134 protein-coding genes, 1 tRNA gene, 1 pseudogene and 1 riboswitch are annotated in these 167,404 nt (G+C 73.2%); of the genes and pseudogenes, 59 read left to right on the top strand and 77 right to left on the bottom strand.

Annotated features, from left to right (window positions below; translation table 11 throughout):
• Window positions 1-228: 228 nt before the first annotated feature.
• The 3 genes from ACFSHS_RS07295 to metH all read right to left on the bottom strand — a co-directional run bounded on the left by ACFSHS_RS07295 (window position 229) and on the right by metH (window position 6,015).
• Window positions 229-957 carry an HAD family hydrolase gene (locus ACFSHS_RS07295; RefSeq protein ID WP_376873607.1) on the bottom strand — a complete coding sequence of 243 codons (729 nt, stop codon included), beginning with the start codon at window positions 955-957 and terminating at the stop codon, window positions 229-231.
• Window positions 954-1,931 carry a VldE C-terminal domain-containing protein gene (locus ACFSHS_RS07300; RefSeq protein WP_376873609.1) on the bottom strand — a complete coding sequence of 326 codons (978 nt, stop codon included), beginning with the start codon at window positions 1,929-1,931 and terminating at the stop codon, window positions 954-956. Before ACFSHS_RS07300 ends, ACFSHS_RS07295 begins: the two co-directional genes overlap by 4 nt.
• A 13-nt stretch (window positions 1,932-1,944) precedes the next feature.
• A riboswitch (cyclic di-AMP (ydaO/yuaA leader) is annotated at window positions 1,945-2,077 on the bottom strand.
• A gap of 134 nt (window positions 2,078-2,211) precedes the next feature.
• Window positions 2,212-6,015: a methionine synthase gene (metH, locus tag ACFSHS_RS07305; RefSeq protein ID WP_376873611.1), complete on the bottom strand. Its 3,804-nt coding sequence runs from the start codon at window positions 6,013-6,015 to the stop codon at window positions 2,212-2,214.
• 115 nt (window positions 6,016-6,130) lie between these two features.
• Here metH and ACFSHS_RS07310 point away from each other — a divergent pair, with 115 nt between their 5' ends.
• Window positions 6,131-6,994, top strand: a complete 864-nt coding sequence (locus ACFSHS_RS07310; protein WP_376873613.1) for a PAC2 family protein — start codon at window positions 6,131-6,133, stop codon at window positions 6,992-6,994.
• Window positions 6,995-7,115: 121 nt separating this feature from the next.
• Here the strand turns inward: ACFSHS_RS07310 and ACFSHS_RS07315 are convergent, their stop codons facing one another.
• Genes ACFSHS_RS07315 through ACFSHS_RS07330 form a run of 4 tightly spaced genes read right to left on the bottom strand, consistent with a single transcriptional unit; the run spans window position 7,116 to window position 10,277 of the window.
• A complete protein-coding gene (locus tag ACFSHS_RS07315; protein ID WP_376873615.1) occupies window positions 7,116-8,156 on the bottom strand; it encodes an HD domain-containing protein in 1,041 nt (346 codons plus the stop codon).
• A complete protein-coding gene (gene mshC, locus ACFSHS_RS07320) occupies window positions 8,156-9,406 on the bottom strand; it encodes a cysteine--1-D-myo-inosityl 2-amino-2-deoxy-alpha-D-glucopyranoside ligase (RefSeq protein WP_376873617.1) in 1,251 nt (416 codons plus the stop codon). The genes ACFSHS_RS07315 and mshC overlap by 1 nt, the downstream gene beginning before the upstream one ends.
• A 35-nt stretch (window positions 9,407-9,441) precedes the next feature.
• Window positions 9,442-9,933, bottom strand: a complete 492-nt coding sequence (locus ACFSHS_RS07325; RefSeq protein ID WP_376873619.1) for an alpha/beta fold hydrolase — start codon at window positions 9,931-9,933, stop codon at window positions 9,442-9,444.
• Window positions 9,930-10,277 (bottom strand): alpha/beta fold hydrolase, encoded by a 348-nt coding sequence (locus ACFSHS_RS07330; protein WP_376873621.1) that lies wholly within the window; start codon window positions 10,275-10,277, stop codon window positions 9,930-9,932. The genes ACFSHS_RS07325 and ACFSHS_RS07330 overlap by 4 nt, the downstream gene beginning before the upstream one ends.
• 70 nt (window positions 10,278-10,347) lie before the next feature.
• Here ACFSHS_RS07330 and ACFSHS_RS07335 point away from each other — a divergent pair, with 70 nt between their 5' ends.
• The gene (locus tag ACFSHS_RS07335) at window positions 10,348-11,109 is read left to right on the top strand and encodes a maleylpyruvate isomerase family mycothiol-dependent enzyme (RefSeq protein ID WP_376873623.1); all 762 of its coding nucleotides are present in this window, start codon (window positions 10,348-10,350) and stop codon (window positions 11,107-11,109) included.
• A 14-nt stretch (window positions 11,110-11,123) separates the two neighbouring features.
• Here ACFSHS_RS07335 and ACFSHS_RS07340 read toward each other — a convergent pair whose 3' ends face one another.
• The 5 genes from ACFSHS_RS07340 to ACFSHS_RS07360 all read right to left on the bottom strand — a co-directional run bounded on the left by ACFSHS_RS07340 (window position 11,124) and on the right by ACFSHS_RS07360 (window position 14,651).
• Window positions 11,124-11,510, bottom strand: coding sequence for a VOC family protein (locus ACFSHS_RS07340; protein ID WP_376873625.1), 387 nt, complete (start codon window positions 11,508-11,510; stop codon window positions 11,124-11,126).
• Between the two features lie 112 nt (window positions 11,511-11,622).
• Window positions 11,623-12,372 (bottom strand): SCO1664 family protein, encoded by a 750-nt coding sequence (locus tag ACFSHS_RS07345; RefSeq protein ID WP_376873627.1) that lies wholly within the window; start codon window positions 12,370-12,372, stop codon window positions 11,623-11,625.
• 14 nt (window positions 12,373-12,386) lie between these two features.
• Window positions 12,387-12,938 carry a DUF3090 family protein gene (locus ACFSHS_RS07350; RefSeq protein WP_376873629.1) on the bottom strand — a complete coding sequence of 184 codons (552 nt, stop codon included), beginning with the start codon at window positions 12,936-12,938 and terminating at the stop codon, window positions 12,387-12,389.
• Between the two features lie 50 nt (window positions 12,939-12,988).
• Window positions 12,989-13,687 (bottom strand): histidine phosphatase family protein, encoded by a 699-nt coding sequence (locus tag ACFSHS_RS07355; RefSeq protein ID WP_376873631.1) that lies wholly within the window; start codon window positions 13,685-13,687, stop codon window positions 12,989-12,991.
• A 133-nt stretch (window positions 13,688-13,820) separates the two neighbouring features.
• Window positions 13,821-14,651 (bottom strand): undecaprenyl-diphosphate phosphatase, encoded by an 831-nt coding sequence (locus tag ACFSHS_RS07360; protein ID WP_376873633.1) that lies wholly within the window; start codon window positions 14,649-14,651, stop codon window positions 13,821-13,823.
• Between the two features lie 159 nt (window positions 14,652-14,810).
• Between ACFSHS_RS07360 and ACFSHS_RS07365 the strand changes: the two genes are divergently transcribed.
• Window positions 14,811-15,791, top strand: a complete 981-nt coding sequence (locus tag ACFSHS_RS07365) for an aldo/keto reductase (protein ID WP_376873635.1) — start codon at window positions 14,811-14,813, stop codon at window positions 15,789-15,791.
• Window positions 15,788-17,752 (top strand): AAA family ATPase, encoded by a 1,965-nt coding sequence (locus tag ACFSHS_RS07370; protein ID WP_376873637.1) that lies wholly within the window; start codon window positions 15,788-15,790, stop codon window positions 17,750-17,752. Before ACFSHS_RS07365 ends, ACFSHS_RS07370 begins: the two co-directional genes overlap by 4 nt.
• 31 nt (window positions 17,753-17,783) lie before the next feature.
• On the opposite strand, the gene ACFSHS_RS07375 is transcribed toward ACFSHS_RS07370, so the two are convergent.
• The gene (locus tag ACFSHS_RS07375) at window positions 17,784-18,239 is read right to left on the bottom strand and encodes a DUF1707 SHOCT-like domain-containing protein (protein ID WP_376873639.1); all 456 of its coding nucleotides are present in this window, start codon (window positions 18,237-18,239) and stop codon (window positions 17,784-17,786) included.
• A gap of 117 nt (window positions 18,240-18,356) precedes the next feature.
• The gene (locus ACFSHS_RS07380; protein WP_376873641.1) at window positions 18,357-18,629 is read right to left on the bottom strand and encodes a hypothetical protein; all 273 of its coding nucleotides are present in this window, start codon (window positions 18,627-18,629) and stop codon (window positions 18,357-18,359) included.
• A 131-nt stretch (window positions 18,630-18,760) separates the two neighbouring features.
• On the opposite strand from ACFSHS_RS07380, the gene ACFSHS_RS07385 reads away from it, so the two are divergent.
• Window positions 18,761-18,964, top strand: a complete 204-nt coding sequence (locus tag ACFSHS_RS07385) for a DUF5703 family protein (RefSeq protein WP_376873643.1) — start codon at window positions 18,761-18,763, stop codon at window positions 18,962-18,964.
• Here the strand turns inward: ACFSHS_RS07385 and ACFSHS_RS07390 are convergent.
• Window positions 18,957-19,793, bottom strand: coding sequence for a pentapeptide repeat-containing protein (locus tag ACFSHS_RS07390; protein WP_376873645.1), 837 nt, complete (start codon window positions 19,791-19,793; stop codon window positions 18,957-18,959). The two genes, ACFSHS_RS07385 and ACFSHS_RS07390, sit on opposite strands and share 8 nt — an antisense overlap.
• Window positions 19,794-19,908: 115 nt before the next feature.
• On the opposite strand from ACFSHS_RS07390, the gene ACFSHS_RS07395 reads away from it, so the two are divergent.
• Genes ACFSHS_RS07395 through ACFSHS_RS07405 form a run of 3 tightly spaced genes read left to right on the top strand, consistent with a single transcriptional unit; the run spans window position 19,909 to window position 22,586 of the window.
• Complete coding sequence (locus tag ACFSHS_RS07395) at window positions 19,909-20,508, top strand: TetR/AcrR family transcriptional regulator (protein WP_376873647.1); 600 nt, start codon at window positions 19,909-19,911, stop codon at window positions 20,506-20,508.
• A gap of 11 nt (window positions 20,509-20,519) precedes the next feature.
• Complete coding sequence (locus ACFSHS_RS07400) at window positions 20,520-21,794, top strand: nucleotide disphospho-sugar-binding domain-containing protein (RefSeq protein WP_376873649.1); 1,275 nt, start codon at window positions 20,520-20,522, stop codon at window positions 21,792-21,794.
• A gap of 51 nt (window positions 21,795-21,845) precedes the next feature.
• On the top strand, window positions 21,846-22,586 hold the full coding sequence (locus ACFSHS_RS07405; protein WP_376873651.1) for a hemerythrin domain-containing protein: 741 nt from the start codon (window positions 21,846-21,848) through the stop codon (window positions 22,584-22,586).
• A gap of 46 nt (window positions 22,587-22,632) precedes the next feature.
• On the opposite strand, the gene ACFSHS_RS07410 is transcribed toward ACFSHS_RS07405, so the two are convergent.
• The 3 genes from ACFSHS_RS07410 to ACFSHS_RS07420 form a co-directional block, all read right to left on the bottom strand.
• Window positions 22,633-23,589 carry an NADPH:quinone oxidoreductase family protein gene (locus ACFSHS_RS07410; protein WP_376873653.1) on the bottom strand — a complete coding sequence of 319 codons (957 nt, stop codon included), beginning with the start codon at window positions 23,587-23,589 and terminating at the stop codon, window positions 22,633-22,635.
• Window positions 23,590-23,675: 86 nt separating this feature from the next.
• Entirely contained in the window at window positions 23,676-24,479 is an 804-nt protein-coding gene (locus ACFSHS_RS07415) for an SDR family oxidoreductase (protein ID WP_376873655.1), read from the bottom strand.
• Window positions 24,480-24,491: 12 nt separating this feature from the next.
• Window positions 24,492-25,820: a M20/M25/M40 family metallo-hydrolase gene (locus ACFSHS_RS07420; RefSeq protein ID WP_376873657.1), complete on the bottom strand. Its 1,329-nt coding sequence runs from the start codon at window positions 25,818-25,820 to the stop codon at window positions 24,492-24,494.
• An 87-nt stretch (window positions 25,821-25,907) separates the two neighbouring features.
• Between ACFSHS_RS07420 and ACFSHS_RS07425 the strand changes: the two genes are divergently transcribed.
• Together ACFSHS_RS07425 and ACFSHS_RS07430 are read left to right on the top strand one after the other, a co-directional pair.
• Window positions 25,908-26,945 (top strand): GGDEF domain-containing protein, encoded by a 1,038-nt coding sequence (locus ACFSHS_RS07425; protein WP_376873659.1) that lies wholly within the window; start codon window positions 25,908-25,910, stop codon window positions 26,943-26,945.
• A gap of 55 nt (window positions 26,946-27,000) precedes the next feature.
• Window positions 27,001-27,088 (top strand) — tRNA-Leu (locus ACFSHS_RS07430).
• Window positions 27,089-27,278: 190 nt separating this feature from the next.
• Here the strand turns inward: ACFSHS_RS07430 and ACFSHS_RS07435 are convergent.
• The 11 genes from ACFSHS_RS07435 to ACFSHS_RS07485 all read right to left on the bottom strand — a co-directional run bounded on the left by ACFSHS_RS07435 (window position 27,279) and on the right by ACFSHS_RS07485 (window position 42,025).
• The gene (locus tag ACFSHS_RS07435) at window positions 27,279-27,989 is read right to left on the bottom strand and encodes a hypothetical protein (RefSeq protein WP_376873661.1); all 711 of its coding nucleotides are present in this window, start codon (window positions 27,987-27,989) and stop codon (window positions 27,279-27,281) included.
• Between the two features lie 294 nt (window positions 27,990-28,283).
• The gene (locus tag ACFSHS_RS07440) at window positions 28,284-28,928 is read right to left on the bottom strand and encodes a response regulator (protein ID WP_376873663.1); all 645 of its coding nucleotides are present in this window, start codon (window positions 28,926-28,928) and stop codon (window positions 28,284-28,286) included.
• Entirely contained in the window at window positions 28,925-31,114 is a 2,190-nt protein-coding gene (locus ACFSHS_RS07445) for a sensor histidine kinase (RefSeq protein ID WP_376873665.1), read from the bottom strand. Before ACFSHS_RS07445 ends, ACFSHS_RS07440 begins: the two co-directional genes overlap by 4 nt.
• 34 nt (window positions 31,115-31,148) lie before the next feature.
• On the bottom strand, window positions 31,149-31,676 hold the full coding sequence (locus ACFSHS_RS07450; protein WP_376873667.1) for a hypothetical protein: 528 nt from the start codon (window positions 31,674-31,676) through the stop codon (window positions 31,149-31,151).
• A gap of 716 nt (window positions 31,677-32,392) precedes the next feature.
• Window positions 32,393-32,809, bottom strand: coding sequence for a PIN domain-containing protein (locus tag ACFSHS_RS07455; protein WP_376873669.1), 417 nt, complete (start codon window positions 32,807-32,809; stop codon window positions 32,393-32,395).
• A complete protein-coding gene (locus ACFSHS_RS07460) occupies window positions 32,806-33,012 on the bottom strand; it encodes a DUF2191 domain-containing protein (protein ID WP_376873671.1) in 207 nt (68 codons plus the stop codon). Before ACFSHS_RS07460 ends, ACFSHS_RS07455 begins: the two co-directional genes overlap by 4 nt.
• Before the next feature lie 863 nt (window positions 33,013-33,875).
• Window positions 33,876-35,162, bottom strand: a complete 1,287-nt coding sequence (locus tag ACFSHS_RS07465) for a cytochrome P450 (RefSeq protein ID WP_376873673.1) — start codon at window positions 35,160-35,162, stop codon at window positions 33,876-33,878.
• Between the two features lie 714 nt (window positions 35,163-35,876).
• On the bottom strand, window positions 35,877-38,015 hold the full coding sequence (ftsH, locus tag ACFSHS_RS07470) for an ATP-dependent zinc metalloprotease FtsH (RefSeq protein ID WP_376873675.1): 2,139 nt from the start codon (window positions 38,013-38,015) through the stop codon (window positions 35,877-35,879).
• A 594-nt stretch (window positions 38,016-38,609) separates the two neighbouring features.
• Window positions 38,610-39,410, bottom strand: coding sequence for an alpha/beta fold hydrolase (locus ACFSHS_RS07475; RefSeq protein WP_376873677.1), 801 nt, complete (start codon window positions 39,408-39,410; stop codon window positions 38,610-38,612).
• A 561-nt stretch (window positions 39,411-39,971) separates the two neighbouring features.
• Entirely contained in the window at window positions 39,972-40,646 is a 675-nt protein-coding gene (locus tag ACFSHS_RS07480) for a response regulator (protein WP_376873679.1), read from the bottom strand.
• Window positions 40,643-42,025 (bottom strand): sensor histidine kinase, encoded by a 1,383-nt coding sequence (locus tag ACFSHS_RS07485; protein WP_376873681.1) that lies wholly within the window; start codon window positions 42,023-42,025, stop codon window positions 40,643-40,645. The genes ACFSHS_RS07480 and ACFSHS_RS07485 overlap by 4 nt, the downstream gene beginning before the upstream one ends.
• A 133-nt stretch (window positions 42,026-42,158) precedes the next feature.
• Between ACFSHS_RS07485 and ACFSHS_RS07490 the strand changes: the two genes are divergently transcribed.
• The 5 genes from ACFSHS_RS07490 (at window position 42,159) to ACFSHS_RS07510 (ending at window position 47,241) form a co-directional block, all read left to right on the top strand.
• Window positions 42,159-42,857 (top strand): DedA family protein, encoded by a 699-nt coding sequence (locus ACFSHS_RS07490; RefSeq protein ID WP_376873683.1) that lies wholly within the window; start codon window positions 42,159-42,161, stop codon window positions 42,855-42,857.
• A 536-nt stretch (window positions 42,858-43,393) separates the two neighbouring features.
• The gene (locus ACFSHS_RS07495; protein WP_376873685.1) at window positions 43,394-43,945 is read left to right on the top strand and encodes a hypothetical protein; all 552 of its coding nucleotides are present in this window, start codon (window positions 43,394-43,396) and stop codon (window positions 43,943-43,945) included.
• Between the two features lie 387 nt (window positions 43,946-44,332).
• Window positions 44,333-45,361 (top strand): NAD(P)-dependent alcohol dehydrogenase, encoded by a 1,029-nt coding sequence (locus ACFSHS_RS07500; protein ID WP_376873687.1) that lies wholly within the window; start codon window positions 44,333-44,335, stop codon window positions 45,359-45,361.
• 43 nt (window positions 45,362-45,404) lie between these two features.
• Window positions 45,405-46,481: an amidohydrolase family protein gene (locus ACFSHS_RS07505; RefSeq protein ID WP_376873689.1), complete on the top strand. Its 1,077-nt coding sequence runs from the start codon at window positions 45,405-45,407 to the stop codon at window positions 46,479-46,481.
• 73 nt (window positions 46,482-46,554) lie between these two features.
• A complete protein-coding gene (locus ACFSHS_RS07510) occupies window positions 46,555-47,241 on the top strand; it encodes an iron-sulfur cluster assembly protein (RefSeq protein ID WP_376873691.1) in 687 nt (228 codons plus the stop codon).
• A gap of 58 nt (window positions 47,242-47,299) precedes the next feature.
• Here the strand turns inward: ACFSHS_RS07510 and ACFSHS_RS07515 are convergent, their stop codons facing one another.
• The 3 genes from ACFSHS_RS07515 to ACFSHS_RS07525 form a co-directional block, all read right to left on the bottom strand.
• Window positions 47,300-48,019: a class I SAM-dependent methyltransferase gene (locus ACFSHS_RS07515; RefSeq protein ID WP_376873693.1), complete on the bottom strand. Its 720-nt coding sequence runs from the start codon at window positions 48,017-48,019 to the stop codon at window positions 47,300-47,302.
• 406 nt (window positions 48,020-48,425) lie between these two features.
• Window positions 48,426-49,043 (bottom strand): hypothetical protein, encoded by a 618-nt coding sequence (locus tag ACFSHS_RS07520; protein WP_376873695.1) that lies wholly within the window; start codon window positions 49,041-49,043, stop codon window positions 48,426-48,428.
• A gap of 318 nt (window positions 49,044-49,361) precedes the next feature.
• Window positions 49,362-50,504, bottom strand: a complete 1,143-nt coding sequence (locus ACFSHS_RS07525) for a helix-turn-helix transcriptional regulator (RefSeq protein ID WP_376873697.1) — start codon at window positions 50,502-50,504, stop codon at window positions 49,362-49,364.
• A gap of 149 nt (window positions 50,505-50,653) precedes the next feature.
• Here ACFSHS_RS07525 and ACFSHS_RS07530 point away from each other — a divergent pair, with 149 nt between their 5' ends.
• The 3 genes from ACFSHS_RS07530 (at window position 50,654) to ACFSHS_RS07540 (ending at window position 54,370) form a co-directional block, all read left to right on the top strand.
• Window positions 50,654-51,493 (top strand): MBL fold metallo-hydrolase, encoded by an 840-nt coding sequence (locus ACFSHS_RS07530; RefSeq protein WP_376873699.1) that lies wholly within the window; start codon window positions 50,654-50,656, stop codon window positions 51,491-51,493.
• A 28-nt stretch (window positions 51,494-51,521) separates the two neighbouring features.
• Window positions 51,522-52,439 carry a GNAT family N-acetyltransferase gene (locus ACFSHS_RS07535; protein ID WP_376873701.1) on the top strand — a complete coding sequence of 306 codons (918 nt, stop codon included), beginning with the start codon at window positions 51,522-51,524 and terminating at the stop codon, window positions 52,437-52,439.
• 515 nt (window positions 52,440-52,954) lie between these two features.
• A complete protein-coding gene (locus ACFSHS_RS07540; protein WP_376873703.1) occupies window positions 52,955-54,370 on the top strand; it encodes a pyridoxal phosphate-dependent decarboxylase family protein in 1,416 nt (471 codons plus the stop codon).
• 425 nt (window positions 54,371-54,795) lie between these two features.
• Here the strand turns inward: ACFSHS_RS07540 and ACFSHS_RS07545 are convergent, their stop codons facing one another.
• A complete protein-coding gene (locus ACFSHS_RS07545; protein ID WP_376873705.1) occupies window positions 54,796-56,085 on the bottom strand; it encodes a vanadium-dependent haloperoxidase in 1,290 nt (429 codons plus the stop codon).
• A 200-nt stretch (window positions 56,086-56,285) separates the two neighbouring features.
• Between ACFSHS_RS07545 and ACFSHS_RS07550 the strand changes: the two genes are divergently transcribed.
• Window positions 56,286-59,489: an ATP-binding protein gene (locus tag ACFSHS_RS07550; protein ID WP_376873707.1), complete on the top strand. Its 3,204-nt coding sequence runs from the start codon at window positions 56,286-56,288 to the stop codon at window positions 59,487-59,489.
• Window positions 59,490-59,713: 224 nt separating this feature from the next.
• On the opposite strand, the gene ACFSHS_RS07555 is transcribed toward ACFSHS_RS07550, so the two are convergent.
• Entirely contained in the window at window positions 59,714-60,211 is a 498-nt protein-coding gene (locus ACFSHS_RS07555) for a hypothetical protein (protein WP_376873709.1), read from the bottom strand.
• A 617-nt stretch (window positions 60,212-60,828) separates the two neighbouring features.
• On the opposite strand from ACFSHS_RS07555, the gene ACFSHS_RS07560 reads away from it, so the two are divergent.
• From ACFSHS_RS07560 to ACFSHS_RS07570, 3 genes are read left to right on the top strand one after another with little or no spacing between them, the layout of a single operon-like run.
• Complete coding sequence (locus ACFSHS_RS07560; RefSeq protein WP_376873711.1) at window positions 60,829-62,574, top strand: PEP-utilizing enzyme; 1,746 nt, start codon at window positions 60,829-60,831, stop codon at window positions 62,572-62,574.
• Window positions 62,555-63,463: a PEP/pyruvate-binding domain-containing protein gene (locus ACFSHS_RS07565; protein WP_376873713.1), complete on the top strand. Its 909-nt coding sequence runs from the start codon at window positions 62,555-62,557 to the stop codon at window positions 63,461-63,463. Before ACFSHS_RS07560 ends, ACFSHS_RS07565 begins: the two co-directional genes overlap by 20 nt.
• Entirely contained in the window at window positions 63,460-64,968 is a 1,509-nt protein-coding gene (locus ACFSHS_RS07570) for an MFS transporter (protein ID WP_376873715.1), read from the top strand. Before ACFSHS_RS07565 ends, ACFSHS_RS07570 begins: the two co-directional genes overlap by 4 nt.
• Window positions 64,969-67,127: 2,159 nt before the next feature.
• On the opposite strand, the pseudogene ACFSHS_RS07575 reads toward ACFSHS_RS07570, so the two are convergent.
• Both ACFSHS_RS07575 and ACFSHS_RS07580 read right to left on the bottom strand, forming a co-directional pair.
• Window positions 67,128-68,447, bottom strand: a pseudogene (locus ACFSHS_RS07575) (BTAD domain-containing putative transcriptional regulator); the annotation flags it as partial.
• Window positions 68,448-68,529: 82 nt separating this feature from the next.
• Window positions 68,530-69,141: a TetR family transcriptional regulator gene (locus ACFSHS_RS07580; protein WP_376873717.1), complete on the bottom strand. Its 612-nt coding sequence runs from the start codon at window positions 69,139-69,141 to the stop codon at window positions 68,530-68,532.
• A gap of 70 nt (window positions 69,142-69,211) precedes the next feature.
• Here ACFSHS_RS07580 and ACFSHS_RS07585 point away from each other — a divergent pair, with 70 nt between their 5' ends.
• Complete coding sequence (locus tag ACFSHS_RS07585) at window positions 69,212-70,093, top strand: SDR family oxidoreductase (RefSeq protein WP_376873719.1); 882 nt, start codon at window positions 69,212-69,214, stop codon at window positions 70,091-70,093.
• 18 nt (window positions 70,094-70,111) lie between these two features.
• Entirely contained in the window at window positions 70,112-71,542 is a 1,431-nt protein-coding gene (locus tag ACFSHS_RS07590) for an MFS transporter (protein ID WP_376873721.1), read from the top strand.
• A gap of 312 nt (window positions 71,543-71,854) precedes the next feature.
• Here the strand turns inward: ACFSHS_RS07590 and ACFSHS_RS07595 are convergent, their stop codons facing one another.
• Window positions 71,855-76,699, bottom strand: a complete 4,845-nt coding sequence (locus ACFSHS_RS07595; protein ID WP_376873723.1) for an NAD-glutamate dehydrogenase — start codon at window positions 76,697-76,699, stop codon at window positions 71,855-71,857.
• A 343-nt stretch (window positions 76,700-77,042) separates the two neighbouring features.
• Here ACFSHS_RS07595 and ACFSHS_RS07600 point away from each other — a divergent pair, with 343 nt between their 5' ends.
• Window positions 77,043-77,846 (top strand): DUF4383 domain-containing protein, encoded by an 804-nt coding sequence (locus tag ACFSHS_RS07600; RefSeq protein ID WP_376873725.1) that lies wholly within the window; start codon window positions 77,043-77,045, stop codon window positions 77,844-77,846.
• A 454-nt stretch (window positions 77,847-78,300) separates the two neighbouring features.
• On the top strand, window positions 78,301-78,570 hold the full coding sequence (locus ACFSHS_RS07605; protein WP_376873727.1) for a DUF1876 domain-containing protein: 270 nt from the start codon (window positions 78,301-78,303) through the stop codon (window positions 78,568-78,570).
• A gap of 62 nt (window positions 78,571-78,632) precedes the next feature.
• Here the strand turns inward: ACFSHS_RS07605 and frdD are convergent, their stop codons facing one another.
• From frdD to ACFSHS_RS07630, 5 genes are read right to left on the bottom strand one after another with little or no spacing between them, the layout of a single operon-like run.
• Window positions 78,633-78,992 carry a fumarate reductase subunit FrdD gene (gene frdD, locus ACFSHS_RS07610; protein ID WP_376873729.1) on the bottom strand — a complete coding sequence of 120 codons (360 nt, stop codon included), beginning with the start codon at window positions 78,990-78,992 and terminating at the stop codon, window positions 78,633-78,635.
• The gene (locus ACFSHS_RS07615; protein WP_376873731.1) at window positions 78,989-79,399 is read right to left on the bottom strand and encodes a fumarate reductase subunit C; all 411 of its coding nucleotides are present in this window, start codon (window positions 79,397-79,399) and stop codon (window positions 78,989-78,991) included. The genes frdD and ACFSHS_RS07615 overlap by 4 nt, the downstream gene beginning before the upstream one ends.
• Entirely contained in the window at window positions 79,396-80,145 is a 750-nt protein-coding gene (locus ACFSHS_RS07620; protein ID WP_376873733.1) for a succinate dehydrogenase/fumarate reductase iron-sulfur subunit, read from the bottom strand. The genes ACFSHS_RS07615 and ACFSHS_RS07620 overlap by 4 nt, the downstream gene beginning before the upstream one ends.
• Window positions 80,146-80,147: 2 nt before the next feature.
• A complete protein-coding gene (frdA, locus tag ACFSHS_RS07625; RefSeq protein ID WP_376873735.1) occupies window positions 80,148-81,902 on the bottom strand; it encodes a fumarate reductase (quinol) flavoprotein subunit in 1,755 nt (584 codons plus the stop codon).
• Entirely contained in the window at window positions 81,895-82,122 is a 228-nt protein-coding gene (locus ACFSHS_RS07630) for a hypothetical protein (RefSeq protein WP_376873737.1), read from the bottom strand. Before ACFSHS_RS07630 ends, frdA begins: the two co-directional genes overlap by 8 nt.
• An 833-nt stretch (window positions 82,123-82,955) precedes the next feature.
• On the opposite strand from ACFSHS_RS07630, the gene ACFSHS_RS07635 reads away from it, so the two are divergent.
• Window positions 82,956-83,669 (top strand): polysaccharide deacetylase family protein, encoded by a 714-nt coding sequence (locus ACFSHS_RS07635; RefSeq protein WP_376873739.1) that lies wholly within the window; start codon window positions 82,956-82,958, stop codon window positions 83,667-83,669.
• Window positions 83,670-83,713: 44 nt separating this feature from the next.
• Window positions 83,714-86,056: a penicillin acylase family protein gene (locus tag ACFSHS_RS07640; protein WP_376873741.1), complete on the top strand. Its 2,343-nt coding sequence runs from the start codon at window positions 83,714-83,716 to the stop codon at window positions 86,054-86,056.
• Window positions 86,057-86,464: 408 nt separating this feature from the next.
• Here the strand turns inward: ACFSHS_RS07640 and ACFSHS_RS07645 are convergent, their stop codons facing one another.
• The 4 genes from ACFSHS_RS07645 to ACFSHS_RS07660 are packed head-to-tail and all read right to left on the bottom strand — an operon-like array spanning window position 86,465 to window position 90,690.
• A complete protein-coding gene (locus ACFSHS_RS07645; RefSeq protein ID WP_376873743.1) occupies window positions 86,465-87,811 on the bottom strand; it encodes an MFS transporter in 1,347 nt (448 codons plus the stop codon).
• Window positions 87,808-89,223 carry an MBL fold metallo-hydrolase gene (locus ACFSHS_RS07650; protein ID WP_376873745.1) on the bottom strand — a complete coding sequence of 472 codons (1,416 nt, stop codon included), beginning with the start codon at window positions 89,221-89,223 and terminating at the stop codon, window positions 87,808-87,810. The genes ACFSHS_RS07645 and ACFSHS_RS07650 overlap by 4 nt, the downstream gene beginning before the upstream one ends.
• Window positions 89,224-89,233: 10 nt before the next feature.
• Complete coding sequence (locus ACFSHS_RS07655; protein WP_376873747.1) at window positions 89,234-90,016, bottom strand: methyltransferase domain-containing protein; 783 nt, start codon at window positions 90,014-90,016, stop codon at window positions 89,234-89,236.
• An 11-nt stretch (window positions 90,017-90,027) separates the two neighbouring features.
• Complete coding sequence (locus ACFSHS_RS07660) at window positions 90,028-90,690, bottom strand: ArsR/SmtB family transcription factor (RefSeq protein WP_376873749.1); 663 nt, start codon at window positions 90,688-90,690, stop codon at window positions 90,028-90,030.
• 479 nt (window positions 90,691-91,169) lie between these two features.
• Between ACFSHS_RS07660 and ACFSHS_RS07665 the strand changes: the two genes are divergently transcribed.
• A complete protein-coding gene (locus ACFSHS_RS07665; RefSeq protein WP_376873751.1) occupies window positions 91,170-91,589 on the top strand; it encodes a nuclear transport factor 2 family protein in 420 nt (139 codons plus the stop codon).
• A 507-nt stretch (window positions 91,590-92,096) separates the two neighbouring features.
• Here the strand turns inward: ACFSHS_RS07665 and ACFSHS_RS07670 are convergent.
• The gene (locus tag ACFSHS_RS07670; RefSeq protein ID WP_376873753.1) at window positions 92,097-92,924 is read right to left on the bottom strand and encodes a class I SAM-dependent methyltransferase; all 828 of its coding nucleotides are present in this window, start codon (window positions 92,922-92,924) and stop codon (window positions 92,097-92,099) included.
• Window positions 92,925-93,062: 138 nt separating this feature from the next.
• Between ACFSHS_RS07670 and ACFSHS_RS07675 the strand changes: the two genes are divergently transcribed.
• The 3 genes from ACFSHS_RS07675 (at window position 93,063) to ACFSHS_RS07685 (ending at window position 97,791) form a co-directional block, all read left to right on the top strand.
• Window positions 93,063-94,778 (top strand): LuxR C-terminal-related transcriptional regulator, encoded by a 1,716-nt coding sequence (locus ACFSHS_RS07675; protein WP_376873755.1) that lies wholly within the window; start codon window positions 93,063-93,065, stop codon window positions 94,776-94,778.
• A gap of 62 nt (window positions 94,779-94,840) precedes the next feature.
• The gene (locus ACFSHS_RS07680; protein WP_376873757.1) at window positions 94,841-96,496 is read left to right on the top strand and encodes a LuxR C-terminal-related transcriptional regulator; all 1,656 of its coding nucleotides are present in this window, start codon (window positions 94,841-94,843) and stop codon (window positions 96,494-96,496) included.
• 89 nt (window positions 96,497-96,585) lie between these two features.
• Window positions 96,586-97,791 carry an NAD(P)/FAD-dependent oxidoreductase gene (locus ACFSHS_RS07685; protein WP_376873759.1) on the top strand — a complete coding sequence of 402 codons (1,206 nt, stop codon included), beginning with the start codon at window positions 96,586-96,588 and terminating at the stop codon, window positions 97,789-97,791.
• A gap of 352 nt (window positions 97,792-98,143) precedes the next feature.
• Here the strand turns inward: ACFSHS_RS07685 and ACFSHS_RS07690 are convergent, their stop codons facing one another.
• Window positions 98,144-98,953, bottom strand: coding sequence for a class I SAM-dependent methyltransferase (locus tag ACFSHS_RS07690; protein WP_376873761.1), 810 nt, complete (start codon window positions 98,951-98,953; stop codon window positions 98,144-98,146).
• A gap of 500 nt (window positions 98,954-99,453) precedes the next feature.
• Here ACFSHS_RS07690 and ACFSHS_RS07695 point away from each other — a divergent pair, with 500 nt between their 5' ends.
• Window positions 99,454-100,341, top strand: coding sequence for a helix-turn-helix domain-containing protein (locus tag ACFSHS_RS07695; protein WP_376873763.1), 888 nt, complete (start codon window positions 99,454-99,456; stop codon window positions 100,339-100,341).
• A gap of 102 nt (window positions 100,342-100,443) precedes the next feature.
• On the top strand, window positions 100,444-100,866 hold the full coding sequence (locus ACFSHS_RS07700) for a nuclear transport factor 2 family protein (RefSeq protein ID WP_376873765.1): 423 nt from the start codon (window positions 100,444-100,446) through the stop codon (window positions 100,864-100,866).
• Between the two features lie 107 nt (window positions 100,867-100,973).
• Here ACFSHS_RS07700 and ACFSHS_RS07705 read toward each other — a convergent pair whose 3' ends face one another.
• Window positions 100,974-101,909 (bottom strand): patatin-like phospholipase family protein, encoded by a 936-nt coding sequence (locus ACFSHS_RS07705; protein WP_376873767.1) that lies wholly within the window; start codon window positions 101,907-101,909, stop codon window positions 100,974-100,976.
• A gap of 480 nt (window positions 101,910-102,389) precedes the next feature.
• Between ACFSHS_RS07705 and ACFSHS_RS07710 the strand changes: the two genes are divergently transcribed.
• The gene (locus ACFSHS_RS07710; protein WP_376873769.1) at window positions 102,390-103,154 is read left to right on the top strand and encodes an esterase/lipase family protein; all 765 of its coding nucleotides are present in this window, start codon (window positions 102,390-102,392) and stop codon (window positions 103,152-103,154) included.
• 141 nt (window positions 103,155-103,295) lie between these two features.
• Here the strand turns inward: ACFSHS_RS07710 and ACFSHS_RS07715 are convergent, their stop codons facing one another.
• Together ACFSHS_RS07715 and ACFSHS_RS07720 are read right to left on the bottom strand one after the other, a co-directional pair.
• A complete protein-coding gene (locus tag ACFSHS_RS07715; RefSeq protein WP_376873771.1) occupies window positions 103,296-105,455 on the bottom strand; it encodes an FAD-binding protein in 2,160 nt (719 codons plus the stop codon).
• A gap of 40 nt (window positions 105,456-105,495) precedes the next feature.
• The gene (locus ACFSHS_RS07720) at window positions 105,496-106,452 is read right to left on the bottom strand and encodes a ketopantoate reductase family protein (protein WP_376873773.1); all 957 of its coding nucleotides are present in this window, start codon (window positions 106,450-106,452) and stop codon (window positions 105,496-105,498) included.
• 107 nt (window positions 106,453-106,559) lie between these two features.
• Here ACFSHS_RS07720 and ACFSHS_RS07725 point away from each other — a divergent pair, with 107 nt between their 5' ends.
• Together ACFSHS_RS07725 and ACFSHS_RS07730 are read left to right on the top strand one after the other, a co-directional pair.
• Entirely contained in the window at window positions 106,560-107,039 is a 480-nt protein-coding gene (locus tag ACFSHS_RS07725) for a hypothetical protein (RefSeq protein ID WP_376873775.1), read from the top strand.
• Between the two features lie 213 nt (window positions 107,040-107,252).
• Window positions 107,253-108,470, top strand: a complete 1,218-nt coding sequence (locus tag ACFSHS_RS07730; RefSeq protein WP_376873777.1) for an FAD-dependent oxidoreductase — start codon at window positions 107,253-107,255, stop codon at window positions 108,468-108,470.
• A 211-nt stretch (window positions 108,471-108,681) separates the two neighbouring features.
• Here ACFSHS_RS07730 and ACFSHS_RS07735 read toward each other — a convergent pair whose 3' ends face one another.
• The 5 genes from ACFSHS_RS07735 to ACFSHS_RS07755 all read right to left on the bottom strand — a co-directional run bounded on the left by ACFSHS_RS07735 (window position 108,682) and on the right by ACFSHS_RS07755 (window position 113,820).
• Window positions 108,682-109,662 (bottom strand): zinc-dependent alcohol dehydrogenase, encoded by a 981-nt coding sequence (locus ACFSHS_RS07735; protein ID WP_376873779.1) that lies wholly within the window; start codon window positions 109,660-109,662, stop codon window positions 108,682-108,684.
• Window positions 109,663-110,130: 468 nt separating this feature from the next.
• Entirely contained in the window at window positions 110,131-110,955 is an 825-nt protein-coding gene (locus ACFSHS_RS07740; RefSeq protein ID WP_376873882.1) for a sulfite exporter TauE/SafE family protein, read from the bottom strand.
• 123 nt (window positions 110,956-111,078) lie between these two features.
• The gene (locus tag ACFSHS_RS07745; protein WP_376873781.1) at window positions 111,079-112,104 is read right to left on the bottom strand and encodes a lysophospholipid acyltransferase family protein; all 1,026 of its coding nucleotides are present in this window, start codon (window positions 112,102-112,104) and stop codon (window positions 111,079-111,081) included.
• A 19-nt stretch (window positions 112,105-112,123) separates the two neighbouring features.
• Window positions 112,124-112,993 carry a patatin-like phospholipase family protein gene (locus ACFSHS_RS07750; protein WP_376873783.1) on the bottom strand — a complete coding sequence of 290 codons (870 nt, stop codon included), beginning with the start codon at window positions 112,991-112,993 and terminating at the stop codon, window positions 112,124-112,126.
• A 188-nt stretch (window positions 112,994-113,181) separates the two neighbouring features.
• Window positions 113,182-113,820 carry an IclR family transcriptional regulator gene (locus ACFSHS_RS07755; RefSeq protein ID WP_376873785.1) on the bottom strand — a complete coding sequence of 213 codons (639 nt, stop codon included), beginning with the start codon at window positions 113,818-113,820 and terminating at the stop codon, window positions 113,182-113,184.
• A 342-nt stretch (window positions 113,821-114,162) separates the two neighbouring features.
• Here ACFSHS_RS07755 and ACFSHS_RS07760 point away from each other — a divergent pair, with 342 nt between their 5' ends.
• From ACFSHS_RS07760 to ACFSHS_RS07795, 8 genes are all read left to right on the top strand, one after another.
• Window positions 114,163-115,353: a zinc-binding dehydrogenase gene (locus tag ACFSHS_RS07760; protein ID WP_376873787.1), complete on the top strand. Its 1,191-nt coding sequence runs from the start codon at window positions 114,163-114,165 to the stop codon at window positions 115,351-115,353.
• A complete protein-coding gene (locus ACFSHS_RS07765) occupies window positions 115,350-116,174 on the top strand; it encodes an HpcH/HpaI aldolase family protein (protein ID WP_376873789.1) in 825 nt (274 codons plus the stop codon). The genes ACFSHS_RS07760 and ACFSHS_RS07765 overlap by 4 nt, the downstream gene beginning before the upstream one ends.
• 357 nt (window positions 116,175-116,531) lie before the next feature.
• Complete coding sequence (locus ACFSHS_RS07770) at window positions 116,532-118,226, top strand: HD domain-containing phosphohydrolase (RefSeq protein ID WP_376873791.1); 1,695 nt, start codon at window positions 116,532-116,534, stop codon at window positions 118,224-118,226.
• Window positions 118,223-118,729 (top strand): ester cyclase, encoded by a 507-nt coding sequence (locus ACFSHS_RS07775; protein ID WP_376873793.1) that lies wholly within the window; start codon window positions 118,223-118,225, stop codon window positions 118,727-118,729. The genes ACFSHS_RS07770 and ACFSHS_RS07775 overlap by 4 nt, the downstream gene beginning before the upstream one ends.
• Before the next feature lie 705 nt (window positions 118,730-119,434).
• A complete protein-coding gene (locus ACFSHS_RS07780; protein WP_376873795.1) occupies window positions 119,435-119,818 on the top strand; it encodes a hypothetical protein in 384 nt (127 codons plus the stop codon).
• Window positions 119,815-120,744, top strand: a complete 930-nt coding sequence (locus ACFSHS_RS07785) for a tyrosinase family protein (RefSeq protein ID WP_376873797.1) — start codon at window positions 119,815-119,817, stop codon at window positions 120,742-120,744. The genes ACFSHS_RS07780 and ACFSHS_RS07785 overlap by 4 nt, the downstream gene beginning before the upstream one ends.
• 76 nt (window positions 120,745-120,820) lie before the next feature.
• Window positions 120,821-121,660 (top strand): DUF1326 domain-containing protein, encoded by an 840-nt coding sequence (locus ACFSHS_RS07790; RefSeq protein ID WP_376873800.1) that lies wholly within the window; start codon window positions 120,821-120,823, stop codon window positions 121,658-121,660.
• Between the two features lie 2 nt (window positions 121,661-121,662).
• Window positions 121,663-122,475 carry a DUF2182 domain-containing protein gene (locus tag ACFSHS_RS07795; RefSeq protein ID WP_376873802.1) on the top strand — a complete coding sequence of 271 codons (813 nt, stop codon included), beginning with the start codon at window positions 121,663-121,665 and terminating at the stop codon, window positions 122,473-122,475.
• A 56-nt stretch (window positions 122,476-122,531) separates the two neighbouring features.
• Here the strand turns inward: ACFSHS_RS07795 and ACFSHS_RS07800 are convergent, their stop codons facing one another.
• The 13 genes from ACFSHS_RS07800 to ACFSHS_RS07860 form a co-directional block, all read right to left on the bottom strand.
• A complete protein-coding gene (locus ACFSHS_RS07800; RefSeq protein WP_376873884.1) occupies window positions 122,532-123,305 on the bottom strand; it encodes a SagB/ThcOx family dehydrogenase in 774 nt (257 codons plus the stop codon).
• 2 nt (window positions 123,306-123,307) lie between these two features.
• The gene (locus ACFSHS_RS07805) at window positions 123,308-125,212 is read right to left on the bottom strand and encodes a YcaO-like family protein (RefSeq protein WP_376873804.1); all 1,905 of its coding nucleotides are present in this window, start codon (window positions 125,210-125,212) and stop codon (window positions 123,308-123,310) included.
• A 190-nt stretch (window positions 125,213-125,402) separates the two neighbouring features.
• A complete protein-coding gene (locus ACFSHS_RS07810; protein WP_376873806.1) occupies window positions 125,403-126,089 on the bottom strand; it encodes a hypothetical protein in 687 nt (228 codons plus the stop codon).
• An 85-nt stretch (window positions 126,090-126,174) separates the two neighbouring features.
• Window positions 126,175-127,449: a chymotrypsin family serine protease gene (locus tag ACFSHS_RS07815; protein WP_376873808.1), complete on the bottom strand. Its 1,275-nt coding sequence runs from the start codon at window positions 127,447-127,449 to the stop codon at window positions 126,175-126,177.
• A gap of 54 nt (window positions 127,450-127,503) precedes the next feature.
• Window positions 127,504-128,181, bottom strand: a complete 678-nt coding sequence (locus ACFSHS_RS07820; protein WP_376873810.1) for a hypothetical protein — start codon at window positions 128,179-128,181, stop codon at window positions 127,504-127,506.
• Window positions 128,182-128,234: 53 nt separating this feature from the next.
• A complete protein-coding gene (locus tag ACFSHS_RS07825) occupies window positions 128,235-129,383 on the bottom strand; it encodes a hypothetical protein (protein WP_376873812.1) in 1,149 nt (382 codons plus the stop codon).
• Entirely contained in the window at window positions 129,383-130,303 is a 921-nt protein-coding gene (locus tag ACFSHS_RS07830; protein WP_376873814.1) for a hypothetical protein, read from the bottom strand. Before ACFSHS_RS07830 ends, ACFSHS_RS07825 begins: the two co-directional genes overlap by 1 nt.
• A gap of 659 nt (window positions 130,304-130,962) precedes the next feature.
• Window positions 130,963-132,657: a phospholipase D-like domain-containing protein gene (locus ACFSHS_RS07835; RefSeq protein ID WP_376873816.1), complete on the bottom strand. Its 1,695-nt coding sequence runs from the start codon at window positions 132,655-132,657 to the stop codon at window positions 130,963-130,965.
• Window positions 132,658-133,050: 393 nt separating this feature from the next.
• Window positions 133,051-133,791, bottom strand: a complete 741-nt coding sequence (locus ACFSHS_RS07840) for an SDR family NAD(P)-dependent oxidoreductase (protein ID WP_376873818.1) — start codon at window positions 133,789-133,791, stop codon at window positions 133,051-133,053.
• Window positions 133,792-133,802: 11 nt separating this feature from the next.
• Window positions 133,803-134,834 (bottom strand): zinc-dependent alcohol dehydrogenase, encoded by a 1,032-nt coding sequence (locus ACFSHS_RS07845; protein WP_376873820.1) that lies wholly within the window; start codon window positions 134,832-134,834, stop codon window positions 133,803-133,805.
• Window positions 134,831-135,682 (bottom strand): fumarylacetoacetate hydrolase family protein, encoded by an 852-nt coding sequence (locus tag ACFSHS_RS07850; protein ID WP_376873886.1) that lies wholly within the window; start codon window positions 135,680-135,682, stop codon window positions 134,831-134,833. Before ACFSHS_RS07850 ends, ACFSHS_RS07845 begins: the two co-directional genes overlap by 4 nt.
• A 183-nt stretch (window positions 135,683-135,865) precedes the next feature.
• On the bottom strand, window positions 135,866-136,588 hold the full coding sequence (locus ACFSHS_RS07855; RefSeq protein ID WP_376873822.1) for an HpcH/HpaI aldolase family protein: 723 nt from the start codon (window positions 136,586-136,588) through the stop codon (window positions 135,866-135,868).
• A gap of 129 nt (window positions 136,589-136,717) precedes the next feature.
• Entirely contained in the window at window positions 136,718-137,245 is a 528-nt protein-coding gene (locus ACFSHS_RS07860) for a MarR family winged helix-turn-helix transcriptional regulator (RefSeq protein ID WP_376873824.1), read from the bottom strand.
• 95 nt (window positions 137,246-137,340) lie between these two features.
• Between ACFSHS_RS07860 and ACFSHS_RS07865 the strand changes: the two genes are divergently transcribed.
• From ACFSHS_RS07865 to ACFSHS_RS07880, 4 genes are all read left to right on the top strand, one after another.
• Window positions 137,341-137,919, top strand: a complete 579-nt coding sequence (locus ACFSHS_RS07865; RefSeq protein ID WP_376873826.1) for an NADPH-dependent F420 reductase — start codon at window positions 137,341-137,343, stop codon at window positions 137,917-137,919.
• Between the two features lie 118 nt (window positions 137,920-138,037).
• Window positions 138,038-138,475, top strand: coding sequence for a DoxX family protein (locus tag ACFSHS_RS07870; RefSeq protein ID WP_376873828.1), 438 nt, complete (start codon window positions 138,038-138,040; stop codon window positions 138,473-138,475).
• 123 nt (window positions 138,476-138,598) lie between these two features.
• Window positions 138,599-139,036 (top strand): DUF2218 domain-containing protein, encoded by a 438-nt coding sequence (locus tag ACFSHS_RS07875; RefSeq protein WP_376873830.1) that lies wholly within the window; start codon window positions 138,599-138,601, stop codon window positions 139,034-139,036.
• Complete coding sequence (locus ACFSHS_RS07880; protein WP_376873832.1) at window positions 139,033-139,944, top strand: dioxygenase family protein; 912 nt, start codon at window positions 139,033-139,035, stop codon at window positions 139,942-139,944. Before ACFSHS_RS07875 ends, ACFSHS_RS07880 begins: the two co-directional genes overlap by 4 nt.
• A gap of 117 nt (window positions 139,945-140,061) precedes the next feature.
• On the opposite strand, the gene ACFSHS_RS07885 is transcribed toward ACFSHS_RS07880, so the two are convergent.
• Entirely contained in the window at window positions 140,062-141,927 is a 1,866-nt protein-coding gene (locus ACFSHS_RS07885; RefSeq protein ID WP_376873834.1) for a hypothetical protein, read from the bottom strand.
• Window positions 141,924-143,351: a Dyp-type peroxidase gene (locus ACFSHS_RS07890; protein WP_376873836.1), complete on the bottom strand. Its 1,428-nt coding sequence runs from the start codon at window positions 143,349-143,351 to the stop codon at window positions 141,924-141,926. Before ACFSHS_RS07890 ends, ACFSHS_RS07885 begins: the two co-directional genes overlap by 4 nt.
• A gap of 236 nt (window positions 143,352-143,587) precedes the next feature.
• Between ACFSHS_RS07890 and ACFSHS_RS07895 the strand changes: the two genes are divergently transcribed.
• On the top strand, window positions 143,588-145,675 hold the full coding sequence (locus ACFSHS_RS07895; protein WP_376873838.1) for a ferritin-like domain-containing protein: 2,088 nt from the start codon (window positions 143,588-143,590) through the stop codon (window positions 145,673-145,675).
• Between the two features lie 19 nt (window positions 145,676-145,694).
• Here ACFSHS_RS07895 and ACFSHS_RS07900 read toward each other — a convergent pair whose 3' ends face one another.
• Window positions 145,695-146,951, bottom strand: a complete 1,257-nt coding sequence (locus ACFSHS_RS07900; RefSeq protein ID WP_376873840.1) for an MFS transporter — start codon at window positions 146,949-146,951, stop codon at window positions 145,695-145,697.
• A 48-nt stretch (window positions 146,952-146,999) separates the two neighbouring features.
• On the opposite strand from ACFSHS_RS07900, the gene ACFSHS_RS07905 reads away from it, so the two are divergent.
• Window positions 147,000-149,657 (top strand): outer membrane protein assembly factor BamB family protein, encoded by a 2,658-nt coding sequence (locus ACFSHS_RS07905; protein WP_376873842.1) that lies wholly within the window; start codon window positions 147,000-147,002, stop codon window positions 149,655-149,657.
• Window positions 149,654-150,175 carry a manganese efflux pump gene (locus ACFSHS_RS07910; RefSeq protein WP_376873844.1) on the top strand — a complete coding sequence of 174 codons (522 nt, stop codon included), beginning with the start codon at window positions 149,654-149,656 and terminating at the stop codon, window positions 150,173-150,175. The genes ACFSHS_RS07905 and ACFSHS_RS07910 overlap by 4 nt, the downstream gene beginning before the upstream one ends.
• Before the next feature lie 27 nt (window positions 150,176-150,202).
• On the opposite strand, the gene ACFSHS_RS07915 is transcribed toward ACFSHS_RS07910, so the two are convergent.
• Window positions 150,203-152,356 carry a DEAD/DEAH box helicase gene (locus tag ACFSHS_RS07915; protein ID WP_376873846.1) on the bottom strand — a complete coding sequence of 718 codons (2,154 nt, stop codon included), beginning with the start codon at window positions 152,354-152,356 and terminating at the stop codon, window positions 150,203-150,205.
• A 270-nt stretch (window positions 152,357-152,626) separates the two neighbouring features.
• On the bottom strand, window positions 152,627-153,445 hold the full coding sequence (locus tag ACFSHS_RS07920; protein WP_376873848.1) for an alpha/beta hydrolase family protein: 819 nt from the start codon (window positions 153,443-153,445) through the stop codon (window positions 152,627-152,629).
• Window positions 153,446-153,526: 81 nt separating this feature from the next.
• Between ACFSHS_RS07920 and ACFSHS_RS07925 the strand changes: the two genes are divergently transcribed.
• The 5 genes from ACFSHS_RS07925 to ACFSHS_RS07945 all read left to right on the top strand — a co-directional run bounded on the left by ACFSHS_RS07925 (window position 153,527) and on the right by ACFSHS_RS07945 (window position 160,528).
• On the top strand, window positions 153,527-154,375 hold the full coding sequence (locus ACFSHS_RS07925) for a tryptophan 2,3-dioxygenase (protein WP_376873850.1): 849 nt from the start codon (window positions 153,527-153,529) through the stop codon (window positions 154,373-154,375).
• Window positions 154,368-155,621 (top strand): kynureninase, encoded by a 1,254-nt coding sequence (locus ACFSHS_RS07930; protein ID WP_376873852.1) that lies wholly within the window; start codon window positions 154,368-154,370, stop codon window positions 155,619-155,621. Before ACFSHS_RS07925 ends, ACFSHS_RS07930 begins: the two co-directional genes overlap by 8 nt.
• A gap of 90 nt (window positions 155,622-155,711) precedes the next feature.
• Window positions 155,712-156,710, top strand: coding sequence for an MsnO8 family LLM class oxidoreductase (locus ACFSHS_RS07935; protein ID WP_376873854.1), 999 nt, complete (start codon window positions 155,712-155,714; stop codon window positions 156,708-156,710).
• 212 nt (window positions 156,711-156,922) lie between these two features.
• A complete protein-coding gene (locus ACFSHS_RS07940; RefSeq protein ID WP_376873856.1) occupies window positions 156,923-159,544 on the top strand; it encodes a LuxR C-terminal-related transcriptional regulator in 2,622 nt (873 codons plus the stop codon).
• 72 nt (window positions 159,545-159,616) lie between these two features.
• Window positions 159,617-160,528 (top strand): SDR family oxidoreductase, encoded by a 912-nt coding sequence (locus ACFSHS_RS07945; RefSeq protein WP_376873858.1) that lies wholly within the window; start codon window positions 159,617-159,619, stop codon window positions 160,526-160,528.
• 257 nt (window positions 160,529-160,785) lie between these two features.
• On the opposite strand, the gene ACFSHS_RS07950 is transcribed toward ACFSHS_RS07945, so the two are convergent.
• From ACFSHS_RS07950 to ACFSHS_RS07960, 3 genes are all read right to left on the bottom strand, one after another.
• Window positions 160,786-161,226 carry a rhodanese-like domain-containing protein gene (locus ACFSHS_RS07950; protein WP_376873860.1) on the bottom strand — a complete coding sequence of 147 codons (441 nt, stop codon included), beginning with the start codon at window positions 161,224-161,226 and terminating at the stop codon, window positions 160,786-160,788.
• Between the two features lie 50 nt (window positions 161,227-161,276).
• Window positions 161,277-164,078, bottom strand: a complete 2,802-nt coding sequence (locus ACFSHS_RS07955; RefSeq protein WP_376873862.1) for an ATP-binding protein — start codon at window positions 164,076-164,078, stop codon at window positions 161,277-161,279.
• A 101-nt stretch (window positions 164,079-164,179) separates the two neighbouring features.
• Window positions 164,180-165,214, bottom strand: coding sequence for an aldo/keto reductase (locus ACFSHS_RS07960; protein WP_376873864.1), 1,035 nt, complete (start codon window positions 165,212-165,214; stop codon window positions 164,180-164,182).
• A gap of 264 nt (window positions 165,215-165,478) precedes the next feature.
• Here ACFSHS_RS07960 and ACFSHS_RS07965 point away from each other — a divergent pair, with 264 nt between their 5' ends.
• A complete protein-coding gene (locus ACFSHS_RS07965) occupies window positions 165,479-165,952 on the top strand; it encodes a hypothetical protein (protein ID WP_376873866.1) in 474 nt (157 codons plus the stop codon).
• Window positions 165,953-165,955: 3 nt separating this feature from the next.
• Window positions 165,956-167,326: a Dyp-type peroxidase gene (locus tag ACFSHS_RS07970; RefSeq protein ID WP_376873868.1), complete on the top strand. Its 1,371-nt coding sequence runs from the start codon at window positions 165,956-165,958 to the stop codon at window positions 167,324-167,326.
• The last annotated feature ends 78 nt before the right edge of the window (window positions 167,327-167,404 follow it).

Consider the following 167,404-nt stretch of genomic DNA (forward strand, 5'->3'; position numbering starts at 1 on the left):
ACCGGCGACACCCTCTTCCACGGCGGACCAGGCGCCACCGGCCGCTCGTTCAGCGACCGGCCGACGATCGAGCACTCCATCCGCTCGGAGCTGTTCACGCTCCACCCCGACACGGTCGTCAGGACCGGCCACGGCGAGGACACCACCATCGCCGCGGAAGTGGGCACCATCGGCTGACGCCGCGATGCCCGCGCCGCGCTCCTGGTCACCGGCGGCGGGCCGCCCGGCTCACTCCGGCCGGTCGGCTCCGACGGGGGCCAGGAGCCCGGCGAGGACGGGCACGTCGACGTCGACGAGGCTCTTGCGCAGGGTCAGCCGGGCGGCCGGGGCGACGTCCTGGACGTTCGGGACGCCGAGAACGGCCGCACCGGCCGCCAGGCCGGCCGCGATCCCGGACTGGGAGTCCTCGATCACGACGCACTCCCCCGGCCCGACGTCCAGGGCGGCCATGGCCCGGCGGTAGGGCGCCGGGTCGGGCTTGCGGGCCGGGACCTCGTCGCCGCAGACGGTGACGTCGAACGGGTCCCCGCCCAGGTCGGCACGGATGGTCGCCAGCACGAACTCGGCCACCCGCCGGGGCGTCGTGGTGACCACCGCGGCCCGCAGCCCCGCCGCCCGGACCTCGGTCAGCAGCTCCCGCGCGCCCGGGCACCAGGAGATGCCGCCCGCCATGAGTTGCGCCGTCCGCTCCTCGACCCACCGGGCATCGGCCAGCAGCTGCTCCTCCGTCCGGACCACGCCGAGGTCGGCATGGAGGATGGCCATGGAGCGGCGCATGCTGGACCCCACGGTCGCCGCCCGGGCGCCGGGCGACATGCGGCCGCCGAGGGCGGCCGCGAGCTCGAACATGGCCTCGCCCCAGTACTGCTCGGTCTCGACCAGCGTGCCGTCCATGTCGAACAGGACGGCACGCAGGTCGCCCGGACCCGGTGCGGTGGCCGTGCCGATCGGGCTCATCCCCGGTAGTTCACGTGGGGGTGGTCGAAGTGGTTGGCCGTGGCGCTGCCGCGGTCCTCCATCCCCTTCCAGGAGCCGCCCGGCGAGGAGAGCATCCGCTGCTGCCAGATGATGTAGTCGACACCGAGCTCGTCCCAGTGGGCGATGTGGTACTCGACGATCGCATCACCGAGGGCACTGTCGGAGCCCACCATGTAGTCGAGGGCCAGGCCGGAGGGGTGTCCGCCCGGGTCGGCCGCGCTGGCCCGGGTGCCGCCGATGGTGATGCGGTCGGCGCCGGGCACGTTGCTCACGACCGCATTGGCCGCGGCCTGCACCTGCGGCTTCACGGGGCCGGCGCTGTTGCTGATCTTGGCGATGACGCTGGCGACCGTCGAGGCCGCGGCGGCGGTGACCTGCGAGGAGGCCTGCGCAGCGGCCTGCGCAGCGGCCTCGGCCGCCGCGCGCGCCTCGGCCTCGGCGCGGGCGGCTTCGGCCGCCGCGCGTGCCTCGGCCTCGGCGCGGGCGGCCGCTGCGGCCTGCTCGGCCTGGGCCTGGGAGGCGGCGGCCGCGGCCTGTTCCGCATCCCGCTCGGCACGGCTCGCCGCGAGCTGGTCCAGGAGGACCGGCTCCTCCATCGCCGGCTCGTCGATGCCGGAGCCGTCGATCCCGAGGGCGTCGGCGACGGCCACCGATGCCGACTGCTCCTGGGCCGACGTGGCGGAGGCAGCAGGCCCGCCGGTGACCAGGTTGGCGAGGGCGAGGGCGCACACGCTCGCGATGCCCGCGGCGTACGCCACGCGGGACCCTGGCGCCGTCATGCGGCGCCGACCGCCACCGCGGGACGCGTGGCGAGCCGATGACGGCGTCGCGGCGTCGTCCCGGGAGACGGTGTCGTGGGAGACGGTGTCGTGGGAGACGGTGTGGTCGAAGACGGTGTGGTCGGAGACGGTGTCGTCGAGACGAGGTGCGGTGTGCGAGTTCAGGGTCGCCACAGGGGGCGGCTCTCCGTTCTTCCTCAGCCGCCTACCGAGTTAGCTGACGGGTTCGGGCCGGAAGTTGCCCTACCTGCACGCACGCAGGATTCACCCCAGAGGATCCATGGGTCCCCGGTCGGCGCGACGCTCGGCCGCGCATCGTTCGGCGGTGCCCGGCCGAGGTCCTCGGTCGAGGAGCGGAGCCCGCCGGACAGGTAACGAAATTATCACGACGCGCCGACGCGAACGGGACGATTCCGTCACATTTCCCCGCCGGGGCCGCGCGTGGCGTCCGCCGTCACTCGTCCTCGGTGCGGTAGCCGAGATTCGGCGCCAGCCACTTCTCCGCCTCGTGGACCGTCCAGCCCTTGCGGCGCGCGTAGTCCTCGACCTGGTCGCGGCCGAGCCGCCCCAGCACGAAGTACCGCGACCGCGGGTGGGAGAAGTACAGCCCGCTCACCGCGGCGCCCGGCCACATGGCCATGCTCTCGGTCAGCTCGATGCCGGCGTTGGCCTCGACGTCCAGCAGGTCCCAGATCGTCCGCTTCTCGGTGTGCTCGGGGCAGGCCGGGTAGCCCGGTGCCGGGCGGATGCCCCGGTACTTCTCCGCGATGAGCGCGTCGTTGTCCAGGTGCTCGTCGGCGGCGTAGCCCCAGAACTCGGTGCGCACCCGCTGGTGCAGCCGCTCGGCGAACGCCTCCGCCAGCCGGTCGGCCAGCGCCTCCAGCAGGATCGCGCTGTAGTCGTCGTGGGCCTTCTTGAACGCGGCCACGCGCTCGGCCGAGCCCAGCCCCGCGGTCACCGCGAAGGCGCCCACGTAGTCGGTCAGCCCGGTCTCCTTCGGCGCCACGAAGTCGGCGAGCGACTTGCGCGGCGAGCCGTCGCGACCCTCGGTCTGCTGGCGCAGCTGGTGCAGGGTCGTGCGGACGGCGGTGCGCGACTCGTCGGTGTAGACCTCGATGTCCTCGCCGTCCACCCGGTTGGCCGGGAAGAGACCGAAGACGCCGTTGGCCCGCAGCCACTTCTCCTCGACGATGCGGTCGAGCATCGCCTGCGCGTCCTCGTACAGCCGGCGCGCCGCCTCGCCCGTCGCCGGGTTGTGCAGCAGGTCGGGAAACCGGCCACGCATCTCCCACGCGGAGAAGAACGGCTGCCAGTCGATGTACTCGCGCAGCTCCTCCAGCGGATAGTCCCGGAGCGTCTTCACGAACTGCGTGGCGTGGCCGTCGCGGTGGTCGCAGCCCGGCCCGTCGCACAGGTCCCTGGCCTGCTGGAGCAGCATCCGCGGGCGAGGAGGGCGGTAGCCGCTCCAGTCGAACTCCGGCGCGGCGGCGCGGGCTGCGGTCAGCGGCAGCATCGTGCGGGTGTCCTGACGGGCGGCGTGCCGCTCGCGCAGCGCCACGTAGTCGGCCTCGGTCTCCGCGAGCAGCCGCGGGCGCTGCTCGTCCGACAGGAGCGAGGCCACCACCGGAACCGACCGCGAGGCGTCCTTCACCCAGATGACCGGGCCGTGGTACCTCTTCGCCACCTTGACCGCCGTGTGCGCCCGCGACGTGGTCGCGCCGCCGATGAGGAGCGGGATGTCGAAGCCCTGCCGCTCCATCTCCGAGGCCACGGTGACCATCTCGTCGAGCGACGGGGTGATGAGGCCCGACAGCCCGATGATGTCGGCGCCCTCCTCCTTGGCGGCGTCGAGGATCCGCTGGCCGGGCACCATGACGCCGAGGTCGACCACGTCGTAGTTGTTGCACTGCAGGACGACGCCGACGATGTTCTTGCCGATGTCGTGGACGTCGCCCTTGACCGTGGCCATGACGACCTTGCCGTTGCTCCGGTCGGCGTCGCCGGGCTGCTTCTCGGCCTCGATGTAGGGAATCAGGTAGGCGACGGCCTTCTTCATGACCCGGGCGGACTTCACCACCTGCGGGAGGAACATCTTCCCGGCGCCGAACAGGTCGCCGACGACGTTCATGCCGTCCATCAGGGGCCCTTCGATCACCTCGATGGGCCGGCCGCCGCGGGCGCTGATCTCCTGGCGGAGCTCCTCGGTGTCCTCCTCGACGAACGCGTCGATGCCCTTGACCAGCGCGTGGGTGATCCGCTCCCCGACCGGCAGCGACCGCCACTCCTCCGAGGCGATCTCCTTCACCGAGCCGTCGCCGGCGAAGTCCCCGGCGATCTCCAGGAGGCGCTCGGTGCTGTCGGGACGGCGGTTGAGGATCACGTCCTCGATGCGCTCGCGCAGCAGCGGGTGCACCTCGTCGTAGACCTCGAGCGCCCCGGCGTTGACGATGCCCATGTCCATGCCGGCCGCGATCGCGTGGTACAGGAACACCGCGTGGATGGCCTCGCGCACGGGGTTGTTGCCGCGGAACGAGAAGGACACGTTGGAGACGCCGCCGGAGACGAGGGCGCCTGGCAGGTTCTGCTTGATCCAGCGGGTGGCCTCGATGAAGTCGACGCCGTAGTTCGCGTGCTCCTCGATGCCCGTGGCCACGGCGAAGATGTTCGGGTCGAAGATGATGTCCTCGGCCGGGAAGCCGACCTGCTCGGTGAGGATGTCGTAGGCGCGCCGGCAGATCTGCGTCCGCCGCTCGAGCGTGTCGGCCTGGCCCTGCTCGTCGAACGCCATGACGACGACGGCGGCGCCGTACTTGCGGCACAGGCGGGCCTCGCGGACGAACTTCTCCTCGCCCTCCTTCAGGGAGATGGAGTTGACGATGGACTTGCCCTGCACGCACTTGAGCCCGGCCTCGATGACCTCCCACTTCGAGGAGTCGATCATCACGGGGACGCGGCAGATGTCCGGTTCGGCGGCGATCAGCTTGGTGAAGCGGTCCATCGCCTCGACGCCGTCGATCATCCCCTCGTCCATGTTGACGTCGATGACCTGCGCGCCGGCCTCGACCTGCTGGCGGGCGACGGCGAGGGCGGCGGGGTAGTCGCCGGCCTTGATGAGGTTGCGGAAGCGGGCGGACCCGGTGATGTTGGTGCGCTCGCCGACGTTGACGAAGAGGGTGTCCGCGGTGACGGTGAGCGGCTCCAGCCCCGACAGCCGGAGCGCGGGCGCGGCCTGGGCCGGCGTGCGGGGCGCCTCGTCCTCGACCGCGGCGGCGATCGCCGCGATGTGGGCGGGCGTCGTGCCGCAGCAGCCGCCGACGAGATTGACGAAGCCGCTGCCGGCGAACTCCCCGAGCACGGCGGCGGTCTCCTCCGGCGACTCGTCGTACTCGCCGAAGGCGTTGGGCAGGCCGGCGTTGGGATAGCAGGAGACGAAGGTGTCGGCGACGCGGGAGAGCTCGGCGATGTAGGGCCGCATCTCCTTCGCCCCGAGCGCGCAGTTGAGGCCGACGAGCAGCGGGTGGACGTGCCGCACGGAGTGCCAGAAGGCCTCGGTCACCTGACCCGACAGCGTGCGGCCGGAGGCGTCGGTGATGGTCCCGGAGATCATCACCGGCCAGCGCCGCCCCCGCTGCTCGAACAGGGTTTCCAGCGCGAAGATGGCGGCCTTGGCGTTCAGCGTGTCGAAGATGGTCTCGACGAGCAGCACGTCCACGCCGCCGTCCACGAGCCCGTCGGCCTGCTCCAGGTAGGCCTCGACGAGCTCGTCGAAGGTGACGTTGCGAGCCCCGGGGTCGTTGACGTCGGGTGAGATGGACGCCGTCCGGCTGGTCGGGCCGATCGCCCCGACGACGTAGCGGGGCTTGCCCGGGGTTCGCTCGGTCATGGCGTCGCACGCCTCGCGGGCCAGCCGGGCCGAGGCGACGTTCAGCTCGTAGGCGAGGTCCTGCATGCCGTAGTCGGCCAGCGAGATCCGCGTCGCGTTGAAGGTGTTGGTCTCGATCAGGTCGGCGCCGGCGTCGAGGTACTCGCGGTGGATGCCGGCGATGATCTCGGGCGCGGTGACGCTGAGCAGGTCGTTGTTCCCCTGCACGTCGGTCGGCCAGTCGGCGAACCGCTCGCCGCGGTAGCCGGCCTCGTCGGGCCGCTTCCGCTGGATCGCGGTGCCCATCGCACCGTCGAGCACCAGGATGCGCTGCGCGAGCAGCGCGGTGAGCTCGGCCGTGACATCGGGACGGAGGGACGGGCCGTGGGCGGACACCGAACAAGACTAGACGCGCCCGACGGCGGATCGGTTCCCTCGTCGCGGGTGCCGGCCCACACGGAAGGGGTGTGAGAGCGCGGCACCCGCGGCGGATCGACGTAGGCTCGCAAAGGTGATCGATCCTCAGTCCACCGCAGACGACCTGCCCCAGCTGACCGACCCCGTCGTGGTCGTGGCCTTCGAGGGCTGGAACGACGCCGGGGACGCCGCGACCGGAGCGGTCGAGCACCTCGAGCTCATCTGGGACGCCAAACCGCTGGCCGCGCTGGACCCGGAGGACTACTACGACTTCCAGGTGAACCGCCCGACCGTGTCGCTGATCGGCGGCGTCAGCCGCCGCATCGAGTGGCCCACGACCCGGATCTCGGTGGCCCGTCCGCCCGGCAGCGAGCGCGACGTCATCCTCATCCGCGGCATCGAGCCCAACATGCGCTGGCGGGGCTTCTGCGAGGAGCTCATCGAGATCCTGCGCGAGCTGGACGCCTCGATCGTCGTCGCCCTCGGGGCGCTGCTGGCCGACACCCCGCACACCCGGCCCACCCCGGTGACCGGCTCGGCCTACGACGCCGAGTCGGCCCGGCTCTACGGGTTGGAGACCTCCCGCTACGAGGGGCCCACCGGCATCCTCGGCGTCTTCCAGGACGCCTGCGTCCAGGCCGGGCTGCCGGCGATCAGCTTCTGGGCCGCCGTGCCGCACTACGTGTCGCAGCCCCCGTCGCCGCGGGCGACCGTCGCGCTGCTGCAGCGGGTCGAGGAGGTCCTCGAGCTGACCGTTCCGCTCGGCGCCCTGCCGCAGCAGGCCGAGGACTGGGTGAAGACCGTCGACGAGATGGCCAACGAGGACGACGAGGTCGTCGAGTACGTCCGCTCGCTGGAGGAACGCGCCACCGAAGTGGACCTGTCGCAGGCCAACGGCGACACGATCGCCAAGGAGTTCGAGCGCTACCTGCGGCGCCGGGGTGCCTCCGGGGGCTGAGCGATCGCACTGCGGTCCTCCGGACCGCACCACGGCCAGGTGCCGTCCCGACCGCCGCTGAGCCGCTGCGTCGCCCGATCGCGGACAGCCTCCGGGGCCCCCCTCCTCGCGCCAGAACCGATCACCGCAACAGGGCAACCATCCTGGCGGCTGCGTCGGCGTCGAAGAGCCGGTCGTGCATCGACAGTGCGAAGCGGTCGGTCATGCCCGAGACGTAGTCGACGACCTGGGTGACGGCGTCGGCCTCCGTGTCGCGGTAGGACGCCGGGATCAGCTCGGGATGGGCCAGGTGGTGGTCGACCAGCCGGCGGATGACGTCGATGGCCACGTGCTTCTGGCCGGCCGCCGTCTCTGAGGCGTAGACCCGCTCGAACATGAACGCCCGCAGCTCGTGCATCGCCGCCAGGGGCCCCGGCGCCATGACGACGGCACCGGCGGGACCGTTCCCGGACAGGGACCCCTCGAGGACGGCGTCGATCATGGTGCCCACCATCTCGCTGCCCGGCTCGCCGAAGACCTCGCGGGCCCGGGCGGGCAGGTCCGCCGGCCGGATCACGCCGGCGCGGATGGCGTCGAGCGCGTCGTGGGACAGGTAGCCGATCCGGTCGGCGTAGCGGACGCACTCCCCCTCGCGGGTGGCGGGCGGCGGATCGATCTTCCAGCTGTGGGCTCGGACGCCGTCGCGCACCTCCCAGGTGAGGTTGAGGTCCTCGAGGGTCTCGACGATCCGCACGCCCTGCGCCGCGTGGTGCCAGCCGCCGGCGACGTAGGGGTCGAACGCCTCCTCGCCGATGTGCCCGAACGGTGAGTGCCCGACGTCATGGGCGAGGGCGATGGCCTCGGCGAGCGAGTCGTTGAGCCCCAGCGCCCGCGCGAGGGACCGGGCGACCTGGGTGACCTGCAGCGTGTGGGTGAGGCGGGTGACGAAGTGGTCGCCGTCGGGGTTGAGGAAGACCTGCGTCTTGTGCTTGAGCCGGCGGAACGCCTTGGCGTGCAGGATGCGGTCCCGGTCCCGCTCGAACGCCGTGCGCAGCGGGTCCTCCGGCTCCGGACGGGCCCGGCCCCGGCTGGCCGCCGCCCGCGTCGCCGCGGGGGCCAGCTGCTCCTCCGCACGCTCGCGCGCCGCCCGGTCGGTGAACCGGAAAGGCGGCTGCGCCGTCATCAGCAGTCCTGGAGGTCGACGCCGAGCAGCGCGTCGACGAGGTCGCAGACGACGGCCGGGGCCTGCTCCTCCTGGTCCCCCGCGCCGGACAGGGTGGCCTCCGCCCAGGCGTCGACCAGTGCGATGGCGCCCGGGCTGTCGAGGTCGTCGGTCAGCCGCTCGCGCACCCCGTGCAGGACCGGCCCGGCCGGCGCCCCAGCGTCCTGCGCCACGGCGCGGCGCCAGGTCTCCAGCCGCTGCTCGGCGGTGCGCAGCAGGTCCGTCGTCCAGGCGCGGTCGGTGCGGTAGTGGCCCGACAGCAGGGCCAGCCGGATCGCCATCGGATCGACACCGTCGCCCCGCAGCCGGGAGACGAAGACCAGGTTGCCGCGGCTCTTGCTCATCTTCTCGCCGTCGAGGCCGATCATCGCCGCGTGCACGTAGGCCCGGGCGAAGGGCTTGGTGGCGGTGAGCGCCTCGGCGTGCACGGCCGAGAACTCGTGGTGCGGGAAGATCAGGTCGCTGCCGCCGCCCTGCACGTCGAAGCCCATGCCGATGGTGTCGAGCGCGATCGTGGCGCACTCGATGTGCCAGCCGGGCCGGCCGGTGGTGCCACGCGGGCCCGGCCACGACGGCTCACCGGGCCGCTGGCCCCGCCAGAGCATCGGGTCGAGGGCCTGGCGCTTGCCCGGGCGGTCGGGGTCGCCCCCGCGCTCGGCGAAGAAGCCCAGCATCGTGGCCTCGTCGTAGCCGGACTCGCTGCCGAACCCGGGGGCCTGCGAGACGTCGTGGTAGACGTCGCCGGTGCCGTCGTCCAGGACGTAGGCGAGGCCCTCGGACAGGAGGTCCTCGATGTGGGCGACGATCCGCGGGATGGACTCGACGGCGCCGACGAAGTCCTCGGGCGGCAGCACGCGGAGGGCGGCCATGTCCTCGCGGAACAGAGCCGTCTCCCGCATGCCGAGCACGATCCAGTCCTCGTTGTCGCGGTGGGCGCGCTCGAGCAGCGGGTCGTCGATGTCGGTGACGTTCTGGACGTAGTGGACGGCGTGGCCGGCGTCCCGCCACACCCGGTTGACCAGGTCGAAGGCCAGGTAGGTCGCCGCGTGCCCGAGGTGGGTGGCGTCGTAGGGCGTGATGCCGCAGACGTACATCCGCGCGGTCGGGCCGGGGCTGGTGGCCACCACCTCGCCGCGAGCGGTGTCGTGGACCTTGAGCACGGGCCCGGTCCCGGGCAGGGTCGGCAGCAGGGGGGCGGGCCAGGAGAGCACGGCACGAGCCTAGATCGGAGCTCCGACGGGCCTGCTCAGCCCGGGGCCGGCCGTCCCTCCGGCGAGGGGAACCGGACGTCTGCCGCCGGCTCGACGAGGGCCGGTGGCAGGGGACGATCGGCCACCTGCGCCAACAGCACCTCGGCGAACAGCTCCGGCGCCTCCCCGTTCCAGGCGTGCCCGACGCCGGGGATCACCCGTGCCCGGCCGCGCGGGAACGCACCGGCCAGCACCGGGAGGGACCGGCGGACGAGGTCGTGCTCCCGCTCCCCCGCCACGGCGAGCAGCCGGCACGGGGAGGACCCCGCCTCCGCGGGGACGCCGTAGGTGGTGAGTTCGCTGCCGACGCGGAGGAACGTCCCCGGGGCGACGCTGCGCGCCTCGCGGACGTAGGCCTCCAGGTCCTCGGGCGGGACGCGCAGGGCACGCGCGTTGGCCCTCAGCATGGGGCCGGACGTCATGAAGGGGTTCAGGAGCCGTCCGCTGAGCCGCATCAGCCGGGGATGCGGGAAGGGGAGCACGTTCACCCCGCTGACAGCGCGCTCGGCACCAGGTCGGGCCGGGCGGCGGCCAGGGTGGCGGCCACGTAGCCGCCCAGTGACAGGCCCACCAGGTGCGCCGATCCCGCCGCGGCGTGCCTGGCCACGACGTCGGCGACGGCCGTGGCGGTGTCGTGCAGGGAGACCCACGGTCTGGTCCGGCTCCTGCCGTGCCCGGGCAGATCGACGACCACGAGGTGCAGGTCGTCGCCGAGAGCGCTCACCAGGCGATCCCACATCCATCCGCTGGTCCCCAGGCCGTGCAGCAGGACGACGGTGGGGGCGTCGCGGGATCCGGCCTCGAGGCACGCCAGGGCCGACTCGGGCGTCATGGCCGCATCCTGCCTCAGGAGCGGCTACCGGCCCTACTGTGTCGCGAGGAACCACCGGCGAGGAGGGGCCATGCGACGAGGGGTCGTGCGGCGAGGGGTCGTGCGGCGAGGGGTCATGGAGCTGGACGAGTACCTCCCTGTGCTGGAGAAGGCCAACGCCCGGTTCGCCGGCGCGGCCGCCGAGGCGGTGCTCGAGCACGGGTGGGCCGCGCCGGTGCCCGGCTGCCCGGGGTGGCGGCTCGCCGACCTGGTGTGGCACCTCTCGGAGGTCCAGCACTTCTGGTCATGGGTGGTGAAGACCCGCGCCCCGGACCCCTCGACCTACGTCGAGCCGCCCCGGCACCCCGACGACGAGCTGCTGGGTTTCCTCGCCGCGCAGAACGCCGAACTGGAGCTGGTGCTGGCCGGCGCCGATCCCGCCGAGCGGGTGTGGACCTGGGCACCGCAGCAGGACGTCGCCTTCGTGCTCCGGCGTCAGGCGCTGGAGGCCACCATCCACACCGTCGACGTCGAGCAGGTGCTCGGCGACGTCCGCCCGATCCCCACCGCCGTCGGCCTCGACGGCCTCGACGAGTGGCTGGACGTCATGGTCCCCGGCGCGCTGCCCGACGGCCCGCCCGAGAACGCCCACCCCGTCGTCTTCCACGCCGTCGACGCCGATGCCGAGCGGACGCTCTTCCCCGGGTCGAAGCCCTTCCCGATCGCGGCGCTGACGGGCACCGCGGGCGACCTGCTGCTCGCGGTCTGGCGGCGGGTGCCGCTCGAGGTGCTCACGGTGGACGGCGACGGGCTGCAGGCCGCCGCGATGATCGACCTGGTCCGGCTGGAGTAGGTCTCACGGCCGGTTCACGGCCAGCGCACGGCATAGCGCTCGAAGGCCTCGCCGGTCTGGATGCCGACGACGCAGAAGACGAGCCCGGCAGGGTCGAGCATCTGCCAGAACGAGCCCATGTCCCGGTGGCGGGTTGCCCCCAGGGCCTCGAGTCGCGCCACCTCGGCGGGGATGTCGTCGGTCTCGATGTCGACGTGCCACCGCGGCGGCGTCCCCTCGCCGGTCCGCTGGATCTCGATCTGCCACCCGTCGGCGAACGAGCCGAGCGACGCCCAGTCCTCGTCGGTGTGGTCGGGCTCGGCCGAGCGCCCGGTGGCGCCGGCCCAGAAGTCGGTGCCGGCGACGTGGTGCTCCGGCGGCAGGTCGAGCAGCAGGATGGACAGTCGGCTGCGGTGCGGCATGTGTCCACTGTCGCCCTACCAGGCTCCGACCGCGGCCAGGAGCCGTCCCGACCTGCGTCGAGCCCTTCCTCGCCACCCCTCGGGGAGCCTCCGGCCCCCGCTCGGCAGCGCGCTAGAACGGTGGCCAGGGAAGGGCGGGCCACTCGCCGCTGGGCTCGGGATGCCGGCCGGTGCGCAGGAGCTCGGCCACCCGTTGCTGGGTGCAGCGGACCTCGCGGCGGGTCAGGTGCTCGTGCAGCTGGTCACCGAGGTTGCCGCGCAGCTCGTCCCCCAGGTACTCGAGCACGGCCACCGTCTCCGGGGTCAGCGGCTTGTTCGCCCAGCGCCACAGCAGCGTGCGCAGCTTCGGGTCCACCGAGAAGCAGATGCCGTGGTCGACGCCGTACACGTGCCCGTCGCGGGTCGGGATGATGTGCCCGCCCTTGCGGTCGGCGTTGTTGACCACCGCGTCGAACACCGCCATGCGGCGCAGCGCCGGGTGGTCCCGCCGCACGAACGCCGGCAGGTCGACGTCGTCGTCGCCGTCGATCCACAGCTGCACCATCCCGGGGCCGAACGGGCCCTCCCGCAGCACGGTGGGGGGCACGACGCGCCAGCCGGTCGCCTGCGAGACGAGAAAGGCGGAGATCTCGCGACCGGCCAGGGTGCCGTCCGGGAAGTCCCAGAGGGGCCGCTCCCCCGCGACCGGCTTGTACACGCACTCCGCGGCCAGCTCCGCCGTCCGGATCGCGCCGACGAGGGTCACGTTGGACGCGTCCAGCATCCGGCCCTCGAGGTCGATCACGCCCTCGCGCAGCAGCGAGAGTGCCTCCTCGTCGTCCGCGGGCGGACGCAGTTCCGGCTCGATCGGTTGCTCGCTCATCGACGAGCCGCCGGTCAGCGGCGGTAGCCGTTCTGCCGCGGGCACACGTGCCCGGCCGGGTCGAGGGGCAGCGAGCACAGCGGGCACGGGGGCCGGCCGGCGGCGACCACCCGGCGGGCGCGGGTGATGAAGGCCCGCGCCGCCATGGGCGTGATCGTCACGCGGAGTGCGTCGGGGCCCTCGTCGCTGTCGGACAGGATGGCGTCCTCGTCGATGGGCTCCTCCCCCGCGGCGACGGCCTCCACCACGACCGCCCCGGCGGCGCCGTCCCACGCCAGGCCCATGGCCGCGACGCGGAACTCCTCGTCGACGGGTGCGGTGAGCGGTTCGAGGTCGTCGACGTCGGCCTCGGGCGGGATCACCGTGTTCAGCCGGCCGGCGACCTCGTCGAGGAGCTCGCTCATCCGGTCGGCGAGGACCTGCACCTGCGTCTTCTCCAGCGCGACGCTCACCGTGCGACCGGTCTCGTCGGACGCCTGCAGGTAGAAGGTGCGGTCCCCGGGCTGACCCACGGTGCCGGCCACGAACCGGGTCGGGCGGTCGAAGAGATGGACCTGACGGGGCACGCGCCCAGGTTACGCGGGCGACCGCGCCGGTCGCGCCGACGACACCGAGGTCAGACGGTCGTGCCCGCCCCGCCCCCGACAACGGCGTCGGACGACGCCTTGCGCCGCCGGCGCCTGCGCGGCGGCGGGATCAGCGCGGAGACGTCGCCACCGGTGTCGTTGACGCGGAGGACGAACGGCCGCGTGTCGGTGTAGGTGACCACCGAGATCGACGCCGGGTCGACCACGATCCGCTGGAACTGGTCCAGGTGCAGGCCCAGCGCGTCGGCGAGGACGGCCTTGATGACGTCGCCGTGGCTGCACGCCAGCCACACCGCGTCGGGGCCGAGCGCGGCGTTCCAGGCGCGGACGGCGGCGACCGCGCGGGCCTGGGTCTGGGCCAGCCCCTCCCCCTCCGGCCCGGGGAAGACGGCGGCCGACGGGTGTTGCTGGACCACCTTCCACAGCGGCTCCCTGGCCAGCTCCTTGATCGGCCGGCCGGTCCAGTCGCCGTACCGGGCCTCGCCCAGCCGGTCGTCGGTCTGCACCGTGACGTCCCGCCCGGCCACGACCGCCGCGGCGGTCTGCGCGCAGCGCTCGAGCGGGCTGCTGACCACGGCCGCGAGCGGCACCTGCGCCAGCCGCTTGCCCACCGCCGCGACCTGGGCCTCGCCGGTCTCGTCGAGCCGGACCCCCGGGGACCAGCCGGCCAGGACGCCTCCGGTGTTGGCCGTCGTGCGCCCGTGCCTGAGGAGGATCACCGTGGTCACGGGCAGGAGAGTATGTCGGCGGCCCCGTCAGGCCCGGTCCCGAGGCCCGCCCCGAGCGTGGTGACGTGCTGGAGCGGCCCCGTCCCGGGCCCCGCCCTGAGCGTGCGAAGGGTGGAGAGAGTGGGGTCCTTGCTCAGGTGGGGGACAGCACCCCGGCGCCGACCAGCGCGAGGACCAGCAGACCGAGCACGACGCGGTAGACGACGAACGGCGTGAAACTGCCGCGGTCCAGGTAGCGCAGCAGCCAGGCGATCACGGTGAGGCCCACGCCGAAGGCGATCACCGTCGCCAGGGCCGTCGGCCCCCAGGCGACGCCGGCGCCCGCGACGTCCCCGGTCAGCGCCTCGTAGACCTGGAAGAACCCCGATCCCAGCACCGCCGGGACGGCGAGCAGGAACGAGTAGCGGGCCGCGGCCGCCCGCGAGTAGCCCAGGAACAGCCCCATGGTGATCGTGCCACCCGAGCGGGACACGCCGGGGACCAGAGCCATCGCCTGGGCGAAGCCGAACGCGACGCCGTGCGCGACGGTGAGGTCGTGCAGCTCGCGCTTCTTGGCGCCCACGCGGTCGGCCCAGAACAGGATCAGCGAGAAGGCGACCAGCGCGATCGCGACGATGCGCAGATCGCGCAGCGTCGTCTCGATGTCGTCCTGGAACAGCAGACCGAGGACGACGATCGGGATGCTGCCGACGATGATCAGCCAGCCCGTGCGGGCGTCGGGGTCGCCCGTGCGCCGGCCGGCCAGCGACCCGAGCCACGCGACGACGATGCGGGCGATGTCCTTGCGGAAGTACAGCAGGACGGCGGCCTCGGTGCCGATCTGGGTGATCGCGGTGAACGCCGCCCCGGGGTCGTCCCAGCCGAACAGCTCGCCCACCAGGCGCAGGTGCGCACTGGAGGAGATCGGCAGGAACTCGGTCAGGCCCTGCACCAGACCCAGGACGACGGCCTCGATCCAGGTCATCGGGACCCTCCCGCCGGGCCGGGGCGGACAGGGCGGAGGGCGGGTCGGACGGGCACGACCGCTCACCCTAGGCGGGGTGCAGGGGCGACCCGCCGCGCCGCTCCGGGCGTCCGGGTGGTCGCCGGTGGTGCCGCCGCTGCGGCGGTAGGTTGGCCGGTCGTGGAGCAACGCGCACTGGGACGCAGTGGTCTGGTCGTGTCCCGGCTGGCGCTGGGCACGATGACGTGGGGCCGGGACACCGACGAGGCCGAGGCCGCCATGCAGCTCACCGCCTTCGTCGACGCGGGCGGCACGCTGGTGGACACCGCCGACGTCTACTGCGACGGCGACAGCGAGCGCACCCTCGGCCATCTGCTCGCCGACGTCGTCCCCCGGGCCGACCTGCTGGTCGCGACCAAGGCCGTCGGCCGCACCTCGCCGGGCCCCATGGGTCGGGGCGCCTCGCGCGGGCACCTGCTCGCCGCCCTGGACGCCTCCCTGGAACGGCTGGGCCTGGACTACGTGGACCTGTGGCAGCTGCACGCGTGGGACGAGACGACCCCGCTGGAGGAGACCCTCGCCGCCTGCGACCTCGCCGTCTCCTCCGGGCGGGCGCGCTACGTGGGCATCAGCAACTACACCGGCTGGCAGACCGCCCAGGCGGTCACCTGGCAGAGGGCCTGGCCGGGGCGCACCCCGATCGTCAGCACGCAGGTCGAGTACTCGCTGCTGCAGCGTGGGATCGAGCGGGAGGTCATCCCCGCCGCCGAGGCGCTGGGCCTCGGTGTCCTGCCCTGGTCGCCGCTCGGGCGCGGCCTGCTCACCGGCAAGTACCGGCACAGCACGCCGTCGGAGTCCCGGGGCGCCTCACCGCAGTGGCAGGTCTTCATCGACGGCCTGCGGTCGGCCGCGGCCGACCGGATCGTGGAGGCCGTGATCACCGCGGCCGACGGGCTGGGCACCACGCCTCTGGCGGTCGCCCTGGCGTGGGTGCGCGACCGGCCGGGCGTGGTGGCGCCGATCGTCGGGGCGCGCACCGCACAGCAGCTGCAGGCCAGCCTGGACGCCGACACGGTCCGGCTGCCGGCCGCCATCCGCACCGCCCTGGAGGACGTCTCGGCGCCGGCGTTCGGCTATCCCGAGCGGCGGTCGGAGGCATGACCGCGGCGGCGACCCCGGCGGCCGGGGGCGACCCCGTCTTCGCCGCCTTCTGCGCCGCGGGGCTCTGGCCGGGCCTGGGCCGGCGCACGGCGGCGGAGCTGCCGGCGGCCGGGATCACCTCGCCCGACGACGTCACCGCCGACCGGCTGCTCAGACTGCCCCGGGTGGGCCGGCAGCGGGCCGAGCGGCTGTTCTCCGGCTTCCTGGCCGCGCAGCCGACCTACGAGGTGGTGGAGTTGCTCGTCGGTGCCGGCCTGCAGGCCCGGCTGGCCGCGGGCGTGGCCGACACACTGGGGCCCGACGCCGCCCGCCGGCTGCGGGACGACCCCTGGGCACTGCTGGGCCTGCCCGGCGTCACCCTCGTGGACGCCGACCGGCTGGCCATCGCCGTTCTCAAGGGCGCCGACCGGCAGGACAGCCGCCGGGGCCGGGCCATCGTCGGCCTCACCCTCAGGACGGCGACCCGGGACGGGCACACGGTCCTGCCGGCCGACCTGGTCGTCGCGGCGCTGCAGGCCGAGGGGATCAGCGACCCCGCGGCAGCGATCGTGGCCGCGGTGGAGTCCGGCGAGGTGCTGGAGCACGAGCCGCCGGAGCCGGAGGCGATGGACGGGGAGGACGACGCAGCCGAACCGGACCCGGCGCTGCGGTCGCTGTCCCTGGCCCGCTACGGCATGGCCGAGGAGGCCGTGGCCGAGGGCGTGGCCCGGCTGACCGCCTCCGCGGAACGCATCGCCGACCCCGCCTCGGTGCGCACGGTGGCCAAGGGGCTGGACAAGGCCCAGCAGGCCGCCGTCGCCCAGGTCCTGGAGTCCGGCGTCAGCCTGCTGACCGGCGGGCCGGGCACCGGCAAGAGCCGCACGGTGGCGGCGGTCGTGAGACTGCTGCGGTCCAAGGGCACCGAGATCGCGCTCGCGGCCCCCACCGGCCGCGCGGCCAAGCGACTGGAGGAGCTCACCGACCATCCCGCGGTGACCGTGCACCGGCTGCTCGGCGCGCAGGGCACGACCGGCGGGTTCGCCCGCAACGAGGAGTGGCCGCTCGACGCCGACGTCGTCGTCGTCGACGAGGCCTCGATGCTGGACGTCGAGTTGACCGCCGCACTGCTGGAGGCCTGCCCCGACGGGACGCACCTGCTCCTCGTGGGCGATCCGGCGCAGCTGCCCTCGATCGGGCCCGGCCACGTGCTCGGCGACCTGATCGACTCGGGCGCGGTGCCGGTCACCGAGCTGACCACCCTCTACCGGCAAGCCGAGGGCGGCGCGATCGCCCGGCTGGCCACCGCGGTGCGCGGCGGCGAGCTGCCCCCGGTCGACTCCCCCGACCGGGAGGTGGTCGTCGTGCCGGCCGCCGGCAGCGCCGAGGCGGCGCGGCGGGTGGTGCAGCTGGTCACCGACTCCATCCCGCGGGCCCTCGGCATCGAACCGGGCGGGGTGCAGGTGGTGACGCCGGTGCACCGTGGGCCGGCCGGCACGATCGAGCTGAACAAGGCGCTCAAGGAGAAACTGAACCCCGGGGGCGGCACCGTCTTCGGTTTCGACCCCGGCGACCGCGTCGTCGCGACGGCCAACCATCTCGAGCTGGAGCCGACCGGCTTCGCCAACGGCGAGGTGGGCACGGTCACCGGCACCGGCGAGGGCTCGATCGACGTCTCGTTCTCCTCCGGTCCGGTCACGGTGACCGGGCAGGCACTGTCGGACCTGCGGCACGGCTGGGCGATCACCGTGCACCGGGCGCAGGGGTCGGAGTGGCCCGGCGTGGTGGTCGTGCTGCCGCCGGAGGCCGGCGGCATGCTGTCGCGGCCGCTGGTCTACACCGCGCTGACCCGAGCGCAGAAGCACCTGTCGATCGTGCACGCCAGCGGCGCCGCGCTGGCGCGGGCGGTGCGCGAGGTCGACGTCCGGCCCCGCCGCACCCGGCTGGCCACCCTGTTGGCCGAGCTGGGCGATCTCGCCGGCTGACCCCGGCGGTGAGTGTCGCCTTGCTGTCGTCTCAGCGCGCGGGAGACGACAGCAGGGCGACACTCGACGGCACCGCGGAACGGCGGCGCGCAGCCAGGATGCCCGCGGAGACGCCTGGAAGCGGAGCGCCTGCGGCCAGCACCCAGAGCGGCCAGAACGAGCCCGGCCCGCCGCCGAGACCGAACAGGCCCCACAGCACGAGACCGACCGTGGAGAGGGACAGCCATACCGCCCAAAGGACCGCGAGCGCGGCCGGCACGGTCGGGCGGACCGCCCAGGTTGCCGGCTCGGGGGTCGTCGGCCGGACCGGCGGAAGGTCCTCGAGCAGGTCGTCGAGGTCGCCGTAGGAGACGGCGCCGTAGGCACCGACGATCCGGCGGTCGTACTCCTGGAGGTCCAGGCGCCCCTCGTCGACGGCGGCGAGCAGGCGATCGACGACCGCCTGCCGCTCGGCGTCGGAGACCCGCATGTCACGTCGCTGCACCATGCTGCCCGCCTCGTCCGGTCGTGTGGGGCCGCGAACTCTAGTGCCCTCGGAGCGATCCGGCACAGGGCAGTTCAGCCAGATGTGCCGTCCGGCGTGCAGTCGGGCGACGTGACGGGTTCAGGCCAGGACGTCGTCGTCGTCCACCGGCACGTCGGCGTCCTGCTCCAGGACGTCGGCCTCGTTCGCCTCCCGGTCACCGACCCCCCGCAGCGGACTGCCCGCCTCGCCCGGCCGCGCCGACAGCTGCTGCTCCAGCGCGTCGGCCTCCGGCACGTCCTCCGGCGGGGGACTCGCGTCGCCGGCCGTGACCACGGCGGGCGGGTCCAGCAGCGCCTCCTGCTCCGCGCGGTCGGCGTCGGGCACCTCGCTCGGGATACCGGGTCCGGTCACGTCGTCCTCCCTCGTCGTGCGCTGGTGGGTCGCGTCCATCCTGCCGTCCGGGCCAGGCACCGGCAGACCCGGGATGGCAACCGCATCAGGATCGCGTGACCGATGGCCGTCGGCCATGCACAATCGGCGTGATGGAGGCGGCCGCGGATTACCAGTACGCGCCGCTGCGGATCCCACCGGGCACGTCCCGGTCCGCAGCGGCGACCATGCTGAGCCTTCAGGCCGACACCGGCGGCTGGGAACTGGCCCGCCTCCAGCTGCACCCCGACGGCACGCGCCAGGCGATCCTGCGCCGCCGTGCGCGACTGTCCTACCTGCCGCTGCCGGTCATCTAGGCGCCGCCGCCCAGTGCGGGGGCGCTGACACGGCGACAGGGAGCCGCGTCGACATGTCTCCCCGCGCGGCGGTCACCTGCGGTTGGGTGAGGAACAGGCACCGGCTGAGGTCCGCGCCCCGGAGGTCGGCCCCCCGGAGGTCGGCACCCAGCAGGTTCGCCGACCCGAGCACGACCCCGCGCAGGTCGGCGCCGATCAGGTAGGCACCGCGGAGGTCGGCGTTGCGGAGGTCCCGGCGCCGCAGGTCCTTACCCATCAGGTCGGCGTTGCGGCGGTCGGCGCCCGGGCGGTGGCCACGGACCAGCTCATCGACCCTGCCGAGCAGTTCGCCCACCTCGCGCCGGTGGGCGCCGACGTCGAGACCGGCCAGCTCCTCGGCGGAACCAGCGGCGAGCCGCTCGATCCCGTCCCGCGCCGCCCCTAGCTCTACTCGCAGCGGCCCGGCCGCCGGGAGCGTCTCCGCCTCCGTCAGGTACCACAGCGCCTCGTGTAGTTGCCGCACGACCGGCAGCACGGCGAACTGTGCGGCCGCGATCTCCGGCTCCTCCCGCCAGCTGCGGCCGCCGAAGGTCTCCTGCGTGATCCGCTGCCCGGCGCCGAAGCAGTCGAAAACCGTGCAGCCGGGAAAGCCCCGCTCGCGCAGCTCCGCGTGGATGCCGCAGCCGAAGTCCCGGCGCAGGTTCGGGCAAGGCACCCCCGCGGGCTTGTCGATGGCGAAGTCGGCGGAGGCGGCGAACGGCGGTGCCACGCAGCAGAGGCCGGCGCAACGGGAACAATCGGCGCGGAGTTCCGGGCGCTCGCCGGGAACCAGGCGTGAGGGGGAAGCCATGACGGCGTCCACGCTACGTCGCCCGCAGGCCGGTGAGCGGGAGGCATCTCATTTGGCTTGATGGCGACTCAAGTTTTCGCTTGACCGAAAGCCAAGCGAACGGCATGCTGGCTGTGTGACGGACACCACCCGCAGCTATCGGATGCAGGCGCGGGCCGAGGGTGTGCAGCGGACCCGTGAACGCATCCTGGCGGCGGCGCGCAGCCGGTTCCTAGAGATGGCCTACGACGAGGTCCGCCTCGTCGATGTCGCCGCCGACGCGGGCGTCACCCAGCAGACCCTCCTCAACCACTTCTCCTCGAAGGAGGGCCTCGCGCTCGCCGTGGTCGACGTCATGGGGCCGGAGATCGACGCGCTGCGCGGGCCCGTCGCGCCGGGCGACGTGGCCGGCTTCGTGCGCGGGATCATGCGCCAGTACGAGGCACTGGGCGATGCCAACGTGCGGCTCGCCGCCGTGGCGGAGCGGATCCCCGCGCTCGGCGAGGGGCTGCAGCTCGCCCGCTCCCGCCACACCGCCTGGCTGGAGAGGACGTTCGGCGAGCAGCTCCCCGACGACCCCCGGCAGCGGCGCCGGGTGCTCGCCGCGCTGTACGCCGTCACCGACGTCGGCACGTGGAAGCTGCTGCGCCGCGACCTCGGCCACTCGCGCGCCGAGACCACCACCGTTCTGCAGTCCCTGCTCCGGGCCGCCCTCGCGACGACCCCCACCCCCTGAGGAGGCACGCCGTGCAGTACCTGGTCGCGCTCTGGGACGGCGGAGGCACCGTTCCCGTGGAGGTCGGCGTCGTCCGCCGGCTGGTCGCCCGCGGGCACCGGGTGACGGTCCTCGGCGACCCCACCCTCGCGCCGGACGTCGCGGCCGCGGGCGCGGAGTTCCGCAGCTGGACCCGGGCCCCGCACCGGACGTCCCAGGCGCTCGAGGACGACGTCATCAAGGACTGGGAGTGCCGCACGCCCGTCGCCCTGCTCAACCGTCTCTGCGAGCGCATCATCACCGGGCCTGCGGCGGATTACGCCGCCGACGTCCGCGAGGCACTGTCGACAGCCCCGGCCGACGCCGTCGTCGCCAGCGGGCCCCTGCTCGGGGCACTGGTCGGGGCCGAGTCGATGGGCCTTCCCGCCGTGGCTCTCTGCGCCAACATCTACTCGCGTCCGGCACCGGGCATCCCGCCCTTCGGCAGCGGCCTGGCCCCCGCTCGCGGGCCGCTGGGCCGGGCCCGCGACCGGGCGATGAACGCGCTCGCCACCGCGCTGTGGAACAGGAACCTGCCGCCTCTCAACGCGGCCCGGACCGCGCTGGGGCTCGAGCCGCTCCGGGAGATCTGGGAGCAGTGGGACCGGGCCGCCCGGGTGCTGGTGCTCACCTCGCCCACGTTCGACCTGCCGGCCACGCTGCCGGACAACGTCCGCTACGTCGGACCGGTGCTCGACGACCCGGTCTGGTCCGAGCCGTTCGAGCCCCCTGCGGGCGTCGAGCCGCTGGTGGTCGTGGGCCTGTCGAGCACCTACATGCAGCAGGCCGCCGTGCTGCGCCGGATCGTCGCCGCTCTCGACACGCTGCCGGTGCGGGGCGTGGTCACGACGGGCCCGGCCGTGGACCCTGCGGAGGTCCCGGGGACGGCGAAGGTGCACGTCGTCCGCTCGGCGCCGCACGCCCGGCTGTTCCCCGACGCCGACGTCGTGATCACCCACGCCGGGCACGGCACCCTGATCAAGGCGCTGGCGGCCGGCGTGCCCACTCTGTGCCTGCCGATGGGCCGCGACCAGGGTGACAACGTCGTGCGGGCCGCCCGGCACGGGGCCGTGATCGGCCTCAAGCCCGCGGCCCGACCGGAGCGGATCGCGGCGGCCGTCCGACAGCTGCTCGACGACCCCTCCTACCGCCGGAACGCCCAGGCTCTCGGAGCGGTGTTCCGCGCCGACTCGGCGAGCACCGCGCTCGTCGACGAGGTGGAGAGCCTGGAGCGCAACGGCGCGCCCTCAGGCCGGCTGGCCTCCTGACGTCTGCCCCGACCCACCCCCCACCCCCACCCCCACCCCTGGAGATGCGACATGACCAGAACCCTCGTCGCCCGGACCGACGGCCGCGGGCAGTTGCTGCTCGAGGGCCAGGCCGCGGCCCCCGACGGCCCGGTCGACCTGACGATCATGTGGGCGATGCACCGCGGCTTCCGCCGCGACCTCGAGAACTTCGTCCGCGCCGCCGCGGCCACCCCGGTCGAGGACCGGGCCACCTGGCGGAGGCTCTACGCCCGCTGGGGGCTGTTCTCGACGATCCTCCACCACCACCACACCGGGGAGGACGCCGGGCTGTGGCCCCTGCTGCTGGCCAGGGTGGACGCGGCCGGCGACGCGGCCGGGCGGGCAACGCTGGAGGCGATGGCCGCTGAGCATGCCGGCATCGACCCGTTGCTCGCCGCCTGCTCCGTCGGTTTCGCCCGGCTCGCCGGCACGGCGGACGAGGCGGCCCGGTCGGCACTGGCGGCCGACCTCGCCGCCGCTCGCGACCACCTCGGCCGGCATCTGCAGCACGAGGAGCGCGACGCCATGGCGATCCTGCAGGAACACCTGCAGCACGCCGACTGGGAGCGGATCGGCGAGGAGTTCTTCGAGCCGGCCTACTCCCGGGGCGACCTGCTCACCCTGGCGGCGTGGGTGCTGCACGGCCTGCCGCCCGACGCACTGGCCCGGATGCGTGAGCAGCACCACGGGCGCGTGCTCGTGGCGGTGTGGAAGCTCGTCCTCCGCCGGCCGTTCGAGCGCGCCGAGCGGCGGGCGTTCCGCTACGCCTAGGAGGACCCGTCCCCCGCACGCTCGACGTTGGCCTCCGGACGGACCATCAGGGGACGAGCACCACCTTGCCGACGGTGCTGCGGTCGGCGAGCCTGGCCAGGGCCTGGGGCGCCTGGTCCAGGGGAAGGCTCTCCCCCACCAGCGGGTCGACCGCTCCGGACTCGACCAGCTTCACCAGCTCGTCGTGGATGTGGCCGATGAGGGACGGCTCCATCTTCCGGTAGAGCCCCCAGTGCAGGCCGACGACGCTGTAGTTCTTCACCAGCAGGTGGTTGGCCGGGGCCTCCGGGATGCGGCCGCTGGTGAAGCCCACCACGACGATCCGGCCCTCGAAGGCGATGCACTTGCGGGACTTGTCGAAGACGTCGCCGCCGACCGGGTCGTAGACGATGTCGGCGCCGTGCCCGCCGGTCACCTCCTTGACGATGGGGACGAAGTCCTCGGTCGTGTAGTCGATGACGTGGTCGGCGCCGAGCTGGCGGCAGACCTCCGTCTTCCGGGCTCCACCGGCGGTCGCGATCACCTTCGCGCCGGCGGCCTTGCCGAGCTGGATCGCCGCCGTCCCGACGCCCCCGGCCCCGGCGTGCACCAGCAGCCAGTCGCCGGCCTGGATGTTGGCGCGGCGGTGCAGGCCCGCGTAGCCGGTCTGGTAGGTGAGGTAGAGCGACGCGGCCTTCTCGTCGGTCATGCCGTCGGGCACCGGCCAGGCGTTGTCGGCGTCCATGAGGGCGTACTCGGCGAAGGCGCCCGGGCCGCCCGACGGCGAGCCGATCACCCGCTGACCGGTCCCGACGATCTCGCCGCACAGTTCGACGCCGGGCGTGTACGGCAGCGGCGGCTTCTCCTGGTACATGCCCATGGCCATCAGGACGTCGGGGAAGTTCAGTGCCGCCGCCCGGACCTCCACCAGCACCTGGCCCTCGCCCGGGGTGGGCTGCTCGACCTCGTCGAGGCTCATGACCTTCGAGGGATCGCCGAGCTCGTGTACCCGCCATGCACGCATGACCCCGACCCTGCCAGACCGCCCGAGGCCACCCTTCAGGGGCCCGCACCGAGCGTGCGAGGCGTGGGGCGACGGGTGGTCCTCCCTCAGCGCATCGACGGCGGGCGCAGGGCTTCGGGGACGACGGCGGTCTCGCCGCTCGCCGTCTTCGCCGACGGCACGCCCTTGAACTTGTAGGGCACCGTGCCCACCCCGGGCTGGATGACGTACGCGGCACCCGGCTGGCCCGAGGTCCACGCCATGACCATGGCGTCGGCCACCTCCTCGGCGGAGAGCACCGGGAAGCCGGCCTGCTGGAACTGGTCGCGGATACGGTCGATGATCGCGGTGTCGGCGAACCCCGGGCAGATGGCGGTGATCGTCGTCCCCTCGGCGGCCAGCCGCGGCGCCATCGAGCGCACGAAGGCGATCGCGCCGCCCTTGGCGACGCTGTAGCCGGGGTCGGTGGCCATCGGCGAGAGCCCGGCCAGCGACGCCGTCACCACGATGGCTCCTCCCCCGGCGCGCTTGATGGCCGGGCGGGCCGCCTCCACGCCGTAGACGACGCCGAACAGGTCGACGTTCACGACCTTCATGAACTCGTCCATGTCCAGGACGTCGTCGGACTTGGCCGCGGAGATGCCGGCGTTGAGGTAGGCGGCGTCGAGCCGGCCGTGCCGCTCCTCGATCTCCGCGACGACGGCCCGGTTGGCGGCGCGGTCGGTGACGTCGAGCGGGACGAACTCGCAGCCGAGGTCGTCGGCGACCTGCCGGTTGCGCTCGCCGTCGAGGTCGGTGAGGACGACGGTGACGCCCAGGGCCCGCAGCTTCCTCGCGAGGGCGCGGCCGAAGCCACCGGTCCCTCCGGTGATCAGGGCGACGGATCCGGGGGCGGGCGTGGTGTCGGTCACCCCGGCATCACATCACGCGTTCCGGAGGAACCGGTCGAGGACCCGGATGCCGAACCGCAGCGACTCCACCGGCACCCGCTCGTCGATGCCGTGGAACAGGGACGCGAAGTCGAGGTCGGCCGGCAGGCGGAGCGGGGAGAACCCGAAGCAGCGCATGCCGAGGCGCTCGAAGCTCTTCGCGTCGGTGCCGCCGCTCATCGTGAAGGGCACCGGGCGGGCACCGTCGTCCTCCGACTTCAGCGCGGCGACCATCTGGTCGACCAGCGGGCCGTCGAACGTCGTCTCGACGGCGTTGTCGAGCACGATCCACTCGCGCTGGATCCCCTCACCGATGAGGCCGGCCAGCTGGCGTTCGAACTCCTCCTGCTGGCCGTAGAGGAAACGGCCGTCGACCGTCGCGCTGGCCGTGCCCGGGATGACGTTGGCCTTGTAGCCGGCGTCGACCATGGTCGGGTTGGCCGTGTTGCGCAGCGCGGCGCCGATCATGCGGCTGATGCTGCCCAGGCGGGCCAGCGCCTCCTCGGGCTGGTCCGGGTCGATCTCGATGCCGTAGGCGTCCTCGACCGCGGCGAGGAACTGCCGCATGGGCGGGGTGAGCACGGTGGGCAGCCGGGCCGACCCCAGGCGGGCGACGGCCTGGCACAGCCGGGTGACGGCGTTGTCGTCGTGCACGAAGGAGCCGTGGCCGGGCTTGCCCGTGGCGGTCAGGCGCATCCACGCCAGGCCCTTCTCCGCCGTCTGCACCAGGTAGAGGCGCAGGTCGTCGCGCACGGTGATGCTGAAGCCGCCGACCTCGCTGATCGCCTCGGTGCAGCCCTCGAACAGGTCGGGGTGCTCGTCGACCAGCCAGCGGGCGCCGAGCCGGCCTCCGGCCTCCTCGTCGGCGACGTAGGCGAGCACGATGTCCCGCGGCGGCTGGACGCCGGTGCGGGCCCAGTCGCGGACGAGCGCCAGCACCATGGCGTCCATGTCCTTCATGTCCACCGCGCCGCGGCCCCAGACGTAGCCGTCGCGCTCCTCGCCGGAGAACGGGTGGACGCTCCACTCGGCGGGATCGGCGGGGACGACGTCGAGATGCCCGTGCACCAGCAGCGCCGGGCGGCTGCGGTCCGCGCCGGGGATGCGCGCGACGAGGTTCGCCCGGCCCCGCTCGGACTCGTGGATCTCCGAGTCGATCCCGACGTCGGCGAGCTTGCAAGCCACCCACTCCGCGGCCGCCCGCTCCCCCGCGCCGGTCGCCGTGTCGCCGGTGTTGGTGGTGTCGATCCGGATGAGGTCGGAGAGCAGCTCGGCGACCTCGTCCTGGGCTGCGGCGAGGGGCGGGGCGGTCGGCTCGGCCATGGCGTGATCGTGCCACCAACCGGGCGCATCGCCCGCCCGGGTGAATCGATACTCCTCCGTCCGCGGCCGGTCGCCGATGCTGGACCCGTGAGGATCGGACAGGCACTCCGGGCGCGGGACCCCCAGGTGGCGGGGCACAGTCTCCGGCTGATCTCACTGGTCTGCGCCGCCGTCGTCTCCGGCTGGACTTCCTTCCAGCCGCCGGGCACCGACCCCACCGTCCTGCTCGCCCACTGGCTGGTGGTCGCCGCCCTCGTTCTCACCGCGGTCCTGTGCACCGTGCTGCCCGCGGACGTGCTCGACCGGTTGGGCATCGGCGTGGTCGGGACCGTGCTGGGTGTCGTGCTGATCTGCGCCCTCAACCTGCTGACCCACGACACGTCGGCTGCGGCGCAGGCCTTCTTCGCCTTCCCGGTCCTGTGGGCCGCCTCGAACCTCCGAGCGACCGGGGTGGTGCTGGTGACCGCTACGGCGCTGGCCGCCGACTGCGCTTCGCTGTTCGTGCTCCTCCCGCCGGCTCTGGCGCTCACCGACTTCGTCTTCGTCGGCGCCGCGCTGACGACCATGGCGGTGATGCTCGCCCGCGCGAACGCCAAGCACGACCGCCTCGTGCGGGCGCTCGAGGCGCAGGTGACCGTCGATTCACTCACCGGTCTGGCCACCCGCCGCGCCTTCGACGGCGCTCTCGAGGCAGCGCTGAGCCGCTCGGTGCCGGGCGGTACCGCCCTCGTCCTCATCGACGTCGACTCGTTCAAGTCGATCAACGACAACCACGGCCACCCGGTCGGTGACGACGTCCTGGTCCACCTCGCGGGCGTCCTCCGCAGCCGGGTACGGGCCGAGGACGCCGTCCTGTCCCGGTTGGGCGGTGACGAGCTCGCCGTCCTTCTGCCGGGCTGCGGAAGAGACGTGGCGGCGCTGCGCGCGGAGCACCTGCTCCAGGCCGTGCGGTCGTCACCGATGACGCTGGCCGATGGAACCCTGCTGGCGCTGTCGATCAGCGTGGGCGTGGCGCACCTGCCGCAGCACTCCAATGACCGGCGCGGCCTCTACGTGGCCGCGGACAGCGCGCTGTACGAGGCCAAGCGCGCCGGCCGGGGCCGGGTCTCCGTCGCCGCGACGTGAGCGGCGGGGGGTGCTTCGGACCGCTCAGCGGTTCCGGTAGTCTGGTCGGGCACTCGTCCGGGTGGCGGAATGGCAGACGCGCTAGCTTGAGGTGCTAGTGCCCTTTATCGGGCGTGGGGGTTCAAGTCCCCCCTCGGACACCAAAGGTTGCACATCAGCTGCCGCCGGGACCGGGCGGCCTTTCACGCGGGCACGACTGGCCCTGGCCCAAGTTTTCGACGACCCGTTTCCGCGCGCTGGGCACGGTCCCCGGGTTTCGACACCCTGAGTCCCGGACTTGCCGGGCGGTTCCCCCCATCTCCGCGTTCAGGCTGGTCTCGATGCATGTGACCACTACCGTCCGGGTTTGACGCCCCGGGCGGAGGACCTGCTACGTGCGTTTGGCAGATCGGTGTACGCGCGGCGGAACGAGGTGGCCCCGGTCCACAGCGACGCGCCGATCAGTAGATAGCCGGCGGCGAGCGTCAGCGTCGCCAGCGGCCCGAGCACGGGCACCAGTGGCCCGGCGAACAGCACGAAGGCCACAGCGCCGCCCGCGAGGGTCAGACCGGCCGCCGTCGGCAGCACGCCTGACCGGGTGAGCGCGGCCCCGAGCAGTGCCAGCCCGACCAACCACAGCAGGGCCAGCCCGGCAGTCAGGCGGACCGCCCAGGAAGTGGTCACCGGCCCGTCCCAGTCGAACACCGCGGGGTTGTCCCGCGCCAAGACCGGCAACAGAATGGCCTCCGCATAGGCGACACAGCCGGTCATCACCAGGCCGGGAACGGCCAGAGCGAAGCCGACGGCACCGAGCCGCCCCAACAGATCCGCGCGCCGGGCGTAGAGGCCGGTCAGCCCCATCAGGGTGAGGACGACGGCGACGGTGCCGGCAGCATGCATCGGTACCCACAGTGTGGAGTTCAGCGCCGCGTCGGCGAGTGTCGTCTCGAAGATGTCCGGGTGCAGGACCCCGATCGGCAAGAGCATCCCGGCGGCAACCCAGCAGCCGCCGGACCAGCGGTCCAGCCCGGTACCCGAGGTCTCGCTCCGGTCCGTCGTGGTCATCGGGGCCCTCCCTGAAGTTGGTCTTCCGGCCTGCACGATCGCCGCGGAACGGTCCGCGACATTCAGCAGCCCCGCACCCGAGACCCTCGTTGCGACCCGCCCCCCCGGCACCCTCGGCGTCCCGCCGGATCCGGTGCAGCAAGGCGACCGACACGATCGATCCGGGGAAGTCGGCACTGCCAGACGTCCCCCGCACGGGCAAGGGCGACCCTCGCCGCTGCGCCGCAGCGGCGACGAGGTGGGTGCCGCGTCGGCCGGCAGCCCCGCTGACCGGATGCCCCCTGCCGGGCGCGCCTAGCCAAGGCCAGCCTCGCGCGCCCGGACGATCGCCTGCGACCGGTCGGCGACCTGCAGTTTCGCGAAGATGCTCGAGATGTGGTTCCGCACGGTCTTGGGACTCAGGAACAGCCGGGCGGTGATCTGCGGATTGCTGAGGCCCTGGGCGATCAGGTCGAGGATCTCCCGCTCCCGTGCGGTCAACTCGGGGAACGCGCGGGCCGGTGCTTCCGGAGTGTGACCTGCGAAGAAGGCCAGCACGCGGCGCGCGACCGCCGGACTGAAGATCGCCTCGCCTCGGCCGACCGCCCGGATCGCGTCCAGCACGTCTTCCTCGTCCGCGTCCTTGAGCACGTAGCCCTTCGCCCCGGCGCGCATCGCCGCGAACACCGAGTGGTCGTCCTCGTACATGGTCACGACCAGGACGCCGGCGTCCGGGGCGTGCTCGAGAATGCGCCGGGTGGCCTCGATCCCCGAGATACCCGGCATCTGCAGGTCCATGAGGACGACGTCCGGCCGCAGGGCGGCTGCCCGGTCAACCGCCTCCTGACCGGTCGTCGCCTCGCCGGCGACGGTGAGTCCGGGCACCGCGCCCAGCAGTGCGCGCAGGCCACTGCGGAAGACCGGGTGGTCGTCGGCGATCAGGACGCGCAGAGAGTTCACCTCGCCACCTCCCCGCACGGGAGCCGGGCCAGGACCCGGGTGCCGCCGTTGGTCGGAGCCTCGACCGTGAGCGTGCCTCCGAGCTCCTCGGCCCGTTCACGCATGGACTGCATCCCGACGCCGGGGAGTTGGCCCGGCGACAGCCCCGTCCCGTCGTCGGCCACCTCGATCGCCAGTTGCCGCCGTCCCGGAGGCCCGTCGAGCCGGAGCCGAACCCGGACGTGACGGGCCTCCGCATGACGAGCGGCATTTGTGAGCGCCTCCCGCGCGATGCTGTACGCGGCGACTTCCACGGCGGCGGCCAGGGGCGGCAGGGGGTCGGCGGCATCCACTTCGACGTGCATCCCCCAGCCCTCGGCGCCGCCTTCAGCGGCCCGGCTCCGCTCGACGTGATCGGAGATCGCCGGGACGAGACCGAGCTGATCGAGCGCGGGGGGCCGAAGGTCGTAGGCAAGACTGCGGACTTCGGCGACGGTCGCCCGCACGTCCTCGCGGACCTGGTGGAGCAGCTCGTGGGCGGAGGAGTCCCGGGGCAGCAGCCGACGGACGGCACCGAGCTTGAGCACCGTGCTCGAGAGCGCGGGCCCGACCCCGTCGTGCAGTGTCCGTCGCAGTCGGCGGCGTTCCTCCTCGCGCGCGCTGATCAGCCTCTCCCGGGATCGCTGGAGGTCCAGCGTGAGCCGCGCCGCCTGGACGGCTACACCTGCCTGGCGGGCGAGGTCGGCGAGCAGCTGGCGTTCGGCAGGGTCAAAGCACTCCCCGACCCGCCGGGGGCTGACGACCAGCCGGCCGAGCGACTCGCCGCCGTGGGTCAGCGGCAGCAGCAGGGGTTCTCCGACCGGAGCTCCGACCATGGCCCCGCCCTCGAAGCCGCTGTTCGCGGAAGCGTCGTGCCGACGTAGCTCGACGGCCACGTGCGGCAGCTCCAGGGTCCGGGCCACCGTGTCGGCGATTGCGAGCAGAACGGCGCGGGGCTCCAGGGCGGCCTCCACCTGCCGACCCAAGGTCGCCAGCACGGCGTACGGCTCGTGCCGTTGACCGTGCATGAGCCGGTCGACAGCCCGCTGGAGGCGGCTACGCAGCGGGGCGAACAGGACGGCGATGATCCCGGTGGCGACCAAGGACACGAAGAGTTCGTCCTCGGGCGACACCAACGCGCCCACTCCCGCCACGGCGAGCACGTAGCCGCCGGTGACGACGGCGACCAGGGTGCCGTAGACCAGGCTGCGGTTGAGCACCAGGTCGATGTCGTAGAGGCGGTATCCGAGCACGGCGATCGCCGTGGCAACCGGGATGGAGGGCACCGCCACCAGCCCGAGGACGGCCAGGACCGTGCCGAGGAGGCCGCCGTCGGACACCGGGAGTTTCTCGGACGCGACCACGAAGATCACGGTGAGGGTGACGGCCGCGAGCAAACAGGTGATCTGCCGGCGCTCTGTGCCTCGCGCCCGGTGGAAGCGGAGGCACAGTGAAGCCGCGGCGCACGAGGCGGCGACCAGCAGCAGCGGCACCGCCACGACGTCGACCAACCGGGCCCAGGTAGGGGCCACCAGATACTCGGCGGCACCTGCGGGGTCGAGCAGTGCCGTTCCTCGAGCGTTCCAGAGCGGCACAGCCAGCAGTGCGCTGCTCAGGCCGATGGCGAGGCCGCCCAGCCAGGCGACCGGCCACCAGCGGCGGGACGGGAGACGGCCGGTCGGGAACAGCAGGGGCAGGAAGACGACGAGAAGGCCGAACCCCGGGGCCCAGATCCACTCCTTCAACCAGGCTGCCTCCGCCCCGAGCGGCGGCACGCCGGGCCGGGTGCGCAGGCCATGGATGCCGTACTCCTCGGCGAGTACGAGCACCCCCTGGCACACGGCCGCAGCGCAGAACAGCCACCCGAGGGGATGCTCCGGCCGCCGAGCCGCGATGAGTCCGCCGACGGCGGCGCAGGCCAGGGAAAGCAGCACTAGCGCGGCGATCCCCTGGTCCACGACCATCGCCCCGGGAGTGCGGCCATTGAGGGAGGCCAGCCAGACCGTGGCCACGGCCAGGGCGCCGCTGAGCGTGGTCGTCGACCAGGCCAGCACGGTGGCGGCTGGGCGGTGCCGCCGCAGCGAGCCGTGGAGGCGGTTCCGGGTCGCCGCGGTACGGTCCGGACGGACCTCCGCGCCGGGCGGAGTGCCGTCCGTCCCAACCGTCATGGCGGGCCTCCTGCCGCTGACCCCAAGATGCAGGCTAGTCCGCGCGGGTGCTCGGCTCGGTGTCCGGCGACGCGACCGGAGCCGCCGACCCGGAACACTGCGCATTGGACAGGAGGGCGTAGGCCACCGCCCACCACGGGAGACCGAGGAGCACTCGTGCCTCACCGGCGAAGTCGACCAGGACGTAGGCCAGCGCCAGAACGGCGGGGTAGCTGGTGACCAGGACGCCGCACCAGCGAGGCAGCACCCGCGCCCGAAGCGTGGCGATGCCCAAGAACGGGAACCCCACGAGCCAGCCCACGAACGCCCCGTACTCGAGGAGGTCGAGCACGAGGACTCCGCCCACTCGCAGCACGTACAGCACGGCGGCCACCAACAGGCAAGCCGTGCCGGCGAAGGCGGCGGCGAAGCCGGCGGTTCCCAGGCGCCCGTGGCGAGGTGCCTGTGCGGCATGGAGCCCCACCAGGGCCGCGAGCACGCCGGCGAAGGCGACTGCATCGGACGACTCGATCAGATACCAGGACAGCGAGCCCTCGGGACCCATGTTGCGGCCCGGGAACACGAGGGCCAGGACAGCCGAAACGGAAAATCCACCCGCCGCCACGAAGGCTCCATGCGCACCCCGTTCTATCGCTGACGTCGACATGACGGATCCCTTCTGAAGACCGCCCCGCTGGAACGGGCCGCGTTGCCCGGGTGATCGCCCGGTAGCGGAAGCGTCGCCACCCAGGCCCTCCGGTGTCCTGGGACGACGGCCCTGTTTCCGGGCCCAGATCGGGGAGGACTGGCCTGCGTCTTCGCCGACTACCTCGACGCAGCCGCTCAGCGGGGGCCTGGAGGGGGAAACCTCTGATGTGCACCGGAGAACACCTGCTGGGCGGCTGAGGGCCCCAGTCACCAGCAGGCCGCAACCCGGATCAACAGCGTTTCGTGCTTGCTCACGCGAGCTACGGCTGGCCCGTCGTGGGCTGACGCGGCCGGGATCCGGGAGCGCCCTACCGGGCGGGCTCACCACATCCGCCGTGCGGATGCAGGACCGTCACACGTGCCGCACGAACTCCTCGATCGCCTGCGGGACCGGCATCGCGGTGGTGGGACAGCGGCTCACCGCTGCTCCGTCCCAGGTCGAGATTGCGAAACCCGACCGCATGCGCCGCAGAAGGCCTCTCGCGCGGCCATCTGATGTCCACCACTGGTCGGTCACCGGGATCAGAGGCGTGTGCGTATGTACCGTGTCGCCCCTCGGACACCAGTTGATGCACACCGCTCGGGCGCCTGCTACACGGTTCCTCGCGGCAGGACCCATCGGTGCTCGAGCTCGAGTACCTCGGCAGCGACCTCGAAGTCTGCGTCGTAGTGCAGGATCGTCAGCCCATGATCAGCAGCGAGTACGGCCGTTAGCAGATCGACGATGCCCACCGCTCGATGCCGCCCCGTGCGAGCCAGCACGCGCTGCGCGTCGAATGCCCGCTGCCAGTGGTCATCGTCGGTCGGCAGGTACTCGTACGCCTCGCGGCGGTCGGCCCGCACCTGCTCGTACTCCGCCGGGCTGCGGGTGCTGTAGAGGGCTTCGGCATCCAGGCCGGCGCAGGTGGCCACCAGGCCGCCGGTGATGAGCGGCTCGACGCGTTCGGTGACCGCGGGCAAGCGCATCCGGGCGGCCGCGCTGGTGTCGATGAGGAACCGCGCGATCACCGCCACACGTCAGCTCGCTGCTCTGGTTCTGCCATCGCCTCCAGGCCGCCATCGCGGAGCCATGCCACCTGGCGGGCACGTGCGGCCGCGTGCGCGGCTTGCTGCAGCGCCGCGCGGACCGTGTCCGATATACCGCTGGTGTTCAGCTCCCGCTGCGCTCGAGCCAACAACTCGTCGTCGAGATCGATCAACCGCTTCGTCACCGAACTGACCCATCGTCGGTGTATATACCTTGATGGATGGAAGTATAGACACGGAAGGTGTCAGCGGACCAGCGTCCCGATTCAGCTAGCGCGGGTTCATGACCCGCTGAGAAACCGCCCACGTGGTGTGCGTATCTAGCGTGTCGCCCCTCGGACACCGGATTGATCCCCCACGGTCCTGAGGCCGGTGGGGGTTGCGCTGGTCCTGACGTCGGCGCATCTGCTGGATGCATGACCCCAGTCAGACCGCGGCTGGCTCCCCAGCAGCGAGAGCCTCGACATCGGCCGTGGTGAGCGGCCTGCCGCCGATGCCCCGGATCGCGCCACCTCCTACCTGGTCACACTGTGGGCTGCCGCGCAACGTCGACGGCCGTAGCCGTGTGCGCATGTACCGTGTCGCCCCTCGGACCCCGGGTGGAACCCCCGCGGCTCTGCAGCCGTGGGGGTTTTCCCGTCGATCGGGTCATCGCCTCGGCTTCTTCTCGCTTGAGCTGATGCTGCCGTCGTCCCGCGCGGTGCCACGGCCCCGAGCGAGGGCGGCACCGACGATGCTCCAACGCGGTGTTCGCGTGGCCGCACCACTCCTCCTCCACGCCCGTCGCCTTGGGGACGACATCGCGGGCGAAGTAGGCCGTGGCTCGGCGCAGGATCTCGTTCCCCCGCTCCAGCGGCTTGTTGCGCCGGCGCAGCTCGCGAAACTCCGCCGCTACGTCCGGCCTGCCCGCACCACCCCCATCGTTCGAGGGCTGGGGCACGAGGGAGTCGTCTACGTCGGCGATCTTCAGCCAACGGCGCAGGCAGGACTCGGAGATCCGAAGTCGCGAGCGACCTGAGATCGACGCTGGGGTCGGCAGCTCGCAGACCTATGCGCGGACGTGGACGACCATCCCACTGCGGGGAGAGGTCGGCATCTGCGTCAGGTCGACCGTGAGGTCCTGCGGCGGGACGTCATGGGACAGCTCCGCGAGCAGGCCGACCGCGCGCTCCAGCAGCCGGACCGTCGGCCACTCGCCCGCGCAGCGGTGGGTCGCCGCGTGGTCCCCGCCGCCCTGCGGCACGAGGTCGAACGGCCCCGGGCTCCTCTCCCGGAACCGCTCCGGACGAAAGACCTCGGGGTCGCCCCAGATGCGCGCATCGTGGTTGGTTGCGTACAGGTCGAGCAGCAGCCACTCGCCACGCCGGAAACTGCGGTCCCGCCAGACGAACTCCTCCGCCACCCGGCCGCCCACCACAGGGAAAAAGGCATAGAAGCGACGCACCTCTTGCGCGAAGGCGCGCAGGGCGTCGTCGTCGGTCAGCCGCGCGCGCTGCTCCGGGTGCTCGTGCAGCGCCAGCGCGGCGAAGACGATGAACCTCCCGATGGCGACCGTCGGGCGGAGCACGTTGATGAGCTCGACCGCGGCGACGGCGGTGCTCAGTAGGTTGCCGTCCAGGCCGCGGTGCGTGGCGACCACACGCAGGGGCCGTTGATCGTCGACGTCCAGCCGGCCGCTGCGCACCTGGTCGACGAGCCCACGCACCCACTTCTCGGCCGAGTGCCGCAGCAGCTGGCCGCGCCAGTTGCGCGGGCCGAAGGCACCGGCGCCCTCGAACATCGATACGAGCTGCCGGGTCCGTTCGGGCACTTCCTCCTCGGCCAGCGGCACTCCGCTCCACGCGCACACCGTGCGGCACAGCACCTCGTGCACCGCGTCGAGCAGGACAACGTGCTCCTGCGCGGCCCAGCGCCGCTCGGCCTCGCCCCACTCCTGCTCGAACAAGGCAACCAGCTCGTCCAGCGCGGCCGGCGTCATCATCGACAGGAACATGGCCTTCCGGTGCCGGTGCTCCGCACCGTCCAGTACCTGCACGCTGCCGACGTCCTGCAGCAGGGCGAGGTTCGGGAGCGGCAGCGCACCCTTCCGGGTCAGCCGGTCAGGCGTGTAGAAGTGCCGCGCCGCCTCCTCCCCGTAGGTGAAGGTGGCACGGGTGAGCATCAGTCTGGTGTCGAACAGATCGGCGCCGGCCCGGGCGAACCGCCGTGAGCCGAATCGGTAGCCCTCCCACAGGAGGCTCACGCTGCTGTCGACGAGGTCCAGGACCGGGGCCGCCGCCTCCACGACCCGGCTCGTGGCCGACGACATCTGCCGTACCACACCGTTCAGGTCCATCCGTGCCCCCTCGAATCTCGCCTCGTCCTAGCCGATCGGCGGTGAGCCAAACCGGCTCCGCGACGTCAAGGGAGGGTGGTCACCCCTGCCGTTCCCCACCGGGCGTCGGCGTGTGCGGGCCCGCCGCCTCGGACGCGCGCTGCATCCCCGGCGGCCGACGCGGAGGGCGCCGCATCCATGGTGCTCGGCGAAGCGGTCGCAGCCCCCGGAGGTGGCGCTCGAGGTCCTGTGCGCCAGGGGCGTCGGGTGGACGTACCCGGGCGGTTGACCAGCTGTACAGCTCGGACAGGTTGGTGCAACCAGCCAGCCGGGAGCGCCTTGGACGTGCGCCTACCGCCGCGCCGCCCGGGACGGCACTGCAGCGGGGTCCACCGGCGGTGCCGGCGCCGTCTGGCCGGCCAGTTGGCCGCGAGCGCGACATGTGAGGCGGGCCGGACAAGCAAGTCCAGGTCCTCGCCTCCTCTCGAACCGGAAGGGTTGGACTGCGAGCAGGGAGTAGTCGCGGTGGCACTCGCGTGACGCTGCAGTCGTCGCTGCAGATTCCCGGTCGGTGTGCGGCCGTGCCGTGGGGGTGCGAACTGGTGCTGCCGCGCGCCCTGGCCCATGCCGGAGCGTTTCGGGACCGGCCGGACGGATCACACACGGGCGAACCTCCGCGGAGGGTGGGTCCGACGCGACGCCGGCCTGCCATGAGGACGGCCACGCACCACCGTGCTACCGCGCAGCGACCGCCTCCGGCTGGCCGGTCCGACCAGTGAGCGCATCGGACCCCGGTCGGTCTGCGCCAGCCGGCACCGCGACCTCCGCGGGGGCCTGCGGGGGCAGCCCCGCTGCCTTGTAGGCCTCGTCGGCGTCGAGGGTCTCGGCGGCGAGCAGAGTCCGGGCGAGGCTGTCGAGGCGGTCCCGGTGCCCGGTCAGGGTGGCGTAGGCCTGCGCGTAGCACTCTTCGAGAATGCGCCGCACCTCGGCGTCGACCAGCTCCCGGGTGGCCGGCGCTGGGCCGGTGCCGTCCAGAACCAGCGGCTGTTCGGTGCGGGGATCGGGCAGCACCGAGACCGGGCCGACGGCATCGGACATGCCCCACCGGCCGACCATCTGTCGGGCGATCTTGGTGGCCTGTTCCAGGTCGTTCTCCGCACCGGTGGTGATGTCGCCGTAGACGAGATCCTCGGCGGCCCGACCGCCGAGCGCGCCGACGATCCGGCCCTGCAGGTAGCGGCGGCTGTAGCCGTAGCGGTCGGTCTCGGGGCTCTGCAGGGTGACGCCAAGCGCCATGCCGCGCGGGATGATCGAGATCTTGCGGACCGGGTCCGCGCCCGGGGTGAGCATGCCGAGCAGCGCGTGACCGGACTCGTGATAGGCGGTGCGCTCCCGCTCCTCCGGTGTCAGCAGGATCTTGCGCTCCGCGCCGAGGACCATCTTCTCCAGGGCGTCGGTGAAATCGGCCATCTGCACCCGCTCGTGATCGCGCCGCGCGGCGAGCAGCGCGGCCTCGTTGACCAGGTTGCGCAGGTCGGCGCCGACCATCCCGGGGGTGGCGGAGGCGAGCACTGCCAGATCGACGTCGTCGCCGAGCGGGACACCGCGGGTGTGCACGGCCAGGATCTGCTGACGACCGGTGGTGTCGGGCGGATTGACCATGACGCGTCGGTCGAACCGGCCGGCCCGCAGCAGCGCCGGGTCGAGGATCTCCGGGCGGTTGGTCGCCGCCATGACGACGACCCCTTCGCTGCCGTCGAACCCGTCCATCTCGGTCAGGACCTGGTTGAGGGTCTGTTCACGCTCGTCGTGCCCGCTCACGGTGGCGCCGCTGCCGCGGGCCCGGCCGATGGCATCCAGCTCGTCGATGAAGATGATCGCCGGAGCATCTTTCTTCGCCTGCTCGAACAGGTCGCGCACCCGGCTTGCGCCGACGCCGACGATCATCTCGATGAACTCGGCGGCGGAGACGGAGAAGAACGGCACCCCGGCCTCGCCGGCGACGGCGCGGGCGAGCAGCGTCTTGCCGGTGCCCGGTGGCCCGCTCAGCAGCACGCCCTTGGGGACGCGGGCGCCGAGTCGGCGGTAGCGGTCGGGGTTGCGCAGGAAGTCGACGATCTCCCGGACCTCCTCCTCCACGTCGTCGATGCCCGCGACGTCGTCGAAGGTGGTCCGCGGTCCGCCTTCCGGGCTGTAGCGGCGAGCCTTGGACCTGCTCAGTCCCATCCCGGCGCTGAGCCCGGCGCCGGCTGCTGAGCGGCGGGCCAGCCACACCAGCAGGGCGACGAGCAGGATGGTCGGGCCGAACCCGAACACGAGCTGCTGCCAGACCGGCACTCGGTCGGGCGGTTCGGCGTTGACCGTCACGTTTTCCCGCAGCAGCAGGTTCATCAGCCCGTCGTCGGCGAACGACGGCCGCTCGGTGGTGAACAGCGTCGAACTCCGCGGCTGCCCGCTCAGCGGCGGCAGCGCATCCTCGCCCGGTCGTGAGTTCTGATCGCGGGGCGGATAGGTCACCTCTTCCTCGAAGCGTCCCTCGATGGTGTCCCCGACCGTGGTGACCTCGGCGACGTTGCCGGCCTCCACCTGTTCACGGAAGACGGTGTAGGGCACGTCGAGCCGTTGTGGCGGAGCCAGCAGCAGGCCGGACAGCAGCCAGTTCACGACCAGGAGTCCGGTCAGCACGAGCCAGAAGCGGCTGCCGCCGGGGCGACGCCAGCTGTCCGCCCACCGATCGGACTCGGTGTCCGGCCGTGCGCCCTCCACCCGCCACGGGGGACCCCACCGCAGGCCCTTGCCTGCATTCTGCTCACGCTGCTCGCGCCGGTTGATCCCGGAGCCACGATCGACGACCTCTTCCTGCCGGCCGGTCACCCGTGCGCCTCCCTTCGACGCTCCGACCACTGGACGGCTGCCCCCAGCCCGAGAGCTGGGTCCCGACGGACATCCACTGTCCGCAGACGTCGATGTGGATGTGTTTGCCCAGCGGAGGGCGCCTATAACGCCTCGTCCGCGACGCCGCAACCCGACTCTCGGTCGAGCATCTGCCCAGGGGGCGGTGGACAGCCGGTCACCTGACTGCTGGTCACCTGACTGCCGGTCACCTGACTGCCGGTCACCTGACCGGTCGTGCAGCGAGCCGGCAGGGGCGCGAGCGTCCGGATCCCGACGGACCTCGATGACGCCGGCGTTCCTGCCCACGAGCAGGATGACCACCTTGACGGCCAGCGAGCCAGTGTTCGCTGAGGCCGCGGAGTCCGGCGTGGCTCACCCAGCGACCCAGGGCGGCGAGCGGGATCGACTCCGTCGTCACCCGGCCTGCCGAGCGCGACGTCCCCGTGGAGGTGAACCCGGTTGCCGAACGGCAGGAGCACCTCGTCGGGGAGCTCGAGTCCGGCCGCTCGAGCGCCGGCCGCATGCCGTCCATCCCTCACCCATCACCGGAACCGGGCACGGCTGTCGGACCGATCACCCGTTCCGATCCAGCCACTCGACCAGCACCTTCGTCACGTGCTCCGGCTGGTCGGTCATCAACAGGTGGTTCGCGTTCGGGATCATCACCAACTCGGCGCCGGGGATGCGGCCGGCGATGATGCGGCCGTTCTCCGGCGGGACGAGCGCATCCAGCTCTCCGTGTACGACGAGCGTCGGCGCGGTGATGCCCTCCATGCGGTCGTAGCCGTCCCACCGCGACGACCCGACCACCTGCGCCAGGTACCCCTCGTTCGTGGCAGCGAGCGGGAACCGCGCCGCCCAGTCCTCCTCGATGCGCGCGCGAGGTGTCTCGGGCGCGTAGTTGAAGGGGATGGAGGCCTCGGCCGCCTCCTGAGGCGTCATCTGCCCGCGCTGCATCAGCATCGCCACCGCCTGGGGGTTCATGACGGCGTGCGCGATGCCCGGGTGTGTGGCGATCAGGCACAGCGAGCGGACCCGTTCCGGGGCGGTGAGCGCGATCTCCTGGGCGATCAGGCCGCCCATCGAGATGCCGACGATGTGGGCGGTGTCCACATTCGCTGCGTCCAGCACGGCCAGGGAGTCCGCCGCCATGGTCTCGACCGTGTACGGCGCCCCGGGAACGTCACCGGTGCGGCCGGCACCCCGGTTGTCGACTCGGATGACCCGGTGGCCCTCGGCGAACGCGGGCACCAACCGGAACCACATCGCGGCCGGGTAGGCGAGCCCCATGAGCAGCAGGACGGCGGGAGCGTCCTCCGGCCCGTCGGACTCCCAGGAGATGCGGGCCGTATCAGGACGCTCGATCACCGGCACGGGTCGCTCCCTTCATCGTGAGATCTGGCGGCCTGGACCGGAGTTGTAGCTGCTCACGTGCACCCCACCTCGAAAGTCACGGTCCAGCCCCCGGAACGGCACCTGATCTCGCGAGACAGCAATTCAGTCATTCTGTGGCAAGACTTCGGCGCCGTGTGCAGCCGTGTGCGTATGTAGCGTGTCGCCCCTCGGACACCGGCTGATGCACACCTCGCCACAGCAGGCGCCCTCGGCGGAGGGGCGACGCTGCCTGATCCTTGCGCTGGCCGAGGCTCGGGCCGCCGGACTGACCGACCTCTCCCCCGTCACCACGCAGCCCCATCGGGATCGGCTCGACCGGCAGAGTCCCCGGTATGAGTCCGATACGGATGGAGAGCTCGGCATCCGCGTCCTCGACCGGATCTGCGAATCATCGTCCAGGAGCAGGGGGGTGGCCACGGCCCTCGGTGCACCGACGTCTTCCAGCAGTACACGCAGGCCGGTCTCCACGGCCGGAGCGCCGCCGACGGTCGGGCGTCGTCGACCCGCTGCCCTCCGGATGTCGATGATGACGTGGCCGCATCAGCCCTGGCCGCCGGGCGTCACCAGGCCGGTCTCGTAGCCGAAGACCACGGCTTGGACGCGGTCGCGCAGGCCGAGTTTCTGCAGGATCCGGCTCACATGCGTCTTGGTGGTCTGCTCGGCGATGAACAGCGACGCGGCGATCTCGGCGTTCGACATGCCGAGCGCCATCAGGCGCAGCACCTCCCGCTCTCGGTCGGTGAGCCCGTTGAGCGCCGAATCGCCAGCCAGCTGCCGCGGCCTCGTCTCGACGAAGTTCTCGATGAGCCGGCGGGTGATGCTCGGGGCCAGCAACGCCTCGCCGGCGGCCACCACACGCACGGCCCGCAGCAGATCCTCGGGCTCGGCGTCCTTGAGCAGGAAACCGCTGGCGCCGGCCTGCAGCGCGGCATAGATGTAATCGTCCAGGTCGAACGTCGTCAGCATCAGCACCCGCGGTGTGTGCCCCTCTGTGCGTCGCGGCCCGAGGAGGGCCCTCGTCGCGGCCAGTCCGTCAAGAACCGGCATCCTGACGTCCATCAGTACGACGTCCGGGCGGAGGCTGCGGGACCGTTCGACGCCGAGCCGACCGTTCTCCGCTTCCCCGACGACAGTGATGTCCTCCTGCGACTCCAGGATCGCGCGGATACCTACCCGGATCATCGACTGGTCGTCCACGATGAGCGTGCGGATCACTCATGGCCCCCGATCGGCAATCGCGCCACGACCCGGTAGCCGCCATCGTCGAGCGTGCCGGTCTCCACCGATCCGCCCACCAGGCGGGCCCGCTCTCGCATCCCCGGAAGTCCGAGGCCGGCGCGGCCGGACGACTCCATGGGCTGGTCCGGATGCGCACCCGCGTCGTTGACGATGGACAGGACGAGATCGGAGTCCTCGAGATCGACTCGCACCGTCGTCCGTGCGCCGGGTGCATGCCGGATGACGTTGCTCAGCGATTCCTGGACGATCCGGTAGGCGGCCCGCGCGACGGCCTCCGGAAGGACGGCCGCCTGCACGGCCTCGGCTCCGTGCATCTCGACCGGCACGCCGGCGCGGCCTGCCGAGTCCACCAGCTCCCGGAGCCTCGCCAGGTCGGGCACCGGTGCCAGCTCGGCCTCCGCACCCTCGTCGCGCAGCATGGCCAGCACGTGCCGCAATTCACGCATCGTCGACCGTGCGCCGGCAGCTATCCGCGCGAACTCGGCCTGCGTCTCCGGGTCCAGGTGGTCGAGCCGGTAGGACGCCGACGTGGCCTGCATGTGGATCACCGACATGCTGTGCGCGACGACGTCGTGCAGTTCGCGCGCGATCCGGGTCCGCTCCTCGGCCACCGCGCGCTGCCTCTGCTCGACTTCGACGTCGTGCCGGGCGGCGGCGAGTTCCTGCCGGATCTCCCTCCAACGGCGGGCCGCCAGCACGGCACCGAGCACGAGCGCCGAGAGCGCCGCGTAGACGATCATGATCGTCAGCCAGTCGCTGACGGGCCGGCTGCGGGAATCCATCTGCACGACCAGGGCGAGCAGCAGCGCGCTCGCCCACCAGGTCATCAGTGCCGCCCGCCGGCTGGTGCGGGCGGCGACCAGGCCGACGTGCGCCACCAGCGTGAACATGCCCGTCACGGTCAGCGGCCAGGTCGACCCTGAGTCGGCCGGGAGGGCGATCGCGAAGACGGTGACGGCCAGGAACTGGAGCGCGGTCGCCTCCGCGGGCCGGACCAGGATCAGGATCAGCGCAGCGCTCTGCCCGATGCCCGCGGTGACGGCGACCAGTGGCGGCACGTCGAACTCCGCGGCGGCCAACCCCACGTTGAGGGCGAGCAGCACGACTGCGAACAGGCCCGTAGCCAACCACGGGAGCAACCACGAGAGCGCCGGCCGGTCGGGACCGTGGTCCCCGTCCTGCCCGCGACGGGTCCTGACCCGTTCCCGCAGCGGGCTGAGCAGCAGCCGGTCCAGGAGCCCGGCGGTCCGCCGTAGGCGGACGACGAGGCGCTGCAGGAACAGGAGCATGGCCTGCCCACGACCGGCGGGCACCGGCGAGCCGGGCTCCTGGTTCCACCCCGAGCGCGCCGCCACCGGGCGACATTACCGAGATCATCCCCGGGGTGGCGTCCCGCTGGAGAGCTATCGCACCCCCTACCCGGCGGTTACCCGCAACGGCCCCGGAGACCGACGCCCTGGCCACGACCATGGGCAGACGCTCCGGCACATGGACCTGATCGCAGTGATCGAGCCGCTCGTGACGTCGCCGCTGCTCTACCCGGTGCTGGCGGTGCTGTGCAGCCTGGACGGCGTCCTGCCGATGATCCCGTCCGAGCCGGCGGTTCTGGCGGCCGGCGTCTTCTCCCACACCGGCACCCCGAACGTGTTGCTCGTGATCGCGGCCACGGCCGTGGGCGTCTTCATCGGGGACCACCTCGCGTACGGCCTCAGCCGCAGCGTCCTCGGCCCCCGGCTGATCGGCCGCTCCTCGCGCATCGGCGGAGCCGTCGCCGCGGCCGGCCGGCAGCTCGACCGCCGTGCCGGCCAGCTGATCATCACCTCCCGCTTCGTTCCGGGCGGTCGCGCGGCGATGAACTTCGCCTGCGGCATGGCCCGGCTGCCGCTGTCCCGCTTCAGTCCGGCCTCGGCGATCGCGGCACTTGTCTGGGCCGCATACACCGCAGGACTGGGCTTCGTGGGCGGCGCAGCGTTCGTCGAGGACCCCCTGCTCGGCCTCGCCGTCGGCCTCAGCCTGTCGCTCGCGCTCGGGAGCATCGTCCACCTGGTCCGCCGGCGGTCCCCCCGCCGCAAGGTCCGACCGCAGGGTCCGGCCGATCCCGGGCGAGCCGACACCGGCGGCACTGCCGGGCCTATCGGCCTCAGTACAGCGCCAAGGCCGTGCGGCACCGCTCGCGGTGCTCCCTGAGCTTCGGGGCCGGCCGCTCGTCGCCCAGGTGCACGCCGGAAGGCCGCCCTCCGGCCGGCTTCCCACTGCGGCCACCTACATCGAGGCCCAGGTGGGCTACGTGGCCCGAGTCCTGGCCGCCATCACCGGTGAGCCGCACTCGCTCGCGTCCGCGTGAGGACGGCTGGACATGCAACGACACTGCGCTCGGCGACGAGACCCTGTCTGCCGGTCCAGGCACGATGTGCGGATGAGCAAGCGGGCGAATCGGCGGGAGCAGTCTCCGCCGGAGGCCGAGGTCCTCGAGCCGAGTTCTGCTGGCGGCGACTACGTGGAGTGGCCGTCGGCGATTCGGGCCAGGGAGTGGGTGGACGCCGTGGGGACCCGGGGGCGCTCGCGAAGTGGCGGCGAGACCCCACCCAAGAAGCGGTTGGAGCACCTGCTGGCGTCGCCCGAGGGGGGTTCGACCTGGACCCCCACCCGCATTTCCGAACGCCTGTGCCGGGCACTGGCCGTGCCATCGCCGTGGTGAGCTTCCTGCCGGTGAGACTGCGGCGGTGACCTCGGAACGCGCGACGATACGACTCGAGCCCGCCGTCGTGACCGGCGTGCTCCACGACGGCAACATCACGCGTCATCCCGAGTCCCACTTCCTCGACCTCGTGGTCAGCGGCCAGTCGCTGAGGGCGGTCACCGCAATGCCGGGGCCGGAGCTCGTGACGGAGCTGAACCGGCCGTGGCTGCCCGGAGTGCCGGACGCCGTCGAGAAGTTCCTCGGCCGGCGTCCCGGCGACTTCCTCCCGCCAGGGCGCATCCCACTGCTGGTCTGCGCCGTGGAGGGCGACCTCGGGTGCGGACAGCTCACCACGGCCCTCGACGTGGGGGCCGCTGAGGTCACCTGGTCGGGCTTCCTCTGGGAGGACGGCATTTTCGAGCCCCGGCCGGTGGAGCACCTCGACCGGCCGGTCACGTTCGGCCGCGCTCAGTACGAAGCCGCCTTCGCTGACGCCTACGAGCGGGTAGCCGCGTTCCCCTACGACGAGCTGGCCCACCACGGCCGCCGGTTTCTCTGGCCCTGGCAGTGGGGTTGGAAGCTGCCTCGCGGCTGACGGCCCGCCGCCTCTGCAGTCCTCCGCACAGGAGTTGACCACCGTGGAGAACTCGACCACGGGGAACCTTCCCCACGTAACGGACACACGTCCCCCCTCGGACACCCACACGTTGGGCTCGCGGCGATCGCCACAGGGCCCTTCGCCGTTCGGACATGCTCACGCGAGTCGGCGGCGTACGTCACCGGTCTGATCGCACGGGGAGACGCACTGGGTGTCGACGTCACGTCGTCCTTCCCAGTAGCCCATCCGACGCCCGTCGCCGGTTGGTCGAGATGCCGGACGCGCGCACCTTGCGCCGGGAGCCGGTGCGGTACGAGGGTGTGCCCGTCGTCACCGCTCGTCGGGACGGGCGGCGGTCGTGTCGAGCTCGGGGAGAAGTGCCCGATGAGAGCTGTTCGTCTGCACCGCTACCACGAGGACCCGTCGATCGACGAGATCCCGGAACCGCAGATCACGAGCCCGCTGGACGTCGTCGTCAGGATCGGCGGCGCCGGGGTCTGCCGGACCGACCTGCACATCGTCGAGGGACAGTGGGACGCCGTTCAGCATCCCCGGCTGCCCTACGTGCTCGGGCACGAGAACGCCGGCTGGGTCCACGCGGTGGGCGACGGCGTCACCAACGTCGCGGTCGGTGACACGGTGATCCTGCATCCGCAGCCGAGCTGCGGGCTGTGCCCCGCCTGCCGCGCCGGCGACGACATGCACTGCGCCAACGCCTTCTTCCCCGGCCTGTCCGACAACGACGGCGGCATGGCCGAGTACCTGCGCACGTCGGCCCGCGCCTGCGTGAAGCTCGATCCGGGAACCGACCCCGCCGACGTCGCGGCGCTGGCGGACGCCGGGATCACCGCGTACCACGCCGTCCGCAAGGCCGTACCGCTGCTGCCCCCCGGCACGACCGCGGTCGTGCAGGGTGCCGGCGGGCTCGGGCACATCGGCATCCAGTGCCTCCGGGCCCTGACCGCGGCCCGCATCGTCGTCGTGGACCGCAACGCCGACGCGCTGAAGCTCGCCGAGCAGATCGGGGCCGACCACACCGTGCTCGCCGACGGCAACCAGGTCGAGGCGGTCGCGGAGCTCACCGGCGGGAGCGGGGCGCACGTCGTCTTCGACTACGTCGCGGAGCAGGGCGCGGAGATGGACGGCTGGAACATGACCGCGCCGGGCGGCTCCTACTTCGTCATCGGCTACGGCGGCGAGCTGCGCATCCCGACGCTGGACATCATCTCCACCGAACGGAACATCGTCGGCAACATCGTCGGCACCTACGCCGACCTGACCGAACTGATGGTGCTCGCGCAGGCCGGCAGGGTCACCCTGCACACGCAGAAGTACCCGCTTGACAAGGCGGTCGATGCCCTGCACGACCTCGACGCCGGCAAGGTCCGCGGCCGCGCCATCCTCGTGCCCTGACGCCGTTCCCGGATTTCCACACCCATGCGAGAGGTGTTCGTCCATGTACGAGAAGAATGGTGAGAAGTACTTCGTCGTCGACTCCCACATGCACTTCTGGGACGCCAGCCGGGAGAACTGGGTCGAGGGTCGCGAGGACCTGGCCAAGGGCTGGATCGACTGCTTCTACGGCTATCACAAGCTGGCCCCGGAGGAGACCCACTGGGACTGGGAGCACTACCTCAAGGTTTCCGAGGCAGACCTGATGAAGGACGTCTTCGAGGACGGGTACGTCGACAAGGCCATCTTCCAGTCGACCTACCTGAAGTACTGGTACAAGAACGGCTTCAACACCGTCGAGCAGAACGGCTCGCTGCTGGAGCGACACCCGGACAAGTTCATCGTGAACGGCCGTTTCGACCCGCGGGACGGGGAGGCGGGCATGCGACAGCTCGAGGAGGACGCGCGGCGCTGGAACCTCAGGGGCGTCAAGCTCTACACCGCCGAATGGCACGAGAACGGCTCCCGCGGCTGGAAGCTCACCGATCCGGAGTCCTACCGGTTCCTGGAGAAGTGCCGGGAGCTGGGCATCACGAACATCCACGCGCACAAGGGCCCGACGATCTGGCCGCTGAACAAGGACGCCTTCTCGATGGAGGACGTCGACCAGACCGCCACGGACTTCCCGGACCTGAACTTCATCATCGAGCACGCCGGCATTCCCCGGATCGACGACTTCGCCTACATGGCGGTCCAGGAGCCCAACGTCTACGCGGGGCTCTCGGTGGTCATCGGCGCGCACATGCACGCCCGGCCCAAGTCCTTCGCCAAGTTCATGGGTGAGTTGCTGTTCTGGGTCGGCGAGGACCGCATGACCTTCGGCAGCGACTACAACATCTGGACGCCGAAGTGGCAGGTCGAGGGCTTCGTCGACTGGCAGATGCCCGACGACGAGGCGTTCTCCGACTACCCACGGCTGACCACCGCCACCAAGAAGAAGATCCTCGGGCTCAACGCGGCCAAGCTCTACGGCATCGAGGTGCCGCCGGAGTGCCGGCTGCCCGAACCGCCGGCGATCCCGCAGCAGCAGCCAGGTGAGCAGTTGGCCGACGAGACGACGCCGGCAGGGGCGCAGGCGTGACCGAGCTCGCGAGGTCACGTGAAGGCAGAGCAGTCTGGCTCACGAGGCGTCCGAGCGCCAGCGAGGAGGGCTCGTGAGTCTCCGCGACACCGTCTGGCAGGCGCTGGGGACGGTGCTGGACCCCGAGCTCGACGAACCGATCACGGCTCTCGACTTCGTGGCCTCCTGCACCGTCTCCGGCGACGGTGTCGCGTCGGTCCACCTCCGGCTCCCGACGTTCTTCTGCGCGCCGAACTTCTCGTTCCTGATGGTCGCCGACGCCTACGACGCTGTGGCGGCGGTCGAGGGGGTGACGCGCGCGGAGGTCGTCCTGGACGACCACCATGCCTCGCCGGAGATCAACGGCGGGGTGGCCGCGCACGCCGGCTTCGTCCAGACGTTCGCGGGCGAGGCGGACGCCGAGCTCGAGGAGCTGCGCAGGTACTTCCTGGAGAAGGCCGTCCTCGCAGGGCAGGACCGGGTGGCCCGGCCCCTGGCCGATGCCGGAGTGGGCCCGGACGAGCTCGCCGGGATCACCCTGGGCGCAGCCCCTGCATCGCCCGACCTCGACCGGCTGCGCCGGCGGCGGGCCGCTCTCGGCCTTCCCGCCGGCGACGACGCGGCCCTGCTCATCCATGGCGACGGCAACCCGGTGACCGCGGCCCAGGTGCCCCTGCACCTGCGTCGCGCGCGCCTCACCCGGCTCGGCATGGAATCGAACGGCGACCTGTGCAGGAGCTTCCTCAAGACCCGGTACGCGGACACAGCCGGCATCGGTTGAAGGAACCCGTCCCCCTCACCCCTCGTACGCTCGGGGCCAGCCTCCGAACGGGGCCGCCTCAGCCGTATCGGCGCGCGACGAGCACCCGGAAGACGTTCTCCAGCCGATAACCCCCCGGCGCGGTGCGGTACGGCTCCAGCCGCTCGAGCACGGCCTCCCGCACGGCGACCGGTCCGGCGCGGCGGCCGACCGCCCGGCCGAGCGCCGAGTCGAACAGCGGGCCGAGCAGCTCGTCCTCGTCGGCGTAGTCGAAGGGGCACACCACCTCGTCGAGACGCTCGACCACCAGGCCGGCGCGCTCGGCCATCGCGCGCAGCCGGGCGGGCTCGCGCACCGGCGGGCCAGGCACCCGCCCGAGCGGCCCCAGCCAGGGAGCCAACGCCTCCCCGAGAACGCGGAGGTCGCACTCCCGTTCGCGGCCCCACACCGTCGCGGCCACCACCCCGCCCACGCGCCCCGCTCTGCCCAGCACCCCAACCGGGTCGGCCACGTGCATGAGCAGCTGCACCGCGACGACCACGTCGAACGGACCGGGCGGTGGGTCCTGCGCGTTGCGGACGAGGAAAGTCGCCTCGGGCACCTCTACGGCGGCCCGTGCCACGGCGTTCCGGTCGAGGTCGACGCCGGTCACCTGCGCGCCGCGGTCCGTGGCCGCCCGCGCGAACAGACCGTCCCCGCAGCCGAGGTCCAGCAGGGTGGTGGCCGGTCCGACCTCGGTCACGTCGAGCACGGCGGCATACAACGGGGCTGCCCACCCGCGCGGTCCCTCGCCGTCCACACGGCCGAGCGTAGGTCCGTTGCGGCTGCAGCTCGAGAGCCACTGGTCAGCCCGGCGGGGCCAGTTCCGGGTCACTCACTCCATCGACGACGACCAGATGCGCGCCCGCGTCGTCCGCATCTCGCACCGCGCCGACGTCGAGGGCCGGTGCACAGCTGGACACCAGCGAAGATCGACTCGCCCGTGAGAGTCGTGTGCATATCTACCGTGTCGCCCCTCCACCACCGAGTTGAACCCTCACGGTCGCTACGGCCGCTCGGCCCTTCTCCAGGGTGTCGGAACGTCCGCTCGATCACCGAAGGACCACATCGTCCCGCTGAGTCCTCGATGTGGGTTCCCGCTGTGTCGGTCAGCGTCCTGGAGACCGTGACGCCAGGCGCGCCGGTTGCGCCACCGCAGTCGTCCATCACGGCGAGGCCCGCACGAATCGCTGCCCATCGAAACGCCAGCGCACGGTGAGGGGCACGGAGGGCCCGCTGGCGTGGAAGTCGTCCGGCCCGTAGGCCTGCATGTCCGCGACGATCTCGCCGTCCTGGACCGACAGCCCCGCTGGGTCGTACACAGGCGGCAGAAGCACGTTCTCGCGCAGCGTCCGCGGGCTGGGGAGGGTGCCCAGCAGGCGACCGGTCGATGAGAAGACCTGGACCTCCTGCACGATGCCGTTGGACGGCTGCGGCGAGCAGTCCAGCAGGACGACGGCGTCGGGCGCACCGTCGCCGTCCACGTCACCGCTGGCCCGGGCAGTGACCCGGACGTCGTAGTGCTCGTAGTGCGGGGGTCGACTGCCGTCGGCAGGGACGCGCGCGCTCCCGTCGACGACGGTCGCGGGGAAGCCATCGGGGACGATGCCGTCGCAGGTCACCACGTACGTCCTGTTCAGCCAGTCGGCCGCTGCTCCCGCGGGAGTGTGGGCTGCACCGGTCCGCTGGGCCGAGGCGCACCCGGGCAGCAGCAGGCAGAACAGGGCGACGACCGCGCGGCCGCGGGGCACCGCTGTTCCGGACCCGCTCCGCGCCGTGGACATCGCCGATCACCTCGCCCTCGACGGACAGCACCGACGGGTCCCTGTCGTGACGCGAGCGTCCCACCGGCTCCGCCCGCCGTGCATGGACGGAGCGGCCCGCCGGCCGTGCCGGGCGAGCCGGTGCACCCGCCCAGCCGGGTGACTGCGGACGGTGAGGGGCCGTGGACGGTGAGGGGCCTGACCCACTCCGCGGTCGGACGCCGGGCTGGCTGACCCAGAGGGAGCCGGCGACCAGGCGACTCCCCGCCACCCTCGCTGTCGACATCGCGAGTCGCTGATCGAGGCGCCCGAGATCCGCCACCTGGAACAGCGGTGGGTTCAGTCGGCGTGCACCAGCGCTGCGTGCATCGGGTCGGCGTAGTGCTCGGCGAACAGCCGCGCCACCAGCTCGCCGCGGCTGCCCACGCCGACCTTGTCGAAGATCGTCTTCAGGTAGTCGCGCACCGTGTGCGCCGACAGGTAGAGGTCCGCGGCGATCTCGGGCGTGGAGAGGCCGCGGGCGATGCCCCGCACCACGTCCCGCTCCCGCGGCGTGAGCCCGTAGGCCTCGATGATGATCGGCGCGACGTCCGAGCTCGTGGCCGGCTCTACGACGACGGCCACCGCCTCGTCACCGGCGCCGGCCAGCACGGAGGCGTGCAGCACCAGCCAGCGGCCGCGCGCGTCGCGCTGCCGGAAGCGGGCCGGTCCGGGGTCGCGGCCGGCGGCGACCGCCCGGGCACGGGTGAGAAGTGGGTAGGCCGGGAAGGGAAGCCGCAGGCCGCTGCCGACCGGGTCGCCGCGCATCACGTCCACCCAGTTGTCGCCGGGCAGGGTGCCGTACGCACGGCGGAGCCAGTCGGCCGCGGCGGCGTTGGCCGAGAGCAGCACGTCATCCCGGTCGAAGACGAGCAGGCCGGGCTCGGCGGCCGATACCGGCCATGGGGCGGCACTGGTGGCGGCCTGCATCCGCAGCGCCGCGCCGACGGGCGCCGAAAGTGCCCTGATCAGGTTGACCTCGTCCGCCCCGAACGACGGCCGGCCCTCGGCGCGGAAGAAGTCGGCCATCCCCCACGTGGAGTCGCCGGTGCGGAAGACGACGCGCAGCTCGTCGTCGAGACCCTGGGGCCGGTTGAAGGACCGGTAGCGGCCGCTGCGCATCGGCGTCCCGCCGGTGACGCCGTGCAGTGCGCCGGCCGGCACGGGAGCGCGGGCGAGATCGCGGAACAGCAGGGCGTCCTGGGCGTGGAACTCGCCGTGCCAGTAGGGCTGGCAGAAGCTGTCGAGCAGGTCTCCCTCGACCCGGGCCGGGGCGGTGGGCAGCAGCGTGCCGGGGTCGACGCCGAACCACATGGCGGCGTCGTAGTCGACGACCCGGCGCACCTCCTCGCTGACGAGGCGCAGCAGGTCATCGGCGTCGGTCGCCCGTGCCGCCGCCTGGCCGACACGGGTGACGGTGCGATCCACCGTCGACCTGCCCATGGGCAGACGGTAAACCCGGCGCCCACCGACGCACACCCCCTCACTTGTGGGGGTCAGCTGGCGCAGATCCGTCGTCGTGCGGGGATGTGACGCAGGCTCGCTCTCCGCAGGCTTCGCGGCGAACGTCCCAGCCGACCGAGGAGCCCGCCGTGCCCATCCCCCCTGTCCCGCCCACCGAGCCCGTGCCCGTCGCCGCGGACACCTGGCTGATCCCCAACCTGGCGCCCGGCGAGCCCGGCACGTACGTGCCGGTGAACGCGATGCTGATCCGCGGCGCCGAACCGGTCGTCGTCGACACCGGTGCACCGATCCACCGGGAGCTGTGGCTGGAGAAGGTCTTCGGCCTGGTGGACCCGGAGGACGTGCGCTGGATCTTCCTGTCGCACGACGACGGCGACCACACCGGCGGCCTGCACGACGCCCTGGCGCTGTGCCCGAACGCGACGCTGGTCACCAACGCGTTCGGCACCGAGCGGCTCAACCTCGAGCGCCCGCTGCCCCTGGACCGGCTGCGCTGGCTGGAGCCTGGCGACGCCTTCGACGCCGGCGATCGGCGGTTGCGGCTGGTGCTGCCGCCGATCTTCGACGGCCCCACCACGCGCGGTCTGTTCGACGAGCGGACCGGCGCACTCTGGGCGGTCGACTCGTTCGCCGCGCTGACCACCGGCGCCGTCCACACCCGCGACGAGCTGCCGGCCGAGCTCTACGACGAGACGTTCAAGCTCTTCAACAGCCTCATCTCGCCCTGGCACGAGTGGCTGGACGTCGACCGGTACGGCCGGCACGTCGACTCGGTCGCCGCTCTGCGGCCTTCGGTGGTGGCCTCCGCGCACGGTCCGCTGCTGACCGGTGGGTACATCGATGACGCCTTCGCCCGGGTGCGCGCGCTGGCCGGGCAGCCCCGGCTGATGCTGCCCGGCCAGCCCTCCCTCGACGAGTTCGTCGACGCCGCGATCGCCGCGGCGCCAGCTGGTCTCACCCCCGCCTGATCCGACCGACACACCCTGGGAGCCCGTCATGAGCACCGTCCTGTCCCCCGCCCCCGTCGCCCCCGGAGCCGGGGAGGTCCACCTGCGTCCGATGCGCCCGGACGACACCGCCGAGGCGGCGCGAATCATGTTCGAGGCGTTCGCCGGCATCGCCGACCGGCACGGCTTCCCCCGTGACTTCACCCCCGAGTCGGCCCGTCAGCTGGTTGACGCGTTCCAGCCGCACCCGTCGATCTGGGCGGTCGTGGCCGAGCGTGACGGCCGCGTGGTCGGCTCCAACTTCCTCGACGTGCGCAGCCCCGTTGCCGGCGTCGGCCCGATCACCGTCGACCCGGACGCCCAGGCCTCCGGCGTCGGCCGGTTGCTCATGGGCGCCGTCCTCGACCGGGCTGCCGCCACACCCGGAACGGAGGGGGTCCGGCTGCTGCAGGACTCCTTCAACACCGCGTCGCTCGCGCTGTACGCGTCACTGGGGTTCGTGGCCACCGACCCGGTAGCGCTGATGGGCGGTCGGCCGACGACCGCACCGTTCCCCAGGGTGGAGGTCCGACCGCTGACCGAGGAAGACGTCGACGCCTGCGCACGGCTGCACCAGGCGGTGCACGGTTACGAGCGGACGGCGGAGCTTCGCGACGCCATGGCCGCGCCGCACCTGCAGCCGCTGGTCGCCGTGCGCGCAGGCCGCGTCGTGGCCTACGCCACGACGCTGCACGCCTTCGGCGCGGCCCACGCGGTCGCCGAGACGGAGGACGACCTGGCCGCCCTCATCGCCGGGGGTCTGGCCGCGACCGACGCGGAGGCGTCGTTCTTGCTACCCGTCCGCCAACACATCCTGTTCCGCTGGTGCCTGGCCGCGGGACTCCGGGTCATCAAGCCGATGACATACATGGCGTACGGGCCGTACCGCCGACCCGAGGGTGCCTGGCTGCCCTCGGTACTGTCCTGACCGGTGTGGCCGCATGCACCACGCCCGGGGGCTCGCGGACGGCATGGCTCGGGCACGGCGGGCCGGCTCGGCCTGGCACCGGACCGCTGTGCTCGACCACCGTCGGGGTCGCCACGCAGTGCATGCCGAAGCACAGCGCCGACGAGGCACACACCCGCCCGAGCGCCTCGCAGACCGCAGCCAGACCCCTGGACCCAGTCCGGCAGCTCCGGAGGAACGCCGGCCCGGATCACGTCGATCGGCCACACGCCGGCGTCTGTCCGCTCCACCAGGGGCCGCGCGATTCTCTCGGCCACCTCGGTGGCGCGCCCCGTTGCCTCCGCGACGCTCGCCGGAGCCGCCATCGTCACGATCGCGCAGCTCAGGGTCGTCCTCAGCGCCGTATGGCCGCCGATGCGCCGTCGCACAGGGCAGCCGGTGGTTCAGCCTTCCCGGCAGATGCACCCGTGACGAAGGCGCCCTGGGCGAGCGCGTGACCGTGACAGCATGGCGCTCGTCGACGACGGGAGACCCGCATGCACCGCTCGGACTGGGAAGGTGTCCTGGGCGTCGTCGCTCCCGCGGCGCTGGAGTACCTGGACTCGCTGCCGACCCGGCGGGTCCACCCCCGAGCAGACCATCCGGAGGTCAAGGCGGCACTGGACCATCCGCTCACGGACGACGGCCTCGACCCCGTGCAGGTGGTGTCCGAGCTCGCGCGTGACCTCACGCCCTACGTCACCGCCCATGCCAGCGGGCGGTTCTTCGGGTTCGTCATCGGGGGCCTGCACCCGGCATCGTGGGGCGCCGAACTCCTGGTCTCCACGTGGGACCAGAACGCGGGGCTGTTCCCCCCCACGCCGGGCGTCGCCGTCGCGGAGGAGCTGGCGGCGCAGTGGCTGATCGACCTGCTGCACCTTCCGGCGGAGAGCTCGGTCGGCTTCGTCACGGGCGGGCAGATGGCAAACTTCACCTGCCTGGCGGCAGCCCGCGACGAAGTGCTCCGCCAGACCGGGTGGGACGTCGAGGCCGACGGTCTGATCGGTTCGCCGGGGGTCACGGTCGTCCTCAAGGAGGGCGTGCACTCCACCGTGGTGCGGGCTCTGCGCTTCCTCGGGCTCGGCGAGCGGTCGGCTGTTCTGGTGCCCTGCGACGACCAGGACAGGGTCCTCCCCCAGGCGCTCGAGCGCACGCTGCAGTCGGTGTCGGGGCCCACGATCATCGCGGTGGAGTGCGGGAACGTGAACACCGGCGCGTTCGACGATTTCGACGCGGTCGCCGATCTGGCAGACCGCCACCGAGCGGCGGGCAATCCGACGTGGGTGCATGTCGATGGAGCGGTGATGCTGCTCGCGGCCGCGGCGCCCAGCATGTCCCGGCACGTGAGAGGTCTCGACCGGATGGACTCCTGGTCCACGGACGGCCACAAGCTGCTCAACGTCGCCTACGACTGCGGGGTGGCGATCTGCCGGAATCCCGCTGCGCACAGGGCGGCGATGAGCGTGCAGGCCAGCTACCTCGAGCAGGGCACCGGCGCCCGCGACCCGATGGACTGGAACCCCGAGTTCTCCCGCCGCGCCCGCGCTGTCGGCGTCTACGCCACCCTGCGTTCTCTCGGGCGATCGGGGGTTGCCGCACTCGTCGACCGCACCGTCTCCCTCGCTCAGCGGTTCGCACAGGCCCTGGAGGTGAGCGACCGTGCGCAGATCGTCAACGAGGTCGTGTCGAACCAGGTGCTCGTTCGCTGGCTGGCCCCGGACGGCGATCACGGGCGGCGAGCCGACGCCGTGATGGCGGGCGTCCGTGCCGAGGGACTCGCCTTCTTCAGCGGGACCACCTACCGCGGCGAACGTCTCATGCGCATCTCCGTGTCGGATTGGGCCACGGACACCGACGATGTCGACCGCGTCGCCGAGGCGCTGCTCCGACATGCTGAGCAGGAGGACATCTGACCGCCTCCTCGGTGCTCGTCCCCCGGCTGATGCTGGGTCCTCGCCGCTCGGCTGTGGGCTGAAGTCCGAGTTCGGCTGCCGACCACGTCGTCCGCTGGCAACCGGCCGCGGGCCTCGACCCTCGGTGTCCGCGCCAGCGCACCCGAGCCTCATGACCGGTGGCCCACCGGCTCTCGAAGGGGAGTACGGCATCGTGCTGCTGGCGCTTCTCGGGATGGTCCTCGGGAGTGCTGCGCTGCTGCGCGCACGGCACCGTCCTCGCGAGGTGGCCCGTTGACCAGTGCGGGAGCGACTGCCCCGTGAGCCCGTGGGCCGCCTTCCTGCGGGCGCGGGGGCCGCTGAGCGGTCGGGGCAAGGTGATGAGCGCGGGCGACGCATGCCTCGCCGGCTACGCCACGTCCGCGCTCACCACCCTGAGTCCGGCCTCAGTCGCCGGTCTCCCTGAACCGGCCCTCGACGGCGTCCGCCACCTCACGGCCGATCCGCAGGCCGTCGTCCATCGCGTCCCGGAAATGGATCCCGAGCCAGATGCGGGCGTTGGTGACGTCGTTCAGCCACACCCGCTCCGACGAGTAGTGCCGGGTCGTGACGACCAGCCCGGGCACGGTGGACTCGATGGTCAGGTCCACACGTCCGAAGAGTTCCGCCAAGGCGTGGGCCGTACCCGCGCTGACGCAGGCATGGCCACTGGGGTACTCCGGATACGGCGGACTCGGACGGAGCGGCGTCCAGGCGGGATCGGGCGTGGTGGCGGGGTTGCCGTCGGTGTCGGCCCGCTGGATCGCCGTCTCCGGACGCCAGTAGTCGTGGGTGTACTTCTCGCGCCAACAGGCGATGAGCGCATCGGCGCCGGCCGCGTTGACCGCCCCGAACATCCGGGCCGTATCCACGATGTCGAGGGCCCTCCGAGTGGCGAGGTCGCGCATCGCGTCCTGGTACTGACGCACCGGGTTGTCGCTGAAGAACAGCGCCAGGTCGGTCTGGGCAGCGGAGCGGCGGGACCCTGTTGCCGCGCCCATCGTCTGGACCTCCTCGACGTCCGCGGCGTAGGCGGCGCTCGTCAGCACGTCCGGGCCTTCCCGGCCGAACCGAGCGGCGGACGTGATGACCACCGGCCGGGTGAAGCCCAGCCACGGGGCGAGGAACTCGCCGCTGGCCGTCGGCACCCACATTCCCGGAGGCGGTGCGGGAGGCCGCGACAACGTGATCGGCGCGTCCCGGCGATCACCGACACGCGACGCGATGAGCGCCGCCGCCGCGTCGCGCCCCACGCGTAGTCCCTGTGCCCGTCCGACACTGTTGGGCACGTCGGCGAGCCAGGCGTTGTAGTCGGAGTCGACTGCCGGCTTGGACGCGGGGAAGTACTGCACCAGGACGTCGTGGGCGGCCGTCGCTGCGGCGACGTCGGACGACGCATGGCCGTGCGGACGCGGTGGTTGGCGGAGTGTCGGTGCTCCGCCGCCCTCGATCGTCACGACCGCGTTGTAGACGGCGGTGGAGACCAGAGCCAGGTAGAGCTGCGCGACGGGCGGCGGCTTCTGCCCCTCGACGCTGATCGTCCGGAAGGCGATCGAGTTCCAGGAGAGCACGACCCCGGGGTCCCTGGTGGCCCTGGGAACGGCCGGCTGGGCCACTCCCACCGACATCGTGCTGAGCAGTAGGGCGGCGACCACGATGAAGCCGCTCCGGCGGAATGCTGTGGGTGTTCGAACCATGGTGTCTCTCCGATCTCTCCGACGGCCCTCCGCCGAGGGGGCGCGGCTGATGCACCGCGGGGATCCCCCTCCGTGCGTGCGGGCTGTGCCACGTAGGCGCCGGGATCGGGCTGGCGACCGCTGGAAATCGGCCAGCACTTGCACCGGCTGCCGCGGCGCAGCGACTGTCCGGAACCGGCCGTTGTCGGCAGAATCCGGTAGTGCTGTTCGTCGGCCGGGCTCGGGCCCTGTCCCGGCTGCTCGCGGCGGTCGAGGACGCGGCGGCGGGGTACGCCCAGCTCGTCCTCGTCAGCGGCGAGGCCGGGATGGGCAAGACGGCGCTGGTCCGGGTCGCGGCCGCCCGCAGCGGGCTGGTCGTCGGCTGGGGCACCTGCGTCGAGGCGGAGCGAACGCCGGCGTTCTGGCCGTGGAGCTGCGCGCTGCGCGGGGTGCTCGGCACGCTGAGTCCCGCCGAGTCCGCTGAGCTGACGCGGATCGACACCCCCGAGCTGGCTCGGCTGCTCCCGGAACTCGCCGACGACGGCGCGGCCACCGACGTCGACGGTCTGCTGGACACCGACGCGGCGAGGTTGCGGCTGTTCGACGGCGTCGCGCGGTTCCTGGAACGGCTGGCCCGCCGCCGCCCGGTCTTCCTCGTCCTCGATGACCTGCAGTGGGCCGACGGGTCGTCGCTGGAGCTGCTGGAGTACGTCACCCGGTCGGCGCGACCGGTCCCGCTGGTGATCGTGGGGGCTTACCGGCACGACGAGCTCGCCGCTGATACGGAGCGCGTGCTGGCCACCATCGCCGTCCGGGGCGAGCTGGTGCAGTTGCACGGGTTGTCGTCGGACGAGGTGTTCGCCCTGGTGGCAGGCGCCGTGGGTGACGACGCAGCCCTGCGGTGGGCGGTCGAGGTGCACCGGCGCACGGACGGCCATCCGTTCCTGGCCCGCCACCTCGCCGAGCTGCTTGCTCACCCTGCCGGGGCGGCGGGATCGGTGCCGGCGGCTGCGCACGACCTCGCCGTCCGTCGCGTGGAGCGGCTCTCTCCAGGCTGCCGTGAGCTGGTCCAGGCCGCCGCGGTGGCCGGCAACGAGCTGAAGCCCGACGTGCTCGCCGAGGTGTGCGCTGTCGATCTTCCTCGGGCGACGGCGCTGATCGCGGAGGGGGTCCGCGCCGGCGTCCTGGTCACGAGCTCGGACGGCGAGCGCACATTCCTGGCGCACGACCTGTTCCGCGAGGCGCTCTATTCACGGCTGCCCATCCAGCGACGCATGGCTCTGCACCAGGCGATCGCCCGCGCACTCGAGCACCGCCATGAACGCGGCAGCGCCGTCGAACCGGCCGAGCTGGCCCGGCACTGCGCCGCCGCGGTGCCGTTGGACGGCGCTGACCGGGCGATCCGCTGGGCCAGGTCCGCCGCGGCAGCGGAGCGGGCCCGGCTGGGCTTCGCCGAGGCGGCCGCACACCTCGCCCGGGCCCGCCGCGCGGTCGAGGACTCCGGGCATGCCGACGTCGGCGGTGCGCTGATCGATCTGCTCGTCGAAGAGGCGGACGCCCGTGCCCGCAGTGGTGATCCGCCCGCAGCGCACGCCCTGCTGGACGACGCCGCGCGCCGGGCGACCGTCCTTCGCGACGCCGAACGGTTGGGGCGGGTCGCCCTGGGCGTGCAGCAGCTCGGCGGCCGGTTCTCCATGCCCCACGACGCCATCGTCGAGCTGCTCGAGGCGGCCCGGAGAGCGCTGGACGGGACCGGCGCGCTGATGGAGGCGCGGGTCACCGCCAGCCTGGCCCGCGAGCTGACCCACTCCGTCCCACGAGACCGCGACCTGGCGCGACCGCTGTCGGAGCGGGCCCTCGCCCTCGCCCGCGAGCACGACGACGACGCCACGCTAGCCGCGTGCCTGCTGGCCCGCCACGACGTGCTATGGGTCCCTGGCCGCGCTCGCGAGCGGATCGAGGTGGCCAGCGAGATCGTCTCGCTGGCGCAGCGGATGGGCGACGAGGAGCGCCAGGCCGAGGGCCTGCTCCTCCTGGCCACGGCCCAGCTCGAGGACGGCTCCGCGGCGTACCGGGCGACGGTCACCCAGTACCTCGCCCTGGCCGAGGGCTTCGGTCAGCCGCGCCACGACTACATGGCGCTGACCCGGCGCGCGGCACTTGCGCTGATCGACGGCCGCCTCGACGAGGCGGAGGACCTGATCGACCGCGCCGGCGAGCTGGGCGAACAGATCTCGGAGCCGGACACCATCAACGTGCGCACGGGGCAGCGCCTGGCGCTGGCGTGGGCACGGGGCGAGCCGAAGCTGCTCCGCACCGTCGCAGAGGAGGCGATCCGCTGCTGGGTCGGGGTTCCTCTGCACGCGCACGCCGTCGCCGCCGGGTTGCTTGCCCTGGCCGACGAGCCGGACGACCTCGACGCCGCACGCCGCGCCCTGGAGACGGTCGTGGCGAACGACAGCTGGCGCGCGGACCGGTCCTACCTGTGGTCGTTGTTCATGGGCGGGATGGCAACCGCCGCGGTCCGCCTCGGGGACCGCGCGTTGTGCGGGCAACTGCTCGACGACCTGCGACCGTTCACCGGCACCGGGGGCATCGGCGGTTCGCTGGTCTGCTACATGGGCAGCAATGCGCTCTGGGCCGGCATCGTGGCCGATGCGCTGGGACGGACCGAGGAAGCCCTCCGCTGGCTGGAGGAATCCCTCGTCGTGCACCGCCGGGTCGGCGCCGCAGTCTGGGAGGCGGAGAGCCATCTCCAGCTCGCCGCGATCGGGGCCCCCGGCGACCACGCCGAGCGCGCCGCCCGGCTGGCTGGTGAGCTCGGGCTCAAGCGGGTTCTCGCCCATCCGTGGGCCGGGGTCGATGCGGTGTCATCGACCGTGGCAGACGGTCCGGTCGCCGAGCTGTGCCGGGACGGCGAGATGTGGCGGGTCCGCTTCGGCTCGGTGTCGGCCCACCTCCGCGACTCCAAGGGGCTGGCCGACCTGCACACCCTGCTCACGCGACCCGGGACCGACGTCCACGTCCTCGAACTGGCCGGCGCAGGCCACGTCGAACGGGACACCGGGACGCTGCTGGACGGCGCCGCGCGAACCGCCTTTCGCCGCCGCCTGGATGAGCTGGAGTCCGACCTGGCCGCCGCGCGGGACGACGGCGACCTGGGACGGGTCCAACGGCTCGACCAGGAACGGGCCGCGCTCATCGCCGAGCTGCGCCGGGCGGCCGGCCTGGCGGGGCGCGCGCGGTCGCTCGGCTCCAGCACCACGGAACGGGCCCGCAAGACGGTGACGTCCCGGCTGCGGGAGGCGATCCACCGGATCGACACGGTGCTCCCCGAGCTCGGAACACACTTGGATCGCTCCGTCATCACGGGCACCACGTGCCGGTACGAACCGACGCCCGGGATCACCTGGAAGCTCTGGTAGAGGTCCTCGGCCGCCGGCCTCACGTGCGCACGCTGGTCATCGCCCCGTCCACGCGGAGGAACGTGCCCGTCCTCGAGGCGGCCAGCGGGCAGGCGAGCGGCTGAGACACCGACGCGCGACCGCGTACACAGGTTGCGCGCGCTGGCGAAGCGGTCGAGCGCTTCGGTGGCAACGACCTCCTGGAGACCGCGATCGACCAGGTCAGCCCCGAGCCGGGCAAGCACTCACAGGAGATCCGCGGGTTCCGAGTTCTCGAGCTGGGGCACGAGAACGGCAGCCAGCTGCTCGACCAGGGCGTCGACCTGCCCCGTTGGACCGATCGAGCTCGTGGTCAGGAACTCCAGGACCACGGTCACCTCGGAGCTGACCTCTACCGGGTAGCCACAGGCCGCCCTCAATCCTGACGCGATGGCGGCGCGGGCCCGCGGTAGGTGGACGTTGTCGGACAGCGGCTCGATGACAACCGGTGCACGCCTGCAGATCACCTGGCCAGGCAGACCCTGCCCAGGTACCAGGGGCGACAACCCGGTGGCGTGGACGAACGGGGCGAACCGGCCCGTGGGCGGCGCCAAGGACCAGATGCGGCTCGGCAGGATCTGGCTCGTGCCGGTGCAGCTGACGTACACGTGGCCCACCTCGAAGCCGGCCGCCCGGCGGATGTGATCCACGGCGGCGGCGAGCCCGGCGTATCCGCTGCGTCGTCCACGGGACGCGGCAGCCACCGACGCGACACCCTCGGCAACGGTGCTGGGTGGGATGGAACGCGGCGGCAGAGCCACCTCCCCCGCGAGGTCGGCAACGCCGACGCCAGGCTGTGCACCACCGGACCGGACGAATCGTGGACGCACGGTGCGCCTCCCCCAAGGACGTGGAAGAACAACCTATGCGGGGATGGACGGGAGGATGCAGTGCCGGAAGTCCCCCCGCGGGCGTTGATCGACGATCTGGACAAGGGTGGAGTCCCCCGCCTGGCGATCCTCCCCACGTCCGAGACCAGACCATCGCCGAGCGTGGGTCGACCACGGCGCCGCAACCGGTGAACTTCCACGGCCGGGTGGCCACGGCGGTTCATGTCGTCGATGACTACGTGGACGGCCCCTTGTGGCTCGAGCGTCCACGGGACCCGTGCCGCCCCGCATCCGCCGACACCTCACTGGGACGGCGTCCCGGCGACGGCGCGCCCGATCGGCGGCCGGGCGGACCCTCACGTCCGCGAGGGCTCCGTGCAGGGTTGCGCATCCGCCCGATCTGACGAAGCCGATGCGGTAAGCCGACAGCAAGGCCCCGGCAAGGGGTGCCGAGCACCGTCCTCCCATCGACCCGATGGATGGAGGACCCGATGACCACCACCCACCCCACCAGCGCACCGACCCTGCAGCCGGCCCGGCCGGAGACCACCCGCGCCGTCCAGCCTCCCGACCCCCCGGGGCCGGGAAGCTGGGTCCTCGACCCGTCGCACGTCCCGACGCCGATCTCGGGCTTCTTCGCCGACGCCATGCCCGAGGGGTACGTCCGAGGCTGGCGGGAGTGCCTTCCTCGCTACGGGACGCTGCTGGAGGAGGTCACCCCGTTCTTCGTCGACGGGTTCGTCTATCTGCAGAACCGTCCCGTCGGCGCACCGCCCGACGCGGCCGGCCCTCCTCCGCGCGAGGTGTGGGACGCCGTCGTGTCGCAGCTGCCGGTCGTGCAGGAGCGGTTCGCCGCCGCCGAGCGGGCCCTGACCGGCAGGATCTGGCGGGCGGACCTGGCGCGCTGGGACAGCGAGATCAAGCCCGCCCGCCTCGCTCGTCAGCGGGCGCTACGGGCCGTCGATCCGCGGACGCTGGACGACGACGCCCTGGCCCGCCACATCGACGCCTGCCGGACGGCGCTCGTCGAGGGGGTCTACCAGCACCACCGCCACAACATGGCGGCGATCCTGCCGGTCGCCCTGTTCCTGCTGACCGCGTCCGGGACGACCGGGCGCAGCACGGGTGAGCTGCTGGAGCTGTTCCGGGGCAGCAGCCCGGTCAGCCAGGGATTCCCCGACGAGCGGGAGCAGCTGCGGGCCGCGCTGGCGGCCGACCCCTCCGCGTCCGCGGCCGTGCGGGACGACGGGGCCGACCCCGCAGCGGTGCTCGACCGGCTCCGCGCCGCCCCCGGCCCGGTGGGCCGGGCCGCGAGCCAGTACCTCGACCTCGTGCTGGAGACCAACGTCGACAGCGAGGACTCGGTCGGCGCCCCGGGCGGCAGCGAGGCTCCGGAGCTGGTGCTGGCCGCGATCCGCGCCGCCGTCGAGGGACGGCGCGCACCGGCCCTGGACACGGCCGGGCGCGAGGCGGAGATCCGCGCGTCCGTGCCGCCGGAGCACCGCGCCGCGTTCGACGAGGCGCTGGCGGAGGCGCGGCTGGTGTACCGGCTGCGCGACGAGCGCGCCGTCTACGGCGACAAGCTCGTCGGGCCGATCGCCCGGCGCGCCCTCCTCGAGGCCGGACGGCGGCTGGTGGCACGGGGCCGCGTGGCCGAACCCGAGAACGCCGTGGACGCCACCGCCGCGGAGATCGGGATGCTGCTGCTCGACGGCGCCGGCCCGAGCGCCCGGGAGCTGGCCGCCCGCACGGACTGGCGGCGTACCGCCACCTACCGCCAGATGCCGCCCTTCCTCGGGCCTCCGCCGGCCCCGCCGGTCCCCGCCGAGTGGCTGCCGCCCGCGGCCGCCACCGTGCACGCCGCCATGGGGCTGGCGGTGAACGCCATCCTCGAGCAGCCGGAGGCCCGGACGACGGCCACCAGCGTGCAGGGTCTGCCGGTCAGCCGTGGGACCTACGAAGGGCGCGCCGTCGTCGTGCACGACGCCGACGACCTGCGCCGGGTGCAGCCGGGGGACGTGCTCGTGGCGACCCACACCGGCCCGGCGTTCAACCTCGTCCTCCCGCTGGTCGGGGCGATCGTGACCGACCGGGGCGGCCTCCTCTCGCACGCCGCCATCGTGGCCCGCGAGTTCGGCGTGCCGGCCGTCGTCGGTTGCAGCGACGCGACGCAGGTCATCCGGGACGGGGACCGGGTGCGCGTGGACGGTGAGACCGGTGTGGTCTCCGTCCGCTGACGTCGAGACCCCGCGCGGGGGCGGCCTCCGGGTCGCTCCCCGCGCCGGGGCGGCCGGCGAGCCCGTTCCGCTGGAGGAGGCTCAGGACGCGGGCCGGTACGGCGAGAAGGCGGTCCAGCTCGGCGTCGCACGGCGCGCCGGGCTCCCCGTCCCGGCCGGGGTCGCGCTGCCGGCGTCCCTGGTCGAAGCGGTGGCCTCCGGCGACCGCTCGGCCCGGCGGCGGGTCGAGCGGGCCCGGGCCGAGCTCGGGACCGGTCCGGTGGCCGTCCGGTCGTCCGCGATCGGCGAGGACTCGACCGACGCGAGCTTCGCCGGTCAGCACGTGACCGTCCTGAACGCCGACGACGTCGTCGCCGCCGTCGAGCAGGTGGTCGCCTCCACCCGGGAAGGCGCCGTCGCGGCCTACCGCGGCCGCCTCGGGCAACCGGGGAGCAGCGGCGTGGGGGTCGTCGTGCAGCGGTTGGTGCCGGCCCGGGTGGCCGGGGTGCTGTTCACCTGCGACCCGGTGACCGGAGCCGACGAGCTCGTCGTCGAGGCGAGCTGGGCGCTCGGGGAGGCGGTGGTGGGTGGCATGGTCACCCCCGACCTGTACCGGCTCTCCCCGGACGGGGAGCTGCGCGGCACGTGGCCGGGCCGCAAGGACCGCGCGGTGGTGGCCGTCCCCGGGGGTGGCACCCGCACGGTCGCCGTCCCGACCACGGAGGCGCTGCGCCCGGCGCTCGACGCGCGAGCGTTGGACCGGCTGGCCGCGCTCGCGCGGCGGGTGCGGGAGGTGTGGTCCGGCCACAGCGACCTCGAGTGGGCCTTCTCCGCTCCGGACGACGGTCTGGCGCTGCTGCAGCGGCGCCCCGTGACCGCGGCACCGACGGTCGCCGGGCGGACGCCGTGACCGGCACGGCCTCCCGCAGCTCTCCCCGGCCCCTCGGACGCCGCGGGGGGCCGACGCGGTTGTTGCTGCCGATCTGCCTCACGACCGCCCTGGTGCCGCTGAACTCCACGATGGTGGCGGTGGCCCTGCCCGACCTCGCGCGCGACCTGCAGGCCGGGCCGGGCGGCACGCTGTCGCTGGTCATCAGCTACCTCGTCGTCACCGCGGCGGTGCAGCCGGTCGCCGGCAGCCTCGGCGACCGGTGGGGCCGACGGGCTCCCGTCCTGGGTGGTGCGGCCGCCTTCGGCCTGCTGTCGGTCGCCGCGGCCGCGGCCGCGAGCCTGCCCGTGCTGGTGCTCCTGCGCTGCCTGCAGGCGGCAGCGGGTGCCACCGCGCTCCCCAACGCCATGGCCCTCGTGCGCGAGACGCTGCCGGAGGACCAGCGGGGCCGCGCACTGGGGCAGGTGGGCGCGGCGGCCACGCTGGCCGCGGCGGCCGGCCCGCCGATCGGAGGGCTGCTCACCGCCGCGGCGGGCTGGCCACTGGTATTCCTGGTCAACGGCCCCCTGGCCCTGGCCGCGGTGCTCGCCGGTCGCCACCATCTGCCGCGCACCGCTCCCGTCCGGTCCGGTCGGTTCGACGTCGCGGGCGCCCTGCTGTTGCTCGCCGGCCTCGGTGGTGGATCGGCCCTGCTGGCGGTGCGGCCGTCGGGAACGACGCTGGTGCTGGGCGTGGTCGCGGTGGGCTCGACGTGGCTGGCAATCATCCCGCACGAACTTCGTTCGCCGCGCCCGGTGCTGGATCCGCGGCTGTTCCGGCGACGTGCCGTGTCGGCGGCCACCGTCGCGACCGCGGCCAGCAACCTGGCCCTCTACGTGCTCCTCCTGGCGATCCCCGTCCTGCTCGGCGGGGCGTACGGCGAGGCGGCTCTGGGGCTGCTGCTCCTGCCGCTCCTGGGAGCGTTCTGCCTGCTGTCCGTGGTCGGCGGTGGGCTGTCGGACCGCGTCGGCCGGCGCGCGCCCGCCGTGGCCGGCCTGACCCTCCTCTCCGCCCCGCTGCTGTGGCTGGCAGCCAACGGCGACATCCCCGGCATCCCGTTCCTGCTCGTGTCGCTGGGGCTCGCGGGCGCCGGGCTGGGGATCGCGCAGGCGCCCGTGCAGGCCGCGGCTCTCGGCGCGGTGGAGCCGGCGCGGGCCGGGATGGTCTCCGGGGTGTGGTCGACGAGTCGCTACCTCGGCAGCATCACCGGCTCCGCGGTGCTCGCGGCGCTCTGGCAGGAGCAGCCGGCCCCCCGGCCGGTGTTCCTGCTCGCCGCCCTCGGCGCCGTCCTGTCCCTGCTGGCAGCCGCCTTCCTGCCGGGCCTGCCGCGGCCCCGAACGGCTCAGCCGGCGGACAGCACCGCCCGCAGCGCCTCCGTCGACGGCGCGTCGAGCCGGCGCTGGACCTCCTGGAGCGTCGTCCGGACGACCTGGGGCGGGATCAGGAGGTCCTGGGCGATCTCCCGGAAGTCGCGTCCCTCGACGTAGAGGGAGGCCATCTTGCGCTCGCCCGCGGTGAGACGAGCCGGACTGCCGGAGAACTCGACCTCCCCGACGCCCGCGGCCGTCAGCGCGGCGGCGGCCTCGGCGCGCAGCTGCTGCGCGCCACAGTCGGAGGCGATGTCGAAGGCCTGCCGCAGGAGGGGGACGGCGTCCGCGGGTCCCGTCCGGCCCAGGGCGAAGCACGCACGGGCGAGCTCGAGCCGGGCCACCGACCCGGTGAGCACGTCGACCGCCTCCCGGAGCTCGGCGGACCCACGCGAGCCGCGCAGCTCCCCCAGCAGCCGGAGGCGCGCACCGACGGTGGACGGAGCACCCCAGCGCCGGGAGAGCACCACCTCCTCCTCGACGAGGGTGATCGCCTCGTCGCGGCGCCCGAGGCCCGCGAGGGCGCGGCCCCGCAGGGACCGCCAGGGGTTCCAGGCCGGGTTGAGCGCACGGGCGAGCGGCGCCCGGGTCTCGTCGAGGAGCAGGAGCGCCTCTCCGTGGCGCTGCTCGGCCACCAGGAGCGCCACGGTGGCCTGGTTGAAGAGCGCTGCGCCTTCGGCGGTCCCGACGCGGCGCGGCAGGCGGTCGCGGTGCGCGCGGGCGCCGGCCAGGTCGCCGCGGTCGAGCAGGATGCCGAGCAGCCAGGCGTGCCCGTACGGGACCACCATGCCGGTGTTGCCCCACCGCTCCGCCTGGTCGATGGCCGTGCCCACCGACTGCGCGGCCTCGGGCAGCTCCCCCCGCCGCCACAGGCGGTAGCCGTTCCACAGATGAGCTGCCATGGCGGTGAACATCGACCCGCGGGCGTGGGCGGCGGCGAGCGTCTCGGTCCACAGCGCTGTCGTCTCGGCCTCGCACAGGTCGAGGACGAGGACGGCGGTGGCCCGCATCAGCGCGGTGCTCGAGCGGGGCGACGGTCCCGTGCCCAGCGCGTACCGCGCCAGCCGTGTCGCCTGGTCCCGGGACCGGTTGGCCAGGAAGAGCTCCAGCGCCGACTGGGCGGCCAGGGCCCGCGCTCCGACGCCGTTGCCCGACACCATCCCGGTCACCGCACCGAACTCCGGCTGGACGTCCGCCCCGTGCAGCACGCCGGCGTACCGGTCCAGCGCGAGCAGCCCCTGCCGCAGATCGTCGGCCTCGTCGTCGGCCAGCTCCCACGTCGGGAGCTCGGCGGTGACCCGGCGGGCGAAGTCGCTCGCCTCCCCCGGATGCCCCGTGAAGACGAGGTTGCGCGCCAGTGCCAGGGAGAGGTCGGCCCGCTGCCGCGGGTCCGGCGTGGTCTCGTAGGCCTCCCGCAGGTGGGCCCGCGCGGCAGGGCCGTCGATGAAGTCCTCCAACCGCCCGAGGTCGGCGAGCACGGTGGGGCGCTCCGACGGCGCCGGCGGTTCGGACAGCGCTCGCTGCAGGTAGGAGATCGCGCTCTCCGCGGCACCGCGCTCCCGTGCCGTGGCCGCGGCGCGGCGCAGCTGCGCGACGGTCCAGGCATCGCCCCGGGCCGGCACCTGCAACAGGTGTGCCGCGATGCGCTCCGGTGGAGACCCCGCCGCGCCGAGCAGCCGGGCCGCCCGTTCGTGCTGCACGGCGCGCTCCCCCGCCGGGACGTCGGCGTGGACGGCCTCGTGCACCAGCGGATGGACGAAACCGAGCGGATAGGCGTCCCGCAGGATCTCCGCCCGTGCCAGCGCCGTTCCGGCACGGACGACGTCGTCCTCGGGCAGCCCGGCCAGCGCGGCGACCTGGGGCAGCTCGGCGCCGTCCCCCAGGACGGCGACCGCCGCGACCACCGCGCGGCAGGCCACGGGCAGCCGCGCCAGTCGCGGCAGCACCATGCTGGACACCGCCCGCGAGCCGGCGACCGCCACCGCGCCGGCGGAGGCGGCGTCCGGCGTCACGCCCTCGGCCTCCAGCACGTGCAGGAGCTGCCGCACGAGCAGCGGATTGCCGGACGTCACGCGATGGCAGGCGGCGGCGAAGGTGGCATCGCACTCCCCGCCCAGCCGTTCCCGCACCAGGGCCGTCACCCCCTCGGGACTGAGCGGTCCGGGCCGGATCCGGACGACGGCGGCGTCGTCGGTGAGCTCGTGCAGCAGGTCCGGCTCGGGATGCGGCTCACCGGTGCGCACAGCGGCGGCGAGGACGACGGCGACGCCCTCCAGCCGGCGTGCCAGGAACGCCAGGAACCGCAGCGATCCGGAGTCGGCCCACTGCAGGTCGTCGATCAGCAGGACGAGCGGACGGTCGGCGCCGAGGTTGACGGTGAGCCAGTACAGGCCGTTCAGCACCGCGAACAGGCCCTGGTCCGGCCCGCTCCGCACCGCGTCGTCGAAGACCGCGCGCGCGGGAGCTGCCGCGCCGGAGAGCCCGCGTTCTCGTGTCGAGACATCGGCGAGCACGGGCTCGAACAGCTGGCGCACCACGCCGAAGGCGTACTCCCGCTCGAGTCGGCTGCCGCGAGCGGACAGCGTGCGCGCACCGCCCTCCTCGGCCATCCGCCGGAACTCCGCGAGCAGCCGGCTCTTGCCGATCCCCGCGGGGCCCTCCATGAGCAGCACCGGACCGGCACCGGACCCGGCGACGAGCGCGCGGCCGAGGGCCTGCAGCTCCCCCTCCCGGTCGACCAGGGGCTCGCCCTGCGCCACCGCTGGGCCCGGTTGCGGCCCGGGGATCCCCGCCCCGGCCCGGCGAGGAGGGTCCAGCGACGGCGCCTGGGCCAGGACGTCGGTCTCCAGCGCCCGGAGGGCTGGTCCCGGGTCGACACCCAGGTCCTCGGCCAGCACCGTCCGGGCCCGGCGCAGCGCGCCGAGTGCATCGGCCTGGCGTCCTGCGCGGTAGAGCGCCAGGACGAGCAACCGCCACCGTTCCTCCCGCAGCGGCGCCGCGTCGACGAGTGCCTCCAGATCGGGCACCAGGACGGCGCTCTCCCCCGCCTCGAGCCGCGCCGCCATGAGCAGCTCACGCGCCACCTCGCGCAACTCCTCCAGCCGGCCGGCGGCCGGCTGGGCCCATGGCTCCTCGGCGTACTCGGCGTAGGCCGGGCCGCGCCACAGCCCGAGGGCCTGCTCGAGCAGGGTCACCGCCCGCGCCGGCTCCGCGGACCTGGCCGCGGCGACCAGCCGCTCGAAACGCCACGCGTCCACCGCGTCCGGTGGCGCGCGGAAGGCATATCCGGACGCCTCGCTCACCACCACGCCGTCCCGGTTCCCTCGGCCTCGCCCGGGATCGAGGGACCGGCGCAGGTGGGACACCGCGGCGTGCAGCGAGCTCATCTTGGTTTCTGGCTCGCTCCCCCACAGCGCCTGGACGAGGGCCTCCGCGGAGACCACCTCGCCGCGAGCCATGATCAGCAGGGCGAGCACCGCCCGCCGTCGAGGGCCGCCCAGGTCCAGGAGCCGCCCGGACCGGGAGGCGGTCAGCTCACCGAGGACGCCGACCGACAGCCCGGCGCCGGCGGGCCCTGCGGACCGATGCGGTGCCGACATCGACGTTCCCTCCCGGCGGCAGCATCGCCCTTCTCCCGGTCCCCGGGAAGGCACCCGCGCACCACCTCGCTGCCCCTCCGGATCAGGCCGATCCGGCGGGCACGCGAGGGCCGTGCCCCGCGCGGTAGGGCGCCAGCACCTGGCGCAGGTGGTGTCCGACGCGCTCGGCCGGCTGCCCGTCGGGGGTCATGCCCCAGGTGACGAGGGAGCCGTTGTAGACGACGTGCACCAGCTGCGCCACGGCGTCGACGTCGGCGTCGAGTTCGCCCCGGTCCGCCGCGGCGGCGAGCACGTCCCGGATGGCGGCGGTGACCCCGGCGCCGTACCGGCGCGTGATGGCCTGGAACTCCGGGTCGGCGAGGTCCTTGAGCAGGAACGCCAGATGGTTGGCGAACCGCGCGGGGCTGTCGATCTGCGACGCCGTCTCGACGAGGGCTGCGACGAGGGAGTCCAGCAGGCTGCCCGGGGCGGATGCCGCCGTCCGCAGCCGGGCGGGAACGGCGTCGACGTCGTGTCCCGCGAGCGCGAGCAGCAGTCCACGCCGTGAGCCGAAACGCTGGAGCAGCGTGGCGGGGGCCAGTCCCACCCTGCGGCCGACGTCCCCCAGGGTCAGCCGGTCGGGCCCGATCTCGCCGATGACCACGGCCGCGGCGGCCAGGATGTCGCCGTCGCTGACGGTCCTCGGGCGGGGCATGCCGGAAGCGTAGGCGCCCCTCTTGCGTTTGTAAACGAACAGCCGTTTACTTACCTGCAGGAGGTGCCAGATGGACACGATGCTGAACCCACCCCTCGCCGGTCAGGTCGCCGTCGTCGCCGGCGGCACGCGGGGCGCCGGCCGAGGAATCGCCGTCGAGCTGGGCGCGGCCGGCGCCACCGTCTACGTCACCGGCCGCAGCACCCGGCACGGGCGCTCCCCCATGAACCGCCCCGAGACCATCGAGGGGACCGCCGAGCGGGTCACCGCGGCGGGCGGCAAGGGGATCGCGCTGCGGGTGGACCACTCCCGGTCCGAGGACGTCGCCGCGCTGGCCGACCGGGTGCGGCGGGACCACGGCCGGCTCGACGTGCTGGTCAACGACGTGTGGGGCGGCGATCCGCTGACCGAGTGGGACACGCCGTTCTGGCGCCTGGACGTGGCCAAGGTTCAGCAGCTGTGGCAGCAGGCGGTCGTCACCCACCTGCTCACCAGCCAGCACCTCGTGCCGCTGATGCTGGACCACCACCGCGGCCTCGTCGTCGAGATCACCGACGGGACCGGCGAGGACTACCGCGGCAGCCTGGGCTACGACCTCGTCAAGACCGCGGTCAACCGGCTCGCCTTCGCCATGGCGGAGGAGCTCCGTCCGCACGGGGTGACGGCGCTGGCGGTCACGCCCGGCTTCCTGCGCTCGGAGGCCATGCTCGAGATCTTCGGGGTCACCGAGGCCAACTGGCGCGACGGCGTGAGGCGGGATCCGCACTTCGCCGCCTCCGAGACCCCGCACTTCGTCGGCCGGGCGGTCGCCGCCCTGGCCGCCGATCCCGCCATCGCGGCCCGCGCCGGGCTCGTCCACACCAGCTGGGACCTGGGCGAGGAGTACGGCCTGACCGACGTCGACGGCCGCCGGCCGCACTGGGGCCGGCACATCGCAGCATCCGCCTCGTGAGCACAGAAGGAGCCCGCCATGAACATCCCCCGCACCCGCCGCGGCGACGTCCTCGCCCTGGCGCTGCTCTGCACCGCGCAGTTCATGCTCATCCTGGACGTCGTCGTGGTGAACGTCGCCGTCCCTTCCATCCGGGCGGACCTGCAGGTGCCCGACGGCGCCCTCCAGTTCGTCGCGGTCGCCTACACGGTCGCTTTCGGCAGCCTGCTCGTGGCCTTCGGTCGCGCCGGTGACCTCTACGGACGCCGCCGGATCTTCCTCGCCGGGCTCACCGTGTTCACCCTCGCGTCCCTGGCGGCGGGCCTCGCGCAGACCGGCTGGCAGCTCATCGCGTCCCGGGCCGTGCAGGGCGTCGGCGCCGCGATGATCTCGCCCACCGCGCTGGCCCTGCTCACCACGCGCTTCGAGGAGGGCCCCGCGCGCAACCGGGCCCTCAGCCTGTGGGGCGCGGTCGGCGCCGGTGGTGCCATCGCCGGCCAGCTGGTCGGCGGGGTCCTGACCGAGGTCGCCGGCTGGCGGTCGGTCTTCCTCATCAACGTGCCGGTGGGCGCGCTGGCGATCGTCGCGGCGACGGCACTGCTGTCCGAGCACCGGGAACGCGCCGGGACGCGGCTCGACGGGGTGGCGGCGGCGCTGCTGTCGGGAGGTCTCGTCCCCGCGGTGCTCGCGGTGACCTGGCTGCCGCAGCACGGGCTCACGTCCGCGGTCGTCGTCGCCCTGTCCTCCGCCGCGCTGCTGCTGGCCGGGTTCGCCGTCCGGCAGCGGCGCAGCAGCGCGCCGTTGATCGACCTCGCGCTGCTGCGGCGGGCAGGCGTCCGTACCGGCATCGCGACGCTGGCACTGAGCTCGGCGGCCCTCACCGCCGGCTTGTTCTTCACCTCGCTGTACCTGCAGGTGGTCGTCGGCCACGGAGCGCTGGCGGTCGGGCTGGCCTTCGCCCCCCTGACCGTCCTCATCCTGCTGATCACGCCGTTCTCGGGGAACATCGTGACCCGGGTCGGCGCCCGTCCGCCGCTCGTCGCCGGCATGGCACTGATGGCGGTCGGCATGCTGTGGCTGAGCCGCGTGCCGCACGACGGCGGCTACTGGGCCGACGTCCTTCCCGGTCTGCTGGCGATGGCGGTCGGCAGCGGGATCAGCTACGCGCCGATGTTCATCGCCGCGACCACCGGCGTCCCTCCGGAGGAGCAGGGCCTCACCTCGGGACTGCTCAACACCTCCCAGGAGCTGGGACCGGCGATCGGCCTCGCCGCGCTCGCCGGCGTCGCGGCCGCCGTCACCGCCGTGCCCACGGCGGCGGGCCTGGCGTCCGGTTACCGGGCGGGATTCCTCGGCGCCGCCGTCCTCGTCCTGGCGGCGACCGTCGCGGCCGCCCGCATGCCCCGGGACATCGGTCGGGCGACTCCGACCGCGGAGGCGGCACCGACCCCCGTTGCCGGAGCGGCGTAGTCCCAGGAAGCCCGGCTCACCGCCGCAGGTCGGCGCCCCGGCGGAACGACTCCCCGCACCGCCCCGGCACCGACCTCTCGGCTGTCAGCGCGATCCACGGCGCCGAGCCGGCGCTTCCATCCGGTCGCCGAGACGTGGCGGCGTGGGCTGGAGATCAGTGCGCACCCGAAGCCGGGGCCGACGGCGGCGGGCCAGGCACCGCTCGAAGCTCGCCCCGAACGCCCCGGTGTCCTGGTTCCACCGCCCGCGCGGACAAGGCGGCCGATGCGTGCCTGCGATCGCCACCCGCTGGTACCCCGTCCGCGAGGACACTCAGCGCTCAGCGACCGCGGGCCGGCTCGAGACCAGGCCGCGAACCTCGCGCAGCGCCACGGAGAGCGTTGCCAGGTCCGCGCGGTTGTCGGCGGCGATGTCGCGGAGGACACCGAGACACCGGCCGACCGCCGATCGGTTGTGAGCCAGGCCGCGCTGGATCAGCTCGTCGCTGTCCCGCGCCGGGCCACCCACCCGCAGCACCTCAGCGGTCAGCGAGGCCCGGACGGCGTAGAGGTCGTCACGGAGCGCGGCGCGGGCCAGCGCCTGCCACCGGTCGTCGCGGGGCAGCCGCTGGATGCGCTCGCGCAGCCAGTCGAGCTTCAGGTGCCGATCGAGGGCGAAGTAGACCCCTGCCACCTCCTGCAGGTCGCGGCCGGTCGCGGACGCCACGTCGATGACGTCCAGCGCGGAGAAGAGCGCCGGCAGGGCGACCACCCGCCTGGCGAGCGCCTCGGGAACCCCGTCCGCAGTGAGACGGGCGATCGCGGCGCCGAATGCCTCGCCCGCTTCCTCCGAACCGGCGAGCAGGCGCGGTATCTCGTCGGCGAGCACCGGAACGGCCGGCCGGAAGTGCTCGACCGTGCCGCGGATGTCCAGCGGCTGGCGGCGATTCCGGAGCAGCCAGCGGCTCGCGCGCTCGGCCAGCGTCCGCACCTCGAGCAGGAGCCGGATCCGGGCCTCCGTCGAGACGTCGGCCAACGACTCGATCTCGGCCTGCAGTTCCGCCAGCCCGAAGATCTCCCAGCTGGCGATGTGCGCGCGGGCGATGTGCGGGACCGGGAGGCCGACCTCCTCCGACAGGCGGAACGCGAACGTGATGCCGGCGCGGTTGACCATCCCGTTCGACACGCAGGTCGCGATGATCTCGCGGCGGAGCGGGTGGTCCGGCAGCCGGTCGGCGTACCGGTACCGGACGGCGGTCGGGAAGTAGTTGAGCAGCTCGGCGGACAGGAACGCGTCGTCGGGAAGCTCGGAGGCGAGCAGCTCGTCGTAGATCCATGTCTTCGAGTAGGCCAGCAGGACCGCGAACTCGGGCATGACGAGCCCGGTCCCGGCCGCGCCGCGCTCGGCCAGTTCGTCGTCCGTCGGGAGGAACTCCAGCGCCCGGTCGAGCCGCCCGGTGCGCTCCAGCGCGTTCAAGTAGCGCATGTGCACGTCCAGCAGGGCGCGCGCCTGCGCCTGCGCGTTGTACAGGGCGCGGGTCTGCGCGGCGTTGTCGGAGAGCACCAGCTCGGCCACCTCGTCGGTCATCTCGGCGAGGAGCGCGTCCCGTTGCTTGCCCGTGAGGTCGCCGTCGGCGACGACGCGATCGAGAAGGATCTTGATGTTGACCTCGTGGTCGGAGCAGTCCACCCCGGCGGAGTTGTCGATGGCGTCGGTGTTGACGCGCCCGCCGCGCAGCGCGAACTCGACCCGGCCGCGCTGCGTGAGGCCGAGGTTGCCGCCCTCTCCGACGACACGGCAGCGCAGTCGGCCGGCGTCGATGCGCACCTGGTCGTTGCGCTTGTCCCCCACCGCGGCGTGGGTCTCCGGCGAGGCCTTGACATAGGTGCCGATACCGCCGTTCCACAGCAGGTCGACCGGCGCGCCGAGGATGGCGCGGATCAGCTCGTCCGGCGTGAGCTCCTCCTCCGGGACGTCCAGCCGGGACCGGACCTGCGGCGAGAGCGGGACCGTCTTCGCCGTCCGTGGGAAGACGCCGCCGCCGGCCGAGATCAGCGATCGGTCGTAGTCGGCCCAGCTGGAACCGGGGAGGTGGAACAGCCGGGCGCGCTCCTCGAAGCCGGCCTCCGCGTCGGGATCGGGGTCGAGGAAGACGTGCCGGTGGTCGAAGGCCGCCACCAGACGGATGTGCCGCGACAGCAGCATCCCGTTGCCGAAGACGTCTCCGGACATGTCCCCGATGCCGACGACCGTGACGTCGTCTCTCTGCACGTCGACGCCGAGGTCGTTGAAGTGGCGCTGGACGGAGATCCACGCGCCGCGCGCCGTGATGCCCATCGCCTTGTGGTCGTAGCCGGACGAGCCACCGGAGGCGAAGGCGTCGCCCAGCCAGAACCCGTACTCCTGCGAGATGGCGTTGGCGATGTCGGAGAAGGTGGCGGTGCCCTTGTCGGCCGCCACGACGAGGTACGCGTCGTCCGTGTCGTAGCGCACGAGGCGGTGGGGAGGGACGACCTCGCCGGCAACGAGGTTGTCCGTCACGTCGAGCAGTCCACGGACGAACGCCGAGTAGCAGGCGATGACCTCGCCCGGCAGGGCGTCCCGGTCCTTGGGCGGGTTCTTGACGACGAAGCCGCCCTTGGCACCGACCGGCACGATGACGGCGTTCTTCACCGTCTGCGCCTTCATCAGCCCCAGCACCTCGGTCCGGAAGTCCTCCGGTCGGTCGGACCAGCGCAGGCCGCCGCGGGCGACCGACCCGCCCCGCAGGTGCACGCCCTCCACCCGCGGTGAGTAGACGAAGATCTCGAACACCGGCCGTGGGAGGGGCAGGTCGGGGATCTGCCCCGAGGCTAGCTTGATCGCCAGCCATGGCTTGGCCTCGCCGTCCGGCCCCACCTGGAAGTAGTTGGTCCGCAGCGTCGCCTCCACGACGCGGAGCAGGGCGCGCAGGACCCGGTCCTCGTTGAGGCTGGTGACGGCGTCGAGGCCGCCCTCGAAGTCGTGGACCAGGTGCTTGGCGACCAGGTCGCGGTCCGCCGGGCCATCGGGATCCAGCCGGACCTGGAAGAGCTCGAAGAGCCCGCGGGCCAGCCCCGGATTGTTGGCGAGGGTCGCGACGGTGTAGTCCAGGGCGAAGACCGCGCCGACCTGCCTGAGGTACTTGGCGTACGCACGGACGACGGCCACCTCCCGCCCCCGCAGCCCCGCGCGGAGCACGAGCCGGTTCAGCCCGTCGTTCTCGAGGTCGCCGCGCCACACCATCGCGAAGGCCTCCTGGAAGCGCTCGCGCATCCCCTCGGCGTCGAGATGGGTCTGCTCGTGGCGCAGCCCGAAGTCGTAGATCCACACCGGATCGACGCCGGCCGGACGCACCTCGTACGGGCGCTCGTCGACGACGTGCACGCCCATGTTCTCCAGCAGCGGCAGGATGTCGGACAGGGTGACGGACTCGCCGTGACGGAACAGCTTGAACCGCAGCGTGCCCGGCGCGGCCTCCAACGGTCGGTACAGGTGCATCGCGAGGTCGTCGCCCCCGCCGATCCCCTCCATCCGCCCGATGTCGACGACCGCCGCGGCAGCGGAGGTGTCGTGCTGGTAGGCCGCGGGGAACGCGTCGGCGTAGCGGTCGTGCAGGGCGACCCCGCGCTCCTCCCCGAGCTGGTCGACGAGCGCCTCGTACAGGTCGTCGGTCCATGAGCGCATCGCCGCGACCAGCCGGGCCTCGACCTCGGCCACGTCGTACTCCGGGACCGCGCCGGGTTCGGTGTGGATCGTGATGTGCAGCCGGGCCAGCACCGATTCGCTCACCTGCGTGGCGTACTGCGTGCTCGTGCCGTGGAAGGCCGACCGCAGGATGCCCTCGATGCGGATGCGCAGGGCCGTGGTGAGCCGGTCGCGCGGCAGGTACACCAGGCAGGACATGAATCGGCCGAACATGTCGCGACGCACGAGCAGGCGCAGCCGCTGACGATCCTGGATGTCGAGGATGGCCGTGGCCGCCTCGTACAGCTCCTCGGCGCCGATCTGGAACAACTCCTCGCGGGGGTAGTTCTCGAGGATGTTCAGCAGCATCCGCCCGTCGTAGCCGTCGAGGGGGTAGCCGGCCCGATCGAGCACCGCCTGCACCTTGCGGCGGAGGACGGGGATCTCCCGCGGCGACTGCCGGTAGACCGCGCTCGCCATGAGGCCGAGGAACCGCAGTTCCCCCACCGCGTCGCCCTCGGGGCCCAGCCGCTTGACGCCGACGTAGTCGAGGTAGTTGGGCTTGTGGACGGTCGACCGCGAGTTCGCCTTGGTGAGGTTGAGCAGCCCCGGCTCGCGGGCCTTCTGCCGCACCTCGGGCGGCAGCTTCGCGAAGCTGTGCGAGACCGGGCGCCCCCGGCTGTCGCGCAGCAGCCCCAAGCCTGTCCCCGGGACGGCGGACAGCGTGTCCTCGCCGTCCTCGGTGCCGAGCTCGTACTCGCGGTAGCCGAGGAACGTGAAGTGGTCGTCGGCGAGCCATCGCAGGAGGGCGGCCGCCTCCTTCCGGTCCTGCTCGTCGATCGGTGACGTCTCGGTGTCGACGGTGTCGGCGACGGCCAGCGCCCGCTCCCGCATCGCCGACCAGTCCTCCACCGCGGCTCGGACGTCCCCGAGGACGCGGAGGAGATCGCGGGCCAGTTCCTCGAGTACCGCGGGGCCGGTCTGCCGGTCGACCTCGAGGTGGACGAACGACTCGGGCGTCGTCCCCGACGTCGGGTCGTTCGGGTCGAGGATGTCGATGATCCGCCCCGAGTCACGCCGTACCGACACGACCGGGCGCACGGTGAGGTGCAGCCCGAGGCCGTGCCGGATGACCTCCATCGTCACCGAGTCGACGACGAACGGCATGTCGTCCGTCACGATGTCGACGACGGTGTGCGGCGAGCCGAAGCCGTGCGCCTCGAAGTCCGGGGAGTAGACCCTCACCGCAGGCTCACCCGGCGGCCGGTCGAGGGCCAGGGTGAGGTGCGCCATCGCGGCGCCATAAAGGTCGTGCACGTGACGAGCCGCGAGGTCCTCGCGGGCGACGTGTCGGTAGTACTGCCCGATGAAGGTCTGGAACAGCCGCTGCCGCTCCGGGGTCAACCGCTCCTGCGCGTACCTGCGGACCTCGTCGATCATCTCGGCCCGGTCGCGGGACGGGATGGTGGGCATGGCGACCCCCTTTGCCACAGCCAGCGTGCTCCTCCCGGAGTCCCGCGCCAAGGTCGGTGGCGCCGCGGGTCCCGGCATCTGTGCACGGGCCGCCGGGCAGCCCGACCGGCCGCCGAGCTACCAAGAGGAGTCAGCGGCCGGGTCGGATCTGCGCGGACACAGGATCGGCTGCGTCTTCTGCTCGGCCCCCGACCCAGTCAGGACGGCGCCCGGCGACGCGTAGGGAGCTCAGAAAGATCGCGATCCGGCATCCACCGCAGCCGAAAGAGCGGAGAATGGGATGCGTCCCAGCACCCCGGAGCGTCGATCCACCCCGGAGCGTCCCTGCTCGCCGGAGCTCCCCATGGCACAGCGGCTACACCTCCCCCACCGCCGGATGTCCACCTCCGCGAACCCCGAGAAGCAGCCAGGTCTCGGAGCCCGCGTCTACGCCGTGCAGCGCACCGGCGCCGTTCTCGTGGCGCTGTTCCTCCTGGTGTTCGGCCTGCTGGGCTTCGCCAGCGGCCAGGCGTTCTTCTCGACCCGTGGTCAATCGGTCCTGGGGATGTCCTCCAATGGCCTGCTGTCGACCCTGTCCGTGGTCGTCGCAGTCGTGCTCCTCGCCGCCGCCGGCCGAAGTCCGCGCACCGCGTCGACGGTGATGCTGGTGCTGGGGCCGTTGTTCCTGCTGTCCGCCTTGGTCAATGGAGTCGTGCTCGGGACCCGCCTCAACTGGCTGGCGTTCGAGGTGAGCAACGTGATCTTCTCCGTCGTCGTCGGACTGCCCATGCTGCTTCTCGGGGCCTACGGCCGGATCGGTAGCCGCCTTCCCCCAGACAGTCCGTACGCCCACGCGTCCACCGACGATGCAGACCTCGTCGACGAACGCCCCAGTACACCGGAGGAGGTCGCCGCCGAAGAGGCGATGCGCGAGGCCGAGATCGCCGTCGTCCAGCACACCGCCACACCGGAGCAGCGCCGCCGGGTCGAACAGATGGCGCAGATGCACCACCGCTCCGATCGACGGCGCGTGTGGATGGACCTCGAGGCGGCGAGCCGGGACAGAGCTCGCCACTACGCGGCATCGGCGGGTCATGGGGTGGCCATCCCCCACCCGCGAGCCGGCCGGCGCGTGCCGTGGCGGCGAGCGGGCCGCAGCCCGCACTGACGAGGGCGTCCCGGCACTGTTCGGCCTGGTCCGCTGATCCGCGGCCCTGCCCGAGGAAGGCGTGTGATCGGCGGCCGACCGGTCGGAGCGTGCGACCGCCCCCCCGAGCGGCCGTTGCTGCCCGACCTCCCGTGTGTCGGTGGCGAGGTCCCGCCGGGCAACCGTGTCCGAAACACCGCTGCCAACTGCGAGATGGAGGGCAGCCGTCCGGAGTGGACCCGTCGGGCCACGCACCGGGTCGCCCTTCGAACGACCGCGACATCGCCCACGTCTCGGACCCCCCGCGGCTGACGGCCGGCCCGGGCCCGCTCTCGGCCGTGTCCAGTCCTCGCGGAGTCGCCGTCGTGGGGCAACGGAGCCGTGCCTTGGACGGGGAAGACGGCGGCGCGAGGACAGGTTCGGCGCCGGTTCCCCGCAGCAGAATTGAACAGCACTTCCGACCGAGGGGATCGCCATGGACGCCGTGAAGACGTGGACCGTTCAGGTCGACATCGACGAGCATGAGGACCGCACCCGCGCAGTCGCCCGTCTCCGCACAGGTGAACACCAGTCCCTGGCCGGTACCGGGCTCGCGCGGCTCAACCCCGCAGACCGCAACGTGCCCCGGATCGGGGACGAACTGGCGGTGGCCCGGGCACTGTCGGAGCTGAGTCATCTCCTGCTGGACGTCGCCGCCCGGGACATCGAGGAGATCAGCGGTGTACCGGCTCATCCCGTGCTGTGACGTCGGGTCGGTCTCCGATCTCCCCGGAGCACCGTCAAATCCTTCCCTCGTCGCACCGACCCTCACGGTGCCTGGGCGGTCACCCAGAGAGCGGCGAGCGCGGCAACAGAGACCACGATCGCCGCGCCGTAGGTGAGCACCGCGACGGTCCGCTTCATCTTGATCTGGAGCCCGTCGTAGAGCGTGTACCGGAAGCGGTGCGCGCTGTGCACGAGCATCAGGACGAAGGCGCCGAGGAGCACCACGAAGGTCACCGGATGCCCCAGGAATGCGAGCAGGTGCTGGTGGTCCGGCGGGTCGAGCCACCCCAGCGGGAGACCCAGCCCGAACAGCAGGACGAGGCTGGGAAGGAGCACCGCCGCCAGCACGCCACCGGCGCTGAACATCAGCCAGACGAGCGGCTCGATCCGCCTCCTGGTCACCGGGTCACCAGCCAGAGCACGAAGCCGGAGACCACCACCAGGCCGGTGTACTGCCCGGCGATGATGTGGAAGTCCGGCACCCTCCGGCCCATCACCCGCACCGCCATCGCCTGCGGGGTGAGGTTGAACCAGGTCACCGTGTGCAGCAGCACGAAGACCAGCGCGACGACGTTCAGAGCGGTCACCCACGGCGAGGAGGCCCAGTCGAGGAAGCGCTGGTAGGCGGCCTCGCCGCGGCCGACGGCGTAGACGAACAGCACCAGGTACACCACGCACCAGGCGACGAAGATGCTGCTCAGCTCGCGCATCACGAAGACGAAGTAGGTCCGCTTCCGGGTCCACCACCAGGTCGAGATGCGGGGCCGGTGGAGGCGCAGGTCGGTCATCTGGCTCGCGGAGGGAGTCATCGCGCCCCCCGCGGGAGCAGGAAGGCCTTCACCGTCTCGAGCGCCGCCGTCAGCTTGTAGCGCTGGATGGCTGACGCGGGATCCACGTGCTTGGGGCAGACCCGCGTGCACTCGCCGACGAAGGTGCAACCCCAGACGCCGTCGTGCTCGATCAGCACGTCGAGACGCTGCCGCTTCCCGTGATCGCGCGAGTCGAGGTCGTACCGCTCGGCGAGCGCGATGGCGGCTGGACCGATGAACTGGGGATCGAGCCCGTAGACCGGGCAGGCGGCGTAGCAGAGCATGCAGTTGATGCACATGCTGAACTGCTTGTAGGCGTCCAGCTCCTCGGGCGTCTGGAGGTACTCGACGTCGGGCTCCACCGTCCGGTTGTCCTCCTCGCGGATGATCCACGGCTTGACCCGCGGCAGCTTCGCCATGAAGTCCGACAGGTCGACGACGAGGTCGCGCACCACGGGGAAGTTCGAGAGCGGCTCGATCGTGACCGGACCCGGTGCGTGGTCGGACAGGAAGGTGCCGCAGGTCAGCTTGGGCTCGCCGTCGACGTTCATGCCGCAGCTGCCGCAGATGCCCATCCGGCAGGACCAGCGGAACGACAGCGTGGTGTCGACCTCGTTCTTGACGTGGTTGAGGCCGTCGAGGACCGTCCACTCCTTCCGGAGCGGGACCTGGTACTCCTGCCAGTGCGGCGCGGAGTCGGTGTCCGGCCGGTATCGGGACACCCGGAGGCTGATGCTGTCCGCCATGGCTACCTGCCGTAGATCCGCTCGCCCGGGGGCCAGCGGGTGATGGTCACCGGAGAGCGCTCCACCCGCGACGTCCCATCGGGGTTGCGGAGCACCGACAGGTGGGTCAGGAACCGATCGTCGTCGCGGGCCGGGAAGTCGGTGCGCTGGTGCGCCCCTCGCGACTCCTCCCGGTGCATGCCGGCCTGGAGGATGCACTCGCTGACGTCGAGCATGTTGGCCAGCTCCAGCGCGGCCAGGAGCTCGGTGTTGAACGAGCGGCTCGTGTCCGCGAGGCCGACGTTCCCGACGCGCTCCTGCAGCTCGGCGAGGGTGTCCGCGCCCTTGGCCATCTCAGGTCCCGTCCGGAAGATGCCGGCGGCGTCCTCCATCGTGGCCTGCATGTCGTCGCGGATCGCGGCGATGCTCTCGGTGCCCGGTCCCCTGCCCAGGAGGTCGCGCTCCAGGCGGCGCACCTCATCGGCCGCCTGCGCATCGACGACAGCGGGCGTGCTGCCCGCGGCGGAGGCGTACTCCGCCGCCGCCCTCCCGGCCCGGGCGCCGAACACCAGGCACTCGGGCAGCGAGTTGGAGCCGAGCCGGTTCGCCCCGTTGATGCTCACGCACGCGGTCTCGCCCGCGGCGTACAGCCCCCCGAGCGGGGTCGCTCCGTCGATGTCGGTGGAGACACCGCCCATCATGTAGTGCACCACCGGGCGCACGGGAATCAGTTCGTGCACGGGGTCGATCCGCTCGTACTTCAGGCAGAGTTCGCGCACGAAGGGGAGCTTCGTGTCGATGAGCTTCTCGCCGAGGTGCCGCAGGTCGAGGTGCACGACGGCGCCGTAGGGCGAGTCCGTCGTCCGGCCCTTCTCGACCTCGTGGACGAACGCCTGCGACAGGCGGTCGCGGGGGCCGAGCTCCATGCTCCTGAGCTCGGGGGTCGGCGACGGCTTGCCCAGGTCGTAGTCCTGCAGGTAGCGGTAGCCGTCCTTGTTCAGCAGCCAGCCGCCCTCGGCACGGGCGGCCTCGGTGATGAGGATGCCCGTGAACGGCAGGCCGGTTGGGTGGTACTGGACGAACTCCATGTCCTTGAGGGGCGCCCCCGCGCGATACGCCAGTGCCATGCCGTCGCCGGTGTTGATGTTGGCGTTCGTGGTGAACGGGAAGACCTTGCCGCAGCCGCCGGTGCACAGGACGACGGCCTTCGCGGTGATCGCCTCGATCCGGCCGGTCATCAGGCGGATCGCCACGACGCCGTGCACGCGGCCGTCGTCGACCAGCAGCCGGGTCACGAACTCCTCGTCGTACCGCCGGACCTCGCCGAACTTCAGCGACGTCTGGAACAGCGCGTGCAGCATGTGGAAGCCGGTCTTGTCCGCGGCGAACCAGGTGCGCATCTTCTTCATGCCGCCGAAGGCGCGGACGGCGACCCGGCCGTCCGGCCGGCGGCTCCACGGGCAGCCCCAGTGCTCGAGCTGGATGAGTTCCTCTGGAGCCTCCCGGACGAAGGCCTCGATGGCGTCCTGGTCGCCGAGCCAGTCGCTGCCCGAGACCGTGTCGTAGCAGTGCTCGTCGAGGCTGTCGTCAGCGGCGATGACCCCGGCCGCGCCGCCCTCGGCCGACACCGTGTGGCTGCGCATCGGATAGACCTTGGCGATCACGGCCACGTCGAGCCTCGGGTTGCTCTCGGCGATGGCAATGGCGGCGCGCAGGCCGGCGCCGCCTCCCCCCACGATCAGGACGTCGTGCGCGGCGCATACGACGCCGTCACTCACCGCGCCACTCCTCGTCCGACAGCACCCGCCCGTTGTGGTGGACGACCATGCGGTGGCAGCTGCCGTCGTGGAACTCCTCCCGGGTGCTCCGGCAGCCGCAGGAGTAGCGCAGGTCCTCGGTGACCAACCCCTCGTGGTCCTCGGTCAGGAACCGCTCGCCGCCGCGCGTGCGCCCGCACGGTGCGAGCCGTGGCTCGAAAGCGGTGGCGACTGCACTCACGGCCCACCCCCCTTGGTGTAGGGACAGTGACCTCCGAGCTCGGGGACCAGCGTGCTCCGTACCCGCCGGGTTGTGAAGTGCTCCCGCACCGGGGCGTGACCCCCTGGTGGACCACCTGTCGTGCTACCTGGCCGCCATCGCGCGACGGCGAGCGGGCGCGCGTGGGGGACGCCGAACCCGGCGGTCGCAGTGCTGCGAGGACAGGAGGCAGGCGGCGTCCACACAACTCTGCTCGAAGTGTCGCTGGCCCGATCCCGACCAGGTGCAAGGGCTCCGAACGCACGACCGGTTCGGGTCATCGGGAAGGGAGGCAGGCGTGTGCGGAAGCACCGTGTCCGCCTCCGGACACCGACATGAACCCGCACGGCTCCAGAGCCGTGCGGGTTCGACCCCCGATGGGGCCACGGCGCCGTTTCCCGGTCCCCCTGCGAGCACGCTGCTGCGGACCGTGCGGACGCGCTGGCACAGGGAACCGCCCGGAGCCCTGCCCGACCGCGGAGGACTGACGACGGTCACCGCTGCGTGGTGGGATACGCGGGCCAGAGGAGCCGCGCTCGTCGTCGGTGGCCCGGCGCGAGCGCGCGGTCCTCGGCCCGGGCAGCCGTCAGCAGGAGCGGAGGCCGTCATGGCCGGCGCAGCACACGGAGCAGCACGGGTGTCGGTCTGCCTGGGCTTCGACTTCGACGCGATCTCGCTGTGGATCGGGTCGATGGGGTCCACCAGCCCGAGCATGATGTCCAGAGGCGAGTTCGGGGCGGCGGCGATCCCCCGGATCCTCGACCTGCTGAAGCGCTACGACGTCCGGGCGACCTTCTGCATCCCCCGGGCACAGCGTGTACGCCTATCCGGACCTCGTCCGTCGTATCCACGGCAGCGGCCACGAGCTGGGTCACCACGGCTGGGTCCACGAGAACCCGCCGAAGTTCGACCGGGACGGTGAGCGACGCAACCTCGAGCGCGGGTTCGAGGCGTTCGACAAGGTCGTCGGCATCCGCCCGCGCGGCTATCGCTCCCCCGCCTGGGACTTCAGCGAGAACACCATCGATCTGCTGCTCGAGTTCGGCTTCGACTACGACTCGAGCTGCATGGGCAACGACGTCCACCCGTACTACCTGCGGCAGGGCGACAAGGCCTCGCCCACGGAGCCCTACGTCTTCGGTGAACCGGTGGAGCTGGTCGAGGTCCCGGTCACCTGGGGCCTGGACGACTTCCCGCCCTTCGAGTTCGTGTGGGGCAGCAATGCCGGCCTCGCCAGCCCCTCCGACATCGAGGAGATCTGGCGTGGCGACTTCGACTACGCGTACCGGCACGCCGGCTCCGACGGCGAGGGCGCGGTGTACGCGCTGACGATGCACCCGCAGGTGATCGGCCGTGGTCACCGCATGCTCATGCTCGAACGGCTGCTGCAGCACATGTCCGGCCACGACGGCGTCGTCTTCGAGACCATCAGCGAGTTCGTGGACAGGTGGAAGGCCGCGAACCCCCTGGACGAGTGGAGGACCGGGCATCCCGAGTACGCCGAGCCCGGATCGCGCGGCGCCTCCTGACGCCCCGCAGGCACCGCATCTCGTCGTCGGGAGGGGTGGGTGGCGTGGCCGCCGACGCGGAGTACGAACTGCCCGGACTCGAAGGCCCGGCCGAGATCCTGATCGACCGCTGGGGCGTCCCCCACATGTACGCCTCCACCCTGTACGACGTCTTCCGCGTGCAGGGGTTCAACGCCGCCCGCGACCGGTTGTGGCAGCTGGACTTCTGGCGCCGCCGCGGCCTCGGCCTGCTCGCAGAGGTGTTCGGCCCGTCGATGGTCGAGCGTGATCGCGCCTCCCGGCTCTTCTACTACCGCGGGGACATGCATCCGGAGTGGCTGTCGTACGGCTCGGACACCAAGCGGGTCGCGACCGCGTTCGTCGACGGCGTCAACGCCTACATCCGTCTGGCCCTGCAGGACCGGGAGCTGCTGCCGCTGGAGTTCCGCGAGCTGGGTTACGAGCCGGCGCTCTGGGCGCCGGAGGACTTCGCGCGCATCCGGTCCAACGGGCTGTACTACAACCTCGACTCCGAGGTCGCGCGCGCATTGATCCTGCGCGACCACGACCGCCGCGTCGAGGACCTGCGCCGGCGTCGTGAGCCGCACGTCGATCTGGTCGTCCCCGAGGGTCTGGACCTGTCGCTGATCCCGGACGACGTCCAGCGGGTCTACCGTCTGGCGATCGACCCGCCGGACCTCACCGGGGTCCGGGAGTCGGCTCTGCAGGGCAGCAACAACTGGGTGCTCGCCCCGCACCGGACGACGACCGGGCGACCGCTGCTGGCCAACGATCCCCACAGGGCGCTGTCGGTCCCCTCGTTGCGCTACGTGGCGCACCTGTCGGCGCCCGGCCTGGACGTGATCGGCGCCGGCGAGCCCGCCCTGCCGGGGATCTCCATCGGTCACAACGGACGGATCGCGTTCGGCCTGACGATCTTCTCGATCGACCAGGAAGACCTGTACGTCTACCGGACCAATCCGGAGAACCCGACGGAGTACCGCTACCAGGACCGCTGGGAGCCGATGCGGGCGGTCCGTGACACGGTCAGGGTCAAGGGCAGCGAGGACGTCGAGGTCGAGCTGCGGTACACCCGGCACGGCCCGGTCATCCACGAGGACCCCGAGCGCTCCACCGCGTTCGCGGTCCGGGCGGCCTGGCTGGAGCCGGGAACGGCCCCCTACCTCGGCAGCATGGACTACATGCGCGCGACGAACTGGCACGAGTTCCTCGCCGCCATGAACCGCTGGGGCACGCCGCCGGAGAACCAGCTGTTCGCCGACCCGGCCGGGAACATCGGCTGGAAGCCGGCCGGGCTCACCCCGATCCGGCCCAACTGGAACGGCACGCTCCCGGTGCCCGGCGACGGGCGCTACGAGTGGGCCGGCTTCCGCGACATGGACGAGCTGCCGGTCGCGAGGAACCCGGAGCAGGGCTGGCTGGCCACCGCGAACGAGATGAACCTGCCCGACGACTACCCGGCGCACGACAAGGTGATCTCGTTCGACTGGTACCCGTCGTCGAGAGCCGAGCGGCTCGCCGAGGTCTTCGGGGGCGACCGGCGGTTCTCCCCGGAGGACTGCGTGCGGCTGCAATCGGACTTCGTCAGCCTCCCGGCCCGCCGGATCCTCCGGCGGCTGGCCGCTGTGACCGCCGACGACGACACCACGATCGACGCGCTGCGGCTGCTCACGGCCTGGGACGGCGACCTCTCCCCGGAGTCGGCCCCGGGCGCGCTGTTCGAGGTCTGGTACCGACGCCATCTCCGGCCCGCCCTGATGCGTGCGGCGGTGGCCCGGCTGGTACCGCACGACCAGGTGGAAGCGGTGGTCAGGAAAGTGACACCCGAGGAGAGCCTCCTGGCCGACCCCCGGACGGATCTCGGGATCCTCGAGCACCCGGTCGACTGGCTCGGGAAGGACGGCGACGCGGTGCTCGACGGGATCCTGCGGTCGACCCTCGCGCCGGCCGTCGCCGAGGTGGAGCAGCTGCTCGGCCCGGACCGCGGGACATGGGCGTGGGGACGGCTGCACGTCTCCCGCCTCGCGCACCCGCTGGCCCCGTTGATGCGCGAGGACACCCGAACGCGCCTCGCGGTGGGGCCCGCGCCGCGCGGCGGGAGCGGCGACACCGTCGGCAACACGGCCTACCTCGCCGACACGTTCGTGCAGGCCGGTGGAGCGACCTTCCGCATCGTCGTGGACGTCGGCGACTGGGACGGCTCGCTGGTCATGAACAGCCCCGGGCAGTCGGGCGACCCCGACAGCCCGCACTACTCCGACCTGTTCGAGTCCTGGAGCCGTGGGGAGGCGTTCCCGCTCTGCTACAGCCGTGCGCGTGTCGAGGCAGTGACCGAGCGGCGTATCCGTCTGCGCCCCATCGGTGCGCCCGCGGAGCCGGAGGGCTGAGTCAGGGCCGTGTCGCAACGGTCGGACCGCCTGTGCACCCATGCGTCCATGGATCAGCGGCTGGTGCGCCGTCGGGGCGAGGCACCGAGGCGTGGGGGGCGGCAGGCCGCTGCGCTCGTAACTCGAGGACCACCGGTCGGCTCGGCGGGGCCAGTACCGCGTCCCTTACTCGATCCACGACGACGAGGCGCTCGTCCGGGTCGCCCGCAGCTGGCACCCGCCGACGTCTACGGGTGACGCCCTCGTGACCACGGCTCGTGATCAACTCACCGCGGGAGCCGTGTGCGTATGCAGTGGATCGCCCCTCGCGATGGGGCCCCACGGGGAGCTGTGCGGTCCGTGCTCCGCCCTGCGGTACGGCTCACCGGACCGGCGACGCCCCCGACGCCGGCGGGGCATACCGCGGCATCATCCGGCCGGCCCGGCCCGGCGGCGCGGGCCCGGTCCGCGCTGGTGCGTCTCGTACATCCGGATCGCGACCACCGCGCCGGAGACGGCGGTGAGGGCTGCGACGAACCAGACCGCGGCCCGGATGCCGTAGAGGTCGGCCAGGACGCCGGCCAGCAGGGCGCCGACGGCGAACCCGCCGTCCCGCCACAGTCGGTAGATGCCCACGGAACTGGCGCGCCAGCCCGGGTGGGCGACGTCCCCGATCGCGGCCAGGAGTGTGGGGTAGACCATCGCGGTACCCGCGCCGAGCAGGACGGCGGCCACCGCCCAGACAGCGAACGCGTCGCCGACGGCGACCAGCGCCAGTGCCGCGGCCTGCAGCAGCATGCCGCCGACGATGAACGGCTTGCGCCCCCAGCGGTCCGACAGCGCACCCGTGACCAACTGGCCCAGGCCCCACACGGCCGGATAGAGGGCGGCCAGCACGCCGATGCGGCCGACGCCGAGCCCTGCGCCGGCGTACAGCACCGGGAACAGCCCCCAGGCCAGCCCGTCGTTGAGGTTGTTGACCAGGCCCGCCTGGCTGGCCGAGGACAGCGCGGGCTCCCGGAAGCTGGTCTGGACGAACACCTGCCGCTGGCTGAGCTCCTCGTGCAGGTGGTCGTGCCGGCCGTCGGCGCGCGACGTGTGCGTCCCGGCCTCCAGGCGGGCGTGCTGGCGGGTCTCCCGGACGGCGAGGGTCGACAGGCCCAACCCGAGCGCGGCGTAGGCGATGCCGAGGAAGAACGGCTCCGGCCGCAGCCCGGAGGCCCCGGCCAGGTAGCCGGTGGCCAACGCGGTCGCGGCGACGGCGAGGTAGCCCGCGGCCTCGTTGAACCCCGTCGCCAGGCCGCGGCGCGCGGGTCCGACGAGGTCGATCTTCATGATCACGGCGGTCGACCAGGTCAGCCCCTGGCTGATGCCGAGCAGCACGTTGGCGGCCACGACCCAGCCCCAGGACGGCGCCCAGATCAGCAGCAGCGGCACCGGCACGGCCACGACCCATCCCGCGACCAGCACCGGCTTGCGCCCGTACCGGTCCGACCAGGCGCCGGCCAGATAGTTGGTGACCGCCTTGGCCAGCCCGAACGCGAGGATGTAGGTGAGGACGGCGGTGTACGCGGTCAGGCCGAACTCGCGCTCGGCCAGCAACGGAAGGACCGTGCGCTCCTGGCCGAGCATCCCGCCGACCAGCGCGTTGACCGCGACCAGGAGCGTGAACTGGGCGGCGTTCTGCCGCAGCCCGAGGTGGAGCGGCCGTTCCCTCGCGGCCGTGCGAGCGGCGGCCCCCTCCCCAACCTCCGGGGCGCTCCCGCTGTCGCTCACCCGCCGGTGACCAGCGGCCGCGCCGTGGCGGTCGACCAGTCCTGCGGTCCGCCGGCCAGGACGGACACCTGAGACCTGCCCGCCCGCGCCAGCAGGCTGGCCGCGCCCATCGCCCGCTCCCCGTGCCCGCACATCACGACCGTCGGTCGATCGGGCAACCGGTCCGCCCGGTGTGCGAGGGCGCCGAGCTCGACGTGCCGGGCCCCGGGGACGTGACCGGACCGGAACTCGCTGTCCTGCCGGACGTCGAGGATCTCCGGCTCGTCGGCACTGATGTCCGGCAACTGCTCGGCGGTGACCAACGGGACGCTCCGGATCGGCGAACCCGCCTCACGCCAGGCGTCCATGCCTCCGGCGAGTTCGCCGGCGAGCTCGTCGTAGCCCACCTTGCGCGCCTGCCAGGCGACCTCCCCGGGGTCCTGATCCGGATTGCGCACGACGACCAGCGGGGTGCCGGGCGGCACCAGCCAGCCGAGCCACGTGGCGAACTGCGGACGCAGCGGGATCGACAGAGCGCCGGGGACGTGCCCGGCCGAGAAGTCGGGCACCGGCCGGACGTCGACGACCACGGCGCCGCTGTCCCGGAGACGGTCCACGGCCGGAACCGGGAGCGGGGTCAGCCGGCCTGTGGACTCGGCGTCCAGGACGCCGGGCCCCCGGCGGTTCAGCTCGGCGAGCCGGGAGAAGTAGTCCGGGTAGCTGCCCAGCGAGCCGAGCAGCGTCGCCACGAACGCGTCCTCGTCGGGGGCGGCGAGCAGCGGGTTGCCCGCCTTCTCCGCGCCGATGGTCGTGGTGCGCCGGGCCCCCGCCGGCGCAGAGCAGAACGATCCGGCGCCGTGCGTGGGCCACACGGCGACGTCGTCGGCCAGGGTGGCCAGCCGATGCAGCGACCGGTACTGGGCGCGAGCCAGCTCGTCGGTGCGGTCGGCGCCGAGCAGGTCCGTTCGGGCAGCTGATCCGACGATGAGGGACCCACCGCTGAACACCCCCACCGGGATCTGCCCGTCCAGCAGCAGGTAGGCCAGGTGCTCGTCGGTGTGCCCCGGCGTGAAGAGGGCGCGCAGCCGGAGCCCGCCGAGGTCGACCTCGTCGCCGTCGTCCAGTCCGACGTGCGGGAACTGCCGGTGACCCCGGGCGGAGGCGATCACCTGGGCGCCGTCGTCGGCGGCCAGCTGGAGGGCCCCGGTGAGGAAGTCCGCGTGCAGGTGGGTGTCGACCGCGTAGGCGACGTCCAGTCCCTGCCGTTCCGCGGCGGCGCGCACGGCGCGGAGGTCCCGACTGGCGTCCACCACCAGGCCCCGGCCGTCCCCGAGGTCCACCAGGTAGGCGCTGTTGCCCAGCCCCTCGTCGACCAGGGGTGTCACGTCGATCGTCACGGTCACCGCCTCGACGCCGTGGTCCACGCTGCTCACGACCGCCTCCTCAGAGCGGTTTCCGGGCCAGGAAGGGATAGCCGTACACCTCGTAGGCCCGCGCCTTCGTCTCCCCCGCGGCGCCGCCGAAGGTGTCCACCGGCTCACCGATGACGACGTGGGCGAAACCGACGTCGGTCAGGATCTTCTGCCAGCCCGCACGGGGCAGCCCGCCGGCTATCCAGCCGGTCCACAGGTCGATGTCCCGCAGCGCCCCCTCGGGCACCGGGCGCCCGTTGGCGATGTCGGCGAACTGCAGCCAGCCACCGGGCTTGAGCACGCGGCAGATCTCGGTGAGCACGGCGCGCTTGTCGGCGCAGAGGTTGATCACGCCGTTGGAGATGACGACGTCGGCCCAGCCGTCGTCCACGGGCAGCGCCTCCGCCAGGCCCGCGCGGAACTCGACGTTCTCCAGCCGCAGTTCCGCGGCGGTCGTCCTCGCCTTGTCGAGCATCTCCGGGGTCATGTCGACGCCGATGACATGCCCGTCCGGGCCGACCTGCTGCGCGGCGAGGAAGGAGTCGAAGCCGGCCCCGGAGCCGACGTCGACGACGCGTTCCCCGGGAGCCGGCCGGCGGAGCAGAAAGGGGTTGGCCACACCGGCGAACGACTCGACGGCGCGGTCGGGCAGGCCAGAGACGGCGTCGGGGTCGTAGCCGAGCCGTCGAGCCAGGTCCCGGCCGGTGTGGAAATGGAAGTGGCCGGCCGGATCGGTCGCGACCGCGCGGTACTTCTCCCGCACCTGGTCCCGAAGTGCTACGGCATCGACGAGGACGTCGGACGTCGTGGACATGGCAACCTCCGCTACCCGACGGCCACCGGCAGGCCGGCTCGTCTCCATTCCGGGAATCCGTCCTCCAGCCGCCGGGCGCGGTAACCGTGGCGGCTCAGCTCACGCACGGCCTCGTCCGCGTAGACGCAGTACGGGCCGCGGCAGTAGGCGACGATCTCGGTGTCCGTCGGCAGGCCGCCGAGTTGGCCCAACACCTCGTCGGGCGGCACGGATCGAGCCCCGGGGATGTGCCCGGCGGCGTACTCGGCGGGCGGCCGGACGTCGAGGACGATCACCTCGCCGGCCGCGACGAGACCGGCCAGTTCCTGCCGGTCGACGGTGGACAGTGCGCTCCGGTCGCCCAGGTAGCCCTCGGCCAGCCGGTCGATGCCCGCGACGTGCGCCACGGCGACGTCCCGCATGGCCGCCCACAGCTCGGCGACGCGTTCACCGGCGAGCCGGTAGTAGATCCGCGTGCCGTCCCGACGAGTGTCCACCAGCCCCGCACGGGCGAGGGTGCGCAGGTGGTGGGAGGTGTTCGCCAGGCTCTGCCCCACCTCGCCGGCGAGTTCCTCGACCGACCGCTCCCCCTGGGCGAGGACGTCGACGAGCTCGGCGCGCCGGCCGCTGGCCAGAGCGCGCGCGGCCTCGGCGAAAGCGTCGAAGAGGGATTCCTTGGCGGCACGGCTGCCCACGAACCGGAGCGTCGACCTCCCACGCGCCCTTGTCAAGTGCTCGTTTGATCGCTCGACAAACAGGCGCCGGAGGTCTTCCGATCGCGGGACCGCAGCGGGAGCATGGCGGCATCCACCGGCGTGCCGGGTGTCGGTTCCTCGGGGGCAGCTCCGGGCGTACCCGCGTCCCGCCCACCACCGTCTCGCCCGACCCACGCGGCGCAGGGCCCGCGAGCCGTTCCTACGAGGGGGACCGATGACGGTCACCGACCCGACCTCCTACCGGAGTCCGGGGGGTGAGCGTCGATGAGCGCTTCTTCCCTCACGGCACGGCTTCCGCGGCCGGCGGGCACACCAGCCGGCTGCAGGGAGGGGACGCATCCTCGGACTCCTGCCGCTACCGGTGAACGCGCGCGGGTGCGATCCACCCGCCTCGTCCGCGGCACGCAACAAGGCTGCCCGGCGGCACGGAGAGGACCCGTCTCGGAGAGGAGATCACCGTGGAGAGCAAGGCGCAGCGCGACGACGATGCCCGCCGCGCGATCGAGCACCGGCTCGTCGACATCCTGGACGCCGTGCATGCCGGCGACGTCCAGCGGCTGGCGAGCTACCACCTCGACAGCCCGAGGTTCACCAAGTTCAACGACTCGCCGCCGCTGGAACGCCAGGACTTCGCCACGGCGATGTCCGCCGAAGCGGCCGAGTTCCAGGCACTCGACGAGATCCGTGGCGCCTTCGAGGACGTGAAGATCGACCTCTTCGGTGCGGTGGCGGTGGTCACCGGTCTGTTCGCCTACGAGGCGTCGGTCGGCGACGATCGATCGAGCGGAACGGTGCGCACCACCGCTGTCATGGTGGACGACGCCGGCGACTGGAAGATCGCCCACGAGCACCTGTCGGTCCTGCCGGCCCCCGCGTGAGGTCGTCCTGGGACCGCCGGGCTCATCCGCCTCCGTCCGTGCACATTCTGACCGGTGCGCGGACGGCAGCCCGACATGCGCGTCGCGGCGCCACCGGAGCCGGAAGGCGTTGCCTGCCGCCGAGAGCGGGAGCACCGTCGTCCGCACGACGCCCTCGACGCAGGTCACCCGGACGGCGCTGCCGTTTCGGTGTCCGACGACCTCGAACTCCCACATGGCCGCGAGCGACCGTGCACCCAGCCCCTCCCCGAGGCGGAGCACCAGCTCAGCGCCGTCCGCGGATCGGCGCGACGGGCTGGGCGCCCGGCGGGAACACGTGCGGCCGGCGGGACCCGCGGCGCTCCGCTGATCACTTGCTGGCGACCGTCGGTCCGGCTGGTGTCCGCTGCGCAGCAGGCCGCCGTCCGACGGCGGGGCGTCGTGCGCGTCCCGACGGCACGGCCGGATGCCTGGTCCAGGAGGCAGGCGCCGCGCGCCCGGGACAGCTGTGGCCGCCCGACACGGCGATCACCGGTCCGCGGTCACCACGATCGTCTCGAACGGGAAGACCACGCCGTCGTCGTCGGTGTGCCCGGCCAGGGCGGCGGTGAGATCGGCGACCAGGGCCGCCCCGGCGTTCGCATCGAGCCGGTCCAGGACGTCGCCGAGGGGCGAACTCGCGGTCTCCCCCCGCAGGAGCGCTTCGGCCGAGGGCACCCGGCAGGCCGAGACGACGATGCGGGCGCGGGCGCCGGTGAAGCCCGCGCCGGTGACCAGCCCGCGCAGCTGAGCAGTGTCGCCCAGCGAGTACGGCGTGCGGATCACGTCGGCGGCCTCCTGGCCCACGTGCCGCGCGAGCACCTCGGTCAGGACGCGGTATCCGGGCTGGTGCTCGAGGCCGCGGCAGGTGGCGACACCCATCCTCCCGCCCGGCGCGCACACCCGGTGCATCTCCGCGAGGGCGGCGGACGGGTCGGGGACGAACTGCAGCGCCTGCTGGCACAGCACCACGTCGGCGGCGCCGTCGTGCAGCGGGAGCGCGTCGGCCGCCGCGACGTCGTAACGGATGGTCGGGACGGTGCCGGCGCTGACCCGCCGGGCGACGGCCAGCATGTGCGGGTTGATGTCGACGCCGGTCACCTCGCCGACCTCGCCGGTCCGGCGGGCGGCAGCACGGGCGACGGCGCCCGTGCCGGTGCCGACGTCGAGCACCCGGTGGCCGCGGCGCACGCCGACGGCATCCACCAGGTCCTCGGCCCACGGGCCGAGGAGGGCGGGAACGAGCACCGCCTCGTAGGACTCGGCGCCGGCCTCGTCGAGCTGCCACCCGGCGCGGGGCGCGAGGGTCGTGGTCATCGGAATCTGCCTTTCCGTGGTGGTGGACCCTGCCGAATGCTCCCCCCGTCGGCGGCACCCCGGCATGGGTGGAAATACGGGTCGGGGCACCCGTCCGTGCGGGTTCCCGGGCGGCGTGTCCGGTGCCATCCTCGGCACGTGGCAGTCGGCGTTCCCGAACTGCTCGAGCGGGGACGTGCCGCCCTGCTCGGCTGCGACTGGAGCACCGCTCGCGCCTGCTTCGAACAGGCCGGCGGCGGCGACGCCGACGGTCCGGCCGCAGCGGTCGACGGCCTCGGCCAGGCGCTGTACTGGCTGGGCGACTACCGCCGTGCCCTGGCCCTGCGCGCGCGGGCCTTCGCGAGCTACCGGCGGGACGGGGACCGGCGCGCAGCCGCCCTCGTGGCCATCCGGCTGGCCATGCTCCATGGGCTGATCGACGGTGACGGAGCCGTGGTCGGCGGCTGGCTCGCCTCGGCGCAACGGCTGCTCGAGCAGTGCCCCGACTGCCCCGAGCGCGGGTGGGTGGACCTCTTCCTCGCGGCGGTGACCGACGACCCGGACGAGCGGGAGCGGCTCGCCGAGAGCGCGCGGCGCACCGGTCAGCGCTTCGGCGAGACCGGCCTGGAGTTCGACGCCCTGGCCTACTCGGGGAAGGCGCTCGTGGAGCGCGGTGAGGTGCCGTCCGGGATGCGGTTGATCGACGAGGCGTTCGCGGCCGTCGCCTCCGGCGTGGTGTCCGACCCCTGGGCGGCCGGGGAGATCTACTGCGCGCTCCTCTCCTCCTGCGAGCTCGCGCGGGACGTGCGCCGGGCCGAGGGCTGGCTGCACGCCGTCGACCGCTACGTCGACCGCACCGGCGAGCTGCCGATCGCGGCGATCTGCCGGATGCACTACGGCGGGCTGCTCTGCGCCGCCGGCCGGTGGGAGGCGGCCGAGCGCGAGCTGCTCGAGTCGCTGCGCATCTACGACGGCAGCTACGTGGGCACCCGTGCCGAACCACTGCTCCGGCTGGCCGAGCTCCGTGTGCGCCAGGGACGGCTGGCCGAGGCCGGCCGGCTGCTCGACGACTTCGCCGGCCGCCCCGAGGCGTCTCTCCCTCAGGCGTTGCTGCATCTGGCGCTCGGCGAAGCTCCACTGGCCCGGTCGCTGGCCGAGCGGGCCCTCGCCCGCCGGCCGCTCGACGTCCGGGCGGTACCGCTGCTCTCTGTACTCGTCGACGCCGCCCTGGCGACCGGCGACGTGGATTCGGCCCGGAGCGCCGCCGACCGCCTCGACTGGCTGGCCACGACGACCCGACTGGCCTCGGTGCGCGGGATGGCGGCGCTGGCCCGCGCCCGGCTGGCCTCGAGCGACGGCTCGGAGGATGCGGCCGCCGCCGCGGATGCGGCCGCCGCCGCCTTCACCGAGGCCGACCTGCCCGGCGAACGGGCCCGCGCCCGGCTGGAGCTCGCCCGCGCGCTGGCGGAGAGACAGCCGGAGGTCGCCCGCGCCGAGGCCCGTGCGGCGCTGGAGTGCTTCCTCGAACTCGGTGCCCCCCGGCCCGCCGACGAGGCGATGGCGCTGCTGCGGCAGCTGGGTGACAGGGCCCGGTGCCGGCCCCGGCGTGCCCACGGCACCCCGGACGCGCTCACCGACCGGGAACGGGAGGTGCTGGCGCTGCTGGCCGAGGGGGCATCCAATGCCGACATCGCCGCCCGGCTGGTGATCAGCCCGCGCACCGCCGAGCACCACGTGGCCAACATCCTGGCCAAGCTCGGCCTCTCCTCCCGCGCCGAGGTGGCGGCGTTCCTCGTGCGGCGGGGCGTCACGAGCTGGGCTCGCGTCGGCAGCTCCGTCCGGTCGGCCGGCACCTCTGCGCCTGATCGGTCCTGAGCTCCGCAGGTCCCCGTCCCGCGGACTCCCGGCCGGACGGCTCCGGGTGGCACCATCAGCGTGTGACCGACCCGGCGTCGGACGCACTCGAGCGGAGCCGCGAGGCGTTGCGCAGGGGCGACGCGGGGACCGCGCGCCGCCTGATCCGGGATGCCGACGTCGAAGCGTTCCCCGGCGCAGTCCGTGAGGTGCTCGCCCAGGCCGCCTACCTGGACCTCGACTTCCGCGGCGCGGCCGAGCACTGGCGCGAGGCCTACGCGGCGTACCGCGCATCGGGTGACTGCGTCGACGCGGTCCGGGTGGCCCGCACGGTCGCGCCCATCCATCTGATGGTCCTGGGCGAACAGGCGGTCGGCCGGGGCTGGCTCGCCCGGGCGCAGACCCTGCTGGCCGGCGTGCCGGGGTCGCGCGAGGCGGGCTGGGTCGCCCTCGACCTGGGCATGTTCGAGAACGACCGGGCCCGCAAGGAAGGGCTGTACCGGGAGGCCCTCGAGGCCGCACGGCGGTACGGCGACCGGGACCTGGAGTTCGTGACCCTGGCCTACCTCGGTGCCTCCCTGGTCCACGGCGACCGGACGGCCGAGGGCATGGCACTGCTCGACGAGGCGCTCGCGGCGGTGGCCGGTGACGAGGTCGGCGACTTCTGCGTCCTGGAGGAGATCTTCTGCCAGCTGTTCTCCGCGTGCGAGTACGCGCACGACGTCCAGCGCGCGGACGAGTGGATCCGGGTGGGCGAGGCGATCGCTCAGCGGCGCCGGCTGCCCACGGTCTCCGCCTTCTGCCGGACCCACTACGGCGGCGTCCTCACCAAGGCCGGCCGGTGGTCGGAGGCCGAGACCGCCCTGACCGAGGCGGTACGGCTGTGGGGGGTCGGAAAGCGGTCCGGGCTCCGGCTCGGCGCGCTGGTGCGCCTTGCCGCGCTGCGCGTCCGGCAGGGCAGGTTCGAGGAGGCCGCGCAGCTACTCACCGACGTCGCCGACGACGTCACGCCGGAGTCGGCACCGCCCCTCGCCGCCGTCCACCTCGCCGCCGGCCGGACCGAGCTGGCCGCGGACGTCCTGACCCGCGCGCTGACCCAGGTCGCGCCGCACAGCACGGAGGCCGCACCCCTCTGGGCGTTGCTCGTGGAGGTGCACCTGGCGGCCGAGCGGCTGGATGCGGCGCAGGGAGCCGCCGAGGAGGTCGCGCGCTGCGCGCGCCGGCATCCTGTCCCCTACCTGACGGCCACGGCCGCGCTGGCGCGAGGGCTGGTCTGCCTGCACGAGGGCACGGATCCGTGCGACTGCCTGCGCGAGGCACTCACCGGGTTCACCCGTGCGCAGCTGCCGATGGAGGTGGCCCGCTGCCGGCTGGCTCTCGCCCGGGCACTGCGGGAACACCGCGCCGAGGTGGCCCGCACCGAGGCGAAGGCCGCCCTGGAGACCTTCCGGGAACTGCGCGCCGACCGCGACGCCGATGCGGCGGCCGCACTGCTGCGCGAACTGGGCGTACGTGGACCGGCGCCGTCGCGCGCCACGGGCCCGCTGACGCGCCGGGAGGCGGAGGTGCTGGAGCTGCTGGGCCACGGGCTGTCCAACCCCGAGATCGCCACGCGCCTGTTCATCAGCCGCAAGACAGCGGAGCACCACGTCGCCAACGTGCTGGCCAAGCTGGGCCTGCGGAGCCGCGCCGAGGCGGCCGGCTACGCCGTCCGCGCCGGGGTCTCCACCACCCTGTGATCCCAGGTGCCGGATAGGTGAGTTCACCGATCCGCGCCGCCCCCGCTCCCCCGATCCTCCGACCATCGCCTCACCTTGGGAGGATGGTCATGGGACCCCACTTCGACGCCATCGTCGTCGGTGCACGCTGCGCCGGAGCACCCACCGCGATGCTCCTGGCCCGCGCCGGCCACCGAGTGCTGCTCGTGGACCGGGCGACCTTCCCGAGCGACACCATCTCCACGCACGTGATCCACGCACCCGGCGTCGCCGCGCTGCGACGCTGGGGGCTGCTGGACGCCGTGATCTCCACCGGCTGCCCGCCGCTGGCGACCTACCGCTTCGACTTCGGGCACTTCAGGCTGGAGGGCACCCCGCCGCCGGTGGACGGCCTCTCGGCGGGGTACGCCCCCCGTCGCTACCTGCTCGACAGCATCCTGGTCGACGCCGCGGTGGCCTCCGGCGTGCAACTGCGCGAGGAGTTCTCGGTGCACGACGTGCTCGTGGAGGACGGGGCGGTCGTGGGGGTCGCCGGCTCCGGCCCGGACGGGCGGCGGGTGGCAGAACGAGCCCGGGTCGTGGTCGGGGCCGACGGCCGCAACTCCCGGGTCGCCCGGGCTGTCCGGGCGGGGCAGTACCTCGACAAGCCCAAGCTGCAGTACGGGTACTACACGTACTGGCGCGACCTGCCGGTCGACGGGTTCGACGCGTACGTCCGGCCGGACCGCGGATGGGCTGCCATCCCCACCAACGACGGCCTGACGCTCGTCGTCGTCGGCTGGCCCTACGCGGACGTACGTGCCTACAAGAGGGACGTCGAGACCAACTACCTCGCCACCCTGGAGCTCGCCCCGGAGTTCGCCGAGCAGGTGCATGCCGCCACGCGGGTCGAGCCGTTCCGCGGCGGCGGGGTGAGCAACTACCTGCGCAAGCCGTACGGCCCGGGTTGGGCGTTGGTCGGCGATGCCGGCTACGACCGCGACCCCATCACCGCCCAGGGGATCTCCGACGCCTTCCGTGACGCCGAGGTGTGCGCGCGGGCGCTCGACGACGTCCTGCAGGGACGCCGCTCCTTCGAGGACGCGATGTCGGACTACCAGATGACCCGGGACGCGACCGTGCTGCCGGTCTACGAGTTCACCACCCAGCTGGCGACCCTCGCGCCACCGCCACCCGAGGTGGCGTCGCTGCTGGCGTCGGCGGCCGGCAACCCGGACGCGATGGACATGTTCGCCGGCGTGGTCGCGGCAACCGTGTCCCCGGCGGAGTTCTTCAGCCCCCAGAACGTGGGACGGCTCCGGTCCGCGGTGGGGTGATCCCGCCTCCTCGACGCGCGTGCGACGAACCCGGGACATCCCGCCGACGGTGCGGGCCTTCCGCACCGGTCCATGACGAGGGTGAAGGTTGCGCTCGCGTGGCCCAGTCGCTCAGCTCCGCCCCTCACCGGTACGCCATCCCGCTGATGACTCGGCAGGGTGCCGGTGCACTGCGGGCAGCGACGGCGGTGGGCGCGGACAGGCCTGCGCCGGCAGCACCGACGCCGTCCCACGCCACAGCGGACGCTGTTCGCCTCGCCGCGTGCCGCACGGCCAACCGTGGGTGGAGCCGCAGCAGCGCCCGCCCGCCGACGAGGTCAGGAGCCCGGCGGGCGCTGCGGTCCGTGCCTGGTCACGCCGGGACGGTGCCCCGGACAGACCAGGCCCGGGCGGTCAGCGAGAACGGCCCCGCTGGGTGCCCGAGCCGCCCGACGAGACCGCCGCGGATCTGCTCCCGCTCCGCAGCGGTCAGCAGCGCCAGGAATCGGCCCGGTCCACCGTCGGGCACGGTCAACGGCTGCCACAGGTCCTCGAGGTCGGCGTAGGTCGCCGAGACGACGATCGGCTCCGCGGCGACCCCGGTCAGCCCCGCGGCATGCCACGCAGCGGCCAGCGACGACGGATCGGTGAGGCGTTGGGCGCGGGCCTGGTCGTGCTCGGTGGCCGACGGCGCCACCTCGACGGCCGCGTCCCAGAAGGCCCGCAGCACCGTCATGCCGCCGGCGAAGTCCCATACGCACCCGGCGACCGTCCCGCCGGGCCGGCACACGCGGCGCATCTCGGCCAGAGCGGCCGCGGGGTCGTCCACGAGCCCCAGGACCAGCTGGGCGGCGACGACGTCGAAGGCCCGCGAAGCCAGGGGAAGGCGTTCCGCGACACCCCGCAGCAGCGCGACCCCCGGCGCCCGGCCGGCGCACGAGCGCAGTCCGGCCTCCTCCGGGTCCACCCCGACCACCCCACGGGTGCCGCAGCGGGTCACCAGGGCCACGGTCAGCGCGCCGCTGCCGCACCCCACGTCGAGGATCCGCTGCCCCGCCCGCACGCCCAGAGCTTCGGCGAAGGCGACGCCGAGCGGCATGCTGTACCGGCCGATGCGCCGCTCGTACCCCGAGGCGGACCGGACCCTGCCCGCCCCCTCCACTGCTCCGGACGGCGCGTTCACCGGGTCCGGACGCCCGGGATCGACCGGCCACGGACGGAGCGCACGGCCCGCAGGTTAGCCGCGGGATCCGGTGTCGTGCGGTGTGCGCGCGACGGCGGGGAGCCGCGGAACGCACTTCCCGCGCTCGGTGCATCCTCGTCCAGCCACCAGGGCTCTCGACGAACCCGCTGCCCGGCCCCCGAGGTGCTTCCCTGCACGACGGTCCCTCGGCAACGAGACGCCCGCGGAGGTGAGGCGCAGCTCCACCGTGCTGGTGGCGCGTCAGCCGCTGGGGCCGCGAAGTCCCGTGCCGAGACCGACCACGGTGGCGTGTTCGCCACGGTGGTCGGCATCGGCGCACGGTTCAGCCTCGGGGCGGAACGGTGGCTACCCCTGGGGCTCTCCCCGCCGGCCCGTCGTCGCACGGCTCGCACGGACAACGGCTTGTACCAACCGGATAGTGGCCCCACCATCCCCACGAGAGCCGCACTCCAGCAAGCTCGCGCATCGGGGGTTCCGCCGTGAGGGACGAGGAGACGTCGGAGCAGGCCACCGCCGTGCTGTCACCCGGAACCGGGATCGCACTCGCTCGAGGGCTCTCGGTCGACGGCGTGTCCTCGATGGTGACCGAGCTCGCCCTGCCCGCCCTGCCGGACCACGCCGTCCTCGTCAACGTGGGTCCGCCCTACCGGCTGGAGGAGTCCCTGGGCGATGGCTGGCGGCGCACACCCGGGGCGCCGGGGGACGTCGCGGTGGTCCCCGCGGGCATGACGCTGTCGGTCCGCTCGGTCGACGGCTCCCCGCAGCAGGTCCGGTCCCTCGTCGTGCGCGTGGCGCCCGAGGCGCTGGCGAGCGTGCTCGAGGCGGGCGGCTTCAGTGGCGCCACCGACCTGGTTCCTGCGCTGGGGGTCCGCTCGGCGGCCGTCTCGCAGGTCGGCCGGCTCATGCACCTGCGGCTGGCGGACGACACCGACCTGGGCCGGCTGTCGCTCGCGGCCCTTGGGCATGCCCTGGCCGTGGCACTGGCTGCCGAGCACTCGGCGGCCGCACGGGGCGTCCGGGAGCGGACGGCGGCGGCCCGCCCGCGCCTGACCGGCACGCAGGTTCAGCGCGTCCTGCGACACGTCGAGGAGAACCTCGACTCGCCCCTGCGACTGGAGGACCTGGCGGCGCTGGTCCACCTCAGCCCCTTCCACTTCGCCAGGTCGTTCCGGAACTCGGTCGGTGCCAGCCCGCACCAGTACGTCGTCCAGCGCCGCACCGCGCGGGCACAAGCGCTCCTCCTCACCTCCGGCCTGCCCCTCGATCACATCGCACAGCTGTCCGGCTTCGCCGATCAGAGCCACCTGTCCCGGCACGTCAAGCGCCAGTTCGGCATGACGCCGGGAGAGATCCGCCGTTCCCGGTGAGACCGCAGGAACCGACGACCGGTGCGCAAGCCGGAGCAAGACCCACGAGCGCGGCCGCCCGAGACTCGACGTGCACGTACCGTCGAGAGAGAGGACACCGAAGTGCACCGAGATCCCACCGCCGTCGTCCGTGCGGTGTACGAGGCCTTCGACCGGAGTGACCTCGAGACCGTCATGGCTCTCTTCGACCCGGACGCGACCGTGTACCAGTCGCCGGCCCTTCCGTGGGGCGGGGACCATCGCGGGCACGCCGGGCTCGAGCGTTTCCTGACCGTTCTCGTCACGCACCTCGACTCCCACCCGGAGACGCAGTCGCTGCTGGACGACGGCGACGGCCACGTCGTCCAGCACGGGCGCACGCGCGGGACGGTGAGGTCGAACGGTGCACCGTTCGACGTGGCCGAGACCCACGTGTGGACGGTGCGCGACGGGCGGGTCCACCGGTTCGAGTCCTACATCGACACCGCGGCGATGCGACAGGCGCTCGACGCCGCGCCCGCCGGCGCGGAGCCCGCACGCGTCTGACCCCGGAGCGGCCGGGCTGCCGGGTCGAGGACGTCCCGGCGGCCCGGCCGCCGCGACTCCGAGGATCAGCGCCGCCATCGTGTGCACCTGTGCCGACGCCCCCTGGGTCAGCCGGGCAGCCCCGCCAGGAAGCTCTCGGCTCGCTCCCGCCCCGCGTCGAAGAGCCGGCGGAGGAATGCCGGCCTGCGGTCCAGCTTGCTGGCGAGGTCCAGCTCGAGGTCCAGCCCGAGCTCACGGATCTCGATCCGCCGGTACGGATCGCCGAGACGGTCCGCCCACTCGTTCACCTTGCGGATGAAGGACAGCTCCTGCTCCAGCGAGAGGTTGCCGGCCAGTTCGTTCCGCCGGTCGGCGATGTCGGCCACCGTCTTCGGCTCCGTGGCCCGGCCACGCGGGTTGATCCGGATCACCCAGATCTCCTCCGGGCCGGCCTCGGGCAGTTCGCGCACCGGCGGGTTCTGGCTGAACAACCCGTCCCAGTAGTAGCGGCCCTTCTCCTCGACGGCGCGGAAGAGCAGCGGGACGGCGGCCGAGGCCAGTACGGCGTTCACGGTGATCTCCCCGCGCCGGCTGGAGAAGGCCGTGAAGTTCCCGGTGAGCACGTCGACGGCGCCGACGAGCAGCAGCGGCTGGTCCTCCGGCGGGGACTCCTGCAGCCGGGCCAGTCGATCGACGTCCACGTGGCGGGTGAGCAGGTCGGTGAAGGAAGGACCGGCGACGTCCGGGTAGGCGTAGGGGCTCACCGTCGGGAGCGACACCCGACCCTCCAGCCGGGCCAGACCGACCAGCCAGGCGTTCGCCGCCTTGCCGCTCAGCGTGGTGGCCGCATTCGCCTCCCAGAAGCGCTCCAGCAGCCGGCCGGCCTCACCCGACCCGCCGGTCAGCAGGCCGTACCAGGCCAGCAGGGCGCAGACCGCGCCCCCGGAGGTTCCGGACAGCGCCACGACTCCGTGGTCCCCGTCGGCCAGCAGGCGCTGGAGCGCGCCACCCGTGAACGCGGTGTGGCTGCCGCCGCCCTGACAGGCGATCGCGACCCTTCTCATCCGTGCCGCCTCTCCCGCATCGAGTACCCGCCATCTCGCAGCCGCGTCGCCGGTCCCCGAGGCCGCTGGTCCCGTCATGACCCATCTGCTCACCCCGGGGGTCTCGGTCGCCCAGCCGGCCGTGCAACACCAGCACGCGAGGACGGGGACGAGGGCACGTCGGCAACCCACCCAGCATGACGCGATCCGTCATCGGCGTCGCGCCGGCCATGCGCCCCACGACGGTGACGTGTCAGGAGTGCACCTCACCGAGACGGTGGGTCCCGGGGCCCGCAGGTGTGGCCCAGCCTTCGCGGAGCTGCCCTGGTCGGCGGGGAGCAGGAGCAGGGGCCGGGTGGAGGCAGGTGGCGGTCGGCGTCGAGGACACGCCATGACCGGCCGGCGGGTAGCGCAGCGCCGCCGAGGGTCGGCTCAGGCCGGGATCGTCGACCAGCCCGCCGTGCTCGCCGGCCCCTACGGCGGCCGGGGGATGCTGTCCGGGTGCCCCCGACCCTCCCTCTTCCCTCCCGGGCGCGGCTCGCCACCGAGGCGCCGCGGGCCGGACTGGACCTCGCCGCCCTCCTGGCGACCTGGCCGCTGCTCACGACGGCACGCCGCGGAGACGGCCACCCCGTGCTGATCCTGCCCGGGCTGCTCACCGGCGATCCCGCCACGCTGCTGCTGCGGAACGTGCTGCGCGCGCTGGGCCACAACGTGTCCGGCTGGAGCCTCGGCACCAATCGGGGTAGCACCGTGCGCGTCGTCCGCGAGCTGCGCTCGCGACTGCACGAGCTGCACCGGAACTCGGGACGGCGGGTCAGCGTGGTCGGCTGGAGTCTCGGCGGCCTGTACGCCCAGGAGCTGGCCAGAGCGGCTCCCGGAAAGGTCCGCGGGATCGTCACCCTGGGCAGCCCGGTGGTCCGCGGAGCTCCGTGGCTGCGGACCGCGTCGCGGATCGTCGACCGGACGATCCACCTGCCCTCCGGCGCGGCGACGCTGCCCCGGCCGTGGGCCGAGCGCGGTTCGCTCCGGGTGCCCGCGACATCGGTGTACACCCGGGCTGACGGGATCGTCCACTGGTCGTGGTGCACGTACGAGCCCCGGCCGCGACGGGAGAACGTCGAAGTGCGCGGCAGTCACCTCGGCCTGGCGCACAACCCGGCCGTGCTGTGGCTGCTGGCCGACCGGCTCGGCATGCCCGAGGGGGCCTGGAAACCCTTCCGGTCGCCGCTGGCCCTCCGCCCCTTCTTCCCCGGTGACCGGTAGTCGCCGGGCGTCGCCTTCGACGGGTGTCGTCCGCGCGCTCGTCCTGGTGCGCTGGTCCGGCCCGAGACCTCCATCGCGACGGCGGCCCGGTCGTGGCCGGCCAGGACCATGGGACCACCGGTGCTGCGAGCTCCTCCCGGCTCAGCCCGGGGAGATGTTCTGGTTGAGCCGGAAGAGGTTCGACGGGTCGTACTTGCGCTTGAGCGCACCGAGGCGCTGGTACTTGGCATCGCCGTAGGCCTGCCGGACGCGTCCGCCACCCTCCTCCATCAGGAAGTTGACGTAGACCCCGGTGTGGAAGGGAGCGAGGGCCGTCCAGTAGTTCCGGGCCCATTGCCGCTGGTCCTCGAACCCGTCCGCGGTGGGCGTGTTGCCGTTGATGTTGAAGGTGAACCCGGCGGAGCGTCCGTTGAACGCGGTCGCGTCGTCCGGCACCCGGGCCACCGCGCCGCCCATCTGCCACAGCGCGATGCTGCTCATCGGTGAGGTGATGCGCCGGCCGTGCTCGGCCACGACGTCGATCACCTCATCGGTGAGCGCGGCGACGTCGCAGGACCGGACGTAGTACCAGCAATCGTGCGGGAACGACGGATCGAACATCTGCTGGTGGGCCGTGAAGGGCTTGGGCGCGAACAGGTCGAGGACCGGGGACCCGAAGCCGCGCATCGGCCGCAGCACCGCGTCCCCCTCGTCGATGTCGCCGGCGTAGCAGGCCGCGACCGCGATGACCGGCCGGCCGACCAGCTCCTTCGGGACGACCGGCAGGGCGGGCGCCAGCCGCTGCACGACGATCGTCATCAGCTCGTCCGGGCACTCGGAGATCCAGTCCCGGTAGGCGCGGAGCACGTCTGCCGCCGTGTCCATCGACCAGAAGGTCGCGCCGGCCATGACCTGCGGTCCCAGGGGGTGGAGGCGGAACCGGAAGTCGGTGACCACACCGAAGTTGCCGCCTCCCCCGCGCAGTCCCCAGAAGAGATCGGCGTTCTCGTCCTCGCTGGCGCGGACGAATTCCCCATCGGCGGTCACCACGTCGGCGGACAGCAGGGAGTCGACGGTGAGGCCGTGCTTGCGCATGATCCAGCCGATCCCGCCGCCCAGGGTGAGTCCGGCCAGCCCGGTGTGCGACACGATCCCGGCCGGCACGGCCAGGCCGTGCTCCTGGGTCCGCTCGTCGACTTCACCCAGCAGGACCCCGGCCTGGGCGCTGACGACCCGGGCGTCCGGGTCGACGCGGACCCGGTTCATCGGGCGCAGGTCGATCAGCAGGCCGCCATCGCACGTCGACAGCCCCGGGAAGCTGTGGCCACCACCCCTCACGGCGACGGTCAGCTGGTGATCCCGTCCGAAGCGGACGGCGGTGCGGACGTCGTCCACGTCGGTGCAGCGCGCGATGACGGCCGGACGGCGGTCGATGGACCCGTTCCAGACGCGGCGGTGTTGCTCGTACCCGTCGTCCGCCGGGCCGATGACCTGTCCCTCGAAGGAGGCGCGGAGCGCTGCGACGGCCGAGTCGCCGGCCGCGGCCGTCCGGGGCTGGATGTCGTTCGCTCCCATCGTGCTGGTCATGCCGGCAGTGTCGGGTCCCCGGAGCTGTCGGTCAGGGACCTTGGTTCCACTCTGCTCGCCGCTGAGCCGGACCGGGTCGAGGATCTCGATGTGATCACGGTGGGTGCTGATGACCCCGGACAGCCGCAGGTCACGCAGGGTCCGCACGACCACCTCCCGCACGCTTCCCACGGCGTCGGCGAGTTCCCGCTGGCTGACCGGGACCCTGAGCACCGGGCGCGCTCCTGCACCGGTCCGCGACTCCTGCGACGCCAGGTCCAGCAGGTGTCGGGCCACCCGGTGCCGGACGCTGGTGAAGGCGCTGTCGGTGATCTCCTGGATGAAGCTCAGCACGCGGTCGGCCAGTTCGTGCAGCAGCGCGTCGGCCACGTGGGCGTCCTCGGCAGCCGCCCGCCGCACGACCTCCGGGGAGAAGCGCAGCACGGTCGTGTCGACGACGGCCTGCGTGCCCGCCGGCATCCGGAACCCGTCGGCGTAGAGCGACACGACGCCGACGAGCGCGCCGCGCCGGGCGTAGCGCACGGTCATGCTCCGACCGTCCGGCGCGGTGACGAAGACCCGGACGAGACCGTCGACGACGAGCTCCAGGTACTCCACCGTCTCGCCCTCCCGGTGGGTCACCGAGCCGGCCGGCACCCGGACGCGCCGCGCCCCGGCCAGCAGCCGCTGGAGGGCGGGCCGGCGCAGCCGGGCGAGGTTCGAGGCAGCGAGGGCGGCTGCTACGCCGTCGTCCACGCCGAAACGGTGGGCGCGGGGACCGGACACCGATCACCGATCACCGGGGAGCGGACCGGACGTCCGCGGACTGACGTGCTCGAAGCTCCCCGACGAGGCGCTCGGTGACCGGTAGTGCGATGCCGTGCCGCGCTGCACGACGGAGGACGGCACCACCGATCGCCTCCAGCTCCGTCGGCCGGCCGGCGGCGGCGTCGCGCTGCATGGACGACTGCATGGTCGGCGGCAACCGATCGAACACGTCGATGAGGCCGCGGTCGTCGATCGACACTCCCTCGGCGCGTGCGACGGCCGACACCTCGGCGACGACGGCCGCCAACTCGGCTCGGCGCCTGTCTCGCACCACCCCGAGTGGCGCCGCCTCGTGGGTGCTGAGCAGCGCGAACGGCGCGAGGAAGGCGAGCTTGCCCCACAAGGCGGCAGCCTCGTCGTGCGTGACCGACACCTGCAGGCCGAGGTGCCGCAGGACGGCGGCGAGTCCCTCTCCGCGCGGGGAGAGCTCGGCCGGTGGGGCCAGCTCCACGGCGACGAACGGGCTGTCATGACGGATCTCCCCCGGCGCCACCCGCGTCGACTCGACCCGAATGGCCCCGGCGATGACGGCAGCCCGCGGGTACCGCTCACGAAGCAGCGTCATGTGTTCGACGCCGTTCAGCAGCGGCACGAGCAGCGCGTCGCCGAGCACGTCGGCAGGCAGCCGCGCGACCGCGGCCTCGAGCTGCGTCGCCTTGACCGTGACGAGGCAGACGTCCACCGGCTCGGTGAGGCGTTCCGCGGCGTGCACGGCGGCCACGAAGTCACCGAAGAGAGCGCTCCTGACCGCCACTCCCTGCTCGTCCAGGAGGGAGGCGGTCTCGCGACCCGCGAGACAGGTGACATCGGCGCCGCCACGGGCCAGCAACCCGGCCAGCAGGCCACCGACGCCACCCGGGCCCAGGACGGCCACGCGGAGCCCGGCCGTGTCCGGCATGGACGTGGATGAGCGCTCCGGGTCCATCGGCCGACCCTAGACCGCGCCTGCCGGCATCGACCAGACCAGCGTCGAACGGCCCCGCCCCGACGTGCGGCCCCTCTTCCTCCGGGGCCGCACGGCAGGATTCCCGCATGATCACCAAGCCATCCCGGTCACGGGCCGTGGCGGCCCTGGCCACCGGAGCGGCGACCGTCATGTACTACGCCACGCCGGACTTCATCCCCTCGCGCAGGGCTCGAGGCTGGACGAAGGCAGGGCTCGTGGCTGTCTCCGTCGCGGCATCCGTTCCGGAATTGCGGGCGGCGTGGGCCACCGCACGCGAGCGGCCACGGCTCGACGGCGGGCTCGACGGCGGGCTCGACGGCGAGACCCCTCCCTCGGAGGCCTTCGGATCGTTGCCTGCCCGGGGCAAGGTCGTCGTCCTCGGGTTCGTGGGCGCCGTGCTCGCCGGGTCGGTCGGCTGGGTGGTCGTCGCCGAACGGTGGGCGTTCCGCCGCGGGCAGGCACGGGCAGCCGCCGGCAAGCGACTGCCGCACACCGGCCCGGCGCTGCTGTACGGGGCGTTGGAGGGCGGGCTCTGGCTCCTCCCGACGCCATCGGACACGCACTGACGTACGAGGGCAGGACGATCCGTGCGCGGAACACCTGGTGCGGCGCCGCGGCCGACGGCGTGGGAGCCCGTGCCGGGGCTCGCGCCGTGGACGGTGGGCGCGAGGGCGGCGTTCATGGTCCGCACGCCCTCGGAGACGCCCCCGCCCCACGAAGTCGGCCACTGCCGGGCCTCAACCGGTGGACCGGAGGCCCGGACAGCGCCAAGGTGACCCATGCGCATGGAGACGACGTGCTGCGTGGTCGGCGGTGGGCCGGCGGGAATGATGGCCGGCCTCCTGCTCGCCCGCGCAGGCGTGGACGTGACGGTGCTGGAGAAGCACGAGGACTTCTTCCGCGACTTCCGTGGCGACACGATCCACCCGGCGACGCTACGGGTGCTCGCGGAGCTGGGGATCGCGGAGCAGTTCCTCGCCCTGCCGCACACCCGGATGCCGCGGGTCTCCATGGAGACGCCGTCGGGACCGGTGACCATCGCCGACTTCACCCGGCTGCGGCCGTACGGATTCATCGCCTTCGTGCCTCAGTGGGATTTCCTCGACTTCCTCCACGACCAGGCGAAGGCTTTTCCGTCCTTCCGCCTGATCCGTCGGGCCCAGGTCACCGACCTGCTCCTCGACGCCGGGCGGATCGCCGGCGTCCGAGCTGAGACGGCGGACGGACCGCTCGAGGTTGGCGCCGACCTCGTCCTCGCCGCGGACGGGCGCGATTCCGTCGTCCGTGAGCGCGCGGGACTCGAAGTGGTCGGGACGTCACCACCGATCGACGTCCTCTGGTTCCGGCTGCCCAGGGCGACCGACGAAGAGGTTCCGTTCTTCCGGAGCGAACACGACAGCGTTCTCGTCTCCATCAACCGGGGCACCTACTGGCAGCTCGCCTATGTCATCCCGCACCAAGGCCTCGATCGGGTGCAGGAGCGCGGACTGCCGGCATTCCGCGCGGCGGTCGCCGCAGTGGTGCCGACGTTCGCCGATCGGCTCGAGACGGTCACGGACTGGGAACAGGTCAAGCTGCTCAGCGTGCGGGTGGACCGTCTGCGCAGGTGGTACCGCCCGGGCCTGCTGTGCATCGGGGACGCGGCGCACGCCATGTCCCCCGCGGGAGGCGTCGGCATCAACCTCGCCATCCAGGACGCCGTCGCCGCCGCCAACGTCCTGGCACCCGCCTTCCGCGCGGGCCGTCCGACGACCGATCAGCTGCGGGCCGTCCAGCGGCGGAGGGAACTGGCAACGCGCGTGACCCAGGCGTTCCAGATCAGGGTGGTCGGCCACCTCTACCCACGGTCAGGATCGACCGGTGCGGACCGGCCGGATCCGCTCCCGGTCCGCGTCATCCGCCGGCTGCCCGCGCTGCGACACCTGACCGGCCGGTTCATCGGGATGGGCCTCCGGCCCGAACACGTGCGCACCGCCCCAGCTGCGCCGGTCGGCTGATCCCGTCCAACCGTCGAACAGCGGCGATGTGGGCACGGACGTGTCGGGTCGGGGCTCGCGAGCCCGCAGGCCTCGCTCCGGGGCACGTGCCGCTGGGCAGCCGAGCCGGTGCCACCTGCGGGAGCGGCCTGCCCGAACCTCCGCGGTGGCGTGCGGCCGCACCGGATGCCGGCGTCCCGCCACACCCGGTCCCCCGATTCCTGGCAGCCCGTCAGTCGACGGTCACGACCACCCTCTGCGGGTCCCCGGTTCGTTCGTGGAGAGTCCGCAGTGCGTCGTCCGCCTGCTCGAGCGGGAACTGGTGGGTGATGGAGCCGCTGACGTCCAAGCGACCGGAGCCGACGAGCCGCAACACCCGCCCGATCGTCGGCAGGCCGAATCCGTAGGAACCCAGCAGCTGCAGCTGCCTCCGGACGAAGAGAGTCGGGGGGAGCACCGTGATCGGGTCGGCGCCGAGTCCTGCGACGACCGCGCGGCCGCCGGGCCGCAAGCACTCCACTGCCTGCGCGATGGTCTCCTGCCGGCCGACGAACTCGGCGGCGACGTCGACGCCCGCGCCGCCCGTGGCCGCCAGGACGGCGCCCGGGACCGCGGTCTCCCGGGCGTCCACCGTCACGTCGGCCCCGACACCCCGGGCCCGGTCCAGCTGCGAGGTCCGGACGTCGACGGCGATGACCGGGGAGGCGCCGAGGACCGCGGCGATCTGTACTGCGTGCAGGCCCAACCCGCCGGTCCCGACGACGACGACGGACTCGCCGGGGGTCAGCCGAGCCACGTCGACCAGCGCGTGGAAGGGGGTGGACACGGCATCGGTGATGACGGCGGCCACGGGAAACGGGACGTCGTCAGCCAGGCGCACCAGGTTGCGCGCCGGTACCGCGACGTACTCGGCCAGCCCACCGTCGACGTGGATGCCGACCAGGCGCCGGTTGAGGCAGATCTCGCTGTGCCCGGCCAGGCAGGTGGCGCACGTCAGGTCGCTCACCAGCGCGGACGCACACACCCGGTCGCCCTCCGTCCAGCCGCTGACGGCGGAGCCGAGCGCCGCGACAGTTCCCGCGATCTCGTGGCCGAGGGTGATCGGCAGGGCGCCTGTGGGAGTGATGCCCTCGACCGCGATGTGCACGTCGGATCCGCACACCCCCGTCGCGGCCACCCGGATGAGCGCCTCGTCGTCCGCCGGCCGCGGCACGGGGACCTCCTCGAGCCGCAGCGGCTGACCCGGACCGTGGAAGCGAGCCGCACGCATGCGCTCCCTTGTCTGCACGCGCACCTCCGCTGCCCGTCGCATGCCTGGCCCGGAGGCTAGGACCGCGGAACCGGGGCACGCGGTCGTGACCCGTCGCGGCGACGTCGCGATGCGTGTCGCATACCGCCCGCGAGACATCGGATACCCGGCAGGACGGACTCCCGTGGGACCGCCACCGGCCGCTCAGCCGGTGGGGACGACCACGGCCTGGTGGTCCACCCGGCGGTGGGCGCGGGGTGTGCAGCAGGCGGCGGCCGAAAGGGCGCACGGGCAGGTCTGCTGGGCCAGGGGCGGACGCAGGCGGCGGCGACTTCGGGTGCGGGTGGCGCTGATCCGCGCGGTCCCTCCTGGGGTCCGCCTCCCTCGGCGTCGAGGTCACCTCGACGCGGGCTACGGCGGGAGCTGCGGTCGTCATCCCAGGAGGGGGCGGAGGTTCTCCGTCCACACGTCCCAGCCGACCCGGCCCATCAGCGCCGTGACGACGACGAGGAAGACGACCCGGATGAAGCGGCTGCCTCGGGAGGTCGCCGTCCGCGAGCCCAGATAACCGCCGAGCATGTTGGCGGCGCCCAGGATCAACCCCAGCCCGCAGAAGACCGCGCCGTAGGGGACGAAGAAGAACAGTGCCCCCAGGTTGGTGGCGACGTTGACGATCTTGGCCTTGGCGCTGGCGTTGAGGAAGTCGTAGCCCAGCATCGACACCATGGCGAAGACGAGGAAAGAGCCGGTTCCCGGGCCCAGGATGCCGTCGTAGAAGCCGATGCCGGCCCCCACCGCTCCGGCGACGCCGTGGTGGCGCCGCCCGCTGTGGCGCAACGCGGTCACCTCCCCCAGCGACGGACGCAGCACGGTGAACGCGGCGATGGCGATCAGCGCGACGACGATGACCGGTTTGAACACGGTTGCCGGTAGGGCCGCTGCGACAGAGGCCCCCGCGAAGCTGCTGATCAGCGCCGCCGCAGCCATGGGGAGGGCGGTCCGCAGATCGGGATGGACGCGGCGGTAGTAGGTGACGGCGCTGGTCGTGGTGCCGAAGACCGAGGCCAGCTTGTTCGTCGCCAGGGCCTGGACCGGGCTCATCCCGGGGACGAGGAGCAGGGCGGGCAGCTGCAGGAGACCGCCGCCACCGACGACCGCGTCGATCCACCCCGCGGCCAGCGCAGCGACCAGGACGAGGACGAGCACCTCAGGGGTCAGTCCGTCGGGAAGCAGGTTGGCCGAGAGGGCGTCCGTCATCCCGGTCACGACCTCCTGGCTCTCGGCCCGTCCCCGGGCCGCTCCGTCTGGCGCTGTCATCCCATGAGCAGACGGCCACAGGGTCTGCACGTCGGCTGGCGGCCGTCCGCGGCCGAGAGCTGACTAGTTCGACACCTTCCTGGATTCCTGCTGCCGTGTCGTGTCGATCCAGTCGTCGACGGTCTGCCACCAGTGGTAGAGCCAGTCGGTCTGCTCCGCCTCCCCGCGCGGCACGTCGGCGGCGGGGACGAACCACCAGCGCAGGTGCAGGGTCTTGTCCATCGGCAGGTTCCGCCACAGGTCCCCCACCGTGCTCAGGTGTTCCAGCCCGGTGTGTGCGACGAAGACGACGTCGGCCTGCGGGGCTGCCCGCAGCGCCGCGATGACCCCGGCTGGACGCGGTGGCAGGACGTGCTGCATCGCTTCGGCTCGGCGGACCGCGGAGACCAGCCCTCGGTCGCGCAGTCGCTGGATGGCCCGGATCCGGCGCCGGGGGGTGAAGTTCGCGCCCTCGGGGAAGATCAGCAGTGCGTCCTCCTCGCCCAGGTCGCGGGCCAGTTCGGCGATGGCTGCCGTGGAGCTGTAGCCCGCCACCGGATCGGCCGCGACGAAATGGTTGGGCAGCCGGTTGAGGTAGACGTCCATCAACGGGTCCAGCTGCAGCACGTCCTTGAGCACGATCCGCGGCTGACGCAGGTGGTCGCGGTTCATGAGCGTGTGCACGAGCAGGAACGAGTCGCCCGGCCCGGCGTGGCGGGAGAGCACCACCATGGCATTCGTCGAGCCGGGCACTCCGTCATCGAGCGGAGACCAGGACGTCCCGTCGGTGACCAGCCGCAGCCCGAACAGCCGCTGCGCCGCCCGCATCAGTGCGTCCAGGAGCCGACGCAGCACGGCGTAGTGGGCCTTCCGGAACGGAGGGCTCTCCAGCCGGCGGCCGAACCCGCTGAGCGCCCACAGCAGCGCCGCAACCAGGAGGCCGACCACCTCCAGCGCGAGATAGACCAGCGCGAAGCACAGCAGCCGCAGCGCGCGCCACCGCCCCGGCACGAAGACCGAGACGACCACCGCCACCACCACCAGCACGGGCAGCAGGGCTACCACAGCCACCAGGGCACCGACGAGCAGGGGACCGGTGACCCGGCGCACGCGGCGAGGTGGCAGCACCTCAGGCCCCCCCGTCCGTCGGCGCCCGGACCCTGTCCAGGTGGTCGCCGGCCGCGGCGTGGGCCCGGTCGATGCGGGCGGCGACGCCGGAGAAGTCGCGGTAGCGCAGGTTGGCGGTGGAGAGCGGTGCCGTGTCCCCCGAAGGCAGCACGTGCACCGTGACACCCGGGGGGAGCGCGGCCAGGTCACCGGCGAACCGGTGGCGGCGGGCGATCTCGAAGGCCACCGTGGCCACTTCCCAGGGCCGGGTCGGCGGGCGAAGTGGACGGTCGATCCGACCGACGTGCAGCACGTAGATGGTGCCCGCTCCCAGGGCGACCGCCCGGCCCACGGGGATGCTGTGCACCAGCCCCCCGTCCAGGTAGTGCTCGCCCGCGAGCTGCACCGGCGGGAGCAACCCCGGGACCGCGCAGGAGGCGAGCACGGCATCCACCAGGGCACCGTCGCTGAACCAGTGCTCGGCGGCCCGTTCGATGCTGGCTGCGACACACTGGAACGGGATCCGCAGTTCCGCGAAGGTCTTCACCGGCAGGTGCGCCTCGAGCAGCTGCCGCAGCGGCTCGGCACGGTGCAGGTGCGTGCGGGTCCGCACCAAGGTGCTCATCCGGCCGAGCACGGACCCGGCGAAGACCTGCTGCGAGGCCAACTCCTCCCACACAGCGCGCAGCCGGTCCACCGCGCTCGGACCCGGGTCGGCCGCGACGAGCGCGCCGTTGATCGCGCCCACCGACGTACCCACGACCAGATCCGGGTGGACCCCGTGCTCGAAGAGCGCTCGCAACATCCCGACCTCGGCCGCGCCGAGCACTCCCCCGCCACCGAGGACGAATGCCGTGCCGCCTCGGCCGGCGGGCACCCGCGGCGAGGCCATGCCCGCATCGTGCCATCCGGGGCGCGATCGGCCGGCTCGACGTCGTCCGTTGCGTGCAGATGATCCGGGCACGCGCGACGAGCGTGGCGGGCGCGCCGTGTCGCCCTCGGACACCGGCATGGATCCCGTGGCTCGTGCGGCCATGGGCTCCCCTGGCCTCACGATCGGGACGGCTCGCGATCCGGGCTTCAGCGCGGCACGTGACCCAGAGCGGTCGAGACGTCCCTGGCGGACGTGACCACCTGCGCCGCGAGCAGCTCCTCGCGCTCGGCGCTCCAGCGGACCGATGGGACGGAGATGCTCATGGCCGCGACCGCTGCGCCCGTCCGGTCGTGGACGGGGGCGGCCACGCAGAACGCGTCGTCGTTGGACTCGCAGTACTCGAAGGCCCACCCCTGAGAATGCACCTGCGCCAGCTGCGTCCTCAGCCGGTCGGGGGATTCGATGCTCGAGGGCGTCAGCGTGGGCAGCCGGCCGTCCGCGGGGTACCGGGCGGTCAGCGCCCCGTCGTCCAGCGCAGCCAGGAGCGCCTTGCCGCCTGCGGTGCAGTGGGCGGGCAAGCGGCGGCCCACGTCGGAGACCAGTCGCACCGGCGCCGTGCTGTCGACCTTGGCGATGAAGACCACGTCGGTGCGGTCGAGGATCGTCATCTGCACCGTCTCGTTGCAGCCGGCCACGACGTCACTGGCCACACGGGTCCCCTCGCGGACGAGGTCAAGACTGCGTTCGTAGGAGCTTCCCAGCTTGAAGGCCCGGACGCCGAGGACGTACGTGTTGGGCCGGCGCGGGTGCTCGGCCAAGTAGCCACGGTCGACGAGGGTGCCCACGAGCTCATGGACGCTGGCCCGTGGCAGCTACAGCCGGTGCACGATCTCGGGGACGCGCAACTCCTCGGTCGCGGGGTCGAGGAACAGCTCCAGGATGTCCAACCCGCGGCGCAGCGCCGGCGATGTGGCCCGCATCCCGACCCCTTCTGATATTTCGGACAGTCGTCCGAAATATCAACCAGCCGGACGCCCGACCCGGGACGGTGTGGCGGGGGCCACGTTGCGCAGTGACCGGCGCCACCTAGCCTTCTGTCTGACAGCTCGTACAGCGTCTGAGATATCGGACAAGGCTCCCGAGCCGTAGATTCCGTCCGGTTCAGACTCACCACGGAACGGACACCGGTGACCACCTCGCCCACGTCAGCACGCTCACCGCTGGACCCCGGACCCGGGCCCGCGGAGCACGTCAACGCCATGCAGCTCTCGAGGTTCGGAGCAGCCCTGGAAGCGGTCCGCTACGAGCCCGTGGCTCCGGAGGCGGGCGCGATCGTCGCGGACGTGACCCATGCGGGAGTCTGCGGCACGGACATGCACCTCCAGCAGGGCCGCATGCAGATCCCCTTGCCGGTCATCCTCGGCCACGAGTCCGTCGGCGTGGTGCGCGAGCTGGGCGCCGGCGTCACGGTCGACGCGCTCGGCCAGCCCCTGCAGCCGGGCGACGCCATCTCCTGGATGTCCAACATCCCGTGCGGCACGTGCTTCTTCTGCGCCCAGGAGAAGCAGCCCTCCCTCTGCGAGACGCGCAAGGTGTACGGGATCAACCAGAGCTCCGGCGTGTGGCCGCACCTGTCCGGCGGCTGGGCGGAGCAGATCTACCTCCAGCCGGGCTCGACGGTCGTCAAGCTGCCCGCCGGCGCGACGCCGGACGCCGTGATCGCCCTCGGCTGCGCCGGTCCGACCGCCACGCACGCGCTGCACACCATGGCCTCCCCCAAGGAAGGCGACGTCGTGGTCGTGCAGGGCAGCGGCCCGGTGGGCCTGGCCTCCGCGATGCTGGCCAAGCTCGCCGGCGCCGCGCGGATCATCCTCGTGGGTGGGCCGGAGAGCCGACTGGAGACCGCCCGCCGCCTGGGCATCGGCGACGTGCACATCGACGTGTTCGGCACGGAGCCGCAGGAGCGCCTGGCCCAGGTCCTCGCGGAGACCGAGGGCGGGCGAGGGGCCGACTTCGTCATCGAGGCGACCGGCGTCCCCAGCGCGGTGGCCGAAGGCATCGACTTCGCCCGCCGGGGTGCGACCTACCTCGTCGTCGGCCAGTACACCGACCACGGCCCCACCATGATCAACCCGCACTACATCACCAAGAAGCAGCTCCGGATGCTCGGCAGCTGGGCGTTCTCGGCCGCAGACCAGCTCGAGTACGTCCGTGCGGTGCCGGCGCTGTCGGAGCTGTTCGACCTGCCGTCGCTGATCACGCACTACCCCCTGGACGAGGCCAACCGGGCGCTCGAGGACATGCGCGAGGGCCGGACGCTCAAGCCGGTCCTGCTGCCCGGGGCGGGCGGCACGACCTCCGCCACGGCAGCCCGGTGAGCGCCGGATACGGCGACGACATCGGCACGGCCCGGCCCACGGCGTCGGACCTGACGAGCGCCCTGGCCCGCGGCCCGGTCCTCGGCACCTTCCAGGTCATGCCGGGCCCGGCGGTGACCGAGACCCTCGTGTTCGCCGGTGCGGAGGTGGTCTGCCTGGACGCCGAGCACGCCGCCTTCGACATGGCGTCCCTGGAGCACCACGTCCGGGCGGCCCAGTCCGTCGGCGGCACCGTCGTCATCCGCGTCCCCGAGGTCGGCGCGGTCCTGAGCCGCAGCCTCGACACGGGCGCGGCGGGGGTCGTCGTGCCCCGTGTCGAGACCGCTGCCCAGGCACGGTCCGCGGTCGCCGCCGTCCGGTTCCCCCCGCTGGGCGCCCGGGGGCTCGGTGGCGGTCGCGCCGCCGCCTACGGGCTCGAGCTCGCGGACTACCGCAGCCGGGCGAACGACTCGCTCCTGCTCGTGCTCATGGTGGAAACCCGGACCGGCCTGGACAACGTCGAGGAGATCGCCGCCGTCGACGGCGTGGACGTCATCTTCGCCGGGCCGGTCGACCTCGCCTCCAGCCTGGGGGTCGCCGTGGGCAGCGACGTCCACGAGGCCGCCGTCCGCCGGATCCTCGACGCCGGCCTGGCCGCCGGCCGGCACGTCGGCATCCTCTGCGCCGACGCCGCGGAGGCCGCCCGCTACGCCGCCCTGGGCGCGCGCCTGCTCATGGTCTCCCTCGACGCCGCCGTGCTGGCCCGGGCCTTCTCCCAGCAACTCCGCGAGACCCGATCCGCCCTGACCGACCACCCCGAGAACCGAAGAAGCGAGCAATGAGCACGTCCGTCGCCGGACCGGCGACGCCGCCGGTCACCCTGTCCCCCGCGACCCCGCACCGCCGAGGGCGTCGAGGTCGCCCAGGAGACCACGCCTGAGGAGGTGCGCCCGCTGTGCGCCGAGGCCGCACCCGGGCATCCCCCGGCGGTTCGACGGGGTCCCGGTGCTGCCCCGCCGCTGAGGTCGTGCGGCCTGCGCCGCGGAACGGGCAGCGCACCCGCCTCCCGTTCCGCGGCGTCGCGTCCTGGTCGCGAGGGCCGGCACCTCGTGTCTCGCCGGGTCCGGTCATGGCGGCCGGCACGTCCAGCCCGGCGTCCGCTGCTGTCGGACGGTCGGGAACACCGCCAGAATGTCGGCATGCCCGAGCCCCGGACGGGTGGCCGAACGGCGGGCCGGCAGCCGCCGCGTATCCGCCTGGCCGATCTGCTGGTGGCGTTGTCCGGCGTCGCCGACCTCGGCATGGCACTGCCGATCGGCTCGTCCGTCCGCGCAGCGCTGGTCGCCGTGGACCTGGCCCACCACCTCCGGTGGCCCGAGCGTGACATCAGCGCCGTCTTCTACGCCGCGCTGCTGCAGCACATCGGTTGCACCGCCTACTCGCACGAGGTCACGTCCCTCTTCGAGGACGAGCAGTCGGTCAAGCGGGCGGCGCTGGCGACGGACTTCAGCCGGCCACGCGAGGTCGTCCTGGGCTACCTGCCCCGCATCACCAGCGACGCGCCGCCGGGGCAACGGCTGCGAACGGTCCGTTCGGCGCTGCTGCACAGCCGGCGGATGACGGTGGGCTATCGGACGGCGAACTGCGAGACCGCGGCGCTGGTCGCGCGGCGCCTGAGCCTGCCGGAGGCCACACGACTCGCACTTCTCGACAACTTCGAGTGGTGGAACGGTGGCGGCGGTCCCCGGGGACTACGCGGTGACGACATCTCGCCGGTGTCCCGACTCGTCAATGTGGCCGGATTCGCGGTCTTCTTCGACGGGATCGGCGGCCCGGACGCTGCGCGGCAGGCCCTCGCCCGACGGTCCGGCAGGTACCTGGACCCGGAGGTGGTGGAGGCCTTCATGGTCCGGGCCGACGAACTCCTCGCCCGGACGAACGCCGGAGACGTGTCCGACCGGCTGCTCGCCACGGAGCCGGAGCCGCACCGCCGGGTCACGGACGACTCCGCTCTCGATGACGCGCTTCGCGTGTTCGGGGAAGCCGTCGACCTGAAGTCGCCGTACTTCCACGGTCACAGCGCCACCGTCTCCAGGCTCGCAGCCGAGGCCTGCTGTCGGCTGGGTCAGCCCACTGAGGCCGTGGTCCTGGCCGGTCGGGCCGGGCTCGTCCACGACATCGGCCGCGTCGCCGTGGCCACCGGCGTCTGGGAGCACGCAGGCCCCCTCGGCAGCGATGCCTGGCAGCAGGTCCGGCTCCACGCCTACCACAGCGAACAGATCCTCGCGCGCAGCGCCGGGCTGGCCGCCGTCGCAAGGCTGGCCGGCGCTCACCATGAGCGGCTCGACGGGGGCGGCTACCACCGGGGGATCCCCGGAGCACAGCTGTCCGTCCCCGCCCGGGTCATCGCGGTGGCTGACCGCTACGCCGCGTTGGTGTCCGACCGCCCTCAGCGTCCGGCGCAGACGCCGGCTCAGGCCAGGGCGATCCTCGGAGGCGAGGCACGGGACGGGCGACTGGATCCGGACGCCGTCCGAGCCGTCGTGTCGGCTGCCGAAGGTACGACGGGTGGTCGCGCCACTCCCCCGGCCGGACTGACGCGGCGGCAGGTCGACGTGCTGCGGCTGATGGCCCAGGGGCTCTCGAACCGGGCCATCGCCGACCGACTGGTGATCTCGCCCCGGACCGCGGAACACCACGTGCAGGACGTGTACGCGCGGATCGGCGTCACGAGCCGGGCAGCCGCCGCCTTGTTCGCCATGGAGCACGGCCTGCTGCAACCCGTGGCGTCGGAGATGCGTAGTTCTGCCGATGCCGGGCGCATCGTGCCCCCGCGATCCTCGTTTCGGACGACCGGGAGCCGGTCGACCGGAGCGAGGAGGAAAGCACTGTGAGCACGACCAGCAAGCCGAGCACGGCAAGGGCTGTGGGCACGACCGGCCAGGCGGTGATGACCCGGTTCATCCGGGACTACCAGCTGGGCGGCGACGAGCAGGTCCTGTACGAGACCGTCTCCCCCGACTTCGTCGATCACACGCCCATGTTCCCCGGGGCGCCACGTGGACCGGAGGGGGTGAAGGCTGTCTTCGACGCGCTCCGCTCGGCATTCGACGGCTTCTCCGTCGACGTGCTCCACCAGGTGGCCGACGACGAGCATGTGATGACGCACAAGATCTTCCGTGGTCGGCACACCGGGGAGTTCCTCGGCATCCCCGCCACCGGCACGTCGGTTCGCTTCACGGTGATGGACGTCGTGCGGATCGCCGACGGACGCATCACCGAGCACTGGGGACTGGTCGACCGGTCCGCCCTCCTCGGTCAGCTCCAGGCGGCAATGGACGCTCCGCCGGACGCCTCAGCGCTCCAGCCTCGGACGGGTGGGACGGCAACGGCCTGAGCCGCGTGCGCATGTACCGAGTCGCCCCTCGGGCACCGGCAGGAACCCCCACGGCGTCCCCGCCGATGGGGGTCCATCCGCTTCTGCGAGCGGCCGGTCCGGCGCACCGCTGCGAGGCGCCTCGCTGAGGTGGCCCACGCGCCCAGGGCGTCGCCATCCGCCCGGCCGCCGTTCCACCGCTCGCTCGGACAGCCCAGCGTCAGGCCGGTGCCCAGCTGTGCAACATCCGGCGCGCGGCCCTCGCGCCGCGTGAGGTCGTGACGTGCCCGTGACGGAACGGTGACGGTCGGCACGAGATCCTCGTCCTCGTCCGCCGGGAGAGGTGCCCTCCGGACAGCACGATGCACCGCACGAGAACGGACCGCGCCCTGCAGCCCTCCACGGAGAGCCGCGAACACCTCGGTCCCTGGTCTCCTCGGAATGGTCGCCGGGGAGCACGAACAGCGCCGTGACGCCCTCGGGCCATTCCGGAAAGGCGACCCTTGGTGACCGGCACGACTCCCCCGCCGCACCGGGTGCGCCTCCGCGAGCTGGGCCAGGCAGCCGCCAGGACCTTCTGTCCGCCCGACGTCGGCTCCCCACTGCCCCCGGTTCCTCCCGGACCACCCAGGTCACCGGGATGTCAGCGGGCCCACCACCACGTCGGCGTCCGGCCCACCAGCACCTGACGCCGATCCCGATCCGACACCCGACAGAGGGCGGCTGATGGACACCAACGAACTACGCACCTACTCCTCCCCGGACGCTCTCCTGGCCGCGCTGAGGGACCACGGGGACGAACTGGGCCACGCGGGCACCGAGCACCACCCCGCAGCCCGCGAGTCGGTGCGCACCTTGACCCACCGCGGCCACGAGATCGTGGTGCGGACCAGCTACTCGATCACCGTCGACGGCCGGCCGTTCGATGTCCAGCCCAGCGTCAACAACGCCGGCCTCGTCCACTACCACGGCCTGCCGACGCGGAACTTCCCGTCGGTCATGGAGCTGGTGACGAGCGCGATCGACACGTTCCCGGACGACTTCTCCGGCGACGGCACCGCACCGACACCCCCCGACGGCCCCCACCACGGAGTGGAGACGCAGCCATGACCGCGATCCGCGGGAACGTCCTCGCACCCGACGGGAGGCTGGACCAGTACGTCGAGGCGGTGCTCGCGCTCAAGGCCGAGAACCTGGGGCCGACGACCGAGGACTTCGGCCTGTCCGGGCCGCCCGCTCCGGTGTCCACCTACGACCTCTTCGTCCTCTGGCACCACCTGGCGATGATGCGGATGACGCCACCCGACCAGTTCGACCGCAACAGTGCCCACAACGGGCCGGTCTTCCTTCCCTGGCACCGGCTGATGCTGGTGCTGATCGAACTGCAGATGCAGCGCGTCCTCGACGACGAGGACTTCGGGTTGCCGTACTGGGACTGGTCGGCCGCCGGGGAGGACGAGAACTCCCCCCTGTGGTCGGACACCGGTATCGGAGGCAGTGGTTCCCCGGTGACCGACGGCCCGTTCCGTGCCGGGCAGTTCGCCGTCCGGATCGAATCCGACCGCCTGGCCGGGCTCCGCACCACGAACCGGCCCCTGCGCCGCGCACTCGGGCTCAGCCGGCTCGCACCGGACCTCCCCACGTCGGATCAGGTGCGGACACTGCTCGACGAGCAGAAGTCCTACGACCAGGACCCGTGGGACAGCAGCGTGGACGGCCTGCGCAACCGCCTGGAGGGCTGGGAGCCACCCATCCAGATGCACAACCGCGTGCACGTCTGGATCGGGGGCGACATGGGCATCGCGACCTCCCCGAACGACCCGGCGTTCTACCTCAACCACTGCAACGTCGACCGGATCTGGGAGTCGTGGCAGGTCAGCCAGGGGCGGGTCTACGAGCCGTCGCAGGACGAGGGCGAGCATCTCAGCGGGCACCGCATCGGCGACCCGATGTACTCGATCCTGACCCAGGGGGACGTCACGCCCGCCGACGTGCTCGACGTGTCCGACCTCTACACCTACGACGTCCTCCCCTGACGACGGCGCGGAGGAACGGCTCCCGGCCTGCCCACGGGACCAGCCGCTGCCGCGGCCATCGTGAAAGGAACGACGGATGTCGGACACCAGCGCCACTTCCAGCGCCGCGCCGAGCCGCCTCTCCGGGACGCTCTCCGGCCAGTTCATCGAGACCTGCGACTGCAAGTCCCTGTGTCCCTGCTGGGCCGACGACGATCCCGACGAGAACCACTGCACCGGCGTGTTCGCCTGGCGGGTGGAGTCGGGACGGCTCGAGGGGGACACCGGCGACCAGCCCGTCGACGTCAGCAACGCCCGGGTGGTCAGCATCTCGACGCACCACGGTCACCGCCACCATCCCGAGGGGGAGCGGAACTCCGTCTTCTTCATCGACGTCGACGACGTGGCCGGTGACCGGGACACCGCCTACGGCTACCTGAGGAAGGCCTTCAGCGAACCGGCGGGCGGCCCGCTGGCGGACCTGGCGTCGGTGACGGGAACCGTCCTCGACGTCCTGCCGGCGCACGTCGAGGTGACCTACGACGACCGGGCGGCCGCCGGCGGGAAGGCCTGGTCGATCCGCGTCGAGCTGGCCCCGGACGGCTACGGCGCGCAGCACGCGCCCGGCCCCGTCTTCGAGGGAGGCGGCGACCTGCTGGCCTTCGACCAGGGGGACGCCTCCGACGACGCCCCCGTCGTGGGAGGGCGCGGGGTCGACGACCCGGGCACGGAACAGCGCATCCCCATGACGCTGTCCAACACCGCGCTGCACAAGGAACTGGCCGCGGTCGGCCCGGTGACGGCCCTGACCGCGACACGCTTCCGCGTACTCCTGCCGGCTCTCCCCGGCGGCCTCGTCGACGCCAGGGACCGGTCGGCCATGTCCGGCGCCTTCTCCTACCCCCGTCAGGGTCGCGGGGACGCGGGTACCGCGTGAGCGTGCCCCGCAGTGCCGCCACGACCGCGGGACGCGGGCTGCGCCGACCCGATCGGGACTTCCTCCTGCCCGCGGTCCTCATGGCCGCCGCGGCAGCGTGGCTCCTGCTCGTCCTGTGGTCCGACCACGTCGGCGCCCCTGGCCATGACGGCCACGCGGCGGCGAGCCACGTCCACGGGGACGCGCCGTCCAGCGGCACCGGAGCGGGGACGTCGGCCGGGCTGATCGGCTGGTTCCTGATGGTGGTGGCGATGATGCTGCCGCCTGCGCTGCCCCTGTTGCGGATGCTGCAGCGGCTCGTGGCGAGGCACCGCGGCCGCCGGGTACTGGTGCTGTCCGGCGGGGCGTCGTTCCTCGCCGTCTGGATGCTGCTCGGGCTCCTGCTGGTGAGCGGCGACGCGGTGCTGACCGCACTGACCGGAGGGGCGTGGCGCCCGGCCGCGCCGGTGCTCGTCGGTGCGGTCCTCCTCCTCGCGGGAGCCTTCCAGCTCTCGCCGCTCAAGAGCAGATGCCTCGTCGCCTGCCGGAGCCCCCGGAGCTTCGCGGTCGCGCACTGGCACGGCGAGCGGCATCCGGCGATCGAGTCCGCCACCGTCGGCGCGGCGTACGGCGCCTCCTGCGTGGGGTGCTGCTGGGCGCTGATGCTCGTCTGCTTCGCCGGTGGCACCGCGCACCTGGTCACGATGGTGCCGCTCACGGTCCTCATGACCGCCGAGCGCATGACACCGTTCGGCACGAGCCTCGTCCGCCCCATCGGCGTCGCCGCGCTCGTCGCGGGGGCAGGTCTGCTCGCCGTCCCCGTGCTGGGTACTTGACGCGAGCGGCAGCGATACCGTTCCCCGCCCGGCGCCGCCGTTCCGGGACGGTCGGCTCAGAGGTCCTCCGCCGGCACCACCCGGGGCATCGCCCGGACGTCGCCGCCGTCCTCGGTGCTCGGATGCCCGACAGCGGCTCCGTACAAGGAGACCTCGTGGGTGAGCCGGAGCGTCTCGTCGAGCATCCGGTCGAGGAAGCCGCCCAGATCCAGGCAGGCCAGCCCGAGGGCGCTGGCGACCAGGTCGAGGTTCTGCACGACGTGCCCGGCCTCCAGCAGGACGTACCGGTAGCCGCGGTCGCCGTAGCGGGCCAGGGTGGCGTCCAGCCTCGCGGTGACGACCGCCAGGACACCCGCCGCGGCGGCGTGGTGCTGCCCGAGGAAGAGATCGGACAGGAAGTCCCGGGACAGAGGGGCCGGCCCACCTTCGAGCGCGTGCCGAGCCGGGAGATAGCGGTAGATCCCCGGCGCGACACCGGTCACCGACAACGCGATGACGTGGATGTCCAGCGGATAGATCGCGCCGGCGGACGGCACGGGGCGCGCCTGGAAGCCGAAACCTCCCACCGACACCTGCCCACGGCATCCGTAGGCGGCGGAGAGGAGCGTGGACAAGTCGGCAAGGACCAGCGGCTCCGCGGCGAATCTGCGGCAGGACGCCCGTCCGGCGATCGCCTCCTCGAGCGGGCACGCCAGCAGCCGTGGCCGCGGAAGCGCCAGGACGGTGCCTGCGGCGGCATGGCGGAGCCCCACGCGGCGCGGATCCCGAGCGGGCGGGTAGCTCGTGGCGGCGTGGAACCACCGGGCGAGTGACGGCTGCCGCGGCGACATCGTCACGGGAACGGATGGGGTAGGCGATTGAGCGACGCCGCGGGGAGCGGCGCATCCCGCAGGCCGGCCTTCACCGGCGCGGTACGCAGGCGGGCGCCCCCGAGGTGAGGCCAACGGCCGTCGAGGGTGAGCGGGTACGTGCCGGGCACGAGGGCCTTGACGACGGCGAGGCCCAGGCGACGCAGCTCGGGAGGGGTGATCTCCACGGCCACGGACTCCAGACCCGCCGCGGACGTCGCAGCGAGGATGCGGCGCAGCGCGGCCTCCGGGGACAGCGGCCGGCCACCGCTGCGGAGGGGGATCCTGCTGTCCGCGTTCCACCAGAAGTCCAGATGTGCCGCCATGTCGGGGTGGCCGTAGATACGGCCGTTGCCGCTGCCGTCGGCCGCTGATGCTCTCATCGCGGACCGGACGTGCAGACGGTTGGCGGCCAGTTCGGCCAGGGCGTGCCGACACGCGGTGGCCGGATCGAGGGCGGCCGCGGTCGCGACCACGACGGCCGGGTCGTCGGGACGTGACCGTCGCGCCACGGCGAGGACGGTGGGCACGCGCACGTCCATGGTCAGCTGGAAGCAGCGGACCTCGATGTCCCGCTCCTCGAACGCGGCCACGCACGCGCCGACGCCGTCGGGCGACTCCCGGTCCAGGTCGAGCCGGGGAAGGGTGAGGCGGTTCCTCCAGGCGATCATGAACGCGTCCCGCTCGATGACCTCCAGCAGAGCGGCCACGGTGGCGGTCAGCAGGCTCGTCCCCGCCGCGAAGCCGCTCAGCGCCGGATAGCCGTCGTGGTCGGCCGCCGTCCGCGGGTGGAACGGCACGAAGACGCGGGACGCGGGCACCAGCGCCGGCCGTCCCCGCCCGAGCGACCACCCCCATGCCCAGCTCACGTCGTCCTCCGGCCGGACGTCGGTATGAGGAAACCCGGGCAGGTCACGGGTAGCCGCGTCGTGGAGTTCCCAGGAGGCCGGGTTGACGGCGTCGGCCATCACCTCGCGGTACGGCCCGATCGGTAGGTCGACCGGCGCGGGCTGGCACGCCGACGCGCGTTCGACCGCCTCACCGAGGGCAGCGCTGCGCGCGGCGGCGTCATCGAGGCTGGTGCCGCCGCAGGGAATCGCCGGAATGCCGACCTGCGCCCAACCCGGGTCGGCCAGCGAAGCGACCCAGTGCCGGAACGGCGGATCGTCCGCTTCGGGTTCGAGGAGCTCCAGCGACCGGATGGGGCCGGTGACCGGATCGACGAGCTCCGGCTCGAGATCGAGGATCCGCGACGGGGCGGAGCGGCCGTCGTCCGACTGGAGGGCGCCGGGCCGGAGGAATCCCGGCGGGGGACCGAGGTTCCCGCAGTCGGGACAGTGCCACGTGCGCAGGACGCGGTGGTGGGCGACGGAGCCGTCAGCCCAGAGATGCACCAGGCGGGGATCCGGGTCGTCCCCCGATGCCAGCGTGAGCACCCTGGCGGCCAGCTCCCGCCCCACCAGCGCCGCGACGAGCGGGGCGGGTGGCCCGTAGGGGGCCAGGCACGGACGTCCGGTGGCGACCTGGATGCGCAGATCGACGCACCGCAGGCACGGAGTCCGCCCCGCGGCGGCGACCGGGCCGACCTGGCCGACGTCGCTCATCACCAGACCGGGGACGAAGGTGATCCGGTGTTCGAGGCAGCGCGCGTTCAGCTCGAGCGCCAGCTGGCGGTCGACGACGTCCGCGCACATGATGCACAACCGCGGTACGGGCGATCCGTCGGCGCCGAACGGCCACGGTCGCCGTGGCATCCGGGAAGCGGCCGGGGCGCCTTCCGCCAGGCGGGAGGCCTGAGCCCAGTCGATGACGTAGGTGTCGGTCACCCCGCCCTGCGCGAGCGCGTGCAGTGCCGCGCGGGCGACGAGACCGTCCCCGACGAGCGCCACGGGTCCCACCTGATCACTCGCCGGCGTCATGCCGCCTCCGGCGAACGTCCCTGGCCGGCGACCCGGAGGGCGCCGGCGACCGGGGGGACGTCGGGCGCGAGGTCCCCTCGGTCGTCGGGTCGAGGCCGCCGGTGACCGACCTCGGGCGCAGGCTCCCCCACGGCATCCTGTGCCGGCTCGACGGCGGTTCCTAGCACCAGGGGCCGAACAGGGGCGGGTACGCGTAGTCGGACCCGAACGCCTCCACCGGATACGGGTAGGTGGCCCGGGCGAACGGCTCGACCGGATACGGGTAGGTGGCCCGGGCGAACGGCTCGACCGGATACGGGTAGCTGATGCGCGCGAAGGGCTCCACGGGATACGGATAGGTCGACCGGGCGAAGGGCTCGACCGGATACGGGTAGCTGATGCGCGCGAACGGCTCCACCGGATACGGATACGTGGACCGCGCGAACGGCTCCACCGGATACGGGTAGGTGGACCGCGCGAAGGGCTCCACCGGATACGGATAGGTGGACCGCGCGAAGGGCTCCACCGGATACGGATAGGTGGACCGCGCGAAGGGCTCCACCGGATACGGATAGGTGGATCGCGCGAAGGGCTCCACCGGATACGGATAGGTCGACCGCGCAAACGGCTCCACCGGATACGGATAGGTGGATCGCGCAAACGGCTCCACCGGATACGGATAGGTCGACCGCGCGAACGGCTCCACCGGATACGGATAGGTCGACCGCGCAAACGGCTCCACCGGATACGGATAGGTCGACCGCGCAAACGGCTCCACCGGATACGGATAGGTCGACCGCGCAAACGGCTCCACCGGATACGGATACGTGGACCGGGCAGGTGACTGCACGGCGTTCGGCTGGGTCACGAGCTTCCTCCTGGTGAGTGGTGCGTTCCTGCTCTCGAACAGTGCGTCGAACGGGTGCTGCTGGGCCGGGGCGCGGACGGCTGCGTCAGGTGGGTAGGCACGGCGGTGGCACGCATGGCGGGGGTGGCAGACATGGCGGCGGCGGAAGGCACGGCGGTGGGAGGCACGGCGGTGGGAGGCACGGCGGTGGGAGGCACGGCGGTGGGAGGCACGGCGGTGGGAGGCACGGCGGTGGGAGGCACGGCGGTGGGAGGCACGGCGGCGGGAGGGACGGCGGCGGGACGAGCGGAGGCCGGAAGGGCGCGCAGGGTGGCGCGGGCCCGAGCCCGGGTCCGGGCTCGGGGGGTTGCGGCTCCGGCGTGGGTGTTCCAGGTGCCTCGGGTGCAGGGGCGCTGCCCGTGAAGATGTCGACCTTGAGCGCCGACAGGACCGCGGCGATGGGGCTGGCCATCCCGTTGCCGTTGGCCGGGTCGCCGGCGACGTACAGGCCGACGACCCTGTTGTCGTCATCCACGAGGGCCGCGCCCGAGTCGCCACGGTTCCCGAACGACGCGTTGCGATCGGTGTCCGGCTTGACGTTGATCTGGTCATCGAGGGTGATGAGGCCTATCCCGCCCCCGTACCGGATCTGCACGGACAGCTCGACCGTGTCGACCACGCCGTAGCGCAGACCGCTCGACCGCCCCTGCTTGCGGACCGTCTGGCCGATCTCCGCAGTGCCGGCACCCTGCACCGGTCCGATGCCGACGATCTCGCCCTTCACGGCCCGCGTGGTACTCGCGACCGCTGCGTCGACCCGCTCCCCCAGTGCCGAGCGGACGAGCCGGCCGACGACGTAGCGGTCCCCCGCACCCCCGTCGGGTCGACCCGGCTGGACGATCGGGTCCCCCTCGGCACCGCTGCGGTCGACCGCCAGCACGTGGAAACAGCTGAGCAACAAGGGCTCGTGGGTCTCGCTGTCCTCGACGACGGCACCGAGCGTGCCGACCGACGCGACGCCCCCGACCAGTCGCTGGGGGCCGATGCTGATCCCGCCCACCACCGGGTCGTACTTCTTCGCCTCCGCTCCCGGCCTGGGCCGGTCCAACGGCACCATGTCCTCGTCGGACACCACGCGGTCGTGAAGCTCGTACCGGCTCTCGAGCACGTCCGTCGGGTAGTCCTGGACCGTGGGCGGAATCCGTTCCTCGTCCGGCACATCCCGTTTCTGCTCGACGAAGACCCGGATCGACATGGTGTCGGTCCGCTTGCCGCCGACCTCCTTGTAACCGATGCCGACCCCGACGACCCCCGGCTTGTTCAGCAGCTCCTGCTCGACGGCCCGTTTGGCCGCCTTCAGCCCTGCGGGAATCTCCGCCATCAGGCACCTCGGTTCTGTGTGACCCCCCGGGACGACGGGTCAGTGGGCTGCCGCCTATCGCGCCCTCCGCCTCGAGGACTTCCCCCCGCCGCCTTCTCCGGCTTCCTCGCCCTCGGGGGTGCCGGTGTCCTCGGTCTCGGTCGGCGTCCCCGGCTCCTCCGCCGCAGGCGCGGTGCCCGCATCCCCGGTCCCCGTCTCGGCGCCTTCCCCGCCCTCGGCCGGTCCGGTCGGCTCGGTCGGCTGGGCCGGGGCCGGCTGCTGCGCGGGCTGCTGCCCAGGGGTCGGCGGGGGCTCCCAGTAGACGTCCCGCTTGATGGCGATGAAGCTGGCCGCCTGCCCGGCGAAGGCAGCCTGGCCGTTGTGCGCGACCGCCCGCACCGTGGATCCCACGATCACGAGCCGCTTGCGGGTCGGATACGACCAGAGCGGCATCAGGCAGCCGAAGTAGTCGTAGATCTGTCCCGCTGAGTCGTCCGCATCTCCGATGCCGCGGAAACGGAGCGTCGGAGGATCACCCGGAGTCGCCACGCCCTGCAGCCGGAACTGATAGGCGTCGTCGAAGATCAGGCGGCCGATGAAGGTCCCCGGGCACAGGTATTCCACGATGAGCTCTCCGCGGCCGAACTCGAGGCTCCCGAAATCCGCGTCGATGTCCGGGTTCCCGACGAAACTGCGGTAGGTCCACCGACCGATCAGCGGTCCCTGCACCTTTCCTGGCTCCACTGGTTCCATGTGACGCTCCTGTCCTCCGACCCGGCAATGGACGTGTGCGGACGTATTCGCAACTAGAGGATGTCGGTGACGACGCGGCTGTAACCCTGGTAATAGATGCCGCACTCGCCGATGACCTTGACCAGCTCTTCCATCTCGTCCCGGTCACTCGGTGCGTGGTGCGAATGCCCCAGGAGCGCGTGGGCGCCCGGCGGAGCGGCCTGGGGGTGCTCGCGTCCGAGGACCTGGGTGCGCGCCACGGCGCGGTGCGCGGCGACGCGAGAACCGCGTGCGTGCCGGAGCCCGTGTTCCGTCAGCGCCACGGGCCGGCCCCCTGCGGCAGGCTGCAGCTCCAGGTCGTCGGCCGGCACCTCCTCCGGGGGCTGCTGCGCCGGCGCCTCCTCGGGGGGCTGCTCCGGCGGTTCCCCGACCCGCGGCATCTTGCCGACCCACGTGCCCTTCCAGAAGAAGTTGCCGTAGACGTCGTTCGCCGCCTTCCAGTCCTCGACCCGGTCGTCGACCCACCCGTGCAGTGACCAGAACACGGGGTTGACGTGGCTCGCGTAGGTGTCCGCGAGGTGGTCGTACCGCGGGTCGTCCCAGATGGGATCGATCGTGTGGCCCTGGTCCGGCCCCGGATCGGGACGGAACCCGGCGGGGGCGGCCGACCAGCGGTTGTGCATGCTGGCGTGGATGCTCTGCTCGATGAGCGTGCCGAGTTCACCCAGGGTCACCTCGCGCAGGAACGCAGGATCGGTGAACAGGCGCTGCCACGACACCAGCCGCTTCTCGTAGAAGATGTCGGACTTCAGGCGCTGGATCGTCTCGAAGAACGTGCGCCTGTCGACCTCGTCACCGCGTTCGGGGTCGAACCACGGGGGTGGCACGGGGAACACCGGATCGCCGGGCGGGGGCAGTGTCGTCCACACCAGCACGCGGGGATAGCGCGGGTCCTGGATGCGCGCGAGCATCCTGCTCACGTCGACGAGCATCTGCCGGTGCATGAACAGGAAGTCCTCGCCTGCGTCGTTGTCGAGGATCGGCCGGCGTCGCTCGTCGAGCGCGGGGCGTGGCGGTTCCCAGCCCAGGTCACGAACCTTCTGCTGCACGTCGTCGGGATAGGACAACCAGCTGTTGCGGACCTCGTGCCACAGCCAGTGGTGGAGTCGGTGCTCCCGGCTCGCCATCAGCTCGATGACCTCTCGGGGCACGGGAACGGTCATCAGCCGGCCGCCTCGCTCTCGGCAATCGTCGCAACGACCTGCTCCATCTCGGCCAGGTGCTGCTCACCCAGGTCGGTCTCGTCGAAGAGTGCGAACAGGGGGACGTCCCGCGGACCGGCAGGACAGCTGCCGCTGGGTTGACGATCACCGGGGATCTTCCCGATCCAGGTGTTCCGCCAGAAGTTCCGGCCGAACACCCCGTTGGTCAGCTTCCAGTCCTCGATCCTGTCCTGCACCCAGCCGTAGAACTTCCAGTAGACGGGGTTCACGTGCATCGAATACGGGTCACGCAGGTAGTCGTAGTTCGGGTCGTCCCACCCGTCGGCGATGGGCTCCCCGGGAATCGGCGGGTCAGGGCGCCATGACCCCGGGACGGACGCCCAGCGCGAGCGCACGGTGTCGTGCAGCGTGCCCTCGATCATGGTCCCGAACTCGCTGAGCGTGACCCTCCGGAGATACGCCGGGGTCGCACACTGGCGCTCCCAGCTGCGAACCCGACGGTGGAAGAAGTCGTCGGACTTGGCCCGCGGGATGAACGAGTTCGAGACGGCGAGGCCCTGCGGGATGTAGAAGCTCGGCGGTATCGGATATTCGGGATCGCCCGGGCCGGGAAAGCTCACCCAGCCCTCCACCCGCGGGAAGGCCGGGTCCCCGTTCCTCGCGAGCAGGTAGTTCACGAAGGACAGGAGCTCGCAGTGGAGATAGAGGTAGTCCTCCCCCGCGCCGTTCGTGGGCATCTCGACCGCGTTCTCGTCGACCGCCGGCCGCGGAGGTTCCCAGCCGAGTTCCCGGATCCTGTCCTTGGCGTCCTCCGCGTAGTTCGGCCAGTGATCCCGGATCTCGTCGAACAAGTAGAGGTGCATGCGGTACACGCGCTTGGCGAGCACGTCCCGCACCGGCCGGGGTAAGGGCTGCACCATGACGGCTCACCGGCCCGTCAGGGACGCGTCGGACTGCCGCGGCAGCACGGGGGCGGCGGCAGCGGGCTGCTGCCCGACGGCTCCTGGGCACGCAGGTCGGGCGGACAACCGGCCGTCCGCGCACACAGCTCGCCTCCGCGCCGCCGACAGCCGTTGTGTCTGTGCGGTCACCGCCGACTCCCATCACGGCCGACTGCGGGTGCTGCTCCTACTCCCCGGATCTAATCCATCGGACGTCACTGTTCCGTCAACGCGTCGTCACCAGCCGCACGCCGTCGCGAACGCCCGCTTCCAGTAGCCGCCGTGCCCGGCTCGTCCGGTGCCGAGGAGTGAGGCGCCTGCCGTCGCCGGCCGTGGCACCCGGTGTCATGCACGGCTCCTGCTCGACCCGCTGTAGATGACGGCCGCCCCGTCCGTGCAGGCCTGGATGCGGTCTCGCAACGGCGGCGAGGCGTGGCGAGACGGGCGAGGTTCCAGCTGACACCCGTCAGCCGTCGGACCGTGCCCCGGACCTGGGCGTCGGCTGCGGAACGGCGCGACCCACCGCCACGCGGGCACGGCCCGGGCGCGCCGGGTCCGGCGTCACGGGGCGACGTGCAGGCCCGGCCCACCCGCGGGCGCCGGTAGGTCGGGTCCACCCTCAGGGCACGAGCACCGGGTCACGCACGACCGGCCGGCCGACGCCCCTCGCCGTCGGCGCTCCTCCCGCGTGGATCTGCATCGCCCGGCGCCGTGTCGGCGACGGGCCGGTGCCGGGCGAGGTGACGACGTGGACGGGGGAAGCGGGAGCGCCCCCGGTTCCGCGGTTGCCGGCGGCGGGCGAAGAATCGCTCGACCCGCCGCCACCGGTTCGGCGTCTTCTCCGGGTCCATCACCTCGGACTCGGCCAGCGCCCGGTCGGCCGGACCGAGCTCGGGTGGCTCGAACGGCACCAGGGAGCGGCCGGTCGGCCGGCGCAGGCGCTCGATGCCCTGCACCAGCGAACCGGTGTCGGCGATCGCCGCGGCGACCTCGTCGGGCGTGCACCCGAGGTGCTCGGCGAGAAGCCGGTCACGGAAACCGACGATGGTGGCAGCCAGCCGATCGGCCCCCGGCCGCCCCTCGACCGCCTCGATCGCGAGGTCGCACTCCGTGTCCAGTCCCATCGAGCGGTTGTTCACGTTGCTCGATCCGAGCCGCAGCAGGCGGTCGTCCACCACGGTCACCTTGGCGTGCACGTAGATGTGCTCACGCTGCTCCGTCACCGGCGTGTAGAGCCGGAACCGGTCGTGCACGTCGGCCTCGCGGACGATCTCCAGCACCCGGGCGCGCGCGGTGCCCATCGCCTTCTCCGACAACCACCCGTCGGCGGTCCACGGGTTGAGCACCACGACGTCGGGGCCGTCGGGCTCGCGCAGCCGCTCGGCGATCGCCTCGGCGATCCGCCGGGAGGCGAAGTACTGGCTCTCGACGTAGAGCGAGCGGCGGGCGGCGGCGATGGTGGCCAGCCACAGCAGCTCGACCTCGTGCACGAGGCTCGTGCCGCCGTGCTCGGGGCGGGTGCGGGCGATCGCGACGTCGACGTCGGTGAGCAGGGGCTCGACGTCCTCGGGCCAGCACTCCCGCTCCTCGGGGATGGGCTCGAGCCGCTCACCCGTGCCGCTCTCCCAGCGCTCGCGGGCGAGCTCGGCGACGGCACGAGCGGCCGGCCCGGTCATCACGCTGGTCACGTCGTGCCACGGCCCGGTCAGCCTGCCCTCGGCGCGTCCGGGTGCCGGGCGACGTCGGTGCGGGTTGCCGTCGACGTGGTCGGAGGTGTCCCAGCGGTCGGCGGTGACGTCGATACCTCCGGCGAAGGCCAGGCAGTCGTCGACCACCACGATCTTCTGGTGGTGCGCACCACCGACCGGATGGTGGGTGTCGACGGCGAAGGTGAGCCGGTCGGGAGTGCGCCGGTCCAGCAGCACGATGGGCTTCAGCCCCCGGCCCAGCGCGCGGAGCATGCCGAGGTCCCACTGCAGGACGCCGATCTCCAGCCGCGGGTTCCGCGCCACCGCGCGTTCGAGCACGGCGCCGAGCCGGTCGTCCTTCGGCCGGCCGCCGTCGAGCGGGTCGAGACGGATCCGCGGGTCGAAGTCCCATCCGATGAACAACACCCGCCGCTCGGCGTCCAGCACGGCACGCTTGAGGGTGGCGAAGTAGCCGGCCGCGTCGACGAAGATCGCGAAGCGGGTGGCCCGCTCGATCCGCCAGCAGGTCTCGCCGGGGATCAGCAGCGGCGCCCCCGGCTGCGACCGGGCGCCGTCGCGGGGGGCGGACAGCGCCCTACCGGGATCGGTAGGCGGCTCGTTCGCCGCCTCGCCGCCGTCCTTCACATCGGCAGTGTGCCCCGTGGTCGGGGACGGGCCAACGCCCCACCCCGTACGACCACTCGATCGCGCCGGAAGGTCGGGGCCAGGACGGTCATCGCCATCGGGCAGCCCGGCCCGACCGCGGCGATCGGTGTCCGGAGCAGGTGGACGCCGCCCGGCGGGTCCCGGACGGCGTCGTGCGGAGCTCCAACGACCTGTGGCAGGACGGACCCGCACGTCGGCGCCGGGGCGCCGGCCCGGCAAGGGCTTGCGCTCAGGTCGTCGGCACCGCCGCCTCGGCCTCCGGTCCGCGCTCGGTGGGGAGGCCCGCCGCGGTCGGCGGGATGTTGACGTCGTGGCGGAACACGTCTTCGGGGTCCACTGCACCTTCAGGACGGCCAGGCGCCGGTCCGGGGATCACAGTCGCAGGCTGGTCATCCCGCCGTCGACGCGCAGGATGGTCCCGGTCGTCGAGGCGGCCAGTGGCGAGGCCAGCGAGGCGACGGCGTGCGCCACCTCCTCGGCGGTGACCAGGCGGCCGAGCGGCTGGCGGAGTCGCAGCGCCTCCGCCGCCGCGGCCGGGTCCTCGGCCGCATCGAGCAGCCTGCCCACCCACGGCGTGTCCGTCGTCCCGGGTGCCACGGCGTTGACCCGGATCCCCTCCTCGACGTGGTCGGCGGCCATCGCGAGGGTGAGGGCGAGCACCGCCCCCTTGCTGCTGCTGTACAGGGCGCGCTGGCGGATGCCGAGGAGCGCGGCCGCCGAGCACATGTTGACGACGGCCGCGTGCCGCGACCGGCGCAGGTGCGGCAGCGCCGCCCGGGTCACCCGTGCCACGCCGGTCACGTTCACGTCGAGCACCCGGGCCCACTCGGCGTCGTCGTTCTCGCCGACGTGACCGGCGGCACCGATGCCCGCGTTGTTGACCAGCACGTCCAGGGCGCCGAGCCGGTCGACCACGGTGGCGACGGCCGCGTCGACCCCGGCGGTGTCGGTGACGTCGCACCGGACGGCGAGCATGCCCTCGGCCACCCCGTCGGTGCTCCGGTCGAGGACGGCGACCTGCGCGCCGCGCTGCTGCAGCAGCCGCGCGGTGGCCGCCCCGATGCCGCTGGCGCCGCCGGTGACGACCGCCACCAGCCCCTGGAACTCCGTCATGTCCGCTCCGTTCACGGAAGTCGTGGGTCGACGTGGATCTTGGGCCCGCCCGCGGCACCCTCGGGTCGCTCCCCCGCGAGCACGGCGGCGACCTGCTCGAGGCCGACGGTCGCGGCGACCAGCGGCCGCGGGTCCACGGTGCCGGCCGCGTAGGCGCCGATGGTCGCGTCGAGTCCCGGAGAGCCGGACAGGACGCCGACCGCGGTGACGTCCTTGAGGGCCAGGGTCCGTGTGTCGATCGTGCTCCGGCTGCCGGCCAGCCCGATGTAGACCACCCGGCCAGCCGGCTCGACGAGGTCGAGTGCCAGGGCCGGCAGATGGGCCGCGTTCGAGGCGTCGACCACCGCGTCGAACGGGGTGTCCGGCAGGGTGTCCGCGGTCCAGGTGTGCCGGAAGCCGAGACCCCGGGCGAACGCGAGCGACTCGTCGCTGCGGCCCAGGAGGTGCACCTCGGCACCCGCCGCACGCAGGAACAGCGCCACCAGCAGCCCGATCGTCCCCGGGCCCAGCACCAGCGCCCGGTCGCCGGGCCCCGCACCGGCGGCCTGCGCCGCGCGCAGAGCATTGCCCCCGGGCTCCACGAGGGCGCCGAGGACGGCGTCGACCGGGTCGGGCAGCGCGTGCAGCGACCACGCGGGGACGGCGATCTGCTCGGCCAGCGCGCCCGGACGCCCCCCTCGTATGCCCACCTCCTGCCGCTGCTCGCAGACGTGCTGATGGCCTCTCCGGCAGCGGCGGCACGTCCGGTCGCCGAGCATCGTGTCGCCCGTGACCCGGCGGCCCAGCCACGACGGGTCGACGCCGTCCCCGACGGCGGAGACGGTGCCGGCCCACTCGTGCCCGATCCGCGTGGGGTACGACGCGTGGCCCTGGTGCAGATAGGCCATCTCCCCGGTGAAGAACTCGACGTCGGTGCCGCAGACGCCGATCCGCTCGACGTCGACGACCACCTCGCCGGGAACCGCCACCGGGGCCGGGACCTCCTCCACGCCGGCCTTCCCCGGCCCGGTGAGCACGAAGGCCCGCATGGTCCCGTCGTTCACCGAGGGGCGAGCACGTGCTGCCGCTGGGATCCCAGGCCGGTGATGCCGAGCTCCATCACGTCGCCGGGCTGCAGCCACACCGGTGGGGTGAACCCCATGCCGACACCCGGCGGGGTCCCGGTGTTGATCAGGTCGCCGGGCTCCAGGACCAGGAACTGGCTCAGGTAGTGCACGATGACGTACGGATCGAAGATCATGGTCTTGGTGTTGCCGGTCTGCCGGCGCACCCCGTTGACGTCCAGCCACATGTCCAGGCCGAGGACGTCAGGGATCTCGTCCGGCGTGACCAGCCAGGGGCCGGCCGGGTTGAAGGTCTCCGCGGACTTCCCCTTTGCCCACTGCCCGCCGCGCTCCAACTGGAACGCCCGCTCGCTGACGTCGTTCACCACCACGTATCCGGCGATGGCGTCGCGGGCCTCCTCCACCGAGTCCAGGTAGCTGGTGCGCCGGCCGATGACGACGCCCAGCTCCACCTCCCAGTCGGGCTTGGTCGAACCGCGCGGGATGCGCACGTCGTCGTCCGGGCCGATGAGGGTGTTGGGCGACTTGGTGAACAGGATCGGCTCGTCGGGCACCGGCATGCCGGCCTCGGCGGCGTGGTCGCGGTAGTTGAGGCCGATGCACAGGATCTGGTGCGGCCGCGCGATCGGAGCACCGATCCGCTCCCCGGCGAAGCGGGACACCTGACCGCCGGCCGCGCGCTCCGCCACCAGGGCACGGATGCGGTCGGGCCCACCGCTGCCGAAGAAGGCCTCGTCGAAGTCACCGACGACGTCGGAGAGGTCGACGTAGGTCTCGTCGTCCAGGCGGGCGACGGGCTTCTCGGCGCCGGGCGCGCCGATGCGCATGAGGTACACGGGGACGCCTCCAGGGTTCGGTTGCCGAAGGTCACCGGGCACACGCCCGGGCGGATCCACCCGGGCGGTGACCGGAAGACACCAGAGCGATCACGAGCCGGTGATGTCGACCGGGACCGACGACCGGGTGCACCGTCTCACACGGGCTCGCGGCGTGCCGCACCACCTCGGTGCTCACCGGGCGACCCGGAGGTGGTGCGTCGCGGCCTCCCGCAGGCAGCCGGCGTCGACGGCGACGGTGACGATCGTCGCGCCCTCGGCGGCGTAGCCGGCGGCCTCCTCACCGCTGAAGGCGTGGACGCCGACGGGCACCCCCGCCGCGGTGGCCCGGGCGACGATCGCGGACACCACGCCGCGCAGTTCCTCCCGGTGCTCCTCGCCGGTCAGCCCCAACGACAGGGACAGGTCTCCGGGACCGACGTACACGCCGTCCAGCCCCTCCACGGCGAGGATGGCGTCGAGGTCGTCGAGCGCCGTGGCGGCCTCGATCATCACGAGCACCAGGGGCTCGTCGGCGCCACCGGAGAGCCGACCGATCGACCGCCCACCGGCCGGCGCGTACCGGCCGGCGGCGACCACCTCCCGCGCGTGGTCGCCGTCGCGCACGTTGGGCACGATGACGCCGCGGGCGCCCAGGTCGAGCGGACGGCCGACGTCGGGGAAGGCGGGGCTGCGGGTCCGGACCAGCGGCACCGAGCCCGCGGCGACGATCGCGGCCGCGACGCCGGGCAGCTGGGCCTCGGCCGTCGCGCCGTGCTGCAGGTCGACGACGACGTAGTCGGCTCCCGTCCCTGCCAGCACCTCGCCGGCCACCGCACCAGGGAGCAGGCTCCACAGACCGTGGCACGGCCGGCCGTCCGACCACCGCCGCCGCAGGTCGACCTCGCTGATCGCCATCCCGTGACTTCCGCCTCCCACCGGCCCCCGTCACGGCAACGTCCGCTGCGGCCGACTCCGGAGCCCTCCGGGACGATCCTGCTCGACGGCTCGGGAGCCCGCGACCGAGGCCGCCGCACCACGTCGTCCTCAGCGGGCCGTCCCCTGGTGCGGCACGGGGTCGGGCCGTTCGTCGTAGCGGGTGTAGGTGGCCGCCATCGCCCCCGACGGGTCCAGCCTGCTCAGGATGGCGTCGCCGATGGCGGCGAGCTGGTCGACCTGCTCGTCGCTGAGCGCGTCCATGACGTGCTGCCGCACGTTGGCCACGTGGCCGGGTGCCGCTTCCTGCACCTTCCGCCATCCCGCGGCGGTGAGCCGGGCGTTGGTCGCCCGGCGGTCCTCGGGACAGGGAAAGCGCTCCACCAGTCCCCGGCCCTCGAGACGGTCCACCACGTGGGACAGCCGCGGCAACGTGGCGTTCGTCTGCCGGGCCAGCTCGGTCATCCGCAGCGTCCGGCCGGGTGCCTCGGACAGCATCGCCAGGACGTAGTAGTCGAACCCGTTCACGCCCGCGTCGCGGCGGAGCTGCGCGTCCAGCACACCGGGGAGGAGCTCGAGCACCGCGACGAGGCGGATCCACGCCCGCAGCTGTCGACGGGAGAGCCAGGGAGTGGTCACGGTCACATCCTCACGGGAATGGTTGAAACTACAAGTTCATCGTGCAGACTGTCAGTTGTAGTAACAACTAATAGGCACCCGACAGGAGCACAGTCATGGCGCACGTGAGCATCATCGGCACCGGGAACATGGGGCAGGCCGTCGCCGGCGTCGTCAGCAGGAGCGGCAACAGCGTCGAGCTGCTCGGACGGTCCGACGCCCACAGGGCCGTCACCGGTGACGTCGTCGTCCTCGCGGTCCCCTACGGTGCGGTCGCCGAGGTCATCGACCAGCGCCGCGACCAGCTGACCGGCAAGGTCGTCGTCGACATCACCAACCCGGTCGACTTCGAGACCTTCGACTCCCTGGTCGTCCCCGCCGACGGCTCCGCGGCCGCCGAGATCGCCGCGGCCCTTCCCCAGTCCCGCGTCCTGAAGGCGTTCAACACCACCTTCGCCGCCACGCTGGCCTCCGGCACCGTCGGCGGGGAGCAGCCCACGACCGTGCTGATCGCCGGTGACGACGCCGACGCCAAGTCCCTGCTGGCCGGGATCGTCTCCGGTGCCGGCCTGCGCGCCATCGACGCCGGCTCCCTGCGCCGCGCGCGCGAGCTCGAGGCGCTCGGCTTCCACCAGATCACGCTCGCCGCCGGCGAGAAGATCGCCTGGACCGCCGGTTTCGCCCTCGTGGCCTGACACCCCCCGCCGCACGCCCCGCACGGCGTGGGGGCGGCACTCCTCCGCCGCTCCCGCGCCCACCCCGCATCCGGCCTGACGCAGACCCCCCGCCTCCCCCGCATCGACAGGACCCACCATGACCTTCCCCGCCCCCGCCCGCGATCTCGCCCTGCTCCTGGCCCGCGTCGCCGTCGGCCTCGTCTTCGTCGCCCACGGCTGGCAGAAGCTGTTCACCAACGGCATCGACGGCACCGCGGCGTTCCTCGACCAGATCGGCGTCCCCGCCCCCTCCGCCGCCGCGTGGTTCGCCGCCGTGGTGGAGCTCGCCGGCGGCGCCGCCCTCGTCCTCGGCCTCGCCGTTCCCGTCGTCGCCCTGCTGCTGCTGGTCGACATGCTCGGCGCCTTCGCCTTCGTGCACGCCGGCGCCGGCGTCTTCGTCGAGCAGGGCGGTTACGAGCTCGTCCTCACCCTCGGCGCGGCCGCCCTGCTGCTGGCGGTGCTCGGGGCCGGGCGCTTCAGCGCCGACCACCTGCTCACCAGCCGCCGTCGGACCGCCCAGCCCGTGGGCGCCTGACCCAGGGCCGCACCGCGGGCCGGGCAGCCGACCAGCGCTGCCCGGTCCGCCCTCCCCCGACCGGCTGCGGAGCGACCCCGCCGCACGCCGCCGCACCCGCACATCCCCAGATCTGGAGGCCGAATGCCCAGCACCCGGTCCGAGGCGCCGCTGCCGGCGTCCGACGAGGCGCCGGTCGACGAGACCGCCGGGCAGGTCGCGACGACCGGCTCCCGGGCCGACGTGGCCACCGGCGCCCCGGCCCGCTACGCCAAGCAGCTGATCTCGCACCTAGGCCGGAAGGTCGCCTTCACCGGCGACGCGACCACCTCGGCGGCGACCGCGGCGATCGGCGCGGCCACCGCCGGGATCCTCGTCGGCAACGGCGTGCTCACCCTGTGGGCCGCAGGTGACGACGAGGAGTCCGTCGCACGGGTCGAGCACGTGCTCGGCAGCCACCTGGAGCGGTTCGCCCGGCGCGAGATCCTCACCGTGCGGTGGGTCCGCACCGCCGGTGTCCCCGTGTCCATCTCCGGGGCGCTCGCGGCCGCCCCCGCCACGACCACCGAGGAGTCCGCATGACCGCCCCCGGCGCCGCTACGACCGCCGTCGCCGACGCCCGCATCCCGGCCGGGAACCCCTTCGCCGGACACCTGCGCCGCGTCGCCGCCCTCGAGGCCAGCGACCCGCACCGCGCCTGGACGCCGGAGGACGGGCCGCTGCCCAGCCTCTACCTGTCCCACGGCGGCGGGCCGCTGCCGTTCGGCAGCCGGGACTGGCTCGACCCCCTGCACGGCTGGGCCCGCGCGCTGCCCCGACCGAGGGCGATCCTCGTCGTCTCCGCGCACTGGGAGTCGGCGCCGTTGTCGGTGAGCGCCGCCCGGCCGAGCGAGCTGGTCTACGACTTCGGCGGCTTCGACCCGCTCTACTACACGTTCCGCTACGACACCCCCGATGCCGGCGCCCTGGCCGGGCAGGTGGTCGGGCTCATGCCGGACAGCGAGCGGGTGCACCAGCACGCCCGCCGCGGCCTGGACCACGGCGCCTGGGTGCCGCTGAAGATCATGTACCCGGCCGCCGACGTCCCGGTGCTGCAGCTGAGCCTGCCCACCGAGCACCCCGACGAGCTGCTCGCCCTCGGCGCGCGGCTGCGACCGCTGCGCGAGCAGGGCGTCCTGGTCGTCGGCTCCGGCCACATGACCCACGGCCTGCCCTTCCTCACCCGCGAGGCCTGGCGGGAGAACGAGGTGCCCGGCTGGTCCTGCGACTTCGACGCCTGGGCCGCCGACGCGCTGGCCCGCGGCGACGTCGCCGAGCTCGCCCGCTTCCGCACCGCCGCCCCCGGCATGCCCTACGCGCACCCGACCGTGGAGCACTTCACCCCGCTGTTCGTCACCCTCGGCGCGGCCACCGACCCCGGCGCGCCCGTGGTCACGACGCTGGACGGCTACGGCGTCGGCCTCTCCCGGCGTTCCTTCCAGGCGGCCTGAGGCCGGCTGGGGCTCCGGGCGCGCCGCGGCGCGTGCCGGGTGGTCCGAGCTGCCGGGCCGGATGACGGCGATCGTCACCCGGCCCGCTCGGGCTCGGGCCGCACGGGCCGCCGGCCGTCACGGCAGATCGAGACCGAGGCGCTGCGCCGCCGCCGTCTTGCCGCCGAGCGCGGGGTCGGGCCCGCCCCGCCGGATGGTCTCCGGCGGCGGTGCCGGTGCCACCTCGAGGGCGTCCGACTCCCGCTGCTCACCCAGGAGCGGCTTGCCGTCGGGCCCGGGGCTCGTCAGCCAGGTCAGCATCGCCGTGCGACGCGATCCGGAGAGGTCCCGGCTCACCGGCATGTAGCGGGAGTCGGCGACGGGGCGGTTGAGCACTTCGATCACGCTCTCGCGCTGGGCGGCGATCGCCTCGTACAGGGCCAGGTCCAGCTGCGGCCCGAACTTGGTCATCCAGGGGTAGAGGTTCCCGTACTGGACGAACACGTCGCGCATCGAGCCGAACCACGTCGGTGGCTCGTCGGGCACGAAGCGGTTCCAGACCAGCACGCTGAGGACGTTCGACGGGTTCGGTTGGGTTCCCCCCTCGATCCGGTAGCCGACCCGGTAGACCTGGCCGTCGACGTGCTGGCGCCGGTCACCGAAGTAGAAGAAGCGCAGGTTCCCGGGGTCGCCGGCGCGCAGGGTGACCTGGGCGATGCCGTGGGCGTCGCTCGTCACCGACTCCGGGAAGGTCAGCCCCTGGGTGGGGAACTGCGCCGACGCCTCGGGATCCCTCGTCCGCAGGTGGAACAGGCTCACCCGGGCGCCCGGCAACGGCCGACCGCGTTCCGAGACGTGCAGGCGGACGACCCACTCCTCGCCGGGATCGAGCCGGGCGACGAACTCGTCGGCGCGGACGTGGACGGGCGCCTCCTCGATGACGGTGCGCTGCTGCCCGTCCCGACGGGCGACCAGCAGCAGACGGCCGGCTTCCAGACGCGCGACCTCGTCGTCGCGCAGCGTCCGTCCCGCCGGCAGGTCCACGATCCCAGCCGTGGTCTCGTACCAGCCGGCAGCGCGGTAGTCGATCGGCGCGACCTCGGTGACCGTGCCGTCGCCGGCGTGACATCCCAGCACCAGCTCGCCGATGTCCTGAGGAGGCCCTCCCGCCGTGGCCGCCGGCAGCGCGTTGCCGAGGTCGAGACGGACCTTCCGGGCTCCGGTGTCGACCACCCCGGGGAAGTAGTTGACCCCGCCGGGGGGCCGGAACCCCGGCGAGTTGTCGCCGGGCGGCGGCCCCACGCTGCCGAACTGCCGGCCGACGACGGTGTGCCGCGGTTCGCCGTCACCGGCGATCCCGACCGTGCCGACGACGCGGCCGCGCGTGAAGCGTGGGTTGGGGGTGCCGTCGGGTCGGGTGGCCGACATGGAGTAGCCGTCGACGTTGAACTTGATCGCGAGGGGGCGGCCCCCGGCCGCGTCCCGCAGTCGCCCCAGGAACTGCGACGTCTGCTGGTCCGCCCACTCCGTCGTCTCCAGCGTCGACTGGTACGCGGCGCACGCGGCTTCGTCACCCGACCCGGTGACGCCACGCCGCCAGATGTCGGTGAACGCCACAGGGCGCATCGCACCCTGGACGAGGAGGTTCCCCGCTCCGTCCGACAGCGCCACCTGCATGCCGAAGATCTGCGACACCAGCTGCTGGTCGGGATCCAGGTCGACCAGCTTCGCGGGCGTGATCCCCCGCGTGACGAAGCGCAGCCCCACCACCGGGTCGCCGTCGACCGCCTGGCCGTCCTCCCCGATCGCCGACCGCACCGTCACGTTCTCGAACCGGAACGAGTGGCGGCCGTCCGGGTTCCACCAGCCGTCGCCGCCCTGCACCCAGGACTTGGCGCGGTCGAACGAGTCGTTGTCGTAGTGGACCGGGTCGTTGTTCACGGTCGAGGGATCGGCGACGAAGGTCCCGGCGAAGTGGAAGCGCGGCCAGCCCAGGTAGCTCATCTCGCCTCGTCCCCGTAGGTCGGCTCCGGACCCGCGTCGAGCCCGCGCAGGAAGGCCATGCTCGGCGCGAAGAAGTACTCGCCGCCGAGCAGCTTCACGAAGTTCGCCATGGTGAACGTGACCGTGCCGTCGCTCGGCCACGTCTGGGCGGCGGGCTGGGCGTTCTGCCCGATGACCGCGTCCACGCCGACCCCCGCGCGGACGAAGTCGTTGCTGTCCGAGCCCTCCTGCTGGATGGCGAACTGGTCGAGGTTGCCCTGGAAGCACATGAACAGCAGCCCGACGCCGGTCGCCGGTGCCTCCGTGCCGCCGCCGTCGGCCAGGTCGGGTCGCTCGCCGTAGGTGATACCGCGCCGCACGATGCGCCGGGCCCGCTCGAACTCCGCGGGCGCACCGATCACCCGCGGGACGTCACCGCGGGGGTTCGTCTTGCGCACGTGGGAGTGGAACGGCGACCGGGTGCCGGCCGGGTCCTGGTCGTAGTGGAAATCGTTCGGGTCGGCGTCCGGGTCGACCGTTCCCGTCGGGACGGCCGGCGCCCCGTCCTCGAACCGGCCGACGGCCATCGCACCGACCTCGGCCACGGGCAGGCCGGCCCGGACGGAGAGGTCGCGGAGCGCGCGGTGCAGCGCCGCGACGTCCTGCTCCAGCTTCCGGAAGACCATGAAGCTGCCGAAGCCACCGCCGGGTTCGGGCACCAGCGCGAGCGAGAGCGGGGCGGTCGGGTCCCAGTGCACGTTCCCGCGTGCCTTGATCTCCCGGTCGGCGTCCTGCTGGACCATGATCGGCTGGCTGACGCCGTCCTGGAAGCCGAAGTGCTCGATCACGAGGGTGCCGCGCGGGAACGTGCGCCGCAGGACGCGGCCACGCTCGGTCGTGAGCACGTCGGCCACGCCGGCCGTCGAGGCGACCACCGCGTCGACGGTGTCGCTCAGCCGCTGCTCGTCGTCGTCGGCCAGCAGCACCATGGCGTCGATCCGCTGCCGATAGGGCTCCTCCCACTCCGACGCGGGCGGGTCGTTGAAGCTCCGCGGTCGGCCGGCCTGCTCCTTCATGCCGAACTCGAAGTACTCCCGGTCCCGGGGCCCCACGAACCGGCCGCTCGGAACGGGCAGCTGCTCGTCGGGGAAGCCGAGGTGCCGGTAGCCCGAAGCGGACAGGAGGACCATCGCGAACGGCTCGCCCGGCCCGCCCGTGCCGCGCCACGCCAGGGTGGCGCGCCGGGCGACCAGGGCCGTGGTCACCCGCTCGGCGGCCAGGCCGGCGATCCAACGGCGCACGGCCGGCACGTCGTCGCCCATGCGCAGCAGGACGTGCGCGGTGAAGTCGCGACCATGCCCCTTGACGATGTTGCCCTGGATCGCCGCCAGGAAGTCGTCCGCCTCCGGGTCGTCGAGATCCAGCGCGCGATCCAGGTCGATCATGCCCACCCCCACCGGCACGGCGTCGGCTACCAGCCCCCGCCCCTGCCATGGTCCTGGATCGGCGTGCGGATACAAGACGTTCAGCTACGTCTCGACGGTCGCCGCCGGGGACCGCTACGGTGCAGCCCCGGGCGAACCGGCGATCGCCCGCCACCGTCGGCCGGCCCTGCCGTCACCCTCCCGCCTCCCTCCGGCGTGCCCGCGACGTCGACCGGCCCCTCGCAGAGGAGCTTGACGTGGAGGCACGGTTCTTTGCCCCCGGCACCATCGCTCCGGTGACGTCGGAGGAGCCGTTCCCCACCGACCCCGCCCTGGAGGTCGGCCGGAGCGGCGCGCTGCACGACCCTCCGCTCGAACCGCGCGACGAGGCGGTCTTCCTGCTCACGGCCGCGGCCGAGATCGAGCACGCGCTGATGGTGCAGTACCTCTACGCCGCCTACTCGGTGCACGTGGCGGGGCCGAACGGCGACGAGCTCCAGAGGGTCCGGAGGCTGCTCGTCCAGATCGCCCGCGAGGAGATGGGCCACCTCGCCACCGTCCAGAACCTGCTGCACCTGGTGGGCGGCCCGCTGAACCTGGGCCGGGACCGCGCGCCCTACGGCAGCGAGATCTACCCGTTCCGCTTCCGGCTCGAGCCGGTGACGCGCGGCTCGCTGGCCAAGTACGTGACGGCCGAGAGCCCCCGGGAACTGCCGGGCGAGATGTCGCCGGAGGACCGGGCCCTGGTGGTGAAGCTGCGGGACGACGCCGCCGCGGCCAACGACGGGAACCCGGTCAACCACGTCGGGCCGATCTTCGCCCGGCTGGCGGAGTTGTTCGGCGACACCCCCGACAGCCTCGCCGACGCCGACTTCCGCACCGGCACCGGGGCGCGGCAGGCCGACCGCGACGACTGGGGGTACGCCCCGCTCAGCCCGGCCGACGGGTCCCCGTTGCTCATCGGCTCCTTCACCGGTACGGACGTCTCGGCGCTCCGGCAGGCCGCCCGCACCGCCGTGCAGGAGATCGGTGACCAGGGCGAGGGGTTCGACCTCCCGCCGGCGGGGACGTCGCCCACTCCCACCGAGTCGCACTTCGAGCGGTTCTTCGACGTCTACAAGCGGGTCTCCCGCCTGTTCGACGAGGGCGACCCGGTGACCTGGCCGGTGGCGACCGACCCCAACACCACCCCCGGCACGCCCACGAACCGGGGCCGCTCCCCCGCCGACCGTCTCGGAGCCGCGGCCGAGGAACTGGCGGCCGGCGGGCGGATCACCGAACCGCGTGCCCGGGCCTGGGCGCAGTTGTTCAACCTCCGCTACCGGATGCTGCTCGGTCAGTTGGCGCACTTCCTGCGGCTGGACGGAGAGCTCTACCGCACCGCGTCCGGCCCGCAGCAGGGCGACCGCACCGCCCGGGGCCTGCTGCTGCTCGGAACGTTCGACGAGATGCGGCACCTGGAGAAGATCGCCGGCAAGCTCGTGCAGCTGCCGAAGGACGCGGGCGGCACGGTGCACGCCGGACCGCCCTTCGAGCTGCCGTACACGCTGCAACTGCCCGACGGCGAGCCCGCCCGCTGGCGGATGCACCTCGACGCCTCACGCGCCTCCACCAGGCTCGTGACCTCCCGGCTGGCTCCCGAGGCGGATCCGTTCCTGACCGACCTCGTCGGGCGCGACATCCGGGCCCAGGAGGTGCTGGCCGCGCTCGCGGCGGGGGCGGAGATCCCCGCGACCGGCCTGCCCACCGGGTTCGCCAAGGCGGTGACGATCCTCCAGGAGGCGGTGCGGGGCTTCCGCGTCGGCGGCCGCCACGGCAACTTCTGGGCGGGGAGGACGCGGGACCAGTTCGTCACCACGCCCGTTCCCCCGATCGACGTCCCGCCGGTCGCCCTGGACGGAACCGGCGCGGTGGTGCCCGACCCCGCGGAGGCGCCCTTGATCGAGCGGCTCACCGCCACGGACGCGCGCGCCCGCATGCCGAGGTTCCGCCCGCCCGTGCCCGTCGCGAGGATCGGCTACCTGCAGCAGTGGATCCGGGACGGGGCCCCGGACGACGACCCGCCGGGCCGGGTCGGGGTGACCGTCGAACCGGATCCGGCCGACGAGACGACCGCACCGGCGGAGGTGCTGAGCTTCGCCGCCGACATCGTCGGCCTCTTCCGCGACAGCGACCGGGACTCCATGTCCTTCGCGTTCGACCTGCACCGCTTCGAGGACGTCCGGGACCACGCCGACGAGATCCTGGCCAGGGTGGCGGACGGGTCCATGCCCTGTGACGGCCCGTGGCCCGCGGGGCGGGTCGAGCTGTTCCGGCGGTGGATCGACGATGGCCGGCTCCCCTGACGCGCGGGGCCCGACGCGGTCACCCCAGCGGGACGTCCACCGCCGTGCCCCGGGCCGCCGCGATGCGGCGCACGACCAGCAGCGCGGCGAGCGCGGCCACGGCCGAGGCCGCCAGGGCGAGCCCGTACCCCGCACCCGGCTGCTGACGGTTGCCGAGGTCCACCAGCGGACCCAGCAGCCCTGCCGCCGCAGCCGCGCCCATCGTCCCCACGTTGGCGAGGCCGAAGAAGCGCCCGGCCTCCGCGCCCGGCACGACGTCCGCGGTCGACGCCCAGTTCGCCACGGTGAAGAAGGCGGTCCCCAGTGACATCACCGACCCGAACAGCAGGATCTGCCACGGCGAGTGGGCCCAGAGGAGCAGCAGCGGGCCCGCGGTCCCGCACAGCGTCCCCCAGGTCATCACCGCCACCCGGCCGTGCCGGTCGGCCAGCCAACCCGCCGCCGGGGCCGCCAGGAACGTCGCCAGCGTCAGGGCACCCAGCAGGGCGCCCGCCTGCTCGGCGGCCCGCGCCGGGTCCAGGTCCAACCGGTCGCCCACGAAGAAGAGGAAGAAGCGGCCGACGATGTAGGCCCCCAGCAGGAAGAGGAAGCGGGCCGTCACCAGCAGCACGAAGGTGCGGTGCTCCCGCGGGTCGATCCGGAACACCGCCCGCAGCCGCGGTCGGTGCGACGGCTCGGACAGCGGCACCCGGGGCTCCTGCACCAGCACCACGGTGAGCAGGTAACCGATGACCAGCACCGAGCCGATCACCACCAGGCCGACCCGGCTCCCACCCGCGGCGAGGGCGAGGCCCAGCAGCACGAATCCCAGCGTCGCGCCGGCGAGATCCATGAAGCCCTTCAGCCCCGCCGCCAGACCGCGCCGCTCGTGCGGCACGAGATCGGGGATGAACCCCTGCTGGCCGGCCTGCGACACGCTCGCCGCGCACAGGGTGAGGACGTATCCGGCCGCGACGGCGGGAAACCCGCCGACGCCGTACAGGGCCAGCGCCGGCACCGTCAGGGCCAGCCCGAGTCCGATCGTGCCGCGGCGCCCCACGGACCCGCGGATGCGGTCGCTCACCGCGCCGGCGAGGGGTTGCACCACCATCGCCGCCGACAGTCCGACGAAGGTCAGCACGCCCAGGGCTGTCGCCTTCGACTCCCCGGCGTACCGCTCCAGGTCCGTCGGGAGCACCAGGGTCGTCAGCCCGTCGGTCAGGAAGCTCAGGGACAGCCAGTAGACGGAGATACCGGCCAGCAACCGAGGTGAGCGGCCCGGGTCCACGGAGCCCATGGCCGGCCACGCTAGCCCCGCCGCGAGATCGGATGGAAGGAGACGAGCATGGTCGACGACCCGTCCCCCGGCACGACCGGACCCGGACGACCGCGACTGCTCCGCCGGCTCCCCGAGGAGGCGACCGGCGCGGCGGACGTGACGGCCGTACGCAACCCCGTCCCCGGGTCGACGCTGGGCGACGTGGGGCTCGGTGCCGAACTGCGCGGCCCGGCGCGCACGGCCCGCGCGTTCCTGGCCGCGGAGCCGCCCGCCGCCCGCCAGGCTGTCGACGAGTCGCTCCTGATCCTGCCGATCGGGCCGCAGACGCTGGCCGGCCTGGACGCCGACACCGTGCGCGTCTTCCGGGTGGACGCCCGCACCGGGGAGTACCGGCCGATCTGGAACTCCGGTGTCAACAAGGAGATGGGGTTCGTCTGGGCGAAGGTCCGGGGCGAGGGCACGTACGTGCCGCTCGGCCTGCCGAGGGACCCCATCCTGCGCGAGGCGCTGCACCGCTTCTCCTGCAGACGCCGGTTCCACGACCTCGACGACGACGACGCCGTGCGGGAGCTGTTCGAAGCGGAACTGCGTCCCTTCCTGGCCGAGGACGACGACGAACTGACCGAGGCCCGGACGCTCGTCGCCCGCCTGGAGTGGATCGCGGGCGCCCGGGACCTGCGCCAAGACGAGGTCCGTCGCGGCGACGGCGGGCACCCCGCCCCCTTCCCGTTGCCGGGGGACGCCGCCCCCGACCAGTTCCGGGAGCGGCTCCGGACCGTGGCCGTCTCCGCTCGAGGGCTCCCGGAGGAGGTGCTGTTCGACCCGCCGGACGTCGGGCGGCCCGAGGTGGGACAGCTCCTCGCGCGGGGCGGCGTCTCCGAAGCCGTCGAGCGCGCCAGGTCTCGCCTGCCGCGGGACTCCCGCGCGCTGACCGGCCTGCCGGACGGGAACTGGTGGATGTACCAGGGCGACGAGGCCCACACCGGTGCCGTCCGCGGCTCCAGCGGCATCACGAGCACCACCGTCGGCCGGATGGGCCTCTTCCGGAAGATCTCCGTCACCGGACCGGTCAACTCGATACCGGTGGTCGTGGACGGGAAGATCTACGTCGGCACCACCTGGTTCCGGACCACCGGCGGCGGAACCCTGTACAAGATCGATCTGCCCACGGGGACGGTCGAGGCCACCTTCACGCCTCCCGGAACCGCGTTCTACCCGATCAGCGGCATCGGGGGCAGCCCCGCGGTGGTCGGTGGACGGGTGTACATCTCCACCGTCTACGGCCGCGTCTTCTGCCTCGATGCCGGCACGCTCGGGGTGATCTGGATGCAGGACCTCAAGGTCGCGGACGCCGCCCGCCGCCAGCCGGTCAACAACCCCGACGGCGACTGCTGGGCCAGCCCCCTCGTGGTGGACGACCGGGTGTACGTCGCCAGCGGCGAGGGCGAGAGCGCCAACCCGTTCGGGTTCGTGTGGTGCCTCGACGCCGCCACCGGCCTCGTCGTCTGGGTCTACTGCACATGCAAGTTCGAGAACCCGAGCGCCGCCGGCGACGAGAACCGGCCCAACGTCCTCCCGCGGTCGGCCGCCATCTCCGACCCGCTGCCCGCGTGGGCGACCGCCGCCGGGTTCTCCGTGCACGACGACCCGCCCCGCAGAGGTGCGGCGCCCTGGTCCTCGTGCGCCTACGACCGGGTGCTGGACCGGATCTACATCGGGACCGGGAACTCGCGCCCGGACGACCCGCTCCCCGACGACCGCTACGCCAGCGGCGTGATCGCGCTCGACGCCACCACCGGCGAGTTCCGCGGCTTCCACCAGCCCTCGCCGTCCGACAGCTACCGGCCCAACGACCTGGACGTCGACGTGCCGTGCCCGCCCACGGTCTTCGAGCGGGACGGCACCAGGGTGGTCGCCTACGGGAGCAAGAACGGCTCCTTCTTCCTCTGCGACGCCGACACCATGCAGGTGCTGCCGGACGGACGCCGTCAGCTGCTGCCCAGGGACGAGGTCACGGGGGGACGCATCCACACCGTCGACCCGACCGGCGGGGTCAGCCCGAACATCGCCGACCAGGACGACTGGAGGGGCGAGAACAAGTGGGGGGTGATGGCGTCCGCGGCGGTCGACCGCGACCGCGGGCACCTGTACGTCGGCCTCGGCGGGTACTCCGGTCTCGACGACCCGGCCGTCACCCCGTTCGTCCGGGCGCTGGACTGGAACGACCTGAGTGACGCGTGGCCGACCACGGTCCAGTCCGTGACCAGGGACGGCATCACCTACTCGGTCCGGAAGTACGCCAACGCGACACCGCCGGTGTACACCTCCCGGGAGGCGGGTCTCGGGTCGCCCGCGGTGTGCAACGACGTGGTGTTCGTCCCCTCGCACCGGATCGGCCTGTACGCGATGGACGCCGACACCGGGCTCACCCTGTGGTCGGCACCGGGGCTGCCGGCCGGCGGATGGCCCAACTACTGCCTGGGGCCGGCGGTGTACGGGGACGACGTCGTGGTCGGGGCCGGTGAGGGCGTCTACGTGTACCGCCTGGAACCGACGCGGCCGCCGGGGCCGCCGCTGGACCCGACCGCCGCGCCGCCCGCTCGTGGGACCGCACCGCCGACACCGCAGACCGGCCCCTCCCCGGACCTGCTGGCGGCCGTGCGCGAGGTCGTCCGGCAGGAGCTGGCGGCCCGGGACGTCCTGGACAGGGGGACGCTCGGATGACCCTGCTGGCGGGCGCGGTCCTGGTGGGTGTGGACAACCTCCGGTTCAGCCTTGCCGCGGGACAGCTGGGCCTGCCCCGCAGACGCCGTCACCAGCTCGTCGCCGCCTTCGGGCTCGCGGAGGGCCTGGCGCCGCTGGCGGGTGTCGCGGCGACGGCCCCGCTGGCCACGGCCCTGGGGCGGCTCGCCGATCCCCTGGCCGCGGCGGCGTTGCTCGTGGCCGCCGCGCTCGTGCTGGTCCCACTGGTCCGGGGTGCCGGGCCCGCGCTGCCCGACAGCCGCTGGGCCGTCGTCCTCCTGCCTCCGCTGCTCGCGCTGGACAACGTCGCCGCGGGGGCGGGTCTCCGGGCGTTCGACCTGCCGCTGGTGCCGGCCGCGCTCGTCATGGGCGTGGTCAGCGCCTCGATCGCCGCCGCCGGGCTGCTGGCCGGGTCGGCGGCGCGGCGGATCCTCAAGGGGGCGGGACCGCTGGTGGCGGGTCTGACCCTGGTGGCCGCAGCGGCCGTCACCCTGGCCTAGGCAGCCGCCCGGTCGCTGAGGCCCCGGTCAGTGACCCACCGGCGACCCCGCGGCCGGCTGCGGCGAGGCCGACAGCGCATCGGTCAGCAGGGCGACGAGCGCCTGGAGCTGCACGTCGGCCGACGACGAGACCTCGTCGTCCGAGCCGTCGAGCGCCCGGGCGGCGAGACCCGCCTTGCTGTCGATCAACTCGGCGATCCGGGCGTCGATCGTCTGCGCGGCGATGATCCGCCACGCGGTGACCGGTTCGGTCTGCCCGATGCGGTGGCTGCGGTCGATCGCCTGGGTCTGCTCCGCGTCGGTCCAGGACAGCTCGGCGAGGACGATGTTGGAGGCGACCTGCAGGTTCAGACCCACGCCGGCGGCGGTCAGGGAGCACACGGCGACGGCGACGTCGGGGTCGTTCACGAAGGCGTCGATGTTCTTCTGGCGCGACGTGGGCGTCTGGTCGCCGCGGATCGACGAGAAGCGGACCCCCTGCCGGGCGAAGAGCTCCTCGGCGGCGTCCATCACGTCGACGTGCTTGGCGAAGAAGACCACCTTGCCCGCGCTCCGGGCCAGCTGGGCCGCGTAGTCGGCGGCGAGACCGGCCTTCGCCCGGCCGATGCGGCGCATCATGCTGAACACGTTCTCGCCGGCCTCCCCCGCGGTGGCGTCCTTGAGCTCCGCCCGGGCCACCCGGCGCACGACGTCGTGGTCGATGCCCTCGACCACGGCGTCCGACGAGCGGTGCGCCAGCACGGTCTCGTACCGCGCCACCATCCGGCGGGCGAGCTCCCGCTCGGCGGCCCGGATCGACCGGCCGGCCGGCCCGTCCAGCTCGACGGGGAGATCGGCGATGCGACGGGCAGGGATGTCGGCGGCCACGTCGACCTTGCGGCGGCGGACGATGCCCAGGTCGATCACGCACGTGCGGGCAGCCGCGTAGAAGCCGGGGTCGGCGGGCGTCAGCCCGGTGTCCTCCAGGGCCTCCATCAGCTCGCCCAGCGGCTTGGTCTCGTCGATCCAGCCGAGGAACTGCCAGATGGCCCGGAAGTCGTCGATGTCGTTGATCAGCGGGGTGCCGGTCAGGGCCATCAGCAGCGGCCGCGCCGTGCGGAAGCGGATGCGGTCGGAGAGCTCGAGGACGTGCTGCGACCGCTGGGAGGACTTGTTCTTGATGAAGTGCGCCTCGTCCACCACCATGCCGCGGAAGCCGAACTCGCCCAGCCAGCCCACGTGGCGGTCGAGCACCTCGTAGTTGACGACGACGATGTCGGCGAACCCGTCGATCGTGTCCCCGTTGCCCTGCACCACGGTGGCCGAGCGGTGCGGCGTCCAGCGGCCGGCCTCCCGCGCCCAGTTGGTCTTGACGACGTTCGGCACGACCACGAGCAGCGGGTAGGCGTCCGCCGCCTCGGCGGCGAGCAGTGCCTGCGCCGTCTTGCCCAGGCCCGGCTCGTCGGCGAGCAGGAAGGTCCGGTGGCCGGCCGCGGCCGCGGCGACCAGCCGGCCCTGGTGGGGCATCAGTTCCGAACCCATCGGGGTGAACCGGTCCGACGGCGCCGGCAGGGGCATGCACGCCGGGGCTCCGGCACCGGCGCGCTCGAAGGAGCTCAGCAGCGGGCCGAGCAGTTCCCAGCCGGCCAGGCGGCGCGGGCGCACGGGGCGCTGCGGCGCGGACGAGAAGTCGGGGGCGAGGAAGGGGTTGGCCAGCTGGCGGGAGACGACCGACTGGGGCACGACCCGGCGCTCGGGAACGGCGGGAACGGCGGCGGGCTCGGCGGGTGGGAGCTCCTCCGGGGCCGGCTCGATGCCGACGGCCCGCAGCATCTCGCGGGTGAGTGACCGGGCGGCGTCGGAGACCACGGCGTCCTCGGAGAGCAGCGCCAGGAGACCGGAGTCACGGACGGCGGTCCTCGCGAGGATCGTGGCGATGCCGTCCAGCCGCTTGAGCTGCTCGGTCCGCCGGGCGTCGCTGCCCTCCCCCGCGCGGGCCCGGGCGTGTTCCTCGCGCATCAGCAGCGCGATGGCCTGGAACTGCGTGCGCACGGCCGGCGTCACCCGGCCGCGCTGGACGGCTGCCTCCACCTCACGGACGGCCCGGGCGAGCTCCGCGATCACGTCTCCGTCGCGGACGCGCCGCTGGTTCCGCGGGGCGGTACGGCGAGCGCCGTTCCGGCGCTGGCCCGGTCGAGCCACGGATACTCCTCTGCACTGCCCCGCACGGCCGGAGCGGCGGGATGCCGCCCGCGGTCCGCGGTCGGGTCGATGGATGTCGTGAGCTGGTGGCCCGGTGACCACTCCGGGCCGCGCTCCTGTCCCACCGATCCGCGAGGGATCGGCGCCTCGGGGCCGGACGGCGCCCGCGGTGGGACCTGCGACCACCGGTCGATGGCCGGAGCACCGACGATCCGGGGAGAGTCATCGCCGGACGTGCTGCGCCTGCCAGGCGTCGGTGCCGTACCGATGCTAACGCGCGGGTGCCCCGGCCCCTTCCCCGACGGGCGGTCGACCAGCGACGTCGTCCAGGCAGCCCAGCACCGTCGGCCAGGCGGCGCTGCGCGGGTCGATCACCGCGAAGTGCCCGCCCTCGACCGAGGTGAGGACCGCTCCGGGGTGGTGCCGCACGTAGGACCGGCTCACCTCGAGGGGAACGATGCCGTCCCCGGTCCCGTGCACGATCCGGACCGCCCCGACCGGCGTGGGCAGCCGTGCGGGGTCGAGGTCGGGACGCGCAGCGGCGTCCTCCCCCAGGAACGCCGGCACGGCGTCGCCGTCCAGACGCAGCTCCTGCGCCCGCCTGAGGTCGGCCACCGGCGCGAGCGCCAGGACGCCAGCCGCCGCATGCGGCGGCTCCAGGGTGGCGGCCGCCTGCAGTGCCAGGTGCCCGCCGGCGGAGTGCCCGACGAGCACGACCGGCCGGCCGGCGACGTCCGGCCACCCGGCGACGGCGCGGACGGCCGCGTGGACATCACCCACGGCCAGGTCGGGGCGGCCCGGAACGCGCCGGTACTCGGGCGTGACGCTCGACCAGCCGGCCCCGGCGAGCGCCTCGGTCATCGGCCGCACGTGCACCCGGTCGTACTGCGGACGCCAGAAGCCCCCGTGCAGGAGCACCACGACGGGCCGGTCGTCCGCGCCTCGCCGGGCGAACCGGACGTCGGCCACCTGCTCCTCGTCGCGGCCGTACGCGAGGACGGCGTCGGGGGCCGACGCCGGCCGGGTCAGCACCGACCGGTCCTCGCGACCGGGAGCAACGACGACGCCCTCGGCGTCGGACGAATCCATGCGCCAGTAGTACTCGATCGGTCGACGCCCTCCGGGACGGGGCCGGACGGCGATAGCGTCCGGGGAGGACAGGGAGGCGTCATGGCGATCGAGAACGGCGTCCGGGCGATCGAGGACGGCGTGCAGACGGACTTCACCGCCCGCATGGACTACGGCGGGTACCTGGCACTGGATTCGCTGCTGTCCGCGCAGCACCCGATCAGCGACCACCACGACGAGCCGCTGTTCATCATCGCGCACCAGACCACCGAGCTGTGGCTGAAGCTGGCGCTGCACGAGCTGCGCGCCGTCCGGTCCTCCCTCGACGCCGACGACGTCCGGCGCGCGCGCAAGGGACTGGCACGGGTCAAGCACGTCTTCCGCACCATCACCGAACAGTGGTCGGTCCTGGCGACCCTGACTCCCAGCGAGTACTCGCAGTTCCGCGGAGTGCTCGGCAACGCGTCCGGCTTCCAGTCGTACCAGTACCGTGCCGTCGAATTCGTCCTCGGCAACAAGAACGAACGCATGCTGAAGGTGTTCGAGTCCCGGCCCGACGCCCAGGGCATGCTGGCGGAGCTGCTCCACTCCCCCACGGTCTACGACGCCTTCCTCGCCTTCCTCGGCCGCAGCGGGCACGCGATCCCTGAGCACGTCCTGCGCCGCGACGTGCGCAAGGCCTGGGTGGAGGACGCCTCGCTGCTGCCCGTGTTCGCGGCGATCTACGAGGACACCTCGGCCCACTGGGCGGAATACGCCGCCTGCGAGGACCTGGTGGACCTGGAGGACGCCGTCCAGCTCTGGCGCTTCCGCCACCTCCGGACCGTCCAGCGGACCATCGGCTACAAGACCGGGACCGGCGGGAGCTCGGGCGTGGACTTCCTCAAGCGGGCGCTGGACCTCACCTTCTTCCCGGAGCTCTACACGGTGAGGACGTGGATCGGTGCCTGAGGAGGACGGGGACGCCCGGCTCCCCCAGGAGTTCGTCGAGCTCGCCGCCGAGCTGGACGAGCAGGATACGCTGGCCGCCTACCGGTCCGAGTTCGTGCTGCCCGAGGGCGTGCTCGCCTACCTCGACGGCAACTCGCTCGGCCGGCCGCTGAAGGTCACCGGCGGGCGCCTCGCCCGGTTCGTCGACGGCGAGTGGGGCGAGCGGCTGATCCGCGCCTGGGACGAGCGGTGGCTGGAGCTCCCGACGGTCGTGGGCGACCTCATCGGCCGCGCCGTGCTGGGTGCCGCGCCCGGGCAGACTGTGGTCGGCGACTCCACGACGGTCATGCTCTACAAGCTCATCCGCGCGGCGGTGGACGCACGTCCCCGGCGCACCGAGATCGTCGCCGACACCGAGAACTTCCCGACCGACCGGTTCGTCCTCGCCGCGGTCGCCGCGGAGACCGGCCGCACCATCCGCTGGATCGAGCCGGACCCGGCCACGGGCGTGCAGCCGGCCGAAGTGGCGGCGCTGCTGGGCGACCGGACGGCGCTGGTCGTGCTCAGCCACGTCGCCTACAAGTCCGCCTACATCGCCGACCTGCCGGCGATCACGTCCGCCGCCCACCGCGCCGGCGCCCTGGTGCTCTGGGACCTCTGCCACTCGGCCGGCGTCGTCGAGGTCGCACTGGACGACTCGGACGTCGACCTCGCCGTCGGCTGCAGCTACAAGTTCCTCAACGGCGGACCGGGTGCACCCGCGTACGGCTACGTCGCCCGGCGGCTGCACGACGAGCTGCGGCAGCCCATCGCCGGCTGGATGGGGCACGCCGAGCCCTTCGCGATGGGCCCGGACTACGTACCGGCGACCGGCATCCGGCGCTTCCTCAGCGGCACGCCGCCGATCCTCGCGATGATCCCCGTCGAGGACATGCTGGCCGTGATCCAGCGGGCCGGGATGCCCGCCGTCCGGGAGAAGTCGGTCCGGCTCACCGACTACGCGATCGCGGTCGCCGACGAGGTCCTGGCACCGCTGGGCGTCGTCGTCGCCTCCCCTCGCGACGCCGACCGACGCGCGGGGCACGTCACCGTCGAGCACGACGCGATGAAGACCGTCGTCGGCGAGCTGTGGCGCCGGGGTGTCATCCCCGACTTCCGGCCGGCTCGCGGCCTCCGCATCGGCCTCTCGCCGCTGAGCACCAGCTTCGGGGAGCTGGCGACAGCCCTGGCGCACGTCGAGCAGATCCTGGCCGGGCAGGCCGGCTGACGCGCCGCCTCCCGGCCGGGCCCGGCACCCGCGTGACGGGTCCGCGTCGTCCGGCGGAACATCCCCCTGCCGGGCAGCGCTCGACCTGCCGTGATCGACACGACCCTCGGGCTCTCGCTGCTCGACCGGTCCCGCACCCGCGTCGGCGAACCCGACGCCGCAGCGCTCGGCGGCACCGTCGCCCGTGCGCTCCGCGCCGAGGAGCTGGGCTTCGACCGGTTCTGGGTGGCCGAGCACCACGGGGTGCCCGGGGTCGCCGGCGCCGCCCCGGCGGTCCTGCTGGCCGCCCTCGCCGGCCGGACGACGACCATCCGCCTCGGCTCGGCCGGCGTGATGCTGCCGCACCACCAGCCCCTCGTCGTCGCCGAGCAGTTCGCCACGTTGTCCGCCCTCGCGCCCGGCCGGGTCGACCTGGGGCTCGGCCGCTCCCCCGGCTTCACGCCACCCGTGCGCCGGGCGCTGCGGGAGACCGACCGCGACTTCCCCGCCGACATCGCCGAGCTGCGCGGGTACCTCACCCGGACGGCCGCGATCACCCTGCACCCGCAGCCCGACGGCGAGGTGCCCCTGCACGTGCTCGCCACCGCCCGTGGCCTGCAGGTCGCGGCCGAGCTCGGGCTGCCCGTGATCGTCGGCGGCCCGCTGCTGGGCGTGGCCGGCGATCCGGCACCCGGGCTGGCGGCGATGGCTGCCTACCGGCGGGCCTTCCGTCCCTCGGCGCAGCAGCCGGAGCCACGGGTGGCGATCAGCCTGGACGTGCTGGTGGCCGACACCGCCGCGGAGGCCGCGGAGCTGCTGCTGCCCGAGGCGTGGGCGATGGCCCAGGCCCGCACCACCGGCACCTTCCCGGCGCTGGAGCCGGTGGCGGCGGTCCGGGCCGCCGCCCGCACCCCGCGCCAGCAGCAGTACCTGGAGCAGACCGCCGCCGCGGCGATCGCCGGCACGCCGGCCCAGGTGGAGCGCCGGCTCGCGGAGCTGCTCGACCGCACCCGGGCCGCCGAGCTGGTCGCCAGCAGCAGCACCTTCGACCGGGCCGCCCTGGCCGCCTCCGACCGTGCGCTGGCCGCGCTGTTCGGCCGGACGGCCTGACCGCCCGAGCCGTCCGCCTCCCGCCCCTCGGTCGACCGGCACGACCTGCATCCCTGTCCGGGACGCCGGAGCGCAGGGGCACGACGTCCGTCGACCACACTGCGACGGCGGGACCTGCGCCGTCGTCACGCTTTCGGTCGTGGACCGGGGACGGTGACCGCGACGGGAGCACCGCGCAGCCGCAGCGGGGGCGCCGTCGGTAGCCTCGACGAGTGGCACGCGCCTGGCCGCTGGTCGGCCGGGACTCCGAGCTGGCGGCCATCGGCGCGTCGATCCGCCCGGGTTCCCGGTCCCGCGGCCTGGTGCTCGCGGGTCCGGCCGGGGTCGGCAAGACGCGACTGGCCCGCGAGGCTCTGGAGCTGGCCGCGCACCGGGGTGCCGCGACGCGGTGGGTGTGCGCGAGCGCCTCGTCACGGGACATACCCCTGGGCGCCTTCGCCGACATCATCGACGATCCCGGCCGCCCGGCCCACGACGCGGTGACCAGGGCCGTCGGGGCGATCGGTCGGGTGGCCGGCACCACCGGGCTCGTCGTGGGGGTCGACGACGTGCACCACCTCGACGAGTTGTCCGCGGTGCTGGTCCAACGACTCGTGGTCCGCGGGGTCGCCACGGTCCTCCTCACCCTCCGTGAGGGCGAGCCGGTGCGGGACGCCGTGCGCGCGCTCTGGAAGGACGAGCAGGTGCGACGCGTCGACGTCCGACCGCTGACCCGCGCCGTCACCGCCGAACTGCTCCGGGAGGCCCTCGGCGGACCGGTGGACAGCGCCACCGCCGGCCGGCTGTGGGCCCTCACCCAGGGGAACGTCCTCTTCCTCCGTCACCTCGTGGACGGCGAGGTGTCAGCGGGCCGGCTCCGCCGGGTCGAGGGGCTCTGGTGCTGGCAGCCGTCGCCGGCGCACGTCCCACCCGTACTGGCGGAGATCGTCCGGGAGCTCATGGGCCGCTTCTCCGACGGGGTACGGGACGTCGTCGACCTGCTGGCGCTGGGTGAGCCGCTCCCGGCAGAGCTGCTGGGGAGACTGACCAGCCCGGAGGCCGTCGAGGACGCCGAGTCGGCCGGGCTCGTCCGCATCGACACCGACTCCGCCCGCCTGCAGGCACGGCTGACCCACCCCCTGTACGGCGAGGTCCGACGCGCGGGGCTGGGCACCCTGCGGTCTCGGCGGCTGCGGGGCTCGATCGCCACCGGCCTCCAGGCGGACGGCGCCGAGACCAGCGCCGACGTGCTGCGCCGGGCCGTGCTCGCGGCCGACTCCGACCTGCCTCCCGATCCCGCGCTGTTCCTCGCCGCATCGCACCAGGCGGTCCGGCTGTTCGACCTGGTTCTCGGCGAGCGGCTGGCCCGTGCGGCCGTGGACGGCGGCGGAGGACCGGACGCGCAACTCGTGCTCGCGCTGAGCCTGTCCTGGCTGAGCCGCGGGAAGGAGGCCGATGCGCTCCTCGGCGGCCTGGCCGGCACGGCTCTCCAGCAGGGGACCCGCGGGCTCGCGGTCGCGGCGCGCATCGGCAACCTGTTCTGGACGCTCCGCCGCCCGGCCGAGGCGGAGGCGGTGCTCGCCGGCGCCCTGGCCGCGGCGTCCGACGAGTCGGAGCGCACGCTGCTGCTCGCGTTCCGCGCGGCGCTGGACGCGTCGCTCGGCCACCCGCGGCGAGCCCTCCAGCGAGGTGTCCGGCTGCTGTTCCCAGCTCCTCGCGACGACCACGTCGCACTCATGGCCGCCTTCGCCGTGGCCGCCGGAGCCGCCGTCGCCGGCGACGTCCACCTGCTGGGCCGAGCGGCGACCATCGGCGACGAGGCCGGGCGCCGCGCCTTCGTCAGCATCCCCCGGTTCGGCCTCGGCGACTGGCACGTCCTGGGCCTGCGGCTGTCCGGCGACGTCCGTGCAGCGCTGGAGGTCGCCCACCGGCTCCAGGCGGCGAGCGAGGATGTCCCCGGCCCCGCGCACCTCATGGGCCTGGTCCTGCGCGGGCACGCGGAGCTGGCCTGCGGCCGTGTGCGCACTGCCGAGCGGATCCTCCGCGAGGCCTGGGCGGGACTGCGTCCCTCGCCGCACGAGTTCCGCTTCCGGTGCCGGACCCTGCTGGCGCTGGCCCTCGCCATGGCGGGCGACGCCACGGAGGCGCGTCAGCTGCTCGCCGAGCGGAGCGACGGCGGCCATCCGGCGTACGCCCTCATGGCACCGGACGACTTCCTCGCGCAGGCGTGGCTCCACTCCGACGTCGGGGCCACCAGCCGCGCGGTCGCCATCGCCCACGAGGCCGCCGCGCTCGCCCGGAGCCTGGACTCGCCGGCGTTCGAGGTGCTCGGCCTGCAGACCGCCCTCCACTTCGGCGACGGCACGGTGGCGGCCCGCCTCGGCGAGCTCACCGCGGTCGTGCACGGTTCCCGCGCCCGCGTCGCGGCGGCCCACGCGCGGGCACTCGCCGCCGGGGACGGGGACGGGCTGGCCGCGGCGTCCGGGACCTGGGAGGCCACGGGCGACCTCCTGGCAGCTGCCGACGCGGCCGCCCAGGCAGCGCTCGCCTTCACCCGTGCCGGCCTGAAGGGCTCCGCCTCCGCGGCCGCGGCACGCGCGCATCGACTGGGCCTGGCCTGCGAGGGGGCTCGTACGCCGGCCATCAGGGCGGCCGCGCGGCCACTGCCCTTGACCGCGCGAGAACGGGAGATCGCGACACTCGCGGCCACGGGGCTCTCCAACCGGGACATCGCGGAGCTGCTCGTCGTGTCGGTCCGGACGGTCGAGGGACATCTCTACCGAGCCGGGCACAAGCTCGGGATCAGCGACCGCGCGACCCTCGGCACACTGCTCGGGGAGGGGCAGATCGAGTAGCGCACTACTCGCTCGGGAGGCCGCGGCGGCACGCACGCTCGGCGCTACCCAGCACCCGTCAGGAGAAGTGCCATGTCGGGATCCGATCCTCGTTGCGCACTCGTCACCGGTGCCGGCCGCGGCATCGGCCGGTCGATCGCCGAAGGGCTCGCGGCGGCGGGCTACCGCGTCTACGCGGGCGTCCGGTCGGAGGCAGCGGCTACGCAGCTGGCCGCAGCGTCCGCCCGCATCGTCCCCGTGGAGCTGGACGTCACCCGCGCCGACCACGTCGCAGCCCTCGACGCCGTGCTCCCGGCGCGGCTGGACGCGCTCGTGAACAACGCCGGGATCGCGGTCCCCGGACCCGTGGAAGCGGTCGGGTCCGAGGCCGTGCGCCACCAGTTCGAGGTGAACCTGTTCGGGCCGCTCGACCTCACGCGGGCGATGCTGCCGAGGCTGCGCGGGGCCCGCGGCCGGATCGTCTTCATCTCCTCCGTGAACGGGCGGGTCTCCTTCCCCGGCTCGGGGATCTACAACGCCTCCAAGTTCGCCCTGGAGGGGCTCGCCGACTGCCTCCGCGTCGAGCTGCGCCCGTGGGGGATCAAGGTGCTGCTCGTCGAACCCGGCGTCACGGACACCGACCCATGGCGGCACATGATGGCCGTCCTCGACGAGACCGCCGCCGACCTCAGCCCGGAACACCGACAGCTGTACCGCGCACACCTGGCCGGCCAGCGGGCCATGTGCCAGCAGCTGCAGCAGCGGACCGCACCCGCCGCCGGGGTCGCCGAGGCGGTGCGGCGGGGGCTGACCCGGCGCCGTCCCGGTGCACGCCGCCTCGTCGGCACCGACGCCCACGCGCTCGTCGTCCTGAAGGCGATGCTGCCGACCCGCGCCCTCGACGCGCTCTGGGCGCGCGGTCTCGGGCTGGACCAGCCACCGACCAGCACGGTGCTCCCCCGACCGCGGTCAGGAGCCGCCCGCGAACGGATGCCGACCGGGTGATGTGCCGCAGCGGCGGACCGCACGACCGGGCCACCGTTCCCACGACCTGCGGCCCGGCACCGCATGTCTCGCCACTCGGCCCTCCACGGCCGAGCGACCCCGTGCATCGACCAGGGACCGGTCAGCCCGCAGGTGGAGGCTCGTGCGTACGTGGCGTCCCGTCCCCGCATCCCGCGCTCGGACACCGGCGAAACCCCCACGGCTGACCGGCCATGGGGGTTCTCCCGCCTCGGGACCGGGGGTTCAGCCGGGAATGATCAGGTGCCCGGGTGCACGACCGGCCGGCCGTCGTTCCGCCACGCCTTCATGCCGCCGTCGAGGTGCGCCACGTCGGCGTATCCCAGCTTCGCCAGGGAGACCGCGCCGAGCGCCGAACGGCCACCCGAGGCACAGAACAGGATGGTCCGGCGGGACGGGTCGAACTCGGTGCGGTGGTACGGGCTGCTCCAGCATGCCGCGCGGCGCCAGGACCGCCCCCTCGATCGTGCCGTCCCGGTCGATCTCCGCCGGCTCGCGCAGGTCGACCACGAGGGCGCCCTCCGCCAGTTCCTGCGCCACCTGCGCCGGACCCAGGTTCTCGATCTGACCCTTGGCGCGGGCGACGAGCTCGACGACGGTGCTGGACATGGCTCCTCCTGTGCGTGTGGTCGCTGGACCAGGACGGACCGATCGTCGTGCGGGGGAAGCGATGACAGCATCCGCCGTCCTGCCGGGTTTTCGAGGCGGCGCCTGCCGTATTCCTCCGCGCTCAGCCGGCGGCGGGGATCAGCCCTCGCTGCGTCGCACGGCGGACGGCGGCGGCCCGCGAGGAGCAGCTCAGCTTCGTGAACAGGTTCCGCACGTGCATGTCGACGGTGCGCGTGCTGAGGAACAGCTGGCCGGCGATCTCCCGGTTGGTCCGTCCCTCGGCCAGCAGCTGCAGCACCTCGTCCTCCCGCCGGGTCAACGCCGCCGGTTCCACGGCCCGGGCGGCAAGGCGACCGAGCCGCTGGTCCACGGGCTCCCCCAGCTCCGCCAACGTGGCGGCACATCGGCGGGCCAGGGGTTTGGCGAGCAGCCGGCGAGCCGTGCGATAGGCGGTGACGATCTCGGCCACGGCCGCCGCCCGGTCACCGAGGGCGGCCGAGGTCTGGCCCAGCCGCAGCCGCGTCGAGGCTTCCTCGTAGGGCTCGGTGATGTCGGCCAGGAGATGCACCGACCGCGCGAACTGCTCTCCGGCCAGCGCCTCGTCCCCTTCGACCGCCGCCAGCTCGCCGCCCACGTGCGCGAGCGCCGAGAGCACCTTGGGGGCGCCGTTCCGGGTGGCCAGCGCGGCCGTGATCCGGTGGCAGGCCGACACGCCCACGGCATCGCGGCGCCCGGCGAGGAAGGTCGCCGTCCACCGCAGGGCCGGCAGGGCGTAGTGGCACTCCTCCGTCTCGCGGCAACGATCGAGCAACCTGGTCACGGTCGCGGCCGCGGTGGACTCGTCGTCCTCGAGGTCGGCCGCCATCGCGAGTCCCCACGTCGCCCCGACCTCCAGGCCGAAGATGCCCCGGGCACGACCGAACTCCGCGGCCCGGCGCAAGGGGCCACGCGGCCTGCGCAGGTCCCCGCGGAGGACCGCGATGAGGCCGGACTCCTCCTCGGCCACTCGCCGGGCCATCGCGCCGGCACCGCCGTCGGCGAGCACGTCGGCGCAGACGGACAGGGTCCGGTCCCACTCGCCCATCAAGCGCGCGGACGGCGAGATGCAGACGAAGCAGATGGTGGCGAACTCCGTCAGGCCATCGGCCCGGCAGAGCTCGAACGCCGACTCGTAGGCATGGGCGGCCCCCGCGTAGTCGGCGGCGTACTCCAGGGCTTCGGCGAGCCCGTACTGCGCCTCGGCGGTCGTCTCGGCCAGGTTCTCCGAGACGGCGAGCTCCAGGCCGGCCCGGGCCGTCTCGACGCCCCGCCGTCCCTCCCCGAGCGCAGCCCGCACCGCTCCCTCGAGGACGAGGGCGTGCGCCTCCAGATCCCGTCGCCGGGCGCGCCGGGCTGCTGCGGTCGCCGCCTCACTGGCGTGCAGCGCCTCGGTGAGGCGTCCGGCCGACCGGAGCTGCGCAGTCAGCGCCAGTCGTTGCTCGGCCTCGTCCGCGAACGCGCCCGCCTGCTCGAACGCCTCCGCGGCGGCGGCTCGCTCGGCCGATGTCCGGATCGGGTCGCCGGCCAGCTCGGCGGCGTTCGCGGCCCTCCGGTGGGCGGCCCCGGCGCGCTCCAGCTCGTCCGAGGCGCGACATCCTCGAGCGACCTCGGACCAGACATCCGCCGCCTGTCCGGCATCACCACCGAGCTCGGCACACTCCCCCAGCCGTTCCAGCACGCTCAGCCGCCCGCCCGGATCGTCGCCGTCCGGCCACAGCGTGAGCGCCCGGCGGGCGAGGCCCGCCGCGTCGCGGTAGGCGTGGACGGCGCAGCGCGCCTCGGCGGCGGCGAGCAGCAGCGGTCGCGCCTTCGACGGTTCGTGCCCGGCGATCCAGTGTTCGGCCACGACGGCGTCCGGGGCTCCCCGGCCGGTCAGGCGCTCCGCGACCTCCTGGTGGAGCTGACGCCGCCGGGACCACGGGATGCTGCGGTACAGCGCGTCGCGCACGAGCGCGTGGCGGAACACCGCCAGGCCGGCGTCGGACTCCAGGAGCAGCCCGTCGTCGATCAGCGGATCGACCTCGGCCGGACCGGCCAGTTCCGCGAGGGTCGGCAGGTGCACCTCGACCCCGAGCGTGACCGCCCACTCCAGCGCCGGTCCGTGCTCGGCGCGTAGCCCTGCCGTGCGACCGAGGACGGCGTCCGTCACGCGCTCGGGCAGCGGCAGTCCGGCGCCCGCGGCGAGCTCCACGGATCCCGACCTCTCCACCAGCCCGCCACCCGCGCGGAGCGCTCCCACCACCTCCTCCACGAAGAAGGGCACCCCCTCCGTGCGATGGTGCACCGCCTGCACCAGGCCCGCCGACGGCGGCGCCTCGAGCACCCCGGCAAGCAGCTCCGCCGTCTGCCACTCGCCCAGGGGGCGCAGGGCGATGTCCACCAGCCGACGGGCGCGGCGCAGCTCGTTCCGCAGACCGCGGATCGGGTGCGTGCGGGGCAGCCCGTCGCTGCGGTAGACGCCCACGACGAGCAGCGGCTCCGAGACCAAGGACCCGGCGACCAGCTGGAGCGCCTCGACGGACGCAGCGTCGGCGTGCTGGAGGTCCTCCAGGACCACCACGGTCGGACGCCTCAGCCCGATCGCACGCATGACCTCGGCCAGGGCCTCTCCGGCAGGCCGATCCCCGTGGTCCTCGAGCAGCGCGGTGGCCTCCGGCACCGCGCTGACCAAGACGGCGTACGGCCCGGCACCGGGGAAGACCGCCGCCGCTCGGTGGCCACCGTCCCAGCCGCGGAGCGCCTCGGCGACGAGCCGGCTCTTGCCGACGCCGGCCTCCCCGCTGACGAGCACCACACCGCCGCTGCCCGAGCGGCAGCCTGCCAGCGCGTCGACGAGCCGGCTGTGCTCGTCGTTCCGCCCCACCAGTGGAGAAAGCTTCGCCACGCGCGGAGGCTAGCCCCGGCCGGCCCCCCTGCGGCCCGGTGCCACCGTGCCTCCCGCGCCGAGCGGGCCGCCGTCCCCCATGGTGGCGCGACGCTCGAGGCTCAGGGGCTGCCGGACAGGGCCCGGCTCCGCTGCTCCAGTCCGACCTCTCCGTAGGGATAGTCGGCCGCGGCGGGATCGCTGACGTCGTCGAGCCGCGCCACCTCCTGCGGGTCGAGGACGAGGCCGGCTGCGCCGAGGTTGCCGCGCAGCTGCTCGGTCGTGCGCGCACCGAGGATGACCGAGCTGACGGCCGGCCGGGTGAGCAGCCACGCGAGCGCAACCTGCGGCATCGAGGCGCCGCGCGCCTCGGCGACGTCCTGGACCGCCGCCAGCACGTCCCACGTCCGTTCGCGCGTACCGACCCGGTCGTAGGCCTCCATGCCACGGCCGGGGTCCTCCCCCAGGCGCGTCGCCCCGGTCGGCCTCTGGTCGCGGGTGTACTTGCCCGACAGCCAGCCACCGGCAAGGGGCCCCCACGGCAGCAGTCCGAGGCCGTTGTACTCGCACGCGGGCACGACCTCGAACTCGATCCCCCGGACGAGCAGGCTGTACGAGGGCTGCAGGGTGACCGGCACGGCCAGGTGGTCGCGCTCGGCCAGGTCGACGGCCCGCTGCACCTGCCACCCGGTGAAGTTGGACAGCCCGGGATATCCCATCTTGCCTGCGGTCACGGCGTCGTCCAGGAAGCGCAGCGACTCCTCCAGCGGCGTGTGCGGGTCCCATGCGTGCAGCTGGTAGAGGTCGACGTGGTCGACCCCCAGCCGGCGCAGCGACGCATCCAGGGCCCGCCGGAGGTGGCGCCGCGAGTTCCCGAGGGCGTTGGGCTCGTCCCCCATCGGGAAGCGGCCCTTGGTGGCCAGGACGACGCGGTCGCGGACGTCGGCCGGCCGGGAGGCCAGCCACCTCCCGATGATCTCCTCGGCGCTTCCGGCGGAGTAGACGTCCGCGGTGTCCACCAGGGTGCCGCCCGCCTCGACGAACACGTCCAGTTGCTCGTGGGCGTCGGGCTCGGCGGTCTCCGCGCCGAAGGTCATCGTGCCCAGGGACAGCGCGGAGACCGAGCAACCGCTGCGCCCCAGGGTGCGGTACTCCATGAGTGACTCCCGTTCCGGTGCTGGACGACACGACCGTCCAAGCAAGCCACAGAAGTCGCCCCGCCGCTCGGGATGGGGCTCCGACCGGGCGCGCAGGCCAGGCCCTCACGCGCGAGGGCGGCGGCACGTCCGCGCGGGCGGTGCGGCGAGGAGCCGCGCGGCGGATCGCACCGTCGGCGGCCGGACGTCGGCACACTGCCAGACAGCCGCGCTCAGCAGCGGGCAGCGGTCGCCATCGAGCCGCTCCACGCCGGAGGGCACGCCATGACCACTCGCATGCCGGACACGAACGGACGAACCACCACCGACGGGACGGTGCAGAGCCCCCTGACGCTGGTGATGCCCATCCGCTCGCCGGAGGACTCCGCAGCCCTGCACGCCACGATCGACAAGCTGCAGTCCCTGCCCCGGGAGCAGAACCCGATCATCAGGGCCCTGGACCAGATCGCCACGGTCCATTTCGCCCGGTTCGTGTTCCTCGACGAGACCCGCCTGGCCGTCATCACCACGTACGACGGCGACTTCGCCGCCTACGTCAACGAGTTCGTCGACCACATCGGCGACGTCTTCAACGCGCTGCTCGAGCACATGGCCGACGCACCGCCGTTGCCGGTGCAGGCGCACCGCCAGGAGTTCCTGGACTACGTCCGCGGGCACGACCTGGGCTGCGTCCCGCCGTTCTACAGCGCCTATCCGGACTTGACGGTGCTCGACATCCTCGCGGCCCGCACCGGCTGATCCGTGCAGTCCGCACTGGACCTCGCCGACGTCCAGGGGCTGATCGTCCGCGGCTACACCATGCCGCGGGCGCGTCACCTGCTGCTGCGGATCGACGAACCAGCGGCGGCGCGCCGGCTGCTGGCGTCCCTCGTGGACGGCAGCACGACCGGCCCGCAGGTGACCAGCGCGGCGCCGTGGGCGACCAAGCCGGACTCCTGCCTGAACGTCGGGGTCACCTTCGCCGGGCTGCGGGCCCTCGGCGTTCCGGCGGAGTCGCTGGCGAGCTTCCCCGAGGAGTTCGCGGCCGGCGCCGCTGCCCGGGCCCAGCGGGTGGGCGACGTCGGTACCAGCGCCCCGGCCCACTGGCTGCCCGCGTTCACCGACCGCGGGCTGCACCTGCTGGTGTCCGTGTTCGCCCAGGACGACGCGGCACTGACCCGCGCGACCGACGCCGTCGTCCGCACGTCCGGCAGCGGCCTGGCCGAGCTCTGCCGGCTCGACGCCGCCCTGCTGGGCGCGCGGGTGGACCACTTCGGGTACGTCGACGGCATCTCCCAGCCGACCATCGCATCGGCTCCGCCCACGGGGCCGCCGGACACCATGCCGGTCGCCCCGACCGGTGAGTTCCTGCTCGGGCATCCCAGCCAGCACGTCGGATTCAGCTATCCGGTGCCGACACCGGAGGCGCTGGGCCGCAACGGCAGCTTCGCCGCCTTCCGGATGCTGGCCCAGGACGTCGACGCCTTCCACGAGCTGCTCACCGAGCAGAGCCGTCGGACGAATCTGCCCCCGGAGCAGATCGCCGCCAAGATCTGCGGCCGGTGGCGCAACGGGACCCCGCTCGTCCTCTCCCCCGACACGGACACCCCGCAGCCCGCCCTCTCCCCCGACCAGCTCAACGACTTCGACTACGTCGGGCGGTTCGGCGACGAGCGGGGCCTGGCCTGTCCCGTCGGTGCGCACATCCGCCGCATGTATCCGCGCGGCTCCCGGGTCGCCGGGAACGGGGGGCACAAGCACCGGATCGTCCGCCGGGGGCTCACCTACGGGCCGGCCTTCGACCCGACCCGGGCGCACGACGGCGTGGAGCGCGGGCTGCTGGGCCTGTTCATCGGGGTGAGCCTGCGCGACCAGTTCGAGTTCCTCATGGCCGACTGGGCCAACGACGGGCTCTTCGCTCCCGGGCTGGGCCGGTCCAAGGACCCCATCATCGGCGCCAACGACGACGGGGCCGGCACCTTCTCGATACCGGGACCGGGCGGGCGCACGGTGCTCACCGACCTGCCGCGCCTGGTCACCACGCGCGGCGGCGCCTACTTCTTCCTCCCGAGCGTGACCGCTCTCCGGCACCTCGCCGCCCTGTCCGACGAACCGGGCAGCAACGCTCCCTGAGCGTGGGGCCGAGGACCGCTGACCGTCCATCACCGGTCCCGCCGGGGCGCCCGGCTCGGTGACGGGCAGGCCCGCGGC

Origin of the sequence: Blastococcus deserti, from assembly GCF_042682525.1 — a bacterium.
GTDB classification, from domain to species: Bacteria; Actinomycetota; Actinomycetes; order Mycobacteriales; family Geodermatophilaceae; genus Blastococcus_B; species Blastococcus_B deserti.

Excerpts from the sequence above, each read along its gene's own strand:
- ACFSHS_RS07750 (WP_376873783.1), bottom strand. The coding sequence starts at position 112,993 with ATGGCCTCGCCGCGGGTGCCCGCCGGCCGAGGCGGCACGGCATTCGTC.
- ACFSHS_RS07420 (WP_376873657.1), bottom strand. The coding sequence starts at position 25,820 with ATGGCCGAGCCGACCGCCCCGCCCCTCGCCGCAGCCCAGGACGAGGTC.
- ACFSHS_RS07815 (WP_376873808.1), bottom strand. The coding sequence starts at position 127,449 with ATGGCGGAGATTCCCGCAGGGCTGAAGGCGGCCAAACGGGCCGTCGAG.
- ACFSHS_RS07615 (WP_376873731.1), bottom strand. The coding sequence starts at position 79,399 with ATGACTCCCTCCGCGAGCCAGATGACCGACCTGCGCCTCCACCGGCCC.
- ACFSHS_RS07830 (WP_376873814.1), bottom strand. The coding sequence starts at position 130,303 with ATGGTGCAGCCCTTACCCCGGCCGGTGCGGGACGTGCTCGCCAAGCGC.
- ACFSHS_RS07870 (WP_376873828.1), top strand. The coding sequence starts at position 138,038 with ATGACCTTCCCCGCCCCCGCCCGCGATCTCGCCCTGCTCCTGGCCCGC.
- ACFSHS_RS07875 (WP_376873830.1), top strand. The coding sequence starts at position 138,599 with ATGCCCAGCACCCGGTCCGAGGCGCCGCTGCCGGCGTCCGACGAGGCG.
- ACFSHS_RS07890 (WP_376873836.1), bottom strand. The coding sequence starts at position 143,351 with ATGATCGACCTGGATCGCGCGCTGGATCTCGACGACCCGGAGGCGGAC.
- ACFSHS_RS07360 (WP_376873633.1), bottom strand. The coding sequence starts at position 14,651 with ATGACCTGGATCGAGGCCGTCGTCCTGGGTCTGGTGCAGGGCCTGACC.
- ACFSHS_RS07435 (WP_376873661.1), bottom strand. The coding sequence starts at position 27,989 with ATGACCACGACGGACCGGAGCGAGACCTCGGGTACCGGGCTGGACCGC.
- ACFSHS_RS07855 (WP_376873822.1), bottom strand. The coding sequence starts at position 136,588 with ATGGCGATCAGCGAGGTCGACCTGCGGCGGCGGTGGTCGGACGGCCGG.
- ACFSHS_RS07910 (WP_376873844.1), top strand. The coding sequence starts at position 149,654 with ATGACCCTGCTGGCGGGCGCGGTCCTGGTGGGTGTGGACAACCTCCGG.
- ACFSHS_RS07590 (WP_376873721.1), top strand. The coding sequence starts at position 70,112 with ATGAACATCCCCCGCACCCGCCGCGGCGACGTCCTCGCCCTGGCGCTG.
- ACFSHS_RS07850 (WP_376873886.1), bottom strand. The coding sequence starts at position 135,682 with ATGCGCATCGGCGCGCCCGGCGCCGAGAAGCCCGTCGCCCGCCTGGAC.
- ACFSHS_RS07505 (WP_376873689.1), top strand. The coding sequence starts at position 45,405 with ATGTACGAGAAGAATGGTGAGAAGTACTTCGTCGTCGACTCCCACATG.
- ACFSHS_RS07960 (WP_376873864.1), bottom strand. The coding sequence starts at position 165,214 with ATGGAGTACCGCACCCTGGGGCGCAGCGGTTGCTCGGTCTCCGCGCTG.
- ACFSHS_RS07545 (WP_376873705.1), bottom strand. The coding sequence starts at position 56,085 with ATGGTTCGAACACCCACAGCATTCCGCCGGAGCGGCTTCATCGTGGTC.
- ACFSHS_RS07465 (WP_376873673.1), bottom strand. The coding sequence starts at position 35,162 with ATGGACCTGAACGGTGTGGTACGGCAGATGTCGTCGGCCACGAGCCGG.
- ACFSHS_RS07945 (WP_376873858.1), top strand. The coding sequence starts at position 159,617 with ATGTCGGGATCCGATCCTCGTTGCGCACTCGTCACCGGTGCCGGCCGC.
- ACFSHS_RS07370 (WP_376873637.1), top strand. The coding sequence starts at position 15,788 with ATGACCGCGGCGGCGACCCCGGCGGCCGGGGGCGACCCCGTCTTCGCC.
- ACFSHS_RS07705 (WP_376873767.1), bottom strand. The coding sequence starts at position 101,909 with ATGAGAAGGGTCGCGATCGCCTGTCAGGGCGGCGGCAGCCACACCGCG.
- ACFSHS_RS07950 (WP_376873860.1), bottom strand. The coding sequence starts at position 161,226 with ATGCTGTCATCGCTTCCCCCGCACGACGATCGGTCCGTCCTGGTCCAG.
- ACFSHS_RS07600 (WP_376873725.1), top strand. The coding sequence starts at position 77,043 with ATGGCACAGCGGCTACACCTCCCCCACCGCCGGATGTCCACCTCCGCG.
- ACFSHS_RS07445 (WP_376873665.1), bottom strand. The coding sequence starts at position 31,114 with ATGACGGTTGGGACGGACGGCACTCCGCCCGGCGCGGAGGTCCGTCCG.
- ACFSHS_RS07790 (WP_376873800.1), top strand. The coding sequence starts at position 120,821 with ATGTCGGACACCAGCGCCACTTCCAGCGCCGCGCCGAGCCGCCTCTCC.
- ACFSHS_RS07655 (WP_376873747.1), bottom strand. The coding sequence starts at position 90,016 with ATGTCCACGACGTCCGACGTCCTCGTCGATGCCGTAGCACTTCGGGAC.
- ACFSHS_RS07295 (WP_376873607.1), bottom strand. The coding sequence starts at position 957 with ATGAGCCCGATCGGCACGGCCACCGCACCGGGTCCGGGCGACCTGCGT.
- ACFSHS_RS07330 (WP_376873621.1), bottom strand. The coding sequence starts at position 10,277 with ATGACGCCCGAGTCGGCCCTGGCGTGCCTCGAGGCCGGATCCCGCGAC.
- ACFSHS_RS07900 (WP_376873840.1), bottom strand. The coding sequence starts at position 146,951 with ATGGGCTCCGTGGACCCGGGCCGCTCACCTCGGTTGCTGGCCGGTATC.
- ACFSHS_RS07965 (WP_376873866.1), top strand. The coding sequence starts at position 165,479 with ATGACCACTCGCATGCCGGACACGAACGGACGAACCACCACCGACGGG.
- ACFSHS_RS07770 (WP_376873791.1), top strand. The coding sequence starts at position 116,532 with ATGCCCGAGCCCCGGACGGGTGGCCGAACGGCGGGCCGGCAGCCGCCG.
- ACFSHS_RS07620 (WP_376873733.1), bottom strand. The coding sequence starts at position 80,145 with ATGGCGGACAGCATCAGCCTCCGGGTGTCCCGATACCGGCCGGACACC.
- ACFSHS_RS07880 (WP_376873832.1), top strand. The coding sequence starts at position 139,033 with ATGACCGCCCCCGGCGCCGCTACGACCGCCGTCGCCGACGCCCGCATC.
- ACFSHS_RS07385 (WP_376873643.1), top strand. The coding sequence starts at position 18,761 with ATGGAGGCGGCCGCGGATTACCAGTACGCGCCGCTGCGGATCCCACCG.
- ACFSHS_RS07375 (WP_376873639.1), bottom strand. The coding sequence starts at position 18,239 with ATGGTGCAGCGACGTGACATGCGGGTCTCCGACGCCGAGCGGCAGGCG.
- ACFSHS_RS07580 (WP_376873717.1), bottom strand. The coding sequence starts at position 69,141 with ATGCCCCGCCCGAGGACCGTCAGCGACGGCGACATCCTGGCCGCCGCG.
- ACFSHS_RS07405 (WP_376873651.1), top strand. The coding sequence starts at position 21,846 with ATGACCAGAACCCTCGTCGCCCGGACCGACGGCCGCGGGCAGTTGCTG.
- ACFSHS_RS07525 (WP_376873697.1), bottom strand. The coding sequence starts at position 50,504 with ATGGGCAGGTCGACGGTGGATCGCACCGTCACCCGTGTCGGCCAGGCG.
- ACFSHS_RS07540 (WP_376873703.1), top strand. The coding sequence starts at position 52,955 with ATGCACCGCTCGGACTGGGAAGGTGTCCTGGGCGTCGTCGCTCCCGCG.
- ACFSHS_RS07885 (WP_376873834.1), bottom strand. The coding sequence starts at position 141,927 with ATGAGCTACCTGGGCTGGCCGCGCTTCCACTTCGCCGGGACCTTCGTC.
- ACFSHS_RS07740 (WP_376873882.1), bottom strand. The coding sequence starts at position 110,955 with ATGACGGACGCCCTCTCGGCCAACCTGCTTCCCGACGGACTGACCCCT.
- ACFSHS_RS07865 (WP_376873826.1), top strand. The coding sequence starts at position 137,341 with ATGGCGCACGTGAGCATCATCGGCACCGGGAACATGGGGCAGGCCGTC.
- ACFSHS_RS07560 (WP_376873711.1), top strand. The coding sequence starts at position 60,829 with ATGACCACCACCCACCCCACCAGCGCACCGACCCTGCAGCCGGCCCGG.
- ACFSHS_RS07670 (WP_376873753.1), bottom strand. The coding sequence starts at position 92,924 with ATGACCACGACCCTCGCGCCCCGCGCCGGGTGGCAGCTCGACGAGGCC.
- ACFSHS_RS07595 (WP_376873723.1), bottom strand. The coding sequence starts at position 76,699 with ATGCCCACCATCCCGTCCCGCGACCGGGCCGAGATGATCGACGAGGTC.
- ACFSHS_RS07345 (WP_376873627.1), bottom strand. The coding sequence starts at position 12,372 with ATGAGCGAGCAACCGATCGAGCCGGAACTGCGTCCGCCCGCGGACGAC.
- ACFSHS_RS07490 (WP_376873683.1), top strand. The coding sequence starts at position 42,159 with ATGGACCTGATCGCAGTGATCGAGCCGCTCGTGACGTCGCCGCTGCTC.
- ACFSHS_RS07390 (WP_376873645.1), bottom strand. The coding sequence starts at position 19,793 with ATGGCTTCCCCCTCACGCCTGGTTCCCGGCGAGCGCCCGGAACTCCGC.
- ACFSHS_RS07410 (WP_376873653.1), bottom strand. The coding sequence starts at position 23,589 with ATGCGTGCATGGCGGGTACACGAGCTCGGCGATCCCTCGAAGGTCATG.
- ACFSHS_RS07785 (WP_376873797.1), top strand. The coding sequence starts at position 119,815 with ATGACCGCGATCCGCGGGAACGTCCTCGCACCCGACGGGAGGCTGGAC.
- ACFSHS_RS07905 (WP_376873842.1), top strand. The coding sequence starts at position 147,000 with ATGGTCGACGACCCGTCCCCCGGCACGACCGGACCCGGACGACCGCGA.
- ACFSHS_RS07925 (WP_376873850.1), top strand. The coding sequence starts at position 153,527 with ATGGCGATCGAGAACGGCGTCCGGGCGATCGAGGACGGCGTGCAGACG.
- ACFSHS_RS07825 (WP_376873812.1), bottom strand. The coding sequence starts at position 129,383 with ATGACCGTTCCCGTGCCCCGAGAGGTCATCGAGCTGATGGCGAGCCGG.
- ACFSHS_RS07340 (WP_376873625.1), bottom strand. The coding sequence starts at position 11,510 with ATGCCGCACCGCAGCCGACTGTCCATCCTGCTGCTCGACCTGCCGCCG.
- ACFSHS_RS07685 (WP_376873759.1), top strand. The coding sequence starts at position 96,586 with ATGGGACCCCACTTCGACGCCATCGTCGTCGGTGCACGCTGCGCCGGA.
- ACFSHS_RS07535 (WP_376873701.1), top strand. The coding sequence starts at position 51,522 with ATGAGCACCGTCCTGTCCCCCGCCCCCGTCGCCCCCGGAGCCGGGGAG.
- ACFSHS_RS07500 (WP_376873687.1), top strand. The coding sequence starts at position 44,333 with ATGAGAGCTGTTCGTCTGCACCGCTACCACGAGGACCCGTCGATCGAC.
- ACFSHS_RS07820 (WP_376873810.1), bottom strand. The coding sequence starts at position 128,181 with ATGGAACCAGTGGAGCCAGGAAAGGTGCAGGGACCGCTGATCGGTCGG.
- ACFSHS_RS07780 (WP_376873795.1), top strand. The coding sequence starts at position 119,435 with ATGGACACCAACGAACTACGCACCTACTCCTCCCCGGACGCTCTCCTG.
- ACFSHS_RS07920 (WP_376873848.1), bottom strand. The coding sequence starts at position 153,445 with ATGGATTCGTCCGACGCCGAGGGCGTCGTCGTTGCTCCCGGTCGCGAG.
- ACFSHS_RS07335 (WP_376873623.1), top strand. The coding sequence starts at position 10,348 with ATGCGACGAGGGGTCGTGCGGCGAGGGGTCGTGCGGCGAGGGGTCATG.
- ACFSHS_RS07730 (WP_376873777.1), top strand. The coding sequence starts at position 107,253 with ATGCGCATGGAGACGACGTGCTGCGTGGTCGGCGGTGGGCCGGCGGGA.
- ACFSHS_RS07800 (WP_376873884.1), bottom strand. The coding sequence starts at position 123,305 with ATGTCGCCGCGGCAGCCGTCACTCGCCCGGTGGTTCCACGCCGCCACG.
- ACFSHS_RS07315 (WP_376873615.1), bottom strand. The coding sequence starts at position 8,156 with ATGACGGCGCAGCCGCCTTTCCGGTTCACCGACCGGGCGGCGCGCGAG.
- ACFSHS_RS07720 (WP_376873773.1), bottom strand. The coding sequence starts at position 106,452 with ATGGACCCGGAGCGCTCATCCACGTCCATGCCGGACACGGCCGGGCTC.
- ACFSHS_RS07520 (WP_376873695.1), bottom strand. The coding sequence starts at position 49,043 with ATGTCCACGGCGCGGAGCGGGTCCGGAACAGCGGTGCCCCGCGGCCGC.
- ACFSHS_RS07725 (WP_376873775.1), top strand. The coding sequence starts at position 106,560 with ATGATCACCAAGCCATCCCGGTCACGGGCCGTGGCGGCCCTGGCCACC.
- ACFSHS_RS07840 (WP_376873818.1), bottom strand. The coding sequence starts at position 133,791 with ATGACGGAGTTCCAGGGGCTGGTGGCGGTCGTCACCGGCGGCGCCAGC.
- ACFSHS_RS07585 (WP_376873719.1), top strand. The coding sequence starts at position 69,212 with ATGGACACGATGCTGAACCCACCCCTCGCCGGTCAGGTCGCCGTCGTC.
- ACFSHS_RS07605 (WP_376873727.1), top strand. The coding sequence starts at position 78,301 with ATGGACGCCGTGAAGACGTGGACCGTTCAGGTCGACATCGACGAGCAT.